Genomic DNA, 221,789 nt, shown 5'->3' on the forward strand with positions numbered 1-221,789 from the left:
CGCCCATCGGCCACCCGGCGGCCGGGACGGATCGGGCGGGTGGCGCAGACCGACGGGTGGTGGCGGTCGGCGTAGATCTGGGCGTGCTGCAGCAGTCGTGTGTCGGCCTGGTTGGCCGTCGCGCGGTGTTCGGCGGCGGACTCGAGGAGGTCGGCCGTCGACAGCTGCTCCAGATCCGTGTCGAACATGTGTTCGATTCTACATGGTCTGGAGCAGCTCGCCAAATCAGTAGAACCGCTGGAACCCCTTATTTACAAGACGAACCGGCGCACCACGCAGCTGTCGCGATCCTGGCCGCGGAGCTTGCCGACAAGGTCAGGGTTGGGCCGTTGAGGGGGCAGTCTCTGCGAGGAGCGGTTGGTCGCGGCATGAGTGCCGTGCTCGACCTGGGCACGCGACACCGCCACGCGGCATCCGGGAGCAGCGGCTTCATAAACGTCACCTGGATCGTGGGCGAGGCGGGAAGCTCGGCTGACGACAGACCAGATCGCCGTTGCCAGGCCACCGACCCAGCCCCTGCTTCGCGGGGCGACCAGCCGCAGGTGCGCGGGCCGCCTGGCGGGATCGTTCTTGCATTGCCAGCAGGCGCAAATCCGCGGGCCAGGGCGCGACCGTCAAGCGGGCACTGGACGAGTTCGTCACCGTCTATCTAGCCCAGAAAACGCTGCTCGTCGGTGAGGCGCTCGGCCGGAAGGCCGACGCGGAGAAGCTGAACGGCTGGCTGCCGTCGGTCGAGGCGCCGTTCGTGTCCTCCACCAGCTCGCCCTGGAGGTCCTTGCGTCCTATCTGGGCCAGAAACCTCGCGTCGCAACCCTGGATTGCTCGGTCACGGTCGGCCGACGCCCGCCCTGACAAGCTATGGAGCACAGCAGACTCACGGGCTGCCGTCGAAGCCGACCACAGCCCTGAATCTCTTCGTTCCTTGCTCTTCTCAGTGGGTGGTGGCGCTGCGGTACTTGCGGACTGCCAGGGGCGCGAAGATGGCGATGATGGCGGAGCACCAGATGAGGGAGAGCCAGACGGGGTGTTGGGCGGGGAAGCCGTCGGGGCTGGCGAAGGGGGACGGGTTGCCGAAGAGGTGGCGGCAAGCGGCGACGATCGAGGAGATCGGGTTCCATTCGGCGATCGGTTGCAGGGCGCTCGGCAGCTGTGGTGTCGGGACGAATGCGTTCGAGAGGAAGGTCAGCGGGAACAGCCAGATGAGCCCCGCGGACGACGCCACCTCGGGACCGCCGACGGACAACCCGATCAGCGCACCCACCCAGAGCATCGAGAACGCGAACAGCAGCAGGATCGCGAACGCCGCCATCGCCTGGGCGAACCCGTTGTGCCAGCGCCAGCCGACGACGAAGCCGCAGAGCACCATGATCAGCATCACGAACGCGTTGAAGACCAGGTCGCCGACGACCCGCCCGGCGATCACCCCGGACCTTGCCATCGGCAACGACCTGAACCGGTCGATCAGCCCCTTCGACATATCGTCGGCCAGCCCGACGCTCGCCGACGCGACCGCGAACGCCACCGTCTGCGCGAAGATCCCGGCCATCAGGAACTCCCGGTACGCGCGCGGTCCGGGGAATCCGGGGATCGGGATCGCGTTCCCGAACACGTAGGCGAACAGCAGCACGAACATAATCGGCTGGATGGTCGCGTAGATCAGCATGTCCGGCGTCCGCGGGATCCGCTTCAGACTCCGCCAGGCCAGGACCCCGGCATCCGACAGCGCCCGCCCGACCGGATTCACCCGGCCCGGCACCTCGATACTCACACCGACTCCTTCTGCTCAGCCTCGTGCCCGGTCAGGGTGAGGAACACGTCGTCCAGCGTCGGCCGTCGCAGGCCGATATCGGCGATCCGGATCTGCGCGGCGTCCAGCGTCCGGATCACCTCGACCAGCGCACTCGAACCGCCCGGGGCCGGCACCGTGATCCGGCGCGCGTGCTCCTCGAGCGAGGTCGCCTCCGGATCGACGATCCCAAGCGCATCCGTGAGCAGCTCCAGCGCCCGGGTCAGGTCACTCGGGTCATGTACGACGACCTCGATCCGCTCGCCGCCGACCTTCGCCTTGAGCTCGTCTGCCGTACCGCGGGCGATCACCGAGCCGTGGTCGACGACCGCGATGCTGTCGGCCAACTCGTCGGCCTCCTCGAGGTACTGCGTGGTGAGCAGGATCGTCACGCCTTCGCGGACGCGATCGCGGATGATCTGCCACAGGTCGAGCCGGGATCGCGGGTCGAGGCCGGTCGTCGGCTCGTCGAGGAACAGCACCTTCGGGTGCGCGATCAGCGAGCCGGCCAGGTCGAGGCGGCGACGCATGCCACCGGAGTACGTCTTCAGGATCCGGTCTGCGGCGTCGGTCAGGTCGAACGTGGCCAGCAGTTCGTCCGCCCGGCGCCTGGCCTGGTCGCTCGGCAGTCGGTAGAGCCGGCCGAACATCCACAGGTTCTCCCGGCCGGTCAGCAGTTCGTCGACGGCGGCGTACTGCCCGGAGAGGCCGACGAGACCGCGGACTGTGTCCGCGTCCCTCACCACGTCGTAGCCCAGCACCCGGGCCGTGCCGGCGTCTGGCCGGAGCAGTGTGGTCAGCACCCGGACGGCCGTGGTCTTGCCCGCGCCGTTCGGCCCGAGCAGGCCGAGAACCGTCCCCTCCGGCACGTCGAGATCGATCCCGTCGAGCGCCTTGACCGTCGACTTCCTGCCCTTGAACGTCTTCACGAGGCCGGTCGCCTCGATTGCAGCCATCCGCACGTCCCCCTTCTGGATGTGACGCAGGCCACCATCCTGCCGGAGATCGCCGACAATTTCACCCGGGAATTATATTGAGTCCCCTCGACTCAACTTTTTTGATACTTGAGTCGACAGGGCTCAACTCAGGCTCTACGGTCGCGGAATGGGCATCCTCCGTCACCCGGATTTCCGCCGGCTGTGGGCCGCCGACCTGCTCAGTCAGCTCGGTTCCCGCCTGAGCATGGGCGCGATCCCGCTGCTCGCCGTACTCACGCTGAACGCGTCGACGCTCCAGGTCTCGCTGCTCCGGACCTGTGAGACGGGCGCCTGGCTGGTCCTGGGCCTGTTCGCGGGGGCGTGGGCCGATCGGATCCGCTGCCGCCCGGTCCTGGTGTACGCCGACGTGCTGCGCGCGCTGCTCTATGCGTCGATCCCGATCGCCTGGTGGTTCGACGTACTGACGCTCACCCAGGTGTACGCCGTACTCGTGCCGGCCGGGATCCTCACAGTGCTGTTCGAGGTGGCGCACAGCTCGTACCTGCCACGGCTGCTCGAGCGGGATCGCCTGCTCCCGGGCAACGCCAAACTGGCGTCCAACCACTCGATCGCGGCAGTCGTCGGCGCGGGCGCGAGCGGGATCCTCGTCCAGTGGCTCGGCGCGGCCCTGACGATAGGGCTCGACGCGCTCAGCTTCGTGTGGTCAGCGGTGTGGCTGCGTTCGATCCGTACGCCGGAGGCCGAGCCGGTGAAGCCCGAACGGCCGGACCTGCGGCGCGAGATCGCGGACGGCATGCGGCACGTGTTCCATCACCCGCTGCTGCGACCGCTCGCGCTCAACACGATGGTGACGATGCTGTTCCAGGCGGCGGCCGGCGCGATCATGATCGTCTACCTCGTCCGCGCGGTTCATTTGCAGCCGGCAACCATCGGCGTACTCAGCATGATCGGTCTCGGTGGCGCGATCGTCGCCTCCGTCGTCACCGAACGCATCAGCCAGCGGTACGGCGATGCCCGCACGCTGCTGGTGTCATCGACCGGGATCGGTGTCGCGTTCACCGTGCAGGCGATGACCGCGCCCGGCTGGCGGGTCAGCTGGTTCGTGCTCGGCACGCTGCTCGCCGGCTTCTGCATCATCGTCAGCTACATCCTGCAGGTCAGTACGCAGCAACGGCTGTGCCCGCCCGAACTACAGGGCCGGGTGAGCGCCACCATGAGCTTCGTCAGCTGGGGCGCCGCCCCCATCGGCAGCCTGCTCGGCGGGGCACTGGGCACAGCGTTCGGCCTGCACACCACCCTGTGGATAGCAGGCCTCGGCACCCTCGCCGGCAACGCCGTCCTCTACCTCTCCCCGCTCCGCAGACTGCGAACAGTGCAGGACCTGACTCAGTCCGAGGCGATCTGAGCGGTGCCGACGAGGACCTCGACGTCCAGGGCGGCGCGGCCGCGGCCGATCTCGACGTCCTTGGACTGGCCGGAGACGGCGCCGGACCAGGTGACCCGGCCGAGCTGGGCCTCGGTGTGGACGTGGACGTCGGAGCCGCGGCGGAGCGCGACCTGCGCCGTACCGGACTCGACGCGGACGCGGGAGCGGCCCTTGGTGATCTGGGCGTCCAGGTTGGCCGAGCCGGCCTGGACGAGTACGTCGATCGGGCCGTCGACGTCCGCGACCTTCGCCGTACCGGCGGTGACACGGACACGGGTCAGACCGGGCAGGCGCTCGGCGTTGACGCTGCCGCCGGTGACCTCGACCTCGACCTGCAGGCTCGGGTTGACGCGGACCGACAGCTCCTTGGCGAGACCGTTGACGTGCGCCTTCAGGTCGGTCGGGTTGCGCAGCATGCTGAACCCGTCGATCGAGACGCCCATGTCGCCTTCACTGCTGATCGCGAGCGTGTCGCCGTCGCGCTTGATCACGTGCGGACCGTCGACCGCTACGCCGTTCACGGCCGGCTCACCGATCAGCCGCACCCGCCGCCCGATCGCCCGTACGGTGACCCGCTGCACCCCCGCCGGAACCGGCACATTGCTGTGCTCCTCCTCCACCGGCTCAGGCTCGTCTTCAGCCACAACGTCCTGCACCGGGTCGGCGTTCGGGGAATCGACCGCCTCCGCCCACGCGGACGGGCTCGGCAGGTCGTCGTCGGTCGGCCACGACGTCTTGCTGCCGGAGGCCGAGTCTGCGTCATCAGCAACCGGAGCTTCGGGCTCGGATGGGGCGGTCTTGACGGCGGCGATGAGGGTGGTGGCCTCCTCGGGAGAGAGGTGGCCCTTGGCGACCCGGTCGAGGATGTCCTTGACCTGCCGGTCGTAGCTCTGGTTGCTCATACCCCCAGTCCAGCACCCGGCGAGGTCTAAACCAATCGGGGAAGCCCCGGAGATACAGCGGTGCGGACCCCCGAGAGGGTCCGCACCACATCATCTATAACCTCACAGCCCCGCGCGGGAGCTGGTTGTTGTCACGCCGCCGGCGTCATCTCCTCCGACGCCAGCTCGTCCTGTACGGCGGTCAGCTCGGCCGCCTCCTGCTCCTCCACGGCCCGGCGAGCCTTCAGCCCGCGCAGACCGGTCAGCGCGATCACCAGTCCGAGCGCCGCGATCCCTGTCACGACCCCCAGCCCGGTCTTGTACGCCGGCAGCACGCCGGCCGCCGTGGTGACACCGGCAGACTGGGCGCTGATCACCGCAGTCACGACTGCGAGAACCACCGCGCCGCCGACCTGGTTCGACGTGTTGAACAGCCCGGACGCGAGCCCCTGCTCGTGGTCCGGAACCCCGGACACCGCCTGGATGTTCAGCGACGGGAACCCGATCGCGAACCCGAGGCCGAGCAGCATGATCGTCGGGAACACGGTCGAGAAGTACGCCGACTCCGGGCCGATCCGCAGCGACAGGGCGTAGCCCGCCACGAACAGGCCCATCGCCAGGATGATCATCTTCTCGGTGCCGACCCGGTCCACGATCTTGCCGACGTTCGGCGAGAGCGTGGCGACCAGCAGCCCGGCCGGGAGGAAGCCCAGCGCGGTCTGGAACGACGACCAGCCCAGCAGGTTCTGGAAGTACATGGTGCCGATCAGCTGGAAGGCGACGTACGAACCGAAGACGGTCAGGATGGCCAGGTTCGCCCGCCGCAGCGACGGGTTGCGCAGGATGCCGAGCCGGACCAGCGGGTGCTTGGTCCGCTGCTCGATCACGACGAAGCTCGTCAGCAGCACGATCGCGAGCGCGAACAGCCCGAAGGTCTGCACCGACACCCAACCGGCGTGCTCGGCGCCGACGACGGCGTACACCAGGGACAGCATGCCGCCGGTGACGGTGACCGCACCGGGTACGTCGTACCCGCCGGCGGCGTCGTCACGCGGGCTGCTCGGGATCAGCTTGAGGCCGAACAGCAGCACGATCAGGGCGACCGGGCCGGGCATCAGGAAGGTCCAGCGCCAGCCGACCTCGGTCAGCGCGCCGCCGAGGATCAGGCCCATCGAGAACCCGCTGGCGGCGCAGGTGGTGAAGATGCTGAGGGCGCGGTTGCGATCCGGGCCCTCGTGGAAGGTCGTCGTGATGATCGAGAGCGCGGCCGGGGCGGTGAACGCCGCGGCGACACCCTTCACGAACCGCGCCGCGATGAGCAGTTCGGGGTTGCTCGCCAGCGAGCTCAGCATCGAGACGACGGCGAACACGGCCAGCGCGATCAGGAAGACGCGACGCCGGCCGAGCAGATCGGCGGTCCGCCCGCCGAGGAGCAGCAGGCCGCCGTACCCGAGCACGTAGCCGGTCACGACCCACTGGAGAGACGAAAGGGAGACGCCCAGGTCGGCGCCGATGGACGGCAGTGACATGCCGACCATGGACACGTCCAGGCCGTCGAGGAAGATCACGCCGCAGACCACCAGGAGGGCGCCCCACAGGCGTGCGTCCCAGGTCATCCGGGCAGGTGATGTGGTTTGCGTAGTCACGAGCAGAGACTATTGCATGCATGTGCATCTAATGTCTAGGCATTAAATGCGTTTGCATTGAATGCGCGTGCATGCTATGGTCACCGTCATGGCCGCTACGAAGGTCAGCGTTGGGACTGGTGAGACCAACGCCGATGTCCGCGAATGGCGCGAGCTCCTGGCTCGCCACGCCGACCTGACCTGCGCCCTCGACCGGGCGCTGCAGGTGGGTCACTCGCTGGGCATGAGTGAGTACGAGGTGCTCGAGCGGCTCGCGGAGCTGCCGGAGCACTCCGCGAAGGTCGCGACGATCGCCAAGTCGGTGCATCTGAGCCAGAGTGCCCTGTCCCGGGTGATCGGCCGTCTCGAGGTCGCCGGCCTGGTCGAGCGCCACATGTGCCCGGAGGACCGCCGCGCGATCAACGTCCGGCTGACCGACGAGGGTCTGCAGCTTCAGGGCGAGGCGCAGCCGACCCAGCGCCGCGTGCTCGCCGAGCGTCTGCACGCACCGCTGGTGAAGACCTGCGAGCCTCTACCCTCGACGGGTGACTGAGACCTTCGACGACGCCCGCGAGGTCATCGCGGACCTGCATCGCATCGTGACGCCGTCGGGCGTCCAGGAGAACTTCGAGCTGACGGCCGGCGGCATCGACCACTGCGTCTACGCCCGCGGCCAGGATCGCTCCAACCCCGTCATCTTCTTCGTCCACGGCGGTCCCGCGTCCCCGCTCGCGCCGGCGGCCTGGCAGTTCCAGCGGCCGGTCGAGGAGTACTTCACCGTCGTCACCTACGACCAGCGCGCCGCCGGTCGCACGCTGCGTGCGGTGGACCCCGAGACGATCGCGGACACGCTGACGGTCGCGCAGTACGCCGCGGATGCGATCGAGCTCGCCGAGCAGGTCAGGGAGCGGTACGGCGTCGAGAAACTCATCCTGCTCGGGCACAGCTGGGGCAGCATCGTGGCGATGCAGGCCGCGCTGGACCGGCCCGATCTGTTCCACGCGTACGTCGGGATCGGGCAGATCGTCGACGCCCGCGCGAACGAGGCGCTGTGCTTCGAGTACGCGATGCAGCAGGCCCAGGAGCACGATCACACCGAGGCCCTGGAGCAGCTCGCGTCGATCGCGCCGTACCCCGGCGACGAGCCGGTCACCCGCGAGCGGATCATCATCGCGCGGCAGTGGGCGCAGTACCGCGGCGGCCTGTCGGCGTACCGCGAGGACTCGCTGTACTTCTTCCAGGCGCCGCTGCTGTCACCGGAGTACACGGTCGAGGAGAGCGAGACGATTGGCGAGGGCAACGAGTTCACGCTCGGCCGAGTGCTCGACGAGATGCTCGAGGTCGACTACTCCGGCGTGACCGAGTTCCCGATCCCGGTGCTGATGTTCTTCGGCCGGCACGACTACACGACCCCGACGAAACCAGTCGAGACCTGGCTCGAGGCGGTCGAAGCCCCTTATAAACAAGCGATTTGGTTCGAGCACTCCGCACATCTCGCGCCATGGGAGGAACCGGGCAAGTTCCTGATCAGCCTGGTCGACCACGTACGCTCCAGCTTATGAGAGTCACGGTTGTCGGCGGGGCAGATACCTTCGTCGAGATCCCGGATGGGACCTGGTTTCCTGATGTCGAGGCGACAATCCTCGCGTTGCGTGCGCAGGGGACAGACACTGCCGTGCTGACCTGTCTGTCCGAGGAGCCGCTGACCTACCAGGTGCTCCCGGGTGGCGGGAACTCGGACCTGCCCGGTTGGAGCAAGCCGGAGTGGTACGACGAGGCGATCCCGTGGATCGGTGAGCAGGTGGAGGCGACCGGACCGTGGACGCAGATCAAGTCGTGGGGTCTCTCGAACGTACTGCGCATCCCGACGGCCGGCGGCGACGTCTACTTCAAGGCGATCGCGCACTCCACCACGATCGAGCCGACCCGCCCGGACGCGCTGCCGTTCCTGTTCGCCCATGAGCCTCTGTTTCTCCAGCGCGCGTCCGCGGACCACCCGGGCGAGGTCCCGGCGCCGATCGCGATCGACGAGAAGCGTGCGTGGATGCTCCTCCCCGACCTGGGCACACCGCTGGCCGACGAGACCGCCGTCGAGGTGTGGATCGACGCCGTACGGCGCCACGCCCGTCTGCAACGTGGCTACGCGGATCGGCCGGAACGGCTGCTGGAGTTCACCTGCGTCGACCGCCGCCTCGCCGTACTCGACGCCGAGCTCGACAGGCTGCTCGGCCCGAACGCGATGACCGACCAACTCGAGCCCGAGGAGCGCAGTCTGCTCCCCGACCGCGCAAAACAGTTGCACGAGGCAATCAACGAGCTGTCGGCGATCGGCATCCCGGAGACCCTGCTCCACGGCGACCTCCATCCCCGGAACGTCGCGGTCCGCGGCGACCAGGTGCTGGCGTTCGACTGGACGGATGCAGCGTTGTCGCATCCCTTCCTGGACATGGTCACGTTCATCGAGGCGGAGCGGTCACCGCTGTCCGCGGATCAGCGCGTGCTGGACGCGTACCTGAGCGAGTGGGAGGAGTACGCGACTCCCCCAGACCTCCGCCGGGCGCTGACCCTGGCGACGGAGCTGGGCGCACTCCACCAAACCATGACCTATGCCCACCTCCCTGACCACCTGACCGGCCCCAGCAGAGACTCGATGGTCCGCGGCGGCATGTGGTGGCTGCGCAAACTCCTCGAGCCGTAGCTAGCGGTGGAGCACGGTTAGCTGGTTTCGCATGCCTCGGCGTACCGGCGGGTCCAGGTGGCGGTCCCAGTCCGGGTGGCGTTCGCCGCGGAGCAGGGCGTAGTACGCGAGGGCCTCGGCCAGCGCGGCCTCGCGCAGGTATCCGCGGGCGACCGGCTGCTTGCCTCGTCCGTTCGGTCGCGGGCGACGTTCGTACGCCGCGTTGGCGGTGAAGACGCCGAGCCCGTAGAAGACGGTGATGAGGTCGGTGAGCGGCTCGTGGTCAGGTCGCCGGGTGAGGGTGATCCGGTCGCCGCCGAGCAGGAGTTCGTGCCCGACCTCGTGGGCGTAGATCGCGATCAGTGCGACCGGGTCGGCGGCCAGCGTGGGCGAGAGTTCGATCTGGTTCTGGTCGGCGCCGCGGCTCCAGCGGCCGTGCTGTTCCTTCACCACCGCAGTCGTCCCGCGGTTCGACGGGCGACGTACTCCGTTCAGCTCGAAGCTGAGCCCGCATTGACCGGGCCGCAGATCCATTCGGCCGTCGACCCGGGCACAGAGCTCGGTTGCCGCGGCCCGGCTCCCGTCGTACCCGTCGGGAATGACATCGGCCGGCAGCGCGATCGGCCGGAGCAGGATGTCGCGGCCGAACTCCGCGACCAGCCAGTTCATCGACGAGCGGATCCACCGCCGGCTTCCACCGGGCAATCGTTCCCGCGGCGCCTTCAGCTGGGACCTCACCTGCTGGCTTCGTCGCATCATCCCGATCGGATTCCTCACCCGCCGGATCATGCCTGCCCGGCGTCATGCCAAACCTCCCGGGGTCCTTCCTGGATCGACGCGATCTCGGCGTCCTTCACCATCGCCGCGAGCCGCGCGAACGTCCGCATCCGCACCGACCGGTCGAGTTCCGCCGGCATCACCGGCAGGATCGACACCGGCCACAACTCATGGCGCCGGAAGCAGTACGCCGCCAACGCCTCCGACGCTCCACGCTCGCCCAGATAACCGAGCGTCTGCAGCGCCGAACGCCGCCCCGGCACCCGCTCGACCGCCTGGTTCGCAAGGAAGATCCCGAACCCGTGGAAGATCGCGAACAGGTCGGTCACCGCCTCGGCATCCGGCCGTTGCCGGTCGATCAGGTGATAGCCCCACAGCACCTCATGCCCGAGCTCATGAGCCGTCGCAGCCACCACCGCGGACGGATCGGCACGTACGTCGGCCGACAGCATCACCGCCGAACCGTCGAAGTCGCCGCTGCGCAGGTCCAGCCAGCAGGCGCGCGATCCGCTGCCCGCCGGCTTCGACCAGACAGCCTCGGCGCGATCACACAGCGCGGCCCGCCGGTCGAGGTCGGTCTCCTGGGCGATCGCCGTACTGCGGTTCAGCTCGGCCTGCAGCTCCCGCTCGGCAAGCACCCCGATCTCCGGCGCGAACCCGGCGGCGGCCAGGGCATTGACCTCGGCCGCGGTCATCGTTGCCCGCAGCCCCGACACCGCCACGATGTTCGCGCGCTGCTCGGCCCGGAGCCGGTGAACGGCCGCGCTGCGGGCGGCGGCGCGGACCTCGTCCATCCGGAAGCTGAACCGGATCCGGTCGTCCGGCACCTCCATCCAGGCGCAGACCTTCAGACAGAGTTCACGGGCCGCGCGCTCCGAACCGTCGTACCCGCTGGGCACGAACTCGCTCGGCAGCACCGGCGGACGGCGCAGCGGCTCGACCCCGAACCGCTCCGTCAGCCAGTCGAGCGTGTCTTCGATCCATTGTTCGGGTCCCCCAGGCAGCATGACCTTCGGGCCGTAGAGCAGCCCCCGGTCCCGTTGCCGGCGCCGCCACGCACCGATCAGATTCATACCGAACTGACGCGACCCGGCGGTTGCCCGTTCCATCGCGAATATTGCGGTTGGATCACCAGCCGAGGACGGAGGGCGGACCTCCGATCAACTCGTCGAGCCGGGCCACGAAGCGCGCCCGCGGCTCGGGGTCGAGGGCCCGATGCCAGGCGGGGACTAGCGGACCGTCGCGCAGCAGCCGATGCTGGCGAAAGCGGTACGCCGCGAGGGCCTCCGCGACGGCCGTCTCGCCGAGGTATCCGAAGGTCTCCACGGTCGGCGTCCCGAGCGTGGTCTCGTCGAGGGCAGCGTTGGCGTGCGCGATGCCGAACCCGTGCAGCACCGCAAACAGGTCGGTCAGCGGCTCCCGCAGTACGCCGGTCGCACCCGGCACGTCAGACGGCATCAGGACCTGATGACCGAGCTCGTGCGACGCAGCGGCCATCAGAACGGCCGGATCCACGAGTACGTCGGAACCGAGCATCACCGCGGTGTATCCGGGCAGAAGCTCGACCCCTGGAAGGCAGTAGGTCAGGTCGGTCCATCGGCCCGCCGCCGACGACTCCAGGCCGGCCGCCTCCGGGTCCGGCCGCTCCGGCCGCTGCAGCAGCTCATCCCGGCGCGCCGGGTCCGGCTCGGCAGCGATCTCCCGGCAGCGGACGAGCTCGGTCAGGAAGTCGAGAAACGCGAACCGCTGGATCTCCGGCAGCAGCCCGACATCGACGCCGTCCGGCTCCTCCGGCGCAGCGGCTCCGACGCCGCACTCCACCAGCAGCTGTCCGAGCCGGTCGCTCGGCGCGGCGCCGAGGACAACCGAATACTCCCGGACGGCGGCGATGTCTGCCGGTTCCGCACCGCGGAAGGCGGGCAGGCTCCGGGCGACGAAGGCGTCGGCGAGCGTTGCCCCCAGCAACTGACCGGCCTCGACCACCTTCTCCAACCGGAAGCTGAACCGGATCCGGCCCGACGGGATCTCCATCCGCTCGGCCATCCGCAGGCACAGCTCGCGTGCGGCCGACTCCGACCCGTCGTACCCGGCCGGGACAAACTCTTCGGGTACGACGGCAGGCCGACGCAGCGGGCCGGTCCCGAAGTGCTCGATCAGCAACCGCAACGAATCGTCGACCCACTGCCGCGCCCCACCCGGCAACTCGACCTTCGGCGCCCGCACGAGATCGCTGAAGGACATGTCCATGCCCAGTGCGACGTCTGCCAACAGCATTGCGGTTCCGGCTACTTCAGGAGGAGCTTGCCTAGGCGGCGGGACGCGACATACATGCCGAGGGTGCCCATGGCCACCAGGTAGAAGGCGTGGACGAGGAGGAACCAGCTGACGGCGCCGGTGGCGAAGGCGCGTTCGAGCACGACGCCCTGGTAGAGCGGGGTGATCTCGACGAGCCAGCGGATCGCCTCCGGGTAGGTCTCGACCGGATAGAACGTGGCCGAGAACAGGAACATCGGCATGATCGCGAGCTGCACGAACTCGAAGTCCTGCCAGCTGCGCATGAACGTGGTCAGCGCCATCCCCGCACCGGCGAACGCGAACCCGATCAGCACCGAGGCCGGTAGCGTGAGCAGCGCCCACCACGACGAGACCAGTCCCAGCAGCAGCATCACCAGCACGAACATCGCCGAGTAGATCGCCCCGCGCAGCAGCGCCCAGGTGACCTCGCCGGTCGCCACGTCCCACGGCCGCAACGGCGTCGCGAGCATCGAGTCGTAGAGCTTGGCGTACTTCATCCGGAAGAAGATGTTGTACGTCGAGTCGAAGATCGCGCCGTTCATCGCCGAGCTGGCCAGCATCGCGGGCGCGACGAACGCGGCGTACGCGATCTTGGTGCCGTCGGACAACGTGAAGTCGCCGACCAGGTGGGCGACGCCGATGCCGATCGAGAGCAGGTAGAACACCGGCTCGAAGAACCCGGACAGGAACACGACCCACGAGCGCCGGTAGAGCAGGAAGTTCCGCTCGACGATGTGCCGGCCGCCGCCGAGCCGGACCGGAACCGGGACGACCCGGGCTGCGATAGTCGCCATCAGCGGATCAACTTTCGGGTGAAGCCGCGGACGGCGAGCCAGGTGCCGGCGATGAACCAGGCCAGCAGGTAGACGACGTTGACGAGCGCCAGCCACGGGTTCACCGTGCCGAGGCTCAGGTTGCGGCACAGGTCGACCCCGTGCCACAGCGGACTCACGTACGCGAGCCACTCGATCCAGTTCGGCAGCTGCGAGACCGGGAAGAACGCACCGGAGAACAGGAAGGCCGGGACCACGCCGAAGCGGAAGACCATCGCGAAGCCCGAGTCGTTCTCCAAGGTCGTCGCGTACGCCGCGATCGGGCCGGCGACCGCCATCCCGACGAGCAGCGCTACCGGCAGACCGAGGATCCCCAGCGGCGACTTCAACCCGCCGAACAACGCGATGATCACGAGGAACACCGCGCACGAGCTCAGCACCCGGAACGCGATGAACGCCAGCTGCCCGTACACCACGTCCGCCGGCCGCAGCGGCGTCGCGATCATCGAGTGGAAGAACTTCTGCCACTTCAGCCCGGACATCACCGGGTACGTCGACTCGCCGACCGCGATCTGCAGCGCCGTCGAGGCGAGCAGCCCCGGCGCGATGAACTGCAGATAGCTGACCCCGCCGAGCGCACCGGTCCCGTTGCTGTCGACGAACGAGCCGAGCCCGATCCCCATCGCGGCCAGGTAGAGCATCGGCAGCAGGAAGCTGCTGATCATCGTGCCCTTCCAGGTCCGCTTGTAGACGGTCAGCCAGTAGTCGAACATCCGGCGGCCGTTCTCCAGTGCAACCGCCATGTCAGTCCACCAACGTCCGGCCGGTAAGCCTGAGGAACACGTCTTCGAGCGTGGATCGTCGCACCAGCACCGCAGCCGGTTGCAGACCGCGCTCGTGCACCGCGGCGACCGCGCGCTCGCCGTCGTCGGTGTAGAGCAGCAGGCGGTCCGGCAGCACTTCGATGCGCTGGGCAAGGTCCTCGACCTTGCCGGCCAAGGCGTCGTGGTCGGCCAGCATCACGTCCGGCCCGAACCGCAGCTCGGTCACCTCGCGCGTCGAGTAGTCCCGGATCAGGTCGGACGGCGAACCCTCGGCCGCGATCAGCCCGCCGTCCATCACCACGAGCCGGTCGCACAACTGCTCGGCCTCGTCCATGTAGTGCGTGGTGATGATCAGCGTCACGCCGGCCTGCTTGAGCCGGAACAGCTTGTCCCAAAGCAAGTGCCGCGCCTGTGGGTCGAGGCCGGTGGTCGGCTCGTCCAGGAGCAGCAGGTCGGGCTTGCTGACCAGGGAACGCGCGATCGTCAGCCGCCGCTTCATCCCGCCGGACAGCTCGTCGACCTTGACCTTCGCCTTCTCGGTCAGCGCCACGAACTCGAGCAGCTCGTCGGCCCGCTCGCGGCACTCGGTCCGGCTGAGCCCGAAGTACCGCCCATAGATCGTGAGGTTCTCCCGGACGGTCAGCTCGGTGTCGAGGGTGTCGTCCTGCGGGCAGACCCCCAGCCGGGCGCGGATCGCCGGGCCGTCGGTGGCCGGGTCGAGGCCGAGGATGCGCAGCGTGCCGCCGCTGGTCGGGGAGACCGCGCCGATCATCCGCATCGTCGACGACTTGCCCGCGCCGTTCGGCCCGAGGAACCCGAAGGCCTCGCCACGCCACACGTCCAGGTCGATCCCACGAACCGCCTCGAAGTCGCCATACGACTTCCGCAGCTCGCGGACATGGACCAAGGACTCCCGCTGCTCACTCACCCCACCGACACTAGACGGGCCTCCGGACAGTTTCTTCTCGATTTGGGTGGACGGGATGGCATTCACTGTCGACGATCTTCAACGGCTGAGCGATCTGACGGCCAGCGCCTGGCAGGACGGTCTCGACCGCGACTGGTCGGCCGACTTTCCGCCGCGGGCCGGGCTGGAGCTGATCTTGCATGGGTACGACGTGTGCCAGGGCCTCGGCGTACCGTTCGCGCCGCCTGCGGACCTCTGTGCGCGGCTACGGGAGCACACCCGTGACTGGCCGATGTGGACGAGCCCGGGCTGGTCGTCGCTGACGGAGGACGCCGACGCGTGGACCGACCTGCTTCGGGCCTCCGGTCGTTAGGGGACATACCCGAGCCTGCGCACGGCGTACGCACGGACTCCCGTTGCGAGCCACTCGGGTAGGTCGCGGTCCACCATCTCGATGATCGCCCGCTGGTCGGCGTTCTCCACGAGTAGGTCGCCGAGGGCGTAGTAGGTCGTGGGTGTCGCCGGCCAGAGCTGTAGTACGCCCTGGTAATGCTGCTCGATCAGCTCGAATGCCTCGTCGGAGTCCGGTCGAACTCCGCGGTCCCGGGCGGCACCCATCCGCAGCAGCAGCCGGCGGCCCTCGTCGCCCATGCGGTCGTAGTCCTTGCGAGTCCAGCCGTCGGTCTCCCGTACTGCCTTCTCGAAGCCCTCGGCTGCCGCCTCACCGAACCGCTCGGCCAGGTCCTCCCTCAGCCGCGACCTCGCCTGCGACAGCCCGGTGAAGAACTCCTCGTCGGTCACCGTCTCGTCGCCTGACAGCCCTGCAATCGTCCGGTCGACGGCACCGAGCACTGCGTCCAGACGGCGACGCTCCTGCAGCAGTTGTTCGCGATGCTCCCGCAGCGCATGTACCTCGTCGTCCTGCTCGTCCAGGATCCGGGAGATCGTCGGCAGCGGTACGCCGAGTTCGCGGAGCAGCAGGATCCGTTGCAGGCGGAGCAATTCGGGCCGTCCGTAGTACCGGTAGCCGTTCTGGGCGACCCGGCCGGGCGGCAGCAGGCCGATCGAGTCGTAGTGGCGCAGCGTCCGTACCGAGACACCGGCGAGCCGGGCGACCTCGCTGACCGTGCGCTCCACGACACCTCCGGAAATCAGGTTGGACTATGACGTTACGTCACCCTTTAGCGTCCGGCGCATGTCATTCACCATCCTGCACACCCAGCTGGTCGACCGCGGCGAGGCGCTCACCGCCGACTGCTTGCGGGTCACGGCCGGCCGGATCGCGGCGATCGGTGGCCCCGAGATCGCCCAGGCCGGCGACGAGCTGATCGACGGCGCCGGCACGACGGTGCTTCCCGGTTTGATCGATGCGCACGTCCACCTCGTGCCCGGGTGCACTCAGCTCGCGGCGACGTTCGGCGTGACCACTCTGGTCGACCAGTTCAGCATGCCTGAGGTGATCGCTGCGGAACGCGCTCTCGGCTCGGACTTCCGTACGTCGAGCATCGGGGCGACCGCTCCGGGCGGTCACCCGACGATCGCGTACCCACCGTTCCCGTACGTCACCGGCCCGGACGACGCCAAGCAGTTCGTGGCCGACCGGATCGCCGAGGGCGCGGACCACCTGAAGCTGATCTACGACGACGGCTCCGGTGCGATGCTGAACATCCCGACGCTGGACGCCGCGACGGTACGGGCGTTGACCGACGAGGCACACGCACATGGGCTCACTGTGGTCGCGCACGTGTCGACGGCGGCCGGTGCGGTCACGGTCGCGAGGTGCGGGGTCGACGTACTCGCGCATGCGCCGTCCAACGTGATGTCTGCGGACGACGTGGCCGTTGTTGCAGACGCGGGCGTGGCAGTGATTGCGACGCTGGACATCGTTGACGGGTTCAACGGGCTATCTGGGCGGTTGCCGTTGCTGGAAGAGGCTGAGCTGATGGCACGGATGCCAGCGCGGTGGCGGCGGGTGCTGGACAGGCAGTCCCGCCGGTGGATGCCGCCACAGCCCCCGGACGGCGCGCCAGCTCGGGCGAACACGCTGGCGATGCTGCGGGCCGGCGTACCTGTCCTTGCAGGCACAGACGCACCGAACCCCGGCCTGGTCTTCGGAGCCTCACTGCACCGGGAGCTGGTGCATCTGGTGACAGCAGGTCTCACACCCGCCCAGGCGCTGGTCGCTGCAACCAGTGCGCCGGCAGAGGTCTTCGGATTAACAGACCGCGGCCGACTCACAGTCGGGACACGTGCCGACCTGCTGCAGGTAGACGGAGACCCACTCGCTGACATCACAGCCACACAGCGTGTACGTCGTACCTGGGTCGCGTCGTACCCACCTGGGGCGGCTGGTTGCCTACGACAATCTTCGGCGCCGCACTGGGCCCAGCCGCGGACCATGACAGCGCAGTGGAGGTCGTGGTCCAGGAGGGGTTGTCCAGCCTCACCGAGCCCTGGCTGGCGCGCACCGACGGACCGGACTGGGCCGAGGTCACCTTGCTCGAGGCCCAGCCGGACCGCGTCCGACTCCGCTGGAACAATCCTCTCCGCGAGCAGCCCCCATCCGGCCGCTGGTACTCACTCACCGACGTCGACCTGGAAAAGAGCACTGGATGAGTCAGAACTACCAAGTGGGCGACAGGGTGCTCGGAGTGGGCGAGGAGTGGGCCGGCATCGAAGTTCAGCCGGCTCCCTCCGACGGCAGCAGGCACGATGTCCAGCTTGGCGGCGGATCGATGGCGGGCGAGCAGGCGGACGAGTTCCGCAGCCGCGCGCGGGACCTGCTGGCCTACATGCCGTACTAGCCGCGGCCGACATATGGCATGCCGGCGGCCATGACGGTCAGGGTTGGTACGGCGACGGTGATCGGGAGCTTTGCGATCTGTACGACGAAGTCCGCGACGATCTTCGGGTCGAACGTCGGCTCGACCGCGATCGACCCGTCCGGCTGGAGTACGCCCTGCTCCATCCGTGCGGTCATCGCGGTCGAGGCGTTGCCGATGTCGATCTGGCAGGCGGTGATGCCGTGCGCGCGCCCTTCCAGCTCGAGCCCCTTGGTCAGCCCGCTGATGGCGTGCTTGCTCGCGGTGTACGCGATCCCCTGCGGCCGTGGCACGTGCGCCGAGATCGACCCGTTGTTGATGATCCGCCCACCCTTCGGATCCTGCCGCAGCATCACCGCGAACGCCGCCTGCGCACACAGGAACGAACCAGTCAGGTTGGTATCCACCACCCGCCGCCAGTCCTCCTCCCGCACATCCGCGACCCCGGCCGCCGGCGACCCGGTCCCCGCGTTGTTCACCAACACGTCAACCCGCTCGAGCCCCCCGAAGAACTCCCGAACAGCAGCCCCATCCGCCACATCCAGCACAGCCGCACCGATCCGGCCGCTCCCGAGGCTCACCGTCTCCTGCAGCTTCTCCTCGGTGCGCCCCGTCACCCACACCTCGAAGCCGGCCGCCGCGAGTGCCAGCGCCATCTCCCGCCCCAGTCCGGACCCACCGCCGGTCACCACAGCCACCTGCGTCATCGCGCCACCCTTCTACCGGTTCTGACTGCCGTCCAGGATGGCAGCAAGGCTGCAGCGACGATGAGCATGACCAGCAACTCGGCCCACACGCCACGGCCGAGCGGCGGCACCAGCTCCTCGGTCAAGTTCCACGCCGCGTGCACGAGGATCGCCCCCGGCACCCCGCCCCGCAGCTTCTCGCTCACGAACAGCATCAGGAACGTCAACGGGAACAGCTCCAGGAAGAACGTCACACCTGCCGCCGTGAGCAGTCCGTCGTCGTGCTGCCCCGTCCCCGGCAGGAAGTACAGCGGCACGTGCCACAACCCCCAGGCGCCCCCGAGCACAGCAGTCGTCCCGACCGGACCGAAGTACTCACGCAATCGCGGCTGCACGTATCCGCGCCACCCGAACTCCTCCGACACCGGTCCAGCCAAGAACGTGTACGCCGCCGCGCCGAGCACCCCTCCGGCTCCCGCGACGACCGAAGCGGCGTGGTCGGGCAACTCCGGCAACTGCCCGCAGACCACGCACGCAGCAAGCGGACCGACCACCCCAAGTACGACGGCAGCCACCGGCCACACCGCCGACCAGCGCACCCCACGCCGCCGCTCCCGATAGCGCAGCCACATCACCAGCGCGGCCAACGACGGCCCCGACGCCGCCAGCGAGAACACGAGCATGCCCGCGCCCTCGTCCAGATTCACCCCGAGTACGCCGAGCACCGCCCACGGCACCCACGTCAGAACAAGACAGATGACCCCGAACTCCACCAGCCGCCGCTTGATCACCAACCCACCCTCCCGGCGGCCGCAGCGCCCGGACCAGGGTGCTGGACCGACCTCAGAAGGGGGTCCAGCACTACCTCGCGTCACAAAACACCCCCTTCCACCGTCGAAACAGTGAGGGACCAGCACCCGACAACGCGGACAGTAACCGATCGGCGACAGAGAGCAAATGAGTGGCGGCTCACTTGAACATCTTGGAAACTCATTTGCGTGTATCACGCAAGCATGTATATGCTTGCAGCATGCAAGTAAACGACGCGTACTCTCCGCAGACCCCCATCGAGGGCGTCATGCACGCGTTCACCCGGATCGGACGCCGGCTGAAGGCCAAGCAGCCCGGCGACACGATCGACCACAGCGCGCACGTCGTGCTGTTCGCTCTGCGGTGCAACGGTGCACTGCGCCTGTCCGACCTCGCCGGGCGACTCGAGCTCGACGCCTCGACCACCAGCCGGCACGTCCGGTCCCTGGAGCAGCTGGGCCTGGTCCGCCGCTCCCCCGACCCCGACGACGGCCGCGCCTTCCGGGTCGAGCTGACCGACGAGGGCCTCGAGCAATGGGAAGCCAGCGCCCGTCACCGGATGGAGCTGCTGAGCGCCGCGATGGAGGGCTGGTCCGAGGAGGACGTGCAGACCTTCGAGCGGCTGATGACCCGCTTCGCGGACGGCGTCGCCGCCCGGACCGAAGCACCCTCCAGCGCCGCCTGGGCAGAGAAGGGGTGGGCCGCAGTGGCCCCGAGACCTTCGCCCCCGGCAGAGCGCAGTACAGACCAAGACTTCGCGGCCAGCGGCGACCCCGCAACCCGTGAGAACACCGACAAGAACCTGGAGAGCACCAAATGAGCACCACAGAGCCTGCCACCGCCGGCGGCGCTGCGCCTGATAGCGGTCCTAGCTACCTGTCCCACAAGCAGATCCTGGTGATTCTCGGCGGGCTGATGGCCGGGATGTTCCTGGCCGCGCTCGACCAGAGCATCGTGGGTACGGCGCTGCCGCGTATCGTCAGCGAGTTCAACAGCCTCGACAAGTTGTCCTGGGTGGTCACGGCGTACCTGCTGACCTCGACCGCCTCGACCCCGTTGTGGGGAAAGATCTCCGACCTCTACGGCCGCCGCCCGCTGTTCATCGCGGCGATCGTCACCTTCCTCGGCGGCTCGGTGCTGTCCGCGCTGTCGCAGAACATCGAGCAGCTGATCGGCTTCCGCGCCGTCCAGGGTCTGGGCGCCGGCGGTCTGATGTCGCTCGCCTTCGCCACCATCGGCGACGTGATCCCGCCGCGCGAGCGCGGTAAATACATGGGGTACTTCGGTGCCGTCTTCGGCCTGTCCTCGGTGGCCGGCCCGCTGCTCGGCGGTCTGCTCACCGACGGTCCCGGCTGGCGCTGGATCTTCTGGATCAACGTCCCGATCGGCCTGGTTGCCCTGGGCATCGTTGCCGCCGTGCTCCGGCTGCCGCACGTGAAGCGCTCGCACAAGATCGACTACCTGGGCGCCTCCACGATCGCCGCTGCGGTCACCTCGTTGCTGCTGGCAATTTCCTGGAGCGGCCCGACCAACGGCTGGGGCACCGGCACCACGATCGCCCTGCTGGCGGCAGCGGTCGTGCTCGCCGTCTCCTTCGTGATTATCGAGCTGCGGGTGGCCGAGCCGATCATCCCGATGGACCTGTTCAAGGGCCGGATCTTCTCCGGGTACGCCGGGTTCGCGTTCCTGCTCGGCTTCGCGATGTTCGGTGCGCTGATCTTCCTGCCGCTGTACCTGCAGGCGGTCAAGGATCTGTCGCCGACCCGCTCCGGCCTGGCGTTGCTGCCGATGATCGTCGGTATCTTCTCCGCGTCGATCCCGAGCGGCCAGATGATGAGCAAGAGCGGCCGGTACAAGCACTTCCCGATCATCTCCGCGGTCCTGGTCAGCGGCGCGATGGTGCTGCTGTCCACGCTGAGCCTGAGCACGCCGTACTGGCAGCTCGCGATCTACATGTTCGTGATGGGCGCCGGTCTGGGCCTGTCGATGCAGATCACCGTCACCGCCGCGCAGAACAGCGTTCCCCGGCAGCACATGGGTAGCGCGACCTCGACGATGACGTTCTTCCGCTCGATGGGCGGCGCGATCGGTACGGCGGTCTACGGCGCCGTGCTGACCAGCCGCTTGAAGGTCCACCTGGGCGACATCGTCCCGAACGCCACGCAGTCGATGGTCGACGGACTGGCCAAGGCGGCCAACAGCGTCCAGGCGCTGCACTCGCTGAAGGAGCCGCTGAAGGGCTTCGCACTGCACGGTCTGGTCGACGCCATGGACGACGTCTTCCTGGTCTCGCTGCCGTTCCTGGCGATCGCGCTGATCCTGGCGATCATCACGCCGGAGCAGCGGCTGGCCGGCCGCAACGACGGCCCGAAGGCCGAGGGCGAGGGCACGGAGTCGCTGGAGTCTTCAGCCGCCGCCGCGATGCACTGAGGTTTACCGCACTGAGACCAAACTCCGGTTGACCTACCCGACAGCCGCCCTGGGAAGCTTCCCAGGGCGGCTGTTCTTCTGCTCCGCGTGAGACGAACGGCCCGGCTGACCCCGCCGGGGTCTTAGTTTCGACAGCAGACGGTGATGCACCGCGACGATAGGGACAGCCGCACGGATGAAGACTCTTGACCGGCCGTTGGACGACGACGACCGCGCAATGGCGGACCTCGCCGAGGTCCGTGACTGGCGACGCCTCGGCGGACCGCAGTCGGGTGCCACCGGCCCCGATCCGGTGCGTCGCCTGATCCGCAGGGTCAAGTCGGCGACCAATTGGAAGCCGTGGCCGATCACCCGCAAGACCGTGATCGACGACCAGCTGGACGGCTGGGGATTCCTGACCCGCCGCAAGACCGAGCTCGCCGTGTACGACGACCAGGTCCTGCCGCACAGCCCGTTCAGCGGCTGGGTCGCGTTCGCGATCGAGCGCACCGATATCGACGCGGCGATCAGCGGACTCGACGAACACTGGCCGCCGAAGTTCGACCTCGCCTGCCGGCACTGGGGACAACCGGCGTACGTCGGGATCGACAGCAAGACCGGTTTCGTCGACGACTGGTCTCCCGGCGCCGGTGCGGACCGTCGCCACCTCGCCGTGTGGACGCCGCCCGGCGCAGAGATCCACCTGTACAGCAACAAGCCGACACCGCGCCCCTTGTCGGTATCGGTCGGAATCAACTACACGGTCTACCTCAACGAGGAGGGGACATGAGGACACCACTTCACGCCACCCGGGAACGACAGCGGGACGACCTGTTCGCGAACGCCGGGAACCCGGCACCCACCGGAGCCGTCGACAGTAGCGTGTCGGACACCTCGCTCACCGCCCTCGCCCACGACCGCGCCGGTACGGGTCCGGCGATCCGGTCGCGGGATCTCGACGCGAACCTCCGCGCCGGGCTACTGCCGCCGAGCCGGGCACGAGCCGCCGGCGAGGCTCCCGTACGCCCCCAGACCGGCGGACCGTCACCTCGCAACAGAGACCGCGGCGGACCGGCCCGCTAGACCGGAACGCCTTTGTTTTCAGCACATTCGACCCCCGACACCGCACCGACGGAAGGAACAAGCCCGGAATGAAGACGCTGGACAGGCCACTCGACGAGGACGAACGGGCCTTCGCCGACTTCGCCGAGATTCGCGACTGGTCGGCAATCGCCGGACCGAACAACAACGACAGCGGACCGAAGGTCGTCCGGGCGATCGTCGAGCGCGTCACGTCGGCCACCGACTGGCAGCCCTGGCCGCTGGCGCAGGGCGAGGAGATCGACCGCGCGGTGGCGTCGTGGGGGTTCACCACCAAGCGCAACAGCACGATCATCGTGTTCCCGGGGATGGCGTTCGCGGATGCCAAGAACAGCGGCTGGTGCGCGTACGACATCGAGCCGGGCGACATCGCCGACGCGGAGGCAGGCCTCGACGCCCACTGGCCGGCCCACTTCGAGCTGGCCCGCAAGTACTTCGGCGAGCCGACGTACGTCGGTGACGACAGCCAGCCGGGATTCCTCGACGAGTGGGGTCCGGGCGCCGGATCCGACAAGCGTCACCTGGCCACCTGGCTGCTGCCCGGTGCGCACCTGCGGCTGTTCAGTACGAAGCCGACCAATTCCCCGCTGACCCCCGCGGTCGGCGTCAGCTACGCGGTCTACATCAACTAGGAGACGTAATGACGACCCCTACTCAGGAAAGCCCCGCGTGGCCGCAGGGCAGTTGGATGCAGTCAGGTGAGTGGCTCGCGAACCTGAACGAGAACGAGCAGGCGAACCTGCGCGCCTTCGTCGGGATGACGCCGGAGCAGCGGACCGCCTCGATGCAGTACGCGAGCCTCGACTCGCGGCAGCAGGCGAACCTGATGCGCGCGGCGAACACCGATCCGCTGCGCGACCGGGTGAACGCCGCGGTCCGTGGCGCGGTCGCCCGGGTCCACCTGGCCTACGACAACACCCAGCACCGGCTGAGCGAAGCCGCCCAGACGCTGGCCACCCAGGCCCGCGAATACCGCGACGCCGCGGTCGCGGGCGCCACCCGTCGGTACGAGAACACGCGGGACACGGTCGTACAGGCTGGGCGTGACGTCCGGGACACCGCCGTACAGGCAGGCCGTGATGTCCGGGCCGGTGCTGAGGAGCTCGGTCAGCAGGTCGCGGGTGCGTACAACCGCGGGGTCGACCGCGCGAACGAGTTCGGCAACCGGGTCGCCGAGACCTACCAGGGCGCTCGCGACGGCATCGTCGACGCGGCGCAGCGCGGTCAGGTGCGCCTCGACCAGGCGTGGCAGGCCGGCGCCGACCGGCTGAACGAGACCGGCCAGCAGATCGCCCAGGGTGCCCGGGACCTCCGGACGGCGGCGGTCGGCACCGCTCGGGACGCGCGTGACGCGGTCGTCGGCGGCGCCCGCACCGCGCGGGACGCTGTCACCTCGGCGCCCGGCAAGGTCGGTCGCTGGTTCGAGGGCAAGTTCAACAACACGATGCTCAAGGCCGAGAGCTCGCTGGCGTCGTTCAACGCCGGTCGGCACAACCCGCCGCTGGGTGCCGACATGAACCGGGCGATGGACACCAAGAGCCAGCTGGCGATGATCCAGCAGTGGAGCGAGAACCTCCCGGGTCAGATCACGGTCGAGTCGAACGAGGCGATCCAGAACCTCGCCCAGGCGTCCCAGGCCCAGATCGACGCGCAGAACGCAGCTCGCCTCGCGGGTGGCGTCGCCCCGGCCAGCCAGGCCGTCGGCCAGCCGCAGCAGCCGCAGACCGCGCAGCAGGGTGAGCAGAGCCAGCCGGCCAACCTCACCAAGAACAACGACAAGGGCGGCCTCACCCGCTGACCCCGAAGACGCCGCCGGGCTTGGCCCGGCGGCGTCTTTCTGTACCCGGGACCGGGCAGACTGACCATCGTGAACCCGCTCCAGACCAAGCTCACCACCGTCGGCCTCGAAGCCCTGGCCCCCTACGGCTTCGTCCTCGCCGGCGGCTACGCCCTCCGGGCCCACGGGTACGGCACCCGGGAATCCGACGACATCGACCTGTTCACCAACATCCTCGACCCCGACAACTTCACCCGAGCCGTCGAGGCCCTCGTCGCTGCGTACGAGGCCGGCGGTCTCACCGTCGAGGTCGCCAGGCGGGCACCGCAGTTCGCCCGGCTCGTCGTCGACTCAGCCGCCAAGGTCGATCTCGGGGTGGATCACCGGCAACGCCCGCCGGTGCTGACAGAGGTCGGCGCGGTGCTGTCGGAGGCGGACTCGATCGGCAGCAAGGTCGGCGCGGTGTACTCCCGGCTCGAGCCGCGTGACTTCATGGATGTCCAGGCCGTGCTGGACAGCGGACGCCACCATCCGGACGCGCTGCTCGCCCTCGCGGATCAGCGGGAGGCGCTCCCCCTCGACCGCCCGATGTTCGCGGCCCAGCTCCGGGCCGGCGCCCGGCTCCCGGACGCCGGATTCACCCGGTACGGCGCCGGTCCCGATCTGATCGCGCGGATCCGTCGTACGGCGACCGAGTGGGCCCTGGAACTCGATCGAGGCTCTGATGCGCCTGCTCTCTGAGACGATGGCGGGATGAGCGACAAGCACGAGGCCCAACCCGGTGACACGTATGCCTCGATGATCCCGTACATCGTTCCCGAGTCGCTGGACCTGCTCCGGGGTCCGACGAGCGGTGTCGTGGATCTGCCGAGCCGTCTCGACTGGGGCCCGCACCGCACGTACGACCTCGCGAGCGTCGACGACGCGATCGCGCTCTACAGCAAGGTGATCAGCGAGGCCTCGACCCAGGACGACCTGACCGAGTTCCTCAACCGGGACGTGCTGGTCGCCATCTGGCAGCGCCTCCGGCTTCCCCGCCGGTGTGCCGACCTGTGGAACCAGGCCTTCCCGCAGCTCACCACCGCCGGATGAAGCCGGAACACGAACGGGCGACGCGGATCGCACTGTCCTCGCTGCGGGACAAGGGCTTCGCGTTGGCCGGGGGCAACGCGCTGTCCATGCACGGGATAGGAAGCCGCGAGTCCGACGACATCGACCTGTTCACGAACGACCTGAACCAGAACGTCGGCGAGTCGGTCGAGGGTGTGAAGGCCGCGTTCGAGGAGCAGGGATACACCGCTGAGGTCACCCGGCAGTACCCGGCGCACGCGCGCATCGAGGTCGCGAGAGGCGACGAGAAGACCCACATCGACCTCGGTCAGGACTACCGCAGCAAGCCGGCGGTGGAGACCGACGTCGGCCCGGTGATCTCGGTCGAGGACGCGGTCGGCTCCAAGGCCGCCTCGATCTACACCCGCGGTGAGGCCAAGGACTTCGTGGACGTGAACGCCGCCATGGAGGCGGGGTACTCGACCGACCACCTGCTCCAGCTGGCCGACGCCCGCGAGGCATCCCCGATGGATCGGCCGATGTTCGCGCAACTGCTGGACGACGCCCAGCGGATCCCGGACGCGGAGTACGCCAAGTACGGTCTGAACCAGGAACAGACGGCTGGGCTGAAGGAGCGCATGGGCGCCTGGGCGAACCAGATCCGGACCCGCGAGGCCAACCCCGACATCGACAAGTCGGTCGGTCTGCTGAACTCCGGTCAGGCGATGCCCGGACAGGTCCAGGCCGCCGGCTCGAGCGGCACGACCGAGCGCAGGTCGTCGCTGAGCCAGGAGCGGTCGAAGGGCGAGCGCGGCAGTTAGTCCTCGGCCGGTAGTGGATGGCGGCGTCTGGGGAGGGGGCGTCGTGGGGGGTCGGGTTCGGGGTCGTTGCCGGCCAGGTGGTTGACGATGGCGTTGAGGACGGCGGCGGTGGGGACGGCCACCAGGGCGCCGACGATGCCGGCGATGACGACACCGGTGGCGATCGCCAGGATGACCGCGAGCGGGTGGACGCTGACCGCGCGGCCGAGGAGGAACGGCTGCAGGACGTGGGCTTCCAGCTGCTGTACGCCGATCACGACCGCGAGCATGACGATCGCGACAATGGGGCCCTTGGCAACCAACGCGACGAGGACGGCGACCACGCCGCTGACCAGCGCGCCGACCACCGGTACGAACGCGCCGACGAACACCAGGATGCCGATCGCGCTCACCAGCGGCAGGCCGAGGATCGCGGCGCCGAGCGAGATGCCGATCGCGTCCACGGCCGCGACCACGATCGTCGCGCGGACGAACGCGGTCAACGAGACCCAGGCCCTGCGGCCGGACGAGTCAGCCTTGTCGCGGGCGCGGCGCGGGAACAGCCGGACCAGCCACGCCCAGATCTGATCGCCCTGGTACAGGAAGAAGAACAAGCAGAACAGCGAGATGAACAGGCCCGCGACGACATGCGTGGCCGTAGTACCGACGGCTGCTGCTTGCTGACCGAGCGCTCCGCCGGAGGTGATCTGTTCGCGCAGCGTCTTGATCGCGTTGGTGACGTCCTGGTCGGTCAGGCCGAAGTTGATCCGGCCCAGCTCGCGGAGCTTCTGCACACCTTCGCCGACCTGCGTCGACAGGCTGTCGAACTGACCGGCGATCTGCGTGCCGACCAGGGTGAGCAGACCGGCCACTAGCACGACCGTCGCGATCACCGTGATCCCGGCCGCGGCGCCGCGCGGCAGGCGGAGCTTCTGCAGACCGTTGGTGACGGGCACGAGCAGAGCAGTCAGCAGTACGCCGACAGTCACCGGTACGACGACCTCGGACAGGTACCGGATGCCGTACCCGATCACGAGCACGGCGGCCACGATCACCAGGAACCGCCACGCCCAGGTGCTGGCGACGTACATCCCCCGCGTCACACCGGCGTCGTCGACCGACGCCACGTCATCGGCAAGCCTCTGCTCCTCCGACTCGGCGGTCTCGTCCAGGACCTTGTTGTCCGCCACCGGACTCTGATCCTCGGAGACCTCCGTGTCGTCCCGCCCCGTCTCGCTCATCGCACCTCCACAGCTCCGTTGCTGCTGAGACTAGTGCCCGCGCGCGCCGGTTCCATGAATGTGGGCCGCCAGCCCTTCCGCGGCCATCGGTTCGTCATCCGCGAGGAGGCCGACAGCTGCGAGCACGTAGTCGGCGTCGACGCACACCTCCGCCCGCTGCGGGACGAGCCAGCCCTCCTCCTGTGCGTTCGTACCGATCGAGCCCAGAATCCGGGCGGCGGCCTCGGGCGGGTTGTGCCGCAGTACTCCCCCGGATCCGACCAGCAGATCCACCTCGCGCAGGTCCTTCCCGGAGCGCTCGATCACTCGCCCGCCCGGCCCGAACACGATCCGCTGCCGTCCCGCATGCCGCCTCAGCGCGACCGTTGCGGCGACACTCGCCAGCGTCTCGTCGTACGTCTTCTCGGTCTCGTTGTCGGGGAGGTAGGACGGATCGTCATGCCGGCGTTCGGCAGCTCGTTGTAGGCCGGCCACGTCAGCGATGAGCCCGGCTTCGGCGCCCGCGGCGACCACCGGTACGGCGCTCCAGCGCATCCCGAGATCGCCCTCGACCGTCCGGGTGACCGGATGCGTGGCGACGACCTCGCGGCCGAGATTCGCGTCCTCGGGGTCGAGCTCGATCACCGAGTGCACGTCGGTCGTAGCGCCGCCGATGTCGACGACCGCCACATCGCCGTGCAGACCGGCGAGCACCTCGACGCCCCGCAGTACGACGTCCGGCGTCGCGGCCCGGATCATGCTCGCGAACGACGGGTCGCGGGACAGGTTCTTCCCGCCGATCACATGTTTCAGGAACATCTCGCGGATCGCTGCCCGCGCGCTGTCCGGGGCGAACACGCCGATCTCCGGCACGACGTTGTCCGCGAGCACATGTGGTACGGCGGCGGCGGTCAGCAGGTCACGGATCTCGGCCTGCGCGTCGATGTTGCCCGCGACAACGACCGGTTTCCGCCACTTGTACTTCGCCAGCGTCTCGGCCGCCTTCAGCAGCACCGCCGAGTTGCCGCCGTCGGTCCCGCCGAGCAGCAGCACGACGTCCGGCCGGTCCTTGCGCAGCTCCTTCTGGCTGGTTGCCGTCAGCCCACCGTTGACGACAGCAACCACCCGGCCGCCGCTGGACAACGCGACCCGCTTCCCGGCCTCCGCGGTGACGAGCTCTTCGTTGCCCACGACACCGATCCGCAGCCCGCCACCCGCACTGGAACAGGCGAGCACCTCGGCCTTCTTGATGCTTTGGTCTGCGCCTTCGAGCACGCTGCGGCAGGCCCGCCAGCCGTCCATCACATCGGTGTCGATCGTCGTCCGGTGCTCGGCCCGGGCCACCAACTCACCCGAACCGATGTCCACGGCAACCGCCTTGGTGAACGTCGACCCGAAGTCAACGGCCACAACCAGCGTCACGCCATTGCGCGATCGAGGTCGAGGAGCAGGTCGTCGACGGTCTCGATGCCGACGCTCAGGCGGATCAGGTCGGCCGGCACCTCCAGCGGCGTACCGGCGACCGAGGCGTGGGTCATCTTGCCCGGGTGCTCGATCAGCGACTCGACGCCGCCGAGGGACTCGCCGAGCGTGAACACCTCGGCCTTGTTGCAGATGTCCAGCGCGTGCTTCTCTCCACCGGTGACGCGGAAGCTCACGATCCCGCCGTACCGCTTCATCTGCTTGGCGGCGGTCTCGTGGCCCGGGTGGCCGTCGATGCCCGGGTACAGCACCTGGGCGACCGAGTTGTGCCGCTGCAGGAACTCGACGACCTTCTCGGCGTTGTCGCTGTGCCGGTCCATCCGGACGCCGAGCGTCTTGATGCCGCGCAGCACCAGCCACGCGTCGAACGGCCCGGCGACGGCGCCGATCGCGTTCTGGTGGAAGGCGATCTTCTCGGCGAGCTCAGCGTCACGGACGACGAGCGCGCCGCCGACCACGTCGGAGTGGCCGCCCATGTACTTCGTGGTCGAGTGGACGACCACGTCCGCGCCGAGCTCCAGCGGCTGCTGCAGGTACGGCGAGGCGAAGGTGTTGTCGACGACCAGCAGGGCGCCGGCGTCGTGTGCGATCTGCGCGACGATCGCGATGTCCGCGACATTCAGCAACGGGTTGGTGGGCGTCTCGAGCCAGACGACCTTGGTCTTGCCGGGCTGGATCGCGGCCCGGATCGCCTCCGGGTGGGTGACCGCGGCCGGCGTCATCTCGACGCCCCAGTTGCCGAGCACCTTGGAGAACAGCCGGAACGTGCCGCCGTACGCGTCGTCGGGGAACACCACGTGGTCGCCGGGCACGCACAGCGAGCGGATCAGGGTGTCCTCGGCCGCGAGCCCGCTGGCGAACGCGAACCCGCGGTTCCCCGCCTCGATCGCGGCCAGGCACTCCTCGAGCGCCGTCCGGGTCGGGTTCGCGGAGCGGGAGTACTCGTAGCCGTTGCGCAGCCCGCCGACGCCGTCCTGCTTGTAGGTGCTGGTGGCATAGATCGGCGGGACCACCGAGCCGGTGGTCGGGTCAGGCTCGTTCCCGGCGTGGATGGCGAGCGTCTCGAAGCCGTAGTGGTGTTCCGTGTTCACCGGACCAGCGTACGGCCTGGTCCTATCCGCCCGTGCAGGCTGTCCACAGCTGGGGTACGGGCTGCGGCGATTGGTGGGATCCAGGTTGTCCACAGGCGCGTCGTACCGGCTGGCGAATGACCCACTGCGCCGCCTACGGTTGCGGTCAGTGGTTACCGCCGGGGACCGAGAGGAAGGACGACGGGGCCGGATGAAGACGCAGGACAGGCCGCTCGACCAGGACGACCTGGCGATGGCGGATCTCGCCGAGATCCCCGACTGGGGCACGATCGCCGGTCCGGACGGCGACGAAGCCGGTCCGGAGGTTGTGCGCGCCCTGGTGAACCGGGTGATGGGCCAGACGACCTGGCAGCCGTGGCCGCTCGAGGCCGGCGAGGTCATCGGCGACGAGATGGTCTCCTGGGGTTTCACCACCCGTCGGGGTACGACGATGATCGTGTTCGACGGGCTCGCGTTCCCGGACTGCCCGGACAGCGGCTGGTCGGCGTACGACATCGGTCCGGACGACATCACCGCCGCCGAGGCCGGGCTGGACGCGCACTGGCCGGCCCACCTCTCGCTCGCCACCAGGCACTGGGGCCAGCCCGACTACATCGGTGACGAGAGCAGCGTCACGTTCGTGGACGAGTGGGAGCCGGGCGCCGGCACCGGCCGCCGGCACCTCGCCGTCTGGCTGCGCCCAGGCGCCCAGATCCACCTGTACAGCAACAAGCCCAGCAAGGACCCGCTGACGACGTCGGTCGGGGTCAACTACGCCGTGTACATCGACTAGGAGACCTTCTATGAGCGAGCGCAGCGAGCGAATCAAAGGAAGAGCCGAGCGGCTCGCTCAGGCCGGAGCCGAGCGTAGCGAGGTGGAGGCGTGAGCGAGCCCTCTGCTGAGCCCCGCCAAGGGCGGATCTCACGTTGGCGTGCACGGTCACGCGGTACGAAGACGATGAAGGCCGGTTACGCACTGGCCGCGCGCGACGTGAAGAACTGGGACAGGGACGTCCTGGCGCGCATCGGCAGCTCCCGGATGACTCCGGCGCACCTGGCGCGACTGTCGCAGGTAGGAGTGAACGGGCAGGTCCGCCCCGATCTGCATGCCGGCACCTCGCAGGTGATGAGCCAGCGTGCGACCAATCGGATGCAGCGGACCCAGCGCCAGCAGAGCCCGACCAGGAACCCGCTCCGCCAGGCCGCCCGAGGGTACTCCCGCTGGCGGGACGTCCGGCACGGCACCAAGATGGTCAAGGCCGCGATGGTCCTGGCCGGCAAAGAGGCGAAGAACGCCGATCCCCAGGTCAGACTGGCAATGGGTAACGACCCGACCATGACCAAGAGCCAGATCTCCAACATGGTCCAGGGCCAGATGGAGATGGCCTTCAAACCTGAGGTATATGCGCCGCCCGGACAGCAGCAGGGCCAGCAGGCCGGTCAGCAGCAGGCCGGTCAGCAGCAGGGCGGGCAGCAGCAGGGCGGGCAGCAGCAGGGTCGGGGCCAAGGGCAACAGGTTCAGGGTCAGGGCCAGCGGCAACAGATCCAGGGCGGTCGGGTGCAGGCGCAGGGATCCGGCGTGATGCAGCAGCTCGTGGCTGCCGCCGGCGGTCAGGCGGCTGGCGAGACCGAGGAGGCGCTGGTCCAGGCCCTGGCCGAGTTCCAGCGCCTGCAGGGCGAGATCAAGCAACTGATCGAGACCCGAATGGCCCAGATCCAACAGGAGAACGCCAACCTGACGGCCCTCCTGAACGAGGTCAACCGCTCAGGCCAACAGGTCAACCAGCAACCAGGCGAGCGCCCGCAGCTCGACCCGAACGTCCACAACGTAGGCCAACACCCCATCGTCCAAACCGACGAACCCGCCCAGCAGACAGCCGAAGGCCAACAGGCTGGCGAAGGCCAGCAAGTAGGCGAAGGCCAGCAAGTTGCCGAGGGGCAGCAAGCCGGCGAGGGCCAGCAAGTTGCCGAGGGCCAGCAGGCTGGCGACGGTCAGCAGGTGGGCGCCGGCGAGCAAGTTGCCGAGGGGCAGCAGGTCGGCGAGGGTCAGCAGGCCGGTGACGGTCAGCAGGCCGGTGACGGTCAGCAGGTAGGCGATGGCCAGCAAGTGGCTGAGGGGCCGCAGGTCGGTGACGGCCAGCAGGTGGCCGAGGGCCAGCAAGCCGGTGACGGTCAGCAGGTTCAGGGCGGCGAGCAGCAGGTCGGCGAGGGCGCTCAGGCGCCGGTCGCCGCAAGCGGTCAGCAGGTAGCCCAAGGCGGACCGGAAGCCGCGCAGCGACCCGAGACCGCCCAACAGCCAGTAAGCCGAAGCGAGAACTGGACAAGAACCGCAGAGTCCCCCGAGACCCGCGCCGAACAACCCGTCGCTCCCCCAGCCCAGGGCCAACCCCAGGTGGAAGGCCAGTCCCAGACACAGGGCCAGCCACAGCTCGGGGGGCAGGCACAGGGCCAGCCCCGCGTCGAGGGCCAGCCACAGCTCGGGGGGCAGGCACAGGGCCAGCCCCGCGTCGAGGGCCAGCCGCAGGTCCAGGGCCAGGGGGAGCAGGTCCAAGGCCAGCCACAAGGCCAGGGGCAGGCACAGGGACAGGCCCAGGGCGAGGCGACAGCCGACCCCAAGGAGGTCAGGGCGAAGGAAGAGGCCGCACGAGCCGCCGCAGCAGCCGGCGACGTGGCGCCGGTTCGCGGTTCAACCCAGGCAGCAGCCACCAAGACGGCCGAGTCCGCAAGACAAGACACCGGAACCCGATCCACCGGCCAAACCGCAAGCCGCAACCCCCAACACACCGGCCCCGGCAAGTAACCACCAGCACCCGCTACCACCACGAACGCCGCCGGCCCCCGGCGGCGTTCGTCGCACCCGGCCTCCGTCGCACCCGGCCTTCGGCGTACCCGGCCTTCGTCGCACCCGGCCTCCGTCGCACCCGGCCTTCGGCGTACCCGGCCTTCGGCGTACCCGGCCTTCGGCGTACCCGGCCTTCGGCGTACCCCACCTGCATCACCCCGCCCGGTACTCCGGCGTGCAGCTCCTGCAGCCGCTCCGACCTCCGTCGTACTCCGGCCACGTCCATCGCAGCCCGCATCCGCTGCACCCCGCCGCACTCGTTCGCCCCGGGCGCTCGCCGTACCCCGTGCTCGCCGTACCCCGCGCTCGCCGTACCCCACGCTCGCCGTACCCCGCTCCCGACGGACCCCGGCCGCGCTCGCCGTACACCGCTCCCGACGGACCCCGGCCGCGCTCGCCGTACCCCGTGCTCGCCATACCCCACGCTCGCCGTACGCCGTTCCCGTCGGACCCGGGCCGGGCTCGCCGGTCCCCAGAAGCCTCCGTCGTACTCCGGCCGTTTCCGTCACAGCGCGGCGGCGTTCGCTCGGACCCCGCGGCGCTCGTCGGTGTTCGTCGTACCCCCGGGGCGCGCTCGTCGTAGCCGGGGTTGGTCGTGCCCCGGTCGCCGTCGTCATACGCCGACCACGCTCGTCGCACCCGCATTCGCGTCCCCGGCTGCGGTCGTCCTGCGGGGCCTTCGTTGTCCCCAGCGTTCGCCGCGCCCGCAGCTTTCGTCGTGCTCCGACAGCGTCCGCCCTACCCTGAGGCGCTCGACGGCGTCCGCTGTACCGCGTGTCCGTCGTAGCTGGCAGCCCTCGTCGTACGCCGTCCGCATCCGTCACGCACCGGCAGTGTCCGCCAGACCCACGGCACCCGTCTTAGCCGGCCGCGGTCGCCGTCCACGGAGTACCTCGGCGCGACCCAGGCGGCCTCGTCGGGTGCCGGGCGCCTTCATCGTGAGCGTCGTATCCAGGGCGCGGCTGTCGCACCTCGCCGGCTGCGTCGTACCCCAGCGTTCGACGTACGCCGCGTCGTGCCCGGCGTTCGCCCGTGCCCCAGCCGCGTCGGACGAACGGTGAGGCTTCGGCGCGTGGCTGGCGGGTTTCGGGCCGGGGTGCTGTCGTGGGTGGACCGGCTGGGGTTAGAAGTCGACGAGGTCTAACTGGGTCTCGACGGGGGTGCCTTCGGATAGGCCCTCGGCTAGTCGGACGGGCTTCTTCACTGGCAGGAGGTAGGTGCCGGACTTGCTCGGGAACAGGGAGGTTTGCCAGGTGCTGGTGCCGACCGTGACGCTGACCCGTACGGAGCCGAAGCCCTTGCGTCGGCCCGCGGTCAGGTCGGCGATGTCGTCGCTGATTTCCTCGGGGACCGCGACGAAGTACCAACTGCCTTCGCCCGGGTACTGCCACAGCGGCGCCGCAAACCGGTAAGTGCTCACGCCTCAGGATTTCAGGCGGACGGTGAAGATCGGTAGCAGGAAGTGGACGAGCGGGCCGATCGCGAGGGCGTAGACGACGGTGCCGACACCGATGGATCCGCCGAGGAGGAAGCCGGTCGCGAGGACGGTGAGCTCGATCGACGTACGGACGAGGCGGACGCTCAGGCCGGTACGACGTACCAGCCCGGTCATGAGCCCGTCGCGCGGACCGGGGCCGAACTGGGCACCGATGTAGAGCGCGCCAGCGAGTGCGTTGACGACGACACCAGCCAGCATGAACACGATCCGGAGCCAGAGCGCGTCGGGACGGTCGACGGTCGCGAGGGTCAGGTCGGTGACGAGGCCGATCACGATGGCGTTGCTGATCGTGCCGAGGCCGGGCCATTGCCGCAGTGGGATCCAGGCCAGCAGTACGACGAAGCTCACCGCGATCACTACGGTGCCGAAGCTGAATGGGAAGTGCTTCGTGATGCCGGAGTGGAACACGTCCCACGGGTCCAGGCCGAGGTTGCCCTGGATCATCAGGCCCATCGAGGCGCCGTACAGGGTCAGCCCGACGTACAGCTGGACGAGGCGTCGCGGCAGGTGGCCTGCTTTCAGCTGCTGGATCGGATTGATAGGCGCGAGCTGGCGCGGTGGGGCATCCGGAGTGGCGGTCACGTACTCCAGTGTCGGCAGTAAGTGGCCTGGTATTCGATAGCCAATTACGCCATAGTGGACTGCATGAAGGGGCAATATCTCCCGGCAAGCACTCTGGTCGGCCTGCTCGGCGCCTGGGCCGACGGCACCGGACCGGCCTACTGGCTGCTCGCGGAGCGGCTTCGGTTGCTGATCGCGGACGGCCGGATCACGCCGGGTTCGCGGCTGCCGAGTGAGCGCGAACTGACCGAGAGCCTCGGCGTGAGCAGGACGACGGTCGCGTCGGCGTACCGGGAGTTGCGTGACCGCGGGTACGTGATCAGCCGGCGCGGTTCGGGCAGCGTCACCGCTCTGCCGGGCCGGGTCCAGCCGTCCCTCAGCCGGCATCACGCGCCGACGTTCGAGACCGACGGGCACTACGACTTCACTGCGGCGGCGCCTGCCGCGATCCCGGGGATCAGCGCCGCGGTCGCGTCGGCGATGGACGAACTTCCAGCCCAGCTCGCGACTCCTGGATATCATCCGCAGGGCTTGCCGGAGCTGCGTGCGGAGGTCGCAGCCGTGTACGCCGAGCGCGGGCTGCCGACCTCGCCCGACCAGATCATCATCACCGCCGGAGCGCTGGCCGCGACGTCGATCGCGATCCGGGCGATGACACAGATCGGCGACCGGGTGCTGACCGAGAGCCCCACGCATCCCAACTCCGTCGACGCGATCCGGCACAGCGGGTGCCGGATCGTCGCGACCCCGATGGGTCCGGACGGCTGGGACCTGCCGTTGCTGGAGGCAACCATCAGGCAGACCGCGCCGCGGGCCGCGTGGATGGTCGTCGACTTCCAGAACCCGACCGGGTGGTTGATGCCGGCCGCGGATCGTAAGCAGTTGGCGGCGGCGTTCGCGCGCAGCCGGACGACGGTGATCGTCGACGAGACGTTGTACGGGTTGTCGCTGGACGGACAGGAGATGCCGCCGCCGTTCGCGTCGTACCACCCGGAAGGTGTGATCACGGTCGGTTCGGCGAGCAAGCTGTTCTGGGGCGGTCTGCGGATCGGTTGGATGCGGGTGCCGGAGACGCTGGTCGCGCAGGTGCTCGATGCTCGCGCATCACTCGATCTCGGGGCACCTGTGCTCGAGCAACTAGTTGCAACGCAACTACTCCGGGAGCGGGAGTCGTCGCTGCCGGATCGTCGGCTGACGATCGCCCGGCAACGCGATGCCCTCGCCCAGGCAGTGTCCGAGGAGCTGCCGTCGTGGCGGTTCCGGCTGCCGGGCGGAGGCCTGTCGCTGTGGTGTGAGCTGCCGGAGCCCATCGGCTCGAGCCTGGTCGGGTTGGCCGAGCGGAACGGCGTACTGCTGGTGGCCGGCGCGCGGTTCTCCCCGGACGGCGGCCTGGAGTCGTTCATCCGGTTGCCGTACACGCTGCCGGTGGATGCGCTGCGTGACGGAGTACGCCGCCTTGCCGCGTCGTACGCCGCCCTCACCAGCGGTATGCCCCGCGCTCGCCGCTCGGCCGCGATGATCGCGTGACGTCATCGCGCCGTAAGGGGTGCGGGGAAGGTTCGCCTTACAACCGGCGTTGAGAGACTATGAGAGTCACTCTGCGAGAGGCGTGAGAATGTCGTTCTTCACCCGCAACACCGCCATGGTCGAGCCGTCGGCCGCCCTGCCCGGGCGGGAGACCCCCGGGTTCGCCGTACCGGACGAGAACATCGTCCTGCACACGCCGCAGACCGCCGCCGCACCCGAGGGGTTCGAGGAGGTCTGGTTCGGGACCGGATGCTTCTGGGGTACCGAGGAGATCTTCTGGCAGCAGCCCGGCGTGTACACCACCGCCGTCGGCTACGCGGGCGGTTACACCCCCAACCCGACGTACGAAGAGGTCTGCACCGGCCGCACCGGCCAGACCGAGGCCGTGCGTGTCGTGTACGACCCCACCAAGACCACCTTCACGGACCTGCTGAAGGTCTTCTGGGAGACGCACGACCCGACACAGGGCATGCGCCAGGGCAACGACCTGGGTTCGCAGTACCGCTCGGCCATCTACTACACCACCGACGCCCAGCGCGCCGAGGCCGAGCGCACCCGCGACCTGTACGCCCCCGTGATCAAGCCCCTCGGCTACGGCGACATCACCACCGAGATCGCCCCGGCCACCACGTTCTACTACGCCGAGGGCTACCACCAGCAGTACCTGTACAAGAACCCGAACGGGTATCGGTGCCACAGCAACACCGGTGCGAAGTTCCCGGCTGACGTCTGACGTAGCTAGTGCGATGCCCCTGGACTCTTTGAGTTCAGGGGCATTTGGCGTAGGTGGGCCTTTTGTGTGCGACTAGCAGGACGATGGCTCCGGGGAGGGTGGCTACCAGGGCGAGCATGCCGTAGACGACGGCGACGGTGACGCCTAGGGACGCGCCCAGGCCGAGCGAGCTGAAGGCCCAGGCGGCGGCGCCCTCGCGTGGGCCCCAGCCGGCGATGTTGGTGGGTACGGCGGAGGCTGTCAGGACGACCAGTGCCAGGGGCAACAAGTGGGCCGGGGACACGTCGGCCCCGGTGGCCCGTACGGCGATCAGGAACACGGTTGCGTGGCCGAGTACGGCGATGGTGGAGGCGAGCAGGATGCCCGGCCAGGCGCGCGGGGCGAGGACGGCATCGAAGAGGTCACTGGTGAAGGCGCGTCCGATCCGGGAGGAGAGACGGCGCCCGTTCAGGCCGAGGAGTACGGCGACGAGCACTAGACCCGCGACGGCCGCGACCGTCACGGCACCAGGAGAAACAAAGGGCTGGGACAGCAGGAACAGGACGCCGACCGTCAGCATGAGCTGTACGGCGAATCCCGATGCTCGCTCCCACGCGACCGCTCGCAGGCTCCGGCCTAGGTCGCCGACTTCCCGTCCGTGGCGTACGGCGCGGTGGACGTCGCCGACAACCCCGCCGGGCAGCGTGGCGTTGAGGAACTGGGACCGGTAGTACGCCGCCACCGCAGTCCCCAGCGGTACCTCAACCCCGAGACCGCCGGCGACGAGCCGCCACCGCCAGGCACAACACAACGTGGTCAGCGAGGTGATGGCGAGTGCGGCGGCGATCGACCAACCGGTCGTCAGCCGGAGCCCGTCCAGCAACGGACCCGTGCCGACCCGCCAGACGAGTACGGCGAGGATTGCCGCACCGCCCGCCAGGCGCGCCCAGGTCCAGATGCTTCGGCGCCGCGATCGCCCAGATCGTGGCGCGTTCGTACTCGTCTGGCTGATGGCCGTTCCGATCTCTTAGTTGGGCTCGTACCGGTGACACGGCTATCAGCTGCCCCTGGTTCAGCCAGCCACTTCCGCCAGCACGGCCGCCAACTCGCGTGCGGTCTGCTCCCAGTCCGACAGCGTCAGCCGACGCGACCTGGCCGCCACGCGCAGCCGGGCGCGCTCCACAGGATCACCCAGCCACTGACGCAGCGCCTGGGCCAGAGCCTGTGGATCGCCGGGCGAGACCAGCAGGCCGGGTCGGCTGCCGTCGGCGGCGTAGCCAAGAGCCTCTGGTACGCCGCCCACGGCACTAGCCACGACCGGCAGCCCGCGGGCGAGCGCCTCGGTGACGACCATGCCGTAGGTCTCGAACTGAGAGGCCAGCACCAACGCATCCGCCTCTGCGTACGCACGCTCGAGTTCAGCACCCGTGAGCGGACCGGTGAAGCGCACCTGGTCAGCCAAGCCCAGGTCCTTGACCTGCCGGCGCAGTCCGTCGACGTACTCCACCTCAACATCCAACGAGCCGACGAAGGCGCACCGCCACGCCGGATCGTCCACCATGGCCAGCGCCTCGAGCAGGAGGTCGGGTCTTTTGCCAGGAGTGACCGCTCCGACGCACAGCAACCGCCCGCCGGATACCGTGCCCGGTGCCAAGTCAGCCTTGTCGACGCCAGGCCGCACGACATACACGTGAGACAGCGCGTAGTGCTCGTGCAGCCACCGCTGGGTCCAGTCGCTCGTGGCCACGATCGCAGAGGCCGCCGAGAGCGCAGCGACCTCGCGGGCCTCGTCTCGCGGCATGTGCAGGAGTACGACGAGCCGCAGGCGGTCGGCCTCCGGCTCCAGCACCTCGGGGACCACGGACGCCAGCAGACCGTCGATCAACACCAGTCCACCGTTCGGGACCCGAGCCAACGCAGCGCCCACGGCCGAGCGGGCCGCCGCGTCAGGCAGGGGCCACTGGCCGGCCACAGCGTGCTCTTGAACCGACCAGCCGAGAGCAAGAAGCCCGCCACAGACCCGTCGGTCGTAGACGTTGCCACCGCTCGGCAGCCGCGGGTCATCGATCCCGTCCGGGACCAGGAAGTGCACCTCGCTCATCAGCCTCCTTCGCACGGCCGGACCGGATGAACCGGTGCGACGCTGTTCCCGTATGACTGTCGTACCCCTAGAGACGGAGGCACCGTGCGTCTGGTTCAGGTTCGAGGACTGACCGGCCCGCTTGCTGCCCTCGCTTATCTGCTCGTGCTCCTCGGTGTGCTCGCAGCGGTCGTCGGCCTCGACGTGACCGGCTGGGCGGTCGGTGTCGTCTGCGGAGTCGGCCTTGCCGTGCTGGTCGCCCGTGCGATGGTGCATCACCGTCGCGACCGGCTGGGACCGGCGGACAGAGTCACCCTGACTCGTGCGGTCCTCGCCTGCGGGGTCGCGGCCCTCACGGCGGACTCGTTCGGCCGCCAGGCGCCGGTCGCGGTCCTCGTGACGCTCGCGACGATCGGGCTGGTCCTCGACGGGGTAGACGGCAAGGTCGCTCGGCGTACCGGCACAGTGTCTGCGTTCGGCGCGCGCTTCGACATGGAAGTCGACGCGTTCCTGATCCTGGTCCTGAGCGTGTACGTCGGCCGTACGACGGGCTGGTGGGTGCTGGCGATCGGCGGGGCTCGCTATGCGTTCGTGGCGGCCAGCTGGGCGTTGCCGTGGCTACGCGCTTCGCTCCCGCCTCGCTACTGGGCCAAGGTGGTCGCCGCGATCCAGGGCATCGTCCTAACCGCCGCAGCGGCCGGTTTCCTACCTGATGCCGTGACCACGGTGGTGCTGCTGATCGCGCTGGCACTGCTGACCGAGTCGTTCGGCCGCCATACTTGGGGGCTTTGGCGCCAGGCCGGAAGCCCACGCGGTACTCGGGCCACAGTGGTGTCGGCGCTCGCGGTGGCCCTGCTCTGGGCCGCACTCCTCGTACCGGACCACACCGGCAGTCTGTCGCCGGCAGCCTTCCTCCGGGTCCCGCTCGAGGGTCTGGTGTTCATCCTCCTCGTCTGCCTGCTGCCGTCGAGACTCGCGCAGGTCCTCGCACTGATCGGCGGACTCCTGGTCGGGCTGCTGCTAGTTGTGCGGCTGCTCGACAGAGGCTTCTACTTCGCCTTCGACCGCGGCTTCCACCCGGTGTACGACGCGGCGTACGCCGGCTCCGCACTGAGTCTGCTCGGCGACTCGATCGGCCACGTCGGCGCCGTCGCAGTCTTCATCGCAGTCGGAGTCCTCTGCCTCGGCCTGCTCGCCCTGCTGCCGCTATCGGCGGTACGGGTGACCCGGCTCGTGGCGAGACACCGGCGGCCGACGCTCCGGATCGCCGCCGTACTGGCCGTGATCTCGATCGTGCCCGCGCTGACCGGCATCGGTCCGGAGCCCGTACGACGGCCCGCCTCGGACTCCGCGGCTCGACTCACCGCGCAGGTCCGTGACGACCTCCGCGACCAGCAGGAGTTCGTACGGGCGCTCAAGCAGGATCCGTTCCGTGACACCCCGGGCAACGAGCTGCTGACCGGTCTGAGCGGCAAGGACGTGCTACTGGTCTTCGTCGAGAGCTATGGCCGTACGGCGCTCGACTCTCCCGTCGTCGGGTCGGCGCTCGAGGCCGGGGACCAGCGGCTGCAGCAGGCCGGCTTCTCGTCGCGCAGCGGGTTCCTCACCTCGCCGACCTTCGGCGGCATCAGCTGGCTGGCGCACTCGACTCTGCAGTCCGGGCTGTGGGTGAACAACCAGCAGCGGTACGACCACCTCCTCACCCTCGACCGGGTCACCCTCACCGACGCGTTCGGCCGGGCGGGCTGGCGGACGGTTGCCGACGTACCGTCCAACGACAAGGACTGGCCGGAGGCAAAGTCGTACTACCACTACGACGCGGTCTACGACCGTCGGAACGTGGGGTACGCCGGGCCGTCGTTCAGCTATGCCTCGATGCCTGACCAGTACACGCTGGCCGCACTCCAGCGGCTGGAGCTGGACAAGCCGGACCGGGCTCCCGTCATGGCTGAGGTCGACCTGGTCTCCAGCCATACCCCCTGGGCGCCGCTGCCCCGGCTGGTCGACTGGAGCCGGGTGGGCGACGGCTCGGTCTTCGGCCCGATGCCTGCCGAGGGCGACTCGCCGGAAGATGTCTGGCGGCAGCCGGACCGGGTGAGGGCCGCGTACGCGCAGTCCATCGCGTACTCGCTCGACGCGCTCACCTCGTTCGTGCAGCAGGCCCACGACCGCAACCTGGTGCTCGTCGTCCTCGGCGACCACCAGCCGGCGAGCATCGTGTCGGGCAACGGGGCCAGCCACGACGTACCGGTGAGCATCATCGCCGCCGACCCAACGGTGACGGACCGGGCAGCGGACTGGGGTTGGCAGCCCGGACTGCGACCAGGCGCGGGCGCACCGGTCTGGCCGATGGACACCTTCCGCGACCGCTTCCTCACCACCTACGGCCGGTAGCCACCTACTCCGACCGCTGGCCGAGGTAGACGTGTTCGATGTAGCCGTCCGGCACCTCGTCAGGATCCGGCGCCTGTTTGCGAACCAGCTCGTCCAGCTGCGCACGAAGCTCGAGGGCCGGCTCCCCCAGCACGATCCGACTGAGCACGAGCTCCAGCAGGATTAGGTTGAATGCATCGGAATGGCGGCGCCGGCCCGGCAGCGTCCGCGTCCACAGATCGGACCTGTCGCGCACGATCTTGGCTGAGGAGATGCGCCATCCGCCGCTCTCGACCGGCGCGAACGTCACCTCGAAGTACCCGATGCCCGTCCAGCTCCGATGGCAGAAGAGAGTCCGGTCCTCGGCGAAGACGGTCCACTTCTCTTCCATCGCGCGGGCGTCGTACCCAAGCTGCAGACGCCGCCACTCGTCATCCGACCAGACCCGGCTCGGCACCTTCCGCATCCGCCGCGGCAAGCGCATCCGCTTGAGCGGACCGCGTTCAACCCGGTCGGTCACTTGGCGGTGAGCTGCTGGGCCAGGTACTGCTGGAGGCCGACGCGGTCGATGGCGTCGAGTTGGCTCTCGAACCAGTCGACGTGGTTCTCCTCGTCGCGGACCATCTCCTCGAAGACGGCCGCGGAACCGTGGTCGCCGAGGTCGTGGCACTCCTTCGCGGCGGCGTTGAACTGCGCGACCGCAGCGAGCTCGCCGTCGAGACCGAGGCGGAGCATCTCCTGGGCGTCCTCGCCGACCGCGATCGGTCCGAGCTTCTGGAGGTTCGGGTGGCCGTCGAACAGCAGGATCCGGCTGATCAGCGCGTCGGCGTCCTTCATCTCGTCGATGGACAAGTCGTAGAACGTCTTGCCCAGCCGTCCGAGGCCCCAGTTGTCGAGCATCCTGGCTTCCAGGAAGTACCCGTTGATGACCGTCAGTTCGAGCGTCAGCGCCTCGTTGAGCAGCACCACGACGCGTGGGTCAACCGGTTGCACTTGCCACCTCCGTGAGCGACGGTGCCGAGACAGACCTCCCATGCTGGCACAACAATCGCTTCACAGAGAAGACACAGCTCCCGCAATTCCGGCCTGCTCCGGTCGCTCCGCACACCTGCGCAAGCGTCCGGGCGCCGTCGTCGATACTGCGACGGACGTCCCGGTCACTGACGACCTCGCAGTGGCAGACGATCACACAGGAAAGGCTACCCTAACCGGCCCCGGCTGAGCAGCGTCGTGTCCATCACATGTCAGCGAACGCCGGTCCAGACCACCCGATCCGTAAAGCCCCCGCGCTCGGCAGCCTTGACAGCCCGGACCGTCTCGAGAGCTTCCCGGCTCGTCCCCAGGTCGGTTGCCAACGCGTAGACGACCTCGAGTATGTCCGCGAGCTCCTCAACAGCAGTCGCCTCGTCGGCCGCCAAGAACTCGTCCACCTCCTCCAGCAGCTTCTCCCGCAACCGCCGCCGGTACTCCGCCTCGTCAGCCCGATAACTGATCGGCTCAGCCCCACCCGCCCGAATAATCTCCGGAATCCGATCCCGCACCAACTTGCCGTCCATCTACTCCTCCTTCGACCGGGCTAATAGTGCCGGTTCTGCGGCTAGGGCCAGGTAGAAGTAGTGGCGGTTGGTGGTTTTGGGGGTGGCTGTCTCGTTTAGGAGGGTGGCGGCTTGTTGGGGGTCGCCCTTTGTGGTTAGGAGCTTGGCCAGGTTGGTGCGGGCGTGGCTGGCGAACCAGCCGGCGCCGGCTGAGTCGGCGGTGACTATGGCCTCGCGGAACGCGCCCTCGGCGGTGGACTGGTCGGCGGTGCGGCCCAGCTGGACCAGAGCGAACGACACGTAGTGCTTGAGTTGCGTACGTCGGGCTGCCACGACTGCATGCTCAGCCACCGCACGCGCCGTCGACAGGTCGCCCCGGAGCTCTGCGACCCTGCTGCACAAGAGATACGCCCAGCAACGGAACGGCTCATAGCCGATCGCAGTAGACCGTCTGAGTACCTCGTGGCTCGCCCTGTCGAGCTCCTCCACGTCGTCAGAGCGGAGTGCTCGGAGACAGGTGATCAGGTCGTTCGCAGCGACGTACCAGTCGTCACCGGCCGCATCCATCACGACTCTGGCCTCGGAGAGAAGCAGTGCGGCGCGCTGATGATCTCCCGCGACTTCCAGCACCAGACCGAGCGCTTGCTTCGACCAAGCCGTCGTCCACGCGTCATCCGGTCGCAGTACGACGGCTGCCTCACCCGCGGCGACCGCCGTATCCAGATCGAGCTGCTGACCTGCCAGGTAGCAGATGACCGTCAGCCCGCGGGCACGCAGCGCGGGCCGCACCTGGCCATCCGACGCAAGTGCAGCATCGACCCAGGAGCGGCCAACAGCATGGCGATCACTGCTCGACCAGAACCACCACAGGGCACACGCGATCCGCAGGACCTCGTCACTCGAGGCAGCACTGCGCCGCGCGGCGCGCAGGTTGCCGTAGTCCGACTCCACCCGCAGCTGCCACTGAAGGTAGTCCTTCGACATCAGTCCGGACTCGGCGTCCTCGGCCAGCGCGACGAAGTACTGGCGATGCGCTCGTTCGGCCTCCGCCAGCAGACCAGTCGCCTTCAGCCGCTCACGCCCGTACTCGCGCAGCGTTTCGAGCAGGTCATAACGCCCGGCCGACACCGGAGTCACCAGTGACTTGTCGACGAGCAGGCTGAGCAGGTCCAGAGCGTGCCCCGGATCGATGCCGCCGACGCGGGCCAGTGCCATCGCGGCCTCGATCGAGCAGCCGCCCTCGAAGACCGACAGCAGGTCGAACAGTGTCTGCTCCTGCTCGTCCAACAGGTCGTAGCTCCAGTCGATCGTTGCGCACAGCGACTGATGCCGCCCCGACGATGCGCGGCCGGGTGTCACCAGCAGGGCGAAGCGGTCGCTGAGCTGGCTAGCGATGTACTCCACCGGCAGCGCCTTGGTCCTGGCGGCCGCGAGTTCTATGGCGAGTGGGAGCCCGTCGAGACGACGGCACAGGTCAGCCACAGTGGTTGCGTTGTCGGCGGTCAGCTCGAACGGACCAACCCGCTGCGCCCGCTCCTCGAACAACCGGACGGACTCCGTCCCGGCCAGCGGCGGGACGAGCGAGTGGCTCTCCCCCACGATGCCGAGCGGTTCGCGGCTGGTCGCCAGCACCTGAAGCCGCGGGCACACCGACAGCACCAGTTGAGCCCACTCGGTGATGCCCGGCAGCAGGTGCTCGCAGTTGTCGAGGACCAGCAACAGCTGGCGAGGGCGCAGGTACTCGAGCAGACCGGCGCCGGCCGAAGCCGGTCCGTCGTCCGCACTGGCCGACAGCCGCCCGGCAGCACCACCCGCCAACGCGGATGCAACAGCCTGCGGTACGGCGCTTGCCTCGGCCAGTGGCTCCAGCTCGACCATCCACACCCCGTCCGCAAACTCAACGCGGAGCGCAGACGCAGCCTCGATCGCGAGCCGCGTCTTCCCGGCACCCGCGGCACCGGTCAGCGTGACGAGGCGGTGCTCGCCCACAGCCCGCAGTACAGCCGCCAGCTCGGTCTCACGTCCCACGAAGCTCGTCAGCGGAGTCGGAAGACCAGTGTTGTCAGCCGGGGCCGACGTGCCACCAAACGGCGACCAGGTCAGCGCCGGGTCGTGCCGCAGTACCGCTGCCTCCAGGTCGCGCAGCTCGGGCCCCGGCTCGATCCCCAGCTCTGCCGCCAGCAGCGATCTGGCCTGCTGGTACGCCGCTAGCGCATCCGCCTGCCGACCACACCGGTAGAGCGCCAGCACCAGGTGCACCCACAACGTCTCCCGGTACGGATGCTCCCGTACGACGGGCTCCAGCTCGCCGACGACCTCACGGTGATGTCCCAGCCGCAGATCGGCGTCGATCCGGTCCTCCAGCACCCCCAGTCGCAACTGGTCGAGCCGGACCGCGTCGGCCCGCGCCCAGTCCGCGTCGAACTCCTCCAGCGCCGGACCACGCCACAGCTGCTCGGCCTGGCGAAGCACTGCGACAGCGGCGTGGAAGTCACCCGATCTCCAGCAGGTACGTCGGTCCCTGGCTGCTGATCGCCGTACGACCGAGCGTCTTGCGCAGGCGGGACACCTGGTGCTGGAGAGTGTTCGCGGTCGCGCCGGATCCCCAGACCGCCTCAACCAGCGTCTCGACCGGCACCGGGCGGGCCGCGTTCAGCGCCAGCATGACCAGCACCGCACGCTGCTCGGCCCCGGCGACCGCAACGGCGTTCCCGTCGGCGTCCTCGACCTCGATCGGGCCGAGCAGCTTCACCCTCACGACATTTCACGCTGCTACGGACCGCGGGTCCCGTCAATGGCAGTGGCATGGCAGCGAGGTGGCAGCGCAGACCTCCAGGACGCGAGTACGACGGCAGCGCCCCGGCGCACTCTGCGATCGGAATCGCTCAAACCCTGGAGATATACAAATGAGCACCACAACAACGCGCGAGACCAAGCTCGCACAGCTGTTCGGCCTCGAAGGCGACAGCTGGATGCGGCACGCCAACCCGGCCAGCGCATCTGGGCCGAGCGGAACTCGGTCGAGATCCCGGAGCAGTTCCGGTCGCAGGTACCCAACGTCACGTACACGTTCCAGCTGGTCGGCATGGCCTTCTGGGCGTACGGACTCGTCGGACGGCTGGTCGCAGCGGGACACCGTGCGTTCGCCATCGACCTGCCGGGCAGCGGACTCAACGCCGCATACCCGCAGTCCTACCTCCGCAACGACTTCGCTGCGTTCGCGACCGAGCCGTCGCCGATCGCGAGCATCGGCCTCGCGGACTACACCGACGCCGTCGTCGCCCAGGTGAAGAAGATGGCCGTGCACGGCAAGGTGACGCTGGTCGGTCACAGCATGGGCGGCCTCACCATCACCCGCGTCGCCGAAGCCGTTCCCCCCGGGGATCTCGGGCGCGCTCGTCGTCGCCGATCCGGTCGCCACCGGCGCCGTACGGATCAATCCGCGCAACGGCGATCCGGAGTACGTCGAACACGGCCGGCTGGCGTTGTACAACGACGTGACCACCGAGGAGTACCTGAAGTACGCCGTCTCGTTCGACCCGGATCTCCCGGTCCGCGTCGGGGTCGAGGACGCCCGCGGCACCGTCGATCGGTGGGGCACGGTTCCCCGCGTCTACATCCGGACGACCGAGGACCACACCGTCCCGCCGGCGTTGCAGGACCGGATGATCCTGGAGGCTGACGCGGCGACTCCGCACAACAAGTTCGTCGTCCACACCCTGCACTCCAGCCACTCCTCGTTCGCCTCGATGCCCGACCGGCTCGTGAGCACGCTGCTCCAGGGCTGACCAGAGGGGCGCCTCCTGCGAGGCGCCCCTCACGCGTCAGCCGGCTCGGTACAGAGAGCCTCCACCGGAGATGGCGATGCTGGCGGCCTTGCCGCCGACGTTGAGGTTCACGATGAACGTCGTACCGGACTGGCGGACGGAGTACGTCACCGAGCCGGTGGAGCGGACTGGTACGACGAACGACAGGATCGAAGCCGTCGTACCGGAGCGAGCCAGCATGAGCGTCGGAGCGGACTTGCGGACGTAGCTGCTCGGATAGACCCAGCCCTGGATCGGACTGGTCTGCGCCTGCTTCACCAGGATCGCGCCGGGCGGCAGTGCCTGCTTGAACGGGACCTGGAACAGGATTGTCTTCGTGGTGTCGCCGGGTGCGGCCGCGACCGCGGTGGTCCGCGAGTACACGCTCGCCCGCTGGTCCGACGGGAGATGCCACAACGTCTGGAAAGCTTGCGCACTACGAGCCGATGCGCGGTCCCACGTCACCAGCAGATCCGGGTCCTTCAGCACCAGGACCGAGCGGACGCGGCTGATCCCGCTCCCCGGTGCATCGCTGAGCACATACGCCTCGGCGTTCGCCTTCACCGAGGACGCGGTCAGCCGCGTCGTCGGGTTCAGGTACGTCGACATCGGCGTCGTCAGGTCACTGTGTGCGCTGGGACTCACGACCCAGGTCCGGTAAGCGCCGGCGTTGTACGCCGCGTACCCGCCGTCGACGATGATGTCTCGCCCGCGTGCCGTGTACGTGATGCTCGTGTGGTCAAAGTGCCCGTGGAACGCCCGCGGCGGACCGAACCTGATGCTGTACGACGACTCACCCGTGAACCCGCGCGTCGCGTCGGTGCCCCAACCGGTGCGCCCGAACACGTACCCGGCCGAGTAGATCCCCACTCGCCAGGGCGGCGCCGAGCCCTGCGCGCCGAGCGAGCCGGCGTACTCCAACGGCGTACCCACCCACGGGTACGTCGATTGCACCTCGGTGTCGCCGAGCTGGTGGAGCTTGCCGAGCGAATTCGTTGCCAAGGCCAAGAACTTCGCGAGCAACGCGCGTCGCGTCGAGATCGTCGTACCGGGGTTGACGCCGCAGTTCTGCATCACCGCGATCGCGCGACCCCAGAGCGAATAGTTGAACGACGCGTACCCGGTCGACTGTTCGTTGGTCGCACCCTGGGAATCGATCGAGGTCGTGATACCGGCCGCGAACCGTTGCTGTGCAAGGTTCTTGTAGTCGGTGCGGTTGAGCGTGCAGCCGACGCCGAACAGCGCGATGCTCTCATCCGTGCCGTGGTTCCAGGCTCCGCTCCAGTAGTTCGTCAGGAACCTCGCATGGCTCAGCAAAGCCGTGTCCAGCCAGGCGTAGCGGGTCGGCAGTGTCGTCACCTTCAGCCCGGAGAGGATCGCCTGGCGCAGGCAGATCAGCACGTTCGTCCGGTGCATCGTGGACTCCCACGCGCCGACGTTCGCCTTCCACGAGTACGGGTTGTCGCGGTACCAGTCGTAGGCGATCGTGTTGACCCGCGTCAGCGCGGTCAGGTCGCCCTGGCCGGCCGCGATGATGCCTTGCCCGAGCCAGCGCAGCGAGTGGAACCACATGTACCAGCTCGCATTCTTGTACGGGTTCGACGCCCAGTTGATGTTGCCGCCGCCGTTGCCGACCTTGTACGCCGCGTACGGTCCCCACTGGAACTTGTCGGCGTACAGGTTCGCCACCGGGTTCGTCTTCTCGATCCCGCTGAACCCCGGGCACGCGTAGAACGGCGCGGCGAGCGACTGGACCTTGTTGTTGTTCTGGCCGATGTCCGTGGCCGGCGGGGCAGTCGGCGGTACGACGTTAGTTGCCCCCGGCACGAATTGCGCCTCGAGCGGATCCTCCGGCCCCGGGACGATCTGAATCCCCGGCGCAGCCTGCGGCGTCCGTGTTTCCCCTGTCGCCGTTCCCGCTCCCACCACGAGAACGACGATTCCTGCGGCCAATCCGGCCGCTCCCCTGAATCGCATGATGTTGCCCCCCACTGCTCGCACCATCGGTCGGCACGCAGAAACAGCGGGGGCGGACTGCTCTCCGAGGTTCGTTTCTCCCTACAAACCTCGATGCACCCGAACCACAGAAGGTTGCGACAGGGATGATGGGGCGGTGTCGATCACCGCAACCCACGAGTTGACTCCGCAGACCACCACCAGCCGCCCAGGACGCGTGATCCTCCTGAACGGGACGTCGAGCTCCGGGAAGTCGAGCATCGCCGAGCAACTGATGGCGACACTGGACGGCGCGTGGTTCCACCTACCGATCGACCGGTTCCACAGTCTGCGGAACCGGCGTGACTGGACCGAGGAGACGTTCCTGCCCGTCTTCCAGCGGACGGTTCTGGGATTCCACCGCGCCGTCGCCGGGATGGCTGCGGCGGGCAACGACGTGGTCGTCGATCACATCCTCGGCGAACGCTGGCGACTCGAGGACTGCCTGACGGTCTTCAACGGCCTGCCCGTTCTCTTCGTCGGCGTCCGCTGCTCGCTGCCCGAGCTCGAACGCCGCGAACGCGGCCGCGGGAACCGGACCATCGGCCGCGCCGCAGTCCAGTTCCCGCTCGTCCATCAGCACGGCACCTACGACGTAGAAGTCGACTCGGAGCACAACAGCCCCGCCGAGTGCGCCGCCCTCATCGGCGACCGCCTGCGCCAAGGCCCCCCGACAGCCTTCGACGAGCTTCGGTCAGCCCATGGTTTTCTGGCCGTCGATTGATTCCCGGATGATGTCGGCGTGGCCGGCGTGCTGGGCGGTTTCGGCGGTGATGTGCAGGAAGACGCGGCGGACGGACCAGAAGACGCCCGGCGGCTGCCACGGCGCAGCGGGGAGTTCGTACGACGTGTCGAGGTCGAGCGTGCGGACGAGATCGTCCGTGCCGGCGGCGACCTTCTCGTACTCCGCGAGTACGTCGGCCAGCGTCTCCCCCTCGACGAGCCGGAACTGGTTCTCCCACGCCGCCACCACCTCGGGCGTGTACTCCGCCGGCGTCGCCTCGCCCTTGCCCTGAGCGAAGTCGGCCCAGTGCTGCTCGACCGAGGCGACGTGTTTGATCAGCCCACCGATCGTCAGTGCGCTGACCGTACTGCGGGTGTTCGCCTGCTCGTCGGTCAGCCCCTGCGCGGTGTGCCGCAGGAAGTACCGGTGCTTGCCCAGGAATTCGAGGATGTCGTCCCGCTCGCTTGTCGTCATACTCCGACTCTAGAAGCAGTAGCGGACAGGTTCTGGCCTCTTCTCGACAGAAGGGGCCAGCACCCCGAAGAAGCTCAGGACCAGCTCTGGAACTTCCGGTTCGGGCTGGAGTTCGGGTAGCACGCGAGCGTGCGCAGGCCCTTGCCGCTGTCGTCCAGGCACCGTTTGGTGGCCTGGTTCTGCAGCCGGATCGTGCCGTCGGAGTACGTCAGCTTGTACCAGCTCTGGAACTTCGAGTTCGGGTTCGACCCGGCCCAGCACGAGATGGTCCGCAGCCCCAGGTGACTGTCGTCGAGGCACTCGCCGGTGCCGACGCTCCGGAGCTGACGCGTCGAGTCTCCCCAGAGATGAATCCGCCACTTCTGGGTGGACAAGCCGTTGCACCCGAGCGTCCGCAACCCCTTGCCGCTGTCGTCCAGGCAGCGGTTCGTCGCCTTGTTCTTCAGGGACTGGACCGGGTCGGCCGCAGCGACCATCTGGTTGCCGCTGCTCAGCTCGCGGTCGACGGGCTTGGCGGCGGCCGGGCCGGCCGACGTCCCGATCAGAGCAGCGCCGACGGCAAGGCCGAGCAGTGCGCCACGAAGGCTGTTCATTCTTCCTCCCGAGTTCGTTGTCGATTTCGGGATCCACCCTCGCAACGGGCGCTGGCGGTGCGATGGCGCGACGATGGCGCGGCTCAGGCGAGCTTGGCCCGGACCGCCGCGGCCTTCGGATGATCGAGGTCCTCCAGCATCCGAGCCGCCCGGCTCCATTCGTCCCGCGCGGCCTCGGACCGGCTGATCTCGGCGTGCAGGTCACCGATCGACTCGATGGCCTCGGCGAGCTCGAGGCGGCGGCCGAGCAACTCCTGCAACTCGATCGCGCGGCGGTAGCAGCGGAGCGCGTCGTCGTACCTGCGCAGCCGCCCGTAGGCGAACCCGAGACTGTCCAGCGTGTCCGCCTCGCCGTGCATTTCGCCGATCTCGCGCAGCTCCGCCAGCGCCTGCTCGCAGCAGCGGACTGCCTCCTCGTAGTTCCCCAGCAGGGCGTGGGTCCAGCCGGCGTTGTTCAACGCGTTCGCATGCCCGGAGCCGTGCCCGACTTCGGCGTACCGCGTCTGTGCCTCCGTCGCCGAGACGATCGAGTCGGTACGGCGACCCTGCGCCGACTGGATCCGCCCGAGGCCGATGTACGCATGCGCCTCACCGGTCACGTCGCCGAGCGACCGCGACAGCTCCAGCGCCTGCCGCTCCTCGTCCAGCGCCACGTCCAGCTGACGCAGCCGAAGATGGATGCGCGCCAGGCTGCGATGTGCCCGAGCCTGCTCTGCCACCAGACCGAGCCTGGTCGCCGCGGCCAGACCAGGTCTCTGTACTGCGATGCACTCGTCCCAGTCGCCCTGCTGGTCCTGGAAGTCGGCCAGCACCCACGCCAGCCGCCAGACCTGTTCGTCGAACCCGTCGAGGTCGGTCAGACCGATCAGCGTGCGGTGTCGTGCGACCATCCAGTCCATCGCCGCAGCACGCGTTGCCGGAGGGTCGACGACAACGGCAGGATCGCCCGGCTGCAGCTTCACCGGATCGCGCGTGGGGCTCAGCTGTAGCGCGGCGGCGTGCCCGGTGCGTACCAGGAAGTCGAGTAACCGGCCGAGCGCGGCCTGGGCCTCAGCCTGCTCGGCGAGTTCGAACGCATAGCTGCGCAGCAGGTCGTGCATCACGTACCGTCCCGGAGCGGCCTCAGTGAGTTGGTGCAAGCCGCACAGCTCTGTCAGCAGCGGCCGCACTTCCGCAACGCGCACGCCGGCCAACGCAGCTGCTTCTGCGGCGTCCAGGTCCGGGCCGGGATGCACACCGAGCAGTCGGAACAGCCGGGCGGCCGGTGCACTCAACGACCGGTACGACCACGAGAACACGGCTCTGGCGTCGGTCTCCGGATCGCCGGCCGACAACGCGTCCAGGACATTGCGGCGGAGTTCGGAGGCCAGACCGGCCAATGGCCAGTCCGGGTGCAGGCCGGCGAGCGCGCCGAGCACAGTGAGCGCAAGCGGCAGCCCCGCGCAGCCGGCCACCAACTCGTCGAACGCCGCCCGCTCCCGCGCCGACCGCTCCGGACCAATCCTTGCCTCAAGCAACAGTCGGACCGCGTTCGGGCCGAACGGCCCGAGCGTCACGGCGGCTGCCTGCTCGACCACCACCAAGCCGGCCAGCCGGTCGCGGCTCGTGATCAGGGTCAGACAGCCAGGTCCGCCGGCCAGCAACGGCCGGACCTGCTCGGCTGACCTGGCGTTGTCCAGCACCAGCAGCACCCGGCGGTCCTCCAGCAGGCTGCGGAGTGCCGCCGTACGGGCCTCGAGGTCCGCGGGCACCCGCTCCGGCGGTGTCCCGAGAGCGGTGAGGAACAGGAACAGCGCAGTACCCGGATCGGCCGTCCGGCCGGACAGGTCGAAGCCCCGGAGGTCGGCGTACAACTGCCCGTCGGGGAACCGCTCGGCGATCTGCCGGGCCCAGTGGACGGCGAGGGTCGTCTTGCCGATTCCCGCCGGTCCGGTCACCACGCACAGGCCGGCTGCCGGTCGGTTCGCGATCCGGTCGAGGTGCTCGTCGAGCCGTTTGAGCGAGCGGCCGCGACCGACGAAACCCGCCAGGCCCGCCGGGAGCTGGTGCGGGGTCTGGTGAGCCTCGGAGCTGAGGATCCGGGCCTGCAGTTCCTGGGCGGCCGCCGACGGCTGCACACCGAGCTGCTCGTCCAGGACACGCCACAGCCGCTGATAGGTGTCGAGCGCCTCCGCCCGGCGACCGGCGCGAGCTTGTGCCGTCATCAGCAGCTGCCACGGCAGCTCGCGCAACGGATGCCGCACGACAAGCGCCTGCAACTCTGGTACTACGGCAGTGTGCCGTCCTAGCTCGAGGTCAGCCTGCAGACAGGTCTCGAGTACTTCGAGCCGAGCCTCCTCGAGCTCGACGGCGCGCTCTCGGACCGCCGGCAGATCGACGTCGGCGAGGAAGTCCCCCGACCACAGCGCCAGCGCCTCCCGGAAGCAGGCGACCGCGTCCGGAACCCGCTCCTTGTCCAGTGCGGTCCGGCCGGCCGCGACCTGCCGTTCGTACTCGGACAGGTCGGACTCCCCGGCCGGCACCTCCAGCACGTAGCCGTCCGGCCGGCTCTCGATCCGCAGTGCCGAGCCCTCGAACCGGCGGCGGAGCCGGTACACGCAGGACTGCAGTGTCGTGCGCGCGCTCGGCGGCGGCGTACCGCTCCAGAGCTGGTCGACCAGCCAGTCCCGCGGCGCCAGCGCGCCGGGACGCACGGCGAGCAGTGCCAGTACGCCGCGTTGGCGGGCCGCGTCGAGACCTACCCGCTCGCCGTCGACCCGCACCTCGAGCGCGCCGAGCACCCTCAGCTGCATGCCGGTCAGCGTAACTCGGGACGGTGGCACGGGCGGGTCGTCACGGGTATCGTGACCCGAGGCTGGCTGGGGGACAACCTTTGTACACAAGGGGTTTTCGAGCTGAGGGGATCTGGACGATGGGAACGGTCACTACCAGCGACGGCACCGAAATCTTCTTCAAGGACTGGGGCGAGGGGCAACCGATCGTCTTCAGCCACGGCTGGCCGTTGTCGGCCGACGACTGGGACAACCAGTTGCTGTTCTTCCTCTCCAAGGGGTACCGCGTCGTCGCACACGACCGCCGCGGGCACGGCCGGTCGACACAGACCGGTGACGGGCACGACATGGACCACTACGCCGACGACCTGAAGGCGGTCGTCGACCACCTCGACCTGCACGACTGCATCCACGTCGGTCACTCGACCGGCGGCGGCGAGGTCACCCACTACCTGGCCCGGCACGGCGAGGACCGGGCCGCCAAGGCCGCGCTGCTCTGCGCCGTCCCGCCGCTGATGGTGAAGACCGACGCGAACCCGGAGGGCCTGCCCAAGGAGGTCTTCGACGACCTGCAGAACCAGCTCGCCGCGAACCGTTCGCAGTTCTACCGCGCGCTCCCCGAGGGTCCGTTCTACGGCTACAACCGGCCCGGTGCGGAACCGTCCGAAGCGGTCATCGCGAACTGGTGGCGGCAAGGAATGATGGGCGGCGCGAAGGCCCACTACGACGGCATCGTCGCGTTCTCCCAGACCGACTTCACCCAGGACCTGCAGCAGATCACCATCCCGGTGCTCGTGGTCCACAGCGAGGACGACCAGATCGTCCCGTACGCCGACGCCGGTCCGAAGTCGGCGGCGCTACTCAAGAACGGGGTCCTCAAGACGTACAAGGACCTCCCGCACGGCCTGCCCACGACCCACGCGGACGTGGTCAACGCCGACATGCTCGAGTTCTTCCAGTCCTAATCCCGCAGTTCCGGGCAGCACCGGCTTCGTCACGCTCCCGCGCGCCCTCCCGGCGACAGTCGCTTGACGAAAGGCTCATCCATGCATCAGCACCGCACGCGGGTACTCGCCGTCCTGGTCGCAGTACTCGCCCTCGTGGTTGCCGCCGTGACGCCGGCGGCGGCATCACACCCGAGCGGCCCCAAACCCACCATCGTCCTGGTCCACGGCGCCTGGGCCGACGGATCCAGCTGGCAGAAGGTCACCAACAAACTCGTCGACGACGGCTACACGGTCCGCGTCCCACCCAACCCGCTCCGCAACCTCCAGACCGACGCCGAGACGATCCGGGACTTCCTCTCGACGCTGTCCGGCCCGATCGTGCTCGTCGGTCACTCGTACGGCGGTGCCGTGATCACGAACGCCGCGACAGGCAACGCGAACGTCAAGGCACTCGTGTACGTCGACGCGTTCGCACCGGCTGACGGCGAAGTGATCTTCCCGCTGGCCGGCCAGGACTCGGCGCTCGCCGTACCCGACCCGTCGACGGTGTTCGACTTCGTCCCGTACCCGGGCGCGCCGGCCGGTGACGTGGATCTTTACCTCAAGCACGACACGTTCGTGAAGTCGTTCGCGTCCGGGCTGTCCCGCAGCGCGGCCGAGAAGCTCTACCCGTCGCAGCGACCGCTCACGCTCAGCGCCGGCAACGGCACCTCCGGTCCGCCGGCATGGGCGTCGATCAAGTCCTGGTACGTCCTCGGCACCAAGGACCTGATCATCACGCCGACCGCCCAGAACTTCATGGCCACCAGGGCACACTCGATCATCACCCGGATCCCGACCGGTCACCTCGGACTCATCTCCGACCCCGGCCCGATCACCAAGGTGATCGAGACCGCAGCCCGCGCCAGCAGGTGACCAACCGCCGCGGGTCGTCCGTAATCGGGGCGACCCGCGGTGGTCCGCGGGGCTAGGCTGCCCGCTCATGGGTGACGGACTGGAGATCCGGCCGCTGCGGGCGGACGACCCGCCGGTGATCGCGGCCGCGATGGCAGAGCTGGGCTGGGACAAGCCGGTCTCGCAGTACGAGCGCTATGTGGCCGAGCAGGAAGCGGGCACGCGGGACGTCCTGGTCGCGACCGTCGACGGCGCGTACGTCGGCTACGTGACCGTCTGCTGGGTCTCGCCGTACTTCGGGACCGTCCCGGAGATCTCCGACTTCAACGTGCTGCCGTCGTTCCGGCGCCGCGGGATCGGGTCGGCGCTGATGGACGCCGCCGAGGCCAAGGCGGCCGAGCGGTCCCCGGTGGTCGGTATCGGCGTCGGGCTGTACCCGGACTACGGGCAGGCGCAGCGGATGTACGTACGGCGCGGATACCTGCCGGACGGGCGCGGCCTGATCTACGACAACCAGCAAGTCGCTCCGATGGAGATGATCCGCAACGACGACAGCGCCTGCCTGATGTTCACCAAACAACTGAGGTAGCGTCGGTGCCGTGCGTGCGATCGAGTACTCGCGAACCGGAGAACCTGACGTCCTGACCCTCGTGGACCGGTCGATGACCGATCCGGGGCCGGGAGAAGTGCGGGTGCGGATCCACCGGTCGGGCATCAACCCGACCGACTGGAAGTCGCGCCGCGGCAGCGAGGCCGGTACGCCGGTCGACCCGCCCCAGGTGCCGAACCAGGACGGCTCGGGCGAGGTCGACGCCGTCGGCCAGGGCGTCGACGTGGGCCTGGTGGGCCGCCGCGTCTGGATCTGGGAGGCCGCGTACCAGCGGCCGTCCGGAGGGACCGCGCAGGAGTACGCCGTGGTGCCGGTCCGTCACGTGGTGGAGCTGCCGGACGAGGCGTCGTACGACCTCGGCGCGTCTCTGGGCGTGCCGTTCATGACCGCGCACCGCTGTCTGACGGTGACAGAGGACGGCCCCGATCACCTCGGGCCGGGGAGGCTGGCAGGTCGTACGGTGCTGGTGGCCGGTGGTGCCGGCGCGGTCGGCAACGCCGCGATCCAGCTGGCGCGCTGGTCCGACGCGACCGTGATCACGACCGTGAGCAGCCCCGAGAAGGCCAATCTGGCGGCGCTCGCGGGTGCGGACCACGTGATCAACTACAAGCAGCAGGACGTGATCGAGGAGGTCCGCGAGATCGTGCCGCACGGCGTGAACACGATCGTCGAGGTCTCGCCCGCGGCGAACGCGGCGATCGATGCCGCGATCATCGCGATGCACGGGTCGGTCGCGATCTACGCGACCGACGGCGGCAACACGTTCGAGCTGCCGGTGCGGCCGTCGATGGTGCCGAACGCCCGCTGGCAGTTCGTGCTGCTCTACAACGCTCCGGAGTCGTGGCGCCCGCGTGCGCTGGGCGATGTCGACGCCGCGGTCCGCGCCGGCGCCGTCCGGGTGGGCCCGGAGGCTGGGCTCCCGCTGCATCACTACTCGCTGGAGCAGGCCGCCGACGCACACGCCGCCGTCGAGCGGAGCATCGTCGGCAAGGTCCTCATCGACGTACGCTGACCAGCTGCTGGAGGGCGGCGGCGCAGCGGCACTCGGGGTTGTCGGTGCAGAGCAGTGCGGTCGGGTCGGCTTGGATCATTTGCCGGGTTGCCGCGAGTACGGCGTCCTTCGGGATCCGGCGTACGCGCGCCTGCCCGATGCGGACCTCCTTCGTCACGGGACGCAGTACCGGCTCGATGTCGTCGAAGCGGTGGCTCTCGCCGGGGATGTTCGGCAGCTCGATCCACAGGCCGTCCGCGTTCTTCGCGTAGCGGTAGAAGCGCGAGCGGCCGAGGTGCTGCTCGGCGAGGTGGATCGTGGTGTCGGAGGTGTGGGTGACGCCGAGCAGGAGTACGTCGCCCTCGAGCGCCTCGATCGGCCCGAGCGGCCAGTCGGGTCGCTGAGCCTCCAGGAGACGCTCGGCTGCGGGGCCGGCGGCCTGGTAGGCGAACAGCGGATGCGAGGTACGCAACGGTGAGCAGGTCTGCCGGAACACCTCCGGCACCCGCCCGAGCCAGCGATCCACCGGCAGGTCGTCACTGAAACTGGTTGCCTCCGACAACTTCTCGTCGAACTCGGACCAGTCGGCCGCATTCCAGTAGGCGTTGTCGGGCCGCACCAGCCCGGGAGGTGCCGGAATCCCGGTGAGATCCCACGTCCCACCCGGCATCAACACCGTCCCACAAACCTCGGTCAAGGCAGCACAAACCGCCTCGGCCCCACCGTCGACGTACCCGAACGAACTCAACGACGAGTGCACAATCACCTCGGACGTCGGGTCCAGCCCCAGCTGCTGCAGCCCCTCGACGAGGTCAGCCTTGGTCACGACATCCGGCATGCCGGGAATATAACCGTGCCACGCCGCCTGACGGCACTCAATTACCGGGCTCCAGGGTGTCTGCATGGCGATGGAAGACCTTCCAGTTGCCGCTCTCGCGACGGTAGAGCTGCGTCACCCGGAGGGTGTAGGTGCGGGGCTCGCCGTTCACGCTGGCTGAGGTGTGTTCGTGGCCGACGGTGTAGCCGAGGTCGCCGACTGCGTCGGCCGAGATGAGGTCGTAGGCGTACGACGTGCAGCCGGAGAAGCTGTCCGCGAGCCGCTCGAAGACGTGGTCCACCTCGGCGGACGTCGTACCGCTCAGCCAGGCACCGAAGACCGTCACCGGCTCCTGCCTCGACCAGATCGCGCGCCGTGGGGCGGCGTCGCCGTTGTGGATCGCGGTCTCCGCGTCCCGCAATTCGGTCTCCACCCATTTCAGGAAGTCTGTTCGCTCGCTCATACATCGAGTGAAGGCCTGCGGGCAGCGGGCGCGGTAGGGAGTGTGTTCCCGGAGCGACCGGGAAGTTGGTAGGGGACCGATGAGAGGGTAGGGACCGTGGAGTGGGTGAGGCGGCGTGCCGGATGGGTGCTGGGGTTGGGGCTGGTTGGTGGGCTGGTTTGGACGGCGGTTGTCACCTTGTCGCAGCCGGGGTGGTACGACCCGACGAGGGACTGTTCGCGGAGGTTCGGGCCGGATGCGTCTGAGGTGCGCACCAGTTGGTTCCCGCCGAGGGCCACCTGTTTGTACGGCGCCGACGCGCGCCAGTACATGTCGACGTCCCGGACCGTCGTGCTCTCGATCCTCGCGGTGGTGCTGCTGATCGTCATCGTGACCGGCCTGATCCTGACCGTACGGCGGCTCGGCGGCGACCCGGGACCGATCCGCCCGGCCGGTGACCTCGACCTCCGGAAACGGTGGATCAAGCACCTGACCTTCGGGGCGGCGGACATGGCCGTCGTCTTCGCGCCGCTGACCTTCCTCAACGCGGTCGCGATCGTGTTCGGCGCCATCCCCGGCGGCATCCTGTTCATCGTGACGTCGCTCGTCGCCCTCAGCGCGATCGGGACCGCGCTCGACCGTCACCTGGGTCCGCTCCCGAGCAGCGCCCTCGACAGTCGTCGTCGCGGCACGATCGCCGGCGTCACGACGTACGCCGTCGTCTTCGCCGCCACCGCGGTCACCGGCGGGCTGCCGTTCCTCCGGCTCTGGTCGGTGCCGGTCGGCGGGATCGCCTACGCCGTGATCGTGGCCGTCCAGTGGCGTCGCGCTACCGCCAGCCAGGTTCAATATTCTGGTTGAGGTGGAACACGTTCTCGGGGTCGTACTCACACTTCACCCGAGCCAACCGGTCGTAGTTCTCCGCACCGAATCCCGAGATCACCCGGTCCTGCCCTTCCTGACCGGTGAAGTTCAGGTAGGCCGTTCCCGTCGACCACGGCTCCAGGTCCGCGCACACGTTCCTGGCCCACCGGATCGCCCGCGCGTCGTCGCACGGGTCCGACCAGGCCCCGGACGGGTGCGCCACCCAGCTCGCCTCCCGGTACGGCTGCGGCCACCTCTCCGCGCCACGCCGTACGGCGCCGCCCCACGGGAGCACGACCTGCTGGGAGCGGGACGGCCAGATCATCTCCAGGACCCGGTCGCAGAACGCCTGGACGGCCTGGTCCGGGAACTCTGACAGCTGCTCCGACGAGCAGTACCTGCGGAACCCGGCCGGATCGTCGAACATCGACTGGATCTCGACGTACGGCAACTGGCCGACGAACTCTCCCTCCGGCGCGAGCTCGAACATCGGCGCGAGCGCCGCCCGCGTCTCCTCCTCCTCACCGGCACACACGGCAACCGCGACCACAGCCGGCCTGCCGCGCAGCCGCTCAGGCACGAATCGCCGCCCAGTGCGGAACATCACCGCGCCGCCGAGCTCCTCCGGCGCACCAGCCTCGAACACGTCCCGGTACGCGCGCAGCACGGCGGGGCCGGCCTCCGTCGGCCACACCAGCACCGCAAGGGTCGTCGCCACCACCTGCTCGAGCCGGAAGGTGAGTGAGGTCGCGACTCCGAAGTTCCCGCCCCCGCCGTGCAGCGCCCAGAACAGCTCGGTGTTCTTCGTCTCGTCCGCGATCAGCAGCCGGCCGTCCGCGGTGACCAGCTCCACCGAGACGAGCGCGTCCGAGGTGAGCCCGAGCTTGCGTTCCAACCACCCCGACCCACCGCCGAGCGCCACGCCCGCGACGCCGGTCGTGGAGGTCCGGTCGCCGGTCAGCACCAGGCAGTACCGCTGGCACGCACGGTCCAGCTCGCCCCAGGTCGCTCCCCCGCCGACCCGGACGAGCCGTGCGAACGGATCGATCTGTACGCCGTTCAGTCGCCGGACGTCGACGACCAGGCCGTCGTCGGCGACCCCGGCCCCGGTCACCCCGTGGCCACCGCCCCGGACCGAGATCTCGAGCCCCTGCTGTACGCCGTACTGGATCGCGGACTGGACGTCGGCTGCCGTCTCGCACCGGGCGATCGCCTCCGGCTTCCGGTCGATCATCGCGTTCGCGACCCGGCGCGCGTCGTCGTATGCCCGGTCCTCGCGGCGGATCAGCACACCCCCGAACCCCGGCGGCCTGAATCTGTCGACCATGGCAAGTTCCCCCCTTGCTTGCCCTGATGGTGCGTTACCTTCCGCCCGGGGTCAACGCTCGGTTTTTCCTTGCTACCAGGGGTTTTCGGGCGATCACAGCAGGAAGCCGTGGACAGGTCGAGACACCCCGGGTGTGACTGGGTAGGCTCGATGCGTGACTACGGCAACGGTGATCGGTGGCGCGGACCAGGTCCTGACCGAGGACGAGGTGACCGCGTTCGTCGGCGAAGCCCTCGCCGGGGCAGGGCTCGAAGGGCGCAGCGTGTGCGTCATCGTCCCCGATGCGACCCGGAGCTGCCCGCTTCCGTTACTGCTGAGTGCCGTATCGACCGCTCTCGAAGGCGTCGCCGCCAAGGTCACAATCTTGGTTGCCCTGGGCACCCATGCGGAGATGACGCCGGAGCAGCTGCGCAAGCACCTCGGCGGTGACTACCCGAATGTGCTCAACCACGAGTGGTGGAAGCCGGACACGTTCGCCGATCTCGGCTCGATCGGCTCCGACCGGGTCGGCGAGATCTCCGGCGAGATGCTCCGCGACGAGGTCCCGGTCCGGCTGAACCGCGCGGTCGTCGAGCACGACGTCGCGCTGGTCGTCGGCCCGGTGTTCCCGCACGAGGTGGTCGGCTTCTCCGGCGGCAACAAGTACTTCTTCCCGGGCGTCGCCGGCCAGGAGGTGATCGACTTCTCGCACTGGTTAGGCGCCCTGATCACCAGCGCGAACATCATCGGTACGCCGGGCATCACCCCGGTCCGCGCGCTGATCAACGAGGCCGCGGCGCTGATCCCGGCCGAGAAGCTCGCGCTGTCCGTGGTCGCCCAGTCGGGGACCGACGCCCTGCACGCGGTCGCGTTCGGCGACACCGAGTCGTCGTGGCAGGCGGCCGCCGAGATCTCCGCGCAGACCCACGTCCGCTACCTCGAGCACCCGGTCCAGCGGGTCGTGTCGGTGATGCCGCCGAAGTACGCCGATATCTGGACCGCGGCCAAGGGCTTCTACAAGGTCGAGCCGATCGTCGCGGACGGCGGCGAGGTCATCCTCTACGCGCCGCATGTGACCAAACTGGCGGCGATGCACCCGGAGATCGAGAAGATCGGGTACCACTGCCGCGACTACTTCCTCGGCCAGTGGGACCACTTCCGCGACCTGCACTGGGGCGTCCTCGCGCACTCCACCCACCTCCGCGGCTCAGGCACCTGGGACCCGGCCAGCGGCGAGCACCACCGCGTCCAGGTCACGCTCGCGACGGGCATCCCGGAAGACGTCGTGCTCGGCGCCAACCTCGGGTATCTGGACCCGGCGGCCTTCGACCTGGCGGCGTACGAGGCCGATCCGGACACCTTCGTCGTACCGAATGCCGGAGAGACCCTCTACCGGCTTCAGTGACCCGCCGGTAACCTCAGGCGGTATGGCTGAGGTCGTCATCATCGGGTCCGGGTTCGCCGGGCTGTGCATGGGAATCAAACTGCAGCAGGCCGGGTGTGAGGACTTCGTCATCCTCGAGAAGGCGGACGACCTCGGCGGCACCTGGCGGGACAACACGTATCCCGGCTGCGCCTGCGACATCCCGTCGTACCTGTACTCGTTCTCGTTCGAGCAGAATCCGCGCTGGACGCGGATGTTCGCGCCGTGGGACGAGATCCTCGCCTACCTGCGGCACTGCGCCGGCAAGTACGGCATCGCCGGCAAGATCCGGTACGGCGCCGAGGTGACCGAGGCGGTCTTCGACGAGGCAACCGGCCACTGGACCGTCACGGTGAACGGCGACGAAACCATCGAGACGCAGGCGCTCGTGACCGGCGTCGGCAGCCTGCATGAGCCCAAGCTCCCGGACATCCCCGGCCTGGATTCGTTCGAGGGTACGACGTTCCACTCGGCGGTCTGGGACCACTCGGCGGACCTCCGCGGGCGCAACGTCGCGGTGATCGGGACCGGCGCGTCGGCGATCCAGTTCGTACCGCAGATTGCTCCGCAGGTCGCGCAACTCGATGTCTACCAGCGCACCGCGCCATGGGTCACCGGTAAGCCGGACCGCGCGATCGGCAGTTGGGAGCGGAAGCTGCATGAGCGGTTCCCGGCCGGGCAGCGGACGATCCGCAACGTCATCTACTGGGGTCTCGAAGGTCGCGGTGCCGGCTTCGCGGGCAACCCGAAGTTGATGAAAGGCCTTGAACTACAGGCGAAACGGCATCTGCACAAGCAGGTCACCGATCCCGAGCTGCGCGCGAAGCTGACCCCGGACTACCAGATCGGCTGCAAGCGCGTGCTGATCTCGAACGACTACTACCCGGCGCTGACCCGGCCGAACGTCGACGTCGTCACGACCCCGATCGCGCGGATCACCCCGACCGGCGTGGTCACCGCGGACGGGACCGAGCGAGCCTGCGACACGATCGTGCACGGCACCGGGTTCGCGGTCTCGGCGAACCTGACCCGGATGCCGATCCTCGGCAAGGACGGCGTCGACCTCGCGGACCACTGGAAGCGCAACGGCATCGGCGCACACCTCGGCATCACGGTCGCCGGCTACCCCAACCTCTTCCTGCTGGTCGGCCCGAACACGGTCCTCGGCCACTCCTCGATGGTCTTCATGATCGAGGCCCAGGTCCGCTACGTCATGCAGGCCCTGCACCTCCTCCGTCGCCGCAACGCGACGTACGTCGAGGTCCGCGAGGAGGCCCAGGAACAGTTCGTCGACTCGGTCCAGGGCGAGCTCGAAGGCACCGTCTGGAACTCCGGCTGCACCAACTGGTACCTGGACGCGTCCGGGCGGAACTCGACCATCTGGCCGGAGTGGACGATGTCGTACTGGCGCCGCACCCGACGGCTCGACCCGAGCGACTTCGCCGTCGTCCATTAGGGGATGCCCCCGACTCCTCTAGTAGGAGTCCGGGGGTGGCGGCATACGACCTTGGGATGAGCGGAAGACCGATCCGGAGGCCGATGTCTGCGGGGCGCGGTTGAAGGACTCTTGAGACATGGAAATCCTTCAGATCGCAGGAGCGGCGGTGATCGTGATCGGCATCGTGATCACGGCACTGATCGCCATCATCCCGTCAGTCGTCGACCGCTAACTCAACCCGATCGGCTCAATCGGCGGACAGGTGGACCAGGAGGTCCTGCCGGGTCAGCACGCCGACCGGCTTGCCGTCGTCCAGGACCATAAGGGCGTCGCGGCCCTCGAGCAGCTCGACCGCCTTGCTCACCGGTTCACCGGCGCCCAGGGACGGCAGTGCCGCGTCCATGTGCTGCTCGACGATGTCGTTCAGCCGCGCCTTGCCGGAGTACAACGCGTCCATCAGAGTGCGCTCCGACACCGCGCCGGCCACCTCGGCGGCCATCACCGGCGGCTCGGCCCGGACGACCGGCATCTGGGAGACGCCGTACTCGCGCAGGATCGCGATCGCCTCGGCGACCGTCTCGTGCGGGTGGGTGTGCACCAGCCCGGGCAGGCTGCCGTCCTTGCCGGCCAGCACGTCGCCGAGCGTCTTGCCCTGCTGGGCGTGCGCGAGGAAGCCGTACTGCGCGAGCCAGTCGTCGTTGAACACCTTGGTCAGGTAGCCGCGGCCGCCGTCGGGCAGCAGTACGACGATGACGGCGTCCGGGTCGTCGAGCTCGTGCGCGAGCCGGATCGCGGCCGCTGCCGCCATCCCCGCGGAGCCGCCGACCAGCATCGCCTCCTCGCGAGCCAGCCGCCGGGTGAGCGCGAACGAGTCCGCGTCGGAGACCTCGATGACGCGGTCGCAGATGTCGCGGTCGTACGTCTCCGGCCAGAAGTCCTCCCCGACGCCCTCGACCAGATACGGCCGGCCCGTACCGCCGGAGTACACCGAACCCTCGGGGTCGGCGCCGATGATCTGGACGCGGCCGCCGGAGACCTCCTTGAGGTACTTGCCGGTGCCGGTGATCGTGCCGCCGGTGCCGACACCCGCGACGAAGTGGGTGATCTTGCCCTCGGTCTGCTCCCAGAGCTCCGGGCCGGTGGTCTCGTAGTGCGAGCGCGGGTTGTTCTGGTTCGCGTACTGGTTCGGCTTCCAGGCGCCCTCGATCTCGCGGACCAGGCGGTCGGAGACGTTGTAGTACGAATCAGGGTGCTCGGGGGCGACCGCGGTCGGGCAGACCACGACCTCGGCTCCGTACGCCTTGAGCACGTTGCGCTTGTCCTCGCTGACCTTGTCCGGGCAGACGAAGACGCACTTGTAGCCCTTCTGCTGGGCCACCATCGCCAGGCCGACGCCGGTGTTGCCGGAGGTCGGCTCCACGATCGTGCCGCCGGGCTTCAGCTCGCCGGAGGCCTCCGCGGCCTCGATCATCCGGACCGCGATCCGGTCCTTCACCGAGCCGCCGGGGTTGAAGTACTCGACCTTCGCGAGCACGAGCGGCTTCGCGCCGTCTGTTGTCTTCGACAACCGCACCAGCGGGGTGTTGCCGACCAGGTCCAGGAGTGATTCTGCGTAGCGCACGATCTTTACTGTAGTGATATCGCGCCCTTTGCCCTATTTTCACTTGCGTCGACGTAACTGCGTGTAATCCTTGTACTTATGAGTAGAGCCCGGGCAGCCAAGAAGCTGGCCCAGGCCGCAGCCTTCGGGGGCGGGGGACTCGGACTCATCGGTGCCACGTTCTACGGCGTACTGACCGCTGAGGCCGAGTACGCGAAGCGCGTGATCGGACCGACGAGGTACTACCCCACTCCGGGCGACGGTCTGTACGGCCGGTATCCAGGACATCCGATCACGTTCGCGATGATCGGCGACTCGAGCGCGGCCGGTTACGGCACCGAGTCGCCCGACGAGACTCCCGGGGTGATGCTCGCCTCCGGTCTGGCCGAGCTGGCCAAACGCCCGGTGCGGCTGGTGGACGTGTCGAAGACCGGCGCGAAGTCCAGCGACCTGGCCGGCCAGGTCGACGCCGCACTGCAGGCCGGGCCGCATATCGCGGTCATCTTGATCGGCGTCAACGACGTGAAGGCCAAGATGCCGCCGTCGACCTCGGTCCGGTTGCTGTCCACCGCCGTCCGCCGGCTGCGCGCCGCGAACTGTGAGGTGGTGGTCGGCACCTGCCCGGACCTGGGTGTGGTCCGGACGATCATGCCGCCGCTGCGGCAGGTCGCCCGGTCCTGGAGCCATCGGCTGGCCGCCGCTCAGACCATCGCAGTGGTCGAAGCAGGCGGCCGGTCCGTCTCACTGGGCTCGCTGCTCGGTGAGGTGTTCCGGACCAACCCGTCGATGTGGGGCCGCGACAACTTCCACCCCTCCGCCACCGGGTACGCCGCGGCGTCGGCCGCGTTGCTGCCGTCGGTGGCGGCTGCGATGGGGGTCGGGCCCGAGTCGTTCGTGCACCCGGAGCCGTTCCGCGGCGAGGCGATCCTGCCGATCGCGGAAGCCGCCGTACAGGCCGTCCGGAAGGCAGGCACCGAGGTGGCTGCCACCGAGGTCGCCGGCCGGGAGCGCGGGCCGCGCGGACGCTGGGCGGCGCTGCGGCATCGCCGCCGGCACCCGAAGGCCGACGTCGAGCGAGTGGACGAGGAAGCGAAGGAACAAGCCGAGACAGTGCCTGTCGGTCAATAGTTGTTGGGTTGTGCGTCCGCTGAGCGACACCTTTCATGTCGAGAGTCTTGCCTCCGGGCGTCCGAGTGGTGCACAGTCGATAACTACGCGGTACCCCGATGACGGGAGGCGAAGATGGGCTTGAACCACTCCGAGGAGACGCACCAGCGTTTGGTGGAGGCCGTGCCCAGGTGCACCGGACGCCAGATGACCGAGTGGTTCCAGCTGATGAACGACGGACCGTCGTTCCTGCGCTTCGACGACAGAGTGCGGTGGCTCTCCAGCGAGTACGAACTCGCGCACGGGCACGCGACCGCCATCGTTCACGAGTTCGACCTGGTCAAAGCGCACCGGCGAATGGGCTGAACCGCAAAGGAGACAACGAGAAGACCTGCCCTTTCAGGTGGAGGGGCAGGTCTTTCACGTTCCGGGGCTCAGCGCAGCGGTGCTAGGGCCTTCGCCAACGGCTCGAGGACGGCCGGGGTGTGCGGCGGCGGCAGGTACACGATCGCGAGGTCGAGCCCCTCCTCGCCGAGCGCGGCCGCCTGCTCGGCGACCTTGGCGTAGTCGCCGTCCGGCCCCAGCCGGACGTGTGACGACAGGGTGATCTCGGTCGGAACGCGGCCGACGTCCTCGCAGTGGGCGTACAGCACGTCGCGCTTGTGGGCGAACTCCGCGGGCGTCCCGCCGACGAAGTTCCAGTGCTGGGCGTACTTCGCCGCCGTCCGGAGCGTCCGCTTCTCGCCGCTGCCGCCGATACAGATCGGCGGATGCGGCTTCTGCACGCCCTTCGGCTCGCAGCGGGCGTCCGTCAGCTCGTAGTGATCGCCCCGGAACGTCGTGGTCTCCTGCGTCAGCAGACCGACGAGCACCTCGCAGGCCTCCTCGAATCGGTCGCTGCGCTCCTTCAGCGAGCCGAGCCGCATGCCGTACGCACCCGACTCCTCCTCGTTCCAGCCGGCGCCGATACCGATCTCCAGGCGACCGCCGGACACGATGTCGAGGGTCGCGGCCATGTTCGCGAGCAACGCGGGGTGCCGGTAGTGGATCCCGCTGACGAGCGTGCCGATCCGGAGCCGCTTGGTCGCCTGCGCGAGCGCGGTCAGCGTCACCCAGCCCTCCAGGCACGGGCCGGTCGAATCTGAGTAGATGGGATAGAAGTGATCGAAGGTCCAGCCGGACTCGAACAGCTCGATGTCGTCCGCGGCCTGCCAGACGGCGAGCATGTCGGCCCATTCGGTGTTCTGGGGCGAGGTCTTGATCGCGAATCGCATGACCATCATCGTATGTCGAGCTCGTTGCCCTCCGGGTCGCTCAGCAGACAACGTTGCGGGGTCTGATCCAGCACCCTCCCGCCAGCCGCCAGGGCGGCCTCGACACGCGCCTGCACCTGGTCTTCCGGTACGACGAGCTGCAGGTGGATGCGGTTGCGCTGCTTCGTCCGCTCGTCGTTCGCGTCCAGCTGCTGGAAGAACAGGACCGGGTTGAGCCGGCGCGGATCGTAGGTGTCCGACACCTGCGCCCGCGGATCCGGCTGGTAGCCGAGCACTGTCCGCCAGAACCTGCTGAGCGCGTCCGCGTCGACCGCATCGATGCCGAACTGGACGAAACGCAGCGGCTGCGCGTCGGCGGCGAGGCCGAGATCGTGCGCGACGTCCTGGATGCGCTTGGCCAGTTCGACGAAGGCCGCGCCGCCGTTCGGCAGGTCGTCCTCCCATTGGTCCTTGCTGCCGTCGATCAGCACCCCGGCCGGGCGCAGGTCGACCTGCAGCGGGATGCTCGCCTCGTCGGCCAGCTTCGCGACGGCGGAGACCAGGCTGGTCGCCTGCTTGGGCGACGTCGTCGGGTAGAACGCCATCGCGCCGAAGTTGGTCCACCAGTCGGCGGCCTCCGGCGACAGCTGGTCACCTGGGACCAGGTCGACCTCGTTGCCTTCGGGATCCGCGAGCGCCACGCCCCACGCGCCGTACGGCTCCTGGCCGATGGCGGTCCGGACGGCGTCCACCGCGTCGGACGGCCGTACGACGTCGACGTGGATGCGGTTGCGAAGCGGGCGGGGGTCGGCCAGCGGGCGGACCTCGACGGCTGGGTCACGGTCGAGCGGGTCCTGCAGGCCCGTCGGCGTCTCCTCGTAGCCGAACGCCGTACGCCAGAAGGTCGTCACCGCGGCCGGGTCGGTCGCCTCGAAGGCCAGGTGGACCTCCTGCAGGACGGTCGGATCGGCGGTCAGGCCCAGCTCGCGAGCCGTCCGTGAGATCGCGGCGGCCACCTCGGCCTGGCCGGACCGTAGCCGCAGGCGTACGCCGTCCGGCCGGAGGTCCACGTCCGGTAGCGGACCGAGGCGCTCGACCAGGACGGCGCCGGCGCTCGCGGAAGGTGCGTCGAACCAGGCGCTCAGGACTCCGCCGAGGACCCGCCAGTCACCGCTGATCTCGCTCATGGAGACCACAGTAGGACCGGAACCGGACGGACCGCGTCCGGAACTGCCAGGAGGGCCGGTCCACCTGAACCGGCCCTCCTGAAGACATTACGGCTGTCGCGCCGCCGCGGTTCAGTCGCCGCCGCGGAGGATCGCGAGGATGCGCAGGATGTTCCAGTACAGCCAGACCAGGGTGACGGTCAGGCCGAACGCCGCGCGCCAGGCCTCGCTCTGCGGGGCGCCGTGGCGGACACCCTGCTCGATCATGTCGAAGTCGAGGATCAGGTTGAACACCGCGAGCCCGGCGCCGATCGCGGCGAAGATCAGGCCCATGACGCCGAAGCCGCCGATCCCGGTCTGCACGCCGAACAGGCTCAGCAGCAGGTTGATGACCACCACGCCGGCGAAGCCCATCGTCCCGATGATCACCATCCGGGTGAACTTCGGCGTCACCTTGATCGCGAAGTACTTGTACGTCGCCAGCGTCAGGCCGGCCGTCACCATCGTGGCCAGCACGGCCTGCACGATGATGCCGGGGTCACCGACCCAGTTGGCGATGAACTTGGAGCCGATCCCGAGGAACACGCCCTCGGCCGCGGCGTACACCATCAGCAGCACCGGGTTCACCTTGCGGGCGAACGACAGCACCAGGCCGATCGCGAGCGCCGCCAGCATGCCGGCGAAGAACGCCGGGCCGACCGCGGTTTCCGGGATCGCCCGCCAGGCGATCACCGCGACCACGGTGACCACAGCCAGCGTGGCGGCGGTGCGGACGATCACGTCGTCCATCGTCATCGGGCGGCTCGCGGCCGGGGCACCCTGGTACTGCGGCGGCATACCCGACCCGCCGTAGCCGTAGGCTCCCGGCTGACCGTACGGAGCGGCGCCCGGATAGGCCTGGCCCTGGCCAGGCGCAAATGCACTCGACCGGTTCAGGACCGGGTTACTGCTCTGCATCATTTCCTCCTGATGACCCACTTCCGGGGCCGTATCCAGATACTACGACCCCATCCTGAACAACATCTGAGAATCAAGCCCCGGAAACCCCTGTATTTACAGGCGGTTGCGAATCTCAATCGGTTTCCGATACACCCGGTCGGTCAGACGTGGGGGCGGGTCGCCTCGTGTGACGCGAGGGCCGCGCCCACCTGGTCGGCCAGGGCTACGGCTACCAGGCGTTGTTCGAGGTCGGGGCGGGCGATGCGGGTTGCGGCGGTGAGGAGGAAGCGGCCGCGGGTCTCGCCGGCGTGCTGGACGGGCAGCTCGATCTCGGCGTTCGTCGGTAGGCCGTCGCGTTCGACCTTCAGCACGTGGGATCCGCGGGTGACCGAACCGTCCGGGTTCAGCCGCGGCCCGGCGGCCTGCTTGCTACCGGCAACGAACTTCGCGCCGTCGATCCCGAGCAGCGCGGTCAGCTCGGCGCGGACCTGCTCGATCAGGTCGTCGGTCGAACCGCCGGCGGCAACCGCTTGCGAGGTGGTGATCACGCCGTCCAGGTATCCCCGGCGCCGCGACGCGTTGGCTTGTTGCCTGCGGCCCCAGATCGCAATCTGGGTGACCGCGATCCCGATCACCAGCAGCAGCACGGCCTGTTCGATGTCGTTGCTGCTGTTGATCGTGAAGCTGTCGTACGGAACGGTCAGAAAGAAGTCGAACCAGATCGCACTCGAAACCGCGGCCAGCACCCCGGCGAGCCGGATGCCGGACACCGCGACTGCGACGATCACGACGACGAGCAGCAGGGCCGCGTTCGCGTTGTCGAAATGCTCCCGGAACGGGATCAGCAACGCACAGACCGCCGGGGGCGCGAGCAGCGAAGCCGTCAGGACGGGTGTGCGGTAACTCTCCACACCCCTATTCATGCGCACTTCACCTGTTCCGATCAACCCTTCTCGCGGAACTCTGTCGCGCCTACCGTTGTCGGATGCCCGAGATCACCCGCACCCGACCACCTGAGGACGCCGACGAACGCAGCACGCTCACCGGCCTGCTCGACTTCCTCCGCTCCACGGTCGAACTCAAGCTCAGCGGCCTGACCGAGGAACAAGCGTTCGCCCGGCCCGTCGACCCGTCCGCGCTGACCCCGGCCGGCATCGTCAAACACCTCACCGCGGTCGAACGCTTCTGGTTCTCCATCGACTTCGCCGACCTGGACCTCGACTGGCCGTGGTCCGAGGACGACCCGCACGGCGGCTTCCCGATCGCACCCGGCGACACGGTCGAGGGGATCCTCGCGGCGTACCGGTCCGAATGCGCACGCTCCCGCGAGATCACCTCCGCCGCGTCCTTCGACGACCGGGCCCGCTCGGACGGTATGACGTTCAATCTCCGGTACGCCGTCGCGCACATCATCGAGGAGACCGCCCGCCATCTCGGCCACCTGGATCTCCTCCGCGAGTCGACCGACGGGCTGGTGGGCGAGTAGGAGGCGGCCGAAAAGCCTTGGCCGGGCACGCCGTCGCGCGGCTACGTTGGGGAGCCGTGGCAGCCTCCTACAGCATCAGACCCGCCGTGGCGTCCGACGCCGCCTTCCTCGCTGACGTGACGCTTGCGGCCACTCGCGCCCAAGGCCGGCTGGCAGCGGACTTCGACGAGACCGCGTGGCACGCCGGCTTCGTGGAGTGGAGCCTGGAATCGATCGACGATCCCTCGACCGAGCTGAATGTCGTCGAGGTCGACGACCGCCCCGCCGGCCGCCTCCGCATCAGCCGTACGCCGGCAGCCGTCGAGCTGAACGGCATCCAGCTCCACCCCGACGTCCAGAACCGCGGCATCGGTACGGCGATCATCACCGAACTCCAGTCGGAGGCCGGGACCCGCGGCGTACCGCTCGAACTGCATGTCGAGCGCGACAACCCCGACGCCCGCCGCCTCTACGAGCGCCTCGGTTTCCACAAGACCGGTGCGGACGGCGCCGAAGACATCATGCAGTGGACCTCGGGCACCCAGCTCTGGAACGCCGAGGTCGCCCGGCGGTACGACACACCCGGCACCGGCATGTTCGCCCCCGAGGTCCTCGGGCCGACGGTGGACCGCCTGGCCGAGCTCGCCGACGGCGGGCGGGCCCTCGAGTTCGCGATCGGCACCGGGCGGGTCGCCGTACCGCTGTCGGAGCGCGGCGTACCGGTGAGCGGGGTCGAGCTGTCCACCGCCATGCTCGCGGAACTCCGTACGAAGGTTGACGAGGCGGCGATCCCGGTGGTCGTCGGCGACATGTCCGTCGTTCGCGCGGCCGGTGAGTTCAGCCTCGTCTACTTGGTCTTCAACACGATCTCCAACCTGCTCACCCAGGAGCAGCAGGTCGCGTGCTTCCGCAACGCCGCGCGACATCTCACACCCGGCGGCTGCTTCGTGATCGAGCTCTGGGTCCCCGAACTGCGCCGGCTCCCACCCGGTACGCCGGCCACCGTCGGCGTCGCCGAGCCCGGCTACATCCTGCTCGACACGTACGACGTACTGAACCAGCACGTGGTCTCGCACCACTTCCACTTCGGCGAAGGCACCCGGGCAGAGCTAGGCCGCAGCCCGCACCGGTACATCTGGCCGGCCGAACTCGACCTGATGGGCCAACTCGCCGGCTTCACCCTGGAATCCCGCCACGCCGACTGGCACGGCGCACCGTTCACCACCGAGTCCCCCTCCCATATCTCGGTCTACCGCCTCACCATGGAGGCATGACAGGTCCCTCGCGCAGGGGATGTTCGGTGGGTGAGATCACTCGGAAGAGGGTTTGTGAAATGTTTCACGAGCGCTTAACGTTGAAGTGAACATGAAGTCGGAGAACCACTCAGGGAGAGTGAACCGGATGACAGCCCAGGTACCGCACATCCTCGTCGTCGGAGGCGGTTACGTCGGGATGTACACCGCGTACGGCCTGCGCCGCGCCGCCCGTAAGGGCAGGATCCGCGTGACTGTGGTCGACCCGCGGTCGGTGATGACCTACCAGCCGTTCCTGCCCGAGGCAGCGGCCGGCTCGGTGGAACCGCGGCACGTCGTCGTGCCGCTGCGCAAGACCCTCAAGGGCTGCCGGGTGGTGACCGGCCGGGTGACCGGTATCGACCACGCCAACAAGGTCGCCAAGGTGATGCCCGAGGAGGGCCCGGAGTACGAGCTCGCCTACGACCAGATCGTGGTCGCCCTCGGCTCGATCGCCCGTACCCTGCCGATCCCCGGCCTGGCCGACGAAGCAACCGGGTTCAAGAACGTCGAGGAAGCGATCGCGCTGCGCAACAAGGTCCTCGACCGGCTCGACGTCGCCTCGTCGCAGCCCGACCCGGCGCTGCGCAAGTCCGCGCTGACGTTCGTGTTCATCGGCGGCGGGTACGCCGGTGTCGAGGCGTTCGCAGAACTCGAGGACATGGCCCGCTACGCCACCCGCTACTACGACAACATCAACCCCGAGGACATGCGCTGGGTCCTGGTCGAGGCCACCGGGCGGATCCTGCCCGAGGTCGGTGAGGATCTCGGCAAGTACACCGTGGACCAGCTCCGCAAGCGCAACATGGACATCCGGCTGGAGACCCGGCTGGAGTCCTGCGAGAAGGGCCACGTGATCCTCAGCGACGGCGAGGAGTTCGACGCCGACACGATCGTCTGGACCGCCGGCGTGAAGGCGAACCCGGCGCTCGCCGCGACCGACTTCCCGCTGGACGAGAAGGGCCGGATCAAGACGCTGGCGAACCTGCGGATCGAGGGCGTCGACGACGCCTGGACCGCCGGCGACAACGCCGCCGTACCGGACCTGACCAGTGCGACCGGTGCGTACTGCGCCCCGAACGCGCAGCACGCCGTCCGCCAGGCGCACCAGCTCGCCGCGAACATCCTCCGGGTGGTCGACGGCCAGCCGCCGCAGGACTACCGGCACAAGTACGTCGGCTCGGTCGCGAGCCTCGGTCTGCACAAGGGCGTCGCCCAGCTGTACGGCGTTAAGGTGAAGGGCTGGCTGGCCTGGTTCCTGCACCGGACGTACCACGTGTCCCGCGTCCCCACCTTCAACCGGAAGGCCCGCGTCATCCTCGACTGGACGCTGGCGCTGTTCTTCCGCCGCGAGGTCACCAGCCTCGGCAGCCTGCAGACCCCGAACGAGGAGTTCCGCAGGGCGACCCAGTCGTAACCACCTGATCGGCCGGCCCTCGACTCGCCGGGGGCCGGCCTTCTACTGCTCGTGCAGCAGGTCCGCGTCGTGCACGAGCAGGGCGATCTGGACGCGGTTGTTGAGGTCGAGCTTGGTGAGGATGCGGGAGACGTGCGTCTTCACGGTCGGGACGCTGAGGTAGAGCGTCGCGCTGATCTCGGCGTTCGACTTCCCCTCCCCCACCGCGACGGCGATCTCGCGTTCGCGGTCGTTCAGATCGTTGAGTCTGGCAACGGCCTTGGCCTTGCGGCTGTCGGTCCCCGAGTCGGCGACGCGGGTGATCAGGCGTTTCGTGACGGCCGGCGACAGAACCGGCTGGCCGGCCGCGACCCGCCGTACCGACTCGACGATCTCGGCCGGCGGGGTGTCCTTCAGGACGAAGCCGGCCGCGCCGGCGCGGAGCGCCCGCAGTACGTGCTCGTCGGCGTCGAACGTGGTGAGGATGACGACCTCGGGCGCGCCGGGGCGCCGTCGTACGGTCTCGGTCGCGGTCAGGCCGTCGGTGCCGGGCATCCGGATGTCCATCAGGATCACGTCGGGCGCGAGCCGGTCGATCAACCCTTGTACGCCAGAACCGTCGCCGGCCTCGCCGACCACGCGGATGTCCTGCGCACCGCCCAGCATCAGCTTGAGCCCGGCCCGCAACAACGGATCGTCGTCGACGATCAGCACCCGAATGGTCATGCGGGCCACGGTAACCAGGCGTAGAGGCGGAAGTCGCCTTCGGGGGTGCGGCCGTGTTCGATCCGGCCTTCGACCAGGGCGGCGCGTTCGCTGAGTCCCTTCAAACCTTGGCCGTCTCCTCGTCGGCGGCTGGGCGCGGGATTGCGCAGCTCGACCGACAACCCGTTGCCGGGGGCACCGGTCACGCTGATCGTCACGGGTTCGCCCGGGGCGTGCTTGACCGCGTTCGTGAGACCTTCCTGCACGATCCGGTACGCCGTCCGCCCGACGTGCTCGGGCATCGCACCCGGTGCGTCGAGGGTCAGGTCGACCGGGATGCCGGCCTCGCGGGAGCCGTCGATGAGGGCGGGCAGATCGGAGAACGCCGGCTGCGGGAGCTCGCCGACGGGAGCCCGCAGTACGCCGATCACCTCGCGGAGATCCTGGAGCGCCTGGTGCGCACTGGCCCGGATGATCTCGGCGGCGCCGGCGACCTCGTCCACCGACGCGTCGGGGCGGTACGCGAGCGCGCCGGCGTGCACGCTGAGCAGGGACAGCCGATGCCCGAGTACGTCGTGCATCTCGCGGGCGATCTCCTCGCGGGCGCGGAGCTGGCCTTGCTCGGCCTGGAGCCTCGCGACCGTCTCGGCCCGATCGGCCCGGTCCCGCAGCGTCTGCAGCAACTGACGGCGCGACCGGATGTAGAGCCCCCACCCGGCCACCGCGAGGTAGATGGCGATCGCGGCGATCACGATGGCCGCGGGATCGTCCGACTTGTCCCGGATCTTGATGTACGCGGCCAGGCTGATCGCGTTCACCCCGAAGACCAGCACAGTCGTCCGCAGCGGCCGGTGGATCGCCACGGTCAGGATCAGGATCAGCGCTGCCACCCCGGCGGTCTCCGAGAAGGTGGACACGGCGGCGCCGATGATGGCCAGCTGGAGCGGCCAGCGGCGCCGGAACCAGAGCGTCAGGCACAGTGCCATGCCGACGTAGAAGTCGATCGCGAGCAGCCCCGGGCTGATCGGGTCCTTCCGGCCGGCGTCGTACAGCAGGAAGCCCGTGAACACCGCGACCGCGAACACGAGACTGTCCACGATCCAGTCGCGAGCGCTGCGCTTCATGGTTCGAATGTAGCGGTGCGTAAGCGTTTTCCGGGGCCGTCGGGGTTGTCCGGATACCGAAGTCGCTTTCTTGCGGTACTTAGGTCGACGGTAGGTTGCCGGGCATGAGTCAGCTCGCTGTCACCGTCATCGGCCCGGACCGCCCGGGCATCATCGCGGACGTCACCGGGGCCCTGGTTGGTACCGGGGTCAACCTCGAGGACACCACGATGACGCTGCTGCGCGGCCATTTCGCGATGATGATCGTCTGCGCCGGGCCGATCGACGAGGTCGAGTCGGCGCTGGAGCCGCTGCAGGGTGAGCTGGTGATCACGGTGCGGACGATGGGTCCGGAGCACGAGCACGCGCCGATCGGCGCGCCGTACATGCTGAGTGTGCACGGCGCCGACCGGCCCGGGATCGTCGCCGCGGTGACGCGGATGATCGCGGCGGCCGGCGGGACGATCACGGACCTCTCGACGCGGTTGAGCGGCGGGCTGTACGTGCTGACCGCGGAGGTCGAGCTGCCGCCGTCGTCGGAGCTGGAGATGCTGGACCGGGCGCTCGAGATCACCGCCGACGAGCTCGGGGTCGGCGTCACCCTGCGCCCGGCGGAGAGCGACGACCTGTGATCTCCTCCTGGTCGCGGAACTTCGAAGGCGGGGTCCTGTGATCGCCTCGTGGTCGCCCAAGCTGCTGGACGTCGAGGGGCAGGTCCTGGAGGTCGTCCGGGCGCCGCATCCGGTGCTGGCCACCGAAGGTGCCTCCGTGGACCCGCTCGATCCTTCCGTGATCCAGTTGGCAGCCGACCTGGTGGCGACGATGCGCGTCTCCCCGGGATGTGTCGGCCTGGCCGCGCCGCAGGTGGGTGTGGCGGCGCAGATGTTCTCGCTGGACGTCACCGATCATCCGAAGACCCGCACGTGTCACGGCGTCTTCGTGCTCTGCAACGCGGTGGTCGTCGAGGCCTCGCGGAACGAGAAGGCACGTGAGGGGTGCATGTCCGTCCCCGACTTCACCGGCGACGTCAAACGGGCGACCCGGCTGACCGTACGCGGCGTACTGCCCGGGACCACCGATCCGGTGACCATCACCACCAACGCCTTCGAGGCCCGGGCGCTCCAACACGAGATCGACCACTGCGACGGCAAGCTCTTCCTCGACCGCGTCGCCGGCGCCCACGCCGTCTACCCACGGAAGAACTACCAGTAACGAGTACCCTCGTCCCGAAGCCCGGGTGGCGGAACGGCAGACGCAGCGAGCTTAAACCTCGCGGCCCTAACAGGCATACGGGTTCGAATCCCGTTCCGGGCACTGGTTAGTGGGCTATGTCGGCTTGGTAGCAGGTTAGGTGCCAGGTTGCTTGGCGGGCGGGGGTGCCTGGGCGGCGGGTGCAGTGGCCGGAGGCGAAGGTGAGGGTTTGGGGGCCGGCTAGGTAGCACCAGGCGTCGTAGTCCTTGTCGTTGCCGTAGGCGTAGGACAGGTAGTGGGTGACGGGTTGGGTGCCTAGGAACGGGGTTTGGAGGCGTTGTTGGGCTTCTAGGGGGAGGTTGCCTAGGAAGCCGCGCATTTCTTGGGAGAGGTTCAGGTGTGGGGGTGCGGCGGGCTGGGGAGCGCCGGCTCGGCCGGTGACGAGGGAGCGTAGGGCGCCGCGGGGTTTGATGAGTTGTTGCTGGACGACGGCGTGTTTGAGGCTTGACGGGGCGAACAGGTCTAGGCGGATGCTCTGGGTGCGTTGGCCTTGCGCGTTGACGCGTGGGGTCGTGATGGCCAGGCCGTTCGGGCCGAGTACGACGGCGTACGGCCGGTCGCGTTCCCGTTTGTGCTGGTCGGCCCACCAGTCGATCTTCGGCCCGACCTTGCGCTCGAGGTACGCCTTCACGTCGTCGGAGATCTCGCTCCAGTAGTGGAACCGGTCCGGGCCCGGGATGAAGTTGAGATCCGTTGCCTCGTGGGCGCCGGGCAGCTTCGGCGTGGCGGTCGAGCGCTCCACACCGCCTGCCTCACGGCGCGTGGCGGGTCGGCCGCGGGACTGCTCGGGCGGATTCCCGCTGGTCATGTGAACACCCGCTTCGGAGGCATGCCGGGAGCTTCCAACACCTGCACCATCCGGGTCAACCTCACTTCGGCGGCTCTGTGGATAACCCGGCCAGGGTCTTGGCCCGGGTGAGGACGGCGTCGAGCATGGGTTCGGTGAGTTTGCCGGTGAAGGTGTTCTGCTGGCTGGGGTGGAAGCAGCCGAGGACGGTGATTTCGCCTTGTGGGGTTGGGATCTGGTGCTCGACGGCGTGACCGAACTTGGGGCGGGGTCGCGGGATCGTTGCCCCCAGCGACGCGAGTCCGTTGAGCAGGGCGTCGTACCCGAACTTGCCGAGACAGACGATCGCACGGGTGGTGGCGAGGGACAGCTCCAGTTCGCGGCGGAACCATGGAGCGCAGTTGTCGCGTTCGTCGGGTGTAGGTTTGTTGGCTGGTGGGGCACAGCGGACGGCGGCGATCATGCGGGCGCCGGTCAGGCGGAGGCCGTCGCCGGCGTGTTCGCTGGTGGGTTGGTTGGCGAGACCGATGCGGTAGAGCGACGCGAACAACCAGTCGCCGGAGCGGTCGCCGGTGAAGACGCGGCCGGTGCGGTTGCCGCCGTTCGCCGCGGGGGCGAGGCCGGCGATCAGGATGCGCGGGGCCGGGTCGCCCCAGCCGGGGATCGGGCGGCCCCAGTACGGCTGGTCGGCGAAGGACTTTCGCTTGCCGACAGCAACATCTTCCCGCCATTCCACGAGCCGCGGGCAGGCATGGCAGACGGAGACCCGCGCTTCCAGCTCGTGCAGGTCGTCAATCGCCGCGAGCTTCCGCACCTCGACCGGACCGTGCGCCACCGGAGTACGCCGTACGGCGGGATCCTCCGGCCACCCGGTCCCCGGCGGCACCGGACTCTCGAACAACTGCCCCGTCAACGGATGCGGAAGCTTCACCCCTCACCCTAAGCACACGCACGAGGCGACCGGCCGGGTAGGCGCCTTTGCGGAAGGTTTTCGTCAGCGGGTGCCGAATAGTTTCCGCAAAGGCGCGACGCTCATGCGGCCAGTTCCTCGGCGACGGATTCGGCTGGCGCGGGAACGGCCCGCGTACGGCGAGGGCTTGGGATTGCCAGGGCTAGTACGACGGCTGCGGCGGCGAAGGCGGCCAGGAGGAGGAACGTGTTGGTGAAGCCTGACTCGGTGGGGAGGCCGGAGGGCTGGAGGTGGCCGGTGATGATGGAGCTGGCCAGGGCCGTACCGATGGAGCCGCCGATGGTGCGGATGTTGGTGTTCATGCCGGTGGCTGCGCCCGTCTGCTCGCGCGGGACGTTCTGCACGATCAGGCTGGTCATGGACGCGTAGGCGAGCCCAAGGCCGATGCCGAACAGGGCCGTCGACACTGCGACCTGCCACTGCTGGTCGTGGAACTCTGCGAAGAGGAGCGCCGCGACCAGGCTGAGCGCGGAGCCGGAGACGACCTGCGCCTTCACGTTGAACCGCGGTGCGAGCGGACCGCTCATGGACCCAGTGACGGCCATCGTCACAAGCATCGGCAGCATCAGCAGGCCGGCCTGGGTCACGCTCGCCCCGAAGCCGAACCCGGCGGCCTTCGGGATCTGCAGGAACTGCGGCACGAACGCATACACCGCGAACATCGCCGCGCCGAACAGCAGCGCCACCAGGTTCGTCGTCCACACCGCCGGGCGGCGCATCATCCGCATGTCGATCAGCGGGTTCCGCGACCGCAGTTCAACGGTGATCCAGCCGACGAACAGTACGACGGCCAGCGCGAACAGGCCGACCGTACGGAACGAGCCCCAGCCCCACGTGCGGCCCGTGCTCAGCGGGAGCAGCAGCGCAATCAGCCAGCCGGACAGGAACGCGGCGGCGAGCCAGTCGATTCGGCCGGCCACGCGGTTCGGCGACTCCGGGACGTACCGGCGTACCAGCAGGGCTGATGTGGTGACGACCGCCATCGGGATCCAGAACAGCCAGCGCCAGCCGAGCCACTCCACGATCGGGCCGGCCAGTACAATCCCCAGCCCGCCACCGGCGGCGATGATCGCGGAGACCACGCCGACCACGGACGGCACGCGCTCGGCCGGGAACTCGTCCCGGATGATCCCGAACGCCAGCGGGAAGACGGCGCCGCCGACGCCCTGGAAGACGCGGGCGGCGATGAGTACGCCGATGTTCGGCGCGAGGGCCGCGATCAGGCAGCCGACGGCGAGGGCGCCGAGCGCGATGAACAGCGTGCGCTCCTTGCCGACCATGTCGCCGATGCGGCCGAGGAGCGGGGTTGCGACCGAGACGGACAGCAGAAGCGCGGTGAAGACCCAGGTGACCGTGCTCGGGGTGGTGTGCAGGTCGTGCTGGATGACGGGCAGCGCCGGGCTCACCAGCGACTGCAGCATCGAGAACGATGCGACGACCGTGGCGAGGACCGCCAGGGTCAGTCGCGGGTTTCCAGACCTGATGACAGGCATGCAGAAGTCCTTCGAAAGGGGTGTGATCGCGCCGGACGACGGCGCGGGAGTCCCCGGCCTGGTAAAGTCGAGGTGTGCCTCCACTATATCGGAGGGATGCCTCCGGTAACAACTGGCTAAGGTGATCGAATGGACAGCGCGCAGAGCAGGCCGGCTTTGCAGGTCGACGTACGGCGGCCGCAGCGGGCGGACGCGCGGCGGAATTTCGACGCGCTGCTGGCCGCTGCCCGGGACGCGTTCGCCGCCAAGGGCGTCGAGGCGTCGCTCGAGGACATCGCCCGGCAGGCCGGTGTGGGTATCGGCACGCTGTACCGCAACTTCCCGAACCGTCAGGACCTGCTCAACGCGGTGTACTTCGGCGAGATCGAGGAGCTGTGCATCGCGGCGGAGAAGGTCGCCGACCTACCGCCGTGGGACGCGCTGACCACGTGGCTGCACCGCTTCGTCGAGTACGCCGCGACCAAGCGCGCGATCTGGGAGTCCCTGAACCGCGAGACCGAGAGCTTCAAGGCAGCCCGCGCGGCCATGTACGCGGCCGGGACGCCGCTGTTCGAGCGCGCCCAGGAAGCCGGCGAGGCCCGCAAGGACGTCTCCTTCGACGACCTCCTCCGCATGGTCAGCGGACTCACCGCCGCCGGCTTCGTAGACCAGGCCCAACGCGACCGAGTCCTCACCATCGCCCTGGACGGCGTGCGCGTCAGGTAAGCGAACGCGTCACCCGCGAGGACTGACGATCTCGAACCCGGCGTCCTTACCGGCGATGGCGAGCCGGTCGTCGTACGTCACGAGCGCCGTCAGGTCCGAGCCCAGCACCCTGGCGGTGGCCAGATGGATGGCATCGCGCGAGCGCAGCATCCGATCCGGTTCATTCATGGCCGCGTCGACGATGTCGTCGTCGATGCTGATGAAGTCGAAGGCAAGAAGCAGGTCACGAGCATCAGGCAACAGAGCCGGGAACGCCCTGCTTACCGCTCTCATCACTTCGATGCGCAGCAGCCCTGAACTCACCCACGCCGCAGCAGCGGCATTGTCATAGAACCGGGCAAACGCCTTCGAGTGACTCTCCTCCACCAGGAGCTTGAGCGCAGCGGAGGTGTCGACGTAATAGAGGCTCACCAGGATTCCTCGTCGCGCAGAGCGGCGAGAGCATCAGTCAACCGGTCAGTGCCGTCACCCGCGCGCATCCGCGGCCGGTAGCCGGGGCGAATCGCCGTACGGACGCGCCCTTCGGCTGCGAGACGATCCAGCACCGGCGTCGAGTCGCGCTCATCCACGGGCACAATACGAGCAACCAGCCGGCCGTACTCGGTCACGTCGATCGTCTCGCCGTGCCGAACGCGAGCCAACACCTCACTCGTCTTGTGGCGCAACTCGCGAAGTCCCACCGCGTGCTCGTTGACTGTCGTCATACAGCAGATGTATCACAATTTTGTGCGCACAATCTGCGGGATGCTACGGCTCACCTCGCACGAGGCTCCACGCGACGCCGTCGAGGATGTCGTGTTCGGAGACGGTGAGGGCGTCGATCGGTAGCTGGTCGGTGAGGCGTTGGAGGATGAGGGCGCCGGCGCCGATGACGTCTACTCGGCCGGGGTGGATCGAGGGTACGGCGGAGCGCTCGGCGCGGGTCGAGGTGGTGAGCCACGCAGTGGTTCGTCCTACGTCTGCGGTGGTCAGGTAGGCGTGGTGTACGGCGTTCCGGTCGTACTCCGGGAGGCCGAGGGCGACTGCAGCGACTGTCGTAGCAGTGCCCGCTACCGCGATCAGGGTACGAGTGTCGGCCAGCGGGACCGTGGTGCTGTCGAGGAGTGCGTCGATGTCCTCGACGACAGCGGCGAGCTCGGCGTCAGAGGTGGGGTCGGTGGTGACGTGGCGCTCGGTGAGGCGGACCGAGCCGATGTCGAGGGACTGGGCCGCGATCAGCCCGTCAGCGCTTCCCAGGACCAGTTCGGTGGAGCCGCCGCCGATGTCGGCCACCAGGTAGGGCGCGGGGAGGTCGAGCGAGGTGGTCGCGCCGCGGAAGCTGAGTTCGGCTTCTTCGCGGCCGGTGATGATCTCGGGCCGTACGCCGAGCCGCTCCTCGACGCCTGCGAAGAAGGCGTCGCGGTTGCTCACGTCCCGGGCCGCGGAGGTTGCGACGAAGCGGATCCGGCTGACGCCCCTGGACCGGATGACGGATGCGAAGTCCGAACATGCCGTGAAGACGCGGGTGAGGGCTTCGGGGGCGAACGCCCCGGTGGCGTCGACGCCCTGACCGAGCCGGACGATGGTCATGCGCCGGTCGACCTCGACGAGCTGACCATCGACGAGATCCGCGATCAGCAGCCGGATCGAGTTGGTCCCACAATCGACGGCGGCGACGCGGTCAGACACACGGGCCTCGGCGGCCCCAGTCTTCCAGGGCTTCGAGGGCCTCGTCGCCGAGCGGGTTGACGCCGGGGCCGGCGGCCAGCGAATGGCCGACCAGAACATGCAAGCACTTCACCCGGTTGGGCATGCCGCCGGCGGTGATGCCTGCGATCTCCTCCACGTGTTCGATCGACTCGCGGTGCGCCAGGTACGACTCGTGGGCGGCGCGGTAGCGGGCGGCCAGGTCCGGATCCGACGCCAGGCGGTCGGTCATCTCTTTCATCATGCCGGAGGCCTCGAGCGTCCCGATCGCGGACGCGAGCCGCGGACACGTCACGTAGTACGTGGTCGGGAACGGCGTACCGTCCGGCAGGCGCGGCTCGGTCTCGACCACGTCCGGCAGGCCGCAGGTGCAGCGGTGCGCGATCGAGCGGATGCCGCGCGCGGTACGGCCGAGCTGTTTGCTGACTGCTTCTTGGTCGGCGGGGCTGACGCTCACCTGGTTACCTTAGGTGACGGCGTGATGATCGGCTTCGGGGTGGGCTTGGCCGGCGTCGGCGTCGCGACGACCGGCGGTTTGCCGGCGCCCTCGACGCTGCCCCACAGCTTCGTGTACCAGGTCGGCTTCTGGGTGTCGGTCGCACCGTCCGACGGCGTCGACGGCTCCGGCGGGGCGCCGACCGGCTTCCCGTCCGCGCCGATCACGCGGTACCCGACCTCGCCCGGCATCACCCAGCCGAGCCGCTGCCGCGCCTGCGCCTTCACGTACGCGTCGTCGTCCCAGCGGGCGATCTCGTCGTTCAGCTCGCCGACCCGCTTCTCCCGGTCGCGGATCTCCTGCTGCAGCGCGCTGACCTGCTGGTGCTGGTCGAACCAGACCCGCAGGCTCTGCGCGTACGACACGATCAATGCCCCGAGGACGAGCAGTACGACGGCCGCCCGCCCGGTCAGGTTGCGCGAACCCCGGGTCCGCGCCGGGGCCGGGGAGGACGCCGTACGGCGTTTGGGCTGGTCGCCCCGCCGGGCCGGTGGACGCGACTGGGTCCGGCTCGACGGACGCGAGCCGGGGCGTGCACCGGAATCCCGACGGGACGGCATACCTGGGTCCTCCTGAAACTAGCCCTGGAAGCGCGGGAAGGCCGAGCGACCGGCGTACGTCGCCGCGTCGTCGAGCTCCTCCTCGATCCGGAGCAGCTGGTTGTACTTCGCGGTACGGTCGGACCGGGCCGGGGCGCCGGACTTGATCTGGCCGCAGTTGGTCGCGACCGCGAGGTCGGCGATCGTGGTGTCCTCGGTCTCGCCGGAGCGGTGGCTCATCATGCAGGTGAAGCCGCTGCGGTGGGCCAGGTCGACGGCGTCCAGGGTCTCGCTCAGCGAGCCGATCTGGTTCACCTTGACCAGCAGGCTGTTCGCCGCCTTCTCGGTGATGCCGCGCTGCAGCCGCTCGACGTTGGTGACGAACAGGTCGTCGCCGACGATCTGGATCTTGTCGCCGAGCTGACCCGTCAGGCTCTTCCAGCCGTCCCAGTCCTCCTCGTTCAGCGGGTCCTCGATCGAGACGATCGGGTACGACGCGACCAGGTCGGCGTAGTAGGCGATCATCTCGTCGGCCGACTTCTTGCCGCCCTCGAACGCGTACACGCCGTCGGTGTGGAACTCGCTCGCCGCGACGTCCATCGCCAGCGCGATGTCGGTGCCGAGCTTCAGGCCGGCCTTCTCGACCGCGACCGCGATCAGGTCGAGGGCCTCACGGTTGCTGGCCAGGTTCGGCGCGAAACCGCCCTCGTCGCCGAGGCCGGTGGACAGGCCGCGTTCCTTCAGCACCGCCTTCAGCGCGTGGTAGACGGTCGCGCCCTGCATCAGCGCCTCGCCGTACGTCGCGGCGCCGATCGGAGCGATCATGAACTCCTGGACGTCGACGTTGCTGTCCGCGTGCGCGCCGCCGTTGAGGATGTTCATCATCGGCACCGGCAGGACGTGCGCGTTCGGGCCGCCGACGTAGCGGAACAGCGGCAGGCCGGAGCTGTCCGCGGCCGCCTTCGCGACCGCCAGGCTGACGCCGAGGATGGCGTTCGCGCCGAGCTTGGCCTTGTTCGGGGTGCCGTCCAGGTCGAGGAGGGCCTGGTCGATCAGCCGCTGCTCGTGGACGTCGTACCCGACGATCTCCTTGTCGATGTCCTCCAGGATCGCGGTGATCGCCTTCTGGACACCCTTGCCGCCGTACCGCTCCTTGTCGCCGTCACGCAGCTCGACGGCCTCGAACTGACCGGTGGACGCGCCCGACGGGACGGCCGCCCGGGCGACGGTGTCGTCGTCGAGCAGAACCTCGACCTCGACAGTGGGGTTGCCGCGCGAGTCGAGGATCTCGCGGGCGCCGACGGCCTCGATGGTGGCCACATTGACTCCCAAGTTCTCGATGACGAATCGGCTTGAGCCTAGCCTCCAGACCAGTGGGCCCATTGGACCGCGTCGGCCCTAACGATCGCATCCGGAGGTACTTCGCGCGTCAACAACACCCCGTTGGCCGCCCGAAAGACCTCCAGATTCCCCGAATCCACACCCAGCAAGACTTCTACGGCCGATCTCCTGCCGACCGGGCTGTCCTTCGCCGGCGCGAGATGGACGTGAGTACGCCGTCCGGCCCGCAACCCCTCCCGCCGGATTGCGGCCAACGCCGCCCGGTTGGTGCCGTGCCACAGCAGGTCCACGGGGTAAATCCGTTCCCAACTGTTCTCCAAGGCTTCACGTGTCACCGGCATCCCTTCGAGCGAATGCCCCTGACACGCCCGGATCCGCTCTCCGTCGACCTGCAGCCGCCGTTTGTCGTTCTCCTCGACCGCCTTCTCGAGCGCTGCTCGATCCAGCGCCAGCGTTTGCAGGACGTCGGAAATCAAGGCCCACCCGTCGGCACTCATCGTGAGACCCCGCTCACCCGCGGTGTGCCGGAGCAGCTTGGAGATCGCCCGGCTGTCGCGGCTCATGTCAGCATCCCTCTCAGTTCGGACACCCGATCGCTGCGGTCCGGGCGGGTGATCACGTAGTACCGGACCGGCGGCAGATCCCTGATCGGGATCTTCCGTACGGCTGCCGTCGTACGCACGGAGCCGTTGACGACGGCCGGTCCGATACCGAGACGGACGAAGTGGACCAGCAGTTCCCACCCTTCCGCCTCGACCGCGACGGACCACCGGATTCCCTGATCGAGCATGCTCCGCTCCAACTGCTGCCGGTGCGGACGATCCTTCGGGGGTACGACGAGAGCCTCGTCCTGCAGATCCTTCAACCGCACGGTCCGGCGCTCCGCGAGCCGGTGGTTCTTCGGGGTGATCAGGACCTGCGGGACTTGGGTGAGGAGCGTGCAGTCGAGATCGTCGGGCGGGATGCCGAGCGCCGTCACGCCGACGTCGGCGGAGCCGTCGCGCACTGCGGCGACCGTCGCAGCCGCGTCGGCGGTGCGCAGCCGGAGCTCGTGGCCGCGGGCGAGTATCCGCTTGAGCGAGTCGCCCAGCAGGTAGAGATATGTGCCGGAGCCGGCGATCAGTACCAGCGGTCGAGGCGGGGCGGCGTCGAGTGTGCGCAGGAAGTCGGTCGCCCGGTCGCGCGAGTCGTTGGCGAACGCGGCCAGCCGCTCGCCTGCGTCAGTCAACTGCAGCTGGCGGCCGACCTTCACGTACAGCTTCGCGCCGAGCCGCCCTTCCAGCTTGCGGATCCGGGTATGCAGCGCAGGCTGACTCACATGCAGAACATCAGCCGCCCAGGTGAAGTTCAGGTGCTCCGCGAACACCGCGAACGCCTGCAGATCCTCCGCCACCAGTTCCATCACTAGAAACTATAGCTATGTCGATAAGAACTAGTTCTGTTGGATGGCTTGCGTACAGACCCTGGATCCATGAACAGATTGGGAGTCGACATCGGACGGGTGATCATCGACGGATCATCAGGCCCCGGTGACACGTCGTTCTTCTCCGGGGACACGGCGGACATGCTGCGGACGCCCGCAGTACCAGGTGCTTTCGAGGCGATCGCGCGGCTCGTGCCACTCTTCGACGAGACCTGGTTGGTGTCCAAGTGCGGCCCACGCATCCAGCAGCGTTCATTGCAGTGGTTGCGCCATCACCACTTCTTCACCCGCACAGGAGTTGCCGAGGGCAATGTTCGCTTCTGCCTACGGCGCCCCGAGAAGGCAATCCATTGCGCCGACCTCCGCATCACCCACTTCATCGACGACAAACCGGATGTGATCGCGGCTGTCACACCCGTCGTAGCCCACGCTTACCTCTTCAAGAACTGGCCGACGACTGAGGCGGCGGTTCGGGGAAGTGTCGGTGGGGGTTGGTAGACCGGGGGGATGAGATGGGAACAGGTGGTGGCAGAGCAGCCGCGGCTGGGTGAGTTAGGGACGGTGCGGTTGCTGGAGCCTGGGGTGGTGCTGGTGGCTACCGTGCGGCGGGACGGGACGCCTCGGGTGAGTCCGGTGGAGCCGTTGGTGGTGGACGGGGAGCTGTGGCTGTGCATGATGCAGGGGTCGGCGAAGGCAGCTGACCTGGTGCGGGACCCGCGGGTGCTGGTGCACAACATCGTGACCAGTCGGGACGGAGCGGACGGCGAGTTCAAGGTTCGCGGGGTAGTACGCACGGTGGACGACCTCGACGTACAGCAGCGGTTCGCCGACGAGGCGGACCGGCGGCTCGGGTGGCGGCCGGTGCCGGGGCGGTTTCATTTGTTCGCAGTCGACGTCGAGAGCGTGACAGTGATCCGGTACGACACTGCCAGCGGCGACCAGTACGTCGCGATCTGGCCGCCGGCGCGCGAGTTCGTACGGCGTGGCACGTCGGCGACCAGTGTGGGTGAGCCGGAGAAGACGCACGAGCTACTCGACTAGCTCCTCCCGGAGCAGGTCCGCCAGTCGGTGCAGGCCGTCGACCAGGCGGTCGTCGGGGACGCCGGAGTAGCTGAGGCGGGCGTGGTTCGGCTCCTGCACGAGTGGGAAGAACGTTGCACCGGGCACGTAGGCGACCTTTGCGCGCGGTATCAGCGTCTCCTGCATGAAGCGGGTCGCGTCGAAGCGGTCCGGGAACGACAGCCAGGTGAAGAGCCCGCCCTCCGGGCGTGTGAACCGCACGGACTTCGGCAGCACCTCGTCGAGGGTCGCCAGTGCCAGGTCCCGCTTGTGCCGGTACACGACGTTGCCGTCAGCCACGTGCTGGTCCACGTCGTACTGGCCGAGGTATGCCGCTGTGGCGGCCATGTTCAGCGTGCTGCTCTGGGTGTCGGCCGCCAGCTTCAGCAGGCCGAGTTTCTCGAGTACGTCGGGCGCCGCGACCGCCCACCCCATCCGCACACCGGGCGCGAGGATCTTCGAGAAGCTGCCAACGTGGACAACGCGTCCCTGCGTGTCCAGGCTCTTCAGCGTCGGCAGGTGGCTGCCCTCGTAGCGGAGATCGCGGTACGGCGTGTCCTCCAGCACCACAAGCTGATGCCGGTTGGCCAGCTCGATCAGCCGCAGGCGGCGCTCCAGACTCAGGGTGACGCCGGCCGGATTCTGGAAGTCGGGCACGGTGTAGAGCAGCTTGGCGCCCGGGTTCGCGGCCAGCACTTCCTCGAGGTGGTCGACGTCCATCCCGTCGTCGTCGATGCGCACCGGCGCGTACTGCGGTTCGTACGGCGCGAACGCGATCAGCGCGCCGAGGAACGTCGGGTTCTCGGTGATCACGACGTCCCCCGCGTCGAGCACCAGCTTGGCAGTCAGATCGAGACCCTGCTGACCGCCCTGGATCACCAGCACGTCGTCGGCGCCGCACGCCGTACCGTTCCGGGTCAGCCGGTCCGCGATCAGCTCCCGCAGCTCCACCAGGCCGCGCGACTCGGTGTACTGCAACGTGCGGGCGTTCGCCGGGGTGAGCAGCTTCTGGTAGATCTCTGCCAGCTCCCCCATCGGGAACAGCGCCGGATCCGGATATCCGCCGCCGAACGAGATCAGCTCCGGATCGTCGCCGAGCCGGAGCAGCTCCCGGATGGCGGACGGCCTGACGCCGGCGATCCGGCGCGCGTACGAGATGCCCACGGTCCTGCTCCTCTCAGTTCAGCCCGAACGACCGACGCGCGTCGGCAAGACCGCGGGCGTTGTCCTCGGGACCGGAAATGCCGGTCAACACATTGTTCGCCGTACGCCACGCGAAATACCCGGCCTGGACCGCCCATCGGACACGCAGGAAGGTGCCCAGACCACGCTCCAGCTCGTCAGCCAGCCCGGGGCGTCGGCGCAGGTACGCCGGTACGACGTGGGTCGGGGTGTTGTACATCGCCGCCGAGGCCACGTCGTACAGGATCGGGCCCTGCACAGCGCTGCCCCAGTCGATGAGGCCGACCTGACCGTCCGGTTGGCGCCGGAAGGCCTCGGCAGCCGGGTCGCCGTGCAGCCACGCCCAGGTCAGCGGACCGACGGCCAGCGCGTCAGCGATCGCCCCCTCGACGGCCGGCCGGATCCACGGCTCCAGATCCAGGACATCGTCGAACGGGAGCAGCAACCGCATCCAGTCGCCGAGATCACCGGGCTCAACACCGGCAGCCAGATGCACCCGACCGAGCAGATCCCCGATCGCCACCTGGTCCTCGACGCTCGTCTCCAGCTCCTCGCCGTCGACGTACTCCAGGACGGCCACCTGCCGATCCTCGATCAGCTCGACGAACCGCCCACGCTTACTCGCCCGCGGCCGCCCGGTCACCAAGCCCGCATCACCCAGCCGCGCCGCCAGCTCCAGCCCCGGCCTGAACGCCGAGTCCCCCACATCCACCGACTTGACCACCACACGCCACTCATCAGCCGCAGCAAGCAGAGCAGCCGAGTTCATCCCCCCGGCCAACACCACCACCCGCAACGGCTTCAGATCCCACCACTCCCCCAGAACCCCAGCAACGTCCACCAGGCTCACCCTGCCAGCCGGTCACGCCGCCACGCACCCGATTTCCCGGAGAGCGTGCCCAGGAGGAGTCAGGCGGTTTCGGCGGTGCGGATTTGGGCGGCGAGTTCGGCGACTGTCTGGCGGAGGGCCTGCTCGGGGTCCACGCCGAGGCGGCGGGCTTCGCGGACGAGGGCGAGGAGTTCCGGGCCGATCTCGTCGGCGGAGATGGCCGCGGGGGCGGCGGCATCCGTCGGGAGGACCTTCGCGGAGCGGCCCAGGACCTTGTCGGCGAGGGCCAGGGCGGGCAGGGCGAGGGGGATGCCTTCGAGGACCGAGGAGCGCTGCTTCTCGGCCGCCTTGATGGTTTCCCAGTTGGCCTCGACGGCGGCGGCATCCGCGGCGTCGACAGTGCCGAAGACGTGCGGGTGGCGGCGGATCAGCTTCTCGACGATGCCGGCGGAGACGTCGTCGATCGTGAAGGCCTCGTCGGGATTGTCCTCGGCGATCCGCGAGTGGAACGCGACCTGCAGCAGCAGGTCGCCCAGCTCTTCCTGCAGGTGCGAAAGGTCGCCGGTGTCGATGGCCTCGAGGGTTTCGTAGGTTTCCTCGAGGAGGTACTTCGCGAGGCTCTCGTGGGTCTGTTCCTGGTCCCACGGGCAGTTGCGCCGGAGCCGGTCCATCACGCGCACGAGATCGATCAGCCGAGCGCCGGGTACGTCGTACGACCCGTGGATGATCTCCACCTGGTACGACGGCTCCCGGACGAGCTCGTCGGACACGGCCCGGAGCAGACCGGGCTCGCCGTCGTCCCCGGTGAGCCAGACGACGTGACGGCCCGCGGCAGCCGCGGACGACAGCCAGGTCCACGCCGCGGAGACGCCGGCCTCGACCTGGGTGACGACCAGGCCGGAGCCGATCACGGCCTGTACGTCGGGCCGGTCCGGACCGCCCGCGGCGCCGATCTCGTCGGCAGCCTCGAGGGCCTGCCAGGTCGCCCGGGTCAACAGGCCCGGCGCGACCCGGGGACTGGTGAGTACGACGGTGATCGTCCCACCGCTCGACATGGACAACTCAGCCCTGGGGCTGGGCCTGCTGGGCCGCGTCGGCAGCGGCCTTGCGCTTCGCAGCGGTCTGGTCGGACTCGACCGACAGCGACCCGGAGATCGTCGTGTCGAGCTTGCCGTCGGTCCACTGGCCGAAGCGCGGCGCGATCGAGACGGTGATGTCCTTCGAGGCGTCCTTGGCCGCGGCCAGGCCCTGCTGCAGCTTGGCCTGGTCCTGCAGGTCCTTGACGGTGCCGCCGGCGAGCTTGACCACGACGACCTGTGAGGTCGCGACCGAGTTCAGGAAGTCCCGGGCGACCGTGTTGGTCTGGAACTTCTGGTACGTGTCCTCGTCCCCGCCGACTGCGCTGCGGGCCGCCTCGGCGGTCTCCGCCGGGGTGACCGGGACCGACTTGTTCTCCTGGACCTGACCGAGGACGGCGTTGTTCACCAGGTCGCTCAGCGCGGCCGCGGTGTTGTAGTTCTGGCCGAGCGCCGTGCTGACCGCCTGCGAGGTCTTGTCGACGTCGCCGACGCTGATCTCGGTCTTGCCGACGACGGCCGCCGCACCCGGGTGGATGCCCGCCGCGCAACCACCGGTCAGCAGCACGATCGCCGCCACCGCACCGATAGCCCGTACCCGTGTGCTCACCGAATCTCCTCGTGTCCTCAATAGCTTCACGCCGGCACCACAATAGGTTCAGCGATCACGTCGTCGATCAACCGGGTGCACCATTGCAGCAGCTCCTGGTCACGGAGCGGCTGACCGCCGACCGGCCTGGTGGCAGGTCTCGGCACCAGAATGGTATGCAGTTGCGGCTTCACCAGACTCTTCGGGTACAGCCTGTTGAGCCGGAGCACCTTCGAATCGGGCAGCTCGACCGGCCCGAACCGGATCATGTTCCCCTGCAGCGTGACGTCATGCAGCCCCGCCCGGCGGGCGTGGTTGCGGAACTTCGCCACCTCGATCAGGTTCAGCACCGCGGCAGGGATGTCGCCGTACCGGTCGTGCAACTCCTCAACGAGCTCGGCGATGCCGTCCTCGTCGCGGACGGCCGCGAGCCGCTGGTACATCTCCAGCCGCAGCCGCTGCGACGGAACGTAGTCGTGCGGCAGGTGCGCGTCGATCGGCAGCTCGATCTTGACCTCGGGCTCCTCGGCCTGCGTGTCGCCGCGGTACTCCGCGACCGCCTCGCCGACCAGCCGGACGTACAGGTCGAACCCGACGTCCGCGATGTGCCCGGACTGCTCGCCGCCGAGCAGGTTGCCCGCGCCGCGGATCTCCAGGTCCTTCATCGCGACCGCCATGCCGCCGCCCAGGTCCGCGTGCTGCGCGATCGTGGCCAGCCGGTCGTGCGCCGTCTCGGTGAGCGGCTTCTCCGGCGGGAAGAAGAAGTACGCGTACGCGCGCTCCCGGCCACGGCCGACGCGACCGCGGAGCTGGTGCAGCTGGGACAGACCGAGCAGGTCGGAACGCTCGACGATCATCGTGTTCGCGTTCGAGATGTCGATGCCGGACTCGACGATCGTCGTACAGACGATGACGTCGGACTGCTTCTCCCAGAAGCCCTGGATGACCTGCTCGAGCGTGTGCTCGTTCATCTGGCCGTGCGCGACACTCACCCGCGCCTCGGGGACCAGCTGACGGATCCGAGCGGCGGCCTTCTCGATCGTGTTCACCCGGTTGTGGACGACGAAGACCTGACCCTCGCGGAGCAGCTCGCGCCGGATCGCGGCGGTGACCTGGTGCTCGTCGTACGCGCCGACGAAGGTCAGCACCGGGTGCCGTTCCTCCGGCGGGGTCGCGATCGTCGACATCTCGCGGATACCGGTGATCGACATCTCCAGCGTCCGCGGGATCGGCGTCGCGGACATCGTCAGGACGTCGACCGCGGTCCGCAGCCGCTTCAGCTGCTCCTTGTGCTCGACGCCGAACCGCTGCTCCTCGTCGACCACGACCAGGCCGAGATCCTTGAACGCCACCTCGCCGCTGAACAGCCGGTGCGTCCCGATCACCACGTCTACCGACCCGTCGGCGAGGCCGTCGATCGTTGCCTTCGCCTCCTTGTCGGTCTGGAACCGCGACAGCGGCGCGACGTTCACCGGGAAGGCGGCGTACCGCTCGGCGAAGGTCGCGTAGTGCTGCTGCACGAGCAGCGTCGTCGGCACGAGGACGGCGACCTGCTTGCCGTCCTGCACGGCCTTGAAGGCGGCCCGGACGGCGATCTCGGTCTTGCCGTAGCCGACGTCGCCGCAGACGATCCGGTCCATCGGCATGACGCGTTCCATGTCGTGCTTGACGTCGTCGATCGTGGCCAGCTGGTCCGGCGTCTCCACGAACGGGAACGCGTCCTCGAGCTCACGCTGCCACGGGGTGTCCTTGGCGAAGGCGTGGCCCTTGGTCGCCTGGCGGGCGGCGTACAGCTTGATCAGCTCGCCGGCAATCTGCCGGACGGCCTTGCGGGCGCGGCCCTTGCGCTTGGCCCAGTCGCCGCCGCCCATCTTGTCCAGGGTCGGCTGCTCGCCGCCGACGTACCGCGTGACCTGGTCGAGCTGGTCGGTCGGCACGTACAGCCGGTCGCCGGGTTGACCGCGCTTGCTCGGCGCGAACTCGATCACGACGTACTCGCGGGTGGCCTTCTGGGTGCCCGAGCCGACCGTGCGCTGCATCATCTCGACGTACCGGCCGACGCCGTGCTGCTCGTGCACCACGTAGTCGCCCGGCTGCAGCTCCAGCGGGTCGATCGTCTTCTTCCGCCGCGACGGCATCCGTTGCTGGGAACGCCGTTCGGCCGCCGACCGCTGCCCGGCCAGGTCGTTCTCGGTGAGTACAGCGAACTTGATGCCCTCGGCAATGAACCCGTGGTCCAGCTGCCCCTGCGAGATCAGTACGACGCCGGGCTCGGGGATCTCCTCGATCCCTTCGACCACCCGGGCCGGCAACTCGGCCTCGGAGAACACCTCGGCCAGCCGCTGCGCGGGACCGTGTCCTTCGGTGACGCAGACGACGCGCCAGCCGTCCCGCAGCCAGCCGCGGATGTCCTCGGCCGCGGCCGCGGTCTCACCGCGGTACGGATCGACTTCGTGGACCGCGAGGATCCTGCTGGTGACCGCCCCGGCGTCGGCGTCGATGTCGAACGAGATCCGCTCGCCCATGGAATCGCGCAGCTCGGGCGTGTCCGTCGGCGCCGCCGCGAACGGCGACAGGCTCCACCAGGCCAGGCCCTTGCCCAGGGCATGCGACCGGACGTCACCCAGCGACATGTACGCCGCTGCGCCGAGGTCGATCGGGGCCTCGCCACCACCGGCGGCCGCGGCCCAGGACGCCTCCAGGAACTCCTGGCTGGTCGCGACCAGATCGTGCGCCCGGGCGCGAACCCGCTCAGGGTCGCTGACGATGACATGCGCACCGGCCGGCATCAGGTCGACCAACAGCTCCATGTCGTCGACGAGCACCGGGGCCAGCGACTCCATGCCCTCGACGGCGTGCCCCTCGGCGAGCTTCTCGAACAGCTCGGCCAGCTCGGGGTGTTCCTTCGCGAGTACGGCGGCACGCGAGCGGACCTCGTCGGTCAGCAGCAGCTCGCGGCACGGCGGCGCCCACAGCCCGTGTTCGGCGATCTCCAGCGAGCGCTGGTCGGCGACCGCGAAGTACCGGATCTCTTCCACGTCGTCGCCGAAGAAGTCGACCCGCAGCGGGTGCTCCTCGGTCGGCGGGAACACGTCGATGATGCCGCCGCGGACCGCGAACTCACCGCGCCGCTCGACCAGATCGACCCGGTGGTACGCCGCTCCCGCGAGCCGCTCGACGACGTCCTCGAGCTCGACCGAGTCGCCGACGTGCAACTGCACCGGCTTCAGGTCCGCCAGGCCGGCCACCTGCGGCTGCAGCACGGATCGCACCGGCGCGACCAGGATCTTGATCGGCCCGGTGGTCTCGTCGGACGGATCCGGATGCACGAGCCGCCGCAGTACGGCCAGACGCCGGCCGACCGTGTCCGAACGCGGCGAGAGGCGCTCGTGCGGGAGCGTCTCCCAGGCCGGGTAGTAGGCGACCGTGCCGGGCTCCTCGACGAGGCACTGCAGCTCCTCGGTGAGTTCCTCGGCCTCACGGAAGGTGGCAGTGACCGCGAGGACCGGCCGGTCGGCGCCGTTCTGCGCTGCCGCGATCGCGGCCAGCAGGACCGGACGCACCGGGCCGGGCGCGCTCAGGTCGAGGGTCGTGACACCGTCACTGCGGGCGTCACGAACGGCCTCGGACACCACCGGATCGGTGATCAGGGTGTCGACCAGACCGCTCAGTTTCACGAGTTGTACTTCCCTTGGGTCGACTCCAGGCCGTCGGTGAGCAGGGACTCGACGGCGTCCGCGGTCCGGTCGACGGCGAACGGAAGATCCTTGCGTTCGGTCGAGGAGAACTCGTTGAGGACGAAGTCGGCGGGCGCCTGCCGGCCCGGTGGACGACCCACACCGAACCGGACTCGATAGTACTCACCGGTGCCAAGCGATTTCCGCAGGGACTTGAGTCCGTTGTGGCCGTTGTCCCCGCCGCCGAACTTGCACCGCAGTACGCCGAAGTCGATGTCGAGCTCGTCGTGGACGACGAGCAGGTTGGCCGGGTCGAGCTTGAAGAACTTCAGCAGGCCGGAGACCGGGCCGCCGGACTCGTTCATGTACGCGCGGGGCTTGGCCAGCACCGTCCGCAGGCCGCTGATCCGGGTCTCGATCACCTCGGCCTTGACCTGCTTGCTCTGCTTCCACTTCGCGCCCGTGCGGGCGGCCAGCTCGTCGGCCACCAGGTGACCGATGTTGTGCCGGGTGCGGGCATAGGAAGGGCCGGGATTCCCCAGTCCGACGACCAACCACACGTCGTCCGCCACGGATCCCGGCCCTCCTGAAGTTCGGCTGCTGCCGAGTGCAGACTACTCGGCGGCGGCGGCCACCGGCTCGGCCGGAGCGGTCGGCTCGTCCCGCTCGATGCCTGCCTCGGCCTCGGCCTCGGCCAGCTCGCCCTCGAGCTGCTCGGCGGTCGGCTGGGCGGTGACGTTCACGATCAGGGTGTCCGGCTCGATGGCCAGTGTCGTGCCGGTCGGCAGGGTCAGGTCGGAGGCGTGGATCTGGGCGCCGACCTCCAGGCCCTCGATCGAGACGGTGACGCCGTCGGGGATGTGCGTCGCCTCGGCCTCGACCAGGATGCTCTGCGCTTCCAGCACCACCAGGGCGTCGCTGACGGCCTCGCCCTCGAGGTGGACGGCGATGTCGACCTGGACCTTCTCGCCGCGACGGACGATCACGAGGTCGACGTGCTCGATGAAGCCCTTGATCGGGTCGCGCTGGACCTGCTTCGGCAGCGCGAGGTGGGACTCCCCGCCCTCGACCTCGATCATCAGCAGGGCGTTGGCGGTCTTCAGGGCCAGCATGGTGTCGTGACCGGGCAGCGTGATGTGCACCGGGTCACTGCCGTGGCCGTAGAGGACGGCGGGAACCTTGTTGTCCCGGCGGATTCGGCGGGCAGCCCCCTTGCCGAACTCCGTACGCGATTCGGCTTGGATCTTGACCTCGGCCACGAGATGAACTCCTAAAAGCGTTGCGGTGATCAGTTGTCTGGATGGAACTCGGCTGCGGCCTCAGCGGGCGCCTGCTGACCCCGGAGTAGGCGTCAGGCAACGAACCACCGCGTCGATCACGGAGCCGCGCCCTGCACTTCTCGGGGGGCGTCCCTCGCCGAGGCAACCAAAACAGTCTACCCACCACTCCGGCCAGACGGGAAATCGTCCTTCCAAGGCACTTTGCTCCCCGCGAACCGCCACTTCCCGTGACCCGTTTCCGGCCGTACGTTGCCACGGTGATCTCCCTGCTGGCCGTGCTCGGTCTGCTGTTGCCGACGGCGCTCGTCGCGGGCGTCATCTGGCTGGTAATCCGGAACTCGAGACGGGAGCAGGCACGGCTACAGCAGCGCGCCGCGGACGCGGCGCGGTTCGGGTGGTACCTGGTGCCGCCGAACCCCTGGCTGCTGGAAGTCGCCAAGCGCCTGTACCGGAGCGGCAAGCCGGGCGAGATGTTCGCCGGCGACTTCCGTGGTCGCGGTATGTGTGCCCTCGACTACAGGTACACGACGAGCAACGGCAAGAATCAGCAGATACACCGCGTGCATCTGGTGGTCATGCACCTGCCGGTGGCGTTGCCGCCGCTCACCCTGTGGCGTCGTACAGGCTTGCGGCGCGTCGGTTTCGAACTGGAGAACCAGCGGTTCAACGACACGTTCCGGATCGGCTGCCTCGACAACCGCTACGCGTCGGCGTTCCTCCATCCCCGGCTGATGGAGTGGATGCTCTACAACCCCGGCCTGGAGTGGCAGATCGCCGGCAACGCCCTCGTCAGCTGGGGCCCCGGCGACTTCACGGTCGTAGACGTCGTCGCCCGCCTCGAAGCGATGAGTCGTGTGGTCGAGCTGATTCCGCCGTTCGTGCTGCGGGACTACGGGCAGCCGACGTTCAGGTGAGCTTGGTCCAGACCTCGCGGAGGGCGCGGGCGGCGTTACCTTCCAGGCCGGCGGCGTCCAGCGTCTCGGCGAGTTCGTCGAACTCCGGACCCCAGCGCCAGGCCACGCTGCGGAGCTGGTCGGGGAGCGTCGGGTCCTTGAGCGAACCGCCGTCGGCGCGGGTCTGCTGCGCGACGAGCGCCTCGGTCACGCCGTGCTTCTCAGCCAGCTGGAACGCGAGCACGGCCAACGCCGCCTTGCCCTTGTTGTAGAGCGCGTACGACGACTTCGCCGCGCTCGCCGCACCCGGCTCCGTGCCGACGACCATCGGGGTGACCGCGGTCCCGTCCCACAACGCGGCGACCCGGTCGGCCGCCGTACCCGACAGCATCAGGTGGGTCGGGCTCGGCCCACCGGTCGGCGGCGGCCCGACCACGCCGGCATCCACGAACGTCGCATCCGGTACGGCGGACTGCGCCTCCCGCAACGACATCGGCGACAGCGGATTCGCCTCGACGTACAGGCCGTTGAAGCCCTCGGCCCCGACCTGCTTGGCGATGTCCACGGCACCCTGCGGCGCACACGAGCACAGCACAACCTCGGCTCCGGCGACGGCCTCGGCGAACGGCGTACCGATCAGGCCTGCGTCCTCGGCCCGCTGCTGTGAAGCCTCGCTGCGCCCCTCGGGGACCCAATGCACCTCGTGACCGGCCGCGACCAGTTGCTTGGCGAGCTTCGAGCCCATGGCGCCGGGGTGGAAGACCGCGACGCGCATGTCAGGCGCGGCCCTCGAAGAGGCTGGTGACCGAGCCGTCCTCGAAGACCTCGCGGATGGCCCGGCTGATCAGCGGAGCGATCGAGAGCTCCGTGAGCTTGTCGAAGCGGCGGTCCTCCGCGATCGGGAGCGTGTTGGTGACGATGACCTCGCTGGCCTGGCAGTTCTTCAGCCGGTCGACCGCCGGACCGGACAGGATCGCGTGGGTCGCGGCGATCACCACCCCGGCGGCGCCCTCGGCGTACAGGGCGTCGGCGGCCTTGGTGATCGTGCCGGCGGTGTCGATCATGTCGTCGACCAGGATGCAGACCCGGCCCTTGACCTCACCGACGACCCGGTTCGCGACCGTCTCGTTCGGCCGGTCGATGTCGCGGGTCTTGTGGATGAACGCCAGCGGGGCGTTGTTCAGCCGCGCCGACCACTGCTCGGCGACCTTGATCCGGCCCGCGTCCGGGGAGACCACGGCGAGCTGCTGGTCGCCGTACTTCTCCGCGACGTAGCTGCTCAGGATCGGCAGCGCCATCAGGTGGTCGACCGGGCCGTCGAAGAAGCCCTGGATCTGCGAGGTGTGCAGGTCGACGCAGATCAGCCGGTTCGCGCCCGCGGTCTTGAACAGGTCGGCCATCAGCCGGGCCGAGATCGGTTCGCGGCCGCGGTGCTTCTTGTCCTGGCGCGCGTAGCCGTAGAACGGGAGGACGACGGTGATCCGCTTGGCCGAGGCCCGCTTCAGCGCGTCGACCATGATCAGCTGCTCCATGATCCACTCGTTGATCGGCGAGGTGTGGCTCTGGATCACGAACGCGTCGCTGCCCCGGACCGACTCCTCGAACCGGACGTAGATCTCGCCGTTGGCGAAGTCGTACGCCTGGGTCGGAACCAGGCCGCTGCCGAGCTCCTCCGCGACCTGCTCGGCGAGCACGGGATGCGCCCGGCCGGAGAAGACCATCAGGTTCTTCTCGGTGGTTCGTTTCATCCCGCTCATCGCCGCGCCTCCCGTTGTTTCGCTGTTCAGGACTGCTCGTCGCCGGCCTGTTCGGCCGGCTGTTCGGCCTGCGCCGCTTCGGCCGCCTGAGCGGTCTTGGTGCCGGCCCGCTTGCGCGCGACCCAGCCCTTGATGTTGCGCTGCCGGCCACGTGCGACCGCGATCTCGCCCGGGCCGACGTCCTCGGTCAGCGCCGTACCGGCCGCCAGGTAGGCGCCGTCCGCGATCGTCCGCGGGGCGACCAGCACCGAGTTGCTGCCGATGAACGAGTGCTTGCCGACGTGGGTCGGGTGCTTCGCGACGCCGTCGTAGTTCGCGAAGATCGTGCCGGCGCCGATGTTCGCGCCCTCGCCGATCGTCGCGTCCCCGGCGTATGTCAGGTGCGGGACCTTGGCGCCGTCGCCGATGGTGGAGTTCTTGGTCTCGACGAACGTGCCGATCTTGCCCTTCACGCCGAGCCTGGTGTTCGGCCGCAGGTACGCGAACGGGCCGACGGACGCGCCGTCGCCGATCACCGAGAGCGAGCCGTGGGTGCGGATGATCGTGGCGTTCGCGCCGATCTCCATGTCGGTCAGCGTGGTGTCCGGGCCGATCGTCGTACCGCTGCCGACCGTGGTGGCGCCGTGCAGCTGGATGTTCGGCAGCAGGGTGACATCGCGGCCCAGCTCGACGGTGGAGTCGATCCAGGTGGTGTTCGGGTCGACGATCGTGACGCCCTCGAGCATGTGCTTGAGCAGCGTACGGCGGTTGAGCTCCGCGCCGAGCGTGGCCAGCTGGACGCGGTTGTTGACGCCCTCGGTCTGCATCGCGTCGTCGGTGACGTGCGCACCGACGCGCTTGCCGTCGTTCCGGGCGATCGAGATGACGTCGGTCAGGTACAGCTCGCCCTGGGCGTTGTCCGTGGTCAGGCGACTGAGACCGTCACGCAGAGTGATTGCGTCGAAGACGTAGATGCCGGCGTTGATGACCCGGATCTCACGCTGCTCGGCGGTGGCGTCCTTGTGCTCGACGATCGCGTCCACCGCGCCGTCCGCGCCCTGGACGACCCGGCCGTACCCGGTCGGGTCCGGGACCTGCGCGGTCAGGACGGTGACCGCGTTGCCCTGCTTGTCGTGGTCGGCGACCAGGTCGTGCAGCGTCTCCGCCTCGAGCAGCGGGACGTCACCCGACGTGACGATCACCGAGCCGTCGAAGTCCTGCGGTACGGCGGTCAGCCCGGCGCGGACCGCGTCGCCGGTGCCGAGCTGCTGCTCCTGGACGGCGGTCCGGACGTCGGGGTCGACCTCCTTCAGGTGCTCCTCGACCAGCTCACGGCCGCTGCCGACCACGACGACCAGGTGTTCGGGGGTGAGTGCCCGGGCGGCGACGACGGCGTGCCCGACAAGGCTCCGCCCGCCGATCTCGTGCAGCACCTTCGGCGTCGCCGATTTCATCCGGGTTCCGAGCCCGGCGGCCATGATCACGACCGCCGCGGGGCGATGGGAAGTCACGCGGTCTTCTCCTCGAGTTCCCTGCGAGTTCTTTCAACAAGTATCAGCATGGGCACCCGATGCAGTGCCCGCGCAAGCCTACTTGCTCACCAACTGAACCCCACCCCGGCCTCCACGAGACCGATCTCACCCTCCGTCGCCGCCCCGGGCCCCCGCCCACGGCGCGTGATGACAGTCTGACTCCATGCCAGCTCTCAGGGCGCACGCCGTGCGCTGGGTCTCTGACGATCCGGTTCCCGGATGGGTGGAGGTCGAGTTCGTCGACGCCGACGGGGTACGGCGGGTGCTCTCCGACAAGCCGTCGATCTTCGGGGCGGACATCCGCCCGGACTCGCCGTACCCGGTCGAGGTACTCGTCGCCTGTGAGGTGCTCGACCCGGCGGATGAGGACGGGCGAGTCTTCATCACGACAGATCGCCCGTGGGGCACCTCGACCGCCGAGGGCAGGACGGAGTTCGTCGTCCTCGAGGACCAGCTCGTGTGCGGCTAGCGGGTGTACGCCGCGAGGGCGGTGAAGGGGTCGGACGGGGAAGCCGCGCTCATGCCGACCGTCCAGGTGCGGTTGGGGGTGGTGGCAATGCCGGTGAGGGTGCCTGTTGGGGCCTTGGGGGCCGGGGCCTGGGTGAACTTGGAGCCGGTGAGTTGGAGGACGTACGGCTTGGCGGTTTCGTTGTTGGTGCCCTCGAAGCGTTCGCCGACGGCTACGGGCTTGTTGTTCCGGAGGGTGACGTCGTACAGCTGGGCCATGCCGGTGGGGACCGGGAGGTGGGTCCACTTCGTGCCGTTGTAGTGGAGCGCCAGCGGGACGATGCCAGCGGCGTACTGGACGCCGACGAGCCAGATGTTCTTGGGGCCGGCGGCCGCGATACCGGTCGGGATCTGGGAGCCGTCGACCGGTACGTCCTTCACCAGGGTCCAGCGCTTGCCGTCGAAGTGCGCGAGGCCGGCGTTCAGCCCGAGCCAGGCGTCCTTGGCGGACAGTACGGCGAGGACGTTGGCGTTGATCGAGTTCTCCAGGCCGGTGTAGAGCGGCTGCCACTTCCCGCCGGCGTACCGGTAGACGACAGCTCGCTCGGTGCCGCCGACGTTCGCCCACCCGGCGGCCCAGACCGACTTGTCCGGAGCGATGACGACGTCGTCGAAGGATCCGGTCGGTACGGCGGGCGGCTTCACGACCTGCCACTTCGTACCGTTCCAGTGCATGGCGAGCGGTTTCGTCTTCTCCGGGTCCGTCCGGTCCTCACCGACGGCCCACACGTTGGTCGCCGTACCGACCGCGACGCTCTCCAACGTCGCATTCGTCTTGACCGGCTGCGGGGTCGCCTTCCAGGTCTTGCCGTCCCAGCGCATCGCCAGCGGGCGCTGATCGGTGAAGTCGTCGACCTGATCGCCCCCGACGGCCCATGTACCACCCGCTCCGCTCGCCACGTCGTTGAACGTCGCCGGCTGCCGATGCGTCGGAGTACTTGCCCACTGCAACGATCCTGCGGCGGTCTGGTCGGCCATGGCGGATCCTGTCGCCAGCGAGGTCGCGAGGACCCCCAGTGTCGCGGTAAGCATGCTCTTCTTCAGTCTCACAACGGTTCCCTCCGAGTCAGCGTCACGTACACCCCTCCCGACGCTGTCACCCGCCCGCTGCGTTACACCTCGAAATCTGCCAGTGTGGAAACCATGGCCCTCACTCTCGGAGCAATCATCCTGAACGTCCCGAAAACCGGCCCCGCCGCCGAGTTCTGGAGTCAGGCTCTCGGTTTCACCACCGACGGCAACCCCGACTTCCTGATCCCGCCGCCGACCGCCCGGCCCACCCGCCTCCACTTCGACGAGACCGACCGTACCCACCTGGACCTGTGGTTCGACCACGAATCCTCAACCCTGGAAGCCGAAGTGGACCGCCTCATCGCCCTCGGCGCCGAACGCGTCGAAGACTGGACCTACCCACCCAACGCCGACTTCGTCGTCCTCAAGTCCCCCGACGGCACCGTCTTCTGCATCATCGATTGAACAACTTCGCAGCCAGCGGTACGGCGCTGTCCCGGCCGTACGGGTCCGCGTCGTGCGCGTTGGCGATGAGCAGCGAGTGGACGCGGCGGTAGACGAGCAGCTGCTCGGCGTCGTACCCGAGCTGCTCGACGAACGCCTTGTCGAACGCCGCCTCGACCTCGCGGACCCTCGGCGACCACAGCTCGATGAGGCTCCCGGCCGCTGCCGCGTCGAACACCGGGTCGCCGGGCATCGTCAGCAGGCCGAGATCAAGCACCGCGACGGGCCAGAGGTCCTCGTCGACGAGGATGTTGCCGGCGGTCACGTCGCCGTGCACGAGCCGGGTTTCCGGCTCCTTCAGCTCGGACAACTGATTCAGCAGCCGCTCGACGTTGGCGTCGAAGTCGTCGATGGCCGGGGCGAGCTGGTCGCGGAACCGCGCCACCCGCCGACCTACGAGACCAGTCAACGCGTCGATCCACGACACGCCCTCGGGCCTGAACGGGTCGGCCTCGTCGAGCACCGTCATCCGATGCAGTACCGCTGGCGCGTCGAGCTCCGCCAGCGCCGCGAGTACGTCGACAACGCAGTCACGCGCTCGCTTCCATCCCGGCTCGCCGAAGGCCGGCGCGACCGTATGCAGCGGGACGCCGGGCAGCTCCGCCTCGATCGTCACCCAATACGGGCCAGGTCGATGCAGCTCGAGCATCCGCGGCGTACGGAACGGCAGCCGCCCTTCGATCGCCGCGTACAACTCACCCAGTCTCCGCAGCTCCTCCTCGCCGGCATGGAACCAGATCTTCGCGACCCGCCCCTCGGGCAACCGGTAGACGGCCCCCTGCATCCCGATCGCGACCTGCTCCACCTCGCCGTACCCACGCAGCTGCTCCTGCAGAACATCGTCCGACAACGGCATACACACCTCAGGTGAAGGATTGTCGTTGGCCGGTGGTGTCCCAGGCCTCGTCGAACACGAGTGTCGCCGGTGTGATCCAGAAGGTGAAATGCTTTTGGGCTGATGCCGGATCGGGCAAGTATGTCGGAGGGGACTGGCATGCTCGCGGCATGCGTGATTCGTTCGTGGATGTCGGTGACGTGACGTTGTTCGTGCGCGAGCTCGGGCAGCGCAGCGAGAAGCCTTCGCTGGTGGTGATCCACGGCGGCCCGGACGTCGGCCACGGGTATCTGCTGCCCGGGTTCGAGCCGCTCGCTCGCGATCATCACGTCGTACTGTTCGACTTCCGCGGCTGCGGGCGGAGCACCCGCGGGTTGCCGGATGACGAGCTGCAGCCGGAGTACGTCGTACGCGACACTCATCGCTTGATCGAGCAACTCGGTCTCGGGCAGGTCGATCTGCTCGGGTTCTCGACCGGCGGTCGTGCTGCGATGGGCTTCGTCGACAAGCATCCGGAGCAGGTACGCCGGTTGGTGCTCGCGTCGACGTCGGCGTACACGTCCGCGGACAACGCCGTCTACTTGGCCGACTGGCCCGAGTACCAGCGCCGCCGGCGCATCGAGGACGAAGCAAACGGCGCCCTGCGCAACTCGACCATCTTCGTCTGGGACCTGGACCTCGCGCCCGCGTTCCTCGAACTCCGAGGCACCGACGAAGGCGACTGGTCGGAAGAACGCGCCATCCAAGGCCTCATGCATCCGTGGTGCCCCGGCGACCCCGAACAAATCCTCCGCACCTTCGCCAAACCCATCCTCATCCTCCACGGCGAACAAGACATGGGCTTCCCCGTCCAACTCGCCCACCGCCTCCACAACACCGTCCCCAGCCAACTCGCCGTCATCCCCAACACCGCCCACATGTGCCACTTCGAACAACCCACCCTCTGGTCGAACCACATCCGCGAGTTCCTGGCCGGCCGTTGCTGACGGAACTCTTGGTCGAGGTGCGGCATGAAGGATGAGTTGTTGAAGGCCCTCCAGGCGAGCCGGGCTGTGATGGTTGGGAAGTTGGATGGGTTGTCGGAGTATGACCGGCGACGTCCGTTGACTCCGACCGGTACGAATCTGCTGGGGCTGGTGAAGCATCTGGCCGGGATGGAGTATGGGTATCTCGGGGAGGCGTTCGGTCGGCCGCCGGTCGAGCGGCCGTCGTGGTTCCGTGACGACCCGTCGACGGAGATCGACATGTGGGCCACGCCCGACGAATCGAGCGAGTACGTCGTACGCACGTACCGGCAGGCATGTGCTCACTCGGACACCACCGTCAACGAGCTGGACCTCGACAGCCCGGCCCACGTGGCGCATTGGGCCGACGGACACCAGCACACGACGCTAGGCGTACTGCTGATCCGGATGGTCAACGAAACCGCCCAGCACGCCGGCCACGCCGACATCATCCGCGAACTGATCGACGACGACCCGTCCTGGCGGGACCGCCGCGACACGGTCCAACAGGCCGCCGACCGCTACCGCTGAAGACCCTCGATCGCGTCAGCCAACTCCCCCACCGGCTTCCGCCCATCCAGCTCCACCGTCGCACCGCGCCGGAGCAGCGGCTCCACGGTCTCGACGTACGACGCAATCTCCGCCTGCTGCTCCACGGTCCGGCCGTACGGATTCGTGGTCCGCGCACGTACCCGCTCGATCAGTACCTCGACCGGCGCACTGATCAAGACCACGTGCTCGAACCGGTCGTAGAACCGGCCCTGGTTCTCAACCGTCCCCGAGACAACCACATCCGGCTCATCGGCCAGGAGTTGACCCATCCGGCGCTCGTCCCAACGACCGTCCGCCCCGACCCACCCGTCGTAGTCGGTGTCGATCGCCAGCCACCCCCGCCGGCGCAACTCGTCGAGCACAGTCGTCTTCCCGGCCCCCGACATACCAGTCACCAAGACCCGCGCCATGCGACGGGACCGTACCTCAACGACGGCCGCCCCACTCGCGATGCCAGTACTCCGCGTCCTGGCTGCCAACCCTCAGGATCGCGTCAGGTTCAGCCGGAGCTGGCCACATCTGCACCAGGTACGCGTCGACCAGCCCGTCCGCGAACTCCCCGTCCTGCCCCTCGTCCCGGCCGCGCTCACTCACCCGAACTCGATAGCTGCCCGCCGTGATCCCGTCCAACTCACCACCGGTGTCACCGGCCCACGACGACCACCCGATCCTGCTCGCAGGTACGTCGACAGAGACCTCGACAACGTCTTCCCACGACGCATCGGGATCGTCCGGAGCCGAGTCCGCCACCACGATCCGCACCGGCGATCCACCCGACCGCCGACCGAAATGCACATAGACACCAGTAGCGTGCGCCGCACCCACCAGCCCGTTCACCTGGCCCGCGAAGAACCGATCCACCTCCCCGTCGAACCCAATGCCCTCCCCCCAAACGATGTCGAACTGCCCGTAATCGGTCTCAACCACCTCGTCCATCACCACCCGCTCCACCCACCGAACACTAGAACCAGCCCGGGCCTATAAAAGGAGGGGCGGTGGACGGTTCGGCGGGTGATGATGGTTCGATGCCTGAGAAGCATTCACGTCCTGTTCCCGGTGGCCGAGCCTTCTACTTGACCGAACGACTGTGGGAGTTGTCGGCAGACCTCCCCGTCGAGACGGTGCCGATCGACGACATTCCCGAGTTCGACCAGAACTGCTGGTTCGGCGACGGTCCCGTCACCTGCCGGATGGTCGCCCGCCACGCCGGCCTGATCCAGAAGGCCGACCTCAGCTACCCGGTCATCCTGTCCTCAGACGGACGCCTGATGGACGGCGGCCACCGAATCTCCAAAGCCTGGCTAACCGGCGCCACCACCATCAACGCCGTCCGCTTCAAAGTCGACCCAGACCCCGACTACTACGAATGGACCCCCACCGACTGACCCGCCTACGCCGAGGGCCCAGCACCGGCGATCTGATCAAGACACGCCTGCCGTACGACGCCCGCCAGCTCCTCGTCACTCCGGCTCCAGGGCTCACTCATTTCGTCGTCGACGCCGTACAACTGCGCTAGCGGCTGTCCGAACGCCTCCTCCACATAGCCGGCGCCGGACACGACCTCCACGACCTGGTTGACGACCCAAGCCCAGCGAGCGCGCCCACTGACGTGCAGGTAAGCGATGTGGTCGAACGCCACTTTGAGGGCGGCGCCCTTCGACGACAGCGGACGTACGCCGGCCTCAACCAGAGCTGCCGGCAGAAGGTCCCGGACCTCGCGAGTATCCCGCCCGCTGAGCCCTGCCAGCTCCGCGAGCGCGACACCGTCGTACCCCGCCACGAGCCAGTCCGCAGCCCACATCGGAACCTGCTCAGCTCGTAGCTCGTCCAGGGCCAGCCACGCCGCCACCAACTCGGGTGACGGCGTCTCGCCGGCAAGCATGAACTCCTGCGACATGCGTCCCATTGTCCAGGCTCAGCGGGGTTGGACGTACTTCCAGGTTTTGCCGTGGTTGGTGCTGATGATGGCCTGGTTGCCGTTGTATTGCATGCCGTAGACGAAGTCGCCTACTGCTGTCAGGTTGCCCAGGTCGGTCGGTGGTGTGTACGACTTCCCGGCGCCGGGGCGGAGGAGTTCGCGGTTCTTGCCCTGGTAGAGCGCGAGGCCCGTCCCGTTGTCGAAGGCAACGGGTGACTGCAGGTACGGCTCGTCCCGGGTGGCCACCGTCGTCCAGTGTTCGCCGCGGTCGGTGGACAGCCGCAGCGGCACCTGCTCATCGTGCTGGATCCGGGCGGGCTTGAAACCCGGGATCACCACGAGCGTCCGGCCGTCGGGGCTGACTCCCAGCCAGCCGAGCATACGGCCTGGGCTGATGACGGAGTGGTCCCAGGTCTTGCCGTGGTCGTCGGTCCAGTAGATGTTGCCGACGCCGCTGTTCCTGGCGGCGACCACCCACCACCGTCCGGTGCTGTCGAGCTGAGGCTGAGTGGCATTGTCGATCCCGGGAATCTTCACCTCCCGCAGTACGCCGGTCTCCGGATTCAGCGCCCGCAGGGTGCCGAACGCCAGCAGCACATCGCCGTCCCCGAACTCGGTGGTCGGCGGAGCCCAGCGGAGCTTCTTCTCGACCAGGCCCTGCTCCGTCAGGCGGACCATCACGGCCTGGGCCCAGCTCGGGTCGCTGCCCTTCATGCTGGCCGGCATCGACAGGGCCAGCGCCTCGTCCCCGGCCTGCACCGCGACGTAGCCCCTCTTGCGCACCGGCGCGGTGGCCCGCACTCCGTCGCGGCTCAGCACCGCGGCGGACTTCGCCGAGGATTCCGGCTGCATGATCGACCACACGGCGGCCCACCGCTTAGGTGAGGCGAACGCAACGCTGGACATGGCCGCCTTCTTGTCGTGGATGACGCTCTCGGCCGCTTGGTCGACCGGGATCGCCGCCTGCTTGGCGGCGGTCGACTTCGTGGTGCCGATCACGTCCCCGAGCGGCAGTACGACGGCCAGTACGGCGACCACGACGGCCGCGACGACTCCGGCCCCGGTCAGCGCCTGGCGACGGTGCCGGCGGCGGATGCCACGACGCTCCAGAGCCTCGAAGGGCAGCGGCTGAACCGTCTCCTGCACGTCCCAGGACAGCTCCTTCAGTTCAGACATGGTTGACCTCCTCGGCGTCGTCGGCGAACTCGTGAACCAGCGGGGCCAGCCGGGACCTGCCGCGGGCAAGCCGAGCCTTGACCGTCCCTTCGGGAACGCGCAGCTGTACGGCGATCTCGCGCACCGGCAGGTCGACGATGTGATGCAGCACGATCGCCTCCCGCTGCTCGAACGGCAACTGCCGCAGCGCCTCGACCAACGCGACCCGATCCGCGGACATCCCGGTCACCGTGGTCTCCGGCACACCCGCGCGCGCCAGCAGCCCGTGGAACCGGGTGGCGCGGCGGTACTTCCGGCGTACGGAGTTCAGCGCGACCGCCCGCAGCCAGGCCTCCGGGTTCTCGACCTGCGCGAACCGCCGAGGCTTCTCGACCGCCCGGACGAACGCCTCCTGTACGGCGTCCTCCGCCTCGCCGAGATTCCCACAGACCGCGAACAGCTGCCCGACCAGGCGCCGATAGCACCCCTCGTACAGCTCCCGCACCGTGTCGCCGTCAGCCATCACCGCTCCCCAGATCGAACCCTTTGCCCACATGAGTCCTGACAGAAGGATCCGGTTGCACCCTATGCCCGAGGTTCTTTACGTGGCTCCCGCCGACCAGGGGCCGTCTGGGCAGAATGTGCGGGTCCACGACCGCTGGAGGCGATCGAATGTTCAACCACGAGCCTGCGGGCTACGACTGCCCTTTCTGCCGTGTGCTCGCGGGTGGCGACGACGACATCACCAGTCAGCAGGATGTCGTCCTGCGAACGGACCGGGCGATGGCGTTCGTCGCCGCACGCTGGTGGCCGAACAACCTCGGTCATGTCCTCGTCGTACCGAACGACCACCACGAGAACCTCTACGATCTGCCCGCTGCCGACGGTCACGCCGTACACGATGCACCTCCCACAACTCGCGACCCGCGAAGAACGCGAGCCTTACGCCCGGAAGCTCCGCTCCTACTTCGCGGAGCGCCGAGGCGGATCAGACGAGTAGCGTCTCGAGTTCCGGCAGGCGGCCGAACATGTCGGGCAGGCCGCGTACGCCGTTGAGCACCGACTCGTGCGACAGCGCGAGCTCAGGGCCCGTGCCCGCCTCGACACCGGCCAGGCAGCGAAGGATGTTCCATCTCGTGAACCCCAGCCAGCCGCCGATCATGAACACGAACCAGCTCGGCCCCGGAACTGGCAGCGTCCCGCCCCCTGCGACGTACCCGTCGAGGACCGAACGGAAGATCTCGGGCTCGATGCTGTCGAAGCCGGGCCCCTTCGCGAGACTCAGCGCCGTCGAACCGAGCTCACCGGACAGGTCGAGCATCCCCGAGAGCTCCCAGTCGAGCACCACCGGCCGCCCCGCTCGCGCGAGCAGGTTCCACGGCTGGATGTCCCTGTGGGTCAGTACGACGGGGCCCGGCCGCTCGCAGCTGTCGACGAACCGGGCAATCGCGCTGAGCGTGTCGACCTGGGCGGCGAGCTCGTCCGCCCAGGGCTGCCGGGTCGCCGCCGCCCGCTCGGCAAGCTCGGACCAATCGTGTGGCACGGGTTCCTCGATCGACGTGTCGGTCCACTCGACGTCCAGCGCATGGAGGCCCGCCAGAATCGCACCGATCTCGAACCCGTACGCCGCCGGCACCGGCTCCTCGGGCACCTTCTCGCCCTCGACCCACCGGTGTACGAGCGTGTCCGGACCGGCCGAGATCGGCTCCGGCATCGGGATACCGGCCGCGAAGGCCGCTTGCTCGAACCGGAACACGTCCTCGACGCGGTATTCCGACCGGCGGTCGCCGAGGTTCAACTCCTTGACCGCGAACGACCCCTGATCGGTGTCGAGCCGGTACATCCGGTTGGCGTAACCGCCGTGTACACGGATCATCGGACCGGTCGGCGTACCGAGCTGCGAAAGATCCACTCCAAAGGCCTCGGTCAGAGCCAGGGTGGGTCGTATCGGCTCACGTAGGCGCGGGCGCGTTCTGTCGGGTCTGCCCAGTACTGGTGCGGCTGGCGATGCACGTGCGCTTCGCAGAACTCCCGGAGGTCGCTCGTGATCGTCTCCACCTCACGCACCGGGAGACCCTCGAAGTCGCTGTTGACCTGGAGGACTTCGGACTCAGGGTTCCAGCCCGACGCGTCGAAGGCCCAGGTGCCCCACCGTGCGAACACGTGCAGCGGATGTTCGAAGTCGGCCATGTACAGCGCAGCCAACCCGATCCGCTGATCGGGATAGAAGTCCCTGCACGTCCACGCCAGCACATGACACGCCCCGCTCGAGAAGAACGCCTGATCCGTCCGCTCCCACGAGACCCGCTGATCAGACCGCTCGATCGCGGTACGCCGAAACACCCCAGAAGCCGTCGCTGCCACGCACCGATGCTAGCGAGACGCGAGTCCACACCCGGCCCCATAACGGCCGCTGCAACGATTCGGCACACCTCGCGCGTCTCCTAAGCATGAGGTCCATTCGGCGGAGTGTGGGGTGCCGTGCGCAGGTGTGGCCGGCCGTCGTACTCACCGTCTGTGCGCTTGCGGCTTGCGGGAAGGAGGCGGCGCCACCTTCTGGTGCACCCGTCGGTCGCTTCCGGCGGGAATCTTCCTGTACTCGTCGCGTACGCCGGACCTGGGCTTCGACACGACCCAGCAGAAGGCCGCGTGGGGAGCCGGGCACGTCACCATCGCGCCTGGCGTCAAGCTCGGGTCGGGTGGCACCACCCGCATCGAGTTCGGGAACGGCTCGAGCGTCTCGACGAGCGTCCTCGATCCCCGGCCTGCCCTGACCGAGGCAATCGGAACGCCGTACGACAACTGCGGACACATCCACGTACCGCCATCGAAGTGCAGACTCACGATCACCGGCGCTTCGTTGACCACCGCGGTCGTCGATACCAGCAGCGGACGCGCGACCGTCCCCGCCTGGTCCTTCACCACGCAGGGCAAAACCCGCCCGATCGTCGTCATCGCCATCTCGCAGGACGTAGTCAAACCAGTCGTACAGCCCGTCCCACCACCCGGTCTCCCGACGCCGCCTCCCGGCCTCGTCGGCTACGAGCGACTCACCCGCACCGACGGCAACACTCTCACCATCTCCCTCTCCCACGGAGCCTGCGACACCGACCTACGAGCTCACGCCGTCGAGTTCGACGACATGGTCATCATCGGAGGAACCCACGCGCCAACACGAACCGGCGCCCCCTGCCCCCTCGTCCTCCTAAACAAGACAATGACCATCACCCTGACCAAATCACTCGGCAACCGAGCAGTCATCAGCGCCGCCACCGGCACCAGACTCACACCTCGGTAATTGGCCCGCTCAGCGCGCCCGCCCGATGTGACGATGTCCTCATGACCAACGGCTTCGCCTGCAGGCACTTCTCCATCGGCCTACCCGAGGATGCGGCTGACCAGTCGCTCACGGCCCTTTTCAGGCATGTGAGCGAGACCTTGGCTGAAAGCGACCCCATCAGCATGGACGACATCATCGCTGTCACCTTCCCCACAGAGCTTGGTCAGGACGCTGTCTTCCGCGGTGCGTTCACCGTCGTGTTCACAGACGATGAACACGACGTATCCACCGCTGCCTCGTCCCCTGCAGATTCGTCCCAGCCGGGATCCGCGGCGCTTTGACCACTACGCTCCGCATGACAACGCGTCGAGGAATGCACGGCGCGTAGGACTCCGCCGGCCGACCACCACCTCCGCTCCACCCTCTCGAACCTCCTCCGCCACGACGCGGTCACGCGCGATAAGCGCCACATGGCGCGCCAAGCGCCGGGCGGGCGGGAGCGACACGCAGCACGGCGAGGAACGAGTCGCGCGTAGCACCGCGTGGGGGAAATCAATCCATCCAGCTCGCCGCCGGGGTGCGGGCGTAGTACTAGCTCCCCCGGCCTGAGCGTGATCCCGCGCCTTGATCCATGGGAGCCGAATTCGGGAGGGAGCTGCCGGGCAGGCATGTCCCCCGTCGGGGGATGGGCCACATTCGTCCGCCAAGTGATCTGCGACGGTCGAAGCAGCGATCGCGGCATCGGCGTGCGATGCGTGTCGATGCTCAGGAAGCTGTGTACGGCTCGTGGTCTTGGGCGGTCGCCAGGAGGGGGAAGAAGTGGACTGCGACCTGTCGGAGTAAGGGGATGATGAGTCGGGGCGGGAGGTCGGCCCCCGGATCGTCGAGCTCGGCTGGAAGCGGGATTCCGAGCTCTCGGGCTCTCGCGATGAGGGCAGGTGCCGCGGTCTTGCCGAGAGTGCTGAGAGCCTTGCCCACCACCTCGAGGTCCATCGTCCATTCCGGCACCGGAAGAGCAGTGACGCTCGCCCAATCCTGCGGGTCCCGCGGAGTGTCTCGCGCGAGGAGGTGGTCGAAGGTGCGGGCCGATGCGTCGCGCTGCGTGAACGCCTTGCCCAGACCCCACACCTTGCGCAGCGTGGCGATCAGGGAGGTGTGCCGGTACTCGTCGTTGTACACCGAGCCCGGCTCGACCCACGGGGAGACCAGGATCGCCGGTACCCGGTAGCCAGAGCGGTCGAAGGTGAAACCGAACTCGCCGGGAGGCGCGGCCGGGTCAGGCGGCGGGACCGGGCCAGGTGGGACGTGGTCGTAGGTGCCGCCCGGCTCGTCCCAGCCGATCAGCAACGGCGTGTTCCACACGTTCGTCCCGGTCTCGGAGGTGGCGGAGCGGTAGGCGGCGAAGACTCGCTCCAGGAAGGCCTCACCGGCCAGCATCGACGACGGGTTGTCCATCGCGAGGTCGAGGCCGACGGCGGCCGCTCGGCCGAAGGCGGGGTGGTAGTCACCGTGACCGCCGGCCATGTTGGGCTCGATCAGGGAGAAGTCCGGCAGCGTACCCGCCGCGGCATCCTGCTCGAACTCGGCGAACGGTACGAAGTGGGTGGCCAGCCGCTCCTTGAGCCGCGGGTAATGGATGATCCCGGCGAAGGAGACCGGCATCGGCTCCATGACGTAGACCTTCCAGGTCTTGCCATGGGCCTCCAACCGCTCGAACAACGTCTCCGCATCGTTCCCGGTGAACCACTTCTTCGCCGGCGTGTTCACCACGAACCCGGACGAGGTCGCCGCGGTCCAGAACGACCGGTTCATGAACGTCTGCGACGGCACCTCGCAGAACCAGTGGTCGAAGACCCCGAAGTCCCGTGCGATGCCGTTGAGCACCGGGAGCTGTTCAGGCGTGCAGCCGGTCATGATGTGGGCGTACTCGTCGTACGTCGGCTGGCGGCCGATCTCGCCGGTGAAGGTGGAGATGTAGTCGGTGACGAACCCGTCCATGGTCGGGGTAGCCCCCGGCGGCGGCGCGTTCCAGGGCGTCGTGACCGCCTCCCCGATTTTGAACCTGTTGTGCTCGTCGAGGACGTTGAACAGCTGGGTGTTGGTGTGGTACCACTCCTCGCCCGAGTCCGGGTTCGGCGAGTCCATGTCGGTGGCGACCGTGTACGGGACCAGCCGGCGCTCGGCGCCGTGCTCGGCCCATTCCGGGATCGGGTTGCTCAGATCCTTGCCGATAACCCCTTCGAAGATCTTGCCGTCCTCGGGGCCGTACAGGTGGCCGAGCACGTTGTCCAGGGAACGGTTCTCGAACAACACCACCACGATGTGATCGAGGGCATGGCGCTTGTCAGGTGCCGGCATTCGCAAATCCCTCCCAGGGCAGTTGCCTCACCCGAGAGTCCCCCCACGCCTTGCAGCCTGTGGTCATCCATGCTGGATGAATCCCGACACGATCCGTTAGCTCCCCCGCCAGGTTTCGATCCTGGTCTTCGAGATTCAAAGTTGCCGCTGCCGTGTCCACCCCGGTCCACCCGAAGTTCCCGCCCAACCGGCCTGAGCCTGAATCCGGCTCAGCTCGCATCTGGTCGTCCATCGCGATCCACCCGTTTGTTAGCAAATCCGTTAGCAATCCCGCCCTGACCTGCGGATCATCGAACGACCGGCTTGCCGTAGACGAACACCCGCTCGGCTAGGGCCACGATGTAGGTGGAGCCCCACGTACCGATGATGGGGAGGTCTCGCGCCTCGTCGGCTGTGGCGACGCGGACCATCCGACCGTCACGATAGAGGCCGACTGTGCCGCCCATGCGGTGGGATACACCCGATAGAGCACCATCTCGGTCATGCACCGAGGAGCGTTGACCGAGGATTGACCCGCCGTTCTCGCCGATCATCTTGATGTGCCCGTAGCCCCAGTTGAGGAGCGGACTGTCATCGACCGCAGTCGGCGTCGGCAGCTCGTCGCCAACCCAGTCCAGCAGGCCAGCGGCGAACGTTCGACTGTTGATCGCCTGGTGTGGCGCTTCCTCAGCGGTCGGCACCGCCACAACCACGCCGCAGGCTGAACGGCCGTCTCGTAGAGGTATCCCCCAGATGTGACCTGGCACGAGGTAAGCGTTGGACTTGGGCACGAACGGATAGGCAGCAGGGCGCGAGATCATGACGTGATTATCGGTACCTAGCCACTGCCGTCGCGCCACATAGCCAGCGCCTTGTGTCTTCCCGTCTGCCGTTCAGCACCGAGATAGCCGGCCGATTCGACCCGTCATCCCGGAGTCGTGAGGCCCCCGCCGGAGGCGTTGCTGTTGCTCAGAAAGACACCGAGAGCGGGCGCGGGCGGTGAACGGCCGGAGGCCGCACGCGCACGCCCGCGCCGAAGGCGCACCTTGATCCATAAGAGCCAAAATCGGAGGGGCTAGCTGGCGCGGACTGTCCTCCGTCGATTGATGCGCCACACTCGTCCGCCAGATGATCTGTGACAGTCGAGCCCGCGGATCGCGGTATGTGCGGTTGTATCTGGCAGCGCCGCGATACTAGGCCCATGCCTGAGTGGGAACCGGACCTAATGATCAAGCCTCCGAGCTGGATGGTCGAAGGAGTTCGCGTCCGTCACGACACATTCGGCTCCGGCACGGTCGGTCGAGTGGGGACCTACGACGAAGTACCGGCCGTGTGGGTTGACTTCGATAACGGGGAAACGAAGGGCCTCGCGTTGGAGTTCGCGGTCCCGCACATGGCACCTGAACCTGCCTGAAGGAACGACTGCTCATCGGCAGATCCGTGCGTTGGGCGGCTCCCAAAGTTGGTCGCCAGACGTCTAGCTTGTCGCATATCAGCTGATGGACGAGTGTCGCGGATCTGTTGGCGGATCACACTAGCTGGCGCGGACTGCCTCAGTCAGCTCGGAGATCTGCGCAGTGACGGCGTCTGCCCCTGCGGCGGTGAAGTCAGTGGCCTTGCTGGGTTTGTTCGCGTAGCCGATGCTCGCGGCTCCGATCACACGGGCGGCCTGGAGCAGCGGCCACCGACCCCGACGATGACGACCCGGATGCGCCGGTGCCAGTGGCCTGTTAGCAAATCCGTTAGCAAAACCCCGGCTCTGAGACCCAGGAGCCGGGGTTTTGCGTTGCTCCCCCGCCAGGTTTCGATCCTGGTCTTCGAGATTCAAAGTCTCGCGGGCTGCCGATTACCCCACGGGGGATCGTGGTTGCCGGGACAGTTTGCCACGAGTGGGGTGAACGACACGCTGAGGGGTTCCTTACCTACGGTGCCGTAGGTTACGGTGGCGTAGGTAAGGAACCCGGACCCGAGGGATGAAACAGCTATGACCCCACCCGTTGCCACGCCGGACGCGCCCATCCGTACCGCGCCCGTCGTCGAGGACGTCAACACCGGGACGCTCGGCGGTGAGCAGAAGAAGGCCTGGGAGCAGGTCGCGCTGGCGTTGTTCATCGGCATCCCGTTCCTGGCGGTGCTGGCGGCGGTGCCGATCGCGTGGGGCGGGTTCCTCGGCTGGCGGGACGTGGTCCTGGCGGTGGTGTTCTACACGGTCGCGGGGCACGGGATCTCGATCGGTTTCCACCGGCTGTTCACGCACAAGTCGTTCAAGCCGAACCGGCCGATGAAGTACGCGCTGGCCATCGCCGGCTCGCTGGCGATCGAGGGGCCGGTGATCCGCTGGGTGGCCGATCACCGCAAGCACCACAAGTTCTCCGACCGCGAGGGTGACCCGCACAGCCCCTGGCGGTACGGCGAGACCCTGGGCGCGCTGACCAAGGGCTTCATCTACGCGCACGTGGGCTGGCTGTTCGACACCGAGCAGACCCCGCAGCGCCAGTACGCGCCGGACCTGCTGAAGGACAAGGACATCGTCCGGGTGTCCCGGTTGTTCCCGCTGCTGGTCGCGACGAGCGTGCTGCTGCCGGCGATCATCGGCGGTCTGTGGTCCTGGTCGATCACCGGCGCGCTGACCGCGTTCTTCTGGGCCAGCCTGGTCCGCATCGCGCTGCTGCACCACGTCACCTGGTCGATCAACTCGATCTGCCACACGATCGGCGACCGGCCGTTCAAGAGCCGCGACAAGTCCGGCAACGTGTGGTGGCTGGCGATCCTGAGCCAGGGCGAGTCGTGGCACAACCTGCACCACTCCGACCCGACCTGCGCGCGGCACGGCGTACTCAAAGGTCAGCTCGACACGTCGGCCCGCTGCATCTGGTTCTTCGAGAAGCGCGGCTGGGTCTCCGACGTCCGCTGGCCGGTCAAGGAGCGGCTCGAGGCGCGGCGTACGGACGCCTCGCAGCGCACCCTCAAGGCTGCCTGAAACCGTAAAACCCCGACGGGCGACACCCGAAGTGCGGCATGATGCTGACGTGATCACGACGTGACGGAACCCAAACCGCGGCGGTCCGGCCGGATCCGGATGACCAGTGCCGAACGTCGCGAACAACTCATCACGATTGCCCGCGGCCTGTTCGCGCAGAAGGGGTACGAGGCCACCTCGGTCGAGGAGATCGCGCATCGCGCCGAGGTCTCCAAGCCGGTCGTCTACGAGCACTTCGGCGGCAAGGAGGGCCTGTACGCCGTTGTCGTGGACCGCGAGGTCCGTGCGCTGCTCGACGGCGTCACCGGTGCCCTGACGGCCGGCCGGGCGCACGAGCTCGTCGAGCAGGCCGCGCTGGCGCTGCTCGACTACATCGAGAAGAACGCGGACGGTTTCCGGATCCTGGTCCGCGACTCGCCGGTCGGATCGTCGACCGGTTCGTTCATCTCGATCCTCAGTGATGTCGCGACCAGGGTCGAGCACATCCTCGCGGAGGAGTTCAAGCGCCGCGGCCTGGACCCGAAGAACGCGCCGATGTACGCCCAGATGCTGGTCGGCATGGTCGCGCTCACCGGTCAGTGGTGGCTGGACGCCCGCAAACCGAAGAAGCCCGACGTCGCCGCGCACCTGGTCAACCTCGCCTGGAACGGCCTGTCCGGCCTCGAGGCCAAGCCCACGCTGTCGACCCGACCGCACAAGTAACCGACCCGGGTCGTACGCCGACATCCGACCGGAGAATGACCTCCGCGGGAAAAACGACCCGTACCCTGGCGAGCATGACGGGGATACTGACCGCGCGGCCGCTGCCTGCCCGGAGCAGGGCGTTCGACCTGCTGCTGGCCGGTGCGCTGTGTCTGACGGCCGGGTTCCTGTCGCTCGCCCAGGCGCACTTCGGCGGCATCCTCGCGTTCGGCATGCTGGTCCCGCTGATCTGGCGGCGCACCCATCCCGAGCTGGTCTTCTTCGCCGTCTGCTCCGTCGCCGCGCTGCAATGGCTGACCGGCGTCCAGCTGCAGCCCGGCAACATCGGCCTGCTCGTCGCCCTCTACGCCATCTCCGTGTACGGCGACACCCGCCTGAGCCGGATCGCGCTCGGCATCGGCGGCCTCGGCGTACTGATGGCGGTCTCGCGCTACTGGTCGAACTCGGACTGGAAGCAGCAGGTCACGATCATGGTCGCGCTCGGCGCGCTCGTCTTCGGGGTCTGGGCGTTCGGCGAGCGCCGCCGTACCCGCGGGCTGTACGTCGCCCAGCTGGAGGAGCGCGCCGCCCAGCTCGAACGGGACCGTGACCGCGAGTCGAAGCTGGCCGTGAGCAACGAGCGGACCCGGATCGCCCGCGAGATCCACGACGTGGTCGCGCACGGCCTGTCGATCATGATCGTCCAGGCCGACGGCGGGCTGTACGCCGCGGACCAGTCGCCCGAGGCCGCGAAGAAGGCGCTGGCCACGATCGGCGACACCGGCCGCGCGAGCCTGACCGAGATGCGCAAGATGCTCGGCCTGCTCAAACAGGACGAGCAGAACGAACTCGACCCGAACCAGCCGCGCCCGCAACCGGGCGTCTCCAGCCTCCCGGAGCTGATCGACAACGTCCGCGAAGCCGGCCTCAACGTCACGTACGACGTCACCGGGGAGCCCCGCGATCTGCCGGCGCTGCTCGGGCTCACGGCGTACCGGATCGTGCAGGAAGGGCTGACCAACACGCTGAAACACGCCGGGCCGGGAGCACGCACGTCCGTCTCGTTGGACTTCGGGCGCGAGATGCTGACCGTGGTGGTCACCGACGACGGCCGCGGCGCGGGCGTCGCGCCGAGCTCCGACCCGGGTCACGGCCTGGTCGGGATGCGGCAGCGCGCCTCGGTCTCGGGCGGTACGGTGAGCGCCGGACCGAAGGCGGGCGGCGGTTACGAGGTGATCGCCAAACTGCCCTACAACTTGCCGAGCGGAGAGCACGTGAGCGAGCGCAGCGAGTGAACCGACGACACAGTGACGCTATCGTGCACGCCGGAGCCGAGCGAAGCGAGGTGGAGGCGTGGACGACGACGTGATCCGGGTGTTCCTCGTGGACGATCAGGAACTCGTCAGAGCAGGTTTCACGATGCTGGTGGACTCCCAGGCGGACATGCGGGTGGTCGGGCAGGCCGGCGACGGCGGCGAGGCGGTCGAGAAGATCCAGGTCACCGCGTGCGACGTGGTGCTGATGGACGTCCGGATGCCGCGACTGGACGGCGTGGAGGCCACCAGAAGGCTCCAGTCGTTGCCAGAGGCACCGAAGGTGATCGTGCTCACGACCTTCGACCTGGACGAGTACGCGTTCGCCGCGATCAAGGCCGGCGCGGCCGGCTTCCTGCTCAAGAACACCCCGCCGGCCGACCTGCTGTCCGCGATCCGCCAGGTGCACTCCGGCGACGCCGTGGTCTCCCCCAGTACGACGAAACGCCTGCTCGAGCACTTCGCCGGCGCGCTGCCCGACGCGGACACCGAGCGGCCCGATCTCAAAGAGCTGACCGCCCGCGAGCGCGAGGTCCTGGTCGAGGTGGCCCGCGGTCTGTCGAACACCGAGATCGCCAAGCTCTTCACGTTGTCCGAGGCAACGGTCAAGACGCATATCGGCCGCATCCTGGCCAAGACCGGCCTCCGGGACCGGGTCGCGCTCGTCGTCCTGGGGTACGAAACGGGTCTGGTCAGACCCACCAAGTAATACCCAGGTAGGACCCGCACTCCCCACTCTGGTCCGACGTAACCGGGCGCGGCGATCACTAACTTCTTGGTGAAACCTCAAGACCAAGGAGTGACATGAGCTTGCAGACCGGAGAGCTTGCGGCCGGGCGGTTGCCGCAGGACGGGGAACCGCGGACCGCGATCCGGGCGCACGAGCTGCGCAAGGTGTACGGACAGGGCGACACCGCGGTCGCGGCGCTCGACGGCGTCTCGGTGGACTTCGGCGTCGGCCAGTTCACCGCGATCATGGGCCCGTCCGGGTCCGGCAAGTCGACGCTGATGCACTGCCTGGCCGGCCTCGACACGCCGACCGGCGGTCAGGTCCTGCTCGGCGAGACCGAGCTGACCCGGCTGCCCGACTCCGAGCTGACCAAGATCCGCCGGGACCGGGTCGGCTTCGTGTTCCAGTCGTTCAACCTGCTCCCGATGCTGACGGCCAAGGACAACATCCTGCTGCCGCTGGAGCTCGGCAACCGCAAGCCCGACCAGCAGTGGCTCGACACGCTGATCGACGTACTCGGTCTCGAGGACCGGCTCACGCACCGGCCGTCGGAGCTGTCCGGCGGTCAGCAGCAGCGGGTCGCGGTCGCGCGGGCTCTGGTCGGGCGGCCGGAGGTCGTGTTCGCCGACGAGCCGACCGGCAACCTGGACTCGCGGTCCGGCGCCGAGGTGCTCGGCTTCTTGCGCCGTTCGGTCCGTGAGTTCGGCCAGACCGTGGTGATGGTCACCCACGACCCGCTGGCCGCGTCGTACGCCGACCGCGTCGTGATGCTTGCCGACGGCAAGCTTGCGGGCGAACTGCGGCAGCCGACCCCGGAGAGCGTCCTCGACGCCCTGCGCCAGCTGGGAGCCTGACGTGCGACGTTCCATCCTCTCCTCGCTGCGCGCCCACGTGGGCCGCCTGGTCGCCGCGTGCCTGGCGATCGTCCTCGGGGTCGGTTTCGGTTCGCTGGCGATGATCGTGCACTCGTCCGCCTCACACGGCGTAGACGAGACGATCGGCGCGCAGTACAAGGGTGTCGACGCCGTCGTCTACCCGGACCAGTCGACGATCTCCCCGGCCGACATCGCGAACGTGCAGAAACTGCCGCAGGCCGCATCGGTGGCCACGCTGACGACGGCGTACATGGAGGTTTCGTACCCGGACCTGGTCCGGCCGACCACGCTCCCGATCGACGCGCTGTACGACACCACCCACATCGCCGGTCCCGGCACCTCCTCCGGTCGGTTGCCAACTGCAACGAACGAGATCGCGCTGCCGGCCCGCGCCGCGGCCAAGCACAAGGTAACCGTCGGTCAGACGCTGCGGATCAGCTCGTACGACGACAAGTCCTGGAACGTCACCGTCGTCGGCCTGCTTGACGACTCGAAGTACGTCGGTACGGCGTCCGCGGTCGCAACTCCGGCCGCGGTGAAGATCTTCGAACCGGGGGCCTTCGTCCGCGGGATCGCGATCGCGGCCAAGCCCGGCGTCACCCAGCAGCAGCTGGCCGATGCTGCGGGACCCGTTGTTTCCAAGGGCTTGGAGACCTTCACCGGGGCGGGCTTCATCGAGCACGAGGTGAAGAGCTACACCAACGGCATCGACGTCCTCGGCGGCGTGTTCGGGATGTTCGCCGTCATCGCCCTGTTCGTCGCGTGTCTGGTGATCAGCAACACCTTCACGATCGTGATCGCGCAGCGCACCCGTGAGATGGCGCTGCTGCGCTGCGTCGGCGCGTCCCGCCGGCAGGTGTTCTCCTCCGTAATCGCGGAGGCGAGCGTCGTCGGCGTGATCGCATCCGCGATCGGTGTGGTCTTCGGCGTCGCGCTCTCCGCGCTGGGGCTGACGCTGTCCCGCGAGTTCGACTGGGGCATCCCGCCGCTGCCGCTGCACCTGGACCTGTCGTCGGTGTTCCTGCCGCTGCTGCTCGGCACCGTGGCGACCCTGGTCGCTGCCGTCGTACCAGCGCGTCGGGCGACCAAGGTGGCGCCGCTCGCAGCGCTGCGTCCCGAGGCTGCTCCGGCGGCCGCGTCCAAGGCCGGGGTCCTGCGTTTGATCCTGGGCTTCCTGCTCCTTCTCGGCGGCGGCCTGCTGCTCGCGGCCGGCGCGGCATCGCACCAGGTCATCGTCGGTGTCGCCGGCGGCGCGATCTCGTTCCTCGGCATCCTCGCGGTCGGCTCGCTGCTCGTGCCGGCGCTCATCCGCGTCATCGGCGCACTGCCCGCTCGTCAAGGTGGGGTGCCGGCGAGGATCGCGGTCGCGAACGCGGTCCGGAACCCGAAGCGTACGGCGGCCACGACGTCCGCGCTGCTCATCGGCGTGACGCTGATCAGCCTGACCTGCGTCGGGATCGCCTCGGTGCAGAAGACGTTCGATGTCTCGATGAACGGCCAGTACCCGGTCGACCTGATGGTGACGACGTACAAGGAGAAGATGCCGGCCAACGCCGAGCAGCAGCTCCGCGACATCAAGGGCATCACGCAGGTGGTCCCGGTCAGCCAGGTGCTGGTGAAGTCCGGCGGCCAAGAGGTCCAGGTGACCGGCATCGACCCGGCGAAGGCCGGTTCCGTCATCCACAACCCGGAGGCGGCCGCCAAGCTCAAGCCGGGTACGGCGCTGCTGGACCGGTCGACGATGATCATGCTGAAGCTCGAGGACGGGTCGCCGCTGACGATCGTGTCCGGACAGCACCGGCTGAGCGTCACGGCCCAGCGGGCGACCGGGCTCGACCCGATCACCGTCAGCTCGTCCGATCTCGCCAAGCTGGCACCGACCGCGGCGGTGACCGGGTTCTGGCTGGCATCGGACCCGAAGGCGGACGGCTCGGACGTGATCGACGCCGTGGACCAGTCGATCCCGACCGTGAAGGACCTGTCCGTCACCGGCGGTCTGGCCGAGCGGACCAGCTACACGAAGGTCTTCGACGTACTGCTGATCGTCGGTGTCGGGCTGCTCGGGGTCTCGGTGCTGATCGCACTGGTCGGCGTCGGTAACACGCTCAGCCTGTCGGTCCTCGAGCGGACGCGGGAGAACGCGCTGCTCCGCGCGATGGGCCTGTCCCGCCGCCAACTGCGCCGGATGCTCGCGGTCGAATCGTTGCTGATGGCACTCGTCGCGGCCGGCCTCGGAATCGTGCTCGGCCTCGTCTACGGCTGGACCGGGACGAGCGCGCTGATGGGCGGCCAGACCGTCGACGGCGGCGTCGAGTACGCCGTACCCGGCACGCTGCTGATCATCATCGCCGCAGTGGCCGCGGTCGCCGGCCTGCTCGCCTCGGTCCTGCCCGCCCGCCGGGCCGCGAAGGTCGCACCGGCCGGCGCGCTGGCGACCGAATGAGCCAGCGGCTCGCCCGGCCTGAGGGGGCCGGGCGAGCCGCTTGCACCTCTACCTCGCTTCGCTCGGCGCCGGCGCAAGCGGTGCGCGCTGTGCTTTTGGTTCACTCGCTACGCTCGCTCACGCACGATCTCGATCCGATTCCCGTGTCCGTCAGCAGTGTGAAAGCGCCGACGGCCCGGGATCGTTTCGTTGTCCCACGTGACCGGATAGCCGAGGCCCGCCAGTCTGCCGGCCAACGAGTCCAGGTCGTCCACGGCCAACGCCGGATGCGCCTTCTTCGCCGGAGTGAACCCCGCCTCCACCCCGACATGGATCTCCGCCTCGCCGGCCTTGAACCAGCACCCACCGCGAGCCTTGAGCAACTCCGGCTTCTCGACCTCGGTCATCCCGAGCGCCTCGCCGTAGAACGCCCGCGCCAGGTCCTCACCGCCCGGCGGGCACGACACCTGCACATGATCGAGTCGCATGCTCATCCCTTCTTCTGCGCCACCGCGAAGATCCGGCGGAACGGCAGCAGCGTCCCGTACGGCTTCTGCGGATAAGCCTCCGCCAGCCGAGCGCCGTACTCCGCCTCGAACTGCTTCCGCAGGTCGTCCGGCAACGACTGCAGCACCGGCCGCGCTCCAGTCCCCTTCACCCACTCCAGTACGGCGTTGTCGCCCGCGAGCACGTGGAAGTACGTCGTCTCCCACGCGTCCACCACGCACCCCTCCGCGCTGAGCACGTCGACGTACTCCGCCGGGCCGGGCACGTCCGGGCGGAGCGACGCGTCCTTCGCGAACTCGGCGTACGGCTCGGTCTCGGCGAGCTCACGCAGGATCGCGTGCGACGGCGCGTTCCCGTTGCCCGGGATCTGGATCGCCAGCCATCCGCCCGGACGCAACGCACGCACGAACCCGGGCAGCAGCTCGACCTGCTCCGGGATCCACTGCAGCGTGGCGTTCGTGACGATCACATCGAGCGATCCCGGCTCGGCGGCCCACTCACGGACATCGCCCAGCTCGAAGCTCAGGTGGTCGTCCGCGTACTCCGCTGCCGCCTCGAGCATCTGCGGCGAGCTGTCGATGCCGCGGATCACGGCATCCGGCCAGACCTCGCGCAGCGTCGCCGTCAGCGCGCCCGGACCGCAGCCGAGATCCACGACGGTCCGTGCGTCGGTCGCCCGCACCCGCTCGACCAGGTCGCGGAACGGGCGGGCCCGCTCGTCGGCGTACGTGCCGTACTGCACTGGACTCCACACCGGTGACGTCCGCATCGGTCTGCACCTCTCTCCACGATTTATCTTGACATCGAGATACTCTAGACCTGCGACTTGTCTTGATGTCAAGAGTCTTGATGGGTAGTCTCGAACCATGGAGGACGAGGTCGATCGGCTGATCGAGGCCTGGCGCCGGGAGCGCCCCGACCTCGACGTGGCGCCGATGGAGGTGCTGTCCCGGGTCAGCCGGCTCGCGCGGCACCTGGATCGCGCCCGCAGTCAGGCGTTCGACACCCACGGCCTGGAGTCGTGGGAGTTCGACGTACTCGCGGCATTGCGCCGGGCCGGTGCGCCGTACCAGCTCTCCCCCGGCAAGCTGCTCAAGGAAACCCTGGTCACGTCCGGCACGATGACGAACCGGGTCGACCGGCTCGCCGCGCGCGGCCTGGTCGAGCGCCTGCCGGACCCGTCCGACCGCCGCGGCGTGCTCGTCCAACTGACCACCGCCGGGCGTGACGCAGTCGACGCGGCGATGGCCGATCTGCTCACCCACGAGCGCGCGCTGCTGGGATCGCTCAGCGAGCGCGACCAGCAGAAGATCGCCCGCGTACTGCGCGAGCTGGTCCGCCCGTTCGATCTCGAAAAGCATTGACAATAGCCACACAAACGCGCAGCGGAATTGTGCCGGAATAATCCGAAAAGACGACCCGTCACTTCTGCCCGGCCCCGATCGTTGCTAGTTGCAACGAGATCGAGAGATTGCTGTAGCCGACCACTATCGACACTGAGTGAGCACCCGCACTAGGGTCATCACCGTCGGTGGCTGACCGACTACAAACTGTCAGATCACGGTGACTTCGGCGGCAAGAGGTGGTCCGCCGAAAGTGGCCGCGCGGTGTCCGGGGCTCGGGGCCCGAACAACGCCGGCCGGCACGGGGCCCGCTCACCCAGAGCTCGGCGCCCCCTCCGAATCACAGGGGATCGGAGGGGCGCCGCGGCTCGTCCCCGGTCTACTCCGCGAGTTCGGCGGCCTCGAACCAGGCCGTTTCCAGCTCGGCCCGTTCGTCGGCGAGCTTGCGCAGCTCGGTGTCCAGCTCGGCCAGCCGCTCGTAGTCGCTGGCACTCGCGGCCAGCTGGTCGTGCAGCTTCGCCTCGGTCTCGGTGAGTTTGGCCAGCTGCCGCTCGATCCGGTTCAGCTCTTTCTTCGCCGCCCGTGCCGCTGCCGGGTCGACCGACAAATTACTGGACATCTCCGGCGCCGGTGTCAACGCATTTGACGGTGCCCGCCGCGGAATTCCGGCCTCGAGTTCATCGAGATACTGTTCGACGCCGCGCGGCAGATGCCGCACCTGGCCGTCGCCCATGATCGCGTAAACCATGTCGCTCACGCGCTCGAGGAAGTACCGGTCGTGGGTGACCGTGACGACGACGCCCGGCCAGCTGTCGAGGAAGTCCTCCAGCACGGTCAGCGTCTCGACGTCCAGGTCGTTGGTCGGTTCGTCGAGGATCAGCACGTTCGGCTCGTCGAGCAGGATGCGCAGCAGCTGCAACCGGCGCCGCTCGCCACCGGACAGGTCCGAGATCCGGGTGGTCAGCTTGTCCCCGGTGAACCCGAAGCGCTCCAGCAGCTGCGATGACGTCAGCTCACCGCCTCGCCCGGCCAGCGCCGCCGTACGGCGGATGGCGGTGATGTGCTCGAGCACCGTGTCCGCGCCGTCGACCTCGTCGAGGGTCTGGGACAGGTTCGCGACGCGGACGGTCTTGCCCTGCTTGACCAGGCCGCGGTCCGGGGCGAGCTGACCGGTGAGGACCTTCAAGAACGTCGTCTTGCCGGCGCCGTTCGGGCCGAGCAGCCCGATCCGGTCGGCCGGGCCGAGGCGGAAGGTGACGTGGTTGAGCATCACCCGATCGCCGAAGCTCAGGCTGACGTCCTCGACATCGAACACGTCCTTGCCGAGCCGGGCCGTTGCCAACTGCGACAGGGCGAGCTTGTCGCGGGGCGGCGGCTCGTTCTCGATCAGGGCGTTCGCCGCGTCGATCCGGAACTTCGGCTTGGTGGACCGCGCCGGCGCACCACGGCGCAGCCAGGCGAGCTCCTTCTTCAGGAGGTTCTGCCGCTTGGTCTCGGTAACCTGCGCGGAACGGGACCGCTCGGCCTTCGCCAGCACATACGCGGCGTACCCACCGTCGTACGACGAGACCTGGCCGCCCTGCACCTCCCACGTGACCGTGCAGACCGCGTCCAGGAACCAGCGGTCGTGGGTGACGACGATGAGGGCGCCCGCACGGTCGACCACGTGTTCGGCCAGCCAGCTGACCGCCTCGATGTCAAGGTGGTTGGTGGGCTCGTCGAGGACGAGCAGATCGACCTCGGTCAGCAACAGCCTCGCGAGCGACGCACGACGGCGCTCGCCACCGCTCAGGCTGCCGACGAGCGCCTGGTGGTCGACCTCGCCGAGCAAGTGCTCCATCACCGAGCGTGCGCGCGGATCGGCAGCCCAGGTGTAGGTCTCGACATCGCCGAGCACCGCGTGCAGCACGGTCTGCCCGGGGTCGAGGTCGTCGCTCTGCCCGAGGTACCCGAGCCGCAGGTCGCGGTTGTGCGTGATCCGGCCGCTGTCGGGCTCCTCACGCCTCGCCAGGACCTGTAGAAGCGTCGATTTGCCGTCGCCGTTCCGCCCGACCACGCCGGCCCGCTCTCCGCGCCCGATCCCGAGGGTGACCGAGTCGAGCAACGTCCGGGTGCCGAAGCCTTTGGAAACAGCTTCCATATTGACCAAGTTAGGTGCCGCCATAACGGGCCCCAGGGTATCCGACCGGTCCGCAGGTGCCAGGATCGTCCAGGTGCTGAATCCTGCGTGGCTCGAAGGGTTGTCCCTGGGAGACCCGATCGCGGCCGATCCGCTGGAGGGCGGGTACGCCAGCCGGACCTACCGCGTGCGTACGTCGCTGGGCCGGACCGTAGTCGTGAAGACCCAGGACGACCTGCCGTCCGATCTGTATCCGCTCGAGGCGGACGGCCTCGACGCGCTGCGGGTCGCGGGCGGGTTCGCCGTACCGGAGGTGCTGCGGGTCACGTCGTCGTTCATCGTGCTCGCGGATCTGGGGACAGCGGCCGCGTCGCCGACGTACTGGGAGGATGCCGGGCGGGCGTTGGCACTGCAGCATCAGCAGACGGCGGACAAGTTCGGGTACGAGCAGGACAACTACCTCGGCACGCTGCCGCAGCGGAACCCGTGGACGACCGACGGGCACGCGTTCTTCGCCGAGCAGCGGCTGCTCCGGTACCTCGAGGAGCCCAACTGCTCCGGGCAACTCCCGTCAGCCGATCGCCGCCGGCTGGAACGCATCGCCGGCCGCCTGCCGGAACTGGTCCCCGACCAGCCGCCGTCACTCCTGCACGGTGACCTCTGGCACGGCAACCTCCTGCCCGGCCCCGACGGCCAGCCCGGCATGATCGATCCGGCCGTCAACTACGGCTGGCCCGAAGCCGACCTGGCCACCCTGCTCATCTACGGCAACCTGTCGGACACCTTCTTCTCGGCGTACGAGGAGATGCACCCGCTGGCCGACGGCTGGCGTGCGCGGATGCCGCTCCTGCACCTGCGTGAACTCCTCTGCATCACGGCCCACTGGCCCGACCGTCCGCAGACCGTCGCCGAGATCCACACGATCCTCAAGAGCTTCGATTGAGGTTGAGCACGTACTCCTTCTGATTGAGGGGGTTGCCGTCGGTTCGCGACCGGGTGGGCGCCGGGCCGGAGACCGGTTGGTAGGTGTGGAACGTGGTGGCGAGGAGACCTTCGCCGTGGCTCAGGGACGGCAGCAGACTCTCGAACGGATGGGTGGTCGCCGCCGGGATTGTGCCCTCCAAGTGGGCCTGCGTCTCGGTCAGGGTGGTCTGGGAGACGAGACCGCGGTGTTCGGCGACGTGGGCGAGAAGGCGTGACACCGTGTCGGCCGGAACGTCGAGCTCGAAGTGGTTGACCGGCTCGAGGACCGTCGTACCGGCTCGGGCGATCGCCTCCAGCAGGACGAGCGGCACCAGCCGCCGGAAGTCACCGGCCGTCGTGCCGACGCTGTCGTAGGCCGTATGCGTGAGGTCGACCCGGATGTTCGGGATCTCCCAGCCGTACAGGCCTTGATGGAGTGTCTGGCGTACGGTCTCCTCGATCGCGGTATGGAACGCGCGCGGCAGCCCGCCGAGCTCGACCACCAGGTTGTACTCGATGCCCTCGGCAACCGGTGCGACGTGGAACCCGACGCCGGCCAGCCACAAGTTGCCCGGCGCCATCATCTCGCGGACCGCGTCACCCTCGCCGTCGAGCCGTTCGACATGGATCGGCGTGGTCTCGCTGAACGTGACGTCGACGCCGTACTCCGTGGCCAGCAAGGACGCGATGACCTCCTTCTGCACCTCGCCGTACAGGCTGACGGTGATGTCGTCGGCCTTTCGGACCCGGATCAGCGGGTCCTGCTCGGCCAGCTGCGTGAGCGCCTGGAACAGCTTGACCCGGTCCCGCGCACTCACCACCGTCTCCAGCGTCGGCGGCGCGAACAACCGTCCGACCTGCTTGGTCCGCACCCCGAGTTGGTCGCCGATCTGGATCTCCTTCAGCCCGCGCAAGGCGACGATCTGCCCCGCTTCGGCCCGATCGACCGGCCGGCCGGAGACCTCGATGGCGCTCGGACGAGCCTGGTACTCCGCGCCGTGCACCGGATGTACGTCGACGTACGTGCGCGCCGCCAAGGTCCCGGCGAACATCCGCGCGAGCGCCAGCTTCTGGCCCGCCGCGCCACGCTCGACCTTGAAAACCCTCGCCCGCAAAGGGTCCTCCGGCGATTGGGTTGCCCTAGGCAACCACGACTTGATGCCCTCGATCACCTCGGGTACGCCGACGCCGGTCATCGCGGACCCGAAGTACACCGGATGTACCCACGCCTTCGCGACCTGGCGCCGCAGCTCGCCGGCGACGTCCAGCGCAGCGCCGGACAGGTAGCGCTCGAGGAAGTCGTCGTTGCGCTCAGCAAGCATCTCGGCGAGCGGCTCGTCGTCGAGTGGCGCCAGGCGGGCGGAGCGGGTGCCGAGGTCCGTGACTCCGACCATCGGCACGACGGCCGGCGTCAACAAGCGCTTGATATCGCCCAGCAGGTCGTCGTACCGCGCGCCGACGCGGTCGATCTTGTTCACGAACAGCAGCGTCGGGATGCGCAACCGGCCCAGCGTGCGCATCAGCAACCGGGTCTGGGGCTGCACGCCCTCGACCGCGGAGATCACCAGCACCGCGCCGTCGAGCACGGACAGTGCCCGCTCCACCTCGGCGATGAAGTCGGAGTGTCCCGGGGTGTCGATCAGGTTGACCGGCAGGTCGCCGAGAGCGAACGACACCACCGCCGAGCGGATCGTGATGCCACGTTTCCGCTCGAGATCCATCGTGTCGGTCTGGGTGTTCCCGTCGTCGACCCGGCCGACCCGGTCGATGACTCCGGCGGCGTACAGCAGCCGCTCGGTCAGGCTGGTCTTACCGGCGTCGACATGCGCCACAATGCCCATCGTCAGAGAGTTCAAGAGTCCTCGCGAATGCGTCGAAACGATCAGAACCACTGAGGTCGATCGATCCGCGGCGCATCCCGGTCTCCTGTCTCTCCAATAAGGGCCAACCGGACCGTAACACCACACCCACGGCGCGGACGAGCTATTTTCAGGCTTTGAGGATCGGTACGTCGTACCGATGGATCAACCCGTCGCGAGTCACCAGCGTCAATTTCTCGGCAAGAGCCTGCGCCACGAGCATCCGGTCAAAGGGATCCCGATGGATCGCCGGCAGCCGCCCGGCGAGGTCCGCGTGCGCCATGGAGATCGGCAACTCGCTGAGACCTCCACGCTCGATCCATTCCAGCAGGTTGTCCGGCAGTTTGATCTTTCCGGCAGCCTGCTTGATCGAGAGTTCCCAGACAGACGCAGCACTGACATAGACATCGAGTTCCGTGTCGATCCGGTTTCTGAGCTCGTCCGACAGTTCAGGACTGGCTTGTAGCCACCAGATCAGCACATGCGTGTCGAGCAGAAGACGCGCTGCCCCGGACATTTCCGTCACGAGGGAATGCCGAAGTCGTCGGCGATCTGTGCGTTCGTCTCAGCTGAATCCCAGTCGTCAGCCATGCTGATCTGACCGGCCAGCGAGCCCCATCCAGTGCGCCGACGAGCAGTAGGCAGTGGAACTACCTTTGCAACAGGATGCCCAGCACGGCTGATGATGACTTCTTCGCCGTGCTCAACCCGCTCGATGATCCGAGACAACTGAGTCTTGGCTTCATGAATGTTGTACTGCGGAGCCGGCTCGCCCATCACTCCTCCTTAGTCCACTTGGCTAAGTGTACTAGTGACTGACGATGGCCGGGAGGATTCGGGCGCCGGGGACGGGGCCTTCGGCCTGGCGGACCATGCGGCAGAGGCCGGATTCGGCGAGTTCTACGGCGAGGTCGACTGCGCTGCGGCTGTCGGCGGCGAGGAACAGGCAGGTGGGGCCCGAGCCGGAGATCTGGGCGGCCAGTGCGCCCTGGTCGAGGCCGAACTGGAGCGTGTCGCCCAGTTCCGGCCGCAACGACAGCGCGGCCGCCTGCAGGTCGTTGCTGAGAGCAACCGCGAGGGCGCCGGGCTGACCGGAGAGCAGCGCGGACAGCAGCTCCGGCCGGACCTGTGGCGCCTCGACGCGGCGCAGCGGGCGCAGGCGGTCCAGTTCGCCGTACACCTCGGGGGTCGACAGGCCGCCGTCCGCGATCGCGAACACCCAGTGGAACGTCCCGCGGGACATCACCTCGGTGACCTGCTCGCCGCGGCCCTGACCGAGCGCCGTGTGCCCGACCAGACAGAACGGCACGTCACTGCCGAGCTCCGCCGCGTGATGCTGCAGCTCGGTCTGCGTCAGCTGCAGGCCCCAGAGCCGGTTACAGGCGACCAGGGTCGCCGCGGCGTCGGTCGATCCGCCGGCCATCCCGCCGGCCACCGGGATCGTCTTGCGGATCGTCAGGTCGACACCCTCGTCGACGTCGTACTCCGCCTGCAGCAGCCGGGCCGCCTTCACCGCGAGGTTCGTCTCGTCGGTCGGTACGTCGTCCGCGAAGTCCCCCACGATCTCGACCGACACCTCGCCGTCGTCGTCGCGGACCTGCGCGGTGACGTCGTCGTACAGGGCAACGGCCTGGTACACCGTGGCGACGGGGTGGAACCCGTCCGGGCGCGGCGGACCGACCGACAGACCGAGATTGATCTTGGCCGGTGCCCGCACCGTGACCTCAACAGAAGGTGGCACGTCGCACAGGCTAGTGCCTCAGGCAGTTCTAGCCGCACCGGCGAGCGCGGCGAACTCTGTGATGCCGAGCATCTCGCCGCGTAGTTGCGGGTCGATACCGGTTGCCGCGAACACCTCGTCCAGCCGCGCGCGGTCCGGCATCCAGCGGGCCAGCGCGGACCGGATCGTCTTACGCCGCTGGGAGAACGCGGCCTCGATCACCGCGAACACCTCCTCGCGGCCGGCCGGCGTGTCCGGCGGATCGCGTCGTTCGAAGGCAACCAGTCCGGAGTCCACATTCGGTGCCGGCCAGAACACATTCCGTCCGATCGGCCCGGCGCGCCGCACGTCGGCGTACCAGGCGGCCTTGGCGGACGGTACGCCGTACGTCCGCGAGCCGGGCGGGGCGGCCAGGCGGTCCGCTACCTCGGACTGCACCATCACGAGCCCGTGGCGTAGCGAGTCGGACACGCGGAGCAGGTGCAGCAGGACGGGTACGGCGACGTTGTACGGGAGATTCGCCACGCAGGCGGTCGGCGTACCGATCTCGGCCGGAGTCACGTCCATCGCGTCGGCCTCGACCACGGTCAGCGAGGCGGCCTGGTCGGGCGCGTACGTCGCGATCGTGGACGGGAGCGCCTGCGCGAGCAGCGGGTCGATCTCGACCGCGGTGACCGGGTGCCCCTCGGCGAGCAGCGCCAGGGTCAATGAGCCGAGCCCCGGGCCGACTTCCAGCACGGTCTCGCCGGCGGTCAGGTCGGCGGCACGCACGATCCGGCGGACCGTGTTCGGGTCGATGACGAAGTTCTGGCCCCGCTGCTTGGTCGGACGGACGCCGAGCGAAGCGGCCAGCGAACGCACGTCAGCCGGACCGAGAAGCCTCGGTCCGGCTGATGTGGATGAATCAGACGAGCTCACGCCAGTCAGTGTGTCAGGCTCAAGCCTTCTTGCCGCACACCGGCCAGGCGCCGTAGCCACCGCGGTCGGCCTTGACCTTCTCCGCGATCGCGATCTGCTGCGCCTTCGAGGCACCGTTGGCGTTGTTGGCGTACGCCGTACCGCCGTAGGCCGCCCAGGTGCCGTGGTCGAACTGGAGACCGCCGTAGTACCCGTTGCCGGTGTTCGCGGCCCAGTTGCCGCCGGACTCACACGCGGCGATCCGGTCCCACGCGCCACCACTGCTGGTGGGGGTCGACGGCTTCTCGTCCGTCGTCGTGGTGGGCTCCTCCGGCTTGGGCTTGGTGCCGACCAGGACCTTCTCGTCGACCGGCGCGGTGACGACCTTCGACGAGACCACCTTCGTGGTCGACAGCTTGCCGTCCAGGTAGGTGTACAGGTACGTGACGGCGGTAGAGCCGTTCGTACCCTTGGCCGTGGTCTTCGTGGTGCCCTCGACCAGCGTCGCCGACTTGGTCTCGTCGGTGCCGTGCGCAACCGCCACGGTCTTGGTGACCTGCTTCTGCACGACCTGCACGAAGCCGATCTTGTTGACGCCGAGCTTCAGCGGGGTGGCGGCGGCCGGGGTGATCCGGTCGTCGGAGTCCCAGCGGATCTTCGCCTCGGTCAGGGCCTCGCCGACGGTGCCGGCCAGCGACTTGATCGTCGCGATCTTGCCCAGGTGGACGATCTGCACGGTCTTCGGGGTCTTCACGACCAGCTCCAGCCCCTCGCGCCCGAGCGGGGCGCTACGGCTGGTGGAGAGCTGGGCCCCGTCGTACCGCAGACCGAGGTCGGCGAGCGCTTCGTTCACGCTGTCGGCGGTGGTCCAGTAGGCCTTCTTGGTGCCGTCGGCGTTGACGGTCAGCTCGCGACCGTACTGGACCGAGATCTCCTGGCCGTCCTTGAGCTTGGAGTCCGGACCCGGCGCGACCACGTCGTGTGCGCCGATCTGAACTTTCTCGGCCTTCAGGGCGTCTGCCACGGTGGAGCCGAAGGTGTGCACCTTCCGCACCTGGCCGTCGACGGAGAGACTGACCGTCTTGCTCTTCGCGGCATACGCCACGGAGCCGCCCGCGACGGCGAACGCAGCCGTCGCACCGACGGCCACGATGATGGACTTACGCACTAACGCTCCCAGGTAGGGCTACCCGGGCACGGGGTGGGACAGCACAGGCACCGACCGCCGACGCCGGACTGGCTGCCCGGAGCTTCTGGTCCCGCCGAGGGGTTGTGCTGCCCGGAATCTTCCCCGATCCCGGCCAACATCACGGGACCATAACGAAGATATGCCGGAAGTGCCAATCCCCTGGTCGGCGAGTCGTAAAAGGGTGTAACGGGGCCGACATGCCTCGTTACGCCAGGTGATTGCCCCACTGGCCGCGATGCACCACTTCGGCGGTCGTCCGGCGACCCCGTTTCAGCGACGGGGACCGCTTGTCCGGGGCCCGGTACCCGATCGACAGCACCCCGACCAGATCGAACCCCTCGGGTACGCCGAACTCCTTCAGCAGCCGGCCCGCTTTGTCCGCAGGAGGCCCGAAAAAGCAGGCTCCCAGGCCTTCGTCGACGACGGTCTGCAGCATCAGCAGGACCGCCATCCCGGTGTCGACGTACCAGTACGGCGCCGTCCAACGGCCCTCGTCGCGATCGGTCCAGCCCTTGTCCGGTTCGGTGTACCGATCGAGGTACGCGTCCTTGTGCGCGAACGCGAGAACGAGCAGCGGCGCGCGCCGCAGGCCTGTGATCCACTCCACATACTTCTCGTCCGGATCCTCGGCCGCGATCCGCCAGTACCGCTCCCGCTCGTCGCCCTCGAGTGTCAGGAACGCCCACCCCTGGCTGAACCCGCCTGACGGCGCCCGGAGACCGTTCTCCAGGATCCGCTCCCGTACCTCGTCCGGCACCACCCGGTCCGGGTCGTAGTTCCGCACCATGCGCCGCCGCCGGACAACCTCACTGAACTCCATGCCCACTGTCTATCAGCCGAGCCAGCAGGTACGCCTCGGTCCCGGCCAGCCCGACCGAGCAGAACAGCACGGTCACGCCGGTCACGTCGCCGCTCAGGGCCGCGCCCAGGCTGGTCAGGCGGTCGTGCTGCGGGGTGCCGGTGAGGATGAACGGCGGGTCGTACGCCCGGGTCTGCGCGATCGAGTCCGTGACGACCAGATCCGCCCGATCGATCAACTCCGGCCCGAACTCCGCCCGGCCGCGCTGCTTCGGTCCGAGCGTGGTGACGAAGGCACCGTCCTCGATCCACGCCGGGTCGATCACCGGCGTCGGGCTGTTGGTCGCGAGTACGACAACATCCGCGCCCTCGACCGCTTGTTGCGCTGAGTCGACCGCGGTTGCGGGCAGTCCGAGTTCCTCGGAAGCCCTTGCAACAAAGGCGATTCGCCGTTCGTGGTCGCGACTGAACACTCGCACGCTCGACAGTCGCCGTACGGCGGAGATCGCCCAGAGCTGGGTGAAGGCTTGCGTGCCTGTCCCGATCAACGCGAGGGTCTCGGCCCCCGGCTTCGCCAACGCATCGACAGCCACACCACCGATCGCCCCGACCCGCCGCGGCCCCAGTTCGTTGCCCACAGCAATCGCCCGGACCTCGCCTGTCGCCCAGTCCTGCAACACAACAACCTGCTGCCCCGGTTCGACATCGAACGAGTCGTACGACCGGTACCCGTACCACTCCCCCTCCAACGCCCCGGTGGTAAACACCAGTCGCCCAGCGCCTAGATCCGTGCTGACCCGAGGCGGCGTACGCAACCGCCCCTCATGAGCCGCAACAACCGCCTCCCGCATCCACCCAACAGCTTCGTCCGCCCGCAACCGAGCCCGAACATCAGCGTCACTCAGGACAGTTACCACGACCCACCTACCGATCCGGTTGCCTGGGACCACCAGGCTGAGACCGAGTCGTCTGTTGTCCCCGCCGCGCTTCACCCTGCTCCGACGGTGCCTGGTCAGCGGCACCAACCGCCCGCTTAGCCGCACCAGCAGCCGGCGCCTGAGGGGCAGTCAGAGCTCGCAACCGTTTGAGATCCGACGGGAGGTCGCCCCGGGCTTGGCGAACAGCCTGGTTCAGCCGGGACCCAGGCCGCTGGGCTTCTTGCTGAGCACGCTGCGTCTTCTCGATGCGGTACTTGCGTTCGATGCGGTTGAGTTCTTGGTCCAGGCCGGCGATGGCGTTCTGAGCGGCCTGCACGCCCTTCTCGGCCTTCTGGTCACTCCCCAGCGAGTCGTCGGCTTCGACAGCAGCCAGCCCGTCGAGGGATTCGCGCAGTGGAGCGACCAGTTGTTTGCGTACCTCGGCGCGATGCGCCTCAGGCATGAGACCAGTCTCGACAAACCGCTCATCGATCATCAGGTCGACCGCGACGTTCCAGCGTTGGCTGTCGTCGGCGCACATCAGCTTCTGGGTGACCTCGTCGCTGGTCAGACCACTACGATCTGCCACCGCCTTGTCGAGCACCCGGACAGCAGGCGTGAAGGCCTCGTACGCATCCACCCCCGGCTGTGCCAGCACCGCGGCCTCGACCTTCTCCAGGCCTGCATCGGCGAAGACGTCGATGATGACCTTGTCGACGTTGCGCTTCGTCCAGTGCTCCGTGCGGCCTTCGTCGTAGGCACCTGCCGCGGCGTCGTACGGGTAAGCCTCCGGTGCCGACATGTCGCCACGAGGAGCCATCAGGTGAGCGGCTTCGTGCGTCAGCGTGTCCATCGCGTCGCGCAGCAGCCAGGCTTCGTCGTCGGTCAACGGGCGATCGAGATCCCGTGCCTCGCGCAACCTGTCGAGGACCTGCTCGACAGAGACCGAGATGCTGCCGTCGCCGTGGGCGCTGCCGACGGTCTCCGGATCGGTTTCTTCGAGGACACGCCCGTTCCACCGGGTCCGAGGACCATCAACACTGCCACGGACCCGCTGCTCGACGGCGTACACCACGGCGGCGACCAGCCGGTACTCCCACGACTGCGGCGAGATCTCGGCTGCGGCGTCGGTCACGATCCGCTGTCCGGGCTGTCGTCCCGAAGCCGCTCGATGTACCTCACCAAGGTGGAGTTCATCCGCAGGATCGTCATGGACTCGCGCCGTGGAGCCTGCCGGGACAACTCTCCGATCTCGCTCTTCGCACGTTGCGCGTGAGCGATCCGCTCGGCCGGTGAGCCCTCGTAGATGAGCACCTGTGCCACCAGGGCCGAGGCGCGACGGTACTGCGGGCTGGTTCCTGGTTTGGGGCCGGTGATCAGGTCGGGGAGTTTCGAGGCTCGGATCAGGGCGTGGCCGCGGGAGCGTTCGTCGGGGATCTGTTCGGCGAGGGCCTTCATCCGGGCGGTCTCGGCGGCGATCGTGGCCTCGTCGGCGCCTCGGAGTGAGTCGGCGAGCTCTAGTAGCTGGGCGTCGAAGGCGTCGTAGTCCACGGGCTCAGCGTAATGGCCGCGCGGTTACCAAGCGCCACCGAAAGCGTTGTTTGCGTTGTTGTTGAGGGCGGCGCAGAGCTCGGGGACGGAGATGTTGAGGACGTCGGCCATTTTGCGGACCGTGTGCGGGATCAGGTACGACGCGTTCGGCTTACCGCGGTACGGCGACGGCGTCAGGTACGGCGCGTCGGTCTCGACCAGGATCCGGTCGAGCGGGGTGACTGCCAGGGCGTCGCGCAGGGACTGGGCGTTCTTGAACGTGACCACGCCGGCGAAGCTGAGGAACGCGCCGCGGTTCACGCACTCGCGGGCGAACTCGGTGTCACCGGAGAAGCAGTGCATCACCAGGCGGTCCGGCACGCCCTCGCGGTCGAGGATGCGCAGGATGTCCTCGTGGGCGTCGCGGTCGTGGATCATCAGCGTCTTGCCGAGGCGCTTGGCGAGTTCGATGTGCGCGGCGAACGACTCGTGCTGCGCCGTACGCCCGTCCTCTCCGGTGCGGAAGTAGTCGAGCCCGGTCTCACCGATCACGCGGACCTTGTCCGAGCTCGACGCCAGGCGCTCGATCTCCGCGAGCGCACTGTCCAGCTCGCCGGCTTCCTTCAGCTTCGGCGCCTCGTTCGGGTGCAGGGCGACGCCGGCGATCAGGTTCGGGTACTGCGCGGCCGCCTCGACTGCCCACACCGCGCCGGGCAGGTCGCACCCGACCTGCACGATCCGGCTCACACCGACCGACGACGCCAGCTTGATCGCCTCGGCCGGGCTCAACCACGCCCCGTCCTCGCCGTCCGCGATGTCCAGATGGCAGTGCGCGTCAACCACACTCATCGGCAACGGATCCGGCACCGCCGGCCGACTCCGATCCCGAGACCGCCCATCCTCCCCGATCGCAGCCCGCTCCCGGGTCGGGCGGTCAACCTCCACACCATCAGACATACCGCCTAGGTTACTCAGCGGCTTCTTTGACCTTGGTGACGAGCATGTCCCACATGGATTGGGAGTGTTTGGCTTCTTGCTCGGTGGCGTTGTTGTCCTGGGTGAGTTTCAGGTGGGTGGCGCCGGTCAGCTCGTAGGTGAGGGTGTGGTAGTTCTCCGGTACGTCGGGTTGGCCGGTGAGGGGGCTGAAGTGGGTTAGTTTCAGCAGGCGCTCGGGCTCGACGGCGAGGATCTCGCCCTTGTCCTGGTACGGCTTGCCTTCCCATTCGCCGGTCCAGGTGATCGGGCTGCCTACCTGCCAGTCGGTCTCGACCTGGGCGCCGAACCACAGCTCCTTCAGCTTGTCGGGGCTGGTCAGCACCTCCCACACGCGCGCCGCCGGCGCGTCGATGTCGATCTCGGCCACTGCCTCATATCCAGTCATCGTCGATCTCCTCTCTCCCCTGACCGTACGGTTCCCGCTCCCCATGCGCTTGTAGAAAAGCGTCAGCCGGATCGTGCAGGAAGTCAGCACCCAAGGCCATGTCCCCGGCACACGCGGCCCAGTAGTTTGCGTCTCGGTTCCGCCCGACCGACAGGAGCAGCCGATGCCCCGGATCAGCGCAGTTCTCGCCGCCCTCAGCCTCCTCGTGGGCACAGTACAGACAGCACAGACACAGACCGCCCCACCGATCCCCGTCCAGATCCTCAGCCTGACCGACCTGCACGGGTACCTCTCGGAGACTGAGAACCTCACCATCGCCGGTCCGGAAGGCACCCAGCAGGTCGGCGGCGCCGGCTATCTCAAGGCCCACATCGACCAGCTGCGGAAGCCGAACAGCTTCCTGATCGGCTCGGGCGACCAGTTCAGCGGCTGGCCGGACTACACGCAGGCGTTCGCGAACGAGCCGACGATCGAGGTGCTGAACGCGTTCGGCATGGACTTCGACGTCGCCGGGAACCACGAGTTCGACCGCGAGTTCCCGTTCCTGCGCCGGATGCAGACCGGTGCCTGTTACGGCAAGCCCGGGTTCGACAGCTGCTTCAAGGACTCCACCGGCCGCAACTTCCACGGCACCGACTACGCGTACCACGCGGCGAACATCGTCGACCCGCGGACGAAGCGGCCGGTGCTCCCGCCGTACTGGATCGCGAAGGCCGGGTCGCAGCGGATCGGCTTCATCGGCCTCGGTTTCCCGGGTACGCCGACCGAGACGCTGTCCATCAAGGGCTCGGGATTCGAGTTCCAGGGCGTGGTCGATGCCGCGAACCGGGCCGCCGCCGAACTCAAGGCCCAGGGCGTGAACGCCATCGTGGTCAGCATGCACGAGGGCGGTCAGCAGGGTGGCCTGTACGACGAGTGCAAGAACCCGACCGGCCCGATCTTCGACGCCGCGCGGGCGTTGTCGCCGGATATCGACGTGATCCTCGGCGGCCACTGGCACACCGCGTTCAACTGCATGATCCCGGACCCGAACGGCGTACCCCGGCCGGTGCTCGAGGCAAGCAACCACGGCCGCGTCCTCGGCGAGGTCAACCTCGAGCTCGATCCCGCGACCGGTGAGGTGATCCGCTCCGCGACGACCGCGACCAACCACGCGGTCACCAAGGACGTCACGCCCGATCCGAAGATCCAGCAGATCGTGAAGTACTGGATGGACAAGTGGACGGCCCGCCAGGCGCAGCCGCTGACGAAGCTCGACCGCGATCTCGACTTCGCCCCCACGACGGAGAGCCGGACCGGCAATCTGGTCGCCGACCTCTACAAAACCGAAGCAGACGGCGACTTCGCGCTGGTGCCCGCCGACCTCGGCGTCGATGTGATCGCGGCCGGTCTCAAAGCCGGCACGGTGACGTACGGCGAAGCGTGGCCGGTCGCCGGGATCTCGCCGATCACGACGCTCTCGATGAAGGGCGCCACGGTCGAGGCTGTCCTCGAGCAGCAGTGGATCCCGCCCGCGTACGGCTGCACCCGACTGTCCGCGCTCGCGACCTCGGCGAACTTCCACTACACCTACGACCTGGGCCGGCCCGTCGGTGACCGGATCGATCCGGCGAAGGTCTTGATCAACGGGAAGCCGCTGCAGCTCGACAAGACCTACCGCGTGACGACGAGTGCGGCGATGCCGCTGCACGGAGCGCAGTACGGCTATCCGGGCTTCCAGCAATACACCCAGCTCACCCGAGCGCCGAAGATGGGTCAAGAGGTGTTCCTCAACTACCTGCGCACCCATCCGTTGCTCAAGGCACCCAGTCTGGGGCGCGTCACCGCGATCCCCGGTACGCCGCCGCCGGTCGACGGGCCGTTCGGTCCGCTGAACCTGCTGCCCCAGAGCGAGATGACGGCGACCGCCACCAGCCAGGGTTCGCCCGCGTACGCCGCTCCCGCCGCGATCGACGGCAGCTGTACGACGATGTGGCACTCGAACTGGAGCCCGCACGCCCCGCTCCCGCAGTACATCACCCTCGACCTGAAGACACCGCGCGCGATCGAAGCGCTCGTCTACACCCCGCGACAGGACGCCGACGTACCGAACGGCCGGATCTCGTCGTACGACGTCCAGACGAGCACGGACGGCGTGACCTTCACGTCGGCAGCGAAGGGATCGTGGGACGGAACGGTCGACGCCAAGATCGCACGGCTCCCGGACGGTACGACGGCCCGCTACGTGCGACTGGTCGGACTGGCCGGCGGCGCGGACTACGCGGCGGCGACCGAGCTCAATATAGCTCTAGCTCCGGGTTCCTGACCTTGGCGCGATGGGCGGTCGGCGAGATCCCGTAGCGGCGTCCGAACTGGCGGCTGAGGTAGTGCGGCGAGTCGAAGCCGACCGCTACGGCGATCTGCGCGACGGACATGTCGGTCGCCCCGAGCAGCTCGGCGGCGCGCTGCAGGCGGAGCGCGAGGACGACGTTCATGATCGAGTCGCCGACCTGCTCCTTGAACAGATGCGCCAGCCGGGAGACGGACACCTGCGCGAGCCCGGCGAGTGAGGTCAGCGTGTGCGGCCGCGCCGGGTCCGCGGTGATTGCCTCGAGCACCAGATGCACGCGGGCGTCCAGGTGCTGCGTCTCCCGGCGCAGGCTCGCGACCGCGGTCAGCAGCACCTCCTCGATACCGTTCATCGTCAGCTGGGTCGCGACACTCTTCTCCAGCAGGTGCAGCTCGGTGTCGCCGGTCGGCGAGAGCCCGGCCCGCTGCGCGTCCCGGTGCAGCCGGTCGAACGCCGACACCACCCGGTCGGTCTCCGACGACCTGGTCAGCCGTACGTACGACAACCCGGGCATTGCCTGTGGCAACGATAACCACGCGTGCCACTCACGCCGGGGTTGGAAATGCGCCCACCACGACTCCCAGTACGTGCCGACGGTGCCGTAGTCGTGCGGCGTACCCGGGCTGACCAGCACGACGTCGCCGTGGCGCAGGGTCAGCCGGTTCTCGCCGATGAGATACCGGCCCGTCCCGGACGCCGTGTACAGCAGGTACCAACTGCCCACGCCGTCCGGCCGGACGACGCGGTAGTCGCCGCCGCTGTGGAAGTGGCCGGTCACCAGTTTGCTCGGCGGCGGGATCTCGCTGTACAGCTCGATCAGCACCTGGGTAGCAAGATCGTGCTCGAAGTCAGCAGGCTCCGTCATGGTGGATCCCCTCGTCGGGGCTCCAAGATTAGCAAGATCCTGCACCTCGACGAATCGAGTTGATCCGTGCCTTTCGCCGCCCGCTACGACACCGTCGCCGAGCTCGAGTACGACGCCTCCACGCTGGTCTTCGAGCACGGCTGGCAGTCCTGGAGCCCGAGCGGCTGGTACCGGCTCGACGCGTCGCCGCCGCGGCCGACCGCCCCGAACCATCACGTGATGGCGTACCGCCCGGGCGTCGAGGCCGGCCGGTTCCAGGGCGAAGGTCTGCTCGCCGTCGCAACCGCGGGCGAGGTCACGGTCATCGCCGCGACCACGCCCGACGTCGTACCGTCCATCCGCGCCGAGGTCCGGGACGGCCGGCTGCTGATCTCCGCGGACGGCGACGTACAAGTTGCCACCAGCACGCATGCGAACCCGAACCAGGCGCTGGCCGACTGGGCCGACACGTTCGGCGCGGGCGCTCCGCCGGTCCGCGTGTTCGGTCCGTCGTGGTGCAGCTGGTACGCGTACTGGGGCAAGGTGACCGAGCGCGACGTGATGGCCGAGGTCCGCCAGTTCGACCAGCACGACCTCAGCGTCGACCTGGTCCTGCTCGACGAGGGGTACCAGGCCGCGATCGGGGACTGGCTGACGCCGCGCGACGACTTCGGATCGACCGTTCGGCTCGCCGCCGACATCCGCTCGAGCGGTCGCCGCGCCGGCATCTGGGTGGCGCCGTTCCTGGTCGGCAGCGACAGCGAGACGGCCCGCAAGCACCCCGAGTGGCTGGTCCCCGGGATCAATGCCGGCACCAACTGGGGCCAGGAGCAACTGGTCCTCGACGTCACCCACCCCGGCGCGGCACAACACCTCCAGGACGTGTTCACCGAGCTGTGCCGGCAGGGGTACGACCACTTCAAGCTCGACTTCGTGTACGCCGGCGCGATCGACGGACCGCGGCACGAGCAGCTCGACGGCATCGCGGCGTACCGGCACGGGATGCGGCTGCTGCGCGAAGCCGTCGGGCCGAACCGGATCCTGCACGGCTGCGGCGCTCCGATCCTGCCGAGCCTCGGGCTGGTCGACTGCATGCGCATCTCGCCGGACACCGATCCGTTGGTCGACCCGCCGTCCGGCGACATCAGCCAGCCGGGTCAGCGCGGCGCCCGGTCCACCTCGGTGGCACGGGAGTTCCTGCACGGCCGGTGGTGGGCCAACGATTCCGACTGCCTGATCGTGCGGCCCGACGTACAGGAGCGGGAAATCTGGGCCCAGCACATCTCTGCGGGTCCTGGCCTGCGGATGTCGAGCGACCCGATCGGCGAGCTCGACCGCTGGGGTCTGGATCGGACCCGCGAGCTGCTCGTCCCGAGCTCGCCGCGGCCGCACCCGCTGAAGGATCCCGATGCTTAGGCCCGCGCCCCGCCGCGCCCGTCGGATCGGCCAGGCGAGGCAGACGGCCGCGGCGTACGCGCTCCTCGCACCGAGCCTGGTCGGCGTACTCGGCTTCCTGCTCGCGCCGGTGGTCATCGTGCTCGTCCTGAGCCTGTTCGACTGGAAGTTGCTGTCGACACCGGAATTCATTGGACTGGCCAATTACCGCAAGCTGTTCACCGACTCCGACGTCTGGCACTCGCTCCTGGTGACGCTGTACTACGTCATCATCTGCGTGCCCGGTACGACGATCCTGTCGCTGCTGCTCGCGCTCCTGGTCGATCGCAAGCTCCGCGGGATGAAGTACTTCCGCGCGCTGCTGGTGATCCCGTGGATGGCGACCCCCGTCGCGCTCGGCCTCGTCTGGAGCTGGATCTTCGACCCGGGCCGCGGCGCCCTGAACCAGTTCCTCGGGCTGTTCGGCGTCCACGGACCGGCCTGGCTGTCGTCGCCGGTGCTGGCGATGCCGAGCGTGGCCGCGGTGCACATCTGGCAGTTCGCGGGATACAACATGCTGTTCTTCCTGGCCGGTCTGCAGAACATCCCGCCGTCGTTGCGCGAGGCATCGTCCCTGGACGGCGCCTCCCCGGTCGCGCACTTCTTCTCGATCACGCTCCCGCTGCTGCGGCCGACGATGCTGTTCGTGCTGATCACCAACGTGATCGGCTCGTTCCAGGCCTTCGACACGATCTTCGTGATGACCGAGGGCGGTCCCGGTGACAGCACCGAGGTGACGACGTACCTGATCTACGACGAGGCGTTCAAGAAGTTCGACTTCGGCTACGCGTCGACGATCTCGGTGCTGCTGTTCGCGGTGGTGCTGATCGCGACGATCTCCCAGTTCGTGTACTTCGAACGCCGTACGACCTACGAGGTGTCCGGATGAAACTGCGCATCTTCGTGTACGCCGTCCTGGTGGCCGGCTGCGTACTCGCGATCTTCCCGTACTTCCTGACCGTGCTCACCGCGTTCAAGGGCCCGGGGCAACTGTCGGAGACGATGCCGTGGGAGCCCGGGGTGCCGCCCAGCACGGCCGCGTTCCACCGGTTGTTCGCGTCGGGTTTCGGCGGCTACCTGGTCAACACGACGCTCGTCACGGCCGGGATCACCCTCGGCCAGGTCGTGTTCGCGGTGCTGGCGGCGTACGCGTTCGCACGACTGTCGTTTCCCGGCCGGGACGCGTTGTTCTGGGTCTATCTGTCGACATTGATGGTGCCGCCGGTGGTCACGATGATCCCGCTGTACCTGATGATGCAGAAGCTCGGCCTGGTCGACACCTGGGCGGGGCTGATGCTGCCGACGATGCTCGGTACGCCGTACGCGATCTTCCTGCTCCGCCAGTTCTTCCGCGGTATCCCCGCGGATCTCGAGGACGCCGCCCGGATCGACGGCGCCGGGCGGGTCCGGACGCTGGTGTCGATCGTGCTGCCGTTGTCGAAACCGATCCTGGTCACCGTCACCACGCTCGCGGTGGTCGCCAACTGGAACAGCTTCCTCTGGCCGCTGATCATCACCAGCAGCGAGGACAAGCGGTTGCTGTCGGTCGGGATCGCCTTGTTCAAGGGGGAGATCGGCGTCGACTACAACGCCGTGATGGCCGGCAGCCTGATCGCGCTGGCGCCGCTGCTGGTCCTGTTCATCGTCTTCCAGCGCTTCATCGTCCGCTCGGTCGCAGTTACCGGGCTCAAGTAGTTCGGAGGCTCTCATGTCTTTGTCCAGGAGGACTTTTCTGATCGGCGCCGGAAGTGTGCTCGCTCTCGCGGGCTGCGGCTCGTCGAACGACGCCGGCTCGGGTGGTGGCGGCAAGGTCGAGCTCGTGTACCGGTTGTGGGACGAGCAGCAGGAGATCGGCTACAAGGCGGTCTTCGCCGAGTTCACCAAGGAGAACCCGGACATCACGGTCCGGATGGAGGTGCTGCCGTGGGACCAGTACTGGACCAAGCTCACCACCGAGCTGGCCAGCGGCAAGGCGCCGGACGTGTTCTGGCTGACCGTCGACTACTTCCCTGACTTCGCCGGCAAGGGCGTCCTCGCGCCGCTCGACGACCTGATCTCGAAGGCCGGGCTCAAGCTCGACGCGTACAACCCGAACGTCGTGCAGTCGTACAAGTTCGAGGACAAGCAGCTGGGGATGCCGAAGGATATGGGCATCGTCGGACTGCTGTACAACAAGGACCTGTTCAAGAAGGCCGGCGTGACGATGCCGGCCGAGCTGACCTGGGCGCCGGACGGTTCGGGCAGCTTCCTCGAGGTCGCGCGCAAGCTGACCGTCGGCACCAAGCAGTGGGGCTTCTGCTCGTGGAACCACAACCAGACGCAGTGGCTGAACTGGATCGCGTCGAACGGCGGCCACGCGATGGACAAGCCGTACGGCACGTTCGACTTCGCCGGGCAGAAGTCGGTCGAGGCGCTGCAGTTCGCACGTGACCTGATCTTCAAGTGGAAGGTCTCGCCGGACGGCACCCGGACCAACCCGCCGACCGGGCAGGCGACCGAGATGTTCTACCGCGGCGAGGTCGCGATGTTCCCGGCCAACAACGCGCTGCTCCCGTTCGCGCTGCCGGAGGTGAAGTTCCCGATCGGGGTCGCGGCGATGCCGGCCGGACCGGCCGGGCGCACGGTGGTGATCAACGGGCTGGCCGAGACGATGTTCGCGAAGACGAAGCACCCCGACGAGGCCGGCAAGCTGGTCGCCTTCCTCGGCACGGAGAAGGCCCAACGCCTGATGGGCGACGCGGGCTACATCATCCCGGCCCTGACCGACGCCGGCGCCGGCTACCAGACCTTCTGGCAGAAGAAGGGCATCGACGTCCAGCCCTTCCTCGACTCCGCCGCCGGCTCCACCGTCAACCTCCCGATCGCCGACGGCTGGACCTCGAAGTCCACCGAGATCAACAAAGCCGCCAACGACCTCTTCCTCGACAAGACCCCCGTCTCGGACATCGCCGCGGCCATGGACAAGATCGGCAACGACAAATGAAGGAACTGACTGACTCGCTTGACCTGGTCGCGGACGCTGCTGCTCTGCGCTCGCGGTTGCAGGCTGACGGGTATTTGTTCTTCCGGGGGCTGCTGCCTCGTGATGTGGTCGGGGACGTGCACGAGCAGTTGGCGCGGATCTTGTATGACAGTGACTGGTTGGCGCGGGATGCGGATCCGCGGGAGTTGGTGGCTTCGGGGCGGGCTGTCGAGGAGGGGTCGGCTGGGTTCTTCGGGGCTTATACGGCGATTCAGAGCACGCAGGCGTTTCACGAGCTCGCCGTACGGTCGGAGTTGATCGGGCTGGCTTCGCGGTTGCTCGGTGAGGAGGCGTTCGCGCATCCGGCGCATATCTGCCGGATCGCGCCGCCGTCGCCGGGGGCGAATCCGACGCCGATCCATCAGGACTATCGGTTCATCCAGGGGTGTGTGGACACGCTGACCACCTGGCTCCCGTTGAGCGCAGCGCCTCCGGAGATCGGCGGGCTCCGGGTGTACGCCGGGTCACCGCGCCTCGGCGTACTGCCGGTGAAGGCGTCCGACGGGCCGGGCATGATGCGGGCCGAGGCCGACGAGAATCACCCGGAGTGGCGTACGACGTCGTACCAGCCGGGCGACGTACTCCTCTTCGGCAGCCTCACCGTCCACGGCGCCATGCCGAACCGCACGCGTCAACTGCGGTTGTCGGCGGACTTCCGGTATCAGGCGTTGAGCGCCCCGATGGCCCGCGACGCCCTCGGTACCGGCAAGCCCCACTACCACCCGGACGTACCCGACTTCCCAACCCTCACCCGCGGCTGGACCTCAACACACTCCGTCGAGATCCCACCCGGAGTGAACTTCGTCGACCGCTGGGACCCCCGCGTCGACGACGTACCGACACCGGCGTCCCGCTTCGCTTACGCCTGAGGCAGTACGACGACCTTGCCGCGGGCGTGGCCGGATTCGCTGAGGGCCTGGGCCTTGCCGGCGTCGGCGAGGGCGAAGGTGTCGGCGATGCGGATTGTGAGCTTGCCGTCCGCGGCGGCCTGGAGCTGGGCGTCGAGGGCGGCACGGATCTCCTCGGGGGTGCCGGTGCCGCCCCCGGAGGTCTCGATACCGAGCTTGCCGGCGGCGAAGTCGGCGATGGTGACGATCCGGTCAGTGCCGCCCCGGAGTTCGATCGACTCCTCGAGACCGCCCTGGCCGGCGGTGTCGAACACCGCGTCGACGCCCTGCGGCGCGGCCTCGCGGACCCGCTCGAGCAGCCCGTCGCCGTACGCCACCGGGATGGCGCCGATCGAGCGCAGATAGTCGTGGTTCGCGGGGGACGCGGTACCGATCACCGTCAGACCGGCCGCGGCAGCGAGCTGTACGGCGACCGAGCCGACCGCGCCCGCCGCGCCGTGGATCAGGATCGTCTCGCCCGACTTCACACCGAGCAGATCGAGCACCCGCTGCGCCGTCTCGCCCGCCACCGGCACGCCGACGGCCTGCTCCCAGCTGACACCGGCAGGCTTCAAAGTCACATTGCCGCCCAGCGCGTACTCGGCGTACGAACCGCCGCGCGACCAGCCGACCACCTCGTCGCCGACCGCGAACTCCGAGCCTTCCCCGGCCTCGTCAACCACACCGGCGACCTCGAAGCCCGGGATCGCGGGGAATTTCGCCGGCGCAAAGTCCTTCGTGAAGCCACGGCGGATCTTCGTGTCGTACGGGTTCACGCCGGCCGCCTGCACCTTGATCCGCACCTGCCCGGGCCCCGCATGCGGCTCCGGCACGTCCTGCACCGTCAGCACCCCGGGATCGCCGTACTCCTCGAACACCACAGCCCGCATGCCACAGCCTCCTCGAATTGGTTGTTGCTACAAGAAAAGGCTGCGCCGCCGCCGGGCATTCCCGGACGGCGGCGGCAACTTGCAATCAGCTCTCTTCGAGGCGGGGGAACAGCGGGTCGCCCTTGGTCAGCGTGGAGCCGGCGGGCAGCTGACCCCAGGTGCCGGCGTCCTGGACACGCTGGTCCTTCAGTGCGCCCAGCTTCTCCTCGGCGCCGAGGAGCTCCCAGAGCTTCGCGGAGGACTTCGGCATCGTCGGGTTGTGCAGCACGGCGACCGCGCGCAGCGTCTCCGCCGCGGAGTACAGGATCGTGGCGAGCCGGTCCTGCTTGGACTCGTCCTTCGCGACCTTCCACGGCTCCTGCTCCGTGACGTACCCGTTGACCGCGCCGACGAGCTCGTTGATCGCGGCCAGCGCATCCTGGAACGCGAGCGTGTCCAGCGCCTTGTCAGCGGTGGCCACGGTCTGCGCGAGCTTGTCCGCCAGCGCCTGCTCGGCCGGTCCGTGATCGGTCGGCTCCGGCAGCACGCCGTCGAAGTACTTGCCGACCATCGCCGCGATCCGGCTGGCCAGGTTGCCCAGGCCGTTCGCGAGCTCGGAGGTGTAGACCGCGCTCAGATGCTCCCAGGAGAACGAGCCGTCCGAACCGAACTGGATCGTGCGCAGGAAGTAGTACCGGAACGCGTCCGAGCCGAAGTGGTCGGTGATCTCGTGCGGCGCGATCGCGGTCAGCTTCGACTTGCTCATCTTCTCGCCGCCGACCAGCAGCCACCCATGGGCGAACACCTGGCGAGGTACGGCGACGCCGGCAGCCATCAGCATGGCCGGCCAGATCACCGCGTGGAACCGGAGGATGTCCTTACCGACCAGGTGTACGTCGACCGGCCACAGCTCCTCGAACCGCTTCGGGTCGGTGCCGTAGCCCGCGGCCGTCACGTAGTTGAGCAGCGCGTCGATCCACACGTACAGAACGTGGTCCTCGTCCCACGGCACCGGGATGCCCCAGTCGAACGTCGAGCGGGTGATCGACAGGTCCTGCAGACCCTGCTTGACGAACGCGATCACCTCGTTGCGGGCGCTGGCCGGCGCGACGAAGTCCGGCTGCTCGTCGTACAGCGCGAGCAGCTTGTCGGCGTACGCCGACAGCCGGAAGAAGTAGTTGGTCTCCGAGACCAGCTCCAGCTCGGTGCCGTGGATCATGCAGCGCTGGGTGCCGTCCTCGTCGGTCCGGATGTCCGCGGGGAGCTTGAACTCCTCACAGCCGACGCAGTACAGGCCCTCGTACTCGCCCTTGTAGACGTCGCCCTTGTCGTACAGCGTCTGCCAGAACTCACGGACCCGCTCGGTGTGGCGCTGCTCGGTGGTCCGGATGAAGTCGTCGTACGCGATGTCGACGTCCACCCAGGCCGGCTTCCACGCCTCCTCGACCAGCTTGTCCGTCCAGGCCTGCGGCGTCATGCCCTGCGCCTCGGCGCTGCGCATCACCTTCTCGCCGTGCTCGTCCGTACCCGTCAGGTACCACTTGCGCTCGCCGCGCTGCGCGTGCCAGCGCGTCAGGACGTCCCCGGCCACCGTCGTGTAGGCGCTGCCGATGTGCGGCGGGGCCGTGACGTAGTAGATCGGGGTGGTGACGTAATAGGCCTTCTCGGACATGTCTCAAGCGTAGTGGCGCGCGCGAATGCTATTTACCAGGGTCTCGTGCAGCCAGTACGGCGTCGTACACGGTCCGTTTCGGGACGTTGAAGCGCTTGGCGACATCAGCGATCGCTTGTTTGCGGTGCGTACCCGCCTCCTCGTCCTTGGCGACCTCCCGGGCCAGGTCCTCGCCGGTGACGATCTTGTCCGGGTCGGCGCCGGCCACGACGATCGTGATCTCCCCGCGGACGCCGTCCTTCGACCACGTCACGAGCTCGTCGAGCGGGCCGCGTCTGACCTCCTCGTACGTCTTGGTCAGCTCCCGGCACACCGCCGTACGCCGATCCGCGCCGAACGCCTCGGCCATCGCCTCCAGGGACGCCGTGATCCGGTGCGGCGCCTCGAAGAAGACCATCGTCCGCGGCTCGTCCTTGAGCTCGTCGAGCCGTCGCCCGCGCTCCCCCGGCTTGCGCGGCAGGAACCCTTCGAACGTGAACCGGTCCACCGGCAACCCGCTCAACGCCAGCGCCGTCAGCACCGCCGAAGGCCCCGGCACGGCCGTCACGTGCACGTCCGCCTCGATCGCCGCCGCGACCAGCCGGTACCCCGGATCCGACACGCTCGGCATCCCCGCGTCGGTCACCACCACCACGGTCTGCCCGTCCAGCAGGGCCTGCAGCAGCTCCGGGGTCCGCTCCCGCTCGTTCCCCTCGAAGTAGCTGATCACCCGCCCGCCGACCGCGATCCCCAACTCCGAGGTCAACCGCCGCAACCGCCGCGTATCCTCCGCGGCCACCACATCCGCCCCCGCCAGCACCCGCCCCAACCGCGCCGATGCATCAGAAACATCCCCAATAGGAGTCCCCGCCAGCACCAATCGCCCGGTCATCGGGCCATCATCCCAGCCCGCCGGGCAGACTCCGGGAGGCGGTGGTACCGGGGCGTCCGTACGATGGCGGGCGTGGCTGCTGTGATCGAGGATGGGACTGCGCGGCGTAGCGACGCCGGCGAGGGGCTGGAGACGCTCGGGCGGGACGTGCTCGGGAGACGGTTGCCGCCGCTCAAGGAGCGTCTGTATCCGGCCATGCCGCGGGACTTCGACGGCGGGTGGATCGCCACGCTGGCGATCACGCTGATGGCGGGCATCCTGCGGTTCTGGCATCTCAGTACGCCGGTGAAGTTCGTCTTCGACGAGACGTACTACGCCAAGGACGCCTACAGCCTGCTCAAGTTCGGCTACGCACGGCAGTTCATCGACCAGCCCGAGGGCGCCGCCGACAAGGCGATCCTGAGCGGCAACCTGGACGTCTTCAAGCCGAGCCCGAGCCTGACCGTGCACCCCGAGGTCGGCAAGTGGATGATCGCGGCGGGTGAGCAACTGTTCGGGATGAACACGTTCGGCTGGCGCTTCATGCCGGCCCTGTTCGGCACCCTGACCGTGCTGCTGCTGATCCGGACCGTACGCCGGATGACCCGCTCGACGCTGATCGGCTCGATCGCCGGCCTGCTGCTCGCGGTCGACGGCCTGCACTTCGTGATGTCCAGGGTCGCGCTCCTCGACATCTTCCTCGCGTTCTGGCTGGTCGCAGCGGTCTCCTGCCTGGTCGCTGACCGTGACTGGACCCGCCGCCGGCACGCGGACACCCTCGACACCCCGACCTCCGACGGAGAGCGCCGGACGATCGGCCGCTGGCTGCTCATCCGCCCGTGGCGCATCGCCGCCGGGATCTGCTTCGGCCTCGCGCTCGGTACGAAATGGTCCGCGGTCTGGACGCTCGCAGCGTTCGGCGTGCTCGCGTTCGCCTGGGACTTCGGCGCGCGGCGCGCTCTCGGCGTACGGTTCGCGTTCGTGAAGTCGGCGCTGGTCGACGGCATCCCGGCGTTCGTCAGCCTGGTGCTCGTCGCGGGCGTCACCTACCTCGCGACCTGGACCGGCTGGCTGTTGCACGACAACGCCTACGACCACAACTGGGCCGCGAGCAATCCGGCACACGGCGTGATGAAGGTCGTGCCCGACGACTTCCGGTCACTGCTCGAGTACCACAAGGAAGTGCTCGCGTTCCACACCGGCGACTACATCAAGCACGCCACCCACCCGTACCAGTCCAACCCGGCCGGCTGGCCGATCATCGCCCGTCCGATCGGCTTCGACGCGGTCAACGACATCAAACCCGGTACGCCGGGCTGCAACGCGCCGGCCGGGACCAACTGCCTGCAGGTGATCTCTGCCCTCGGTACGCCGCTGCTGTGGTGGGGCGGCGCGCTCGCGCTGATCGCGGCGCTGGTCTTCTGGATCGGCTCACGCGACTGGCGGTACGGCGTACCCATCGTGGGCTTCGTGACCTGCTGGGTGCCTTGGTTCGCGTTCGACGACAGACCGATCTTCTTCTTCTACGCCGTCACGATGATCCCGTTCACCGTGATGGCGGTGGCGCTGGTCCTCGGCAAGATCCTCGGCCCGGCCCGGGCGGCCGTCGGCGCCGCGGCCAGTTCGGCGGGCTCTGCGATCAGTACGGCGTCACCGCGCCGGCTGATCGGCAGCGCGGTGGTCGGCGCGTTCGTCGTACTCGTGGTGCTGAACTTCGCCTACATCTGGCCGATCCTGACCGACAAGGTCCTCCCGCACCCGGACTGGCTCAGCCGGATGTGGTTCAAGTCCTGGATCTGAGTCAGCGGCCGACGTAGTCGACGTTCTCGAACGGCCAGTCCGCGGCGAGCCAACTGCTGACGGCCTCGTACAACGGAACGTCCAGCTCGGCCCGGTCCGCGCTCACCCAGGACCGTACTTCGGTGACGCCCGGGTTCTTGCGCGACGGATAGATGTAGACGCAGCCGATCACGTCGCCGTCGATCACCGTGAAGGTGAAGCCGCGGCGCTGCACGAAATCCTCCGCGTGCCGCTGCAGGTCGCCGAGATTCGACTCCAGCGTCATCCCGTCGACCGGCGGCCAGCTGCCGCCGAAGCCCGGCGTCGCGCGGATGTGCCCGATGCTGCTGGTCCACGCGGCATGATCCGGAACGTTGTGCTCCGGGCCGAGCGGTTCCAGCCGGAACCGCGGCGTGATCAGTTCCCGGGGCGCGTCGAACTCAGCTGGGACGAAAGCCATGACCGCAGGCTATGAGGCCGCACCGGCGACCGCACACCTATTTAGTGCAGCTCGTGGTGTCCCTTGCCCTTGTTCTTCTTGCCGTGCCGCTTGGCCGACGACTGGCCGCCGACGCCGCCGAACAGCGCGAGGCCCTTGACCACGACGGTCGGCGCGTTCGGGTTCGGGTCGTCGCTGCCGCGGGCGCCGAAGCCGCCGAAGATGCCGACGCCCTCGTTCCGAACCGTCACGCCCTCGGGCACGGTGATGTCGATCCCGCCGAACACCGCGAACGCGTAGATCGTCACCTCGCGACCCTCGAAGACCGCGTTCGTCATGTCCAGGTCGTGCCCGCCGAACACAGCAAACGCGTTCGTCCGCCGCTTCACCCGCCAGCGGCCGGTCCGCTCGCCGCCGCCGAAGATCGCCACCATCGTGTCGAAGCTCTGGCTCGGGTCGGCCGGCTCCTCGATCGGGACCGGGCTGTTGGAGACCGACGGCTGTGTCACGGGCAGCGGCGCCGGCTGGGCCTGACCTGGCACGACCAGGTCGCGGGTGATCGGCTCCAGCTCGCCGAGGGTCCTTGCCTGCAACGTCTGCTCGAGGCGTTCGGCATGCTCGTCCTGCGACAACCGGCCCGACATCAGGGCGTCCCGCAGTACGTCGACGACCTGGTCACGATCGGTGTCGGACGCCCGGAGGTGCGCGTGCGGGTGCGGGCGGTCGGGCAGATTCTCCATAAGACGGAACGATATATCGAGAACGGCTCGGTGAGGACTCCGGAAAACCCCCGATCCTGACCCCTACTTCAGGCGTTGGACTCTGAGGGCACAGACCAGCGCGACGACCGTGATCGCGGCGAAGGCGAGCGCCGTCCCCGGGTAGCCGCCGACGCCGAGACCCAGGCCGCCGATCGCGGCGCCGAGGAACGTGCCGAGGCTCATGCCGGCCGCGTTGACGCTCAGCGCCGAGCCGCGGAGGTCGCCGCTACGACGCACCAGAAGCGTGGTGACGCAGGCAGCGACGGTTGCATGGCTTGCGCCCATGAGCGCGGTGAGCAGGAGGGTGAGCGGCAGCGTCGGCGAGAAGTAGAACGCCGCGACGGCGACCAGGGCGACAGTGATGCCGCCGAGCAGCAGCTTCTCGGGGCTGATCCACGCCCGGTCGGTCGCGAGATAGCGCCCGGCGAAGAGATTGCCGAGGAAGAACGACGCGCCGCTCAGCGACCACACGAGCGCGAACCAGCCCGGCGCCAGGTCGAACTTGTCGTCGTAGAACGCGGCGAGATAGGCGAGGTACCCCATGAAGGCCGCGGTGCGGAGCATGGCGACGGCGAGCAGCGGGAGCGCACCGGGGACGCGGGCGAGCTCCCGGTACGTCGCCAGGTAGCTGACCCGCTCGTTCCGTGCACGCGGCGGCTTCCGCCCACGTCCCCGCCAGAAGAACGCGGCGGACAACGCGAGCGAGATCGCCGAGGCAGCCAGCAGATTGCCGCGCCAACCCCAGATCAGTCCTGGTACGGCGAGCACCGGTGCGGCCAGCATCGCCATCGCCGAGGTCGTCGCGGACACCAGCGTCGCCGCCCGTCCCGCGGCCGCCGGCGAGCGGAACCTGTCCGCCGCTGCCGCCCCGATCGACGGCGCCAGGATCGACGTCGACGCCCCGATCAGCAGGCAGAACGCCGCCAAGGCAAACACGTTGCCTACAGCCCCTAATGCTGCCGAGATCCCGAGCAGAGCGAGCCCACCTGCGGCAACCAACTCGCGCGCCACCCGATCCATCAACGGCGCGAGCGAGACACCGACCGCGAGCGCGGCCAGTCCCCCGAGCCCGCGCAGGCCGCCGATCTCCGCGACGCTTCCTCCGGCGGTGTTGGCGATCGGCACGAGGTACATGCCGAACACGGTGAACGGAATCAGGCTCACCGTCGAGGCCAGCAGGAACGGCCACAACCGCCTGGCCATCCGGAGATCGCCAGGGACATCGGTCGAGGGCGTGAGTGTGGTCATCTGTCCGTCCGGTAGCGGTAGAGGCTGCTCGGGCGGGAGCTGAACTGGGAGAAGGGGAAAGGTTCGGCCGACAGCGCCGTGACGCCCTCGCCGAGGAACGCGCGCGCGACGGCGCTGCCCGTCTGCGCGTAGATGGCGAGCGGCTTCGCTTGCTCGCGGCAACGAGTAAGCAGGACGTCGAAGCTGCCGTTGGACAGCGTCATACCGGTGGCGACGACTGCGTCCGCCGCGTCGACCACCTCGGTCATGTCGCGCGACACCGGCAGCCCCGAGGCCGTCTCGCGAAGATTGAAGTCGCACGGGAGGCAGATCCCACCGCGGTCGGTGATCGCGTCCACGAGCGGGTTGACGACGCCGATCAACGCGACTTTGGTGCCGTCAGCAACATCCAGTAGACCGGCGACGGCCGCGTCCCGGGCGCGCGCCCGGACGCCCGGCGTACCGGCCGGGAGCACGATCTCCTCGGCCCGCTCCGACGCGTGGTGGGGCTCGACCGCGGCCAGGTAGGCGTCGAGCGCCGCGATCCGCACCGGGAGCGGATCGTCGGACGCGAGTACGTCGGCCAGGGTCCGCCCGGACGTATCCGCGCAGTACGACGGCTCCAACTCCCCCGCCTCGAACGAACACGCCCCGAAGACCTCACCGACCCGCAACAGCACGTAGTGGTTGCGGTAGGTCACGTCCGCGCCCGGCAGCCGGGTTGTGTGATGCAACCAGAAGGCGCTGGTGACATTGAAGTCGGCCGGCGAGGGAGAGCCGGCGAGAACGGCGGCGGTGAGATCAGCGACGGTCATGGGAGATCGGCCAGCCTTTCGGGGTTGTAATGCAGGGCGGACAACTCCGGGCGACCGGCCGGCTGGAAGCAGTACAGCAGCGAGCGGCGGTCGGTCGCAGTACGGTTCGGCGCAGAGCGGTGCACCGTCAGGCCGTGGAACATCAGCACCGACCCGGCCGGCGCCTCCACCGTCACCGCGCGGTCCTCGTCGACGACTGTTGGGTCCACCAGCAACCCGGTCGGGTCCAGCGGATCCCGCCGTACCGGGCGGTCGGCCGGGATCAGCTGCATCGCGCCGTTCGCGGCCGTGTTGTCGTCGAGCATCACGATGGCCAGCGCCGGATGCAGGTGCGCGACCGGCGACAGGCTGCGCACGGCCTTCCGGATCGCGTCCGGCTCCCAGTGGATGGTTGTCCCGTGCACCGTTTCCAGCCGATGCCCGTCCGGCCAGACGTTCATCGTCGTCTCACCGGCCTCGGCCGCCGCCACGACCTCGGCATGCACCTGTTCGGCCACGTCCCACAGGCGGTCGATCTCGGGTGCCGTGAACATCTCCGGCAGCAGCACATAGCCAGTCACGGGACCACACTAATGCGACGGAGTCGCAGATGGAAACGCCTCGCTGCGAGTTTGCGCCGACTCGCGGCGGTCCCAGGACATCGCGGACCACGGCACCGAGAGGTCCTCGAGGGAGTCGATCTCGAGCGGACGCATCGAGTCCATCGGGCGGGCCTCGGCATGGCGGGCGAAAGCGGACTCGACGTACCGGGTGCCGGTGTCGGCGGCCAGGAAGACGTGCTTGCGGCCGCGGTCGCAGCTGTGTTCCCACAACGCCGACAGGTACGCCGCACCCGCCGACAGCCCGGCGAACACTCCGGAAGTCCGGAGCAGATCGACCGCCGCCGACATCGCGTAGTCGAACGAGACCCAGTGCAGCCGGTCGTACAGCTCGTGCCGCACGTTGCGGAACTCGATCGAGCTCCCGATCCCGGCGATGATCATGTCCGGATCCTGCGTGTGCCCCGCCCCGAACGTGATGCTGCCGAACGGCTGCACGCCGACCAGGTTCACGTCCCGCCCGCGCTCCCGCAGGTACGCCGCGATCGCGCCGGTCGACGCGCCCGTACCCACGCCGCCGACCAGGCACAGCGGTCCGTCGGGCACCACCTCCGCGACGAGGTCCGCGACAGCGCGGTACCCGAGGTAGTGGATGTCGTCGTGGTACTGCTGCATCCAGTGGTACGTCGGGTTGTCGCGCAGGATCTCGCCGATCCGGCGGACCCGGAGGTTCTGGTCGAGCTGCAGGTTGTTCGAGGACGGCACCTGCTCGACGGTCGCGCCGAGGATCTCGAGCTGGATCTTCAGCGTCCGGTCGACCGTGGTCGAGCCGACGATGTGGCAGTTCATCCCGTACCGGTGACAGGCCAGCGCGAGCGCGTGCGCGTAGATCCCGCTCGAGGAGTCGATCAGAGTGTCACCGCGCCGGACCCGCCCGGTCTCGAGCAGGTGGCGGACGGCGCCGAGCGCGGAGTACACCTTCATGGTCTCGAACCGCAGGCAGATCAGATCGTCCCCCGAATCCGAACGGACCCGGATCGGATCGGGATCTTTGATGGCCTCCGCCAGGTGATCGTGCAGTCGCGTCATCGGCGCGGTTCGCTCCTTTGATTGATAGTCAGCACGGGCGGAGCGTGCGGGTTGCCGATCCGGGCGGCTGCCACCAGCCGGCGGGTCAGTTCGTGGTGTGGTTCGGTCGTGAGCGTCGCGGGCGGGCCTTGTTCGACCACGCGGCCCGCGTCCAGGACCAGGACCTGATCCGCGACGGCTGCGACCAGGCCGAGGTCGTGGCCGATCCAGATCAGCGCCGTACCGCGGGCCTTCAGCTCGGTGAGCAGATCGAGGACGAGCGCCGTACCGCGATCGTCGAGGGCGGTGGTGATCTCGTCGCAGATCAGTACGTCGGGGTTCGCGAGGACAGCTCGGGCGAGGGCTGCGCGTTGGAGCTCGCCGCCGGAGAGCCGGCTCGGCGGACGGGCCGCGGTGATCGCAGCGACGCCGAGCCTCGCGAGGGTGGCCCGTGCTTCTTCTCGCGCTGACTGTGCAGGCAGGCCGCGGAGGCGCTGCGCCGTACGGGCGACCTGCTGGTCGACGGGGCGACGCTCGTCGAACGAGCCGCGGACCTCCTGCCAGACATATTGGACGCGACGGTTCTGCTCGCGAGTGCGCTGGCGGAGGACCGGGAGCGGCTCGCCGTCGAGGAGGATGCGGCCGGTGTGGCGCTCATGCAGACCGGCGAGGCTGCGGGCGAGGGTCGTCTTGCCGCTGCCGGACCGCCCGACGACGCCGAGGCAGGCGCCGGCCCGGACACTCAGGTCGACGGCATGGAGTACGACGTCGCGACCGCGCGGCCGCAGCGAAGCAGACAGGTTCATTGCCTCTAGCAACGGCTGCCCGGCAGTGGAGGTTCCCGCCGTGGGCAGGCCGGGCGAGGCGGGCAGTACGTCGCCGACCACGCGGCCGGCGTCCAGAACCACGACCCGGGTCGCGAGCGCCCGGACGAGATCGAGATCGTGACTGAGCAACAAGATCCCCAGCCCGGTCCCGGTCAGTTCGCGCAACTCCTGCACCAACTGAAGCCGGGTGATCGAGTCGAGTCCGGTACTCGGTTCGTCGAGCACGAGTACCCGCGGTCGGCAGGTCAACGCCTGGGCCAGCGCGACCCGCTGCCGCTGCCCACCGGAAAACTGATGCGGAAACCTCTTCAAGGTCGCGCGGTCGCCCGGCACCTGCGAGGCACGGACAGCCTCCACGACATCGCCGTCGTGAAGCTTCGCAAGCTCGCGCAACGTCGTACCGATCCGTCGGGCCGGGTTGAGCGCGCTGCCCGGATGCTGCGGCATATACGCAACCACCCGCCCACGGACGTCGGCCGGCGTCGGCCCGTTGCTGTCGACAACCACCTGACCGCCGACCTCGACCCTGCCCTCGAGCCGTACGCCGTCACCGTGCTCGCCGAGCAACGCCAACGCGGACGTCGTCTTACCGGACCCGGAGGCGCCGACGAGCGCCGTCACCTCGCCCGCGACGACCTCGAACGACACTCCGTCCACGAGGATCGCCGACCCCGCCGTAGCCCGCAGGTTGTCGACTCGCACCACGGTCATGCTGCCGCCACCTGGCGCGACCTGTGGACGAGCCGATCGGCCAGCAGGTTGAAGCCCAAGGTGAAGGAGACCAGGAGGAGAGCCGGCGCAAGCACCGACCATGGCTGGAGCAGCAGACCTTCGCGGTTGCGGGACACGCTGACCGCCCAGTCCGGCGCGGTCGGACTCAACCCCAGTCCGAGGAAGTTGACCGAGGCAACCAGGAAGACCGCGAGCGTGATCCGCGTCCCGAGATCCGCAGCGACCGGGCCGAGCACCGAGCGTCCGACGTACCCGAGCTGGATCGCGACCCACGACTCACGCTGCATCCGCAACGCCTCGACCACCGGACCGCTGGCCGCATCCAACGCCGCCGCCCGAACGAGCCGCGCGACCGTGGGCACGTTGACCATGGCCACCGCCGCCATGATCGCCACCGCCGAAGCCCGCCAGCCGACCGCGACGACGCTGATCACAAGCAACGACGGCAACGGCAGCAGGACGTCGAGCGGCCGCATCAACCCTTCGTCCAACCACCGATGCCGGGTCGACGCCGCCACCAACCCGATCACCCCGCCCAGCACATACGCCAACACAACTGCACCGAGAGCCATCCCCAAGGCAGTACGCCCACCGACCAGCAGGAGTCCGAACACGTCCCGGCCCAGCCCGTCCGTCCCCAACAAACCCTCGGACGAGTACGGCGCTCCAGCACGCGTCTCATGTGGCAGGAACGGCCCGATGAGCGCGACCGCCGGCGGGACCAGAAGCAGCACGGCCGCCACGGCACTCTGCACAACAGGGCGACGGCCAGAGCGCGGCGAGCCGTGAGGCTTCTCGGCGACGCTCATCGGAGAGTCGCCGTTCGCGGGACCAGGCGGTTGCAGACGAGGTCTGCGGCCAGGTTGATGAGCAGCGCCGCGACCGCCAGCACCAGCGTCAACCCTTGCACAGTGGGGATGTCGCGCGTCTCGACTCCGTCGACCAAGGCGGTCGCGAAGCCCGGGATCGCGAAGATGGCCTCCACTACGAGGACTCCGCCGAGGAGGGTGTCGCCGGTCCGAGCCAGTTCCTGGACGCCTGGTACGGCGGCGTTCGGGAGGACGTGACGGAGCAGGAGTTGCCGACGCGGTACGCCGAGCCGTCGCGCCTGGACGACGTACTCGGCGTGCAGGGCATTGATCGTGCCGGCCCGGACCTGGCGTGACAGAAGGCAGACGGTGCGACCGAACAGGACCGCAACCGGCAGGACCAACAGCGCGGGCAGATCTCCGCCGATCCACGTGGCCGGCAACCAGCCGAGACGTAGCGAGAAGACCGCAACCAGCACGACCGCGATGACGAAATCCGGGATCGCCGACAACGCCAGGGTTACCGAGGTGATCGCCCGATCGATCCGCCCGTTCTCGCGCGTCCCCATCACGATGCCTAGGGCAACAGCCAGTGGCACCACGACCGCGAGCGTCGCCAGCGTCAGCACGAGCGTCGCACCGATCGAGGACCGCACGATGTCGGCCACCGGTCCCCCGCTGATCAGCGACGTACCCAGGTCACCGGTCAACACGTTCCCCAACCAGTGCACGAAGCGCTCCGGCGCCGGCTGGTCCAGCCCGAGCTCGGCCCGCAATCGCGCAACCTGCTCCGGAGTCAGTGTCTCGGTGAACCTGAGGTCAGCCGCATCCCCGGGCAGTAGCGACGTGAGCACGAATACCAGCACCGAGAGCACGGCCAGTTGCACGACCGCGAGCAGCGCCCGCTGAGCGGCGTACGACCGCATTCAGGCCAGCCACACCTTGTCGAACCGCCCCTGGTCCAGCGTGTTCGGCGGCACCGCCTGCACACCCTGCACCTTGGCCGACACCGCGACGAGGTAGTCCGGCAGGCCCCACGCCAGGATCCCGCCCTCGTCACGCAACGTCTTCTGCAGTACGCCGTACTTCCCCGAACGCTCGCTCTCCGACGTCACCGCCCGCGCCGCTGCGAACCCGGCGTCGAACTCCGGCCGCCGCCAATGCGTGACGTTGAACGGCGAATGCGAGAGCAACCGATCGGTGAAGTACTGCGGGATCGGCATCGCGCCGGACCGATGGTTGCCGATAGCCCCCTTCGTCAGCAGGTCCTTGGCGTACGTCTGCGGACTCCCCGTCGTCACCTTCAGCCGCACACCCGCCTCGGCCACCTGCTCAGCGAACAACGTCGCCGCCTCCACGAACCCGGCCGACGCGTCCGCGGTGAAGATCTCGACTTCCTTCCCGACCAGCCCGGCCTTGGTCAGCAACGCCTTCGCCCGATCAACATCACGTTCTCGGGCCGGCAGATCGGCCGGGTAGTACTGATATCCCTTACCGAAAAGGTCGTTCCCGACCTCGCCGCGCCCCGCGAGCACAACGTCCACCAGCCGCTGCCGGTCGGCGAGCAACTTGAACGCGAGTCGTACGTCGGGGTTGTCGAACGGCGGCTGATCGACCTTCATCACGAACGCCTGCATTGTGCTCGCCTTCGCCGCGACGACCCGCACCGCCTTGCCGGCCGTCCGCGCGAACGTCGCAGTCATGTCGTTCGCGTACTCCGCCTGGCCGCCCTGTACTGCGTTCGCCCGCGCCTCGGAGTCGGCGGACAGGATGTGCAACTCCTCGATCCGCGCCGGCTCGTCCCAGTACTCGTCGTACCGCGAGGCGACCATCGACCGACCCGCCTCGAAGGAGGCGAACCGGAACGCACCGGTGCCGAGTGGCTTGGCCGGATCCGTGAACCCGTCGCGCACGATCTGCGTGCCGATGCCGGCCAGCAACGCCGGGAACTCCGCATTCGGTGCCGTCAGCACCAGCTCGACCGTCGACGGCCCCAAAGCCCTGCTGCGCTTGAGATCCAGCGTCGCGAGTGACGACTGCGCGACCCGCTCCGGCACGGCGGGATCGGCGATCCGCGCCAGGCTGAACAACACGTCCTCGGCGACCAGCTTCGCGCCGTCGTGGAAGCTCGCGTCCCGCAGGCTGAACCGCCACGTCGTGGCCGTCCCGTCGTGCTCCCACTTCGACGCCAGCCGCGGCACCGGCTTCAGATCGGGCCCGAGCTCGACCAGCTTCTCGTAGATCGCCTTGTGCCGCGCGATGTCCACGAACAGGCTCTGCACATGCGGGTCGAGCACCTCCTTCGCCCCGCCACCGGCGTACACAGCGCGCAACCGCCCGCCCTGCTTGGGCTGCGCCGCCGCCTCACCGTCCGCCCCACAACCAGTCACAGCAGCCAGCCCGGCGGCCCCCGCCACCCCCAAGAACCCACGCCTGCTCAACGCCTCGGCCACGCGCCACATCCTCACCTTAGTGAAAACGATTGTCAAATCCAGCGCGCATCTGAACGAGACGCCATCATTCTCCCGAGGCCAACTCCCGATCGCTCTCCGTGACGGCGTGTCCTAGTCGTCGCAGTCCGGGGTGGGGCAGGTGTCCGGGAGGTCCGCGGCGATGCGGTTGAGCAGGGTGGTGAGTTGGGCCTGCTCGGCGGGGGTGAGGCGGTCGAAGAAGTACGTGCGGACGGCGGCGATGTGGTCGGGGGCGGCGGCGTCGATGGCTTTGCGGCCGAGGTCGGTGAGGCGGACCATCGAGCCGCGGGCGTCGGCGGCGCACTCCTCGCGGCAGACCAGGCCGCGTTTCTCCATCCGGCTGACCTGGTGGGACAGACGGCTGCGTTCCCAGCCGACGGAGCGGCCGAGGTCGCGCGTTCGCAGTAATCCGTCCTCGGCCACCGACAGCGGGTGGAGGAGGGCGTAGTCGGCGCCGGACAGGCCCGAATTGCCGATCATCCGCGCCTCGAGCGCGCGCATCAGCTCCCGGTGCGTGTCCCGGTACGACTGCCACAGCCGCGCCTCACGCTCATCGAGCCATTGCGGTTCCGTCATGCACCAAGTGTACGGATATCTGTTGACATGTCATCGAGTCCGCTACGGCGTGCGGGACAAGGCAACCGCGAGGCCGATCGTGCCGGCCATCACGAGCAGCTCGAGTACGGCGAGCCGCCGGAACGCGACCGGGTCACCAGCCTCCAACTGCGGCAACGTGCTCTGCCGGTGCAACTGCCCGATGACGACCAGCGTCGCGAACGCCAGCGTCTTCCCCAGCACCAGGGCGCCGTACCCGCTCGTCACCCACTGCGTGATCAGCCCCCAGCCCTCCTGCCGGCCACCGAGGTGGATCTCGGCCGTCAGCAGCCCCGTGACCCCCATCGTCACGGCGCACACCAGGGCGAGCGTGCTGAACACCTCGACGGCCTGGCGCGAACGGGAATACCGCAGTACGGCGCCCAGTCCGCCGACCCACGCGACCGCGGCGACAACGTGCACGACCAGCGAGGTCGTCGCGAGAACCGACCAGGCGCTCGTCCGATCGAGGGCACCGTGTCCCGTCAGCAGCGGTCCGGTCAGGGCAGCGACCGTGAGTACGGCGGCAAGCCGCGCGCCACGCATCGTCTTCACGCCGCTCAACACAACGGCCAACACAGCGGTCAGTACGACGGCAGCTGCCAGCGCACGCACCTGCGTGAGCTGACCGGCCGGCTCGGCATGCTCCGCGAGATGCGACAGCGGTATGCCGAGAATCACCGTCGCGGTGGCGATCAACCCGCCGATGCTCGCCACCGCCCAGATCCCGGCCGCCAGCGCCGCGTCCTGGCAGGCCCGGATCGCCTTGCTGCCAAGCCTTCCGCGGTCCGCGGGCAGGAACAGCAGTACGGCGAGCACCGCGCCGCCAGTCGCCACCGCGGCGGCGTCGGCGACGACCCGCAGTACCGGAACGGCCCAGGACACACCGAGCCCGGCACCGAGCAGCCCGTCCACGGCCCGCTGCGGCGCACCGCCGCCGGCGTACAGCGCCGCCACCATCACAACGATGCCGGCAGCAACCATCCCCCCAATGACCAGACTCGCCCGCCCCATCGGGCGGGAAGAAGAGGCGGAAGGGGACGGGCCCGCTGGCTGCACCGGGCGTTGGGGCGGCCCTGGGGTCGGGGGCTGCGCCGGCCCCGTGGGCTGGTTGTCGGCGGGGTGGTGGTTGCTCATCAGGCAGCCGGACGGCGGCGGACAATGACTATGGCGAGGGCTACTACGACGAGCATCACCAGGGATATGGCGACGATTGTCACCACGTTGCCGTTGTCCTGCGAGGAAGCTGTCGGGGTGCCGGCCGGCTGCGTCGCGGGATGACCGGCGTGCGTGACGGTGAACGACCCGGAGATCGTGACCGGGTGCCCGTCGGCCGAGACGACCCGGGCCTCGACGGTGTACTTCCCGGCCTCGACCATCGCGCCGACCGGCTGGGTGACGGTGTTGTCGACCACCTGGGCGTCGCCGTTCGCGACGTTCTTACCACCGGGCGAGTTGACCTGGACCTGTGTCCCGTTCGACCCGACCGGTTCGTTGAAGGTCAGGACCACCTTCGTCGGCGGCGCGGCCATCGACGAACCGTCCGTCGGCGTCATCGACTCGAGCTTGGCGTGCGCCGCCGCCACGCCGGTGGAAACCACCAGCGTGAACAGCGACGCCACCAGAATGGCGATCAGTCGACGCACGGCTACTGCTTCTCCCCAGAAGCACGAGCCGGAGCCGGAGCAGCAGCCGGACGAAGCGGCCGCAGCCCGAAGGCCAGGCCGAGCAGTCCGACGACCAGGCCGGCACCGCCGAGCCAGCGCGCCAGCGTGTCCGACGTACCCTCCGACGTGGTCGCCGCGACCGGAGTGATGGCGGCCGCCAGCTTCAGCGTCGGCGCCGGGTGTTCGGGCTCGTCGGCACCGTCCTTGGCGACGTCGGCCCACTTCACCACCTCACCGTCGCTGTACGTCTGGACGGCGGGGAAGCTCAGCGAGTCGACCCCCTCCGGCAGCCTGCCGACCGACAATGCGAACTCGTCGAAGTCGTTCGCCGGGATGCCGCCCGCGGTCGCGGTCCAGGTGACCGTGGTGATCGCCTTGGTCAGCGTCACATCGCCGACCTTGACCTCCGCCGGCAGCTTCTCCTCCTTCTTCTCCACCTTCCAGCCGTCCTTGACCTGCGCACCGACCGACGCGAACGGATGGTCCTTGGGCAGGCTGACAACGAGCTTGGTGGTGCTGGTGTTGTCGGACTCGGTCGGCACGCGGAAGACCAGCTTCGCGTAACCGCCGGGCTTGGCGTCCGGCGAGGACACCGTGACGTGCGCCGACGCCGATCCCGCGGCGCCGATCACGACCAGCGCGGACGCCGCGACGATCGCGCCGGCGCGCAGGACGAATCTCTTGGGCATGAGAGAACCTTTCAAGGCATACGAGTAATCCGGCCGGTGGGCCGGTTCAGACAGCAGCGATCACTCGTACGCCGGGAGGTCCGCGGCGGGAGACGTTCGACGCGAGCCAGGACGCGGCAAGCGGCAGCGGCGAGGACACCACGACGAACCTGCGAGGCAGCCCGGGCACCGGATGCAGAACCGGAAGCCGGGGAAGGAGCCGCGCGAAGATGCGAACGACGCGCGTTATCCAGCGCTGGGCCTGGCCGACCGCGAGCACGCCGGCCAACAGGACCGAGAGGTGCGTGGCACTCATCATCAAGCTGCCACCGACACCCGGCGACATATCTGACATCGCCATACCGTCGTGCATGGTCGCCGAGTCCAGCGTGACGTGCACGAACAACTGCACCGCGGCCAGTACGAGTGCCGTCAGCAACCGTTCGCCGGCGAGGTACTCCCCCAGCAGCCAGCAGGCCCCGGCCAGCGCCGCCAGCGGAGGTACGACTCCGAGCGGCACACCGCCGCCGCCCACCAGCACGTGACCGACCACCGCCACCGCGACGCTCAGCGCCGCGACCACGGACGTCGTCCTGCTCTCGGTCGGCATGTCATTCCCCTCGGCCCACCCACTCTACGGACAGCAGCGAGGCGTCGTTCCCGCAGTGCTGACCCGCGGACCGCCGACCATGGAAAGAATCTTGCCGGATCGGTGCAACCTGGGGACGGGCCTGCCACGTTTGACCCGGCATGACCGGGGAGGACTGCGGGTGAAGGCGGAGACCGAGCGGGACTACGTCGAGTTCGTCACGCATCACGCTAACGCCTTGTGCCGGACCGCTTACTTACTGTGCGGAGACTGGCGCCGGGCCGAGGACGCAACCCAGGAGGCCCTGATTCGGCTGTACCGCGTCTGGGGCCGGATCCAGCGCAAGGGCGCCGTCGGTGCGTACGCGCGGAAGGTCGTCGTGTCGACCACCCTCGACGCGTTGCGGCGTAAATCGAGCAGCGAGGTCGTCGGCGGCGACGACTACTTCGCCCACGAGACCGACCGCTCGGATCCACTCGGCGTACTCGAGGACCGCCTCGTGATCACCAAGGCTCTGGCCGAGCTCCCGCCCCGGCAGCGCGCCTGCGTCGTACTGCGGTACTTCGACGAACTGTCGGTCGAAGAAACCGCCGCCGCCCTCGACTGCCGGCCCGGGACGGTGAAGAGCCAGACTCTGCGCGCCCTCGAGAAACTGCGCACGCACCCGGCCCTTGCCGAGCTGTCCGATCTGGCTGTGAGGGGTTGAGATGACCGAACTGAAGACCCTGCTCGACCAGGCCGCCGACCGTCCCGCGACGTTCACTCCGCACGCCGGAGACCTGGTCGCTGCCGGACGGCACCGCACCCGGGTCCGTCGCGCGATCATCTCCGTCACTACTGCGGTCACGGCGGCGACCGCGGTCATCGCCGTACTGCTCGTGGGTCACCTGTGGCCCGCACGGACCCCGCCCCAGCCGGCGACCACGACCCAGCCGAAGATGATCACCGATCTGTGTGCGAAGTCCGACGACTTCTTCCGGACCGCCAACAACGACGCATGGCGGCGCCAGGTGGTCAGCACCTGGACCGACAAGGTCGTCGAGGTGACCGACCCCGACGGCGCGATGACGGTACGGCGGTCGCCGGACGGGTCGCAGTACGCGTACTGCGTCGCCGGCGTACCGATCGACGGGCGGCCGCTCGGCGGGTTCGGCGCGACGCTGCTCAACGTCGGCATCGTCACGCGCCCGTACCAGATCCAGCAGTACTGGAGCATGGCCTGCGGCGACGGGGCGGTCGATCGAGCGAGCCGGAGCAGGTTCTGCATGGGAGTGCGCTACAGCTACGCGGGCCGGGTGCCGGAGGGAGTCACCCGGATCGCGTTCTCGGGCCTCGGTCAGCACGCGGACGCCACGATCAAGGACGGCTACTGGGTCCACCGCGTGTACACCGACAGCATCCTGAAGGGGAACACCGACCCGATCTACATCACGATGTACGACGGCTCCGGGACGCAGGTGTTCAAGGAGCGGTACTGACGCTTTGCGATGATGTCCGGATGGACGTAGCGGTGCTGGAGATCGGGGGAAGTCACGTCACGGCGGCCGTGGTGCGGCCGCAGACGTGGGACGTGACCGAGGTGGACCGGGCCAAGCTCGAGTCCCAGGAGGCCGCGGAAGTCGTGGTCGGGCAGCTCGCGGAAGCGGCCCGGAAGTTGCCGCTGGCAAACGGTCTGGCGGTCGCCCTGCCCGGTCCGTTCGACTTCGGCACCGGCGTGGCGTGGTATCGCGGGCAGGGCAAGTTCGACCAGCTGTACGGGTTCAACCTCGGCGCTGCGCTCAGCGCCGAGCTCGGGATCGACCGGCTCCTGTTCATGAACGACGCGGAGGCGTTCACGGTCGGTGAGTGGACGGCGGGCAAGGTCCGCGGCGTCGAGCGCTGCCTCGGCGTGACGATCGGCACCGGCATCGGTACGGCGTTCCTCGCGGACGGCCGGGTGGTCCGCGAGGGCGACTCGGTCCCGCCGGGCGGCGAGCTCTACAAGACGACGTATGCCGGGAAGCCGCTGGAGGACTCAATCTCGGCTCGCGCGATCCTGCGCGCGTACCCGAAGCAGGTCCCGGGGGTGAAGGAGATCGCCGACCTGGCCCGCGCCGGCGACACCACCGCCCAGGAAGTCCTGGTCACCGCCTTCACCCACCTCTCCGACGCCCTCAACCCGTGGCTAGAACGCTTCGGCGTAACCCAGACCGTCCTCGGCGGCTCCATCTCCGGCGCTTTCGACCTGGTCGCCCCCGCCCTCACCTTCCCAGCCTCCGCCACTCAAGACACCGAACACTCAGCCCTAATCGGCGCGGCCGCGCACTACCTGCGCTCCTGACGCCTCGGGCTCACGCCGCTCGTCGCTGGTTGGTGAGTGCTGGCCGTCCGCTTGTTGTCGGCGCCACCAGCTACGGTCGGTGCCGTGAAGATCGCCGCGCCCCGCCTCCGACCCAACCTGGACGCAGCTGAGCTGACCGAGTTGGACGACGAGGAGCGCCTACTGGACCTCGCGCTCGAAGACGTCGACCTGGCTGACCTGGAGGCCGAGCACGTCGAGATCAGCGGGTGCCGGCTGACCCGCTGCAAGCTGGCCGGGTCCGACCTGGAGAAGCTGATCCTGGTCGACGCCGAGCTGGCCCAGTGCGACATCGCCAATGCACGCTGGTCCGACGCCGCGCTGACCCGGGTCGCGGTGACGGCGTCCCGAATGATCGGGTTCGCCGGTCCCGGCGCCGTGCTCCAGCACGTCACGATCCGCGACAGCGTGCTCGACTTCGCGTCGTTCCGGTTCTCCAGGTTCCAGAAGGTCGAGCTGACCGACTGCCGGCTGCAGAACGCAGATTTCGTCTCCGCCGACCTGACCGGGGCCGTCTTCCGGCGCTGCGACCTGTCCGGCGTGGAGTTCTCCCAGGTCAAGGCCGCCAAGGCGGTCTTCGTGGACTGCACCTGGGAGGGCGCGAAGGGCCTGGCCTCCCTGGCCGGGGCGACTGTGGCGGCGGCGTCCCCGATCGACACCTTGGCGTTCACCAGTGCAGTGACCGTCGCGAGCGGTATCACACTTGCTCACCCCGACGAGCTCGACTGACTGAATCCCGCAGCCGAGCCCCGGTCGGGCGTGAGCCTGCCCACGCCGGGTCCGGGCGGGCCGGACAGCCCATTAGGGTGGGGCTGTGACTGACTCGACGATCATCTACACCCACACCGACGAGGCTCCGGCGCTCGCCACGTACTCGTTCCTCCCTGTCGTCCAGGCGTACGCCGGCCAGGCCGGTGTCGGAGTGGAGACCCGGGACATCTCACTGGCAGGCCGCATCCTTGCCCTCTTCCCGGAGTACCTCAAGGACGACCAGCGGATCGCGGACGCGCTGACCGAGCTCGGCGAGCTGGCCAAGACGCCCGCGGCGAACATCATCAAGCTGCCGAACGTCTCGGCCTCGATCCCGCAGCTGAAGGCCGCGGTCGCCGAGCTGCAGTCCCAGGGCTACGCCCTGCCGGAGTACCCGGACGAGCCGAAGACCGACGAGGAGCGGGAGATCCAGGCCCGCTACGACAAGATCAAGGGCTCCGCGGTGAACCCGGTCCTGCGCGAGGGCAACTCCGACCGCCGCGCACCCGCCTCGGTGAAGAACTACGCCAAGACCCACCCGCACCGGATGGGCGCCTGGTCGCCGGAGTCGAAGACCAACGTCGCCACGATGGACACCGACGACTTCCGCGCCACCGAGAAGTCCGCCGTCCTCGAGGCCGACGACGTACTGCAGATCGAGCTGGTCGGCGACGACGGCACCACGACCGTGCTGCGCGAGTCGGTCCCGGTGCTCGCCGGTGAGGTCGTCGACGCGTCGGTGCTGCACGTGGCCGCGCTGCGCGAGTTCCTGACCGCGCAGGTCGCCCAGGCCAAGGCCGACGACGTGCTGTTCTCGGTCCACCTGAAGGCCACGATGATGAAGGTCTCCGACCCGATCATCTTCGGCCACGTCGTCCGCGCCTTCTTCCCGGAGACGTTCGCGCAGTACGGCGACGTACTCGCGAAGGCCGGCCTGACGCCGAACGACGGCCTCGGCAGCATCCTGCACGGCATCGCCGCGCTGCCCGAGGGGCCTGCGATCAAGGCCTCCTTCGACGCCGAGCTGGCCGCCGGCCCGAAGCTCGCGATGGTCGACTCGGACAAGGGCATCACCAACCTGCACGTCCCGTCGGACGTGATCGTCGACGCCTCGATGCCGGCCATGATCCGTACGTCGGGACACATGTGGGGCCCGGACGGCGAGGAGCACGACACCCTCGCCGTACTGCCGGACCACAGCTACTCCGGGATCTACCAGGCGGTCCTCGACGACTGCCGCGCGAACGGCGCGTTCGATCCGGCCACGATGGGGTCGGTGCCGAACGTCGGCCTGATGGCGCAGAAGGCCGAGGAGTACGGCTCGCACGACAAGACCTTCGAGATCCAGACCACCGGATCCGTCCGGCTGGTCAACCAGGCCGGGGACGTCGTCCTCGAGCAGGCGGTCTCGGCGGGCGACATCTTCCGCGCCTGCCAGACCAAGGACGCGCCGATCCAGGACTGGGTCAAGCTGGCCGTCAACCGGGCCCGCGCGACCGGTGACCCGGCGGTGTTCTGGCTGGACGAGACCCGGGCGCACGACGCCCAGATCATCGCGAAGGTACAGACGTACCTGTTCGAGCACGACACCGAGGGGCTGGACATCCGGATCCTCGCGCCGGTCGAGGCGATCAAGTTCTCGCTGGAGCGGATCCGCCGCGGCGAGAACACGATCTCGGTGACGGGCAACGTACTGCGTGACTACCTGACCGACCTGTTCCCGATCCTCGAGCTCGGGACGTCGGCGAAGATGCTGTCGATCGTGCCGCTGATGGCCGGCGGCGGACTGTTCGAGACCGGGGCCGGCGGTTCGGCGCCGAAGCACGTGCAGCAGCTGGTCAAGGAGAACTACCTGCGCTGGGACAGCCTCGGCGAGTTCTTCGCCCTCGCCGCCAGCTTCGAACACCTCGCCCAGGCCACTGGCAACGCCCGCGCCCAGATCCTCGCCGACACCCTGGACCGCGCCACCGCCACGTTCCTGAACGAGGACAAGTCCCCCACCCGCCGGGTAGGCGGAATCGACAACCGCGGCAGCCACTTCTACCTGTCCCTCTACTGGGCCCAGGAACTGGCCAAGCAGACCGACGACGCCGACCTGGCCAAGTCCTTCGCCCCGCTCGCCGAGACCCTCGCGGCCAACGAGCAGACGATCGTCGAGGAACTCCTGGCAGTCCAGGGCAACCCGGTAGACCTCGGCGGCTACTACCAGCCCGACCCGGCGAAGGCGGCCGCAATCATGCGCCCGTCGAAGACCTGGAACGACGCGCTCGCGTCACTCTGACACAGCAGAACAAAGCGCCCGGTGCCCCACGTGGGCACCGGGCGTTCAGCGTTCAGGGGCTTTCAGGAGGTGAACGGCACCCGCGACCAGGTCAGTACGGCGGGGTTGTGGGAGTCGATCGTGACGCGGAGGTAGTCGTTGTCACCGGTCGAGCCGTCCACCGTGATGCGCGACAGGTTCTCCGCCGGCGTAGTGACGCCGTAGAACGTGGTCCACGGCGAGCTCGCGGCGAGCGGCTTGTCGCTGTTGTAGACGTGGCTGTCACCGTTGAACAGGTACACCGGGCCGCGGAAGTTCGCCGCCTCGCGGGCGATCTCCTGCACGATCGGCTGGAACGCGTAGTAGTCCGCGAAGGCCGGACTCGCCACCGTCGGATCGAACATGTCGGCCTGGGTCAGCAGCACCACGGCCTTGTTGTGCTCGTCGCGGGCCTGGGCGAACGTGTCGTGGATGCTCTGCATCACGGCCGACGTCCGGTTCAGCACCTCGGCCGCCTGCTCAGGCGTCGGCGCGGTCTTGCCGGTCCACGGCGCCATACTGTTGTTGCTGCCAACGATGTGCAGAGCCGCGAACGCGACGTCGTCCCGGGTGAACCGGACGTCTTCCGGGATGCCCTGCGCCACCTGCGTCTCGACCTTCGCCGGGTGCTGCCCCAGCGTCCTGCCGGGCTGCGGGAAGAACACCTGCCGGACCTTCGCGAGCCGCTCCAACGGGTTGCAGCTGCCGTTGTTGGCCCGGTGGCAGTCGGTCCACTCGTTGTCGCCGACGGTGTAGACCAACGGGTCGGCGAACCGGTCGAACTGCGTCTTCACCTGCGCGAAGTACTCGTCGCTGCAGACCGACGATCCGTCCTTGATATCGCCGAGATGGGTGACCAACTTGACCGGCTTGTCCGCGTTGATCTGGTCGATCACCTTCGGGAACCTGGCGATCTGCGCCGGGCCGTAGGGAATGTCGCCGATCACGGCGAAGGTGTAGGTCTGCGGTCCCCGGTCCGCGGCAGCGGACGGGATTCCGACCGCCAGCCCGACCAGAGCCAGACAGGCAGAGATCACGGGCGCACGACGTACTCTCACAGCGTTCCTCCAGGTACGAGCGGATACGGGCCCACTGTTGGATCCGGTGATGAACGCCGGTGCACAGCCGTATGAACATCGGTGCCTGAGTGCCCGCTGAACGCCCGCGCCGGAAATGCGTGGCCGGACCATCGATCGCGTTCCTAGACTGGCGTTCATGACTACGACCCGCTCCGTGCTTGCCTCGCAAGCTTCGGACTACCCCCGATGGTTCCAGGATGTGATTGCCAAAGCCGAGCTCGCCGACAACGGGCCCGTGCGGGGGACCATGGTCGTACGACCGTATGGCTACGGGATCTGGGAACTGTTGCAGGAGGCAATGAACCACCGCATCAAGGCAACCGGCGCCGCCAACGCCTACTTCCCCCTCCTGATCCCCGAGAGCTACCTCCAACGCGAGGCCGAGCACGTAGAAGGCTTCAGCCCCGAGCTCGCCGTGGTCACACATGCCGGCGGCAAACAACTCGAGGAACCCGCCGTCATCCGCCCCACCTCGGAAACCGTCATCGGCGAGTACATGGCGAAGTGGATCCAGAGCTACCGCGACCTCCCGCTGCTGCTCAACCAGTGGGCAAACGCGGTCCGCTGGGAGCTCCGCCCGCGCCTGTTCCTCCGCACCACCGAGTTCCTCTGGCAGGAGGGCCACACCGCCCACGCCACCTTCGAGGAGGCTCGTGCGTACGCGACCAAGATCCTGTACGACGTCTACCGCGACGTCATGGTCAACGTCCTCGCGATCCCCGTCACCCCGGGCCGCAAGACTCGCCGCGAACGCTTCGCGGGCGCCATCAACACGATGACCCTCGAAGCGATGACCGGCGACGGCAAAGCCCTGCAGATGTGCACGTCCCACGAGCTCGGCCAGAACTTCGCCCGCGCCTTCGACATCGACTACCTGTCGAGTGACGGCCGGCGCGAACTCGCCTGGACCACCTCCTGGGGCAGCACCACCCGCATGGTCGGCGGCCTGATCATGGTGCACGGCGACGACGCCGGCCTGCGCATCCCACCGGCGGTCGCCCCGATCCAGGTCGTCGTACTCGCGGTGAGGGACGAAACGATCGAGGCCGCTCAGCGCGTTGCCAAGGACCTCGAGGTCGCCGGCCTCCGGGTGATGGTCGACGACCGCATCGACCAGCCATTCGGCCGCCGCGCGGTCAACTGGGAGCTGAAGGGCGTCCCGATCCGGATCGAGCTCGGCCCGCGCGACCTGGCGGCCGAGGTGGCAACCGTCGTACGCCGTCTCCGCGACTCCGCCAAGACCGCCGTCAACCTCTCCGAGCTCACGTCAACCGTGGTCGACGCAATCACCGCCGACCAGGCGCACCTACTGGAAGAAGCGACAGCCCGCCACGCCGCACGCACGACCGCGGTGTCAACGGTCGCCGAAGCGGTGGAAGCCGCCGCCTCCGGCTGGGCCAGCCTGCCGTACGACGCCGTCGGTGAGGAGGGCGAGGACCGCCTGGCCGAGTCCGGTGTCATGGTCCGCTGCCTCCAGCGCCCAGACGGCACCCTGCCCCTGGACGACACCGAACCCGACCTGATCGCGTACGTTGCCCGCTCCTACTAGTTGTTGTAGGGCTCGGCCTCCAGCTTCACCCCGGAGGCCGGGCCCGCAGCGGTGATCGTGCGCGTCTCACCCGGCAGCAGCCAGAAGTAGTTGTCGGAGTACGTCGCCGGCAGCACCCGCTTCCCCGTCCGATCCCGCAACGACACCCGCACCATCGCTGCTACCACTGACCCGGTATTGCGAACCGTCATGCGCTTGCCGCTCGACCGCACCTCCAAGCGGGCCTTGGGCAACTCGTTCAGATCCTGCATGTCCGCAGGCTTCCGGTAACGCCAGTACGTGTTCTCGGACAGCACACCGCCGGCGCCCGTGAGCGTCAGCCGAAGTACATGCAGATCGGGCAGCTCATCCCCGAACGCCACCGCGAACGCCTCCCGCTTGTTGCTTCCCTCAACGGTCATCGCCTGGTTGCTGGTAGCAAGCAATTTGCCGGTGAGGTCGTAGACATCGGCTCGCACGCTCGCGGTGACCGGGTTCCGGGTGTGGTTGACGACGACCGTGGTCCAGTCGGTCTGGTTGGCCTGGACGTGGATCGCCTCGCATCCCTTGCGAGCACCGTAGTAGCTGCCGTTCACATCGAGGTCGTAGTCGTAGGTCTGCCAAACGGTCGAGTGCCACGCCGGATGCGACATCCACAGCAGCAACGCCGACGCGTCCGTCCACAGGTGCGCGTTCCACGCCTCGAACATCGCGCGCATGTTCTCGTAGTTCACGAACTGCGCCTTGCGGGTGAATTCCGCCAGCCCGCTGGACGATCCGAGCCGCTCGTCGACCGCACCGAGGTACGTGTCCGGGCGCTGGTTCCCGTGCGTCGACCAGTCGTGGTGGTACCACGGCGTACCGATCGGCCATCCCGGATCGCCGTCGCCGACCAGGTTGCGCATGCTCTCGACCACCGGGATCGTCGGCATGCCGATCTCGGTGTGGAAGCCGAAGTTGAACGTGTCGTAGGTGTTCGGGTCGAAATACCTGACCGGGTCGACCCAGTAGTACGGCCCGTGCCCGGACACGAACCCGGCCGCCGAGTTCGGCAGGTAGAGGATCTCGTCGTCCTCCTCGCGGACCGCGGCCGTGATCGCGGCATCGATCGCCGCCGGCGGGTTCTCCTCGTTCGCCCCGCACCAGATCACGATGCAGGGATGCGTCCGGTACCGGACGATCGTGTCGCGCGCGATCCCGGCGTACCCGGGCAGGTCGTCGGTGAACGGGCCGGCCTCCCAGAAGTCGTTCCAGACCAGGATCCCGTTCTCGTCGCAGGCCTGGTAGAACTCCTCGCGCGTACTCGAGCCGATCCAGTTGCGGATCATCGTGAAGTTCATGTCCCGATGCATGCCGATGACGGCCCGCATCTTCTCCTCGGGCATCCGCCGCAGCAGCTCGTCCCAGCCCCAGTTCCCGCCCCGGCAGAACACCCGGACGCCGTTCACGCTGATCTTCAACGGCACCGGTGCGTTGCTGACGTCCTCCACATCGGTCCACGTGGAGCCGTCCGCCGACACCTGAATCGTGAACAGCGACGCGTACGCCGTCTCCCACAACAGCTCGATCCGGTCGAACGCCTTCGGAGCCCCGAGATCCACCTGGATCCACTCGTCATCGTCGTACTGCGAGGACCACCGCGTCCGGTCGTTCCCGTCGATCGCCTGCGCCGCGGGGCTCCCGTCGTCGGACGACGCGGTCGCCGTACCCGCCCGGGCCAGGTCCACCGACGGATCGGACGAGTCTCGAATCGCCAACGTCCACAGCGAATAGCCCCATCCAGTCGCCCGCCGACGCCCCTGGATCCGCAGGTACTGCGCTGTCTGCCGCGGAATCTCGACGGTCTGCTGCGCGCTGTTGGTGGCCGGGTCGATCACGATCGGCAGGTCGTAGTCGTACCCGAACTCGCGGATCCCGAAGGTCGTGGTCCGGCTGTCGCTCACCGCCCCGGCGACGCTCGCCGTCACGATCAGCTCCTGCAAGGTGGGTTCGCCGTACCCGTTCGGCCACCACAGGTCAGGGTTCTCGATGGTCTCCGGATCGAAAGCCACCTCCGTGGTGGCCCCTGCCTGCGCGGTGACGGTCCTACTCACAGTCCGGCCGGAGAACTGGGCCTTCACCGTGACCGTGCGAGGAGCGTCGGCCGCGTTGCGGACAGGCACCGTGACCGCAACGGTCGCCCGATCGACGCTCGGGACCTTGGTCACCACGCGCGGATCGCCCACGACCACATCGCCGGTGAAGCGCAACCGCACGTGGTTCCAGATCCCGGCCGCCCGGTCGCGGACAGCAGGCATCCAGTCCCACCCGGACGCGGCCAGCAACGTCGGCGAGTCCAGGTACAACGTGGCGGACTGGACGAACGACTGCCCCGCATCGCCTTTGTCACCGGCGGTTCCGGGATGCGGCATCGGTGTGATCTTCACCGCGAGCGCGTTCTTCGCCTTCAGCACCGCGGTGACCTCAAAGGCCGCGCGTGCGAACGGATGCTTGACCGTCCCCACCTGCGTCCCGTTCAGCCAGACGTCGCCCTGGTGGTTGATCCCGTCGAACTCGAGCCAGACCCGCTGCCCCGAACCCGCCGGCCGATCGAACTTCCGTTGGTACCACCAAGCGTGCCGGCTGAGCGCCTCCGGGATGTCCAGGTTGTTCATCCCCTCGACCGGATCCGGTAGATGCCCCTGCTCGACCAGCGATCCGAGCACGGTGCCGGGCACTGTCGCAGGCAGCCACGTCGACGTGTCCGTACCCGGTTGCGCGAGTACGGCGCCATCCGTCGTACCGGCGAAGTCGTCCATCGTCAGCGTCCAACCCGACTCGATCGGGAACGACCCGTCCTCGGCCTGGCGCAGCGCCGGCGGCTTGTCCGTATGCCGGCCCCAATCGGTCCAGCCTGTGGCCGGCGGACGGGACACAGTCGTGGTGCCGTAAACCTGGAAACCGTTCAAACCAAGGGCATTCGCGTTCGCCTGCCGCGTCCCGGTCAGCCGCACGTACTGCGCGGTGACGGGGCTCTTGAGCGCGATATCGACCGTACCGCCCGGGCTGTTGGTCGCCTGATGGACCGTGTGCCAGGAGACGCCGTCGGTGGAGGTGTCCACGCGGAAGTCGAGCGGCGAACTCGACAGCAGCTCCTGACCGGTCGTGTTCCCGTACGGATTCCCGCCGGAGAAGTCGAACGCCGGGTCCTGCGCCGTCGCCTCGAACGTCAACCGGACCGCGTCCACCCGGCACCGCCCTTGCAGATCCACCACGATCCACTGCGGATCGCCGCCGGCCGCCCGCCACCCGGAACCCCGCACGCCCGGCACCGCGAGTCCGTCGACGACGAACTCGGGCGGCGTCGCGGCGTACGCACTCGACGAGGCGCGCACCGGCCGGTAACGGGCCAGATCAGTAGCCGGTGCCGCCGCCTGGGACGGAAGCGAAGGCAGGGTCAGGCTGGCGAGGAGTCCGCCGCTGGTGGCCAGGAAGGCACGGCGGGACACAGGATCGAGCGACACGAAGGCCTCCCAGGGGCGGTGGGATAATTCGGAATTAACAGCCCTCCGGAAGTTACTTCATGTCTTCAAGTATGTCGAGGGTCAGCGCGCCAGGTACTTGCGGACGTCGTCACTCACCTGCGCGCGACCGCGGAATCCGTACTTGCGCAGGATCGCGCTCAGGTGCGTCTTGACCGTGTTGAGGCTGATACCGAGCTCGACGGCCAACTGGTCGTTGTCCAGACCGTCCGCGAGCAGTACGGCGACCGTCTGCTGCGCCTTGGTCAGACTGGTGAACCGGCGCTCAGGCCCCTCGTCGGTCTCCATCAGCATCTCGATCAACTCGGACTGGATGTGCTCGGTCGCGTCGATGATCCGCTCGAGATGCGTCCGTACGCCGGCACTCACGTCGGGCTCACTCTCTGCCTCGGCCGCGATCTCCCGGATCGACGCGACCCGGTGCGACAGGTACTCCATCACGTGGTCGGACGTCAGCAGGTTCGGCCCGACATCGCCCGCGGGCAGCCGCCGCAAGGCATCCCGGTCCTCGCCCTCACGGGTCAGCACCCGTTCGACGACCGAGCACAACCATTCAAACGCTCGTACCGCGTTGTCGTCGTACGACTTGGGCTCGTAGCTCTGCATCGACAGCATCCCGAACAGCTGGTCGGGCCCGTCCTTCGCCGGCCGGAAGATCGGCACGGTCACCACGTCCTCGGACCGCCGCGCCATGTCCCCCACCGGTACGCCGGCATGCAGCGCGAACCCGTTGTCGTAGGCGAACCGGTACGTCTGGCGGTGTTTCACCACCCACGCGGTCTGCCCGTTCGGCCCGAAATTGTGGGTGTCCGGGTTCACGTAGTGGCCCTTGTCGTAGCCGTACGGGTACCGCACCCGGTTGCTGCCCTGCAGGAACCCGACGAAGAACGCGTCGACGCGCGCGATCTTCCCGGCTACGACCCGGACGTAGTCGTACAGGCCGTAGTGGTCGGAGCGGAACAGCGCTTCGATCTTGTGGTAGGCCTCGCGCAGGATGATCGCGGTCTCTGCGTCAACCCGCAGCGGGGCGCCTTTGTCTGACTCCACAACGTCGGCCCCCACACAGCACGGCAGCATCGATCTCTCGACTATGCCGCTGTCCCCGCGACTTGCCAAGCGATGCCCGGTGATTGTGGACAGCTGCCGTGAACGGACGGCGGTCGCGGGCGGTGAGTGTGAGCTCCCGAGTCGCCCTCCCAAGCCTCGGCCGAGCCCTCCTGCACCACCCGCGACCACGAGTGGGATACCGGTAACTGTTGAGCCCCCGCGTCGATCGATCCCACGCCCCCTGCGAGATCGGCGACCCCCCGACGGTTGTTCCGGCGTCCCTTCCTCCCCCCGCTGACTACACGGTGCCACCGAACGCCGACGGTGACCATCGCCCGCCGCATGATCTTGTTGTGCCCTCAATCTCACCCCCGGGGTGAGATCGGATGTATACGATTACAGCTGCCAGCTGGTGTCGAGCGGCTTGCCCTCGGCGTATCCGGCGGCGGTCTGCAGGCCGACGACGGCCCGCTCGTGGAACTCGGCGAGGTTCGCGGCACCGACGTACGTGCAGGAACTGCGAATGCCGGAGACGATCGAGTCCAGCACGTCCTCCACACTCGGGCGCTCCGGGTCGAGGTACATCCGGGCGGTCGAGATGCCCTCCTCGAAGATGCTCTTGCGGGCCCGCTGGAACGGCGAGTCCTCGGCCGTCCGGGACCGCACCGCCCGCGCGGACGCCATCCCGAAGCTCTCCTTGTAGATCCGGCCCTGGCTGTCGCGGTGCGGGTCGCCGGGTGACTCGTACGTACCGGCGAACCATGAGCCGATCATCACGCTCGACGCCCCGGCCGCCAGCGCGAGCGCGACATCGCGCGGATACCGTACGCCGCCGTCGGCCCACACGTGTTTGCCGAGCTCACGCGCCCGCGTCGCACACTCGAGGACGGCGGAGAACTGCGGACGCCCGACGGCGGTCTGCATCCGCGTCGTACACATCGCGCCCGGCCCGACGCCGACCTTCACGATGTCGGCGCCCGCACTGACGAGATCCGTGACCCCCTCGGCGGTGACCACGTTGCCGGCCACGATCGGAATCGTCGGCCCGAGCGCGCGAACCCGCTCGACGACCTCGAGCATCCGCTCCTGATGCCCGTGCGCGGTGTCGATCACGAGTACGTCGATGCCGACGTCGAGCAACGCCTTCGCCTTCTGCTCGGCGTCCCCGTTGATCCCGATCGCGGCGGCGATGCGCAGCTTGCCGTCGGCATCCAGCGCCGGCTCGTACAACGTGGCACGCAGCGCACGCTGCCGTGTCAGGATGCCGACGATCTGGTCGTTCGCGTCCACCACCGGCGCGAGCCGATGCCGGCCGTCGTGCAACTGGTTGAACGCCGCCTCCGGATCGATCCCCTGCGGCAACGTCAGCAACTCCCGGGACATGATCCCTTCCAGCTGCGTGAACCGGTCCGCGCCCGCACAGTCCGCCTCGGTCACAACCCCGACCGGCCGCCCGTGATCGACCACCACGACCGCACCGTGATTCCGCTTCGGCAACAGGTTCAACGCCTCACCCACGGTCCCCGTCGGCGGCAACGTCAACGCGGTGTCGTGCACCGGGTCGCGCCCCTTCACCCAACCGACCACCTCGGCGACGACATCCACCGGAATGTCCTGCGGAATCACCGCGAGCCCACCACACCTCGCAATCGTCTCCGCCATCCGCCGCCCCGACACCGCCGTCATATTCGCAGCAACCACCGGAATCGAAGCCCCGGTCCCGTCATTGGTCGCCAGATCAACATCCAACCGCGACCCGACCCGCGACCGATTAGGCACCAGAAACACATCACTGAACGTGAGGTCCCCCACCGACTCTCGCCCATCAAGAAACCGCATGGCAGACCCCTTCACCCGAAGACCAAACCAACCCAGCCTGTCAGACACCCCAACCCCGGACAAGCAATCCCCCGATCCCCCTCGCCGAGTCGTGGTCAGCGATCGAGGCCGGGGCCGGGGCGCGGCGTGGGGGGCGATCGGCGGACACCGAACTGGACTGCCGCCAACGGACGCGATGTTGTCAGGGGCACCTGTCCCGGGAACGCGTGGGCGATGGCGCGATGAGCATCCAGCTCGGCCTGGCGCTGTGCCTGGTTCTGCTTGAGGCTCGGCATCCGATCACCGAACGCATTCAGCCCCGGCTGTCGATCGTGCAGATTGCGGCTCAGCCGCGCGCAGGTGTGCTCGTACACGTTGCCGGCGCCCCGCCGCGGCTTCACAGCCAGCAACTCCCGCCGAGGAAGCCCGCCAACCTCCGCAGCCGGCATCTCCCGAAACACCAGCCGATAGTCCGCCTTCGCCTGCGGATCCGACTGCAGATAAGCCGTCACACAGTCCCGCAGATCCCCTTTGCCGGACTCATATCCGAGCACATGACGCCCGTCGGCCGTCCCATCGGCCAGCTGCTTCATCTGCGCAAGCACCTGCTGCCGAAGAAAGACCCTGCTCGGATCAGCACGTGCGTCGGCCGCCAGTCGTCTCAGGTCCTCAGCGAACTTGTCGCTGACGATGACCTCATACCGCGGCGCACGGCTCACGGGATCTCATCGTCGGCACGGCGGAGATCTTCAAGATCTCTCACCGCCTCCGGACCCATCAACTCGGCGATCTCGTCAAGGGTCATGGCGCGGCTGGTCGGCAACGGCTCCGAGGCGTACACGCGGCGAGTCGGATCGTCGATCGTCCCGGCCGGGGGTTCGTCATCGCCGCGAAGCTGACGGTACTGCGAGGTCGACATGATGACGGCCTCCGCCTCACCACCGTCACCAAACACCACCGGCGCGAACGCCCCGCCCCGAATGGCGCCCAACATCGACACCAGCTCCGCCGCCACGGTCTCCGTCGCCACCACACCAGCACGACGCTCGAACTTCGACTCCCCGCCAAGGTCCTCGAACTCGTCGTACGTCAGCAGCACCGCCTCCGGCACCCCACCGTCCCCGAAGCTGAACGCCATCGCCCGCCCACGCCGAAACCGCGACAGCACCCCCGCAACGTCCCGCCGCACATCCTCCACCGACCGAACCCCAGAACCATCAGTAGCCACCCCCCGACTCTACGACGCCCCACCCTCCTCCCTTCGACTTCTCCACAGCCGCTCAAACCACTTGCAACAACCTGCAACCCCTGTGGATAACCCGCCACTCGAACACCCTCCGTATGCAACCCTGTACTCAATCAGCCCCAAGAACGGAGCCTGTATGCCCCGCCGACCGGCCCTCGGACCCACCACCGCAGTCCTCTGCGCCCTCACCGCGCTGACCGCCTGCCAAGGCTCCCCCGAAGCCGGCCACCCCGACCCCAGCCTGACGTCCCCTGCCCCCACCGCTACCTCTCCGGCCGACGAGTCCAAGGTCGCCGGCGACGCGGCAGTCGCCGCCTATCGTCGGTACATCGCCGTGATCAATGCGATGACCGCAAGCGGCGGCACGATGGTGAAGGATCTGCCCACGATCACGTCCGGGGTCGAGCTCGCCGTATCACAGAACCAGGCTGAGACATACCGGGGCGAGAAGATCAAGACGATCGGAACCGTGGAGATCGTCTGGGCCAAGGCGGTGAAGACCGGTCCGACCCCCGCCCACGTGACGACAGCTTCCGTCCAGGCGTGCTACGACACCTCGAAAACTCAGGCAGTCGATTCCACTGGCAAGAGCGTCCGCGAGCCGGGAACGCCGACTCGGTGGCTCGACAACCGCGATCTACAACTCATCGGCGGCACCTGGAAGGTGACGAAGGGCAAGAATCAGGGGGCGTCGTGCTGACGCCGATGATCGCGGCAGTCGCTCTGCTCGCCGGAGTTCCGCTCGCACCTCATTTGCTTCCCGCATCACCGGCTCGACATGCAAGCGGCCCCGACTGTGACCGGGACCAGGTCACGGGCAAGTGCCGCCTGCAGGTGCAGGATGGCGGGCACCCGCCGACCACTGCTGTTTCGAACAAGCCCGGGAGCAAGAAGCCGGGCGGATCTGCGTGTGTGTTCAAGGAGCAGGTTGTGCCTTGCCGGACTGCGGATGGGTTCTTCGATGCCGCGTCGGGGTGTTATCTGACTCCGATAGACGCGCCGCGCTCACTGTTCAATCCGAACGATCCCCGCCTGTACCCACCGGGTACGAAGTTCTACGACTGTTGGGTGATTCTCGATGTCGTGGACGGTAAGCCCGAAGGTATCGAGAAGTTCGAGTCTGTGATCCGGCGGCCGGGGGAGACGCGGACGATTGATCCGCGGGAAGCGGCCCGGCGGGTTGTGAAGACGATGAGCTTTGTTGCGCCGCAGTTGGGGGTTTCGCCGTACGTGCAGAGCGGTGGGCATGTCGGGATCGTGAATGTGCCGATCTGGATGTGGGTTACCGATCCCGGCGCGGCCACGACCGGACCGCAGACCAAGCGGGCCGCGATCGGGGGTGTTGCGATCGAGGCGGTCGGGACGGTTGAGCGGATCGAGTGGGCGATGGGTGGCGGCCAGACCGTTACCTGCAAGGGCCCAGGGACGCCGTTCACCAAGGCGATGGCGGACGGCAAGTCGCTCAAGGACATGCCTTCCTCGCCGACCTGCGGCTACAGATACGCCAAGACGTCTCGCTGCGAGAAGGGCGGTGCCTTCACCGTCACGGCCACTGCGTACTGGAATGTTCACTGGACCGGCGGCGGCATGCAGGGCGACATCCCACTCGACTTCAGCCGCTCGATCCCGCTCCAGGTCACCGACCTGCGCCCGGTCCTTGTCGACCCGGACGGCGGTTCGAGCACCCCGTCGGTCGCGCCGCGGTCCTGCGGTAACTGAAAAGCCGGCTCCCCCTGGTGGGAGGAGCCGGCTTTCAGTTGCAGCGCTTCAGTTTCAGGATGCTCAGCGCAGGTCGAAGCGGTCGAGTTCCATGACTTTGTGCCAGGCGGCGACGAAGTCGGTGACGAACTTCTGCTGGGAGTCGTCGGAGGCGTAGACCTCGGCGACGGCGCGGAGTTCGGAGTTCGAGCCGAAGACGAGGTCGGCGCGGGTGCCGGTCCACTTGACCTTGCCGTCGACGGTGCCTTCGAACGTCTCCTGGCTGTCGTCGGCGGCGTGCCATTCGGTGCCGAGGTCGAGCAGGTTCACGAAGAAGTCGTTCGTGAGCGTGCCCGGGTTGTCGGTCAGTACGCCGTACTTCGAGCCGTCGTAGTTCGCGCCGAGGACGCGCAGCCCGCCGACCAGGACGGTCAGCTCCGGCGCACTCAGCGTGAGGAGGTTCGCACGGTCGAGCAGCAGGTACTCCGCCGGGAGCCGGTTGCCCTTGCCGTAGTAGTTGCGGAACCCGTCCGCGACCGGCTCGAGCGCGGCGAACGAGTCCGCGTCGGTCTGCTCGGCCGACGCGTCGGTCCGGCCCGGCGTGAACGGTACGACGACGTCGTACCCGGCGTTCTTCGCAGCGACCTCCACACCGACACCGCCGGCGAGGACGATCACGTCGGCCAGCGAGACCGGCTTGCCGAACGACTGCTGGATGCCCTCGAGCGTCCGCAGTACCTGCGCCAGCTCGTCGGGGTTGTTGACCTCCCAGCCGGCCTGCGGCTGCAGGCGGATCCGCGCCCCGTTGGCGCCACCGCGCTTGTCACTGCCACGGAACGTCGACGCCGACGCCCACGCGGCCGAGACGAGCTGCGACACGGACAGGCCGGACGCCGCGATGGCCGCCTTCAGTGCGGTCACATCGGCGTCGTTGACCAACTCGTGGTCGACGGCCGGCAGCGGGTCCTGCCAGATCAGCACCTCGCTCGGAACCTCCGGGCCGAGGTACCGGACGATCGGACCCATGTCGCGGTGGGTCAGCTTGAACCAGGCCCGCGCGAACGCGTCCGCGAACTCGTCCGGGTTGTCCTTGAACCGGCGCGAGATCGGCTCGTAGATCGGGTCGAAGCGCAGCGCCAGGTCCGTCGTCAGCATCGTCGGCTTCTGCTTCTTCGAGGCGTCGAACGCGTTCGGGATGATCTCCTCGGCGTCCTTGGCCACCCACTGGTTCGCGCCGGCCGGGCTCTTCGTCAGCTCCCACTCGTAGCCGAACAGGATGTTGAAGAAGTCGTTGCCCCACTTGGCCGGCGTGGTGGTCCAGGTGACCTCCAGACCGCTGGTGATCGCGTCCGGGCCGGCGCCGGTGTTGTACGTGTTGCGCCAGCCGAGACCCTGGTGGTCCATCGGCGCGCCCTCCGGCTCGGCGCCGACGTACTGCTCCGGGTCGGCCGCACCGTGCGTCTTGCCGAAGGTGTGGCCGCCGGCGATCAGCGCGACGGTCTCCTCGTCGTTCATCGCCATCCGGCCGAAGGTCTCGCGGATGTCGCGGGCCGAGGCGATCGGGTCCGGGTTGCCGTTCGGGCCTTCCGGGTTCACGTAGATGAGACCCATCTGGACCGCACCGAGCGGCTTCTCCAACTCACGGTCGCCGGTGTAGCGCTCGTCGCCGAGCCACGTGGTCTCCGGGCCCCAGTAGACGTCGTCCTCCGGCTCCCACACGTCCGCGCGGCCACCGGCGTACCCGAAGGTCTTGAAGCCCATCGTCTCCAGCGCGACGTTGCCGGTCAGGATCAGCAGGTCGGCCCAGGAGATCTTCTGGCCGTACTTCTTCTTCACCGGCCAGAGCAGCCGGCGCGCCTTGTCCAGGTTGGCGTTGTCCGGCCAGCTGTTCAGCGGGGCGAACCGCTGCTGACCAGCACCGGCGCCGCCGCGGCCGTCGCTGATCCGGTAGGTGCCGGCGCTGTGCCAGGCCATCCGGATCATCAGCGGGCCGTAGTTCCCGAAGTCGGCCGGCCACCAGTCCTGCGAGGTGGTCAGCACCTCGGCGATGTCGGCCTTCACCGCGGCCAGGTCGAGGCTCTGGAACGCGGCCGCGTAGTCGAACTCCTCGCCGAGCGGGTTCGCCACCGCGGGGTTCTTGGCCAGGATCTTCAGGTTCAGCTGGTTCGGCCACCAGCCGCGGTTCGCGTTCCCGCTGGTCGGGTGCGCACCCTGACCGTGGGCGACGGGGCAACCGCCGGACGCCTGCGCGTCCTCTTCGCCGCGGCTCTCCTCGCTGCCTTCACCGGGCAGCGGCTCATGGATCTCGGACATCAGATTCCTTCCAGGACTGGACTTTTCGGATGGCTGGATCTAATTCAAAGACAGGTCAGGTACGGCGTGAGCAGTCGGCGCACAGCCCCCAATAGATGACCTCGGCCTCGTCGATGACGAACCCGTTGTCCTCGGACGCGGTCAGACAGGGCGCGTGCCCGACCGCACAGTCGACGTCGGTGATGGCTCCGCACGAGCGGCAGACCGCGTGGTGATGGTTGTCTCCCACGCGCGACTCGTACCGCGCCACCGACCCCAACGGCTGGATCCGCCGCACCAGGCCCGCCGCCGTCAACGTGTGCAGCGAGTCGTACACGGCCTGGTGCGACGCCTGGGGCAATTCGTTGCGCACGGCACCGATAATCGAGTCCGTGTCCGCATGCGGATGCTCGTACACCGCGGCCAGCACTGCCACCCGCGGCCGAGTCACCCGCAACGAAGCCCCACGCAACAACCCCTGGAGCTCATCCACCGTCGGCACGACGCAGAGTCTTCCCCGTTTTCTGGAACGAGTCAAGATTAGCTGACGCGATTCTCAACCTGAGACAACTCAGGCCTGAAGGTTCTCCAAATCCGCCAGCAGATTCGGGTGCTCAGGCTTCCAGCCGAGCGCATCCCGGGTGTGCGCGCTGGACGAAGGCTGGTCGGTCGCGAAGATCGGACCGAGAGGACCGTACGTCTCCTCCGGCACAGACTCGACCGGCAGGCCGAGGCGCCGGCCGATCACCGCGGCGATGTCGCGTACGGCGTCGCCCTCGTCGTCCACCGCGTGCCACGCCGTCCCGGCCGGCGCGTTCTCCAGCACCAAGCGGAACAGCACGGCTGCATCAAGCGCATGCACAGCCGGCCACCGCTGCGTGCCATCACCGGGATAACCGGACACACCAGTCCGCCGAGCGATCTCGGTCAACAAGCCGGCGAACCCACCGGTCCCCTGGTTGTGGACAGTCCGAGGCATCCGTACGGCGGCACTCCGCACCCCACGCTCCGCCAGCCCCAGCACGCCCATCACAGACCGCCCGCGCCCGCCGACCGGCCCGTCAAGGGGCAGCGGATCCTCCTCCGTGGACGGCCGCCCCGCCACCCACGGCGTACCCGACACCGTCACCAGCGGACGGCCACTCCCGACCAACGCCTCTCCCAGCACCCCGAGCGCAGCCGCCTCCTCCGCAACCCCCGCCGCCAACGCCTCCGGACTGCTGAAGTCGTTGCTAAAGGCAAGGTGAATGACACCGCCGGACTCAGCGGCACCGGCTCGGAGCACGTCCAGATCGGCAAGACCTCCGCGAACGACCGCCGCACCGGCCTCCGCCAGTGCCGAGGCGCCGGCGTCGGACCGCGCGAGCGCGAGCACGCCATGCCCGTTGTCGAGCAGTTCGCGAACAACAGCCGAGCCGATCAGCCCGCTTCCACCCGTGATGAATACCTGCATCAGACGCTCCTCAGCGTGATGGGACCTTTGTCCCATCACAGTAGCACTGACGAGACAAAGGTCCCATCACCTACAATCGACCCATGGCCCGATGGCAACCCGGCGCGCGCGAACGACTGGTCCTGGCCGCAGTGGACCTCTTCGCCGACCAGGGCTACGACGCGACCACGGTCGCCCAGATCGCCGAGAAGGCCGGCGTCACCAAGAGCACCTTCTTCCGCCACTTCCCCGACAAACGCGAACTCCTGGTGGCCGGCCAGGAAACCCTCTGCCGCCTGCTGATCGAGGGCATCGCCGAGGCCCCGGAGGACGCAAGCCCGCTCGATGCGACTGCAGCCGGGCTCGAGCGCGCCTCGAACGCGATGGGCCCGATGAACCGCGAGCTCGGCCCGCGCCTGAAGGCAGCGATCGCCGCCAGCACCGAACTCCAGGAGCGCGACGCGCTGAAGAGCGTCAGCCTCGCCCAGGCCATGACCGATGCGCTGCTAGCGCGCGACGTACCGGACCCGCTCGCCCACCTCGCCGCCGAACTCGGCGTCCTCGCCTTCAAACGCGGCTATGCGACGTGGATGGAACTCGACCACGACGACGACGGCCTGGCGCCCCACGTGCTGGCCGCGCTCGCGGATCTCCGCACGGCCAGCGCTTCGCTCTGACGAGAGGTGCCTGAGGCAGGTCCTTGCCTCAGGCACCTTTTGGTGTCAGCCGGCCGCGGCCGGGACCGGGGCTTGCCTTGGCTGCGCGACAACCGCAGTACGGCGGGAACTGCGGAGGATGCTGATGCTCACGGCAAGGGTCCACCAGCTCCACAGTGCGCCCATGCTGGCCGTCGTACCCCAGCCCTGCGCGCTGTAGAAGTTCGCCGGGTCGTCGCCGAAGTACAGCGCCGGGACGAAGGCGAGGTTGATCGCCGCGAGCACGAACGCCGACCAGCCGACCCACTTCGGCAGCAGCCGCAACCGGTAGACGACGATCCCGAGCGCGATCAGGAACAGCCCCATCAGCAGCCGCGAGATCAGCCCCTGCATCAGGTACTGCGCTCCCGCGAACGGGCCCTCCTTCGTGGTGTCGATGTCGTGGTCGGTGACGATCGCGGCGCCGGCCTCCATCGACTGCGGCACGAACACCATCGCCACCCAGAGCAGACCAGCCGTCTGGATCACGCCGGCGATCCAGTCCGACGCGACGTCGACCTGATGGATCAATTGGCGCAGGCCGGTGAAGAACAGGATGTAGAACACGCAGCCCACGATCCCGATCAGGCTGCGGGTCAGGATGTTCCAGTCCGGCGGGGCGCCGGAGTACACGAAGTACAGCGGCACCTGGACGACGATCAATGCGCTCGCGATGACCCCGAACAACCCCGCATACCTGCGAATCACGACTTCGGACACGGCAGATCCCCTCTCGAAGTTTGACGAGACGTCTCGTCTCACCACGAGACGGTAAGTCTCGCCAGAGGCCACTGTCAAGACACAACGTCTCGTCTCGTGTAAACTCCGGACGTATGGCGACACCCTCAACACCCGCGCCCCGTTCGGCGCCGAACCCCGACCGGCGAAGCGAACGCGCCCGCCAGGCAATCCTGGACGCAGCGCTAGAGCTGTGCGGTGAGCAGCTCTACGCCGGCCTCACCATGGAGGGCATCGCCAAACGAGCCGGCGTAGGCAAACAGACCATCTACCGCTGGTGGCCCTCGAAGGCGGCCATCCTCCTGGAAGCAATCGAGGAACGCGGCCGCAGCACCCTCGACTTCCCCGACACCGGCAACCTCGAAGCCGATCTCCGCACCCAGATGACCCAGGTAGCCGAAGCCTTCGCCAGCCCCATGTTCGCCGCCTACAGCAAGGGCCTGATAGCCGCCGCCCAAAGCGACCAAGACATAGCCAAAGCAGTAGTAGAGAACATCATCAACCCCCGAGTAGCCCTCTGCACAGAACGCCTGACCAAAGCCCAAGCAGCAGGCGAACTCCGCCAAGACATAGACCTGGCAGACCTGGTAGAGCTCCTCTACGCCCCCCTCTACTACCGCCTACTCCTACACACAAGACCAGTAACGAAGTCCCAGGTAGACACAATCCTGACCCTGGCCCTAAACGGCGCCAAGTAACCCAGCCCCAACAGGTGAGCAACCCACAAACCCGACCCAACAGGTGAGCAACCGGCAACCCGACCCAACAGGTGAGTGCCCAGCAAACCCAACCCAGGAGCCGAGCGCAGCGAAGGCAAAAGGGGGTGCGGGTGGCGGAGCCCCCGCTCCGCGGCGAGCGAAGCGAAGCCGCACAAATGACGAGGGCGACCCGGCCGACGCTTTCCGTCGGCACGACTCGCCCATCGCGCTCGTGGAGCTGAGGGGATTCGAACCCCTGGCCTCTTCGTTGCGAACGAAGCGCGCTACCAACTGCGCCACAGCCCCGAGCTGGTCGCCTTGGTTTCCCTGGCGACCGCGAAACTCTAACACGGCTATGGTCGCCGGATGAAACCGAGGTTGTCCAGCGGGTTTCAGTCGCCGACGGCCCGCTTCACCTCGGGTTCTTCGACGGTTTGCGGGGCGACGGTTTCGGCGACGTCCGGCTTCTCGGCGGGGTCCGTGGTACGGGCACTGGAGAAGACTTCGTCGTCGGTGAGGGAGATCGTACGGACCGTCCGGTCGGGCGCCTTCTCCTTGAGGACGTACGTCGGCAGCGTCACCGGCACCGGGTCCCAGAGGCCTTCGGCAGCAGGCTTTTCGGCGGGCTTGGCGGGTGCAGGCGTGTCGGGGAGCTTGACCTCGATCGTCATCTCCTCGTCGGGTGACGGCGCGGGTTTGCCGGCCGGGCCGCGGTCGTGCTGGGCCTGAACGCGCGTACGTCGCTCGGCCGCGAGACGCGCACGTGTCCGCGCCTGCCGCCGCAGCTGCACCCGGGTGAGTACGACGAAGCCGAGGATCGCCGCGCCGGGGATCGCGACGGACCACCACGGCACCATGGCGAGACCGGCGAGCGCGACGACCGACAGCAGGGAAAGGGTCAGGATCGACAGCACCCGCCGACGGCGCATTGCGGCCACCCGGCGGGCTCGGTTCGGAACGTACCGCTTGGGCGGCGACGGGTCGTCGGCGGCGGTCGCGCCGGCCGGGCGAACGACGTACCGGGGTCGCGACGGGTCGCGGGAAAGTACCCGCGCTTCGGCGGATGACGGCACGACTGGTTGCCGCCGCGCCTCGTCGCCCCGCTTCAGCCACATCGGGACGAGGTAGGCGGCCCACGCGGCGACGATCGCCACATAGATCAGCCCTGTCGTCCCCATGCGACGACGCTAAGGGGCGGCGGGGGCCAGATGACGTACGTGGGACGGTGTGTCGCAAGAAGACTCGTGTGACTGATGTGAATAGCACGCAGGGTAGTCATTGCAATCGCGCTACGAGACCGGGCCCGACCTCTTCGAGGTTGAGGGCGAAGATGCGGTGGTCGCGCCAGTCGCCGTCGATGTGCAGGAACCGCGGCCGCTCGCCTTCGTACCGGAAGCCGAGCTTCTCCACCACGCGCAGACTTGCCTTGTTCTCCGGGCGGATCGCGACTTCGATCCGGTGCAGGCCGAGGGTGAACCAGCAGTGGTCGGCGGCCATGGCAACAGCTGTGGGGACGATGCCGCGACCGGCGTACTGCTCGTCGACCCAGTAGCCGAGGTTGGCCCAGCGCGCCGATCCGTACGTGATGCCCGACACCGTGAGCTGTCCGACCAGGGGCCACTTCGACCGCGCCCCGACGCCCGCGGCACCGCCGTACGTGATGACGAACGGGAGCATGCGTCCGTACCGCGCCTGCCGGTTCCAGTCACGTGCCATGGCGCGGAAGGTGCGCGCGCCGTCCTCGGCACCGGGCGGCTGGGTGGCGTCCCAGGGCCGTAGCCAGCTGACGTTCCGCTGGCGTGCAGCAGCCCACTCTCCGCCGTCGCCTGCGCGTAAGGGCCGCAGTCCGACCTGTCCGTGCTGCAGCTCGACAGGCCAGTGCACGATTGCCATCAGTCGGTGTCCGTCCGCACGTGGTCCCCGCCGTGCAACTGGTCGACCGCGTGCCGCAGCAACGGTTCCAGTACGGCGAGCCCGTCCTTGACGCCACCACGTGAGCCAGGCAGGTTCACGACGAGGGTGCTTCCCACGACACCAGCGACCCCGCGGGACAGGGCGGCGGTCGCTACACCCTTGGCGATTCCGTAGGCCCGGATAGCTTCGGCAATACCTGGCGCGGGCTTCTCGATCAGGCCCGCTGTGTACTCCGGTGTCTCGTCGGTCGGCGACAGCCCAGTGCCGCCGGTCGTCAGAACCACGTCGTACGACGCCTCGACGGCAGCCTCCAACGCCGCACCGAGCGGAGCGCCGTCCGGAACGACCTGCGGCCCGGACACCTCGAAGCCCCACGACTCCAAGGCCGCAGCGATCAACGGACCAGTGGTGTCGGTGTAGACGCCCGCGGCCGCGCGGTTCGAGACGCTGACGACGAGGGCTCTCACGGCCGCTCCCAGTGCCCGGTCTTGCCGCCTTCTTTCAACTCCACCCGCACGTCGGACAACACAGCTGCCGGGTCCAGCGCCTTCACCATGTCGATGACAGCGAGCCCGGCAACTGCGACAGCAGTCAGCGCCTCCATCTCGACACCGGTGCGGTCGGTCGTCTTCACCTGCGCCCGGATGAGTACAGCGTCGTCCGCCACCTCGAGGTCGACCTTGGCGCCGGTGATCGCGATCGGATGGCACAGCGGCACCAGGTCCGGCGTCCGCTTCGCGCCCATGATCCCGGCGATCCGCGCGACGCCGAGCGCATCACCCTTCGGTACGCCGTCACCGCGCAGCGCGGCCACCACCTCGGCCGACACCAGAACCTTGCCGCTGGCAACGGCCCGCCGGACGGACGCGTCCTTGGCCGACACGTCGACCATCCGCGCGGCCCCGGTCTCGTCGACATGGGTCAGCCCGGCAGGCGGTTCGGTCATCCGGTCTCCTCTAACAACATCAGCTCAACTTGATCGCCGGCCCGGACTGCGGTCACGTCCTCGGGCACCACGATCAGTGCGTTCGCGCGGCTCAACCCGCCGAGCAGGTGCGAGCCGTGCCCGCCGACTGTACTGGCCATCCAGCCCTCGTCGCCGGAGGTGGCCGTGGCGCGGACGAACTGCCGCCGTCCCGGGGGTGAGCTGAACCCGTCCAGCGTGATGCCCGGGACCAGTGCGCGCCGGTACGGCATCTGCCCCATCATCTTGCGCAGTGCGGGCCGTACGAACACCTCGAACGACACGTACGCCGACACCGGGTTGCCCGGCAGCGTGAAGATCGGCACCTCGTCCTCACCGATCACACCGAACCCCTGCGGCTTCCCCGGCTGCATCGCGACCTGCGGGAAGTCGACAGTGCCCAGCTTGGACAGCTCCTCCTTCACCACGTCGTACGCACCCATGCTGACGCCACCTGTGGTGATGACCAGGTCTGCACGCACCAACTGGTCGGAGAGCGTGTCCATGATCCGTTTGGGGTCGTCGTCGACGATGCCGACTCGGTAGACCACAGCTCCGGCGTCCCGAGCACACGCGGCCATGGTGTAGCTGTTCGAGTCGTAGATCTGCCCGTCGCCCAGCCGGCTCCCCGGTTCGCGCAGCTCAGCACCGGTCGAGATCACGACGACCCGCGGTCGCGGACGGGCCTTCACCCGCGCACGGCCGACAGCAGCAAGTACGGCGATCTGCCGCGCCCCCAGGATCGTGTCGCGGTCCAGCACCTGCACCCCAGCGGTCACGTCCTCGCCTGCATGCCGCACCGAACCACCGACCGGCGGCTGCTGGGTGATGCGCACGTTGACCGTCCCGCCGTCGGTCCACTCGACCGGTACGACGCTGTCGGCGCCCCGTGGCATCGGTGCGCCGGTCATGATCCGCACGCAGGTGCCGGGGGTCACCACGATCGGCTCGCTCCGGCCGGCCCGGAACTCCCCGACGACCGGCAGGGCGATCGGGTTCTCGTCAGAGGCGCCGGCCAGGTCACCGGCCTGGACGGCGTACCCGTCCATGGCCGAGTTGTCGAACCCGGGCAGACTCACCCCCGAGACGATGTCCTCACACAGCACCAAACCGACCGCGTCCATCAGCGGCTGGTCGAACGCGGGCAGAGGCGTTACCCGCCCGAGCACAGCCTCCAGATGCTCATCCACACTCCGTCTCACGAGCCTGACCCTAATCCACACCCTCCGGGTGGTTGCCCCAGGTCATCCGGACGTCGGGTGCGCGTTCCTCATTGGCAGTGCCATCGGTACGGCGTACCTCGACGAAGCCATGGGCCTTGTAGAAGGACTGGGCCCGGGTGTTGGTCTGGAACGTCCACAGCGCCAGACCGCCCGGGCGGAGGTCCTTGGCGAGGTCCACGAGGGTCGATCCGATGCCCTGACCGGCCGCCTCCGGTACGACGTACAGCTGGTCGAGGTCGTCGCCGTCGAGGGTGAGTACTGCGACGATCCGGTCGTCGTCGAGCGCCACCCAGGTCTGCGCGTCCGGCAGCAGCACGTCCGCGAACCAGGTCGCCACCTCCGCGGCGGTGTGGATCGCGGGCGGCAGCTGTGAGCCGTCAGCGTGCCGCGAGCGCCACCAGACCGCGGCGGCCTCGTCCGTGTCGGACGGCTCCAACGGCCTGATCAGCAGGTCGTCCATCGCACTCCCCCGCAGCGTTCAGCTGCTCAGTTCGGTCCCGTCCGGGATGACCCGGCGCTCGCCGGCCGGCGCCTCCACCTCGACGTCCCCGACCACCACCACATCCTTGCCGAAGGCAACATCGCCGCGGACCTCGAGCCGGTCGGCGCGGACCAGCGACGGCGGCCCGGCCGGGAAGCGGGTGTCGAAGTCGGCGAGGATCTTGAAATAGTCCGGGTCCAGGTCGACGTACGGCTCGTCGCCCTCGTGCGTCGTGGTCAGGTCGCCGGCCTCGTCCAGCTCGTAGACGTCGGAGCGCAGTACGAGCAGGTCGTTGGTGGTCTTCACCGGCTTGAACCGGCTGCGGTCCACGATCACCGCCTGCGAGCCTTCGAAGGTCTCGATCGCCGTACCCATCGCGGTCTCGAGCTGGATCACCTTCGACGACGACGGGTCGGCCGGGTCGACGGTCTTACGGTTGACGATGATCGGCAGGCCGAGGATCCCGTCGTGGCCGGCCATCAGCTCGGCGAGCCGGTCCAGGTCGATCCACAGGTTGTTGGTGTTGAACGTCTTGTGCCGGGTGATGTCCTGGAAGTACTGGCTGTCCTCGTCGGCGACCTGGGCGCTGTCGCGCAGGATCAGCCGGCCGTCGGACTTGCGGACCGCGACGTGGCCGCCCTTGCGGTCGGAGCGGGTGCGCCGGCAGACCTCCATACCAAACGGTACGGTATGTTCCGCCATCCAGGCGGCGATCCGCGGATCCGGCGTCGCGCCGAGGTTGTCGGCGTTCGAGATGAACGCGTGCCGGAAGCCGTGCTCGCGCAGCGCATCAAGGGTGCCGGAGGCAACCAACGCGGTATACAGGTCGCCGTGCCCGGGCGGGCACCAGGCCAGCTCCGGGTCCGGCTCCCACTCGGCCGGCGTCAGGTCGTCGGCGAGCAGCTTCGGCTCCATGTTCTGCATGAAGTCGAGCGGCAGGCCGTCGATCGCGAGGCCGTCGTACTCGCTCAGGATCTGCAGCGACTCGGTCTTGGTGCGGAACGAGTTCATCAGCACCAGCGGCAGCGGTACGTCGTACTTGCGCCGGGTGCTCAGGATCTGGCGGGCGATGATGTCGAGGAAGCTCAGCCCGTCCTTGACCGGCAGCGCCGACTTCGGGCCGGTGACGCCCATCGACGTACCGAGACCGCCGTTGAGCTTGATGACAACCGTCTCGGCGAGCGCGGCACGCATCGCCTCCGGGTCGGTGTCCAGGTGATCGAGATGCGGCAACTCGCCGACCGGTTCGATGTCGGCCTCGTGGATCTTCCCCTGCTGCCCTGACTCGAGCAGCCGGTAGTAGTGCGTGAAGACGCGTATTGCAACGTCGGCAGCACCGGCTGCACGCATCTTCTCCTGCGCTTGTCTGAGACCCACCTCACCCATGCACCAACCCTAGGGGACAGCCACCAATCCGAGTGTTGCCCGCGTCACCCTCATACGATCAGTGCGTGTTTCAGTCGAAGGCCACGGCGCGGCAGCATTTCCTCGGTACCCGGGAGCGGCGCGCCCATGCGGAAGGGCTGCTGACCTGCGCGAAGCAGGTGCTGCCCGACGTCCACCGGGTCGCTCTGTACGTGTCGATGGGCCCGGAGCCGCAGACCGGTGCGCTGATCGACTGGCTGCTCGCCACCGACCGCGAGGTGCTGCTGCCGATCCTGTACGCCGACAACGACCTCGGCTGGGGCATCGCACCCGGTGCGGCCGACCTGGTGCCGGGTCGGCTCGGCCTGTCGGAGCCCCCGATCGACCTGGGCTCGGACGCCATTGCCACCGCCGATCTGGTCATCTGCCCCGCCGTGGCCGTCGCCCGCGACGGCGTACGCCTCGGCCGCGGCGGCGGCTCGTACGACCGAGCACTCGCCCGCCTCCGCCCTGGTACGCCGGTCTGGGCCGCCGTGTACGACGCCGACATCGTGGATGCCCTCCCGTCCGACGCGCACGACCACCCGGTGGATGCCGCGCTCACCCCAACTCGCTTGATCCCCTTGCGAAGATCAGGAGATGACTGAGACCGCGGTCGAAGCCGCAGCCACAGCCGCCCGCTCCCTCGGCCTGACGGTCACCGATCCTCTGGTGCTCTACACGGCCTTCTCAACGGTCGTTCACCTACAGCCGTCGCCAGTGGTCGCACGGGTGCCGATGAACCTCCCCGACGGCCTGAAGGAGCCAGAGCCCGCCGGACGCCGGCAGCAGCGTGAACTGGACGTCGTTGCCTGGCTGGCTGAGCAGGGCGTACCTGTGGTTCAGCCGACTCCCCTGGTGCCGCTGAGGCCAGTGGAGCAGGACGGGCTGTCCATGACCTTCTGGACGTACGTGGAAGTGGATAAGGCGGCCGAGCCCGACTACTTCGCCGCCACCGCCCGAGTGACCGAGCTACACGCCCAGCTCGCGGAGTACCCCGGTGAGCTGGCTTGGATGACCCCGCTGCGGCTGATCGGCCCCGGTCTTGCGGCGGCCGAGGCTGTGCCCGGACTGCTCGAGCAGGACGACGTTGACCGGGCACGCGCCGAGTGGAAGGTGCTGGAGCCCGTCCTGACCAGCCGGGCGGGCTTCGAGGCCGTCTTCCCGTCAGCCACCGTGCAGCCGATCCATGGCGACGCCCCGTCGTGGAATCTGATCACCACCGTCGACGGGCCGCTCTGGGCCGACTTCGAGGACGCGACGCTCGGACCCATCGAGTGGGACGTCGCCGGTTTCGGCCCCGACCTCTGCCGGGCGTACGACGCGGAGGCCCGGACCCGCGGCTTGCCGACACTCGACCCGAAGATCCAGCAGGTGATGGACCTGGCCCGCGCCCTACAGGTCCTCGTCTGCGTCCCGCTGGTCCCGCAGATGCCGGCTCTGGCTGACGGGATCCGGATGTTCGCGACGCAGTGGCGTGAAGTGCCGTTCGCTGGTGGACTGAGCTGATGTTTCAGACGTACGTCGACAGCGGCGTAGTCCCCGGACTCATCAGCCTCACCAGCCGCGGCGACGAGACCCGCGTCGAGGTACTCGGCAGAACGGCGTACGACGGGCCGGAGGTGCAGCGGGACAGCCTGTTCCGGGTGTCGTCGTTCACCAAGTCGATCGTCGCAGCCGCGACCATGATCCTGGTCGACGAGCTCAGGCTGTCCATGGACGCACCAGTTGCCGACCTTCTGCCGGAGCTGGCGCATCCCGTCGTGCTGCGGCGGCCGGACGGACCCCTGGACGACACGGTGCCGGCGGAGCGGCCGGTCACGGCGCGGGATCTGCTGACGTTCCGGCTCGGGCTGGGCGAGTCGGACAACCCGGCGCTGCGGCAGCGTGAGGAGGAGCTGGACCTCCACACGTTCGGTCCGCCCGTACCGCGGACCGCGTTGGAGCCGGACGAGTGGATGCGGCGGCTGGCCACACTGCCGCTGCAGTACCAGCCCGGTGAGCAGTGGCTGTACTCGACGGGCTCGCACGTGCTCGGCGTACTGATCGCGCGGGTTGCCGGTCAGCCGCTGGAGGAGTTCCTGCGCGAGCGGATCTTCGAGCCACTCGGGATGCGCGACACCGGGTTCACCGCAGTAGATCCTGCCCGGCTGACCACGGCGTACGTCGGGGACGACGTACTGGACCCGGCCGCGGGCAGCCAGTGGCTGACGCCGCCTTCGTTCCCTGACGCCAGTGGTGGGCTGGTGTCGACCGTCGACGACTTCCATGCGTTCACGCGAGCGCTACTGCACGGTGGTCTGCTGTCTCCAGCTGCGGTCGCGGAGATGACGACCGATCAGCTCACCCCGGCACAGCGAGAGGCAGCCAGCGGCTTCCTCGGCCCGGACACCGGCTGGGGGTACGGCGTGTCCGTCGGCGGTGGCCGGTACGGCTGGGCGGGCGGACTGGGCTCGCTGTGGTCGACCACTCCCGCAGACGGAACCATCTCGATCCTGCTGACCCAGCGGGCGCTCTGGACCTGGCCGGAGGAACTGTTCGCCGAGGCCAGCGCGCCCGCTTGGTGACAGCTAGCTAGCGGTCCGGCTTGGTGAAGGTCAGCGAGTGCTTGCGGGTCGCCTCGACGGCGCCCTTCGTGAAGGCCCACTGCAGCGTCTGGCCCTTGACCCACAGCTTGGTCTGATCGACGTAGTTGGACGAGAACGCATGTCCGGACACGCCGGTCAGGTTGATCCAGCGGGACTGGTCGAAGTCCGACAGGTCGACGACCATCCGCATCGACGGGGTCGCGGTCACGTCGTATCCCTCGGCCGCGTCCCAGGCCGTCGCGTCGACGATCGACGTACCGCCGCCGAGCTCGTAGGGGCCGCGGTTGAAGATCTTCTCGACCAGTCCGATCCCCGACTTGCCCAGGGTCTGGTTTGTGAGCGTGAGCTTGTGCAGCTTGCCCCACTGCCAGTTGACGGGCTCACGGGCCATCTTCTGGGTGATCTCGGTCCGCGCGTTGACCAGGGCCTCGCGCAGGATGTCGTCGCGGCTCTCCTTCTGCGGCGTGCCGATGTTGTCCCACCAGCCGCTGTTCGGCTGACCGAGCAGGTTGTGGACGACCTCGAACCAGCGTGAGCCGCCGTCCGGCCAGGTGCCCTCCGGGAGCTGGTCGTGGAACGTCAGCGCGAGCAGGTTGCGCCAGACCACGTTGAAGTATGCGGCCGCGGCGGAGTCCGGCGGCTGGGTGAAGTCCCAGTTCCGCAGGGTGTCCTGGCCCTGCTTGTCGAACGAGTCGTCGATGCTGATCCGGAGCAGGTACGGCACCAGCATCTCGGCGATCTTGCTCTTGGTGTCCAGCTGGATCGACGCCATCGCGTTCGCGTCCAGCTTGCCGGCCGCCTTGATCCGGTCGAGGATCTCCTGACTTCGGTAGCCGTAGTCCCAGGTGTTCGACAGGTAGTAGGAGTACGTGTTCGGCACTACTGCCTGGTTGGCCGTGACGATGATCCCGCTCGGTGGATCGAACTGGGTCGGCAGCGCATCGAAGGGTATGTATCCCTTCCAGTAGTACTTCGGGTCCCAACCGGGCACGGGCCAGTCACCGCGGCCCGTGGCGCGGATCGGGATCAGCCCGGGCGACTGGTAGCCGATGTGGCCGTCGGTGTCGGCGTACACCAGGTTCTGCGAGGGGACCTGGAACTGCTCCGCGGCGACGCGGAACTCGGTCCAGTTCTGCGCGGTGTTGATCGCGAACAGCGCGTCGGCGGTCTTGCCCGGCTTCAGCGCGGTCCACTGCAGTGCGACGCCGTACGCCGTCGGGTACTTCGCCTGCGCGGCGGCCTGCTCGCCGGCCTTGCGCTCGTCCTCACCGACGTCCGAGATGAGCGGACCGTGCCGGGTCTCGCGGACCGTGATCTTCACCGGCTTGTCCTCGCCGGCCACCTTGAACGTCTCCTCGCGGGTGGCCATCGCACGCCACTTGTTGTTGTAGAGGACGTTGTTGCCGTCGATGCGCTCCAGGTACAGGTCCTGGACGTCCGGGTCGAGGTTGGTGAAGCCCCAGGAGATCGCGTTGTTGTGGCCGATCACCACACCGGGCAGACCGGAGAAGCTGAAGCCGGAGACGTCGAACGGGCAGGCCTTGCCGACGTTGTTGCAGTGCAGGCCGACCTGCGTCCAGATGCCCGGCATGGTCGCGCCCAGGTGCGGGTCGTTGGCCAGCAGCGGCTTGCCGGTCGTGGTGTGGTCACCGGAGACCACCCAGGAGTTCGAACCGACGCCGTCACCCTGGCCGAGCAGCTCAGGCAGGCCCTTGGCGACGCTCTGCACGGAATCGAGTGACTTGAGCAGGTCCTGGGTCAGCATGCCGCGCCGCAGCTCGGGGCTGACCGCCGCAGTGGTGAACTTGCCGTCCGTGCCGATCGAGCCGCTGGACAGGATCGGCTGGTTCCGGTCGTACGGGTACTGCGGGTAGAGGCTCTCGATGTTGCGGGCCGGGAAGGCGGCCAGCAGCTTGGTCCGGGTGATCTCCTCGTCGAGGTTGCCGCCGAGGTCCCACGCCATCGCCTTGAGCCAGGACAGCGAGTCCGCCGCGGTCCACGGCTCCGGGGTGTAGTTCTTCGGGCCGCCGGGCTGCAGGGACAGTACGCCGTACTCCAGGCTGAGGCCGGAGCCGCTGTGCGTCGACAGGTACGAGTTGACGCCGCGGGCGTAGTCGTCAAGGTACTCGCGGGTGCTCGGGCTCAGCAGCGGCAGCTCCTGCTCGGCGACGCGCCGCCAGCCGAGGGTCCGGACGAACTTGTCGGTCTCGAGCGCGTCCTTGCCGAAGAGCTCGCTCAGCCGGCCGGCGGTGACGTGCCGGCGGAAGTCCATCTCGAAGAACCGGTCCTGAGCGGCCACGTACCCCTGGGCGGCGAACAGGTCGGCCGGGGTGTCGGCGTAGATCTGCGGGATCCCGTTCGCGTCCCGGACCACGTTGACGTCGCCGTCGAGGCCGTTCAGCTCGATCGTTCCGTCGTACGACGGGAACGAGTGGCGGACGACGAAGATCACGGTCCCGGCGATCACCACGAGGACCGTGGCGAGGGCGATTCCGCTGATGACGACGAGTCGAAGCAGGCGAGGCACGGACCAACCGTAGAGAATCCCCCCGCACACCCCAAATGGGGTCCCTCACAACTTTGCGTTGCTCTGCGTTCCCTCGACATGAACGCAGAGTTGAGGTATGAGGCCGTACCGGATTCCGAGCTGGACCGCATTCGCTGCAACAACTTCGACGATTTCGGAAACGCCGTCGTTTCCCGTACGTCGGGAGGCGGCGAGCCGCTGCGCTGTTGCCTGACCGTCGCCGGCGCCGGTGAGCAGATCGCACTGGTCGCCCACCGGCCGACGGAATCCGGCGGCCCGTACGCCGAGGTCGGGCCGGTCTTCGTGCACGTGGTGGACTGCTCAGGGCCGGCCGAGGGGTTCCCGATCGACTTCCGGGACCGGCAGGCGGTGCTGCGGCCGTACGACGCGGCGGGTCAGATGCTGGACGGTGTTGTCGCAGAGCCTGGGACGAGCGAAACGGAGCTCAAACGACTGTTCGAGGACCCGGCGGTGGACACCGTTCAGGTGCGCAACGTGGTGGCCGGTTGCTGGAACTTCACGGTGCGCCGACAGGGCTGAGTTGGAATACTTCGGGCCGCTGGCGCATTATTAGCAGTCGGGTAGTAGGAGTGCCAGCGGCTTGAAGGGATCCGACCGTGCCGACGTACCAGTACCAGTGCACCGACTGTGGTGAAGCGCTCGAGGTGCGCCAGAGCTTCACGGACGATGCTCTGACCGTGTGCCCGAACTGCCAGGGCAACCTGCGCAAGGTCTTCAACGCCGTGGGCGTCGTGTTCAAGGGCTCCGGCTTCTACCGGACCGACAGCCGCTCGTCCGGCAAGGGTTCCGTGCCGGCGAAGTCCGAGTCGTCGTCCTCGTCGAGCTCCAGCTCGTCGTCCTCTTCGTCGTCCGAGTCTTCCAAGTCCTCGTCGACCTCGAAGGACTCCTCGTCGGGCAGCTCGTCGTCCTCGAGCACCAGCGCCGCCTGATTTTTCCCTGTGGACAACCGGTAGGGAGGCCGGAGAAGCTCGTATCTTCTCCGGCATGAAAATCCCTTCCCTGCTTCGTGATCTGATCCGTGCCGCGCGCTGGCACCGTCGACTCCTGGCCGGCGTTGCCGCCGCGGCCGCTGTGTACTTCGGCCTTCTCGCCCTCTCCCCTTCTCCACCGCCGACCGTCGCGGTGCTGACCGCCGCACGCGATCTGACCGGCGGAGCCGTGCCCGCGCCCGACGACCTGCGGACCGTCGGCCTACCACCGGGCGCAGTGCCTTCCGGTGCCCTCAGACCCGGCGCCGATCTGACCGCGCGACTGCTGAGCGGCCCGGTCAGAGCCGGCGAGACACTCACCGACGCCAGATTCCTGGCGCCACCGGCCGTGCCATCCGGCTCGCTCGCCTATCCGTTCCGCGTCGACGACGCCGATATCAGCGCACTCCTCCGAGTCGGCGACCACATCAATCTGTACGCCGCCTCGAGCACGACCGCCGATGCCGCGAGCCTGCTCGCCCGAAGTGTCGCTGTGGTCGCCTTGCCGGCGGCGCGTTCGGCCACCGCCGGCGCGCTGATCGTGGTCGCGACAACGCCGCAGATCGCCGGCCGACTGGCCCAGGCCAGTTCGAATTCACGCATCACTGTGGCGCTGACACCCGACACCAGCTGATCACCCAGTGAACATGTGGTTGCACGATGCGTTGCCGTGCGGCGCGGTCCCTCGCTCTCGCAAGGCCGCAGCCCTAGGTTTCTCGGGTACAAACCACCCGCTTCGTGGAGGCAACCCACATGCTCAAGGGCTTCAAGGAATTCATCATGCGCGGGAACGTCGTCGACCTCGCGGTCGCCGTCGTCATCGGCGCAGCGTTCGGCGCGATCGTCCAGGCGGTCGTCGCGAACTTCATCAACCCGCTGGTCGCGGCGATCTTCGGCAAGGCGGACGCCAGCAAACTGTTCTTCTTCAAGATCAACGGCGCCGAGTTCCACATCGGCGTGATCGTGCAGGCGGCGCTGAACTTCCTGTTTGTCGCCATCGCGGTTTACTTCTTCATCGTGATGCCGCTCAACAAGCTCGCCGAGCGTCGCAAGCGCGGCCTGGAGCCGGAGCCGGAGACGACCCCGCTCACCACCGACCAGGAGCTGCTGACCGAGATCCGTGACCTGCTCCGCACCCGCCAGCCGTAAGGAGCCGCATCAAGCAGGTGGGCGCATCCAACCTCAGCCCCTGAGCTCGCCGGCGTCCACCTGCTCACCGGTCTCGAATTCACCAGGCTCCAGTTCGCCGCTGTAGCGCATCCAGCGGTACGGGACCGGTTGGCCGTCGTTCCACTCCTCCATCAAAGCGGCGGGGACATCGACGAAGCCGCTGCCGTGATACGCGCGGATCGCGGCCGCATTCTCCGGACGCACCCGCAGGAAGACCTCCGAGTACCCGGCGTCCAGCGCCGGCCCGAGCAGTGCCCGCACGAGTTCGCCGCCGACCCCACGCCCCCGGAGCTCCGGGTCCACGATGATCCGGGCGAGCTCGACCTCGTCCTCCTCGTCGTCCAGCCAGATCTCGCCGTAGCCGACCGGCTGATCGCCGTCGAACAACAGATAGGAGTGGATGTCCTCCTCGACCGTCCGCCAGCTCGTCAGCAGATCCTCCAGGAAGGGGTACTCCACCCGCCCGGACAGCAATGCCACTTCCTTCGCATCCGACGCCCAGCTCGCGACCTGGACGCCGTGCTCGTCGGAAAACCCCCGAAGCTCCACGCTCTCCCCCTCAGTTGACGAACTCCACGATCGTTCGCACCAGCTGATCCAGGGACTGCGGGTTGTTCCGGAAGGCGGGCGTCGGCGGTTCCGGACACCCGGCCAGCTCACGACTCCCCCGGATCGACTCCAACAGCGCGTCGACCGTCTTCCGCTGATGCGACGGATTCTCCGGTACCGACGGCAGCACCGCCACCCGAATACGTGTCAGCGCCGCAAGTTCCTGGTCCGTCACACCACGCAGAATGCCGCCGTCGAGCAGCTTGTCCGCCGCATCGGGCGAGCAGCCGCGGGACACCAGTCCAGCCCGGGCGCGTTCGTTCGCGGTGGCGTCGTCACCGGTCGCGGGCCAGGCCAGCAGCAGACGGTCGACCAGCTCAGGAAACTTCAGCGCCAGCAGCACCGCGACGGTACACCCATTGGAGGCGCCAACGATTCCTACCGGCCCGGCACGTTTCGCCAGTTGTTCACCGAGAGCCTCGACCTCGATGTCCCACCCACTCGCACACTGCGGCCGGTCCGGCGCGAGCACGTCAACGCCGTACGACGTGAGTCCCTCGAGGATCCCCGTCGTACCCCAGAAGGCGGTTGCGTCCATGGCTTCCCAGAGGCCGCCGTGGACGAGCAACGCGGTCGCCGTCATCCGTGGTGCGGGGGGACCTCGTTCAGGATGCGCTCGTCGTCGTCGCTGCCGAAGTCGTTGTCACCCCAGGACCGCGGGTCGTCGTCGCGGGTCTGGTCGGGCAGCAGCGGCTCGTCGTCTTCGTACGGGCTCGTCATGCCTCCAGATTACCGAGTCGCCGGGGCGCTCCGGGAGTGAATTCCCCCGGGAGTGATACTCGCAACCAGCGCGTGGACGTTACAGGTCTGCCTCGGTTGCCGCACGATCCGGCGGCGTGACCGGAACGACGCGCCGCCGTGATGTTCTGGCACGCATGACGTGACGCCGTTCCAGCATCATGGGTGACCTTGCCAACCCGGAAGGACCGAGTCGTGAGTGCATTACGGACACGGGGCCTGATCGGTGCGACGCTCGTCGTGGCTGTTCTCGGTGTTGCCGCCGCCTGCGGTAACGAGAACGCCACCTCTCCGCCCGCCGCCCAGCCCACGGACACGCCGACCACCCCCGGCACCCCCACGCCGTCAGCCACCCCCAGCGGCACACCCAGCACCGACTGCCCCGAGACCATCGCGGCCGTCCGCGCCGCCGCCGACAAGGCGGTCTGGGGTCAGGGCGCGGCCACCTCACTGTTCCACCCTGTCAGCGTGACGATCTGCCAGTTCGACGCCGAGGCGTCCGGGCAGGACTACGCGAACGTCACCACGAAGCGCAGCGGCAAACAGGCGACCGACCTGTTCGCCCTGGTGAACGCGGCGAAACCCGTCGCGAAGAAGCCGAGCATCTGCACCAAGGAACTCGGCCCGACCTATGTCCTGCGGTTCACCGACAACGACCGCGGCGTGCTGTCGATCACGGCCGAGGCCTTCGGCTGTCGCCGGCTGGTGGCGACCTCGCTGGACGGCCAGGGCAAGCCGGGCACCCTGCCGGCGCCGCGCCAGGTATCCGCCGAGCTGATCAAGTCACTCGGCCTCCGCTGACCCCCCGCGCCGGACGCGCACCCCGAAGCCGTCCGAAGCGGGGTCAACCCGCGCCTGCCTTGCGGGTCCCTCCAGAGGTCGACCCGCGAGGCAGGTTGCGGCGGCCGGCGCGTTGCCGCACGCTGATGCATGCGAACGATCCGGCTGCTGTGTGCGCTGGTCCTCGCCTGCAGTGCCTGCTCGGCTCCCGCCGACGACAAGCCCTGCACAGCAGGGTTTACGTGTACGACATTGCACGTGCCGCTCGACCGTCAACGACCGGACGGTCCGTCGCTCGATCTCGCGGTCATCGCCGCGGACAACGTCGACGCACCGCGCGGCGTTCTCCTGCTCCTCACCGGTGGTCCGGGACAGCCCGGCGTACCGCTGCTGTCCGGTCTCAAGCGCAATGTGCATCCTGACGTGCTGCGCGAGTACCGCCTCGTCATGCTCGACCAACGCGGCACAGGTCCGAGCGGTATCAATTGCCCTTCATTACAAGAGACTGTGGGCGGCTCGGACTTCCTGACACCGCCGCCGGCCGCTGTCGACGAGTGCGCTCAGCGGATCGGCACAAGCCTCGGGTACTACGGCACGCCCGACACCGTCGACGACATCGAGCAGCTGCGCCAATCCCTCAAGGCGGACAAGCTGACGCTGGACGGTACGTCGTACGGGAGCTTCACCGCGGCGCAGTACGGCCTGAAGTATCCGGACCACGTGCAGTCGCTCGTGCTGGATTCCGTCGTACCGCACAAGGGCCTCGACCCGATGGGTGTCGATCTGATGGCCGCGACCGGGCCGGTGCTCGAAGCCGCGTGCCGTCAGGATCCGGCGTGTACGACGGATCCGGTGGCGGACCTGGCCTGGTTGGTGCAGCACGGCGTCAGCGGGACCGACCTGATGGAGACGCTGTCGGTCGCGAGCCTCAACTCGGTAAACCCAACGCTCAAAGGGATCCCGGCCACCCTGCACGCCGCGCGCAATGGCGACGACACCGGCCTGAAGGAGCTCTTCCAGCAAACCACCAGCAAAGGCCTCGCGTACGGCACCCTGTCGGCAGGCCTGCACATGGCTACCCTGTGCTCGGACCTCCGCTTCCCATGGTCCGGCAAGCCCGACCGCGAGACCGCCCTCAACGACGCGGTACGGCGGTTGGACCCGAAGCGGCTGTACCCGTACGACGTGGCGACCGCCCGCAGCCAGCTGATGATCCAGGGCTGCCTGCGCTGGCCGGCTGCCCGCGTGTCGACGTACCCGGCCGCACAGGAACTGCTGCCCCGCACGCTGATCCTGCACGGGAGCAACGACCTGTTCTGCCCACTGGACTGGTCCAGATGGGAACAGGCGCACTCACGGGACGCGAAGCTGGTCGCCATACCCGGCAGCGGGCACAGCGTGCAGCGCGATCCCCGCGGGCAGGAAGCGGTCAGGGCGTTCCTGCTGGACTAGAGATCGAACTGTGCGCGAACGGTTGCAGCACGTGGGCGGCTCGATGCGTCTAATAGGTGTGAGGAGTTGTACGCCCAGCCAGGGAGTGGCGCGTGGAGTTCGAGGAGTACGTATCCGCCCGTGGACAGGAACTGGTGCGGCTCGGGTTCACGGTCTCCGGCGACTACCAGCGAGCGGAGGACCTTGCGCAGATCGCGTTGATGCAGGCGTTCCGCTCGTGGCGGAAGGTGCGCAACGCGGACGATCCACACCACTACGTCCGGCGCATCCTGGTGAACGAGTTCCTCTCGATGACCCGGCGGCGTTCGTACAGCGAGGCGCCGACGGCCGAGATCGACCCGCAGGGCGCCGTGCCGGATCACGCCACGGACATCGCGAACTCCGACGACCTGTGGCGAGCGCTGGCCACCCTGTCCGCCCGGGAACGGGTCGTGCTGGTCCTGCGGTACTACCAGGACCTGGACGACCAGACGATCGCCGACGTGCTCGGCATCAAACCGTCCTCCGTGCGTGCGACCGCGAGCCGGGCGCTCGCCTCGCTCCGGGAATCAAGGAAGACCAACCGTGTCGATGAGAGGTTGTCGTGAGCAACACCGATCTCGAGGATGACCTGCGAGGTACCTTCGAACGCGCCGCCGCCTCGGTGCCGGAGTCCACCGGCCTGACCGAGCGCGCCACCACCGGCGCGCAGCGGGCGCAACGGCGTACGTGGATCGTCTCCGGCGCGGCCGCCGTCGCGGTCGCGGCGATCGCCGTCGCGGGCTTCGGGCTGGCCGGCTCGAACAACAAGCCCAGCCAGCCGCCGGTCGCGGGCGGGCAGGCGCCGGTCTCGGCAACCCCGACGCCACAGCCGCCGACCGCTCAGACGGTGTCGGGCACCTGGCGGCCGCTGCAGATGGCGGGTTTCAAGGCGCTGAAGGCTGCGCGGCCGAACGATCCGGTGCTGGTGTTCCGCGCCGACGGGACCTGGACGGGTTCGGACGGCTGCAACGGACTGCAGGGCACGTACAGCATCGGCCAGCGCGGCGCGTTCACGGCGACGTCCGGCCCACAGCACCTGATGGGCTGCGACAACGTGCCGCACACCGGCGTACTGAAGGCGGCTAAGCGGATCGCGATCGACGGCGACACGCTGCAGTTCTTCGACGCCGACGGGCGTGAACTTGCGAGTTACGCTCGCGCACGGTAGTCGCAATTGTTCGCGGAGGGTGAGCAACACTTGACGGAACGGAGTCCCTGACCGGACCATCGAGGGGTTTGGTCCACCGATCTGGGGAGCTTCGTGCGACTCTCTGCAACCGTCCCACTGGTCACACTCGGCTCAATCTCACTCTTCGCAGTCGTCCTCACCGCGCCCTCCTCGGGCGCGGTCGCGGGCGCCGCGGCGTGTTCCCACGCACAACCGAGTGCGAGCTCGACCGAGGCGAAGCGGCTGTCGCAGCCGACCTCTGCGTCCGATGCGCGGCCGCTCGGCGAGTCACTCGGCGACGGCATCTCCGCCGCGGTGAGTTCGCTCGAGCCGCTCGACGCGACCGGCCGGCCCACGTCCGGCCTGCCGTACGGGCTCAGCCAGGGCGTGATCGGCGTGGTCGGCTCGGCCACGACCGGGTACAAGGTCGTCGTCGACTCCGCGCGGCTCGACGCCAAGAAGTACCAGTCCGCGATGGCCCGCAACCTGCCCGCGGCCGGCAAGCAGATGGTCCGTGTGGAGCGCAGCTGCCGCTCGGCCCAGTCGATCGCCGACGCGTGGAACGCCGTCGGCGCCCGCGACTGGTCGCCCGACGCCGGCCGTACGACGTTCGCTGCGGACCTCGACCCGGTCACCGAGAACGTCGTCGTCGAGTACGACCAGGCGACCACCTCCCCCGCATCCCAGTCCGGTCTTCACGAGCTGTCCGGCGTACAGGTCGTTGCGGGATCGCTCGCGCGGACGACCCGGTTGAGCGACACCCCGAAGGGCGGCCACTGGGGCGGTGCGCGGATCACGTCCGCGCTGAAGAACTGCACCGCCGGCTTCTCCGTCGTACGGCGCTCCAACGGCCAACGCGGCACGGTGACAGCAGGCCACTGCGGTGCCGCCGGCACGGTGTGGAAGTCGGGCACCAACTACTACGGCACCACGACGCTCCGGACGAACTACCCGGACTACGACCAGTCGCTGGTCACCGGCAGCGCGTACGGCGCGAAGATCTGGACCGACGGCCCCGGCGACACCGTCAACACCCGCACGGTCACCGGCGGCGCCGACCCCGGCGTCGGCACGGTCGTCTGCCAGTCCGGCAGCTTCAGTACGTCGCTGTGCGGCCTCACCGTCCGTTCGAACTCGGCGAAGTACTGCGATACCGACGGCTGCACGACGTACGTCATGCGCGCCACCCGCGGTGGCCTGGTCGCCATCGTCGGCGGCGACTCCGGCGGCCCCGTCTACACCCGCCGCGGTACCAGCTCCGCCATCGTCCGCGGCATCGCCTTCGCCGGCGCCGGCTGCGCTGCCTCCCGCTGCACCACCCTCTACGCCGAACGCTACAAATCCATCACCGGCCACCTGGGCGTCACCGCCCTCACCGGCTGACCGCTAAGCTGTCCCCGCACGTGCGCCCCCGTAGCTCAGGGGATAGAGCGTCGGTTTCCTAAACCGTGCGTCGCAGGTTCGAATCCTGCCGGGGGCACTTTACGAACGCGCAGGTCACGGGCTTGGGGTTTGCTGCGTGGTCGGGAGGAATTGCGGTAGGCCGAAGATAGGCAGGATCGTTTCTTCGAAGCGGGTCATGGTGCTGATTTGGTCGCCGGCGAGCGTGATGGTGAAGAGGCCGACTCCGTGGGTGCCGGTGGGGGTGGGTCGGTAGACGCCGAATGCCGGCTGGCCGTTGGCTCGGGTCGGTACCAGTTCGAATCTGTCTACCGAGCCGAAAATGAAGGCGAAGAAGCGCGCGACGTTGTCTCGGCCCCGGTACTCCAGCGGCATCGGTGGCATCGACATGAAGACGTCGTCGGTCAACAGAGCCACCAATGCGTCGATGTCGGCGGCTTCGTAGGCGCTGACGAACTTCGCCACGATCGCGTCCTCGGCAGCGGAGTCGGCGGCAGGCGGTTGCTCTCGAGCAGCAATCTCCGGCAGCGGGCGCTGCAGTCCTGCACGCGCGCGTTTGAGGGCGCTCTTGACCGATTCGACGGTCGTATCCAGCATGTCGGCCACCTCGTCCGCGTGGAATCCGAGGACGTCGCGCAGGATGAGGACGGCGAGCTGGCGGGGCGGCAGGATCTGCAGGGCGGCTACGAAGGCCAGAGAAATGGATTCGGTTTGCTCGTAGCGCGCCTCCGGACCGAGCGGCACGGTGATCGCACCGTCCAGCAGGGCGTCGGGATAGGGCTCGAGCCAGTGGATCTCGCCGAGTCCGGTGGGCGCTGGTGGTTCGGTTCCCGGGATGTCCCACGGCTTGGCAGGACGTCGGCGTGCAGCGCGCAGCGTGTCGAGGCAGCGGTTGGTGGCGATGCGGTAGAGCCAGCTGCGCAACGAGGCGCGTCCGTGGAATCGATCGAGACCTCGCCAAGCGGCGAGCATCGTGTCCTGGAGAGCGTCTTCGGCGTCCTGAAACGATCCGAGCATCCGGTAGCAGTGCACCTGAAGCTCGCGGCGGTGCGGCTCGGTCAGCGCTCGGAATGCCTCTCCGTCGCCGGCCTGCGCCCTCGACATCAGGTCCGATCTCACCAACTCCACTCCCGCCACCGCTTTCCTTGTGTGCAGTCCCATCCGGTATGGACGCCGGCCGAGGCGCGAAGGGGTCGGTCGCGCAGCGCCTCCTTTCTGATGCCGTGACGTCTAAACCAGTGATAGCCGACAGCAGCGTCAAAGGAGCACGGAGATGGGAAAGATCGTCATCAGCTCAAATGTCACCCTCGATGGAGTGGTGCAGGACCCGGATGGTTCGGAGGGCTTCGAACGGGGTGGCTGGTTCCACCAGTTCGTGGGGAGCAAGGACCTCGAGGACTGGCAGGCCCGCGAGACGCAGGAGGCGCTGGGCGTCGACGCGCTGCTGCTGGGCGCGCGGAGCAGTGAGTGGTTCGCGTCCCGGATGGTGTCGGGCGTTGGCGCGGCCGTCCGCGTAAGCCCGGAGTGGGCGGACAGAATCAACAGCCTCCCCAAGTACGTCGTGTCGTCGAGTCTCGACGAACCCCAGTGGGCCAATGCCACGGTCCTGGCCGGCGACGCCGGAAAGGAGATCTCGGAGCTGAAACGGAAGGTGGATGGGGAGATCCTGGTCTACGGCAGCTATCAGCTGCAGCGCACGCTGATCGAACAGGACCTGGCCGATGAACTCCGGCTGGTGGTTTTCCCGGTCGTGCTGGGAACCGGCCGGCGTCTGTTCGACGAGACCAGCGACAAGAAGCCGCTGCACCTGATCAACACCCGAAAGATCGGTGACGGCCTGCTGTTCTACACCTACGAGTTCGTGCAGCGCTGACGGCTGTAGACGGGCGGCTGCGGCACGCAAGTGTGTCGCAAGTCCGACCCGTGGCGCCGTCAGCGGCGGGACTTGCGGTGGCGGTACCAGGCGTAGGCGAGTAGGGCGCAGATGGCGCCGTTGAGGAAGCCGGCGCCGACGTCGGTGACGTGGTGCATGCCGCGGTATAGGCGGGCGAAGGCCACCAGCAAGGGCATCGCGAGGCACAGGATCACGGTCGTCCAGCGCAGCCAGGGACGTTCGATGCCCAGGGCGAGGAGCGCGAACGCGACGTACAGGCCGGTCGACGCGCCGGTGTGGCCGCTGGGGTAGCTCGCCGTCGGGGGTGAGGCGTCGAGCTTGTCGACCTGGGGGCGGTCGCGGTCGACGACCTTGGCGGCGACCAGGAAGATCAGGCCCTGCATGGCGATCGCGATCGGTGCGACGAACGCGAGGCGCAGGTCCTGGGTTCGCCACAGCAGCAGAGAGGAGACGACGATACACACCGCGATCACGCCGGCGGTGTTGCCGATCTGGGACCACACTGCGGTGATCGTGTTCCAGGTCCCGGTTCGGTCGGCGGCGAGGTCGCGGTTGACTGATTCTTCGGCGTGGGAGATGCCGTCGAGCGGTCCCTTCAGCGCCAGCCCGATGCCGATGAGGAGTCCGGCCAGGGCTACGCCGGGTGCGACGGTCCTGGTGAGGAGATCGACGCCGTCTTGCCGATGAACCCGATCCATGAAGCGAACATAATGCCTAGACCGAGGATGTGCCCGGCGAGAATGTCGGACGGGAAGTGCGCACCGACGAAGAGCCGGTCCAATCCGACCATCACAGGCACCACGATCGCGAGTACGACGGCGACGCGCCGCCAGGCCGTGGTCAGCAGCGGCCAGAGCAGGAACACCATGACGCCGGCAGCCAGCGTGATGTTCAGGGTATGGCCGGAGGGGAACGAGTAGCCCTCGGCATGCGGCACCGGACCGTCGACCACCGGCCGGGCGCGCTGCGCGATCAGCTTGGAAATACCGCCGATCCCCCAGCCGACCATCATCGTGACGAACGCCCACAGCGCCCGCCCTCTGAGCTTCTTGGCCTTCCACACCCAGATCGCCACAGCGGTCGCCACGAGATACACGAAGACCGGCAGGAACGCGACCTGGATCACTGTCAGCATCGGCACCAGCCCATGACGAACGCTGAACCCGGTGGCCGCCCGGCTGGCCGCATCGTCGGCCCTGATCAACGGACCGAACTGCTGCCGCACCGCCAACCCCAAAAGCACCACGGGCAGCGCGAACGCCACCATCGCCAGGACACCACGGAACAACCGCCAACTCCGCGTCCGGACGACGGCCGTCGCATCTGCCCGCCGCGCCGTCATAGTCAACGTGTACCCCATCCAGCACAGAATCACGGCGAGCCAGGCGATCGGTACCGTGAGGGCGAGCCGGATGAAAGGGAATCGCGTGCAGGTCGTCGTCGGTGCGGGAGCGGTCGGAAGCGTGGTCGCTCGGCTGCTGGTCGAGCAGGGTGAGCGGGTTCGGGTGATCACCAGGTCCGGCAGCGGGCCGGACGGGGCGGAGCGGATCGCCGCAGATGCCGCCACGGAGCTGACGGCGTACATCGACGGTGCGACAGCGATCTACTCGTGCGCGGGACCGGCGTACGACAAGTGGACTTCGCAATGGCCTCCGCTCGGCGCAGCGTTGATCGCGGCGGCGGAGGCGTCAGGCGCAACCCTCGTGACGACCGGCAACCTCTACGGGTACGGCGCGGTGGACCGGCCGATGACCGAAGACCTGCCGATGCTGCCCAACACCGTAAAAGGGCAGGTCCGCGCAAAGCTCTGGACCGACGCGCTCGAAGCCCACCGGGCCGGCCGGATTCGTACGGCGGAGGTCCGCGGGTCGGACTACCTCGGCGCCGGCGCGGTGTCGCCGTTCAGCGTGACCGTCTTGCCGAAGGTGATCGCCGGCAAGCGCGGCATGATGCCCGGCGACCTGGACGCGCCGCACAGCTGGACGTACGTCGGTGACGTCGCCCGCACGCTGATCGCCGTCGCCGGCGACGAGAGCGCCTGGGGCCGCGCCTGGCACGTGCCGACTCCGGAGCCCCTCTCGGTCCGCCAACTCGCCAACCGCGCCGCCGCGCTCGCCGGGGCACCCGCGGCGAAGGTGTCCGCCATGCCGGCAGTCATATTGAAGCTGGCCGGGTTGGTCGACCCCGCAGCGCGCGAGATGGTGGAGATGCAGTACCAGTGGCAGCGTCCGTTCGTACTGGACTCGACCGCGGCGACAGTCGCCTTCGGCCGCAAACCTACGATGACCGACGACGCACTCCGCGAAATGATCGGGAAGGGCAAGTAATGAGCTCCAGCAGACCAGGCCGGTGGTTCCGCCGCCTCATCGTCACAGTGATCGTGCTGGCGGTGCTCGCGGTCGCCGTGGACCGCATCGCCGCAGTGGTCGCGCAGAACCAGCTGGCGTCGATGGCCTCGAAGGAGGCCGCGAAGTACGACGTGCGCTCGGCGGACACCTCGGTGAAGATCGCCGGGTTCGGGTTCTTCCCGCAGCTGTTCAAGGAGGACTTCTCCAAGGTCACGCTGACGATGGGGAAGCCGACGCTGTCCAAGATCCCGGCGGAGAACCTCACCGTCGACATGCACAGCGTGCATGTGCCGCGTTCGCTGCTGACGAATCAGTCCGGTGCGGTGACCATCGACGCGACCGACCTGCGACTGCGGTTCGCGCCGCGCGAGCTGGGCCGGCTCGTCGTCCAGGCCACCGGTCTCCAAGGGCTGAGTTTCGCGGTCGTCGACGGTCAGTTGCACGCGAAGCTCACGGTCGGCGGTTCGAGCGCCGACGTACCGATCACTCCGCAGATCAGCAACGGCCGCCTCGCATTGTCCGTCGACAAGCTGCCGGACGGCGTCCCGGCCGTGATCCGGAGCGCCCTGCAGAACCGGCTGGCCAACGGCGTCGAGATCCCGCAGCTGCCGTTCGGCGCCCAGGTCACCGGGGTCAACATCCAGGACAACTCGATCATCCTGGACGCGACCGTGAAGGACCTGAAGTTCAACGCCTGACTCCCTTGGGTTGCGATGGTTCGCGATATATCGTCGAACTATCGCAATCACTTTTCGTAGGGACGGGTGGTCGAGATGACCGGATCGGCGTACGCCGCGGGCTGGCCTTGGCAGCAGCTCGCGCGGCATTGTTCGAACTTCGACGACATCCTGGACGAGCTGCGCGCGGCGATGACCGGACGGCGCGGGCACCAGGGCCATCGGCAGCAGCAGCACTTCGGGCCGCAGTGGGGGATGTTCGGCGGCGGGCAGATGTTCGGTCCGCCGTGGGGTCCGCCGCCGCGGTGGCGCGGTCCCAAGGCCCGCAGGGGTGACGTCCGGGCCGCGATCCTCGCCGTACTGGCGGAGCAGCCGATGAACGGCTACCAGATCATCCAGGAGATCGCCGAGCGCAGCGGCGGCGTGTGGAAGCCGAGCCCCGGCTCGATCTACCCGACGCTGCAGCAGCTCGAGGACGAGGGTCTGGTCACCGCTGATGCCGAGGTCGGCCGGCGGACGTTCCAGCTCACCGACGAGGGCCGGGCGTACGTCGCCGAGCACCAGGACGAGGTGTCCGCGCCGTGGGAGGCGATGAGCGCTCCCGCCGGCGACGACGAGAACGGGTTCAAGCCGGTGCTCGGCCAGGTCGCGACAGCGATGTGGCAGATCATGGCCAGCGGTACGCCGGAGCAGCAGGCGAAGGCCCGTGAGGCGGTCGGCGACCTGCGCCGCAAGCTGTACGGCATCCTCGCCGAGGACGACGACAGCCCGGAGAACAACGAGCAGGACCGGGCATGACATCGCCCGACCGGGGCCGACCCCATCGGGGCGGTCCCGGCGCTCGCCGCGGGCGCGAATGGCAAGGCTGGAACGGCGACTGGAGCAAGCAGAGCTGGGACGGTCGCAGCTGGGGCGGGCAGTGGCGGGGCCCCGGCTGGGTCGGCGAATGGCGCGAGACCAGCTCGGACGACCCGCGGGACGGCGGCTGGAACCGTGCGGAAGACGACAGCCGGCGCAGCAACGTACCCAGGAAGCGGGTGCGGATCGGCGACGCCGAGCGGGACCAGGCGGTGTCGCTGCTCAGTGACCACTTCGTCGCCGGGCGGTTGACGCAAGCCGAGTTCGAGGAGCGCAGCGAGCAGGCAACGAAGTCGCGGTACGGCGATGAGCTGGAGCCGCTGTTCGACGATCTGCCCACGTCGATGGAGCTGCAGGTCGCACAACGCGGCCCGGCCGTTGGACGGAGGCCCGGACCGCCTCCGCCGCTCCTGATGCTGATGCCGTTCCTGATGATCGGTCTGGTCATCAGCTCGCTCGCACTGGCCGCACCATGGCTGCTGTGGGGCGTGTTCTGGATGGTGCTGATCAGCGGCATGTCCAAGCGCCGCTGGCACAACAACTACCGCCGCTGACGAGCCCGCGGGATCTCCTCCGCGAGCTCGACGACGAAACCGTCCGGGTCGGCGATATGGACCGTCCGATGTCCCCACGGACGGTCCGCCGGCCCACTCAGCAACTGCACACCGGCCGCGACCAGCCGCTCGGCGTACGCATCCACGCCGTCGACCATCACCACGACCTCTCCACCCGCGCCCGGCGTCACGCCATGCCCGGTCAACCACTCCGCCCGCCGCCGCTCGTACAACGCGAACCGCACTCCCCCGGCGTCGAACTCCGCATACCCCGCATCCGTGAACTTGTACGCCAGCCCCACCACGTCCCGATAGAACGCCACGGACCGCTCGAGCTCCCCGACGTACAAAATGACGTACCCGATCTCCATCCCACAATTGTCATTCGGTTGGACGGGACGCCGTGGTCCCGGAGAGGATCAGGTCATGGCGAAGGTACGTGTGGAGAACTTCACGATCACGCTCGACGGGTACAGCACCGGACTCGGGCAGCGGATGGACGCGCCGTTCGGTGACCGGATGGACGGGCTGCACGACTGGATGTTCGCAGCCTTCGAGGACCGCGACGCCGGCCGCGGCGGGATCGACGCCGAGCAGGTGAGCCGGTACCCGGAGGGCTCCGGCGCGACGATCATGGGCCGCAACATGTTCGGCCCGTTCCGCGGTCCGTGGGAGGACGAGTCGTGGACCGGGTGGTGGGGTCCCAACCCGCCGTACCACCACGATGTCTTCGTGCACACGCACCACGCGCGTCCCGACCTGGTGATGGAGGGCGGTACGACGTTCCACTTCACCGACGAACCGGTCGAGAAGGTGCTGGACCGGGCACTCACCGCGGCGAACGGCAAGGACGTGGTGATCGGCGGCGGTGCGACGACCGTCCAGCAGTACCTGCGGGCCGGTCTGATCGACGCTCTGCATGTCGTCGTCGTGCCGATGCTCGCAGGCGCCGGTGAGCGGCTGTTCGACAACGTGGCCGATGCCCTCGGCGACTACAAGGTCGCCAGCACGGTCACGTCACCCCGGGCAACTCATGTGGAGATCGTTCGTCGATGACGACAGTACTGCGCTACGCCGCGTTCACGTCCGATCCGGCCGGTGGGAATCCGGCCGGCGTGGTGCTCGACGCGGGTGGGTTGGATGACGAGGCTATGCAGGCGATTGCCGCGGAGGTGGGGTACTCCGAGACGGCGTTCGTGGTCGACAGCTCGGTGCGGTACTTCTCGCCGAAGGCGGAGGTGCCGTTCTGTGGGCATGCGACGGTGGCGACCGCGGTTGCGTTGGCGGAGCGGAACGGGCCGGGTGAGTTCGTCTTCTCGACACCGGCGGGGATCGTGCCGGTGACGGTGGACGACGAACTGCGGGCGACGCTCACCAGCGTCGAGCCGTCCGTCGAGCCGGCTGGTGATCTGACCGACGTGCTGGACATCCTGCGGTGGAAGGCGAGCGACCTCGACCCGGATCTGCCGGCGCGGATCGCGTACGCCGGCGCGCGGCATCTCGTGCTGAGTACGGCGACCAGGCAACGACTTGCCGACCTGGACTACGACTTCGACCGGCTGCTGGCGTACATGCTCGAGCGCGACCTGACCACGCTGCAGCTCGTCTGGCGGGAGTCACCGACCACGTTCCACGTGCGGGATCCGTTCCCGGTCGGCGGGGTCGTCGAGGATCCGGCGACCGGTGCCGCAGCGGCCGCGTTCGGCGCGTACCTGCGGGAGCTCGGGCTCGGGCAGCCCAGGATCACGCTGCACCAAGGCGACGACCTGGGCCGGCCGAGTCTGATCACGGTCGAGCTGTCGGACCAGGACAACCGCGTGCGGGTCAGCGGGAACGCCGTACCGATCACGGCACCCGCGTGAGCCACTCCTCGGTGCCGAACTTCTCCGCGACCCGTTCCTGAGCGAGCTCCACGGTCTCGGCCTCGATGTCGCCGGCTTCGAGGCCGTAGCGGTTCCGGAACGTGCCGACCATCCGCGAGATCACCTCGGCGCGGTCGAGACCGGTCTGGCTGCGCAGCGGGTCGACACGCTTGTTGGCACTCGTGGTGCCCTTGTCGGACAGCTTCTCGCGGCCGATCCGCAGTACGTCGAGCATCTTGCCGGCGTCCATGTCGTACGCCATCGTCACGTGGTGCAGCACCGCGCCGCCCGCGAACCGCTTCTGCGCGGCGCCGGCGATCTTGCCGGCCGGCGAGGTGATGTCGTTGATCGGCTGGTACGTCGCCGCGATGCCGAGATCGTTGAGCGCACCAATGACCCAGTCGTCGAGGAACGCGTACGACTCGATGAACGACAGGCCGGAGACGAGCGACTCCGGAACGTACAGCGAGTACGTGATCGTGTTGCCCGGCTCAACGAACATCGCGCCACCGCCGCTGATCCGTCGTACGACGGTCACGTCGTGCCGGGCCGCGCCGTCCAGGTCGACCTCGTTGCGCACTGACTGGAAGCTGCCGATGATCACCGCGTTCGAGGCCCACTCCCACACCCGCAGGGTCGGCGGACGTGCACCGGATCCGACCTGTTCGGTGAGCACTTCGTCGAGCGCCATCTGCAACGCTGGCTCCCGCGGTACGTCGTGCACGAACTCCCACTCGTGGTCACGCCAACCAGTTGCCCCGGTCAACGCACGCCGTACGGCGACCGCGACCGCCTCCGGGGAGAACCCGAGCATCTCGACGCCGTCGCCCAGCACACCACGCACCCGCGCGGCGATCTGCGCCGCGGGCGACGCGATCGGCAGGCCGGCCAAGGCGCCGTTGATCCGCTCCAGCGCGTCGTCCGGCTCGAGGAAGAAGTCGCCGGAGATCTGCGCGGTCCGCACGTACTCGTCGACCACGTCAAGCTCCGCGACCACGAGCTTCCCACCGGGCACCTTGTACTCACCATGCATACTCACCAACAACTTGCGCTGGTCAACGGTTGTTCCCCGGGCGCATACTCCCGGTCATGGGGGAAATGAGCATGAACAAGGCGATCCACGCCGCCGTACGGCGGGACCTCGGTCGCTTCCTGGACGCGTTGGGGCGGTTCCTGGACGGGGACCGCAAGCGGGCCGAGCAACTGGCGGTCGCCTGGCAGAACTTCGACGAGCAGCTCACCCGGCACCACGAAGGTGAGCACGACATCGCGTGGCCGGCGCTGGAGAAGGTCGGCGTGAGCCGCGACCTGCTGGCGGAACTGGACGCCGAGCACGACACGATGGCGGCGGCGCTCAGTGCGGCACGTACGGCGATGGGCAAGCTACGCAAGTCCGCGAGCGCGGCGGACGCGGCGACCGCACTCGCCGCGATGCAGGAGCTCCAGCGGGTCACCGTCGTACACCTGGAGCACGAGGAGGCGGAGATCGAGCCCGTCTACCTGGCGAAGCAGGACAGCCCCGAGATGAAGGCCATGGGCCGCCAGTTCGCCAAGGTAGGCCCCGTCCAAGGCGGCACCTTCTTCGCCTGGGCCCTGGACGGCGCCACCCCGGACGAATCCGAAGCCATCACCCACACCGTCCCCAAACCAGCCCTCACCGTAATAACAGCCCTCTTCGGCCGCACCTACCGCAAATCAGTAGCCCCCGCCTGGCGCTCCTGACGCCGTACTCCTCCAGCACGAACCGCCCAGAACAGCTGGACGGTTATGCGGCCGGCTTGAGGACGGTGGCTACTTGCCAGACTCGGGCGCGGACTGTCTCGATGTCGGCGGAGGCGTCTACCTCGTGGTGGATGCCTCGGTTGGCGTAGAAGTGGATCAGCGGGGCGGTCTGCTCGTGGTAGATCTCGAAGCGGCGGCGGATGACCTCTTCGGTGTCGTCGGAGCGGTGCTCGATCTCGGCGCGGCGGAGCAGGCGGTGGACCAGGGAGTCGACTGCGACCTGTAGGACCAGCGCTGCGTCGAGTGAACGTCCTTGCTCGTCGAGGATGTCGTCCAGTACGCCGGCCTGGTGGAGGGTGCGCGGGTAGCCGTCGAGGACGAAGCCTGCGGCGGCGTCCGCGGCCGCGAGCCGGTCGCGGACCATGTCGTTGGTGACCTCGTCGGGCACGTACTCACCGGCGTCGAGGTAGCGCCTGGCCGTCTTCCCGAGCTCGGTGCCATCCGCGATGTTGCGGCGGAAGAGGTCTCCGGTGGAGATGACGGGCACCCCGAGGTGGTCGGCCAGGTGACCCGCGTGTGTCCCCTTGCCCGCCCCCGGCGGCCCCATCAGCAAGACAGTGGTCACGGCACCCTCCCGACCCTCGGTAAGTCCCAAAGAATATGGGACTCTCCGCAACGACGGTACGGCGTACGTCACTCCGTCTCGCGGGAATACATCACATCGCGCATAACTGTCCGGAATCACTACTTCGCGAGCAAATCCCACGTCGACAGGCAGAACGGGTGCCCGGCCGGGTCCGCGAACACCAGACAGTGATCGGCATTCGGCTGGTGTTGGTACTGCGTCGCACCCGCCGCGAGCACCACTTCGGCCGCGGCCGCGAGGTCCTCGACGTAGAAATCGAGATGGAACTGGATCGGCACCGCGGGATCCGGCCAGGTCGGCGGGACATGTGCCGGATCGCTTTGAAAGTCGATCCGCCCGCCCGGCCCGTCGACGGTCGCCCAGACCGGGTCGGTGTAGACCACCTCCCCGCCGGTGATCTGCGCGTAGAACCGGCCGAGCGCCGCCGCGTCCGGGCAGTTGATCGTCGGCGAACTCAGCCGGATCCCGGTGCCGTCCATCTCAGAAGATCATTTCCGGGCGCAGCTCGATGATGTCGCCCGGCCCCGCGAACTTCGCCGCCAGCTCCTCGGCCCGCTCCCGGGTCGCGCAGTCCAGCACGAAGAATCCGGCCAGCTGCTCCTTCGACTCGGCGTACGGACCGTCGGTGCTGACCGGCCGTTTGCCTTCCCAACGGAACGTGCGCGTCGTCGACGGCGCGTCCAGCGCCAGCCCGCTGACCAGCTCGCCGGACGCGGACAGCTCGGCCAGCATCGCGTCGAACTCCTTGCCCATCGCCTCCCGCTCGTCGGCCGGGATCGTGCGCCCCACCTCGGTGAAGTCGATCGTCGGGTGACCCCACGGCTGCGGGTTGGAGTGGATCAGGACCACGTACTTCATGATGACCTCCAGTCTGAGCCGGTACGCCGTACTGCGCCCCGGCACCGATGACGTCGGAGGCCCGGTCGCGGCCTCGACATTTCTACTCGATGTATTCCAGCTCACATCCGGTCACACTCGCCCGGCCGGGATCCGTCAGCCGGTTAGACGCGTAGAGAGGAACACATAATGAGCACGATTCTGGTGACGGGTGGGACCGGAACGATCGGACGCCACGCCGTACCGCTGCTGCAGGCGGCCGGTTGCAAGGTCCGGGTCCTGAGCCGGCACGCCCACGACCGCGGCGACGGCGTCCAGTACCTGGCCGTCGATCTGCTGAAGGGTGACGGGCTGGAGGAGGCGGTGGCTGGTGTGGACGTGATCCTGCACCTCGCCGGTGGGCCGAAGGGTGACGACATCGGCACCCGCAACCTGGTCAAGGCAGCCGAGCAGGCCGGAGTCCGCCATCTGGTGCACATCTCCGTGACCGCGGTCGACCAGCTGCCGCTGACGTACTTCAAGTCCAAGCTCGGCGCCGAGCAGGCCGTCCTTCAGTCCTCGGTGCCGTCCTCGGTACTGCGGGTAGCCCAGCTGCACGACTTCGCCTGGAAGACCGTACGGGCGATGGCGAAGCTGCCGGTGATGCCCGCGCCGGGCGGCGTCCGGTTCCAGCCGGTCGACGGGCGGGACGTGGCCGAGCGCCTCGTCGCGCTCGCACTCGGTGAGCCGCAGGGCCTCGTCCCGGACCTGGTCGGCCCGAAGGTCTACAGCCTGTCAGAGCTCTCTCACGACTACCTGCGGGCCACCGGCAAGCACCGGTTGTCGCTCCCGATCCGGGTGCCCGGCAAGGCCGGCAAGGTGTACCGCGCGGGCGGCAACCTCACACTGAGCGGCGCCGACCGTGGCACTCACACCTGGGAAGACTTCGTCGCCGCACAGGTGTAGGGCTCCAGCAGCTCCTCCAGGTCGGGCGTACGCCGCCGTGCGATCCCGGCGAGGAAGTCCGCGACCTGCACCCGCGGATCGTGCTTGGAATCAACCTGTGTGAACGACACCAACGGCGGTGGCTCTGTCTGCTCGGCAAGGAAGGCTCCCAGCCTCGCCACCCGGCCAGGGGTCAGCGCACTCTGCTCGTCGTGCACCACGGCGACCGATCGATCGCCGGCGCTCCAGTACAAGACTGTCTCGGCGAGCGCCGGCACCAGCGGCTCGAGGGGTGGCGGGATCTCCGGGTCCTCGTCGATCAGCCGCTGCATCACCTTCTCGACCCGGGGCCGGGTCACCGCACGCAACGCAGGTACGTCGGCCGGCATGGTCGCGAAGAACCGGTCCACCGCCTCGTGGTCCATCAGCCGCACCCGCTTGGTCCGGGCCAGATCCACGAAGGCCGACAGGAAACCGGTCCGCTGCCTGAGCGCGGCAGCGATCTCGGAGTGATCTGTCCCAAGGCTCGTCCCCGCGGCGTACGACGGCTCCTCGGTGAACAGCTCGAGCACCCGCGCCGCGACGTACGCGGTCTTGTCGATGACGTGGACGTGCGCATGGCCCTGCAGGGTGGTCAGCAGCCACTCGAGGGCAGGCCGCTGCTCGGGGCGCAGTAGCTGGTTCGACTTGTACTCCGTGCGCTGGCGCAGACGGGTCCGCAGTACGGCGATGATGCCGGCGGCCGCGGGGACGTCGAGATCGACGCCGGCATGGGTGATTACGGGTGAGGCGGGGTCGAGCAGGTTGGTTCCGGAGAACCCCGACTCGTCACACGCGACCTCGAACTGGGTACTCATACGCAAGCTCCAAGGCTGAAGGACTGCACGCTTCGGGGCCCGTCCGCGGGACGGGCATGATCAGGTCGCGCGCCAGGGTTCATCGGGGCGCGATGCGATCAGTGAGCGGCAGCAGCCTTGGCAGACATGCGACCCATCATGGTCCGGCCGGCAGCCGGACACCAGTGAATTCCGGCTACGGCTTGCGACCGAGCGCGACCATGAGGAGCTGGCCGGCCCCGGTGGAGCTGAGGGTCTGCTCGTCGTGCGGCCACCATGCGGTCAGGTCGACCAGCCCGGGCTTGACGAGCTCGAGCCCGCCGAGGAGCTCGTGGGTCTCGGCCCGCGTGCGGAAGAGGATCTGCGGGAAGGCGTCCTGCAGCTTCTCCTCGATCGCGGTCGAGAACTCCGCCAGCCGGCCGCCGTCGCGCGGATTCAGCGGATTGGTGAGCGCCAGATAGGAGCCGGACGGTACGGCGGCCACGTAGTCCGCGACGACCTGGACGGCCTTCGGGCTCGGGATGTTGTGCAGGACCAGCCCGAGCAGGATCCCGACCGGGCGGGTGAGGTCGAGGCCCGCGGTCACGTCAGGGTGGTTGAGTACGGCGGCCGGGTCGCCCAGGTCGACGCCGGCGAAGAAGCTGCGCTTGTCGTCGGCGAGCAGCGCCTGGCCGTGCGAGATCGCGGTCAGGTCGTGGTCGACGTACACGACCTTGGCCGCGGCGTTGGCGCGCTGCGCGATCTCATGCGTGTTCAGCGCGGTCGGCAGGCCGGCGCCGAGGTCGAGGAACTGGTCGATGCCGCCCTCGGTCGTCATCCGGCCGATCGCCTCGGCCAGCCAGCGCCGGTTCTGCTTGGTCAGCTCGGGCACTTCGGGGGCGATCTTCAGCAGCTCCTGGACGAAGCGCCGGTCGACCTCGAAGTTGTTCTTGCCGCCGAGCAGCAGGTCGTAGACCCGCGCCTGGGACGCGCGGTCGAGGTCGATCAGGTCCAGCCGGCCGTAGTCGGTCATGGCCCTGTTCCACCTCCGATCCGTCATCCGAAAACCGGGATTCCCGGAAGGCTATCCAGCAAATCCGCCGGGCGCTGCACCGGGGCTGTGTCGTGGAACCTCCGGCCCCGGCTGTCCCGCCCCACGGGAGATCGGAGCGACTCAGGCGGTAAGCGCTTGCCAGGCTCGGACTATGCCGACAACACTGAGCGCCAACCGCCCCACCTCCCAGGAGGAACCATGCATCGTCGCACCTTCTTGATAGGCAGCCTCGGCCTCACCGCGGCAGCTGTCGCCAGACCCGCGAGCGCCGTGACCACCCGGGCAAGAGCCGTCCGGGCCCGCACCCTGGACGAGCTCCGCAAGGCGATCGCGGCCGCCAAGCCCGGCGCCGAGATCGTGCTGGCCAACGGCACGTACGCCGTATCCGGTGACGAGACCGTTGCCGTCAGCGCGAAGCACGGGACCGCGGCCGCGCCGATCACGATTCGCGCTGAGTCGGTCGGCGGCGTGACGCTGACCGGGAACAACGGGTTCGCGCTCGCGGGTTCGTCGTACGTCGTGATCGAGGGATTCAAGCTCCGGCAGCAGACCACGTTCGAGGTGCCGACGACGTGTCAGCACATCCGGGTCAGCCGGAACGACATCCAGCTCGGCGATATCGAGGGCTCGCACTGGCTGATGGTGCGCGGCGACGCGACCGTTGTCGAGCGCAACCACTTCCACGGCAAGTCGAAGCTCGGCGTGTTCCTCGGGGTCGAAGGCCCCGGCTCCGACGGCATGGCCCGCGGTGTGCGGATCGTCCGGAACTATTTCTCCGACCACACGTACGCCGGTGACAACGGCGGCGAGCCGATCCGGCTCGGACTGAGCGGCCGGTCGTT

General features: G+C 68.4%; 235 protein-coding genes, 4 tRNA genes and 2 pseudogenes (1 of these 241 running past the window's edge). 98 read left to right on the plus strand and 143 right to left on the minus strand.

Features of this window, described 5'->3' with window-relative positions; all coding sequences use genetic code 11:
* The 3 genes from ABT313_RS23965 to ABT313_RS23975 all read right to left on the minus strand — a co-directional run.
* On the minus strand, positions 1-188 hold a 188-nt coding region (locus tag ABT313_RS23965), incomplete at its 3' end, for a hypothetical protein (protein ID WP_350857875.1).
* Positions 189-931: 743 nt separating this feature from the next.
* Positions 932-1,768 carry an ABC transporter permease gene (locus ABT313_RS23970; RefSeq protein WP_350857878.1) on the minus strand — a complete coding sequence of 279 codons (837 nt, stop codon included), beginning with the start codon at positions 1,766-1,768 and terminating at the stop codon, positions 932-934.
* Positions 1,765-2,742, minus strand: coding sequence for an ATP-binding cassette domain-containing protein (locus ABT313_RS23975; RefSeq protein WP_350857880.1), 978 nt, complete (start codon positions 2,740-2,742; stop codon positions 1,765-1,767). Before ABT313_RS23975 ends, ABT313_RS23970 begins: the two co-directional genes overlap by 4 nt.
* A 148-nt stretch (positions 2,743-2,890) precedes the next feature.
* Between ABT313_RS23975 and ABT313_RS23980 the strand changes: the two genes are divergently transcribed.
* A complete protein-coding gene (locus tag ABT313_RS23980) occupies positions 2,891-4,129 on the plus strand; it encodes an MFS transporter (protein WP_350857883.1) in 1,239 nt (412 codons plus the stop codon).
* Here the strand turns inward: ABT313_RS23980 and ABT313_RS23985 are convergent.
* Complete coding sequence (locus ABT313_RS23985; protein WP_350857886.1) at positions 4,111-5,052, minus strand: hypothetical protein; 942 nt, start codon at positions 5,050-5,052, stop codon at positions 4,111-4,113. The genes ABT313_RS23980 and ABT313_RS23985 overlap by 19 nt on opposite strands.
* A 131-nt stretch (positions 5,053-5,183) precedes the next feature.
* The gene (locus ABT313_RS23990; protein WP_350857889.1) at positions 5,184-6,677 is read right to left on the minus strand and encodes an MFS transporter; all 1,494 of its coding nucleotides are present in this window, start codon (positions 6,675-6,677) and stop codon (positions 5,184-5,186) included.
* An 88-nt stretch (positions 6,678-6,765) separates the two neighbouring features.
* On the opposite strand from ABT313_RS23990, the gene ABT313_RS23995 reads away from it, so the two are divergent.
* The 3 genes from ABT313_RS23995 to ABT313_RS24005 are packed head-to-tail and all read left to right on the plus strand — an operon-like array spanning position 6,766 to position 9,354.
* Entirely contained in the window at positions 6,766-7,209 is a 444-nt protein-coding gene (locus tag ABT313_RS23995) for a MarR family winged helix-turn-helix transcriptional regulator (RefSeq protein ID WP_350857892.1), read from the plus strand.
* Positions 7,202-8,218: an alpha/beta hydrolase gene (locus tag ABT313_RS24000; RefSeq protein ID WP_350857894.1), complete on the plus strand. Its 1,017-nt coding sequence runs from the start codon at positions 7,202-7,204 to the stop codon at positions 8,216-8,218. Before ABT313_RS23995 ends, ABT313_RS24000 begins: the two co-directional genes overlap by 8 nt.
* The gene (locus tag ABT313_RS24005) at positions 8,215-9,354 is read left to right on the plus strand and encodes an aminoglycoside phosphotransferase family protein (RefSeq protein ID WP_350857897.1); all 1,140 of its coding nucleotides are present in this window, start codon (positions 8,215-8,217) and stop codon (positions 9,352-9,354) included. Before ABT313_RS24000 ends, ABT313_RS24005 begins: the two co-directional genes overlap by 4 nt.
* On the opposite strand, the gene ABT313_RS24010 is transcribed toward ABT313_RS24005, so the two are convergent.
* Genes ABT313_RS24010 through ABT313_RS24035 form a run of 6 tightly spaced genes read right to left on the minus strand, consistent with a single transcriptional unit; the run spans position 9,355 to position 14,930 of the window.
* Entirely contained in the window at positions 9,355-10,110 is a 756-nt protein-coding gene (locus ABT313_RS24010; RefSeq protein ID WP_350857900.1) for a hypothetical protein, read from the minus strand. It abuts the gene before it with no gap.
* An 8-nt stretch (positions 10,111-10,118) separates the two neighbouring features.
* Entirely contained in the window at positions 10,119-11,219 is a 1,101-nt protein-coding gene (locus tag ABT313_RS24015) for a hypothetical protein (protein WP_350857903.1), read from the minus strand.
* Positions 11,220-11,238: 19 nt separating this feature from the next.
* On the minus strand, positions 11,239-12,384 hold the full coding sequence (locus ABT313_RS24020; RefSeq protein WP_350857906.1) for a hypothetical protein: 1,146 nt from the start codon (positions 12,382-12,384) through the stop codon (positions 11,239-11,241).
* Between the two features lie 11 nt (positions 12,385-12,395).
* A complete protein-coding gene (locus tag ABT313_RS24025; protein WP_350857909.1) occupies positions 12,396-13,199 on the minus strand; it encodes an ABC transporter permease in 804 nt (267 codons plus the stop codon).
* Entirely contained in the window at positions 13,199-13,981 is a 783-nt protein-coding gene (locus ABT313_RS24030; RefSeq protein ID WP_350857912.1) for an ABC transporter permease, read from the minus strand. The genes ABT313_RS24025 and ABT313_RS24030 overlap by 1 nt, the downstream gene beginning before the upstream one ends.
* Before the next feature lies 1 nt (position 13,982).
* Complete coding sequence (locus tag ABT313_RS24035) at positions 13,983-14,930, minus strand: ABC transporter ATP-binding protein (RefSeq protein ID WP_350857915.1); 948 nt, start codon at positions 14,928-14,930, stop codon at positions 13,983-13,985.
* A 55-nt stretch (positions 14,931-14,985) separates the two neighbouring features.
* Here ABT313_RS24035 and ABT313_RS24040 point away from each other — a divergent pair, with 55 nt between their 5' ends.
* Positions 14,986-15,282, plus strand: a complete 297-nt coding sequence (locus ABT313_RS24040; RefSeq protein WP_350857918.1) for a hypothetical protein — start codon at positions 14,986-14,988, stop codon at positions 15,280-15,282.
* Here the strand turns inward: ABT313_RS24040 and ABT313_RS24045 are convergent.
* Positions 15,279-16,046 (minus strand): MerR family transcriptional regulator, encoded by a 768-nt coding sequence (locus tag ABT313_RS24045; protein ID WP_350857920.1) that lies wholly within the window; start codon positions 16,044-16,046, stop codon positions 15,279-15,281. The genes ABT313_RS24040 and ABT313_RS24045 overlap by 4 nt on opposite strands.
* Positions 16,047-16,104: 58 nt before the next feature.
* Between ABT313_RS24045 and ABT313_RS24050 the strand changes: the two are divergent.
* The 3 genes and pseudogenes from ABT313_RS24050 to ABT313_RS24060 all read left to right on the plus strand — a co-directional run.
* Positions 16,105-17,178, plus strand: a pseudogene (locus ABT313_RS24050) (amidohydrolase family protein); the annotation flags it as partial.
* A gap of 83 nt (positions 17,179-17,261) precedes the next feature.
* A complete protein-coding gene (locus tag ABT313_RS24055) occupies positions 17,262-17,525 on the plus strand; it encodes a hypothetical protein (RefSeq protein WP_350857922.1) in 264 nt (87 codons plus the stop codon).
* On the plus strand, positions 17,522-17,713 hold the full coding sequence (locus ABT313_RS24060; protein WP_350857924.1) for a hypothetical protein: 192 nt from the start codon (positions 17,522-17,524) through the stop codon (positions 17,711-17,713). Before ABT313_RS24055 ends, ABT313_RS24060 begins: the two co-directional genes overlap by 4 nt.
* On the opposite strand, the gene ABT313_RS24065 is transcribed toward ABT313_RS24060, so the two are convergent.
* Positions 17,710-18,438, minus strand: a complete 729-nt coding sequence (locus ABT313_RS24065; RefSeq protein ID WP_350857926.1) for an SDR family oxidoreductase — start codon at positions 18,436-18,438, stop codon at positions 17,710-17,712. The two genes, ABT313_RS24060 and ABT313_RS24065, sit on opposite strands and share 4 nt — an antisense overlap.
* The gene (locus ABT313_RS24070) at positions 18,435-19,208 is read right to left on the minus strand and encodes a CPBP family intramembrane glutamic endopeptidase (RefSeq protein ID WP_350857929.1); all 774 of its coding nucleotides are present in this window, start codon (positions 19,206-19,208) and stop codon (positions 18,435-18,437) included. Before ABT313_RS24070 ends, ABT313_RS24065 begins: the two co-directional genes overlap by 4 nt.
* Positions 19,209-19,447: 239 nt before the next feature.
* Between ABT313_RS24070 and ABT313_RS24075 the strand changes: the two genes are divergently transcribed.
* The 9 genes from ABT313_RS24075 to ABT313_RS24115 all read left to right on the plus strand — a co-directional run bounded on the left by ABT313_RS24075 (position 19,448) and on the right by ABT313_RS24115 (position 26,385).
* On the plus strand, positions 19,448-20,047 hold the full coding sequence (locus ABT313_RS24075) for a MarR family winged helix-turn-helix transcriptional regulator (RefSeq protein ID WP_350857932.1): 600 nt from the start codon (positions 19,448-19,450) through the stop codon (positions 20,045-20,047).
* On the plus strand, positions 20,044-21,657 hold the full coding sequence (locus tag ABT313_RS24080; RefSeq protein WP_350857935.1) for an MDR family MFS transporter: 1,614 nt from the start codon (positions 20,044-20,046) through the stop codon (positions 21,655-21,657). Before ABT313_RS24075 ends, ABT313_RS24080 begins: the two co-directional genes overlap by 4 nt.
* Before the next feature lie 175 nt (positions 21,658-21,832).
* Positions 21,833-22,426 carry a hypothetical protein gene (locus tag ABT313_RS24085; RefSeq protein ID WP_350857938.1) on the plus strand — a complete coding sequence of 198 codons (594 nt, stop codon included), beginning with the start codon at positions 21,833-21,835 and terminating at the stop codon, positions 22,424-22,426.
* Positions 22,423-22,719 (plus strand): hypothetical protein, encoded by a 297-nt coding sequence (locus ABT313_RS24090; RefSeq protein WP_350857941.1) that lies wholly within the window; start codon positions 22,423-22,425, stop codon positions 22,717-22,719. The genes ABT313_RS24085 and ABT313_RS24090 overlap by 4 nt, the downstream gene beginning before the upstream one ends.
* Before the next feature lie 68 nt (positions 22,720-22,787).
* Entirely contained in the window at positions 22,788-23,369 is a 582-nt protein-coding gene (locus ABT313_RS24095) for a hypothetical protein (protein WP_350857944.1), read from the plus strand.
* Positions 23,370-23,377: 8 nt separating this feature from the next.
* On the plus strand, positions 23,378-24,535 hold the full coding sequence (locus ABT313_RS24100; RefSeq protein WP_350857946.1) for a hypothetical protein: 1,158 nt from the start codon (positions 23,378-23,380) through the stop codon (positions 24,533-24,535).
* 69 nt (positions 24,536-24,604) lie between these two features.
* Complete coding sequence (locus tag ABT313_RS24105; protein ID WP_350857949.1) at positions 24,605-25,255, plus strand: nucleotidyl transferase AbiEii/AbiGii toxin family protein; 651 nt, start codon at positions 24,605-24,607, stop codon at positions 25,253-25,255.
* Between the two features lie 12 nt (positions 25,256-25,267).
* Positions 25,268-25,606, plus strand: coding sequence for a hypothetical protein (locus ABT313_RS24110; protein WP_350857952.1), 339 nt, complete (start codon positions 25,268-25,270; stop codon positions 25,604-25,606).
* Positions 25,603-26,385 (plus strand): nucleotidyl transferase AbiEii/AbiGii toxin family protein, encoded by a 783-nt coding sequence (locus ABT313_RS24115; protein WP_350857955.1) that lies wholly within the window; start codon positions 25,603-25,605, stop codon positions 26,383-26,385. The genes ABT313_RS24110 and ABT313_RS24115 overlap by 4 nt, the downstream gene beginning before the upstream one ends.
* Here the strand turns inward: ABT313_RS24115 and ABT313_RS24120 are convergent.
* From ABT313_RS24120 to ABT313_RS24130, 3 genes are read right to left on the minus strand one after another with little or no spacing between them, the layout of a single operon-like run.
* Entirely contained in the window at positions 26,382-27,605 is a 1,224-nt protein-coding gene (locus ABT313_RS24120; RefSeq protein ID WP_350857958.1) for an AI-2E family transporter, read from the minus strand. The genes ABT313_RS24115 and ABT313_RS24120 overlap by 4 nt on opposite strands.
* Positions 27,606-27,635: 30 nt before the next feature.
* A complete protein-coding gene (locus tag ABT313_RS24125) occupies positions 27,636-29,006 on the minus strand; it encodes a glutamate mutase L (protein ID WP_350857961.1) in 1,371 nt (456 codons plus the stop codon).
* The gene (locus ABT313_RS24130; protein ID WP_350857964.1) at positions 29,003-30,157 is read right to left on the minus strand and encodes a cystathionine gamma-synthase; all 1,155 of its coding nucleotides are present in this window, start codon (positions 30,155-30,157) and stop codon (positions 29,003-29,005) included. The genes ABT313_RS24125 and ABT313_RS24130 overlap by 4 nt, the downstream gene beginning before the upstream one ends.
* 190 nt (positions 30,158-30,347) lie before the next feature.
* Here ABT313_RS24130 and ABT313_RS24135 point away from each other — a divergent pair, with 190 nt between their 5' ends.
* Complete coding sequence (locus tag ABT313_RS24135) at positions 30,348-30,929, plus strand: hypothetical protein (protein WP_350857967.1); 582 nt, start codon at positions 30,348-30,350, stop codon at positions 30,927-30,929.
* A 147-nt stretch (positions 30,930-31,076) separates the two neighbouring features.
* On the opposite strand, the gene ABT313_RS24140 is transcribed toward ABT313_RS24135, so the two are convergent.
* From ABT313_RS24140 to ABT313_RS24150, 3 genes are all read right to left on the minus strand, one after another.
* Positions 31,077-31,856: a hypothetical protein gene (locus tag ABT313_RS24140; protein ID WP_350857969.1), complete on the minus strand. Its 780-nt coding sequence runs from the start codon at positions 31,854-31,856 to the stop codon at positions 31,077-31,079.
* A gap of 45 nt (positions 31,857-31,901) precedes the next feature.
* Positions 31,902-32,687, minus strand: coding sequence for a hypothetical protein (locus tag ABT313_RS24145; RefSeq protein WP_350857972.1), 786 nt, complete (start codon positions 32,685-32,687; stop codon positions 31,902-31,904).
* 262 nt (positions 32,688-32,949) lie between these two features.
* Positions 32,950-33,216 carry a hypothetical protein gene (locus ABT313_RS24150; RefSeq protein ID WP_350857973.1) on the minus strand — a complete coding sequence of 89 codons (267 nt, stop codon included), beginning with the start codon at positions 33,214-33,216 and terminating at the stop codon, positions 32,950-32,952.
* A 700-nt stretch (positions 33,217-33,916) separates the two neighbouring features.
* On the opposite strand from ABT313_RS24150, the gene ABT313_RS24155 reads away from it, so the two are divergent.
* Positions 33,917-34,039 carry a hypothetical protein gene (locus ABT313_RS24155; protein ID WP_350857976.1) on the plus strand — a complete coding sequence of 41 codons (123 nt, stop codon included), beginning with the start codon at positions 33,917-33,919 and terminating at the stop codon, positions 34,037-34,039.
* 62 nt (positions 34,040-34,101) lie between these two features.
* On the opposite strand, the gene ABT313_RS24160 is transcribed toward ABT313_RS24155, so the two are convergent.
* Complete coding sequence (locus tag ABT313_RS24160; RefSeq protein WP_350857978.1) at positions 34,102-34,398, minus strand: DUF1905 domain-containing protein; 297 nt, start codon at positions 34,396-34,398, stop codon at positions 34,102-34,104.
* A 3-nt stretch (positions 34,399-34,401) separates the two neighbouring features.
* The gene (gene yczE / locus ABT313_RS24165; protein WP_350857981.1) at positions 34,402-35,058 is read right to left on the minus strand and encodes a membrane protein YczE; all 657 of its coding nucleotides are present in this window, start codon (positions 35,056-35,058) and stop codon (positions 34,402-34,404) included.
* A gap of 63 nt (positions 35,059-35,121) precedes the next feature.
* Between yczE and yczR the strand changes: the two genes are divergently transcribed.
* Together yczR and msrA are read left to right on the plus strand one after the other, a co-directional pair.
* The gene (gene yczR, locus ABT313_RS24170; RefSeq protein WP_350857983.1) at positions 35,122-36,564 is read left to right on the plus strand and encodes a MocR-like transcription factor YczR; all 1,443 of its coding nucleotides are present in this window, start codon (positions 35,122-35,124) and stop codon (positions 36,562-36,564) included.
* A gap of 88 nt (positions 36,565-36,652) precedes the next feature.
* Complete coding sequence (gene msrA / locus ABT313_RS24175; protein WP_350857986.1) at positions 36,653-37,297, plus strand: peptide-methionine (S)-S-oxide reductase MsrA; 645 nt, start codon at positions 36,653-36,655, stop codon at positions 37,295-37,297.
* A gap of 34 nt (positions 37,298-37,331) precedes the next feature.
* Here msrA and ABT313_RS24180 read toward each other — a convergent pair whose 3' ends face one another.
* Both ABT313_RS24180 and ABT313_RS24185 read right to left on the minus strand, forming a co-directional pair.
* Positions 37,332-38,300 carry a lysylphosphatidylglycerol synthase transmembrane domain-containing protein gene (locus ABT313_RS24180; RefSeq protein WP_350860195.1) on the minus strand — a complete coding sequence of 323 codons (969 nt, stop codon included), beginning with the start codon at positions 38,298-38,300 and terminating at the stop codon, positions 37,332-37,334.
* 48 nt (positions 38,301-38,348) lie between these two features.
* Positions 38,349-39,377 carry a glycosyltransferase family 4 protein gene (locus ABT313_RS24185; RefSeq protein ID WP_350857989.1) on the minus strand — a complete coding sequence of 343 codons (1,029 nt, stop codon included), beginning with the start codon at positions 39,375-39,377 and terminating at the stop codon, positions 38,349-38,351.
* 84 nt (positions 39,378-39,461) lie between these two features.
* Between ABT313_RS24185 and ABT313_RS24190 the strand changes: the two genes are divergently transcribed.
* Positions 39,462-41,750, plus strand: a complete 2,289-nt coding sequence (locus ABT313_RS24190) for a CDP-alcohol phosphatidyltransferase family protein (RefSeq protein ID WP_350857992.1) — start codon at positions 39,462-39,464, stop codon at positions 41,748-41,750.
* 4 nt (positions 41,751-41,754) lie between these two features.
* On the opposite strand, the gene ABT313_RS24195 is transcribed toward ABT313_RS24190, so the two are convergent.
* Genes ABT313_RS24195 through ABT313_RS24220 form a run of 6 tightly spaced genes read right to left on the minus strand, consistent with a single transcriptional unit; the run spans position 41,755 to position 46,022 of the window.
* Positions 41,755-42,249 carry a hypothetical protein gene (locus ABT313_RS24195; RefSeq protein WP_350857995.1) on the minus strand — a complete coding sequence of 165 codons (495 nt, stop codon included), beginning with the start codon at positions 42,247-42,249 and terminating at the stop codon, positions 41,755-41,757.
* Positions 42,246-42,722, minus strand: a complete 477-nt coding sequence (bfr, locus tag ABT313_RS24200; protein WP_350857998.1) for a bacterioferritin — start codon at positions 42,720-42,722, stop codon at positions 42,246-42,248. The genes ABT313_RS24195 and bfr overlap by 4 nt, the downstream gene beginning before the upstream one ends.
* Entirely contained in the window at positions 42,709-42,918 is a 210-nt protein-coding gene (locus ABT313_RS24205; protein WP_350858001.1) for a (2Fe-2S)-binding protein, read from the minus strand. The genes bfr and ABT313_RS24205 overlap by 14 nt, the downstream gene beginning before the upstream one ends.
* Positions 42,919-42,973: 55 nt before the next feature.
* Positions 42,974-43,285 carry a nucleoside triphosphate pyrophosphohydrolase gene (locus ABT313_RS24210; protein ID WP_350858004.1) on the minus strand — a complete coding sequence of 104 codons (312 nt, stop codon included), beginning with the start codon at positions 43,283-43,285 and terminating at the stop codon, positions 42,974-42,976.
* Positions 43,286-45,736, minus strand: coding sequence for an ATP-binding protein (locus ABT313_RS24215; protein WP_350858007.1), 2,451 nt, complete (start codon positions 45,734-45,736; stop codon positions 43,286-43,288).
* 19 nt (positions 45,737-45,755) lie between these two features.
* On the minus strand, positions 45,756-46,022 hold the full coding sequence (locus tag ABT313_RS24220; protein WP_350858010.1) for an AfsR/SARP family transcriptional regulator: 267 nt from the start codon (positions 46,020-46,022) through the stop codon (positions 45,756-45,758).
* A 327-nt stretch (positions 46,023-46,349) separates the two neighbouring features.
* Between ABT313_RS24220 and ABT313_RS44755 the strand changes: the two are divergent.
* Positions 46,350-47,052, plus strand: a pseudogene (locus tag ABT313_RS44755) (alpha/beta fold hydrolase).
* A gap of 36 nt (positions 47,053-47,088) precedes the next feature.
* Here the strand turns inward: ABT313_RS44755 and ABT313_RS24235 are convergent.
* Positions 47,089-48,897, minus strand: a complete 1,809-nt coding sequence (locus ABT313_RS24235) for a heparinase II/III domain-containing protein (RefSeq protein ID WP_350858012.1) — start codon at positions 48,895-48,897, stop codon at positions 47,089-47,091.
* 286 nt (positions 48,898-49,183) lie between these two features.
* Here ABT313_RS24235 and ABT313_RS24240 point away from each other — a divergent pair, with 286 nt between their 5' ends.
* On the plus strand, positions 49,184-49,789 hold the full coding sequence (locus ABT313_RS24240) for a chloramphenicol phosphotransferase CPT family protein (protein ID WP_350858015.1): 606 nt from the start codon (positions 49,184-49,186) through the stop codon (positions 49,787-49,789).
* On the opposite strand, the gene ABT313_RS24245 is transcribed toward ABT313_RS24240, so the two are convergent.
* From ABT313_RS24245 to ABT313_RS24255, 3 genes are all read right to left on the minus strand, one after another.
* Positions 49,760-50,263: a DinB family protein gene (locus ABT313_RS24245; protein WP_350858018.1), complete on the minus strand. Its 504-nt coding sequence runs from the start codon at positions 50,261-50,263 to the stop codon at positions 49,760-49,762. The genes ABT313_RS24240 and ABT313_RS24245 overlap by 30 nt on opposite strands.
* Before the next feature lie 74 nt (positions 50,264-50,337).
* On the minus strand, positions 50,338-50,856 hold the full coding sequence (locus tag ABT313_RS24250) for an RICIN domain-containing protein (RefSeq protein WP_350858021.1): 519 nt from the start codon (positions 50,854-50,856) through the stop codon (positions 50,338-50,340).
* Between the two features lie 83 nt (positions 50,857-50,939).
* Complete coding sequence (locus ABT313_RS24255; RefSeq protein WP_350858023.1) at positions 50,940-53,648, minus strand: AfsR/SARP family transcriptional regulator; 2,709 nt, start codon at positions 53,646-53,648, stop codon at positions 50,940-50,942.
* 119 nt (positions 53,649-53,767) lie between these two features.
* Between ABT313_RS24255 and ABT313_RS24260 the strand changes: the two genes are divergently transcribed.
* The 4 genes from ABT313_RS24260 to ABT313_RS24275 all read left to right on the plus strand — a co-directional run bounded on the left by ABT313_RS24260 (position 53,768) and on the right by ABT313_RS24275 (position 57,090).
* Positions 53,768-54,592, plus strand: coding sequence for an alpha/beta fold hydrolase (locus ABT313_RS24260; protein WP_350858026.1), 825 nt, complete (start codon positions 53,768-53,770; stop codon positions 54,590-54,592).
* A gap of 81 nt (positions 54,593-54,673) precedes the next feature.
* Positions 54,674-55,489, plus strand: a complete 816-nt coding sequence (locus ABT313_RS24265; protein ID WP_350858029.1) for an alpha/beta fold hydrolase — start codon at positions 54,674-54,676, stop codon at positions 55,487-55,489.
* 67 nt (positions 55,490-55,556) lie between these two features.
* Positions 55,557-56,057: a GNAT family N-acetyltransferase gene (locus ABT313_RS24270; protein WP_350858032.1), complete on the plus strand. Its 501-nt coding sequence runs from the start codon at positions 55,557-55,559 to the stop codon at positions 56,055-56,057.
* A 10-nt stretch (positions 56,058-56,067) separates the two neighbouring features.
* The gene (locus tag ABT313_RS24275) at positions 56,068-57,090 is read left to right on the plus strand and encodes an NADPH:quinone reductase (RefSeq protein WP_350858035.1); all 1,023 of its coding nucleotides are present in this window, start codon (positions 56,068-56,070) and stop codon (positions 57,088-57,090) included.
* Here ABT313_RS24275 and ABT313_RS24280 read toward each other — a convergent pair.
* The gene (locus tag ABT313_RS24280) at positions 57,074-57,907 is read right to left on the minus strand and encodes an AAC(3) family N-acetyltransferase (RefSeq protein ID WP_350858037.1); all 834 of its coding nucleotides are present in this window, start codon (positions 57,905-57,907) and stop codon (positions 57,074-57,076) included. The genes ABT313_RS24275 and ABT313_RS24280 overlap by 17 nt on opposite strands.
* Positions 57,908-57,944: 37 nt before the next feature.
* Positions 57,945-58,349, minus strand: a complete 405-nt coding sequence (locus ABT313_RS24285) for a nuclear transport factor 2 family protein (protein ID WP_350858040.1) — start codon at positions 58,347-58,349, stop codon at positions 57,945-57,947.
* A gap of 246 nt (positions 58,350-58,595) precedes the next feature.
* Here ABT313_RS24285 and ABT313_RS24290 point away from each other — a divergent pair, with 246 nt between their 5' ends.
* Positions 58,596-59,189 (plus strand): hypothetical protein, encoded by a 594-nt coding sequence (locus ABT313_RS24290; RefSeq protein WP_350858043.1) that lies wholly within the window; start codon positions 58,596-58,598, stop codon positions 59,187-59,189.
* On the opposite strand, the gene ABT313_RS24295 is transcribed toward ABT313_RS24290, so the two are convergent.
* Positions 59,158-60,519, minus strand: coding sequence for an FAD-binding oxidoreductase (locus ABT313_RS24295; RefSeq protein WP_350858046.1), 1,362 nt, complete (start codon positions 60,517-60,519; stop codon positions 59,158-59,160). The two genes, ABT313_RS24290 and ABT313_RS24295, sit on opposite strands and share 32 nt — an antisense overlap.
* A gap of 154 nt (positions 60,520-60,673) precedes the next feature.
* Here ABT313_RS24295 and ABT313_RS24300 point away from each other — a divergent pair, with 154 nt between their 5' ends.
* The gene (locus ABT313_RS24300; protein WP_350858049.1) at positions 60,674-61,903 is read left to right on the plus strand and encodes a lactate racemase domain-containing protein; all 1,230 of its coding nucleotides are present in this window, start codon (positions 60,674-60,676) and stop codon (positions 61,901-61,903) included.
* A gap of 22 nt (positions 61,904-61,925) precedes the next feature.
* Positions 61,926-63,377: a flavin-containing monooxygenase gene (locus tag ABT313_RS24305; protein ID WP_350858052.1), complete on the plus strand. Its 1,452-nt coding sequence runs from the start codon at positions 61,926-61,928 to the stop codon at positions 63,375-63,377.
* Between the two features lie 229 nt (positions 63,378-63,606).
* Here ABT313_RS24305 and ABT313_RS24310 read toward each other — a convergent pair whose 3' ends face one another.
* Positions 63,607-64,980 (minus strand): cystathionine beta-synthase, encoded by a 1,374-nt coding sequence (locus tag ABT313_RS24310; RefSeq protein WP_350858054.1) that lies wholly within the window; start codon positions 64,978-64,980, stop codon positions 63,607-63,609.
* A gap of 78 nt (positions 64,981-65,058) precedes the next feature.
* On the opposite strand from ABT313_RS24310, the gene ABT313_RS24315 reads away from it, so the two are divergent.
* Positions 65,059-66,087: an SGNH/GDSL hydrolase family protein gene (locus ABT313_RS24315; protein WP_350858057.1), complete on the plus strand. Its 1,029-nt coding sequence runs from the start codon at positions 65,059-65,061 to the stop codon at positions 66,085-66,087.
* A 114-nt stretch (positions 66,088-66,201) separates the two neighbouring features.
* On the plus strand, positions 66,202-66,432 hold the full coding sequence (locus tag ABT313_RS24320) for a DUF4287 domain-containing protein (protein WP_134108161.1): 231 nt from the start codon (positions 66,202-66,204) through the stop codon (positions 66,430-66,432).
* A gap of 68 nt (positions 66,433-66,500) precedes the next feature.
* On the opposite strand, the gene ABT313_RS24325 is transcribed toward ABT313_RS24320, so the two are convergent.
* The 4 genes from ABT313_RS24325 to ABT313_RS24340 all read right to left on the minus strand — a co-directional run bounded on the left by ABT313_RS24325 (position 66,501) and on the right by ABT313_RS24340 (position 70,347).
* On the minus strand, positions 66,501-67,340 hold the full coding sequence (locus tag ABT313_RS24325) for an LLM class F420-dependent oxidoreductase (RefSeq protein ID WP_350858061.1): 840 nt from the start codon (positions 67,338-67,340) through the stop codon (positions 66,501-66,503).
* A gap of 5 nt (positions 67,341-67,345) precedes the next feature.
* The gene (locus ABT313_RS24330; protein ID WP_350858064.1) at positions 67,346-68,506 is read right to left on the minus strand and encodes a VOC family protein; all 1,161 of its coding nucleotides are present in this window, start codon (positions 68,504-68,506) and stop codon (positions 67,346-67,348) included.
* A 111-nt stretch (positions 68,507-68,617) separates the two neighbouring features.
* A complete protein-coding gene (locus ABT313_RS24335) occupies positions 68,618-69,442 on the minus strand; it encodes a Bax inhibitor-1/YccA family protein (protein ID WP_350858067.1) in 825 nt (274 codons plus the stop codon).
* A gap of 143 nt (positions 69,443-69,585) precedes the next feature.
* Positions 69,586-70,347: a DUF4118 domain-containing protein gene (locus ABT313_RS24340; RefSeq protein WP_350858070.1), complete on the minus strand. Its 762-nt coding sequence runs from the start codon at positions 70,345-70,347 to the stop codon at positions 69,586-69,588.
* A 62-nt stretch (positions 70,348-70,409) separates the two neighbouring features.
* Here ABT313_RS24340 and ABT313_RS24345 point away from each other — a divergent pair, with 62 nt between their 5' ends.
* The 3 genes from ABT313_RS24345 (at position 70,410) to ABT313_RS24355 (ending at position 73,598) form a co-directional block, all read left to right on the plus strand.
* A complete protein-coding gene (locus tag ABT313_RS24345) occupies positions 70,410-70,910 on the plus strand; it encodes a DinB family protein (RefSeq protein WP_350858073.1) in 501 nt (166 codons plus the stop codon).
* A gap of 56 nt (positions 70,911-70,966) precedes the next feature.
* A complete protein-coding gene (locus ABT313_RS24350) occupies positions 70,967-72,163 on the plus strand; it encodes a GNAT family N-acetyltransferase (RefSeq protein ID WP_350858076.1) in 1,197 nt (398 codons plus the stop codon).
* A gap of 127 nt (positions 72,164-72,290) precedes the next feature.
* A complete protein-coding gene (locus ABT313_RS24355) occupies positions 72,291-73,598 on the plus strand; it encodes an NAD(P)/FAD-dependent oxidoreductase (protein ID WP_350858079.1) in 1,308 nt (435 codons plus the stop codon).
* A 42-nt stretch (positions 73,599-73,640) separates the two neighbouring features.
* Here ABT313_RS24355 and ABT313_RS24360 read toward each other — a convergent pair whose 3' ends face one another.
* Both ABT313_RS24360 and ABT313_RS24365 read right to left on the minus strand, forming a co-directional pair.
* A complete protein-coding gene (locus tag ABT313_RS24360) occupies positions 73,641-74,303 on the minus strand; it encodes a response regulator transcription factor (RefSeq protein ID WP_350858081.1) in 663 nt (220 codons plus the stop codon).
* Entirely contained in the window at positions 74,300-75,406 is a 1,107-nt protein-coding gene (locus ABT313_RS24365; RefSeq protein ID WP_350858084.1) for a sensor histidine kinase, read from the minus strand. Before ABT313_RS24365 ends, ABT313_RS24360 begins: the two co-directional genes overlap by 4 nt.
* A 104-nt stretch (positions 75,407-75,510) precedes the next feature.
* On the opposite strand from ABT313_RS24365, the gene ABT313_RS24370 reads away from it, so the two are divergent.
* The 3 genes from ABT313_RS24370 (at position 75,511) to ABT313_RS24380 (ending at position 76,699) form a co-directional block, all read left to right on the plus strand.
* Positions 75,511-76,017 (plus strand): glycine cleavage system transcriptional repressor, encoded by a 507-nt coding sequence (locus ABT313_RS24370; RefSeq protein WP_350858086.1) that lies wholly within the window; start codon positions 75,511-75,513, stop codon positions 76,015-76,017.
* Between the two features lie 37 nt (positions 76,018-76,054).
* Entirely contained in the window at positions 76,055-76,597 is a 543-nt protein-coding gene (def, locus tag ABT313_RS24375; RefSeq protein WP_350858089.1) for a peptide deformylase, read from the plus strand.
* Positions 76,598-76,616: 19 nt separating this feature from the next.
* Positions 76,617-76,699, plus strand: a tRNA-Leu gene (locus ABT313_RS24380).
* 4 nt (positions 76,700-76,703) lie between these two features.
* Here the strand turns inward: ABT313_RS24380 and ABT313_RS24385 are convergent.
* The 3 genes from ABT313_RS24385 to ABT313_RS24395 form a co-directional block, all read right to left on the minus strand.
* Positions 76,704-77,444 carry a hypothetical protein gene (locus tag ABT313_RS24385; protein WP_350858092.1) on the minus strand — a complete coding sequence of 247 codons (741 nt, stop codon included), beginning with the start codon at positions 77,442-77,444 and terminating at the stop codon, positions 76,704-76,706.
* A 61-nt stretch (positions 77,445-77,505) separates the two neighbouring features.
* Positions 77,506-78,354 (minus strand): uracil-DNA glycosylase, encoded by an 849-nt coding sequence (locus ABT313_RS24390; RefSeq protein WP_350858095.1) that lies wholly within the window; start codon positions 78,352-78,354, stop codon positions 77,506-77,508.
* A 101-nt stretch (positions 78,355-78,455) separates the two neighbouring features.
* A complete protein-coding gene (locus ABT313_RS24395; protein WP_350858097.1) occupies positions 78,456-79,886 on the minus strand; it encodes an MFS transporter in 1,431 nt (476 codons plus the stop codon).
* Between the two features lie 129 nt (positions 79,887-80,015).
* Here ABT313_RS24395 and ABT313_RS24400 point away from each other — a divergent pair, with 129 nt between their 5' ends.
* Positions 80,016-80,591 (plus strand): TetR/AcrR family transcriptional regulator, encoded by a 576-nt coding sequence (locus ABT313_RS24400; RefSeq protein ID WP_350858099.1) that lies wholly within the window; start codon positions 80,016-80,018, stop codon positions 80,589-80,591.
* 9 nt (positions 80,592-80,600) lie between these two features.
* On the opposite strand, the gene ABT313_RS24405 is transcribed toward ABT313_RS24400, so the two are convergent.
* From ABT313_RS24405 to ABT313_RS24440, 8 genes are read right to left on the minus strand one after another with little or no spacing between them, the layout of a single operon-like run.
* Positions 80,601-81,002 (minus strand): type II toxin-antitoxin system VapC family toxin, encoded by a 402-nt coding sequence (locus ABT313_RS24405; protein ID WP_350858102.1) that lies wholly within the window; start codon positions 81,000-81,002, stop codon positions 80,601-80,603.
* On the minus strand, positions 80,999-81,295 hold the full coding sequence (locus ABT313_RS24410; RefSeq protein ID WP_350858105.1) for a type II toxin-antitoxin system Phd/YefM family antitoxin: 297 nt from the start codon (positions 81,293-81,295) through the stop codon (positions 80,999-81,001). Before ABT313_RS24410 ends, ABT313_RS24405 begins: the two co-directional genes overlap by 4 nt.
* A gap of 43 nt (positions 81,296-81,338) precedes the next feature.
* Entirely contained in the window at positions 81,339-82,259 is a 921-nt protein-coding gene (locus ABT313_RS24415) for a Ppx/GppA phosphatase family protein (protein WP_350858108.1), read from the minus strand.
* Entirely contained in the window at positions 82,252-82,734 is a 483-nt protein-coding gene (locus ABT313_RS24420; RefSeq protein ID WP_350858110.1) for a DUF501 domain-containing protein, read from the minus strand. Before ABT313_RS24420 ends, ABT313_RS24415 begins: the two co-directional genes overlap by 8 nt.
* Complete coding sequence (locus ABT313_RS24425; protein WP_350858117.1) at positions 82,731-83,333, minus strand: FtsB family cell division protein; 603 nt, start codon at positions 83,331-83,333, stop codon at positions 82,731-82,733. Before ABT313_RS24425 ends, ABT313_RS24420 begins: the two co-directional genes overlap by 4 nt.
* An 18-nt stretch (positions 83,334-83,351) precedes the next feature.
* Complete coding sequence (eno, locus tag ABT313_RS24430; protein WP_350858122.1) at positions 83,352-84,632, minus strand: phosphopyruvate hydratase; 1,281 nt, start codon at positions 84,630-84,632, stop codon at positions 83,352-83,354.
* Positions 84,633-84,670: 38 nt separating this feature from the next.
* Positions 84,671-85,216 carry an RNA 2'-phosphotransferase gene (locus tag ABT313_RS24435; protein WP_350858125.1) on the minus strand — a complete coding sequence of 182 codons (546 nt, stop codon included), beginning with the start codon at positions 85,214-85,216 and terminating at the stop codon, positions 84,671-84,673.
* Entirely contained in the window at positions 85,213-86,055 is an 843-nt protein-coding gene (locus ABT313_RS24440; protein WP_350858128.1) for a LysR family transcriptional regulator, read from the minus strand. Before ABT313_RS24440 ends, ABT313_RS24435 begins: the two co-directional genes overlap by 4 nt.
* 69 nt (positions 86,056-86,124) lie before the next feature.
* Here ABT313_RS24440 and ABT313_RS24445 point away from each other — a divergent pair, with 69 nt between their 5' ends.
* Positions 86,125-86,574, plus strand: a complete 450-nt coding sequence (locus ABT313_RS24445; RefSeq protein WP_350858131.1) for a hypothetical protein — start codon at positions 86,125-86,127, stop codon at positions 86,572-86,574.
* Between the two features lie 9 nt (positions 86,575-86,583).
* On the plus strand, positions 86,584-87,117 hold the full coding sequence (locus tag ABT313_RS24450; protein WP_350858134.1) for a pyridoxamine 5'-phosphate oxidase family protein: 534 nt from the start codon (positions 86,584-86,586) through the stop codon (positions 87,115-87,117).
* On the opposite strand, the gene ABT313_RS24455 is transcribed toward ABT313_RS24450, so the two are convergent.
* From ABT313_RS24455 to ABT313_RS24485, 7 genes are all read right to left on the minus strand, one after another.
* Positions 87,106-88,299, minus strand: a complete 1,194-nt coding sequence (locus tag ABT313_RS24455) for an aminotransferase-like domain-containing protein (RefSeq protein WP_350858137.1) — start codon at positions 88,297-88,299, stop codon at positions 87,106-87,108. The two genes, ABT313_RS24450 and ABT313_RS24455, sit on opposite strands and share 12 nt — an antisense overlap.
* Before the next feature lie 13 nt (positions 88,300-88,312).
* Entirely contained in the window at positions 88,313-89,158 is an 846-nt protein-coding gene (locus ABT313_RS24460) for a phosphotransferase enzyme family protein (protein WP_350858140.1), read from the minus strand.
* 68 nt (positions 89,159-89,226) lie between these two features.
* Positions 89,227-90,201 carry a nucleoside triphosphate pyrophosphohydrolase gene (locus tag ABT313_RS24465; RefSeq protein WP_350858143.1) on the minus strand — a complete coding sequence of 325 codons (975 nt, stop codon included), beginning with the start codon at positions 90,199-90,201 and terminating at the stop codon, positions 89,227-89,229.
* 7 nt (positions 90,202-90,208) lie between these two features.
* Positions 90,209-90,832, minus strand: a complete 624-nt coding sequence (locus ABT313_RS24470; RefSeq protein WP_350858146.1) for a hypothetical protein — start codon at positions 90,830-90,832, stop codon at positions 90,209-90,211.
* A 26-nt stretch (positions 90,833-90,858) separates the two neighbouring features.
* Complete coding sequence (gene mfd, locus ABT313_RS24475; protein ID WP_350858149.1) at positions 90,859-94,488, minus strand: transcription-repair coupling factor; 3,630 nt, start codon at positions 94,486-94,488, stop codon at positions 90,859-90,861.
* Entirely contained in the window at positions 94,485-95,060 is a 576-nt protein-coding gene (pth, locus tag ABT313_RS24480; RefSeq protein WP_350858152.1) for an aminoacyl-tRNA hydrolase, read from the minus strand. The genes mfd and pth overlap by 4 nt, the downstream gene beginning before the upstream one ends.
* Before the next feature lie 42 nt (positions 95,061-95,102).
* Positions 95,103-95,747, minus strand: a complete 645-nt coding sequence (locus ABT313_RS24485) for a 50S ribosomal protein L25/general stress protein Ctc (protein WP_350858155.1) — start codon at positions 95,745-95,747, stop codon at positions 95,103-95,105.
* Between the two features lie 278 nt (positions 95,748-96,025).
* Here ABT313_RS24485 and ABT313_RS24490 point away from each other — a divergent pair, with 278 nt between their 5' ends.
* The gene (locus ABT313_RS24490; protein ID WP_350858158.1) at positions 96,026-96,682 is read left to right on the plus strand and encodes a hypothetical protein; all 657 of its coding nucleotides are present in this window, start codon (positions 96,026-96,028) and stop codon (positions 96,680-96,682) included.
* Here ABT313_RS24490 and ABT313_RS24495 read toward each other — a convergent pair.
* Genes ABT313_RS24495 through glmU form a run of 3 tightly spaced genes read right to left on the minus strand, consistent with a single transcriptional unit; the run spans position 96,675 to position 99,908 of the window.
* Positions 96,675-97,436 carry an NAD(P)-binding domain-containing protein gene (locus ABT313_RS24495; protein WP_350858161.1) on the minus strand — a complete coding sequence of 254 codons (762 nt, stop codon included), beginning with the start codon at positions 97,434-97,436 and terminating at the stop codon, positions 96,675-96,677. The genes ABT313_RS24490 and ABT313_RS24495 overlap by 8 nt on opposite strands.
* Before the next feature lies 1 nt (position 97,437).
* Positions 97,438-98,418, minus strand: a complete 981-nt coding sequence (locus ABT313_RS24500) for a ribose-phosphate diphosphokinase (protein WP_350858164.1) — start codon at positions 98,416-98,418, stop codon at positions 97,438-97,440.
* Positions 98,419-98,444: 26 nt separating this feature from the next.
* On the minus strand, positions 98,445-99,908 hold the full coding sequence (gene glmU / locus ABT313_RS24505) for a bifunctional UDP-N-acetylglucosamine diphosphorylase/glucosamine-1-phosphate N-acetyltransferase GlmU (RefSeq protein WP_350858167.1): 1,464 nt from the start codon (positions 99,906-99,908) through the stop codon (positions 98,445-98,447).
* A 184-nt stretch (positions 99,909-100,092) separates the two neighbouring features.
* On the opposite strand from glmU, the gene ABT313_RS24510 reads away from it, so the two are divergent.
* Positions 100,093-100,398, plus strand: coding sequence for a hypothetical protein (locus ABT313_RS24510; protein ID WP_350858169.1), 306 nt, complete (start codon positions 100,093-100,095; stop codon positions 100,396-100,398).
* Here ABT313_RS24510 and ABT313_RS24515 read toward each other — a convergent pair.
* Positions 100,395-101,414, minus strand: coding sequence for a beta propeller repeat protein (locus ABT313_RS24515; protein ID WP_350858171.1), 1,020 nt, complete (start codon positions 101,412-101,414; stop codon positions 100,395-100,397). The genes ABT313_RS24510 and ABT313_RS24515 overlap by 4 nt on opposite strands.
* A gap of 165 nt (positions 101,415-101,579) precedes the next feature.
* Between ABT313_RS24515 and ABT313_RS24520 the strand changes: the two genes are divergently transcribed.
* Positions 101,580-101,912 (plus strand): VOC family protein, encoded by a 333-nt coding sequence (locus ABT313_RS24520; RefSeq protein WP_350858174.1) that lies wholly within the window; start codon positions 101,580-101,582, stop codon positions 101,910-101,912.
* On the opposite strand, the gene ABT313_RS24525 is transcribed toward ABT313_RS24520, so the two are convergent.
* Entirely contained in the window at positions 101,902-102,801 is a 900-nt protein-coding gene (locus ABT313_RS24525) for a phosphotransferase family protein (protein ID WP_350858177.1), read from the minus strand. The genes ABT313_RS24520 and ABT313_RS24525 overlap by 11 nt on opposite strands.
* A 155-nt stretch (positions 102,802-102,956) precedes the next feature.
* On the opposite strand from ABT313_RS24525, the gene ABT313_RS24530 reads away from it, so the two are divergent.
* Together ABT313_RS24530 and ABT313_RS24535 are read left to right on the plus strand one after the other, a co-directional pair.
* Positions 102,957-103,772, plus strand: coding sequence for an alpha/beta fold hydrolase (locus ABT313_RS24530; protein ID WP_350858180.1), 816 nt, complete (start codon positions 102,957-102,959; stop codon positions 103,770-103,772).
* Between the two features lie 24 nt (positions 103,773-103,796).
* Complete coding sequence (locus tag ABT313_RS24535; RefSeq protein ID WP_350858182.1) at positions 103,797-104,321, plus strand: DinB family protein; 525 nt, start codon at positions 103,797-103,799, stop codon at positions 104,319-104,321.
* Here the strand turns inward: ABT313_RS24535 and ABT313_RS24540 are convergent.
* Positions 104,312-104,752, minus strand: coding sequence for an ATP-binding protein (locus tag ABT313_RS24540; protein ID WP_350858185.1), 441 nt, complete (start codon positions 104,750-104,752; stop codon positions 104,312-104,314). The genes ABT313_RS24535 and ABT313_RS24540 overlap by 10 nt on opposite strands.
* A gap of 16 nt (positions 104,753-104,768) precedes the next feature.
* The gene (locus ABT313_RS24545) at positions 104,769-105,293 is read right to left on the minus strand and encodes a hypothetical protein (RefSeq protein ID WP_350858188.1); all 525 of its coding nucleotides are present in this window, start codon (positions 105,291-105,293) and stop codon (positions 104,769-104,771) included.
* 74 nt (positions 105,294-105,367) lie between these two features.
* Between ABT313_RS24545 and ABT313_RS24550 the strand changes: the two genes are divergently transcribed.
* Positions 105,368-105,727, plus strand: coding sequence for a hypothetical protein (locus ABT313_RS24550; RefSeq protein WP_350858190.1), 360 nt, complete (start codon positions 105,368-105,370; stop codon positions 105,725-105,727).
* A 5-nt stretch (positions 105,728-105,732) separates the two neighbouring features.
* Here the strand turns inward: ABT313_RS24550 and ABT313_RS24555 are convergent, their stop codons facing one another.
* The 5 genes from ABT313_RS24555 to ABT313_RS24575 form a co-directional block, all read right to left on the minus strand.
* Positions 105,733-106,239: a hypothetical protein gene (locus tag ABT313_RS24555; protein WP_350858193.1), complete on the minus strand. Its 507-nt coding sequence runs from the start codon at positions 106,237-106,239 to the stop codon at positions 105,733-105,735.
* Positions 106,240-106,257: 18 nt separating this feature from the next.
* Entirely contained in the window at positions 106,258-107,436 is a 1,179-nt protein-coding gene (locus tag ABT313_RS24560) for a WD40/YVTN/BNR-like repeat-containing protein (protein WP_350858196.1), read from the minus strand.
* Complete coding sequence (locus ABT313_RS24565; RefSeq protein ID WP_350858198.1) at positions 107,429-107,938, minus strand: RNA polymerase sigma factor; 510 nt, start codon at positions 107,936-107,938, stop codon at positions 107,429-107,431. Before ABT313_RS24565 ends, ABT313_RS24560 begins: the two co-directional genes overlap by 8 nt.
* A 465-nt stretch (positions 107,939-108,403) precedes the next feature.
* Positions 108,404-109,327 carry a phosphotransferase family protein gene (locus tag ABT313_RS24570; protein ID WP_350858201.1) on the minus strand — a complete coding sequence of 308 codons (924 nt, stop codon included), beginning with the start codon at positions 109,325-109,327 and terminating at the stop codon, positions 108,404-108,406.
* A gap of 14 nt (positions 109,328-109,341) precedes the next feature.
* Positions 109,342-109,779 (minus strand): hypothetical protein, encoded by a 438-nt coding sequence (locus tag ABT313_RS24575; protein ID WP_350858204.1) that lies wholly within the window; start codon positions 109,777-109,779, stop codon positions 109,342-109,344.
* Between the two features lie 166 nt (positions 109,780-109,945).
* Between ABT313_RS24575 and ABT313_RS24580 the strand changes: the two genes are divergently transcribed.
* Together ABT313_RS24580 and ABT313_RS24585 are read left to right on the plus strand one after the other, a co-directional pair.
* Positions 109,946-110,713, plus strand: coding sequence for a hypothetical protein (locus ABT313_RS24580; protein ID WP_350858207.1), 768 nt, complete (start codon positions 109,946-109,948; stop codon positions 110,711-110,713).
* A 41-nt stretch (positions 110,714-110,754) separates the two neighbouring features.
* On the plus strand, positions 110,755-111,036 hold the full coding sequence (locus tag ABT313_RS24585) for a hypothetical protein (protein ID WP_350858210.1): 282 nt from the start codon (positions 110,755-110,757) through the stop codon (positions 111,034-111,036).
* A gap of 424 nt (positions 111,037-111,460) precedes the next feature.
* Here ABT313_RS24585 and ABT313_RS24590 read toward each other — a convergent pair whose 3' ends face one another.
* The 3 genes from ABT313_RS24590 to ABT313_RS24600 all read right to left on the minus strand — a co-directional run bounded on the left by ABT313_RS24590 (position 111,461) and on the right by ABT313_RS24600 (position 114,893).
* Complete coding sequence (locus ABT313_RS24590; protein WP_350858212.1) at positions 111,461-113,053, minus strand: alkaline phosphatase family protein; 1,593 nt, start codon at positions 113,051-113,053, stop codon at positions 111,461-111,463.
* A 287-nt stretch (positions 113,054-113,340) separates the two neighbouring features.
* Positions 113,341-113,853, minus strand: a complete 513-nt coding sequence (locus ABT313_RS24595; protein ID WP_350858215.1) for a hypothetical protein — start codon at positions 113,851-113,853, stop codon at positions 113,341-113,343.
* A gap of 968 nt (positions 113,854-114,821) precedes the next feature.
* Positions 114,822-114,893, minus strand: a tRNA-Gln gene (locus ABT313_RS24600).
* 123 nt (positions 114,894-115,016) lie between these two features.
* On the opposite strand from ABT313_RS24600, the gene ABT313_RS24605 reads away from it, so the two are divergent.
* The 6 genes from ABT313_RS24605 to ABT313_RS24630 all read left to right on the plus strand — a co-directional run bounded on the left by ABT313_RS24605 (position 115,017) and on the right by ABT313_RS24630 (position 122,054).
* Entirely contained in the window at positions 115,017-116,012 is a 996-nt protein-coding gene (locus ABT313_RS24605; RefSeq protein ID WP_350858218.1) for an acyl-CoA desaturase, read from the plus strand.
* Between the two features lie 60 nt (positions 116,013-116,072).
* Complete coding sequence (locus tag ABT313_RS24610) at positions 116,073-116,714, plus strand: TetR/AcrR family transcriptional regulator (RefSeq protein ID WP_350858221.1); 642 nt, start codon at positions 116,073-116,075, stop codon at positions 116,712-116,714.
* Positions 116,715-116,788: 74 nt separating this feature from the next.
* Positions 116,789-117,988 carry a sensor histidine kinase gene (locus ABT313_RS24615; protein ID WP_350858224.1) on the plus strand — a complete coding sequence of 400 codons (1,200 nt, stop codon included), beginning with the start codon at positions 116,789-116,791 and terminating at the stop codon, positions 117,986-117,988.
* Positions 117,989-118,046: 58 nt separating this feature from the next.
* Entirely contained in the window at positions 118,047-118,715 is a 669-nt protein-coding gene (locus ABT313_RS24620) for a response regulator (protein WP_350858227.1), read from the plus strand.
* Positions 118,716-118,810: 95 nt separating this feature from the next.
* Positions 118,811-119,590: an ABC transporter ATP-binding protein gene (locus ABT313_RS24625; RefSeq protein ID WP_350858229.1), complete on the plus strand. Its 780-nt coding sequence runs from the start codon at positions 118,811-118,813 to the stop codon at positions 119,588-119,590.
* A 1-nt stretch (position 119,591) separates the two neighbouring features.
* On the plus strand, positions 119,592-122,054 hold the full coding sequence (locus tag ABT313_RS24630; RefSeq protein WP_350858232.1) for an ABC transporter permease: 2,463 nt from the start codon (positions 119,592-119,594) through the stop codon (positions 122,052-122,054).
* Between the two features lie 107 nt (positions 122,055-122,161).
* Here ABT313_RS24630 and ABT313_RS24635 read toward each other — a convergent pair whose 3' ends face one another.
* Both ABT313_RS24635 and ABT313_RS24640 read right to left on the minus strand, forming a co-directional pair.
* Positions 122,162-122,527 carry a VOC family protein gene (locus tag ABT313_RS24635; protein ID WP_350858235.1) on the minus strand — a complete coding sequence of 122 codons (366 nt, stop codon included), beginning with the start codon at positions 122,525-122,527 and terminating at the stop codon, positions 122,162-122,164.
* Positions 122,524-123,309 (minus strand): methyltransferase domain-containing protein, encoded by a 786-nt coding sequence (locus ABT313_RS24640; protein ID WP_350858238.1) that lies wholly within the window; start codon positions 123,307-123,309, stop codon positions 122,524-122,526. The genes ABT313_RS24635 and ABT313_RS24640 overlap by 4 nt, the downstream gene beginning before the upstream one ends.
* 97 nt (positions 123,310-123,406) lie before the next feature.
* Between ABT313_RS24640 and ABT313_RS24645 the strand changes: the two genes are divergently transcribed.
* Positions 123,407-123,904 (plus strand): MarR family winged helix-turn-helix transcriptional regulator, encoded by a 498-nt coding sequence (locus ABT313_RS24645; protein ID WP_130440594.1) that lies wholly within the window; start codon positions 123,407-123,409, stop codon positions 123,902-123,904.
* Between the two features lie 358 nt (positions 123,905-124,262).
* Here ABT313_RS24645 and ABT313_RS24650 read toward each other — a convergent pair whose 3' ends face one another.
* Positions 124,263-126,023, minus strand: a complete 1,761-nt coding sequence (locus ABT313_RS24650) for an ABC-F family ATP-binding cassette domain-containing protein (RefSeq protein ID WP_502884019.1) — start codon at positions 126,021-126,023, stop codon at positions 124,263-124,265.
* A 73-nt stretch (positions 126,024-126,096) separates the two neighbouring features.
* On the opposite strand from ABT313_RS24650, the gene ABT313_RS24655 reads away from it, so the two are divergent.
* The gene (locus ABT313_RS24655) at positions 126,097-126,945 is read left to right on the plus strand and encodes a fructosamine kinase family protein (protein ID WP_350858245.1); all 849 of its coding nucleotides are present in this window, start codon (positions 126,097-126,099) and stop codon (positions 126,943-126,945) included.
* Here the strand turns inward: ABT313_RS24655 and ABT313_RS24660 are convergent.
* From ABT313_RS24660 to ABT313_RS24715, 12 genes are all read right to left on the minus strand, one after another.
* On the minus strand, positions 126,929-128,806 hold the full coding sequence (locus ABT313_RS24660; protein WP_350858248.1) for a GTP-binding protein: 1,878 nt from the start codon (positions 128,804-128,806) through the stop codon (positions 126,929-126,931). The two genes, ABT313_RS24655 and ABT313_RS24660, sit on opposite strands and share 17 nt — an antisense overlap.
* A 148-nt stretch (positions 128,807-128,954) precedes the next feature.
* Positions 128,955-129,341 carry a type II toxin-antitoxin system VapC family toxin gene (locus ABT313_RS24665; RefSeq protein WP_350860197.1) on the minus strand — a complete coding sequence of 129 codons (387 nt, stop codon included), beginning with the start codon at positions 129,339-129,341 and terminating at the stop codon, positions 128,955-128,957.
* 5 nt (positions 129,342-129,346) lie between these two features.
* Complete coding sequence (locus tag ABT313_RS24670; protein WP_350858250.1) at positions 129,347-129,601, minus strand: type II toxin-antitoxin system Phd/YefM family antitoxin; 255 nt, start codon at positions 129,599-129,601, stop codon at positions 129,347-129,349.
* 31 nt (positions 129,602-129,632) lie between these two features.
* Positions 129,633-130,565, minus strand: coding sequence for a 4-(cytidine 5'-diphospho)-2-C-methyl-D-erythritol kinase (locus ABT313_RS24675; RefSeq protein ID WP_350858253.1), 933 nt, complete (start codon positions 130,563-130,565; stop codon positions 129,633-129,635).
* Positions 130,566-130,583: 18 nt separating this feature from the next.
* On the minus strand, positions 130,584-131,462 hold the full coding sequence (rsmA, locus tag ABT313_RS24680) for a 16S rRNA (adenine(1518)-N(6)/adenine(1519)-N(6))-dimethyltransferase RsmA (protein ID WP_350858256.1): 879 nt from the start codon (positions 131,460-131,462) through the stop codon (positions 130,584-130,586).
* A gap of 19 nt (positions 131,463-131,481) precedes the next feature.
* Positions 131,482-132,609 carry a resuscitation-promoting factor gene (locus ABT313_RS24685; protein ID WP_350858259.1) on the minus strand — a complete coding sequence of 376 codons (1,128 nt, stop codon included), beginning with the start codon at positions 132,607-132,609 and terminating at the stop codon, positions 131,482-131,484.
* A 226-nt stretch (positions 132,610-132,835) separates the two neighbouring features.
* Entirely contained in the window at positions 132,836-133,450 is a 615-nt protein-coding gene (locus tag ABT313_RS24690; protein ID WP_350858262.1) for a nitroreductase family protein, read from the minus strand.
* Complete coding sequence (locus tag ABT313_RS24695) at positions 133,437-134,471, minus strand: ornithine cyclodeaminase family protein (protein WP_350858265.1); 1,035 nt, start codon at positions 134,469-134,471, stop codon at positions 133,437-133,439. The genes ABT313_RS24690 and ABT313_RS24695 overlap by 14 nt, the downstream gene beginning before the upstream one ends.
* Complete coding sequence (locus tag ABT313_RS24700) at positions 134,353-135,480, minus strand: hypothetical protein (protein WP_350858268.1); 1,128 nt, start codon at positions 135,478-135,480, stop codon at positions 134,353-134,355. The genes ABT313_RS24695 and ABT313_RS24700 overlap by 119 nt, the downstream gene beginning before the upstream one ends.
* A complete protein-coding gene (locus ABT313_RS24705) occupies positions 135,477-135,896 on the minus strand; it encodes a hypothetical protein (RefSeq protein WP_350858271.1) in 420 nt (139 codons plus the stop codon). The genes ABT313_RS24700 and ABT313_RS24705 overlap by 4 nt, the downstream gene beginning before the upstream one ends.
* A gap of 24 nt (positions 135,897-135,920) precedes the next feature.
* Positions 135,921-136,724 carry a TatD family hydrolase gene (locus ABT313_RS24710; protein ID WP_502884020.1) on the minus strand — a complete coding sequence of 268 codons (804 nt, stop codon included), beginning with the start codon at positions 136,722-136,724 and terminating at the stop codon, positions 135,921-135,923.
* Between the two features lie 118 nt (positions 136,725-136,842).
* Positions 136,843-137,256: an SRPBCC family protein gene (locus ABT313_RS24715; protein WP_350858276.1), complete on the minus strand. Its 414-nt coding sequence runs from the start codon at positions 137,254-137,256 to the stop codon at positions 136,843-136,845.
* A gap of 163 nt (positions 137,257-137,419) precedes the next feature.
* On the opposite strand from ABT313_RS24715, the gene ABT313_RS24720 reads away from it, so the two are divergent.
* Complete coding sequence (locus ABT313_RS24720) at positions 137,420-139,561, plus strand: discoidin domain-containing protein (protein WP_350858279.1); 2,142 nt, start codon at positions 137,420-137,422, stop codon at positions 139,559-139,561.
* Here the strand turns inward: ABT313_RS24720 and ABT313_RS24725 are convergent.
* The gene (locus ABT313_RS24725; RefSeq protein ID WP_350858282.1) at positions 139,533-140,450 is read right to left on the minus strand and encodes a helix-turn-helix domain-containing protein; all 918 of its coding nucleotides are present in this window, start codon (positions 140,448-140,450) and stop codon (positions 139,533-139,535) included. The genes ABT313_RS24720 and ABT313_RS24725 overlap by 29 nt on opposite strands.
* Before the next feature lie 66 nt (positions 140,451-140,516).
* On the opposite strand from ABT313_RS24725, the gene ABT313_RS24730 reads away from it, so the two are divergent.
* Genes ABT313_RS24730 through ABT313_RS24750 form a run of 5 tightly spaced genes read left to right on the plus strand, consistent with a single transcriptional unit; the run spans position 140,517 to position 145,754 of the window.
* On the plus strand, positions 140,517-141,845 hold the full coding sequence (locus tag ABT313_RS24730) for a glycoside hydrolase family 36 protein (RefSeq protein WP_350858285.1): 1,329 nt from the start codon (positions 140,517-140,519) through the stop codon (positions 141,843-141,845).
* Positions 141,838-142,752 carry a carbohydrate ABC transporter permease gene (locus ABT313_RS24735; protein ID WP_350858288.1) on the plus strand — a complete coding sequence of 305 codons (915 nt, stop codon included), beginning with the start codon at positions 141,838-141,840 and terminating at the stop codon, positions 142,750-142,752. The genes ABT313_RS24730 and ABT313_RS24735 overlap by 8 nt, the downstream gene beginning before the upstream one ends.
* Entirely contained in the window at positions 142,749-143,558 is an 810-nt protein-coding gene (locus ABT313_RS24740; RefSeq protein WP_350858291.1) for a carbohydrate ABC transporter permease, read from the plus strand. Before ABT313_RS24735 ends, ABT313_RS24740 begins: the two co-directional genes overlap by 4 nt.
* A 13-nt stretch (positions 143,559-143,571) precedes the next feature.
* Positions 143,572-144,846 (plus strand): ABC transporter substrate-binding protein, encoded by a 1,275-nt coding sequence (locus ABT313_RS24745; RefSeq protein ID WP_350858294.1) that lies wholly within the window; start codon positions 143,572-143,574, stop codon positions 144,844-144,846.
* Positions 144,843-145,754 (plus strand): phytanoyl-CoA dioxygenase family protein, encoded by a 912-nt coding sequence (locus ABT313_RS24750; protein WP_350858297.1) that lies wholly within the window; start codon positions 144,843-144,845, stop codon positions 145,752-145,754. The genes ABT313_RS24745 and ABT313_RS24750 overlap by 4 nt, the downstream gene beginning before the upstream one ends.
* On the opposite strand, the gene ABT313_RS24755 is transcribed toward ABT313_RS24750, so the two are convergent.
* The 3 genes from ABT313_RS24755 to rsmI all read right to left on the minus strand — a co-directional run bounded on the left by ABT313_RS24755 (position 145,745) and on the right by rsmI (position 149,184).
* The gene (locus tag ABT313_RS24755; RefSeq protein WP_350858300.1) at positions 145,745-146,662 is read right to left on the minus strand and encodes an NADP-dependent oxidoreductase; all 918 of its coding nucleotides are present in this window, start codon (positions 146,660-146,662) and stop codon (positions 145,745-145,747) included. The two genes, ABT313_RS24750 and ABT313_RS24755, sit on opposite strands and share 10 nt — an antisense overlap.
* Before the next feature lie 85 nt (positions 146,663-146,747).
* A complete protein-coding gene (gene metG / locus ABT313_RS24760; protein ID WP_350858303.1) occupies positions 146,748-148,313 on the minus strand; it encodes a methionine--tRNA ligase in 1,566 nt (521 codons plus the stop codon).
* 28 nt (positions 148,314-148,341) lie between these two features.
* Positions 148,342-149,184 carry a 16S rRNA (cytidine(1402)-2'-O)-methyltransferase gene (gene rsmI / locus ABT313_RS24765; RefSeq protein ID WP_350858305.1) on the minus strand — a complete coding sequence of 281 codons (843 nt, stop codon included), beginning with the start codon at positions 149,182-149,184 and terminating at the stop codon, positions 148,342-148,344.
* A 195-nt stretch (positions 149,185-149,379) separates the two neighbouring features.
* Here rsmI and ABT313_RS24770 point away from each other — a divergent pair, with 195 nt between their 5' ends.
* On the plus strand, positions 149,380-150,963 hold the full coding sequence (locus ABT313_RS24770; protein WP_350860198.1) for a dolichyl-phosphate-mannose--protein mannosyltransferase: 1,584 nt from the start codon (positions 149,380-149,382) through the stop codon (positions 150,961-150,963).
* A 1-nt stretch (position 150,964) separates the two neighbouring features.
* On the opposite strand, the gene ABT313_RS24775 is transcribed toward ABT313_RS24770, so the two are convergent.
* From ABT313_RS24775 to ABT313_RS24845, 15 genes are all read right to left on the minus strand, one after another.
* Entirely contained in the window at positions 150,965-151,402 is a 438-nt protein-coding gene (locus ABT313_RS24775; protein ID WP_350858308.1) for a GNAT family N-acetyltransferase, read from the minus strand.
* A gap of 41 nt (positions 151,403-151,443) precedes the next feature.
* Positions 151,444-152,121 carry a DUF1707 SHOCT-like domain-containing protein gene (locus ABT313_RS24780; protein WP_350858311.1) on the minus strand — a complete coding sequence of 226 codons (678 nt, stop codon included), beginning with the start codon at positions 152,119-152,121 and terminating at the stop codon, positions 151,444-151,446.
* 63 nt (positions 152,122-152,184) lie between these two features.
* Positions 152,185-153,390 carry an MFS transporter gene (locus tag ABT313_RS24785; RefSeq protein ID WP_350858315.1) on the minus strand — a complete coding sequence of 402 codons (1,206 nt, stop codon included), beginning with the start codon at positions 153,388-153,390 and terminating at the stop codon, positions 152,185-152,187.
* Positions 153,387-154,184, minus strand: coding sequence for a Rossmann-like domain-containing protein (locus ABT313_RS24790; RefSeq protein ID WP_350858318.1), 798 nt, complete (start codon positions 154,182-154,184; stop codon positions 153,387-153,389). The genes ABT313_RS24785 and ABT313_RS24790 overlap by 4 nt, the downstream gene beginning before the upstream one ends.
* The gene (locus ABT313_RS24795; RefSeq protein WP_350858321.1) at positions 154,181-154,744 is read right to left on the minus strand and encodes a phytanoyl-CoA dioxygenase family protein; all 564 of its coding nucleotides are present in this window, start codon (positions 154,742-154,744) and stop codon (positions 154,181-154,183) included. Before ABT313_RS24795 ends, ABT313_RS24790 begins: the two co-directional genes overlap by 4 nt.
* 9 nt (positions 154,745-154,753) lie before the next feature.
* Positions 154,754-155,812 carry a pyridoxal-phosphate dependent enzyme gene (locus ABT313_RS24800; protein ID WP_350858324.1) on the minus strand — a complete coding sequence of 353 codons (1,059 nt, stop codon included), beginning with the start codon at positions 155,810-155,812 and terminating at the stop codon, positions 154,754-154,756.
* On the minus strand, positions 155,809-157,329 hold the full coding sequence (locus ABT313_RS24805; protein ID WP_350858327.1) for an ABC transporter ATP-binding protein: 1,521 nt from the start codon (positions 157,327-157,329) through the stop codon (positions 155,809-155,811). Before ABT313_RS24805 ends, ABT313_RS24800 begins: the two co-directional genes overlap by 4 nt.
* Positions 157,326-158,084, minus strand: a complete 759-nt coding sequence (locus tag ABT313_RS24810) for an ABC transporter permease (RefSeq protein ID WP_350858330.1) — start codon at positions 158,082-158,084, stop codon at positions 157,326-157,328. The genes ABT313_RS24805 and ABT313_RS24810 overlap by 4 nt, the downstream gene beginning before the upstream one ends.
* 71 nt (positions 158,085-158,155) lie before the next feature.
* Positions 158,156-159,085 carry an ABC transporter permease gene (locus tag ABT313_RS24815; RefSeq protein ID WP_350858333.1) on the minus strand — a complete coding sequence of 310 codons (930 nt, stop codon included), beginning with the start codon at positions 159,083-159,085 and terminating at the stop codon, positions 158,156-158,158.
* Positions 159,086-160,612, minus strand: a complete 1,527-nt coding sequence (locus ABT313_RS24820; protein ID WP_350858336.1) for an ABC transporter substrate-binding protein — start codon at positions 160,610-160,612, stop codon at positions 159,086-159,088. It lies immediately after the preceding gene.
* A 111-nt stretch (positions 160,613-160,723) separates the two neighbouring features.
* Complete coding sequence (locus ABT313_RS24825; protein WP_350858339.1) at positions 160,724-161,206, minus strand: MarR family winged helix-turn-helix transcriptional regulator; 483 nt, start codon at positions 161,204-161,206, stop codon at positions 160,724-160,726.
* A gap of 42 nt (positions 161,207-161,248) precedes the next feature.
* Complete coding sequence (locus tag ABT313_RS24830) at positions 161,249-162,208, minus strand: CopD family protein (RefSeq protein WP_350858342.1); 960 nt, start codon at positions 162,206-162,208, stop codon at positions 161,249-161,251.
* Between the two features lie 152 nt (positions 162,209-162,360).
* Positions 162,361-162,870 (minus strand): copper resistance CopC family protein, encoded by a 510-nt coding sequence (locus ABT313_RS24835; RefSeq protein ID WP_350858345.1) that lies wholly within the window; start codon positions 162,868-162,870, stop codon positions 162,361-162,363.
* A 2-nt stretch (positions 162,871-162,872) separates the two neighbouring features.
* Entirely contained in the window at positions 162,873-163,580 is a 708-nt protein-coding gene (locus ABT313_RS24840) for a YcnI family copper-binding membrane protein (protein ID WP_350858348.1), read from the minus strand.
* A gap of 46 nt (positions 163,581-163,626) precedes the next feature.
* A complete protein-coding gene (locus ABT313_RS24845; protein ID WP_350858351.1) occupies positions 163,627-164,169 on the minus strand; it encodes a hypothetical protein in 543 nt (180 codons plus the stop codon).
* Positions 164,170-164,329: 160 nt separating this feature from the next.
* Between ABT313_RS24845 and ABT313_RS24850 the strand changes: the two genes are divergently transcribed.
* The 5 genes from ABT313_RS24850 to ABT313_RS24870 all read left to right on the plus strand — a co-directional run bounded on the left by ABT313_RS24850 (position 164,330) and on the right by ABT313_RS24870 (position 169,517).
* Positions 164,330-164,854, plus strand: coding sequence for a SigE family RNA polymerase sigma factor (locus tag ABT313_RS24850; protein ID WP_350858354.1), 525 nt, complete (start codon positions 164,330-164,332; stop codon positions 164,852-164,854).
* A gap of 1 nt (position 164,855) precedes the next feature.
* Positions 164,856-165,626, plus strand: coding sequence for a hypothetical protein (locus ABT313_RS24855; RefSeq protein WP_350858356.1), 771 nt, complete (start codon positions 164,856-164,858; stop codon positions 165,624-165,626).
* A gap of 20 nt (positions 165,627-165,646) precedes the next feature.
* Positions 165,647-166,468, plus strand: a complete 822-nt coding sequence (locus ABT313_RS24860) for an ROK family protein (RefSeq protein ID WP_350858359.1) — start codon at positions 165,647-165,649, stop codon at positions 166,466-166,468.
* Positions 166,469-166,552: 84 nt separating this feature from the next.
* Positions 166,553-167,215: a pentapeptide repeat-containing protein gene (locus ABT313_RS24865; protein ID WP_350858362.1), complete on the plus strand. Its 663-nt coding sequence runs from the start codon at positions 166,553-166,555 to the stop codon at positions 167,213-167,215.
* 85 nt (positions 167,216-167,300) lie between these two features.
* Entirely contained in the window at positions 167,301-169,517 is a 2,217-nt protein-coding gene (locus tag ABT313_RS24870) for an NADP-dependent isocitrate dehydrogenase (protein WP_350858365.1), read from the plus strand.
* 62 nt (positions 169,518-169,579) lie between these two features.
* On the opposite strand, the gene ABT313_RS24875 is transcribed toward ABT313_RS24870, so the two are convergent.
* Positions 169,580-170,593, minus strand: coding sequence for a metallophosphoesterase (locus tag ABT313_RS24875; protein ID WP_350858368.1), 1,014 nt, complete (start codon positions 170,591-170,593; stop codon positions 169,580-169,582).
* 157 nt (positions 170,594-170,750) lie between these two features.
* Here ABT313_RS24875 and proS point away from each other — a divergent pair, with 157 nt between their 5' ends.
* Positions 170,751-172,163, plus strand: a complete 1,413-nt coding sequence (proS, locus tag ABT313_RS24880) for a proline--tRNA ligase (RefSeq protein ID WP_350858371.1) — start codon at positions 170,751-170,753, stop codon at positions 172,161-172,163.
* On the opposite strand, the gene ABT313_RS24885 is transcribed toward proS, so the two are convergent.
* The 5 genes from ABT313_RS24885 to ABT313_RS24905 form a co-directional block, all read right to left on the minus strand.
* Entirely contained in the window at positions 172,160-175,645 is a 3,486-nt protein-coding gene (locus ABT313_RS24885) for a discoidin domain-containing protein (protein ID WP_350858373.1), read from the minus strand. The two genes, proS and ABT313_RS24885, sit on opposite strands and share 4 nt — an antisense overlap.
* A gap of 81 nt (positions 175,646-175,726) precedes the next feature.
* Positions 175,727-176,710: a helix-turn-helix transcriptional regulator gene (locus tag ABT313_RS24890; RefSeq protein ID WP_350858376.1), complete on the minus strand. Its 984-nt coding sequence runs from the start codon at positions 176,708-176,710 to the stop codon at positions 175,727-175,729.
* 396 nt (positions 176,711-177,106) lie between these two features.
* A complete protein-coding gene (locus tag ABT313_RS24895; protein ID WP_350858379.1) occupies positions 177,107-178,549 on the minus strand; it encodes a GuaB1 family IMP dehydrogenase-related protein in 1,443 nt (480 codons plus the stop codon).
* 95 nt (positions 178,550-178,644) lie between these two features.
* Positions 178,645-179,121 (minus strand): hypothetical protein, encoded by a 477-nt coding sequence (locus tag ABT313_RS24900; protein WP_350858382.1) that lies wholly within the window; start codon positions 179,119-179,121, stop codon positions 178,645-178,647.
* Between the two features lie 122 nt (positions 179,122-179,243).
* Positions 179,244-179,639, minus strand: a complete 396-nt coding sequence (locus ABT313_RS24905; RefSeq protein WP_350858384.1) for a hypothetical protein — start codon at positions 179,637-179,639, stop codon at positions 179,244-179,246.
* Positions 179,640-179,910: 271 nt separating this feature from the next.
* On the opposite strand from ABT313_RS24905, the gene ABT313_RS24910 reads away from it, so the two are divergent.
* A complete protein-coding gene (locus tag ABT313_RS24910) occupies positions 179,911-180,474 on the plus strand; it encodes a hypothetical protein (protein WP_350858387.1) in 564 nt (187 codons plus the stop codon).
* 368 nt (positions 180,475-180,842) lie between these two features.
* Positions 180,843-181,493, plus strand: coding sequence for a hypothetical protein (locus ABT313_RS24915; protein WP_350858392.1), 651 nt, complete (start codon positions 180,843-180,845; stop codon positions 181,491-181,493).
* A gap of 63 nt (positions 181,494-181,556) precedes the next feature.
* Here ABT313_RS24915 and katG read toward each other — a convergent pair whose 3' ends face one another.
* The 3 genes from katG to ABT313_RS24930 all read right to left on the minus strand — a co-directional run bounded on the left by katG (position 181,557) and on the right by ABT313_RS24930 (position 185,217).
* Positions 181,557-183,785: a catalase/peroxidase HPI gene (gene katG / locus ABT313_RS24920; RefSeq protein WP_350858395.1), complete on the minus strand. Its 2,229-nt coding sequence runs from the start codon at positions 183,783-183,785 to the stop codon at positions 181,557-181,559.
* Between the two features lie 55 nt (positions 183,786-183,840).
* On the minus strand, positions 183,841-184,266 hold the full coding sequence (locus ABT313_RS24925) for a Fur family transcriptional regulator (protein ID WP_350858398.1): 426 nt from the start codon (positions 184,264-184,266) through the stop codon (positions 183,841-183,843).
* Positions 184,267-184,335: 69 nt separating this feature from the next.
* Positions 184,336-185,217 (minus strand): SDR family oxidoreductase, encoded by an 882-nt coding sequence (locus ABT313_RS24930; protein ID WP_350858401.1) that lies wholly within the window; start codon positions 185,215-185,217, stop codon positions 184,336-184,338.
* A gap of 83 nt (positions 185,218-185,300) precedes the next feature.
* Here ABT313_RS24930 and ABT313_RS24935 point away from each other — a divergent pair, with 83 nt between their 5' ends.
* The gene (locus ABT313_RS24935) at positions 185,301-185,873 is read left to right on the plus strand and encodes a TetR/AcrR family transcriptional regulator (RefSeq protein ID WP_350858403.1); all 573 of its coding nucleotides are present in this window, start codon (positions 185,301-185,303) and stop codon (positions 185,871-185,873) included.
* 45 nt (positions 185,874-185,918) lie between these two features.
* Here the strand turns inward: ABT313_RS24935 and ABT313_RS24940 are convergent, their stop codons facing one another.
* Entirely contained in the window at positions 185,919-186,611 is a 693-nt protein-coding gene (locus tag ABT313_RS24940) for a hypothetical protein (protein ID WP_350858405.1), read from the minus strand.
* 113 nt (positions 186,612-186,724) lie between these two features.
* On the opposite strand from ABT313_RS24940, the gene ABT313_RS24945 reads away from it, so the two are divergent.
* Entirely contained in the window at positions 186,725-187,327 is a 603-nt protein-coding gene (locus tag ABT313_RS24945) for a TetR/AcrR family transcriptional regulator (RefSeq protein WP_350858408.1), read from the plus strand.
* A 233-nt stretch (positions 187,328-187,560) separates the two neighbouring features.
* Here the strand turns inward: ABT313_RS24945 and ABT313_RS24950 are convergent.
* The 8 genes from ABT313_RS24950 to ABT313_RS24985 form a co-directional block, all read right to left on the minus strand.
* Positions 187,561-187,633 (minus strand) — tRNA-Ala (locus ABT313_RS24950).
* An 86-nt stretch (positions 187,634-187,719) separates the two neighbouring features.
* Entirely contained in the window at positions 187,720-188,505 is a 786-nt protein-coding gene (gene sepX / locus ABT313_RS24955) for a divisome protein SepX/GlpR (RefSeq protein ID WP_350858411.1), read from the minus strand.
* 97 nt (positions 188,506-188,602) lie between these two features.
* Positions 188,603-189,220, minus strand: a complete 618-nt coding sequence (locus ABT313_RS24960; RefSeq protein WP_350858413.1) for a GNAT family N-acetyltransferase — start codon at positions 189,218-189,220, stop codon at positions 188,603-188,605.
* Positions 189,220-189,708 carry a MogA/MoaB family molybdenum cofactor biosynthesis protein gene (locus ABT313_RS24965; protein ID WP_350858416.1) on the minus strand — a complete coding sequence of 163 codons (489 nt, stop codon included), beginning with the start codon at positions 189,706-189,708 and terminating at the stop codon, positions 189,220-189,222. The genes ABT313_RS24960 and ABT313_RS24965 overlap by 1 nt, the downstream gene beginning before the upstream one ends.
* Entirely contained in the window at positions 189,705-190,187 is a 483-nt protein-coding gene (gene moaC / locus ABT313_RS24970; protein ID WP_350858419.1) for a cyclic pyranopterin monophosphate synthase MoaC, read from the minus strand. The genes ABT313_RS24965 and moaC overlap by 4 nt, the downstream gene beginning before the upstream one ends.
* Positions 190,184-191,407 (minus strand): molybdotransferase-like divisome protein Glp, encoded by a 1,224-nt coding sequence (gene glp, locus ABT313_RS24975; protein WP_350858421.1) that lies wholly within the window; start codon positions 191,405-191,407, stop codon positions 190,184-190,186. Before glp ends, moaC begins: the two co-directional genes overlap by 4 nt.
* A gap of 10 nt (positions 191,408-191,417) precedes the next feature.
* The gene (locus tag ABT313_RS24980; protein WP_350858424.1) at positions 191,418-191,888 is read right to left on the minus strand and encodes a GNAT family N-acetyltransferase; all 471 of its coding nucleotides are present in this window, start codon (positions 191,886-191,888) and stop codon (positions 191,418-191,420) included.
* An 18-nt stretch (positions 191,889-191,906) separates the two neighbouring features.
* On the minus strand, positions 191,907-193,295 hold the full coding sequence (locus ABT313_RS24985) for a UTP--glucose-1-phosphate uridylyltransferase (protein ID WP_350858427.1): 1,389 nt from the start codon (positions 193,293-193,295) through the stop codon (positions 191,907-191,909).
* A 65-nt stretch (positions 193,296-193,360) separates the two neighbouring features.
* On the opposite strand from ABT313_RS24985, the gene ABT313_RS24990 reads away from it, so the two are divergent.
* Genes ABT313_RS24990 through ABT313_RS25000 form a run of 3 tightly spaced genes read left to right on the plus strand, consistent with a single transcriptional unit; the run spans position 193,361 to position 195,880 of the window.
* Entirely contained in the window at positions 193,361-193,921 is a 561-nt protein-coding gene (locus tag ABT313_RS24990) for a 5-formyltetrahydrofolate cyclo-ligase (protein WP_350858430.1), read from the plus strand.
* Complete coding sequence (locus ABT313_RS24995; RefSeq protein ID WP_350858433.1) at positions 193,914-194,822, plus strand: aminoglycoside phosphotransferase family protein; 909 nt, start codon at positions 193,914-193,916, stop codon at positions 194,820-194,822. Before ABT313_RS24990 ends, ABT313_RS24995 begins: the two co-directional genes overlap by 8 nt.
* Positions 194,822-195,880: a serine hydrolase domain-containing protein gene (locus ABT313_RS25000; protein WP_350858436.1), complete on the plus strand. Its 1,059-nt coding sequence runs from the start codon at positions 194,822-194,824 to the stop codon at positions 195,878-195,880. The genes ABT313_RS24995 and ABT313_RS25000 overlap by 1 nt, the downstream gene beginning before the upstream one ends.
* Positions 195,881-195,887: 7 nt before the next feature.
* On the opposite strand, the gene ABT313_RS25005 is transcribed toward ABT313_RS25000, so the two are convergent.
* Positions 195,888-198,428: a penicillin acylase family protein gene (locus tag ABT313_RS25005; RefSeq protein ID WP_350858439.1), complete on the minus strand. Its 2,541-nt coding sequence runs from the start codon at positions 198,426-198,428 to the stop codon at positions 195,888-195,890.
* A 78-nt stretch (positions 198,429-198,506) separates the two neighbouring features.
* On the opposite strand from ABT313_RS25005, the gene ABT313_RS25010 reads away from it, so the two are divergent.
* From ABT313_RS25010 to mscL, 4 genes are all read left to right on the plus strand, one after another.
* Positions 198,507-198,968, plus strand: coding sequence for a DUF1203 domain-containing protein (locus ABT313_RS25010; RefSeq protein ID WP_350858442.1), 462 nt, complete (start codon positions 198,507-198,509; stop codon positions 198,966-198,968).
* A gap of 77 nt (positions 198,969-199,045) precedes the next feature.
* Positions 199,046-199,378 carry an FmdB family zinc ribbon protein gene (locus tag ABT313_RS25015; protein ID WP_350858445.1) on the plus strand — a complete coding sequence of 111 codons (333 nt, stop codon included), beginning with the start codon at positions 199,046-199,048 and terminating at the stop codon, positions 199,376-199,378.
* Between the two features lie 55 nt (positions 199,379-199,433).
* The gene (locus ABT313_RS25020; RefSeq protein WP_350858449.1) at positions 199,434-200,051 is read left to right on the plus strand and encodes a CpaB family protein; all 618 of its coding nucleotides are present in this window, start codon (positions 199,434-199,436) and stop codon (positions 200,049-200,051) included.
* 104 nt (positions 200,052-200,155) lie between these two features.
* Positions 200,156-200,566 (plus strand): large conductance mechanosensitive channel protein MscL, encoded by a 411-nt coding sequence (gene mscL / locus ABT313_RS25025; protein WP_350858452.1) that lies wholly within the window; start codon positions 200,156-200,158, stop codon positions 200,564-200,566.
* Positions 200,567-200,599: 33 nt separating this feature from the next.
* Here the strand turns inward: mscL and ABT313_RS25030 are convergent, their stop codons facing one another.
* Genes ABT313_RS25030 through ABT313_RS25040 form a run of 3 tightly spaced genes read right to left on the minus strand, consistent with a single transcriptional unit; the run spans position 200,600 to position 201,916 of the window.
* On the minus strand, positions 200,600-201,136 hold the full coding sequence (locus tag ABT313_RS25030; protein ID WP_350858455.1) for a GNAT family N-acetyltransferase: 537 nt from the start codon (positions 201,134-201,136) through the stop codon (positions 200,600-200,602).
* 10 nt (positions 201,137-201,146) lie between these two features.
* On the minus strand, positions 201,147-201,779 hold the full coding sequence (locus tag ABT313_RS25035; RefSeq protein WP_350858458.1) for an alpha/beta fold hydrolase: 633 nt from the start codon (positions 201,777-201,779) through the stop codon (positions 201,147-201,149).
* Positions 201,776-201,916: a hypothetical protein gene (locus ABT313_RS25040; RefSeq protein WP_350858461.1), complete on the minus strand. Its 141-nt coding sequence runs from the start codon at positions 201,914-201,916 to the stop codon at positions 201,776-201,778. The genes ABT313_RS25035 and ABT313_RS25040 overlap by 4 nt, the downstream gene beginning before the upstream one ends.
* 213 nt (positions 201,917-202,129) lie before the next feature.
* Here ABT313_RS25040 and ABT313_RS25045 point away from each other — a divergent pair, with 213 nt between their 5' ends.
* From ABT313_RS25045 to ABT313_RS25070, 6 genes are all read left to right on the plus strand, one after another.
* Positions 202,130-202,735, plus strand: a complete 606-nt coding sequence (locus tag ABT313_RS25045; RefSeq protein WP_350858463.1) for a hypothetical protein — start codon at positions 202,130-202,132, stop codon at positions 202,733-202,735.
* 129 nt (positions 202,736-202,864) lie between these two features.
* The gene (locus ABT313_RS25050; protein WP_350858466.1) at positions 202,865-204,166 is read left to right on the plus strand and encodes an alpha/beta hydrolase; all 1,302 of its coding nucleotides are present in this window, start codon (positions 202,865-202,867) and stop codon (positions 204,164-204,166) included.
* 92 nt (positions 204,167-204,258) lie between these two features.
* Positions 204,259-204,753, plus strand: coding sequence for a SigE family RNA polymerase sigma factor (locus tag ABT313_RS25055; protein ID WP_350858469.1), 495 nt, complete (start codon positions 204,259-204,261; stop codon positions 204,751-204,753).
* The gene (locus tag ABT313_RS25060; RefSeq protein ID WP_350858472.1) at positions 204,750-205,355 is read left to right on the plus strand and encodes an META domain-containing protein; all 606 of its coding nucleotides are present in this window, start codon (positions 204,750-204,752) and stop codon (positions 205,353-205,355) included. Before ABT313_RS25055 ends, ABT313_RS25060 begins: the two co-directional genes overlap by 4 nt.
* A 93-nt stretch (positions 205,356-205,448) precedes the next feature.
* Positions 205,449-206,738 carry a chymotrypsin family serine protease gene (locus ABT313_RS25065; protein ID WP_350858475.1) on the plus strand — a complete coding sequence of 430 codons (1,290 nt, stop codon included), beginning with the start codon at positions 205,449-205,451 and terminating at the stop codon, positions 206,736-206,738.
* A gap of 24 nt (positions 206,739-206,762) precedes the next feature.
* Positions 206,763-206,835 (plus strand) — tRNA-Arg (locus tag ABT313_RS25070).
* A gap of 17 nt (positions 206,836-206,852) precedes the next feature.
* On the opposite strand, the gene ABT313_RS25075 is transcribed toward ABT313_RS25070, so the two are convergent.
* Positions 206,853-207,875, minus strand: coding sequence for a sigma-70 family RNA polymerase sigma factor (locus ABT313_RS25075; RefSeq protein WP_350858478.1), 1,023 nt, complete (start codon positions 207,873-207,875; stop codon positions 206,853-206,855).
* A 154-nt stretch (positions 207,876-208,029) separates the two neighbouring features.
* Between ABT313_RS25075 and ABT313_RS25080 the strand changes: the two genes are divergently transcribed.
* A complete protein-coding gene (locus ABT313_RS25080) occupies positions 208,030-208,629 on the plus strand; it encodes a dihydrofolate reductase family protein (protein ID WP_350858481.1) in 600 nt (199 codons plus the stop codon).
* A gap of 59 nt (positions 208,630-208,688) precedes the next feature.
* On the opposite strand, the gene ABT313_RS25085 is transcribed toward ABT313_RS25080, so the two are convergent.
* Entirely contained in the window at positions 208,689-209,348 is a 660-nt protein-coding gene (locus ABT313_RS25085; protein ID WP_350858484.1) for a phosphatase PAP2 family protein, read from the minus strand.
* Positions 209,285-210,010 carry a phosphatase PAP2 family protein gene (locus ABT313_RS25090; protein WP_350858487.1) on the minus strand — a complete coding sequence of 242 codons (726 nt, stop codon included), beginning with the start codon at positions 210,008-210,010 and terminating at the stop codon, positions 209,285-209,287. The genes ABT313_RS25085 and ABT313_RS25090 overlap by 64 nt, the downstream gene beginning before the upstream one ends.
* Before the next feature lie 52 nt (positions 210,011-210,062).
* Between ABT313_RS25090 and ABT313_RS25095 the strand changes: the two genes are divergently transcribed.
* From ABT313_RS25095 to ABT313_RS25110, 4 genes are all read left to right on the plus strand, one after another.
* Positions 210,063-210,977: an NAD-dependent epimerase/dehydratase family protein gene (locus tag ABT313_RS25095; RefSeq protein WP_350858490.1), complete on the plus strand. Its 915-nt coding sequence runs from the start codon at positions 210,063-210,065 to the stop codon at positions 210,975-210,977.
* Positions 210,977-211,696 (plus strand): LmeA family phospholipid-binding protein, encoded by a 720-nt coding sequence (locus tag ABT313_RS25100; RefSeq protein WP_350858492.1) that lies wholly within the window; start codon positions 210,977-210,979, stop codon positions 211,694-211,696. Before ABT313_RS25095 ends, ABT313_RS25100 begins: the two co-directional genes overlap by 1 nt.
* Before the next feature lie 75 nt (positions 211,697-211,771).
* The gene (locus ABT313_RS25105; protein ID WP_350858494.1) at positions 211,772-212,473 is read left to right on the plus strand and encodes a PadR family transcriptional regulator; all 702 of its coding nucleotides are present in this window, start codon (positions 211,772-211,774) and stop codon (positions 212,471-212,473) included.
* Positions 212,470-213,087 (plus strand): DUF1707 SHOCT-like domain-containing protein, encoded by a 618-nt coding sequence (locus ABT313_RS25110; protein WP_350858497.1) that lies wholly within the window; start codon positions 212,470-212,472, stop codon positions 213,085-213,087. The genes ABT313_RS25105 and ABT313_RS25110 overlap by 4 nt, the downstream gene beginning before the upstream one ends.
* Here ABT313_RS25110 and ABT313_RS25115 read toward each other — a convergent pair.
* On the minus strand, positions 213,075-213,458 hold the full coding sequence (locus ABT313_RS25115; RefSeq protein ID WP_350858499.1) for a VOC family protein: 384 nt from the start codon (positions 213,456-213,458) through the stop codon (positions 213,075-213,077). The genes ABT313_RS25110 and ABT313_RS25115 overlap by 13 nt on opposite strands.
* Positions 213,459-213,513: 55 nt before the next feature.
* Here ABT313_RS25115 and ABT313_RS25120 point away from each other — a divergent pair, with 55 nt between their 5' ends.
* Positions 213,514-214,143: a dihydrofolate reductase family protein gene (locus tag ABT313_RS25120; RefSeq protein ID WP_350858502.1), complete on the plus strand. Its 630-nt coding sequence runs from the start codon at positions 213,514-213,516 to the stop codon at positions 214,141-214,143.
* Positions 214,140-214,949 (plus strand): PhzF family phenazine biosynthesis protein, encoded by an 810-nt coding sequence (locus ABT313_RS25125; RefSeq protein ID WP_350858504.1) that lies wholly within the window; start codon positions 214,140-214,142, stop codon positions 214,947-214,949. The genes ABT313_RS25120 and ABT313_RS25125 overlap by 4 nt, the downstream gene beginning before the upstream one ends.
* Here the strand turns inward: ABT313_RS25125 and lplAB are convergent.
* Complete coding sequence (lplAB, locus tag ABT313_RS25130) at positions 214,933-215,982, minus strand: lipoate-protein ligase LplAB (protein WP_350860199.1); 1,050 nt, start codon at positions 215,980-215,982, stop codon at positions 214,933-214,935. The genes ABT313_RS25125 and lplAB overlap by 17 nt on opposite strands.
* A gap of 56 nt (positions 215,983-216,038) precedes the next feature.
* Here lplAB and ABT313_RS25135 point away from each other — a divergent pair, with 56 nt between their 5' ends.
* The gene (locus ABT313_RS25135) at positions 216,039-216,671 is read left to right on the plus strand and encodes a hemerythrin domain-containing protein (RefSeq protein WP_350858507.1); all 633 of its coding nucleotides are present in this window, start codon (positions 216,039-216,041) and stop codon (positions 216,669-216,671) included.
* Positions 216,672-216,714: 43 nt separating this feature from the next.
* On the opposite strand, the gene ABT313_RS25140 is transcribed toward ABT313_RS25135, so the two are convergent.
* From ABT313_RS25140 to ABT313_RS25150, 3 genes are all read right to left on the minus strand, one after another.
* On the minus strand, positions 216,715-217,296 hold the full coding sequence (locus ABT313_RS25140) for an adenylate kinase (protein WP_350858510.1): 582 nt from the start codon (positions 217,294-217,296) through the stop codon (positions 216,715-216,717).
* A 119-nt stretch (positions 217,297-217,415) separates the two neighbouring features.
* Positions 217,416-217,796 carry a VOC family protein gene (locus ABT313_RS25145; protein ID WP_350858513.1) on the minus strand — a complete coding sequence of 127 codons (381 nt, stop codon included), beginning with the start codon at positions 217,794-217,796 and terminating at the stop codon, positions 217,416-217,418.
* Between the two features lies 1 nt (position 217,797).
* Entirely contained in the window at positions 217,798-218,175 is a 378-nt protein-coding gene (locus ABT313_RS25150; RefSeq protein WP_350858516.1) for a YciI family protein, read from the minus strand.
* Positions 218,176-218,343: 168 nt separating this feature from the next.
* Between ABT313_RS25150 and ABT313_RS25155 the strand changes: the two genes are divergently transcribed.
* Positions 218,344-219,099, plus strand: coding sequence for an SDR family oxidoreductase (locus ABT313_RS25155; RefSeq protein WP_350858518.1), 756 nt, complete (start codon positions 218,344-218,346; stop codon positions 219,097-219,099).
* Here ABT313_RS25155 and ABT313_RS25160 read toward each other — a convergent pair.
* Positions 219,063-219,935, minus strand: coding sequence for a DUF3800 domain-containing protein (locus tag ABT313_RS25160; protein WP_350858521.1), 873 nt, complete (start codon positions 219,933-219,935; stop codon positions 219,063-219,065). The genes ABT313_RS25155 and ABT313_RS25160 overlap by 37 nt on opposite strands.
* A 175-nt stretch (positions 219,936-220,110) precedes the next feature.
* Complete coding sequence (locus tag ABT313_RS25165; protein WP_350858524.1) at positions 220,111-220,926, minus strand: SAM-dependent methyltransferase; 816 nt, start codon at positions 220,924-220,926, stop codon at positions 220,111-220,113.
* Positions 220,927-221,145: 219 nt separating this feature from the next.
* On the opposite strand from ABT313_RS25165, the gene ABT313_RS25170 reads away from it, so the two are divergent.
* Positions 221,146-221,789 carry the start of a polysaccharide lyase 6 family protein gene (locus ABT313_RS25170; RefSeq protein ID WP_350858526.1) on the plus strand. It continues 787 nt past the right edge of the window, so only the first 644 of its 1,431 coding nucleotides appear in the window; its start codon is at positions 221,146-221,148; the stop codon falls past the right edge of the window.

The organism is Kribbella sp. NPDC000426 (assembly GCF_040300265.1).
GTDB lineage: Bacteria > Actinomycetota > Actinomycetes > Propionibacteriales > Kribbellaceae > Kribbella.

What these genes read in the sequence shown, in the direction of transcription:
- ABT313_RS23975 (WP_350857880.1), bottom strand. Translation starts at nt 2,742, where the DNA reads ATGGCTGCAATCGAGGCGACCGGCCTCGTGAAGACGTTCAAGGGCAGG.
- ABT313_RS23980 (WP_350857883.1), top strand. Translation starts at nt 2,891, where the DNA reads ATGGGCATCCTCCGTCACCCGGATTTCCGCCGGCTGTGGGCCGCCGAC.
- ABT313_RS23985 (WP_350857886.1), bottom strand. Translation starts at nt 5,052, where the DNA reads ATGAGCAACCAGAGCTACGACCGGCAGGTCAAGGACATCCTCGACCGG.
- ABT313_RS23995 (WP_350857892.1), top strand. Translation starts at nt 6,766, where the DNA reads ATGGCCGCTACGAAGGTCAGCGTTGGGACTGGTGAGACCAACGCCGAT.
- ABT313_RS24005 (WP_350857897.1), top strand. Translation starts at nt 8,215, where the DNA reads ATGAGAGTCACGGTTGTCGGCGGGGCAGATACCTTCGTCGAGATCCCG.
- ABT313_RS24015 (WP_350857903.1), bottom strand. Translation starts at nt 11,219, where the DNA reads ATGGAACGGGCAACCGCCGGGTCGCGTCAGTTCGGTATGAATCTGATC.
- ABT313_RS24020 (WP_350857906.1), bottom strand. Translation starts at nt 12,384, where the DNA reads ATGCTGTTGGCAGACGTCGCACTGGGCATGGACATGTCCTTCAGCGAT.
- ABT313_RS24025 (WP_350857909.1), bottom strand. Translation starts at nt 13,199, where the DNA reads ATGGCGACTATCGCAGCCCGGGTCGTCCCGGTTCCGGTCCGGCTCGGC.
- ABT313_RS24030 (WP_350857912.1), bottom strand. Translation starts at nt 13,981, where the DNA reads ATGGCGGTTGCACTGGAGAACGGCCGCCGGATGTTCGACTACTGGCTG.
- ABT313_RS24040 (WP_350857918.1), top strand. Translation starts at nt 14,986, where the DNA reads ATGGCATTCACTGTCGACGATCTTCAACGGCTGAGCGATCTGACGGCC.
- ABT313_RS24060 (WP_350857924.1), top strand. Translation starts at nt 17,522, where the DNA reads ATGAGTCAGAACTACCAAGTGGGCGACAGGGTGCTCGGAGTGGGCGAG.
- ABT313_RS24065 (WP_350857926.1), bottom strand. Translation starts at nt 18,438, where the DNA reads ATGACGCAGGTGGCTGTGGTGACCGGCGGTGGGTCCGGACTGGGGCGG.
- ABT313_RS24075 (WP_350857932.1), top strand. Translation starts at nt 19,448, where the DNA reads ATGCAAGTAAACGACGCGTACTCTCCGCAGACCCCCATCGAGGGCGTC.
- ABT313_RS24080 (WP_350857935.1), top strand. Translation starts at nt 20,044, where the DNA reads ATGAGCACCACAGAGCCTGCCACCGCCGGCGGCGCTGCGCCTGATAGC.
- ABT313_RS24085 (WP_350857938.1), top strand. Translation starts at nt 21,833, where the DNA reads ATGAAGACTCTTGACCGGCCGTTGGACGACGACGACCGCGCAATGGCG.
- ABT313_RS24090 (WP_350857941.1), top strand. Translation starts at nt 22,423, where the DNA reads ATGAGGACACCACTTCACGCCACCCGGGAACGACAGCGGGACGACCTG.
- ABT313_RS24095 (WP_350857944.1), top strand. Translation starts at nt 22,788, where the DNA reads ATGAAGACGCTGGACAGGCCACTCGACGAGGACGAACGGGCCTTCGCC.
- ABT313_RS24100 (WP_350857946.1), top strand. Translation starts at nt 23,378, where the DNA reads ATGACGACCCCTACTCAGGAAAGCCCCGCGTGGCCGCAGGGCAGTTGG.
- ABT313_RS24110 (WP_350857952.1), top strand. Translation starts at nt 25,268, where the DNA reads ATGAGCGACAAGCACGAGGCCCAACCCGGTGACACGTATGCCTCGATG.
- ABT313_RS24115 (WP_350857955.1), top strand. Translation starts at nt 25,603, where the DNA reads ATGAAGCCGGAACACGAACGGGCGACGCGGATCGCACTGTCCTCGCTG.
- ABT313_RS24120 (WP_350857958.1), bottom strand. Translation starts at nt 27,605, where the DNA reads ATGAGCGAGACGGGGCGGGACGACACGGAGGTCTCCGAGGATCAGAGT.
- ABT313_RS24135 (WP_350857967.1), top strand. Translation starts at nt 30,348, where the DNA reads ATGAAGACGCAGGACAGGCCGCTCGACCAGGACGACCTGGCGATGGCG.
- ABT313_RS24150 (WP_350857973.1), bottom strand. Translation starts at nt 33,216, where the DNA reads ATGCGGGCTGCGATGGACGTGGCCGGAGTACGACGGAGGTCGGAGCGG.
- yczR (WP_350857983.1), top strand. Translation starts at nt 35,122, where the DNA reads ATGAAGGGGCAATATCTCCCGGCAAGCACTCTGGTCGGCCTGCTCGGC.
- msrA (WP_350857986.1), top strand. Translation starts at nt 36,653, where the DNA reads ATGTCGTTCTTCACCCGCAACACCGCCATGGTCGAGCCGTCGGCCGCC.
- ABT313_RS24185 (WP_350857989.1), bottom strand. Translation starts at nt 39,377, where the DNA reads ATGAGCGAGGTGCACTTCCTGGTCCCGGACGGGATCGATGACCCGCGG.
- ABT313_RS24210 (WP_350858004.1), bottom strand. Translation starts at nt 43,285, where the DNA reads ATGGACGGCAAGTTGGTGCGGGATCGGATTCCGGAGATTATTCGGGCG.
- ABT313_RS24245 (WP_350858018.1), bottom strand. Translation starts at nt 50,263, where the DNA reads ATGACGACAAGCGAGCGGGACGACATCCTCGAATTCCTGGGCAAGCAC.
- ABT313_RS24250 (WP_350858021.1), bottom strand. Translation starts at nt 50,856, where the DNA reads ATGAACAGCCTTCGTGGCGCACTGCTCGGCCTTGCCGTCGGCGCTGCT.
- ABT313_RS24255 (WP_350858023.1), bottom strand. Translation starts at nt 53,648, where the DNA reads ATGCAGCTGAGGGTGCTCGGCGCGCTCGAGGTGCGGGTCGACGGCGAG.
- ABT313_RS24260 (WP_350858026.1), top strand. Translation starts at nt 53,768, where the DNA reads ATGGGAACGGTCACTACCAGCGACGGCACCGAAATCTTCTTCAAGGAC.
- ABT313_RS24265 (WP_350858029.1), top strand. Translation starts at nt 54,674, where the DNA reads ATGCATCAGCACCGCACGCGGGTACTCGCCGTCCTGGTCGCAGTACTC.
- ABT313_RS24270 (WP_350858032.1), top strand. Translation starts at nt 55,557, where the DNA reads ATGGGTGACGGACTGGAGATCCGGCCGCTGCGGGCGGACGACCCGCCG.
- ABT313_RS24280 (WP_350858037.1), bottom strand. Translation starts at nt 57,907, where the DNA reads ATGCCGGATGTCGTGACCAAGGCTGACCTCGTCGAGGGGCTGCAGCAG.
- ABT313_RS24285 (WP_350858040.1), bottom strand. Translation starts at nt 58,349, where the DNA reads ATGAGCGAGCGAACAGACTTCCTGAAATGGGTGGAGACCGAATTGCGG.
- ABT313_RS24295 (WP_350858046.1), bottom strand. Translation starts at nt 60,519, where the DNA reads ATGGTCGACAGATTCAGGCCGCCGGGGTTCGGGGGTGTGCTGATCCGC.
- ABT313_RS24305 (WP_350858052.1), top strand. Translation starts at nt 61,926, where the DNA reads ATGGCTGAGGTCGTCATCATCGGGTCCGGGTTCGCCGGGCTGTGCATG.
- ABT313_RS24315 (WP_350858057.1), top strand. Translation starts at nt 65,059, where the DNA reads ATGAGTAGAGCCCGGGCAGCCAAGAAGCTGGCCCAGGCCGCAGCCTTC.
- ABT313_RS24320 (WP_134108161.1), top strand. Translation starts at nt 66,202, where the DNA reads ATGGGCTTGAACCACTCCGAGGAGACGCACCAGCGTTTGGTGGAGGCC.
- ABT313_RS24325 (WP_350858061.1), bottom strand. Translation starts at nt 67,340, where the DNA reads ATGCGATTCGCGATCAAGACCTCGCCCCAGAACACCGAATGGGCCGAC.
- ABT313_RS24330 (WP_350858064.1), bottom strand. Translation starts at nt 68,506, where the DNA reads ATGAGCGAGATCAGCGGTGACTGGCGGGTCCTCGGCGGAGTCCTGAGC.
- ABT313_RS24335 (WP_350858067.1), bottom strand. Translation starts at nt 69,442, where the DNA reads ATGCAGAGCAGTAACCCGGTCCTGAACCGGTCGAGTGCATTTGCGCCT.
- ABT313_RS24340 (WP_350858070.1), bottom strand. Translation starts at nt 70,347, where the DNA reads ATGAATAGGGGTGTGGAGAGTTACCGCACACCCGTCCTGACGGCTTCG.
- ABT313_RS24345 (WP_350858073.1), top strand. Translation starts at nt 70,410, where the DNA reads ATGCCCGAGATCACCCGCACCCGACCACCTGAGGACGCCGACGAACGC.
- ABT313_RS24355 (WP_350858079.1), top strand. Translation starts at nt 72,291, where the DNA reads ATGACAGCCCAGGTACCGCACATCCTCGTCGTCGGAGGCGGTTACGTC.
- ABT313_RS24360 (WP_350858081.1), bottom strand. Translation starts at nt 74,303, where the DNA reads ATGACCATTCGGGTGCTGATCGTCGACGACGATCCGTTGTTGCGGGCC.
- ABT313_RS24365 (WP_350858084.1), bottom strand. Translation starts at nt 75,406, where the DNA reads ATGAAGCGCAGCGCTCGCGACTGGATCGTGGACAGTCTCGTGTTCGCG.
- ABT313_RS24370 (WP_350858086.1), top strand. Translation starts at nt 75,511, where the DNA reads ATGAGTCAGCTCGCTGTCACCGTCATCGGCCCGGACCGCCCGGGCATC.
- ABT313_RS24385 (WP_350858092.1), bottom strand. Translation starts at nt 77,444, where the DNA reads ATGACCAGCGGGAATCCGCCCGAGCAGTCCCGCGGCCGACCCGCCACG.
- ABT313_RS24395 (WP_350858097.1), bottom strand. Translation starts at nt 79,886, where the DNA reads ATGCCTGTCATCAGGTCTGGAAACCCGCGACTGACCCTGGCGGTCCTC.
- ABT313_RS24400 (WP_350858099.1), top strand. Translation starts at nt 80,016, where the DNA reads ATGGACAGCGCGCAGAGCAGGCCGGCTTTGCAGGTCGACGTACGGCGG.
- ABT313_RS24410 (WP_350858105.1), bottom strand. Translation starts at nt 81,295, where the DNA reads ATGACGACAGTCAACGAGCACGCGGTGGGACTTCGCGAGTTGCGCCAC.
- ABT313_RS24425 (WP_350858117.1), bottom strand. Translation starts at nt 83,333, where the DNA reads ATGCCGTCCCGTCGGGATTCCGGTGCACGCCCCGGCTCGCGTCCGTCG.
- ABT313_RS24435 (WP_350858125.1), bottom strand. Translation starts at nt 85,216, where the DNA reads ATGAGCCGCGACAGCCGGGCGATCTCCAAGCTGCTCCGGCACACCGCG.
- ABT313_RS24440 (WP_350858128.1), bottom strand. Translation starts at nt 86,055, where the DNA reads ATGGAACTGGTGGCGGAGGATCTGCAGGCGTTCGCGGTGTTCGCGGAG.
- ABT313_RS24445 (WP_350858131.1), top strand. Translation starts at nt 86,125, where the DNA reads ATGAACAGATTGGGAGTCGACATCGGACGGGTGATCATCGACGGATCA.
- ABT313_RS24450 (WP_350858134.1), top strand. Translation starts at nt 86,584, where the DNA reads ATGAGATGGGAACAGGTGGTGGCAGAGCAGCCGCGGCTGGGTGAGTTA.
- ABT313_RS24465 (WP_350858143.1), bottom strand. Translation starts at nt 90,201, where the DNA reads ATGTCGAGCGGTGGGACGATCACCGTCGTACTCACCAGTCCCCGGGTC.
- ABT313_RS24495 (WP_350858161.1), bottom strand. Translation starts at nt 97,436, where the DNA reads ATGCGCGTCGCGGTCTTCCACCCCGGCGCCATGGGCTCGAAGCTCGCC.
- ABT313_RS24500 (WP_350858164.1), bottom strand. Translation starts at nt 98,418, where the DNA reads ATGAGCGGGATGAAACGAACCACCGAGAAGAACCTGATGGTCTTCTCC.
- ABT313_RS24510 (WP_350858169.1), top strand. Translation starts at nt 100,093, where the DNA reads ATGCCAGCTCTCAGGGCGCACGCCGTGCGCTGGGTCTCTGACGATCCG.
- ABT313_RS24515 (WP_350858171.1), bottom strand. Translation starts at nt 101,414, where the DNA reads ATGGCCGACCAGACCGCCGCAGGATCGTTGCAGTGGGCAAGTACTCCG.
- ABT313_RS24520 (WP_350858174.1), top strand. Translation starts at nt 101,580, where the DNA reads ATGGCCCTCACTCTCGGAGCAATCATCCTGAACGTCCCGAAAACCGGC.
- ABT313_RS24530 (WP_350858180.1), top strand. Translation starts at nt 102,957, where the DNA reads ATGCGTGATTCGTTCGTGGATGTCGGTGACGTGACGTTGTTCGTGCGC.
- ABT313_RS24535 (WP_350858182.1), top strand. Translation starts at nt 103,797, where the DNA reads ATGAAGGATGAGTTGTTGAAGGCCCTCCAGGCGAGCCGGGCTGTGATG.
- ABT313_RS24540 (WP_350858185.1), bottom strand. Translation starts at nt 104,752, where the DNA reads ATGGCGCGGGTCTTGGTGACTGGTATGTCGGGGGCCGGGAAGACGACT.
- ABT313_RS24550 (WP_350858190.1), top strand. Translation starts at nt 105,368, where the DNA reads ATGCCTGAGAAGCATTCACGTCCTGTTCCCGGTGGCCGAGCCTTCTAC.
- ABT313_RS24555 (WP_350858193.1), bottom strand. Translation starts at nt 106,239, where the DNA reads ATGTCGCAGGAGTTCATGCTTGCCGGCGAGACGCCGTCACCCGAGTTG.
- ABT313_RS24560 (WP_350858196.1), bottom strand. Translation starts at nt 107,436, where the DNA reads ATGTCTGAACTGAAGGAGCTGTCCTGGGACGTGCAGGAGACGGTTCAG.
- ABT313_RS24565 (WP_350858198.1), bottom strand. Translation starts at nt 107,938, where the DNA reads ATGGCTGACGGCGACACGGTGCGGGAGCTGTACGAGGGGTGCTATCGG.
- ABT313_RS24585 (WP_350858210.1), top strand. Translation starts at nt 110,755, where the DNA reads ATGACCAACGGCTTCGCCTGCAGGCACTTCTCCATCGGCCTACCCGAG.
- ABT313_RS24590 (WP_350858212.1), bottom strand. Translation starts at nt 113,053, where the DNA reads ATGCCGGCACCTGACAAGCGCCATGCCCTCGATCACATCGTGGTGGTG.
- ABT313_RS24595 (WP_350858215.1), bottom strand. Translation starts at nt 113,853, where the DNA reads ATGATCTCGCGCCCTGCTGCCTATCCGTTCGTGCCCAAGTCCAACGCT.
- ABT313_RS24605 (WP_350858218.1), top strand. Translation starts at nt 115,017, where the DNA reads ATGACCCCACCCGTTGCCACGCCGGACGCGCCCATCCGTACCGCGCCC.
- ABT313_RS24615 (WP_350858224.1), top strand. Translation starts at nt 116,789, where the DNA reads ATGACGGGGATACTGACCGCGCGGCCGCTGCCTGCCCGGAGCAGGGCG.
- ABT313_RS24625 (WP_350858229.1), top strand. Translation starts at nt 118,811, where the DNA reads ATGAGCTTGCAGACCGGAGAGCTTGCGGCCGGGCGGTTGCCGCAGGAC.
- ABT313_RS24635 (WP_350858235.1), bottom strand. Translation starts at nt 122,527, where the DNA reads ATGAGCATGCGACTCGATCATGTGCAGGTGTCGTGCCCGCCGGGCGGT.
- ABT313_RS24640 (WP_350858238.1), bottom strand. Translation starts at nt 123,309, where the DNA reads ATGCGGACGTCACCGGTGTGGAGTCCAGTGCAGTACGGCACGTACGCC.
- ABT313_RS24645 (WP_130440594.1), top strand. Translation starts at nt 123,407, where the DNA reads ATGGAGGACGAGGTCGATCGGCTGATCGAGGCCTGGCGCCGGGAGCGC.
- ABT313_RS24650 (WP_502884019.1), bottom strand. Translation starts at nt 126,023, where the DNA reads ATGGAAGCTGTTTCCAAAGGCTTCGGCACCCGGACGTTGCTCGACTCG.
- ABT313_RS24660 (WP_350858248.1), bottom strand. Translation starts at nt 128,806, where the DNA reads ATGGGCATTGTGGCGCATGTCGACGCCGGTAAGACCAGCCTGACCGAG.
- ABT313_RS24665 (WP_350860197.1), bottom strand. Translation starts at nt 129,341, where the DNA reads ATGTCCGGGGCAGCGCGTCTTCTGCTCGACACGCATGTGCTGATCTGG.
- ABT313_RS24670 (WP_350858250.1), bottom strand. Translation starts at nt 129,601, where the DNA reads ATGGGCGAGCCGGCTCCGCAGTACAACATTCATGAAGCCAAGACTCAG.
- ABT313_RS24690 (WP_350858262.1), bottom strand. Translation starts at nt 133,450, where the DNA reads ATGGAGTTCAGTGAGGTTGTCCGGCGGCGGCGCATGGTGCGGAACTAC.
- ABT313_RS24710 (WP_502884020.1), bottom strand. Translation starts at nt 136,724, where the DNA reads ATGAGTGTGGTTGACGCGCACTGCCATCTGGACATCGCGGACGGCGAG.
- ABT313_RS24715 (WP_350858276.1), bottom strand. Translation starts at nt 137,256, where the DNA reads ATGACTGGATATGAGGCAGTGGCCGAGATCGACATCGACGCGCCGGCG.
- ABT313_RS24720 (WP_350858279.1), top strand. Translation starts at nt 137,420, where the DNA reads ATGCCCCGGATCAGCGCAGTTCTCGCCGCCCTCAGCCTCCTCGTGGGC.
- ABT313_RS24725 (WP_350858282.1), bottom strand. Translation starts at nt 140,450, where the DNA reads ATGACGGAGCCTGCTGACTTCGAGCACGATCTTGCTACCCAGGTGCTG.
- ABT313_RS24735 (WP_350858288.1), top strand. Translation starts at nt 141,838, where the DNA reads ATGCTTAGGCCCGCGCCCCGCCGCGCCCGTCGGATCGGCCAGGCGAGG.
- ABT313_RS24740 (WP_350858291.1), top strand. Translation starts at nt 142,749, where the DNA reads ATGAAACTGCGCATCTTCGTGTACGCCGTCCTGGTGGCCGGCTGCGTA.
- ABT313_RS24745 (WP_350858294.1), top strand. Translation starts at nt 143,572, where the DNA reads ATGTCTTTGTCCAGGAGGACTTTTCTGATCGGCGCCGGAAGTGTGCTC.
- ABT313_RS24750 (WP_350858297.1), top strand. Translation starts at nt 144,843, where the DNA reads ATGAAGGAACTGACTGACTCGCTTGACCTGGTCGCGGACGCTGCTGCT.
- ABT313_RS24755 (WP_350858300.1), bottom strand. Translation starts at nt 146,662, where the DNA reads ATGCGGGCTGTGGTGTTCGAGGAGTACGGCGATCCCGGGGTGCTGACG.
- metG (WP_350858303.1), bottom strand. Translation starts at nt 148,313, where the DNA reads ATGTCCGAGAAGGCCTATTACGTCACCACCCCGATCTACTACGTCACG.
- rsmI (WP_350858305.1), bottom strand. Translation starts at nt 149,184, where the DNA reads ATGACCGGGCGATTGGTGCTGGCGGGGACTCCTATTGGGGATGTTTCT.
- ABT313_RS24770 (WP_350860198.1), top strand. Translation starts at nt 149,380, where the DNA reads ATGCCGCGGGACTTCGACGGCGGGTGGATCGCCACGCTGGCGATCACG.
- ABT313_RS24775 (WP_350858308.1), bottom strand. Translation starts at nt 151,402, where the DNA reads ATGGCTTTCGTCCCAGCTGAGTTCGACGCGCCCCGGGAACTGATCACG.
- ABT313_RS24780 (WP_350858311.1), bottom strand. Translation starts at nt 152,121, where the DNA reads ATGGAGAATCTGCCCGACCGCCCGCACCCGCACGCGCACCTCCGGGCG.
- ABT313_RS24785 (WP_350858315.1), bottom strand. Translation starts at nt 153,390, where the DNA reads ATGACCACACTCACGCCCTCGACCGATGTCCCTGGCGATCTCCGGATG.
- ABT313_RS24790 (WP_350858318.1), bottom strand. Translation starts at nt 154,184, where the DNA reads ATGACCGTCGCTGATCTCACCGCCGCCGTTCTCGCCGGCTCTCCCTCG.
- ABT313_RS24800 (WP_350858324.1), bottom strand. Translation starts at nt 155,812, where the DNA reads ATGACGCGACTGCACGATCACCTGGCGGAGGCCATCAAAGATCCCGAT.
- ABT313_RS24805 (WP_350858327.1), bottom strand. Translation starts at nt 157,329, where the DNA reads ATGACCGTGGTGCGAGTCGACAACCTGCGGGCTACGGCGGGGTCGGCG.
- ABT313_RS24815 (WP_350858333.1), bottom strand. Translation starts at nt 159,085, where the DNA reads ATGCGGTCGTACGCCGCTCAGCGGGCGCTGCTCGCGGTCGTGCAACTG.
- ABT313_RS24825 (WP_350858339.1), bottom strand. Translation starts at nt 161,206, where the DNA reads ATGACGGAACCGCAATGGCTCGATGAGCGTGAGGCGCGGCTGTGGCAG.
- ABT313_RS24830 (WP_350858342.1), bottom strand. Translation starts at nt 162,208, where the DNA reads ATGGTTGCTGCCGGCATCGTTGTGATGGTGGCGGCGCTGTACGCCGGC.
- ABT313_RS24840 (WP_350858348.1), bottom strand. Translation starts at nt 163,580, where the DNA reads ATGCCCAAGAGATTCGTCCTGCGCGCCGGCGCGATCGTCGCGGCGTCC.
- ABT313_RS24845 (WP_350858351.1), bottom strand. Translation starts at nt 164,169, where the DNA reads ATGCCGACCGAGAGCAGGACGACGTCCGTGGTCGCGGCGCTGAGCGTC.
- ABT313_RS24855 (WP_350858356.1), top strand. Translation starts at nt 164,856, where the DNA reads ATGACCGAACTGAAGACCCTGCTCGACCAGGCCGCCGACCGTCCCGCG.
- ABT313_RS24860 (WP_350858359.1), top strand. Translation starts at nt 165,647, where the DNA reads ATGGACGTAGCGGTGCTGGAGATCGGGGGAAGTCACGTCACGGCGGCC.
- proS (WP_350858371.1), top strand. Translation starts at nt 170,751, where the DNA reads ATGACTACGACCCGCTCCGTGCTTGCCTCGCAAGCTTCGGACTACCCC.
- ABT313_RS24895 (WP_350858379.1), bottom strand. Translation starts at nt 178,549, where the DNA reads ATGCGGTTTCTTGATGGGCGAGAGTCGGTGGGGGACCTCACGTTCAGT.
- ABT313_RS24900 (WP_350858382.1), bottom strand. Translation starts at nt 179,121, where the DNA reads ATGAAGCAGCTGGCCGATGGGACGGCCGACGGGCGTCATGTGCTCGGA.
- ABT313_RS24910 (WP_350858387.1), top strand. Translation starts at nt 179,911, where the DNA reads ATGCCCCGCCGACCGGCCCTCGGACCCACCACCGCAGTCCTCTGCGCC.
- katG (WP_350858395.1), bottom strand. Translation starts at nt 183,785, where the DNA reads ATGTCCGAGATCCATGAGCCGCTGCCCGGTGAAGGCAGCGAGGAGAGC.
- ABT313_RS24930 (WP_350858401.1), bottom strand. Translation starts at nt 185,217, where the DNA reads ATGCAGGTATTCATCACGGGTGGAAGCGGGCTGATCGGCTCGGCTGTT.
- ABT313_RS24935 (WP_350858403.1), top strand. Translation starts at nt 185,301, where the DNA reads ATGGCCCGATGGCAACCCGGCGCGCGCGAACGACTGGTCCTGGCCGCA.
- ABT313_RS24945 (WP_350858408.1), top strand. Translation starts at nt 186,725, where the DNA reads ATGGCGACACCCTCAACACCCGCGCCCCGTTCGGCGCCGAACCCCGAC.
- sepX (WP_350858411.1), bottom strand. Translation starts at nt 188,505, where the DNA reads ATGGGGACGACAGGGCTGATCTATGTGGCGATCGTCGCCGCGTGGGCC.
- ABT313_RS24960 (WP_350858413.1), bottom strand. Translation starts at nt 189,220, where the DNA reads ATGGCAATCGTGCACTGGCCTGTCGAGCTGCAGCACGGACAGGTCGGA.
- moaC (WP_350858419.1), bottom strand. Translation starts at nt 190,187, where the DNA reads ATGACCGAACCGCCTGCCGGGCTGACCCATGTCGACGAGACCGGGGCC.
- ABT313_RS24980 (WP_350858424.1), bottom strand. Translation starts at nt 191,888, where the DNA reads ATGGACGACCTGCTGATCAGGCCGTTGGAGCCGTCCGACACGGACGAG.
- ABT313_RS24985 (WP_350858427.1), bottom strand. Translation starts at nt 193,295, where the DNA reads ATGGGTGAGGTGGGTCTCAGACAAGCGCAGGAGAAGATGCGTGCAGCC.
- ABT313_RS24995 (WP_350858433.1), top strand. Translation starts at nt 193,914, where the DNA reads ATGACTGAGACCGCGGTCGAAGCCGCAGCCACAGCCGCCCGCTCCCTC.
- ABT313_RS25000 (WP_350858436.1), top strand. Translation starts at nt 194,822, where the DNA reads ATGTTTCAGACGTACGTCGACAGCGGCGTAGTCCCCGGACTCATCAGC.
- ABT313_RS25010 (WP_350858442.1), top strand. Translation starts at nt 198,507, where the DNA reads ATGAACGCAGAGTTGAGGTATGAGGCCGTACCGGATTCCGAGCTGGAC.
- ABT313_RS25020 (WP_350858449.1), top strand. Translation starts at nt 199,434, where the DNA reads ATGAAAATCCCTTCCCTGCTTCGTGATCTGATCCGTGCCGCGCGCTGG.
- ABT313_RS25035 (WP_350858458.1), bottom strand. Translation starts at nt 201,779, where the DNA reads ATGACGGCGACCGCGTTGCTCGTCCACGGCGGCCTCTGGGAAGCCATG.
- ABT313_RS25040 (WP_350858461.1), bottom strand. Translation starts at nt 201,916, where the DNA reads ATGACGAGCCCGTACGAAGACGACGAGCCGCTGCTGCCCGACCAGACC.
- ABT313_RS25050 (WP_350858466.1), top strand. Translation starts at nt 202,865, where the DNA reads ATGCGAACGATCCGGCTGCTGTGTGCGCTGGTCCTCGCCTGCAGTGCC.
- ABT313_RS25080 (WP_350858481.1), top strand. Translation starts at nt 208,030, where the DNA reads ATGGGAAAGATCGTCATCAGCTCAAATGTCACCCTCGATGGAGTGGTG.
- ABT313_RS25085 (WP_350858484.1), bottom strand. Translation starts at nt 209,348, where the DNA reads ATGGATCGGGTTCATCGGCAAGACGGCGTCGATCTCCTCACCAGGACC.
- ABT313_RS25090 (WP_350858487.1), bottom strand. Translation starts at nt 210,010, where the DNA reads ATGGGGTACACGTTGACTATGACGGCGCGGCGGGCAGATGCGACGGCC.
- ABT313_RS25095 (WP_350858490.1), top strand. Translation starts at nt 210,063, where the DNA reads ATGAAAGGGAATCGCGTGCAGGTCGTCGTCGGTGCGGGAGCGGTCGGA.
- ABT313_RS25100 (WP_350858492.1), top strand. Translation starts at nt 210,977, where the DNA reads ATGAGCTCCAGCAGACCAGGCCGGTGGTTCCGCCGCCTCATCGTCACA.
- ABT313_RS25105 (WP_350858494.1), top strand. Translation starts at nt 211,772, where the DNA reads ATGACCGGATCGGCGTACGCCGCGGGCTGGCCTTGGCAGCAGCTCGCG.
- ABT313_RS25110 (WP_350858497.1), top strand. Translation starts at nt 212,470, where the DNA reads ATGACATCGCCCGACCGGGGCCGACCCCATCGGGGCGGTCCCGGCGCT.
- ABT313_RS25115 (WP_350858499.1), bottom strand. Translation starts at nt 213,458, where the DNA reads ATGGAGATCGGGTACGTCATTTTGTACGTCGGGGAGCTCGAGCGGTCC.
- ABT313_RS25120 (WP_350858502.1), top strand. Translation starts at nt 213,514, where the DNA reads ATGGCGAAGGTACGTGTGGAGAACTTCACGATCACGCTCGACGGGTAC.
- ABT313_RS25125 (WP_350858504.1), top strand. Translation starts at nt 214,140, where the DNA reads ATGACGACAGTACTGCGCTACGCCGCGTTCACGTCCGATCCGGCCGGT.
- lplAB (WP_350860199.1), bottom strand. Translation starts at nt 215,982, where the DNA reads ATGCATGGTGAGTACAAGGTGCCCGGTGGGAAGCTCGTGGTCGCGGAG.
- ABT313_RS25135 (WP_350858507.1), top strand. Translation starts at nt 216,039, where the DNA reads ATGGGGGAAATGAGCATGAACAAGGCGATCCACGCCGCCGTACGGCGG.
- ABT313_RS25145 (WP_350858513.1), bottom strand. Translation starts at nt 217,796, where the DNA reads ATGGACGGCACCGGGATCCGGCTGAGTTCGCCGACGATCAACTGCCCG.
- ABT313_RS25150 (WP_350858516.1), bottom strand. Translation starts at nt 218,175, where the DNA reads ATGAAGTACGTGGTCCTGATCCACTCCAACCCGCAGCCGTGGGGTCAC.
- ABT313_RS25155 (WP_350858518.1), top strand. Translation starts at nt 218,344, where the DNA reads ATGAGCACGATTCTGGTGACGGGTGGGACCGGAACGATCGGACGCCAC.
- ABT313_RS25160 (WP_350858521.1), bottom strand. Translation starts at nt 219,935, where the DNA reads ATGAGTACCCAGTTCGAGGTCGCGTGTGACGAGTCGGGGTTCTCCGGA.
- ABT313_RS25165 (WP_350858524.1), bottom strand. Translation starts at nt 220,926, where the DNA reads ATGACCGACTACGGCCGGCTGGACCTGATCGACCTCGACCGCGCGTCC.